This is a genomic window from Bradyrhizobium sp. Tv2a-2, assembly GCF_000472425.1.
Lineage (GTDB): Bacteria > Pseudomonadota > Alphaproteobacteria > Rhizobiales > Xanthobacteraceae > Bradyrhizobium.
Window position 1 is genome coordinate 171371 of sequence record NZ_AXAI01000006.1, and the last position, 228124, is coordinate 399494.

Consider the following 228124-nt stretch of genomic DNA (forward strand, 5'->3'; position numbering starts at 1 on the left):
CCGGCAAAGCGTGGTCCGCCTCAAACGATAGCCCGGCCGCTAGCCGTTGATAAGGCACTTCGGGAGCCGCCTTGTCCGCGCCGTCATCAGGCTTGCGCTCGGCCTCGATCTACGGTGCTCTTCGCGCGTCCGTCGACGCCGGGGATCAGCTTCAGATTGATTTGCGTCTTGGAGAGCGTGGCGCGCGTCAGCTCGCCGTTGCCGGCCATCGCCTCGTGCTTGTAGCCCATGGTGCCCGTCGCGACGAGCTGGTTGGCGTATTCCAGCGTGCCGGTGAGCGTATCCTTGACGATCTCGAGCTTGGGGTGCGCGTATTTCTTCGGAAAGCCCCAGATCTCGCGGCCGGCCGCGATCGGCGGATCGTCGTCGAGATACATCTGGGAGACGAAGTTGACTTCTTCGCCATTCAGCCGCGCCGGGATAGGCCGGACTCGGTATAGCTGCCGAAGCCCGAGCTGTCCGGCATCTTGATCCACTCATAGTGCACGACCGGCTGCTCGATCGGCTCTAGCGGTTCGGGCAGTCCGGCGCGGATCAGGTCCGGATCGGTTTCATAGCTGATGACGAGAAACTCGCGGTCAACGAAACGGTACGGGCCGGCGGGGTAGCTCGGACCCGCCATCGGTATCGAGGGAAGCTTGAGAATGTCTGCCTTGCGCATCGGAGACCTCAAAGGTTTGAAAAGGATGGGCTCGAGCAAAGCCAGTGCGGTGCCGCTGTTCCGCCTGCTGCCCTACTGAAACTGCCGGGCGATCGCAAAGATCAACAGGCCGACAAGCCCGCCGACCAGCGTTCCGTTGATGCGGATATATTGCAGGTCGCGTCCGACTTGCAGCTCGATCCGCTCGACCAGGGTTTCGGTGTCCCAGTTCTCGACGACTTTCCGGATGAAGCCGGCGATCTCGGCCCGGCGCGGCGCCACGGCCCGCAGCACCGCGACACGGAGCCAGCGGTTGACGCCGCTGTGGATCCTTTCGTCGTTGAGCAGCCGCTCGCCGGTCGCGACAAGGAGCTGCTCGAGCATCTCGGTGAGGCGCGCCTGCGTCGCGGGCTCGTCGAGCCGGCCTTCGATGCCGACCCAGAGTGCGTCGATCTGGCTGGCAATTTGAGGATTGCTCAGAAGCTTTGCCTTGATCTCTTCGCCCTTCACCGCCATCGCAGGATCACTGGCGAGCTCGTCGATCAGCCGCGTCACGGTCGCGGCGAGTTCGACCCGCCAGGGATGGCCGGGCTCGCGCATCTCGTCGAGAATGCGCGTGAGGCCAGAGATGATCTTGTCGGCGAGAATGCCGTCGATCCATTTTGGAATCAGGCGCGAGGTCTGTTTCGAGACCTTGGATTTGATGGCCTCGCGGTTCTTGGCGAGCGCCGCGCTGGCCTGGCTGAGCATATGCTCAATGACCGTCTGCATCTCGCCATGCGCCCATACCAGTGAGAGCAGACGAGAGGCGAGCGGGGCGGCGGGGATCGCTTCGATGCCACGACGGACCGCGTCGCTCATGAAGGCGTTGAAATCGTCCCGCGGCAGCGCGCGCAGGCCCCGCTGCAGCGAGAAGGTGGCGCGCTGGGCGACGTTTCGTGCATTGCCGCCGCGCAGGATCCAGCGCGCGACACAGCCGGAGAAATCGATGTCCCTGATGCGGTCCGCGAGCACCCGGGGCGAGAGGAAGTTGTTGGCCATGAAGCGGCCGATGGCAATCCCGATGCGCTCCTTGCTGTGTGGCACGATGGCCGTGTGCGGGATCGGCAGGCCGAGCGGGTGGCGAAACAGGGCGACCACCGCGAACCAGTCGGCGCAGGCTCCGATCATGCCGGCCTCCGCAAAGGCGCGCAGGTACGCGAGCCAGGGCCACTGGCGCTCGCCGGCCGAGGTCAGAATGAAGATCGCAAGCATCAGGACAAGCAAGGCGGTCGCAAAAAAGCGCATCCGCCGCAGGCCAGCCCGGCGGTCGTCGGCGTCAGAGCTCGGAGCGGGCGCAACGGCGCGACGCGTCCGGAGCGGGGCGAGATCAGCGGAGGAGGGCATCGGACTTTAGCGACGCCAGCTCATTGTAGCGCTGACGAATGTTGGCGCTGCCATAGGTGCGCTCGAGCCGTCGCAGCGCGAAGTGGCCCTGCGCGATCCGCTGGAAATGATCCATGAAGATCATGTTGACGGTGGCACCGCCGACGGCGCCCAGCACCGGCAGCGTGCCGGCCGCGACCTTGTCGGAGACGACAAGGCCGAAGCGCGAGACGATCTCGCTGATGAAGCTTGCGACGACGGGGGCGGAGGCGTCGATGGCGCCGCGCTCCAGCGCCAGCGCCGCGATGTCATGGGTGTATTTGCTGATCAAGGCGCGGGCGGCGTAATAGCCGACGTCGACGTTCTCCGCATTCGGCTTGGCGCCGTAGGCGAACACCTCGAGGCAGGCGAGCCGCGCCTCGAGAGTCGAGAGGTCCTCGCCCTGGTGTTGGGCGATCTCGGCGATTGCGCGCAGCATCAGGGTTGTCGTCATCGGCAGTTCGACGGCCAGCGCGCCGAAACCGAACAGGCCGCTGACGCCACCGGTGACGCCCGCGAGAAAGGAGGAGAAGCCGATGGCCGGCGTGCGCGGCGGTTTCTCGTCAAGCGTATCGACGGCGACCTCCAGTCCCTTCATGACCGCCTTGCGCACCATGCCGCTGATCTGCCGGTTCACGGCCTTCGGCAGGAAACCGAACACGCGGTTGACCGGAACACCCGCATAGTCGGCAAGTTTCGCGGCGAAATTCCGGCCCTCCAGATATCTGACCGCGTTCTTCAGTGCGGCGTCATCGGCCGGGGCAATTGCAAACAGGGTGATATCATCGCTCATTGGTAGCGCAGGATCGGGCGGATGCCGTTGCCGCTGGCGAGGATCGCCGAGCCGTTGCTGATCAGCGCCGTCATTTCCGGCGTGATCAGCCCGCCGGGAAGCGCAAGCGCGAGCGCCAGCGTGTTGAGTGCGGCGACGATGGCGTAGTTCTGCTTGATCAGGCTGACCGCGCCTCGCGAAATCTCGATCGCCTTGACGAGCTTCCACAGCGAATCCTCCATGAGGATCACGTCGGCGGATTCGTGCGTCACCTCCGCGCCGTGCTTCATGGCAATGCCGACATCGGCGAAGCTCAACGCCGGTGAATCGTTGATGCCGTCGCCGACCATGGCGACGCGCCGGCCCTGGCGCTGCAGCTCCTGGATCACGCCGGCCTTGTCGGCCGGCAGCATGTCGGCGAAATGCCGCGTCAACCCGATATCGCCGCAGACGGCGCGGGCGACCACCGCATTGTCGCCCGTCAGCATGATGGTATTCTTGATGCCCTTCTCATGCAACGATCTGATGACCGGACGGCTCTCGTCGCGGATCTGATCCGAATAGGGCACGAGTCCGGCCAACTGGCCGTCAACGGCGATATAGAGGCTCGAAAATCCCCGCTCATCGAGACCGGCTCGATCAAGCGCCGACTTGCCGGTTGCAATGTCGCTCTGGCGCATGAAGCGCTCATTGCCGACATGGAGGTAATAGCCGTTGACCTGGCCTTCGACACCGAGCCCGATCCGGTACTTGGTTTCATTGCAGGGCGGCACGTTGACGCCGAGCTGCGTGGCCTTGCTGCGGAGGGCCACGGCAACCGGGTGCTGCAGTTTGGTCTCCGCGGCGGCGGCGAGGCCGAGGAGGTGGTTCGGCGTGACGGAATCCTGGTAGGAGATGATGTCGATCACCGCCGGCTGGCCGTGGGTCAGCGTGCCGGTCTTGTCGAACACGACTGTGTCGATGTCCGCGAGCTTTTCCATATGGCCGCCGCTCTTGATGATGATGCCGGCGCGCGCGGCATGGGTCATCGATGACAACACCGAGGTCGGCGCTGCCACGCGAATGCCAGTGCCGTAATCGACGATCACGAGCGACAGGAAGCGGTTGAAGTCGCCGGTCATAGCCGCGGTGCTGGCGGCGAGCGCCAGCGTCGGGGTCACCAACCGGTCCGCGAACCGCTCCGCATGGTTCTGCATCCGCGTGTCGCCGATCGGCGCGGACTCGACCAGCCGCACGATCTGACCGGCAGTGGTCGCAGCGCCGACCCGAAGCGCGCGCGCGGTGATCTGGCCCTCGCGGATCACGGTCGCAGCGAACGCCGCTTCACCCTTGCCGCGGCTGACGGGAAGGCCTTCGCCGGTGATGGTCTTTTGGTCGATGGTGGCGTGGCCGTCGATGATCTCGCCATCGACCGGGATCATCTCGCCGGGATAGACGACCACGAGATCGCCGGCCCTAAGCTCGGTTGCGGGCACCGACACCACCTTGTCGCCGAGCAGCACCCAGGCCGTCCTGGACTGGAATTCCAGGAGCTCGCTGATGGCGCGCCGCGATCCGGCGGCGGTGAGATCGCGGATCCAGTCGCCGAGCTTGATCAGCCAGGTGACGATGCAGCCGGCGAGCGGATTGCCCTGCAGCACCGAGGAGGTGATGGCGAGCGTGTCGAGCACGTCGATATTAAGCCTGTGCTCGGTATCCCAGACCTTCCAGGCGCGCTTTGCAATCGGGATCGCGTTGTATAGCATCAGCGGCAGGTTGATCGCGGTGACCACGGGATTGGCGCTGAAGGCCATCAACAGCGACAAGGTGGGCAGCGCGAGCGGCGAATCCTTGGGCGTCTCGGGCGGCTTGGCCGGCGGGGTGTCCAGCAGCGCCTGTGCGCAGAACGCCTTGAGTTCGGACAGGCTGAAGCTCTTGAAGCGTTCGAGCAGCGCCAGCAGCGTCGCCTCATGGGCCGGATCATATTCGAGCACCAGGCTTGCGCAGTCGTAATTGATCCGCGCATTGCGCACGCCGGACTGCACGCGCAGCCAGTTGAGCACTTTCTCGGCCAGTCCCCGGTTGCGGCCGAGCGCAGGGACGTTGAGCCTGACGCGCCCCCGCATCGAATGTCGGAGCGAATATTCCATGAAATTGCGATTTCGGCCGGCCGGCCTGAGCAAGGATCAGCCCGGCGCGAAAGCCTCCTCCTGTTCCGGATCGTCGTCTTCGCCCATATTCGCCTGGATCATGTGATTGAGCGCAAAGATCGACAGCGTGACCCAGACCGGAGTGGCAGCGGTGGCGCCGACCTCGAAGATCGTGAAACCCGCGATCCCTGCGGCAAGCACGATCTTCAGATCGATAACGTTGCCGGTCGCGATTTTGATCTGGCGGTCGAAGTCCTTGAAATAATCGACGACGATCTTGGCGGTATGTGAGTGCTCGGCGAGATATTCGGCTTCCTGCTCAATCTTGTTGGCGAGCGAGTCGATCTCGTTGTTCGGCGGTTTATCATGGCCGCCCGTATGGTGCTGCAGGTGGCCGTGAAACTGGTCGTGACGGTCGGTGTCGTAATGCAGCACGACGCTGCCGGTGGTCGGATTCACCGTGACTTGCTCGATGCCCGGGATCACGTTGAACATCTGCCTGATCTGCTCGATCAGCTCCGGGTTCTCTTTCACCTTTGGTACTTTGAGGCGAATGCGGCCCGGGACCTGGTGGGCGATCTGCACCTTCATCGTCGTCATCGGTGTCTGGTCACTCCCTGAGGCCGCGCCATTGATCCCGCGCTCTGGCCCGTCGATGCGGGGCCAGCCGTTCAATGGTCGTTCGGACGGGCCGGTCTTCGTGGGCTCGCGTCAGGCCGCGTGCTTGGCCGCTGGCTCTTCCTTCGCTGCCGGCTCTTTGGCCGCCGCATCACCCTCGGCCTTCACCTCGGCGACGATGTCGTGCACCTGCTCTTGCGCCTCGGCGAACATTTCCTTCGATTTCTGGGCCAGCTTGTAGGTGCCCCGGACCGTCGATTTGAACAGCGGATTGAGCGCGCCGGCGAAGCGCGGAAGGTATTTCGGCGCTGCGACGGCCGCGACGCCAAGAGCGATACCGGGCAGCAAGGCTGCCTCGAAGACGGCCGCGCCGACGGCGACAACCGCAACGGTGGCAACTGCCGTTCTCAGCCCACTATCATCTTCGCCCTCATGGGCGTGACCTTCATGCGCTTCGGCTTCATGCGATGAAGGGGCGAGTTCGTCGGTTGGAAATGAAGCCTGACCATTACCTGTCGGCATCGCAGAACCCCTTTTCTGTCGAATACTTAAGTGCACGCAAAAACACGACTTCATTGCATAGAAGCCGAGTTAGATGGGGTTACGACAGTTTTGTGACAACCATACCATCGGAGCCGCTCATAAGGAGCGGTGCCGGTGCCGGGATAACGTTGAGTTTGGGCGACGTCGGGCCGCTCGGACTACCGCAGCGGCTTCTTCAACAGCGAGAAGCGGTCGGGATCGAAGCCCTGCGAGGGCTGCAGCATGGGCGCTTCGACCGAAGCGAGCGAGCGCGGAGTGGGTGCGCGCTCGAGCATGGGATCGTTGGGCGCAGCGTCCCGGTTGGAGGTGGCGCCGCGCCAGCGCTCCAGTACCGCGCCGACGAAATGCGCGTCATGGCCGGCGGAGACCGATGGGACGGTCGCGATGGTGGCTTCGCTGCGCGGCAATTGATGCGCCGGCACTTCCTTGAAGCGCAGCCGGGTCGGCAGCGCCACGCCTTCGCCGAAGGCCAGCACCTCGCGAGTGCCGAGCGAGGGCACGAAGGACAGGAGGTTCGCGGCTGCGTCCGAGACCGCCGAGCGCATCAATGCCTGGTCGCGCTCGTTGGCAAGGCGCATCGAGAACAGCGTGTTGCACTGGGAGATGATGGTGGCATCAAGCTCGGCCGGCCGCTGGGTGATCAGCCCGAGATAGACGCCGTATTTGCGCCCCTCCTTGGCGATCCGCGAGATGGCTTTTCGCGTCGGCCCGAAGCCGATGCTGCGGTCGGCAGAGGCGTAGCGGTGGGCTTCCTCGCAGACGAACAACATCGGCGAGACGCCGTCGCTCCACAGGCCGAAATCGAAGGCCATGCGGCACAGCACCGACACCACGGAATCCACGACCTCGGCCGGGAAGCCGGCGAGCTGCATCACCGTCATCGGCTTGCCATTGGCCGGCAGGCGGAACAGATAGCTGATGACCTCGGCCATGGTGTCGCCGCCGACATTGGCGTTGTCGAACATGAAGCCGTAGCGCGGATCGTTGCGCACGGCCTCGACGCGCGAAATCAGCTTGTGATAGATGATGCGCGAGGAGCGGTTTTCCAGTTTGCCCATGCGCTCGTCGATCAGCGAGATCAGGTCCACCAGGCGATACGGCACGGGGGTGTCGACGGTAAAGCCCACCGACTTGGGATCGGAGCGCTTCAGCCCCAACCGGTCGGAGTTCTGGTACTGGGTATAAAGCGCCTTCGCCTGCGGAATCACTTCGGCCAGCACGTCGAGCTCTTCGGCAACACCCGGGCGGCCGCCGAACAGCACGTCGACGATTTCCTCGAAATTGAACAGCCAGAACGGCAGTTTCAGATTGCGCGGGTTGAGCACCAATGCGCGGCTGCCGAAGCAGCGGCCATATTCGTTGTGCACGTCCAAGAGGAAGACGCGCAGGTTCGGCCGCGCCACCAGGATCTCGTTGAGCAACAGTGACACGCCGGTCGATTTGCCGACGCCGGTCGAGCCGAGCACTGCGAAATGCTTGGACAGCATTTCTTCGACGTCGACATAGGCCGTCACCGAGCGGTCCTGCTGCAAGGTGCCGACATTGATCTGATCTGTGCCGGTCGGCGCGTAGATGGTGCGCAGCTCCTGGGCGGTGATCAGATCGACCGCATCGCCGATGGTCGGATAATTGGTGACGCCGCGCTGGAACTTCGGGCGGTCGCCCGAGAGGATTTCGCCGAGCAGGTCGACGCCGGCCGTCGCGACATAGGTGTCGGAGATCGGCAGGTCCTCGCAGGACACGTCGGTGATCATGGCGACGATGGTTGAGGTGCCCGAGCGGATGGAGACAAAGCGGCCGACAGTCGCGCGCATCTCCGAAAGCGGCATGTGGCTTGTTGCCAGCATGCCGACCCGCGCAAACGAGCCGCGCACCGAAATCACACGTCCGAGGGATGTCACGGCAATTGAACCTGGGTCATGTCCGAGATGAAGTGGGCTATGACTATGGCTGTTGTCACTGGAGAAATTGTTAAGCCGCCGGACGCGCCAGTGCGTAAAATCTGCTGCATTGTTGCGAGTAATCCGGCGTTTGCGCTGCACTTCCGGCATGGGTTACCTGCAACCGTCGATATTCCTGTCTGCGCAGCGGCGCTGTCATGGGACCGCTTAACGGGTCATTTACCAAATCGTTAAGCAGCCTCATCGGCAAGACGCTTGTCCTTGCCGTCAGGCGCGATGTCATCGCCGGCGACGACGGTGGCAGATCGGTGCCTTGTAAAAGGTCACTCGCTCCTGATTTGTGCCCCGCGCGAAGTGGCGAGGTGGTCGATTTCGTGTCATATATTGTGGCCAAGGCTTTAGCCGGCCGGGTAAGGCCTGTCAGTGACCAACGGTGCCCTTCTGATTGCCCGGCAAGGCCAATGGCGCGGAGGGGATGCGTTGGGGATGATCGGGCAAGCATGACCAGGCGGACGACATCGGCCGTGTGGGTGAGAGGCATGGCGGAGATGCTGGCCTCCGAGGGGCTCGACGTCGCGGCGCTGTTTGCGACTGCGGGCATCGATCCGGTTTCGCTGGACGGGCCTTCCGCGCGGCTTGTGACCGAGAAACTCAGCCATCTCTGGGAGCTTGCCGTCGAGCGCACGCGCAACCCCGCGATCGCGCTAGCGCAGCACGAGGTGGCGCGTCCCGCGAGCTTCGACGTGGTCGGCTACACCATGATGTCCTGCCGCGATCTCCGCTCGGCCTTCGAGCGGCTGATCCGCTACCTCCTCATCCTCTCCGACGCGCTGACCATGAGCATGACGGAGGAGGCCGACGGCTATCGTCTCGATTTCGTGCTGTTCGGTGGCGACCGGCCGATCCCGCGCCAGCGCATTGAATATATCTTCGTCACCGTCGTCAGCTTCTGCCGCTGGATCGTGCGCAGCGAGGTTTCGCCGCGCGCAATCGAACTCGCCTATCCTGCTCCTCCCGATCTCGCGCCCTACCGTGCCGCGTTCCGCTGCCATGTGACCTTCGATGCCGAACGCAACAGCCTGACATTCTCCCGCGCCGATTTCGATCTCAAGCTTCCGACCTTCAACCCGCAGCTTGCCGAACTGCACGAGCGCTATGCCGGCGAATATCTGCGCCAATTCGACCACGCCCAGACCAGCTCGCGGGTGCGGGAGGCGATTGTCAGAAAACTTCCCGATGGCGAGCCGCGGCGCGACGATGTGGCGAGCGAGCTGCACATGAGCGAGCGGACCTTGCAGCGCCGGCTGGAGGAGGAGAGGACCTCCTTCGTGCAACTGCTCGACGACACCCGCCGCGAGCTTGCAGACCAGTATCTCGGCAGACTCCATCTGTCGCTGGCGCAGGCCGCCTATCTGCTCGGCTTCGCCGACCAGTCGAGTTTCTTCCGCGCCTGCAAGCGCTGGTTCAATCTCTCGCCAGGGCAGTACAGGAGCCAGCTGCTGCACGGGACGGTTGCGGCCTCGTCGTGAGGGGCGTCGCAACTATGAATGTTAGCTATTGACGGCCCACTCTGGCGTCAAAGTCGCCTTGAACTCCACGCCATGCAGGCGAATAGTGGGGGCGACGCCGAAATGATTTGCGCCGAACACGCGCAGCCGCAGCTGCAGATCCTCCTTGTCGATGTCGAGCGGAATTTCGCATATCGCGCGGTAGGCTCGGCGCGAATATTTCCTGCTGTTCCACGGGACATCGGAAACCGGCAGCGGGGTGCTTGCGCAGGCGAGCGGCTCGGCGAGATTCCAGAACAACCGCGCGAGATGGGCATAGGCCAGACCCTCAAGGCCGGCCGCGTCGATTTGCGACGGGATTGCAAACCGCACCACGCTCACGATCGGTCCGGCGTCGACCTTGTCGACCATGACATGCGCGGTGGCGCCGAATTCGGATGCCTGTTCGTACAGTGCGAAATGCGCCGGCGCCCAGCCGGGATAGCGCGGCGGGCCGGGATGGAAGTTGTACGCGCCGAAACCGAGCCCATCGATCACCTGCGCCGGCACGATCAGGGGCGTTGCAAAGGCGATGAGGCGGCTGCGGGCGAGCTCGTCCGCATCGAGTGCGGCAAACTGGCTGGGTGCCGTGATCGGGCGGATCACGAGTTGCGGATTGTGGCCAAGCAGCGCCGCGGATAGAGCAGCGTGCTCGCGGTCGCCCGTCACCAGAATGATCGTATCGAACATTGGCACTCCCAGGGTGCGATGTTCGCCCCTGGGGCAGAGTGTCGCGGCAGATGTTAAAATCGCGTTAACCATATGGTGTCGTGGCTTCGAGCCGCGGCGAGCGTTCCGGCAGCAACAGCCTGGCAAATCCTTTCAGTTCCATCCCTTGTCCGGGCGGTATCGCGTCCCATCTTCCGGGCGAGCCGTTCGGAAGCGATCCATGACGGAGCCTGTCGACTTCGCAAGCGAAGCATTTTTCCGCGATCCCGGCGCGGCGGTAGCGCGACTGCGCACGATCGCGCCTTTGGTTGCCGCCACTTTTCCGGTCACGGGACGGGTCTGGGTCACCACAACCTATGAGGCGACGGCGCGCGTCCTGAAGGATTCCGAGAACTTCACGTTGCGCAAGGAGGATAGCACCGTCGCCGGCTTGCGCTGGTGGATGCCGACCTCCGTCACTGTGCTCGCCAACAACATGCTCACGGTGGACGAGCCGGATCACACGCGCCTGCGCGGGATCGTCGACGAGGCCTTCCGCCGTCGTGCCGTGCTCGACATGGAGCCGCATATTCACGCGATCGCGGACCGTCTCGCCGACGAGTTGTTTGCGGATGGCGAGCCTGCTGATCTGGTCCTTCGCTATGCGCGCATCCTGCCGCTGTCGGTGATCTGCGAGCTGCTCGGCCTGCCGCAGGCGGACCGGCCGCAATTCATCGCCTGGGCAAACGCGATGGGCCGTCTCAAGGGGCCGATCAGCTTCTTCCTCATGATGCGCGTGATAAAGAAGATGCGCCGCTATTTCGAGGGCCGGCTTGCCGTGGCTCGCGCGCAAGGCGGCGAGGGCCTGATCGCCGAATTGGTGCGGGTCGAGAGCGAGGGGAAACGCATCAGCGGCGATGAGATGGTGTCGATGCTGTTCCTGCTCCTGGTCGCGGGATCGGAGACGACGACGCATCTGATCAGCGGTGCCACCTTCGAGCTCCTGAAGGATCCGGCGCAACGGGCCAGGCTCACATCGGACTGGAGCGGCCTCAGCCTTGCCATCGAGGAGTTCCTGCGCTTCGTCGCGCCGGTGCAGTTTTCAAAACCGCGCTATGTGCGCGAGGATCTCGTGCTCGATGGGGTCAAGCTGAAGAAAGGAGACCGGGTGATGGCGATGATCGTCGCGGCGAACCTCGATCCGGCCGCCAACGATCAGTCCGATCAGCTTGATCTCACGCGCCGGCCCAACCGGCATCTTGCTTTCGGCACGGGCATCCATTTCTGCCTCGGCCATCAGCTCGCCCGGATCGAGGCGGGCTGCGGCTTGCAGGCACTATTCACGCGCTGGCCGAGATTGCAACTTGCCGTCAAGCCCAGGGACGTGCGCTGGCGCCGCCGACCGGGCCTGCGTTCAATCGACAAGCTACCGGTCGCGACGGGATTTTGATCCGGTTGAGGCGTGCTGGCGGTCGCGGAGTTGTCCGCTCTACTTCTTCTTCATCGACGTCGGGTTCGGCGGATTTTTGGTCGATGTCGGGTTGGACGGCGTGGCGTTGGCCGTCGCGCCTTTTGCCGGCGGGATCACCGGGTTGGGGTGATTGGTCGCGCCGCCGACATGGTTGATCGGCTTGGTCGGCCCTCCAACTGAGCTTTGCGCAAGCGCCGGCGAGGCAACGAGGGCCAGAAGCGCGATTGCGAGGGGCAGGCGGGTCCTGCGGTTCATTCGGCGTTCGCTGTTCATGTCAGGCCGCGGATGTCGGAGTGTCAGGCCGAATTAGTGACGCACGCACTATGCGTCGCGAGCGCGCGGGAGGCAATGCGGCAGCTCATCTGATTTTGCCCGACGGGCGCGCCGAGCCAAAAATCCCGTCAATCCGTAATGTATAGAATATATTCTTCGTTTCAGAAGTATGGCCAGGAGCGCGGCAGCATCGCGCGTCTCGAACCAGGAGGCTGCCAATCGGCGGCTCTTTGACACTTGAATAGGACTTTCGCAGCAACCGCCCCGCCTTGAAATCGGCGCTCCTCATGGCTAATCGCGCGCCGCATGAACTCCAATATCGAGCCCCTGGCGCGCGAGATGGCGGCGCGGATCTGCAGGCGGGAGGGGATGCCCGAGCCTGAGGTCGCGCGGTGGGTCGACCTGCACTGGCCGTGCGCCGCCGCCATGCTGGAGGCGGGGCTCATGAACGAGGCGGGCCAATGGCTGGAGGGCAGGGAGCTCGTCAGGGGCTTCGAGGCCTATCGCGAGCGGCTCGAAAGCCTGCCAAAATAGGGGTTTGGCGCGTTCGGGCGAATCTGTCTAAAGACGGCTTGAGGCACGCTGCAGCGCGTGAAAGGCTCAAAAATGCCTGCGGGAGCGTGCTTTCTCGGCCCTGATGAACAAAAAAGGCCGAAAATCCCCGGAAAAATCCAACATTTTTGCGCAGAAGACTCTAGGATTTTGCCGGTTCGTTTAATATCGCCAGCGGACGAATCAGAGGAGACACAATGGCTACCCAACTGTCCAAATCGCAGCTGCTCGAGAAACTCTCGACGGCAACCGAACTTTCCAAGCGTGACGTGAAGAACGTCCTGGATACCATGGTCGATGTCGGCCACAAGGAACTCAAGAAGAACGGCGTGTTCCTGGTGCCGGGCTTCGCGAAGTTCGTGGTCGTCAAGAAGCCGGCGACCAAGGCGCGCAAGGGCACCAACCCCTTCACCGGCGAGGAGATGATGTTCAAGGCCAAGCCGGCGCGCAAGATCGTCCGCGCAAGGCCGGTCAAGGCCGCGAAGGACGCCGTCTAAGAATAAAGGCCCCCGCAACCGGGGGCCTTTTGCTTTGAGGGCAGCGCCCTTTTTCCACGGGCGCCGTCGCGCGGCGCCCTTCAATGGCAGGCGCTGAACCGGAGCGCATGCCGCAGGAGCGGCAGCCTCGTTCGGCGATCCAGAGCCGAGGCCAAGCGGGCATAAAAGCGCGCAGCCTCCGGTGCCTAAGCCCACGCTGACGACGACTTGGTTCGTCAGCCGATGCGAGCGGCCGCTTCGCCAGATTTTGACGGCCAGTGGCGGCTCCGCGCATTCCCCATTGATAGACACCATCTCGCGTTGGCTCGCAGCGTCCGATGCTGCGGCCGCGAAGCAAACACGTTGCCGTCGCGTTTAGCGCGCGACGTTTAATAAACATCTGACAAATCAATCACTCGGCCGTTTCCGCCAGCGCGCCGCACCACTTCGATCGCGATGCATGCAAGAGATCGCAGTGCAGCAGGCCTATCTTGAATCGCGAGACGAACGGTGAGACCGCAAATCCCACTTGACGGCTTTCGCAAACTGGTATCGGATGTTTAGTATTAAACTAAACTGAACATCGCGCCTGGAGGCGGCCCAAGGATGATCACGCTCGCGCTTGATGCGCGCGAGCGCGTGCTCCTGCTCGGCAACCCCCTTCGCTTGAAGCCCTCAAAGGCTTCGATGAACAAGCCGCCACTCGGACCGGGGCGCTTCCGATTGCGGCAAGGGAATGCGTCACGAGAGGAAAGCACATGCGAAAATCTGCGACTGGAAGGTGGTCGAAGTGGGCGGGCGGCGCGCTTGCTCTCTTCGCGGGCGTTGCGGCGTCGGCTCTCTTAAGCGGGCCGGCGCGCGCGGAAGGCAAGCAGCTCACGCTGTGTTGGGCGGCCTGGGATCCCGCCAATGCGCTGGTTGAGCTCGGCAAGGACTTCACCAAGCAGTCCGGCATCGAGATGAAGTACGAGTTCGTGCCCTGGACGAGCTATGCCGACCGCTTCCTCAACGAGCTCAATTCGCACGGCAAGCTGTGCGACCTGATCATCGGCGACAGCCAGTGGATCGGCGGCGCCGCGGAAAACCATTGGTACGTCAAGCTCAACGACTTCTTCGACAAGGAGAAGATCTCGATGGACGACTTCGTCCCGGCGACGGTGGTCGGCTACTCGGAGTGGCCGAAGAACACGCCGAACTACTGGGCGCTGCCGGCCATGGCCGACGCCGTCGGCTGGACCTACCGCAAGGACTGGTTCTCGCGTCCTGAAATCCAGTCCGCCTTCAAGGCCAAATACAACCGCGACCTCGCGCCGCCCAAGACCTATGAGGAGCTGAAGCAGATCGCCGAATTCTTCCAGGGCCGCGAGATCGACGGCAAGAAGGTCTATGGTGCCTACATCTTCACCGAGCGCGGCTCGGAAGGTATCACCATGGGCGTGACCAATGTTCTGTATAACTACGGCTTCCAGTATGAGAACCCGAAGAAGGCGTACCAGATGCAGGGTTACGTCAATTCGGCTGACGCTGCGAAGGGGCTCGAGTTCTACAAGGAGCTCTATAAGTGCTGCACCGCGCCCGGCATGACCAATGCCTACATGCAGGAGGGCCTTGACGCCTTCAAGTCGGGCCAGGTGGCGATGCAGATGAACTGGTTCGCCTTCTTCCCCGGCCTCTACAAGGATCCGAATGTCGGCGGCGACAAGATCGGCTTCTTTGTCAATCCGGCCGGTCCCAAGGCGCACTTCACCCAGCTCGGCGGGCAGGGCATCTCTGTTGTCGCGACCTCCGACCGCAAGGACGACGCGCTCGCTTATATCAAATGGTTCGCGCAGCCCGCCGTGCAGCAGAAGTGGTGGCAGCTCGGTGGTTACTCCGCGCTCAAGGCAGTGGTCGATGCGCCGGACTTCCCGAAGAGCGCGCCGTTTGCTCCGCAATTCCTGGAGTCGATGGCGATCGTGAAGGACTTCTGGGCTGAGCCCTCCTACGCGCAGTTGCTGCTCGACATGCAGAAGCGGGTGCATGACTATGTCGTGGCCGACAAGGGCACGTCGCAGCAGGCGCTCGATTTGCTGGTCAAGGACTGGACCAAGGTCTTTGGCGAGCAGGGCAAGACGGTGGCGTCGGAATGACGTCGGCCTGATCGCAAATGTAAATGGGTTTCCCCGGGGCCTTCGATCCGGGGAAGCTCGATCAGCCCTTCCAAGTGCAAGATGACCACGATCATTCATCCTGACCACGCCTCGGTGACCCACGCTCCGCCAGCGAAATCCGGCTCCGCCTGGCGGGGGCGGGGGTTGTCCGACCGCTCGATCGCCTGGCTGTTCGTAGGCCCCACGATCGCCCTTCTGCTCGCGATCAACATCTTTCCGCTGATCTGGATGATCCGGCTCTCGTTTACGAGCCTCAACCTCAGCATGTCCTACCTGCCGCTGCGGTTCGTCGGTCTCGACAATTTCCGGGACATCCTCACCGACGAGGACGTCTGGGCCCGCCTGCAGACCACCGCGCGCTTCGTCATTTGCTCGGTCGCGCTGCAGGTGATCGTCGGCTTTGGCCTTGCGCTGCTCATCAACCGGCGCTTCCGCGGTCACAGCTTCTGGACCACCATCATCCTTCTCCCGATGATGCTTTCGCCCGCGGTGGTTGGCAATTTCTGGACGCTTCTATTCCAGCCGCAGATCGGCCCGTTCAACTATCTCGTCAGCCTCTTCACCGGCGTGCCGCCAAGCTCGTTCTCCATGACCGGCGAGGTGGCGCTAGCGCCCTGGACCATCGTGCTGGTCGATACCTGGATGTGGGCGCCTTACGTGATGCTGATCTGTCTCGCGGGGCTACGCTCGATCCCGGACTACATCTATGAGGCGGCCGAGGTCGACCGCGCTTCGCCCTGGCGGCAGTTCTGGTCGATCACGCTGCCGATGACGGTGCCGTTCCTGATGCTCGCGGTGCTGTTCCGCGCCATCGAGAACTTCAAGATGTTCGACATGGTCAACCTCCTGACCTCGGGCGGTCCGGGCTCGACCACCGAGCTGGTCTCGATCACCTTGAAGCGCGCCGCGTTCGAGAAATGGCGCACCGGCTATTCATCCGCGCTCGCCATCATCCTGTTCGTGACGGTGTTCGGCGCGGCCAACATCTATGTCAAGGCGCTCAACCGGGTGAAGCAACGATGACTGCGCTTCGCACATCAACCGCACATTCCATTGTCGAGGCCACGCCGCGGGCCAAGGCCGTCGCCGGCACGCTGGTCATCCTTTATGCCGTGATCTCGATCCTGCCGCTGCTCTGGATCGGCGCGACCGCGTTCAAGTCGCAGAGCGATGCGATCGCCTATCCGCCGAAGGTGTTGTTCCAGCCGACGCTGGAAGGCTATGTGAATCTCTTCACTGTGCGCACGCGGCAGACGCCGGACTTCATTGCCAAGCTGCCGCCGGCGACCACCTGGTACGACAGACTGGTGCGCCAGCATGACATGGTGATTGCGGGACCCTCGAAAGTCGTGCCGCGGTTCGTCAACTCCCTGATCATCGGCTTTGGCTCGACCTTCCTCGCGGTCTTTCTCGGCACGCTCGCGGCCTACGCCTTCTCGCGCTTCAGGATTCCGCTCGCCGATGATCTGCTGTTCTTCATCCTGTCGACCCGGATGATGCCGCCGGTCGCGGTCGCGATTCCGATCTACCTGATGTACCGGCAGCTCAATCTGACCGACACCAAGCTCGGCATGATCCTGCTCTATACGGCGGTGAACGTCTCACTCGCGGTGTGGCTGTTGAAAGGCTTCATCGACGAGATCCCGCGCGAATACGAAGAGGCCGCGTTGGTCGACGGCTACACGCGGCTGCAGGCGCTGCGCAAGGTGGTGCTGCCGCAGGCGGTGACGGGCATTGCTGCGACCGCGATCTTCTGCCTGATCTTTTCCTGGAACGAATATGCCTTTGCCGTGCTGCTCACCAGCGGCGAGGCGCAGACCATGCCGCCGTTCATTCCCTTCATCATCGGCGAGGGTGGCCAGGACTGGCCGGCGGTCGCGGCTGCGACGACGCTGTTCGTCGTGCCGATCGTGCTGTTCACCATTCTCCTGCGCAAGCACCTGTTGCGCGGTATCACCTTTGGAGCGGTGCGGAAATGAGAACCGTTGCAATCGGCAAAAGCGGATTGGCGCGTTGGTTCCGGCGCGGTCCCTGGGAGACGGTCGCCATGGCCCTGATCGCTGGCGGCATGGTCATGCTGGTGCAGCCCTGGTCGCTGGATCTCTACAGCTATTCTTTCGTGACGATCCTGGCCGGCACGCTCGGCTTTGTCGTCGTCAGCCATTTTCCGGAGTAGGGCGATGGCCGAGATCCGCGTCGAGAATTTACGCAAATCCTTCGATCAGTTCACTGCCGTGCAGGGCTCGAACTTCACGATTCCCGATGGCTCGTTCTTCGCCATGCTCGGTCCCTCCGGCTGTGGCAAGACCACGACGCTGCGAATGATCGCTGGGCTTGAGCTGCCGACCGACGGGCGCGTGCTGCTCGATGGCGAGGACGTTACGTTCCGCCGCGCTGCCGCCCGCGACATCGCCTTCGTATTCCAGCTGTTCGCGCTCTATCCACATATGAACGTGGCTGAGAACATCAGCTTTCCCCTGAAATGCGCCGGCATGAGACGCTCCGAAATCCGGGCGCGGGTCGCAGAGACTGCGCGGCTGCTGCGCATCGAGCATCTGTTGTCCAGCAAGACCTCAAAACTGTCCGGCGGCGACCGGCAGCGGGTGGCGCTCGGCCGCGCCATGGTGCGGCGGCCCAAGGCGTTCCTGATGGACGAGCCGCTGGGCGCGCTCGATGCCGAGTTCCGCCACCTGATGTGCAGCGAACTGCGCGACCTGCACGACCGCATTCATGCCACCACGATTTATGTCACCCACGACCAGCTCGAGGCGATGTCGATGGCCGACACGATTGCGGTGATGAACGGCGGCCGTGTCGAGCAGATCGGCGCGCCGCAGGAAATCTACGATCGGCCGGCGAGCCTGTTCGTCGCCGACTTCATCGGCTCGCCACCGATGAATTTCCTGAAATTTGAAGGAGGTCTCAGGCCCGGCGATCAGACGGTCAATTTCCACGACACCAGCATTGCGGTTCCCGAGATACGCGAGGCGCGCGCTGCCGGTCCGTTGGTGCTCGGCGTGCGACCGGAGCACATCCGCTTCTCTGACAGCGCGCCGGTCAAGGGCCGCGTGTTCGGTGCGGAATATCTCGGGACCACCCAGATCGTCACGGTCGATACACCTTACGGCCGCGTGGCGGCGCGGCTGCCTTCGAGTCTGCATGTCGGGGTCGGCGAAGCGATCGGTCTCAACTTCCGTGCCGAGCGCCTGGCGCTGTTCGACGCCACAAGCGGCTCGGCGATCCGCACCGCGAATTCTGGAGGTGCCGGCCATGGCTGACGTCAGCCTGCGCAACATCGGCAAGCGCTTTGGCACGACCGAGGCCGTGTGCGACCTGTCGTTCACGGTGAACGACGGCGAGTTCGTCGTGCTGCTGGGGCCGAGCGGTGCCGGCAAGACCACGACCCTGCGCCTGATCACCGGGCTCGAGCAGCCGGATGCCGGCGCGATCCTGATCGATGGCCGCGACGTGACGCGCGATCCGCCCGGCGCGCGCGACATTGCCTTCGTGTTCCAGCAATACTCGCTCTATCCGCATCTGAGCGTGTACGACAATCTGGCCTTTCCGCTGCGCTCGCCCGCGCGCCGCGTGCCCGAGCCGCAGATCAAGAAGCGCGTCGAGCAGACGGCCGAACTCCTGCATATCGCGAGCAAGCTCAACAATCCGGCCACACGGCTCTCCGGCGGTGAGATGCAGCGCGTCGCGATCGGTCGTGCACTGGTGCGCGATCCCGCGATCTATCTGATGGATGAGCCCTTGTCGTCGCTCGATGCCAAGCTGCGCGCCGAGCTTCGGTTGGAGTTGAAGCGGATCCAGATCGAGCTGGGGGCAACCATCCTTTATGTCACCCATGATCAGGTCGAGGCCATGACCATGGCCTCGCGGATTGGCGTCATCCGGGACGGCAAGCTGCTTCAGCTCGGCTCGCCGCGCGAGATCTATGAAAGTCCGGCCGACCGTTATGTGGCGTCCAGGCTCGGCACACCGCCGATCAACTTCCTGCCCGCGCGTCTCGTTCCGGACGTGGCGTTGCCTGTCGGTACGGAGACGATCGGCATCCGTACCGAACATCTCGAAATCGGCAAGCGTAATGGCGGCAACTTGATCGGTCGGGTCCATCGCGTCGAGCATCTGGGCGAGCAGAATCACGTGCATCTCTCCTATAAGGGCGAGATGCTGGTCACATTGGCCGATCCGCACCAGACGCTCGATGCCGGCGAGGAGGTCGAGCTCCATCTCAACCACCCGCTTTGTTTCGATGCGGCAGGACGGCGGATCCCCGGGGCCGATGCAATGAGGTTTTGATCTGATGACGCTGCAACCCGACACCTTCAAGTCCCTGGTCAAGGTGGCCGCCGAGCAGGTGATCGCCAGCGCGCCGGAACTCACCGCGCTCGATCAGGCGATCGGCGACGGCGATCACGGCACCAACATGAAACGGGGCTTCGAGGCCGTGCTGAGCAAGCTCGACACGATCGGCGCACAGCCGCTGGACGAAGCCTTTAAAACCATCGGAAAGACGCTGGTGATGACGGTGGGCGGCGCGTCGGGGCCGCTCTACGGCTCGTTCTTCCTTGCCGCCGGCGAGGCGCTCGCGGGGAAGAAGCTGCCGGAGGATCTGGCTGATGTCTTCGGCAGCGGCGTCAATGCCGTGAGCGCACGGGGTCGCTCGCACGCGGGTGAGAAGACCATGCTCGATGTGCTTGTTCCCGTGCTTGAGACCTTGAAGGCGGATGCCGGCCGCGAGGATCTGATCGAGCGGGTGCGGACCGCCGCCAGCGAAGCGGTGGCGCGCACCGCGCCGATGCAGGCGACCAAGGGACGCGCCTCGTTCCTGGGCGCCCGCAGCGTCGGGCATGTCGATCCCGGCGCGAAATCGAGCTGCCTGCTGCTGCACGCTGTTTGCAGCACGCTGGAGGCGCGGCAATGAGCGACACGGTCGGCATTGTGATCGTCTCCCACTCCAGGGACATCGCCAAGGGCACTGCCGACATGGTGCGGCAGATGGTCGGCAGCGAAGTGAAGGTCGCATTCTGCGGCGGCGATCCCGACGGCGGGCTCGGCACCAATGTCCCGGGGATCATCGACGCCATCAACGACGCCTGGTCGACGAAGGGAGTTGCGATCCTGGTCGATCTCGGCGGCGCCGAGACCAACAGCGAGATGGCAGTGGAGATGCTGGAGCCGGAGCGGCGGAAGATGGTTGTCGTCTGCAACGCGCCCATCGTGGAGGGCGCGGTGATGGCTGCAACTGAGGCGGCCGGCGGCAGCTCGCTGGAGCAGGTGAGGGCGGTTGCCGAGGAACTGACTGCCGGCTGATAAGGCCGGAGAGGATAGCGAAGATTGGATATGGATATGCTCGAGACGTCCGCAGATGGCCCATTCGTCACTGGCAAGGTGAGGCTGGTGCATGCCGTCGGCATGCACGCCCGCCCGGCGGTGAAACTGACCAAGCTTGCCAAGCGTTTCCAGGCCCAGATATCTGTCCGCGCCTCCGAGGCGGCCGATTGGATCAATGCCAAGAGCGTCGCCAAGGTGATGGCGCTGCGCGCCCCGCGCGATTCCATCATCGAGATCAAGGCGCATGGCGACGACGCCGAGGCCGCGGTCGCCGCGCTGATCGACCTCGTCGCCACCGATTTTCCGGATGCGGGTTCGTGACCATGCGCGCGGATGTGGCAGGGCTCAGCTTTCGCGGCAGGACCGCCTCGATTGGTTTTGCGCGTGGGCCCTTCGTCCGCATCAGTGCTAGCCAGAACAGCGTGCGCGTTGCCGGCGAGCCGGAAGACGAGGTTCTGGCGCTTCGCGAGGCGATCGAATCTGCGAGCGAACAGATCGCCGAGCTTGCGGCTGCCGCAGGTGGCGAGGCGGCGCAGATTCTGGAATTCCAGGTCGCGCTGCTGGAGGACGAGGACTTTATCGATCCGATCTTCGCCACTATCGGCGAGGGGGCTGCTGCCGACAAAGCGTGGGCGTCGGCGCTCGACGAACAGATTGCGGACTACAATGCAGCCTCCGACGAGTATCTGCAGGCGCGCTCGGCCGATCTTGCCGATTTGCGCGACCGCGTGCTCCGCATCCTCCGTGGCGGCGAGAAGCACGCGCCGAAGATTGCTGGCGGAGCCGTGGTCTGCGCCGAGGATCTGCCGCCGTCGCGCTTTCTGGAGATCGACTGGTCTCCCGGCGGCGGACTTGCGCTGCTTCGTGGCAGCCCGACCAGCCATGTTGCGATGCTGGCCCGCGCCCGCGGAATTCCCATGGTGGTGCAGCTCGGCGCGCTGCCGGATGCGGCAACCGCGCTGCTTGACGGCGAGAGTGCCACGCTCGAGCTCGATCCGGGCGCAGAGCAGATCACGCTGTTCGAGCGGCGACGCGAGGCACATCGCAAGAGCAGGGCCTCCGCGCGTGCGATCCTGCGGCGGCCGGCAGCGACCTGGCGCGGCGAGCGGATAAGGCTCCTGATCAACATCCAGCGAGTCGAGGACCTCGATCACGCGGATGCCCAATATGCCGACGGCATCGGCCTGATGCGGACGGAGTTCTTGTTGTCGGCGCCCGGCGGCATGCCCGACGAGGAAACCCAGTATCGGGCCTATGACGAGGTGCTGCGCTGGGCCGACAAGAAGCCGGTGACGATTCGCACCTTCGACGCCGGCGGCGACAAGCCGGTCGCTGGATTTACACCCGAAGGCGAGGCCAACCCGTTCCTGGGTTTGCGGGGTTTGCGGCTGTGTCTCGCCCGGCCTGATCTGTTCAAAGTGCAGTTGCGCGCTCTGGCGCGGGCGGCAGTGCGTGGAAATCTCAAGGTGATGTTTCCGATGGTCACCGTGCCGGCGGAGTTGGAGGCGGCGCGCGCGCTGTTTGCGGAAGCGGTCGCGGACTTGCAGGCGCAGGGTATTGCCACGATGCTGCCGGAGCTTGGAATCATGGTCGAGGTGCCGGCGGCTGCCATGGCGATCGGCGATTTCAAGGCCTCGTTCTTTTCCATCGGCTCGAACGATCTGGCGCAATATGTCCTTGCCTGCGACCGCTCCAACGGAGCCCTCGGCACCTTGATGGATCCATTGCATCCGGCCGTCCTGGAACTGATTGTTCGTACAGCCGAGCACGGCAGGCGCTCGGGCGCTCCCGTCAGCCTGTGCGGCGACATGGCAAGCGAGCCGCGCTGCGTGCCGCAGCTATTATATTGCGGGTTGCGCGAGCTATCGGTGAATGCGCCTTCGCTGGCGCAGATCAAGCAGACCATCGACCGGTTGAGCCGTGGAGGAAGCGGTGGCTGACATGGCGGTCGATGCAGACGGCGATGCTGGCGCGGTTGCGGCCTACAAGCGCATCTTCAAGGACGTGCTGGACAGCCGGCCCTCCGGCATGCGCATCCGACTTGCGCATGCCATGGGCAAGAACCGCAGCTTTGTTAGCCAGATTTCCAATCCGGCCTATCCGGTGCCGATTCCGGTGCAGCACCTCGCCACCATTTTCGACGTCTGCCATTTTCCGCCGCAGGCCAGGGCGCAGTTCCTGCGCGCCTACGCGCGCGCCCATCCGCGGCGCATCGGGCGGCTGAGCCAGGGCTCGCATGAGCGAATGCTGACGCTGCATCTGCCTGATCTCGGCAGCGCCAAGAAGAATGCGCAGCTCGATACGCTGTTGCAGGAGTTTAGCAGACGATTGATCGCGATCATGCAAGACGAAAAATAGCTCCGAAAAGGAGCACCAGAAGATACAGAATTTGGGAGGGACGCGTGAAGAAGTTCATCAATTCCGTCGACGGCATGCTGGCGGAGAGCCTGGACGGCTTTGCTGCGGCGCATGCCGATATCGTCGCACTCGGCGCGGAGCGGAAATTCGTGCGGCGCAGCGCGCCGAACCTGCAGAAGGTCGCGCTGGTCTCCGGCGGTGGCAGCGGACACGAGCCGCTGCATGCGGGTTTCGTAGGCAGGGGCATGCTGGATGCCGCCTGTCCCGGACAGATTTTCACCTCGCCAACGCCGGACCAGATCGTGGAAGCCGCGACCGCCGTCGGCGGCAGGCCCGGCGTCCTGTTCATCGTCAAGAATTATGCAGGTGACTGCATGAATTTCGAGATGGCCGCGGAAATCTTCGAGGGCCAGGCGGCAAGCGTGATCACCAATGACGACGTCGCCGTCGACAAATCGACCTATAGCGCCGGTCGGCGCGGCGTGGCGGGTACGCTGGTGGTGGAGAAGATCGTCGGCGCCGCGGCGGAGCAGGGGATGGACCTGCAGGGTTGCGTGAAGCTCGCCGAGGAGGTCAATGCCAGGACCAAATCCATCGGCGTGGCGTTGACGAGCTGTACGGTGCCGGCGGCCGGCACACCCACCTTCTCGTTGCCCGAGGACGAGATGGAGATGGGAGTTGGCATTCACGGCGAGCCGGGCCGCAAGCGCGTGAAGCTGACGGAGGCCAACGATATCGCCGAGCAGATGGTCGGCGCGATCCTGAGCGATTACGACGGCGGCTTATCGGGTCCTGCGCTGCTGCTGGTCAACGGCTTCGGCGGCACGCCCTCGCTCGAGCTCTACCTGATGTACGACGCGGCGCGGCATATCCTGGCCAAGCGCGGTGTGGCGATCGCGCGCTCGCTGGTCGGCTCCTACGTGACCTCGCTGGATATGGCGGGGTGCTCGATCACGCTCACAACGCTGGATGACAGGCTGGCCACGCTGTGGGACGCGCCGGTGCACACGGCTGCACTGAGGTGGTGACGGGGCACCTCCAGCCTAAGAGAATTGAGAGCAAGGCACTCTTTGAAGGGCCCGCCAGATTGGGCGCTACCCGGCTGCCTACCTCGCACGGTGAGAAGATTGTTCCCTGGCCACGAGGAAGACACAGACCGGGAGCATAGAGGTCACTTTCAGGGCTGGTCCTACGACCAGCAGACGTCATTCCTCGTCCGCTTTACTTATCTCGATGAAGTTCGAAAGTAGCCTATGACGCGCTATATTGCCTATGCCGTTGATGTATCTGGGATCGCCAACGCGACCTATGAGCTCCAATGCGCGAACGACGAGGATGCAGAGGATAGGGTTCGGGAGCTGCTTGAGGCTCATCAGACGATCGAGCTTTGGGAGGGTGTCCGCCGGGTGGCGCGCCTGACTCGGGATATGAAAGCGCAGCCGAGTATCAATTGACCTCGCGACCGCCAAGGCAAAAGCGGGAGTTGCTTCAGCGGCCCGCCAAGCGCTATCGCACGTTGGCCGGAGAATCCGGCAGGTGACTCTCCAAACGGGATCCGGAGGAGCCCAACTTGGCTTTTGCGCTGACGCGCTTTTGTTTGTCGAAGTGCGCCGGGCGAGCTAAGGCTTAAGGGGATCGCGGCGCTACGGAACGAAACCAAACCAGACGAATTATCGTCGAACGGGCAGGCTGCAAGCAAGGTGTCGCATGTACAGCAGCCAACTTATCCTGTTCTTTCTATTTCTTTTTGCCGCCCTTGTTTCGGAAACTCGAGCAGAGAGTGGCCTGGCCTCATACTACAGCTATGGCAATCGTGGTCGCCCCGGTGAGCTGACGTGTGCACACCGAACCCGACCGTTCAACAGCGTCGTCAGAGTATCTTGGAACGGACGCTCGATCTCCTGCCGAGTGGCCGACAGAGGCCCATTCATTCGCGGACGGATCATCGACCTTTCGGCCAGCGCGGCCCGGGCGCTCGGAATGATGAAGGCGGGCGTCGTGCCTGTCTCGCTGGATTGACATAAGCCCTTCGAAGCAGCGGCTCCGTTAAGGCCTGGGAAGCGGCGTGCGGTCAGCCGATCGGTTTTGCCGCCCGGGCGCGCCGGAGCGCGTCGCTAAGCTGCAACAGTCAGCACAATTCGACCTACCACCTGTTTGCTGCGTCTTAGCGCACGCCGCGCGGTGCTTTAAAAGGTGGCAGCCGGGCCCTCGTGCCCTGGGGTTTGATGACAGGCGCAGCGCCCGGCTGCCCGGCCGCGCGGCGGTGCGGCCGGGCAAATTAAATCATCGGTAGCTTAAGGAAGCACCATTGAATTTAGCCCTCTCTTATTACCTCTTTTGGGCGCTCGTTCGCAGACGCCAAGAGGCTAGCCTTGCCGAGCCCGCTGGACCTCCCGACCCCACCCACTCCGGTCGACCGACGGTCCCGCCGTGCCTCCGCTCAGGCCGATAGGGCCGTCGGGGACGGTGACCTCAATGGCCTCTCACCGACAGGGTTCAGACAGCGCATCATCTCGAGCGAGCATGCGGCTGCAAGCGTCCTTGGATCAAATGCCTTTCCCGGGGGGGGCCGGCTGATCGCTCGATACGCTCGACGACCGGCCGACCGGGGCTTTGAGGTGCGCCCATGCCGCAACGCTGCGCTGGTGCAGGCAACTTACGACAAAGCCGCCAAGCGGTTTGCGCTCGACGGCTTCGCCTTGGGTGGGACCGGATATTTGGGGAATCATCCGGCATCACGACGGTAGACGATGGATCGGTTCACGCAACTCAAGCCTGTTGTTAGGCTAACCGATAAACCTTAACGCGGTGGCGATTTTGAAAGAAGACCACGACCATTGTCCCGCTCCGAAGGAGCGGTCTCGGCCGGCTGTGCAAAGTCGTGTGCGCTAACCCCGTGCCTGCACCGCCTTGCGGATGTCGGCTTCCGAAAGCGCGGACGCGCAAAGCTGGATGAAGCGGCAGGCATAGCCGCGCAGGAAGGTGCCGCGCCGGACAGCGACCCGCGTCGTGTTCGCTTCAAACAGATGCTCGCTCGGCAGCACGCGCAAGGCGCCTTCGCCGTCAGGTTTGACGGCCATGGCCGCGACAATGCCAACGCCGAGCCCGAGCTCGACATAGGTCTTGATCACGTCGGCGTCGATGGCGGAGATCGCGAGGTTCGGCGTGAGACCGGCTTTGGCGAAGGCCTGGTCCACACGGGCGCGACCGGTGAAACCCTCGCTGTACGTGACGATGGGAAATTCTGCAATGCTTTCGATGGTCAGAGGATCGCAGCTGAGCAGGGGGTGTCCCGTGGGTACGATCACCGCATGGTGCCAGCGATAGTAAGGGAAGGTGACGAGTTCGGGGATGCCATCAAGCGCTTCGGTCGCGACGGCGATATCGGCTTGCCCAGACATCATCAGGGCCACGATTTCGGCAGGCCCACCCTGATGCAGCACGAGCTCCACGCCGGGAAACTCCTGCTTGAATTTCGAGACGATGGAGGGCAGCGAATAGCGCGCCTGGGTGTGGGTCGTGGCCAACGTCAGCCGGCCGACGTCCTGCTGGCTGAAATGCGTCGCGATGCTTCTGATGTTCTTGAGATCGACGAGAATGCGCTCCACCAGCGGCGCAAGCTCCTTGCCCGGCTCCGTCAGCGCGACGATGCGCTTGCCGTGGCGGACAAAGATCGAGACGCCAAGCTCGAGCTCGAGGTCCATGATGTGCTTGCTGACGCCCGATTGCGACGTGTTGAGCGCTTTTGCGACCTCCGTCAGATTGAGGTCGCGCTGAAGCGCCTCACCCAGAATTCGGATCTGCTGCAGGTTCATTCGTCCCTCAATTCGACCCCTGTTATAACCAATTGATCCGCGCGGTGGATCGCCAACTGGATGCGACTCCCTTGCCGAGGCGGATTGACGTCAATGACGCGCGAGCCGGTATCGCCCATGCGCGCAGACTTCTTCAACCCTACATGACGCGCGTTCGTGATCTCGCCGAGACCGTGCGCGCGCGATCGGGCCGAAGCCGGGTCTATCGGAGGGGATGCGACCCTGATCTCTCCCTGGTCGAAATATGTTCAGTGACAAGACCACCCGCCGGCTCCTGCGAAAGGAACAAGAGCGGGGTTCTGCGCTCATATGACAGCAAGGGGAGCTGCCGCCAGGCCTATGATAGCTCGCTCTCTGGCAAACGGGCCACAGGGGCACCGGATTATCGCCGTTAATTGGGGTAAGGCCGGCCATGTCATTTAGTTTTTAAATCCATCGCTCATAGGGGTGTGTCCCCATCGTGAGTGGTTCTGCTAATGGCCAGCTCTAGCCAACTCCGCCTTGAAGCAGGCATTGTTCCCGTGAGGACGACCTGGTTGCTTGGTCGATGTCAACCGATCGCTGCGCGATCAGGTTGTGGTCGTTTCTGAGCGATTTTCGAAAAGGGTAGGTCATGGCTACATACGATTTAAGCGAGACCCAATTTAATGCTCTGATCGGCCCTCACGTTACTTCAGCCTCGCGTACGGCAATTGATAATTACCTGATTGGGAAGGGCTTCTTTACCGCTTCGCATCCCGATATCGCGGTCCAGGGGCTGTCGGGCTACCCGGTGCTCGATTCTAAGGCCAGTTTCTGGGTGGAGGAAGATGCGCCGGTCGCCCAAGATGATACCGGTACGAAGGCCGTCATGGCCTTTGTCGAGCCAGGCGCCAATTTCACCCTGCACGGCAACAGGAACATGCTCGTCGTTATCGGGGATCAGGGTGGCGCAAAGGTATCCCTGCAAGATACCGGAAATGATCTGGTTATTGCGGACCACGGCGACAATACGATTTGGGCCGGCTCCGGGCACGATACGCTCCAGGGCGGCACCGGCACGGATTACCTGATTTCAGACCAGGCAGGCGCCCGCACGACCATGATCGCGGGAAGTGGTGGTGACACCATGTACGCTGGAGAAGGCACTACCGTTTCGATGGTCGGCGGCGCCGGTCACGATACGATGTATGCCAATGGCAGCGGCAACGATACATTGATTGCGGGCTCTGGCCCGACTCTCATGTATGCGAATGGCAGCACGGGCCACGATCACATCGATCTCTTCGGTAGCGATACCCTCTACGGTGGCACCGGCGTCAACGATGTGTTGGTTACGGGAGATGGCAACCAAGTGCACCTGTTGGGCAGCAAGGATCATGCCACCATCGCAGGTGCTGGTTCAGATACGATCTGGACGAGCTCCGGAAACGACACCATCAATGCCAGCGCGAGCACGGGCAACAACGACTTCATTGTCGGTACGGGTAAAACCTCGATCACGGGTGGTTCGGGCGACAACTCGTTCGAGTTTGCCAAGGGGTTCGGCAACAGCACGATCGATGGCGGTAGTTCCTTGCACAATGTCGCCTATTTCGATGGGCTCAGCGAAAGCGACGTTACGATCCAAACGGCTCATGGCACGACGACGGTTACCTACGGCACCAGCACCGTTACGCTTACCAACGTTCAGGATCTCATCTTCACAAACGGCGACCACAAGCTCTAAGTCAAAGTTCACAGTTGCGAATATCAATGGCTCCATTTTCGGGGGGTGCATTGGAAGTCGTCCGTCCACGCCCAAGGACGTCGGCGACACAGCACAATATGTGCAACGTGTATTGGTCGACGCGCTGTTTGCAAAACGCGATCGCTGTTCCGATCAGCATTGTCGGTCGAAAGGCAAGCCGCGCCGGTCAACAGCTTCACGTCAGGAAGTCGAGGCCGCCGCTGCGCAGCTCGCTCAGGGCCCGATGTTTGTCGGCTTCTGGCATCAGGGCCAATGCGAATAAATCGTACGACCTGCCTTTGATTACCAGCACTTCCTCAAAACGCGCCTCCAAGAACAACCTCGCTATGCGGTCTTCGGTAAAGCCGGTCTTGTGAGCCATGAAATGGTTCCCGGCAGCTATCGAGGCGGCGTGACCATAGAGCATATCGAGCGCGGTGATAGGCCCTACAGGAGATTGATATGCAGCATCTTCCAAGCGGCCTTGCACAATCAGTGCGGCTATCGGCTCCAGATCAGGGGTCGTTACCAGCGCAAAACCATCGCGCCTCAGGATGCGGAAAATGCCGCGTATCGCTGCGACGACATCGTGCGGGTGAAGGTGCTCCAGGCTATGAGAGCAATAGACGGCATCGAAGCTTCTGTCCGCAATCTGTCCCAGATCTTCGAGCGAGCCGATCAGATCCGGCGATACGCGTGGATCGATGTCCATGCGTACTTCCTGCCAGGCGCCGCTGCGAAAAACAGGATGCAGCCGATCGGGCGCGGCGGGTCCACACCCCGCGTTGAGCACCTTCTTCATCACTATGTCTCGTTGTTCGTGAAAACCGGCGGATTCTTGGTCTGTTATCGATTCCATCGCGGCCGGAACTGGAAGTCCCGTTGTCGTCGAGGCTCTCAAGGGGGCGGCGAGCATTGACGCGGGCCTCAGAAGCCTGGTGGCAGATCGAGAGGGCGTGGTGGTTCGTTGAGGCGGGCCGTTCTGCGGCGCGGCGGCCAAGCTAGCGCAGAAAAAGGTATCGGATCGAGCGACAGCGCCGGATGGTAGTAGGGATCCTCGATCAGGTTCTCGTTCCATTTGTCCCGCAGATTACGCAGCTCGCGCTCGAAACGCTTTGCTTTCGGACCGAAACAGTCAAAGCCGCGACTTGCCGATTCATGATGGTAAAGGCGTGCCCGCGGCGTCCAGACGATGCGTTTACCCAGGCTTCTCAACTTCAGGCAATAATCGACATCATTGAAATTGACTGGAAATGCGATCTCGTCGAGGCCATCGACCGCAAGGTAGTCGCTGCGTCTCGTCAGGAGGCAGGCGGCGGTGACGGCCGAGCATTCGCGTGCCACCCGCAGCATGTCGCCGTAACCGAAATCATTGGCAAGCCGGTCGTTTCCAATATGAGCGGCTGCAAAGCTCGGCCCCAAGGCTACGCCGGCGTGCTGGATCATGCCGCTTGGCCACAACAGCAAGGCGCCAACAGCGCCGACGTCCGGCTCGGAGAGTCGGCTTCGCATCTCGTCGAGCCACCCGGCATCGAGGGCCTTGATGTCGTTGTTGAGCAGCAGCAGCTGATCGCTCGTGCAGGCGCGCACTGCGAGATTGTTGAGTCTTGCGAAATTGAATGGGCCGGGCACGGAAAGGACCTCGACGCCGTCGCGCTTGAGCGCTTCGAGATAGGCAATCATGTCGGCATCGCTGGAGTCGTTGTCGACAACGAGGATTCGGGCGTGTGCCGCTGTTACCGCTGGAGCGATACTGGAAAGACAGGTCTGCAGCAACGTCTTTCGGTTTCGGACGGGTATGATCACGGTCAAGGTGTCCGGGCTCGGACGTCGGACCACGTGAGCGACGGGCATTAAAGCGCCACGCTGGATCGTTGTATCCGCAGCCACTCCACGGGAGGCCAGATGGTCCTGCGTCGCCTGGCCGAGCAAGCGGCCATGGTCTGCCCGATCGATCGAACGAATCCGACCGAGCGGGAAGGGGATATGAGCGATCTTCGCGGCGGTGGCTGGTCTTCTTCCGTCAAATTGACTGTTGAAGAGGCGGTAGAGGTTATTCGGTTGCGTGGCGAGAGTCTCCTCGATGGCTGTGCGCGTCATGGCGAACACATGCGTACAATAACCCTGCTCCAGCATTCGCTCGTAGTCGAAGGCCGGTAACGCCAGCGGATAGTAGCGCCCATCGTTGCTGCGCAGCTCAACGTCGCCATAGACCGCGCGGGCCTGAGGGGCCGTTTTAAAGGCGTCCTCGATATAGGTTAGAGCGTGCTCGACGAGCTCAACTCCTGCATTCGCAAACACCACTATCTCGGCCTCACTCGCGTCGTTGGCCAGGAAGTCCCGTAGCTCACGCCAATCAAAGCTAGCGGGCTCATCGAGGGGCGGAAGCACCGCCGCGACCCAGTTTTTGTGTTGCTGGGCGTCGAGGCTTCTTAAGGCGGCCTCATCCTCGCTTCCCGAGACCAACAGTACCGCCATGGTTGTCGACGTGTCGGTCGGGGGCGGGGCGTCCCACCGTGTGCGCCAGTCCTCATAGCTTGTGAATGGCATGGAAGCCGGCAACAGCCGATCGAGCATCCGTCCGCGAAGACGCTCCGAGGTGATCTCGGCGAAGCTTGAGAAGAACTGCTCCGCGCCGTCGGGAAAAGCAACAAAGGCCAACGGCGTCACAGTCAACTGGATCTCGTCTTCGGTGACAAAGTGTGCCCGCCGAACGCGCCCATCGGCGTAATCGCGTGGAAGATGCAAATCGAAAGCCTTAACGAGCTTGGAGTTTTCGACCCCGCCGATATGGCTAAAGCCGCTTGCCCGCGCTTCCGAGATAGCCTCTCCGTCAATGACGGCGCGAACTAAGGGGGACTCCGTGGGGGCGCATTGGACCCAACCCTGGAAGCGCAAGCCTCCGATCCATTCAACGCCGCCACGGCCGCGACTGTCGCCGCTCCCTTCGATCGCTTCATCCAATCGGACCGGCTGACCGACAGGCTCATCGGTGTTGGCCACCCGCGCTTCGGCGATCATGCTGTCGCCCAGAATTGGCAGCGCAAGGGAAAAAGAGAAGCCATAACAGCCGTCGCCAAACGGTTCGGCTGCAAGGGCTGGAACATAGCTATCGGCCCGTGCCAGCCGAACCGGCAGACCATCGAGCCAAAGTTCGACGACGAATTTCCTCTGCGAATCCCGCGGGTCGCAGACGAAACCCGAAAACTCGCACCCGCCACTACGCGTAAATTGGCCGCGCAAAGCGCCCTTCGGACCGCGATTTCCGTCGGCCGCCGCTTCGCGGACCGGTCGGCTCAGCCGCACCATTGCGCGCTCCAGGCCAGCAACTCCGCGATAATGGTGCTCTCGCTACTCGCGGGCGCTAGCGCAAGATCGACCTCGGCCAGTTTGCTGTTGCCGAATGACCAGTCTACCAGCGCCAAAGGAACATCGGCATCACGAAATGCAGCCGCCATGATTGGTCGTCCGAACAATGGGGCCCGCCGCGCAATTGCGAGGCCACCAAGATCGTAATGTTTGGCAAGGGTTGCCAACTCATCGGTTGCGATTGCTCCGGTGACGGTGACGTTGCCAAGTGCCATGAGTGAAAGATCGTCGAGGGTCTCCCCGAATATCACGATCCGATTTTGGGGACGGGACTGGCGAACGTGGTGGATCACTCGACGCATCAGATAATAATCCGCGGGTGCATGGCTTACCGTAAGCAAGCCCAGCGTCGTGCCATGCGAAGCTATTTTCTTTGGTCGTCGCATTCGCCATGATCGATCTTGCCCGCCGATCAAATGGATTTGCTTGGTGCGACGCGGCGGTAGCCTTCGACGGAGGAATGCCGCGGCGGTCAAATCAGGCGCAATAATTCGGCTGTCCGACCTCAGCCCGGCCAACCAATCGTCAGGCCGCCCGCCAGACTCGCAGCTGCAGGCGCCGCCTCGCACCAACGCAGCGCAGGGGCTGCGATCGATGTCGAGGCCCCCGCATCGGCACCATAGCCCCCCGTCGGTGACAAGTAGATCGATGGGCGGGCCATTCGCCGCAAGGTCGGCGGCCAATTGTAGCGGAATGCGGGCGGGATCGGCGATAACGACGCGAGAGAAGGCGAAGTTTCGCACCGTTTCCAAAAGGGCCGATCGCTCGGCCGGAACAGTGAAATTTAGCGATTGCGGGAAGCTTCCTGCGGTATTACGCAAATTCAGAACGCTGCGCTCAAGCGTTGCGATCAGTGCCGGCTGACCGCAAGTCTCGGCAAATTGGGCTACCGCCTCTGTCGGCGCTCCCGGGCCCGTCAGCACGACCACTGCATCCCCATGGTCCGCCGCAAGGGCGCGTTCGATCGCCGCACGACCGGCCTTGAGCGGATCGAGGGCCTTGAAAACTGCGCTTTCAGTTCGATAGTCGGGAAAGCGAACTTCGAGGCGCTCGAGGTTCGACATCACCAGGGCTCGTTTCTCGGCTTTGAACGAGGCGGAGCCGGCGTGGCCAACGTAGACGGACGTTGCGCAGACGTTGCGAAAGCCGTTTTGCCGTGCGCGCAGGCAAAGATCGACATCTTCCAGATAACCGCGACGATAGTGCTCCGAAAGGCCGCCGATTGCGTCCAGCAAGACGCGCTTTATGTAGAGGCAGAAGCCAATGCCGTCTGGCATGTCGATGGCTCGACCGGCATTGCAACGGGCTGCAATCCCGTCGAGCAGATCTATTTCTTTTTCATCCAGCAGGGGGTTGGCTAAGAACGGGCGCGGGAGACTTGTGGCTTCGCCATTATTCGAGAGTGGCGTCACGGTTCCGATGTCGGGTGATGCATAGGCTGCAGCGCTAAGCCGCGCGACAAAGCCGTTCGGTACGATGGTGTCTGCATTGAGCAGGATGACGTCCTCCGCCTCCAGCGTCTGGAGTGCTCGGTTGACGGCGCCGATGAAACCCAGGTTGTGGTGGTTGCGCAACAGACGCACGTTTTGCTGCGTGGCCAATCCGTCCAACAACTCGGCTATTCGTGGATCCGGTGTGGCGTCGTCGATCAACAAGATGGTGGCGCTTTTATCGTTGCCGATGGCGCGTGCGAGGCTTTTTAGGCAGCGAGTGGTCAAATCGAAATCATCGTAAACCGGCACGATGATGGTGACTCGAGCCGTGCCATCAGGCTGCCTGCTGGCATTTGTCGCCGGCTTGGACCGGCCAAGTGGAGCGGGAAATGCCTGGCGGGCCAATTCGTGCGATCCCAGCAGTAAGCGTACAACGCTGCGCGTCGCACTGCGGACAAAGGGCAAATCGAAGCTCGCCGCATGTTGGACCGCTTGGGCGAGGGGATGTTGAGGGTCGCTCTCGATGGGATGGCTTTCGATGCCTTCGTCCCGCTCGATCAGCACACAAGGCTGGCTTGCTCCCTTCCAGGTGACCCAACCGGTGACGCTGTCTCCGACCCGGCGAATGGCGCCGAAGCCCGGTTCATTTGAGGCTTTCAGCGCCGTCACCGCGGCGTTGAGCGTGCCGAAATCGCGGTCGAGTCCGATCAGTCTGCGGGCGGCAGCCTCTCGATGCTTGCCCTCTCCCCATTGCATTAACCGTCGGTTGGCGGCCCGATCGTCAGGGGCCAGTTCGATTGCCCTCATGACATCGTGGAGTGCTCGCGTCGTAAAGCCGCGGCAGTGGGCGATCTCGGCCCTGAGGGTGTAATGTCGCGCCTGCGCCATCGGTAGAATCCGGCAGCGGCGGTCAGCGAACTCGTAAGCCCGCTTCAGATCCCCGGCCGAAAGTGCGGCGATTGCCGCCTGCTCAAGCGCGCTCGGGTGCTGCTCCGGATCGAACAGACCCGCCGACCCGCCTTGATCGGGCGCCGCCTTCATCTGATCTTAGCGTTTTTGGGCGGCGGCCGCGCGGGCTGGCCTGGTCGCGCGGGGCAAAGGGCTGATTTGGTAGAAGTCCAGGATCCTTGGCAAGCAGACTCTCTTGAGATCGTAGCGGCTGGTCACGGTTTCTCGTGCAGCCTTGCGCATCTTGGCGAAATGGCGAGGATGGTTCAACGCCTCCAATACCTGATCGGCCAGTTGTGGGATGTCAAAGAAAGGCACCAGCACGCCGTTTTGGCCATCGATAACCTCGCGAACCGGGGGCGTGTCCGAGCCTATCACGACGCAGCCCGCGCTCATTGCTTCCAAGAGCGACCATGAAAGCACAAATGGATAGGTGAAATACACATGGGCGCTGGAGATCTGGAGTGCAATCAAGAAATCGGCGCGTGAGAGATTATCGACGAAATGGATACGGGAGGTGTCTACTCGGCCGTCAATCTCACGGAAGAACCATGATCGCCAGCTGTGGCCTGGCGGCGGGGAAAAGCCGTATGGTGTGCCTGATCCGCCGATGATGAGGATTTGTGCGGTCGGGCGCGCTGCCATGATCCTTGGCAAGGCGCGAAGAAAGCAATGTATACCGCGCAACGGTTCATGACTGCGCGTGGCGTAGGTCACGACCTCGTCTGCTCGGGTCAACACCCGGCCCGAGCGAAGTGTTAAAGCGGCATCCTCTCGCGGCCGGATCGCGTCGGTATCTATGCCGTCATGGATCACTTCGATCTTGCTTTGAAAGGTCTTCGGGTAGGTCGAACGCTGCCAAAGCGTCGGGGAGAGCCCTATGTCGCAGGCATCGAGAGCCAACAGCGTCGCGGCATTTTTGAGCTGAATCTTAACATGTCCATCGATCCCCATATCCGGAAACTCCGGATCGAAGCCAACATCCTGGCCGCCGAGCTGATAGTAAAATTCGCAGTAAGTGACGATCCGCGCCTTGGGGAAAATCGGGCGCAACGGGAGCATCTCGCCCCAACCGGGATGGCCAATCACAAGATCAGGCTCGAAGCCGGCCTGTTTTAAGTTGGACGCGGCATACAACACCTGCTCGGCGCGACGGCTCTCAGCGTCGAAGCGGCGAGCAAAAGGGTGGGTCGCTACGACCTCGCCGTCGGGGATCACATATTTGATCAGTTGCACCCCCGGCAAGGCGCGCGCCGTAGGCGAACCGATTGCCGCCATCTTGATGTCGCTGCGTCCAGCCAGAGCCGTGGAGAGAGGGTGGAACTGAGCGGGATAGTTGTTATGAACGAACAGGATCTTGTGCATGCGTGGCTGGCGGCGACGGTGATGATTACGCGGCGTTCTTTCTTTACTAGCACCGGAATCGCGCGCCGGAAGTGCTGATATAAGCCAACGCCAATCGATGATGTCGTATTGGCGCGGCCTGCATATTGCGCGCATTGCAGTGCAATCGCTATGATGCAGAAAATCCTTGGGGTTGGCCATGAAATCGTCCGGACCGCAGAAGCCTTTGGATCTGCAGCGAGGCTTGTTCCTGATCCGGTACGATTCTGCAGAGGATCCAGCGCACCCGCCCAGGATTGGCGTCAACGTGGATTCCGCAAGTGCCCATGCGGTCGAGCTCCTGCTGCCGCCCAGCGTCGCGGCGCCTGTGTTGTGGTCTCCGGGTGCATCTCTCGTGGTGCGACTATCGGCGCCCGCGCGCTTGCTTGTCGACGTATCGCCCCGCACGCCTGGCGGGTCGGTCGCTGCGCGCATTCAAAGCGTCCAATTGTCGACCGACCCGCAAGGAATGGCCTGGTCGGACGAGGTCGCTGCGGTGGACTTCTCCGGGTTGCGGGTCGTGGGTCATCTCGCGGGGCGCGGGGATTGTTTTGTCGGTCTCGGCGAATGGCTCGGCGGCCCTCAAGCGCCGACGCGAATTGAAGGAGTTGCGCTTGATTGGGTCGGACGCCCCGCCAATTTCGGCATCCGGCAGGCGGTTCGCATTGGCGGAGCAGGCGAGCCGAAAAGCACCGAATTTGTCGAGGTGGGCGCGTTTTCGGGTACGCGAGGGCGTGCGCTCCCTTTGGTTTCGGTCAGCTTCGAGGTCTTCGGGCTCGCCGCGTTGGGTTACGAAATCACAGCGGAGGCGCTGTTCTTGGGGTCCCCGCAAATGCGCGTCACGGGTCAGCGCGTGGTCGTTTCAGGCCCGACCGGGCGGGAGCCTTTGGTCGGTCTGAAACTTCAGATTGCGGCCCCGCAAGCTGCGCCGCGGCCGATCGTTCCGGCAGCTCCAACCCCTGTCGCCGATCCGCCTAGCCTACGTCCCACCGCGGCGCCGGACGGGATGGAACGCTCAAGCAGGGGACGCGTGCGCGTCTTCCGCAGCCGGACCGCGGCCAAAGGTTGAGACGTTAAATATCACGAATGTTGCGCTCGTATGACATGGAGTGAACAATCGCGGAGATTCGCCTGAAGTCGAAAAGATCCGAAAATCCCAGCGCGTCAGCAATTTAAGAATATCTTTCATCCCGTCGACCACAGCCGCAAAATGCACTGCTTTCGTGCAGTGAATGGCTTGAATGTTATTTGTCTTTCGCAATTCCAAAATAATGCGGTGAGTAGGCAAATCTAACGCGATATTCTCGGTTCGCCGATTGCAAGCAGGGGTTTACATGGCCGTCGACGCATCATCCGTTGCTCCGTCCGTTACTACCCCGCATCTTGAAGATTATGAGCCGACCGGACTTGCCTCGCTGGTTATCGTCGCGCGCCAACACGGTCTGAATCTAACGGTATCGCAACTGATCCATGACAATGTGCTTAGTGGGGGCGAGGTCTCGGCCGCGCAAATCGTCAAATGCGCCAGCAACTCCGGAATGAAAGCGAAGGTGGTACGTCTCGACTGGGACGGCCTCGGCCATCTGAAAAAGGCATTGCCGGCAATCATTCGTCTGAAGGACGATACCTGCATGGTGTTGGTTCGTCTCGACGGAGATGAGAACAATCCACGCATTATCTTGCGGGATCCTCGCGTCGGAGAGGATGCACTACTACCAATAGATCGGATTCGCCTCGAAGAGGTATGGACCGGTGAAGTCGTCCTGGTCAAGCGCGACTATGACATCTCGGACGAGAACCAGCCTTTCAGTTTTGGGTTGATTACGGCGCTCATCTTCCGTGAACGCCGTATGGTTCGTGACGTAATGGTTTCGGCGCTCGTGCTCGGTTTTCTTGCACTTGGTCCGATCTTGTTCTGGCGCATGATGTCCGACAAGGTCATCTACTACAAGGCGTTCGGTACATTTTGGGTGTTGTGGGTCGCGATGCTTGGGATCGTGGCATTCGAGACCGCGTTCTTTTTCCTGCGGCAGTATCTGGTGCACAACCTGACCACGCGCCTGGACGTCAAACTCTCAACCTACGTGTTCGAGAAGGTCCTTAATCTTCCCATGGACTATTTCGAGCGCCATCAAATCGGTCTGATCGCACGCGACGTCCGTGAGATCTTCAAAATCCGTCAATTCCTGGTGGGACAGCTTTTCGGGGTGGTCCTCGATTCGACCATTCTCCTCTTCTTCTTGCCCGTGATGTTCTTCTTCAGCTGGATCATGACCTTGGTGGCCTTGGTGATCGCCGGCTTGATTGTCGCGTGGCTGGTCCTGATGTTGCCTCATTACCGGAAGAAGTCGCAAGCGGTGAACGCTGCGGAAGGTGCGCAGGGTGCGTTTCTCGTCCAGAATTTGAGCGGGATACGAACCGTCAAATCCCTGGCCCTGGATGCGCGTCAACGGCACATCTGGGACGTTCATGTCGCTCGAGTGGCGAAGGCCAGGTTTGCGGAAGGGTTGGTTGCGGTCGCGATTCAGTCCGTGACGCGTCCCTTGGAACGTCTTGCAGTCCTCGCGCCCTTTGCTGTCGGCGTCTACATGGCGATCAGCACGTCGGATCCATTCTATGTCGGGGCGCTATTCGCATTCCTGATGCTGTCCCAACGCATCACTGCGCCGCTCACGCAAATGGCGCAACTTGTCAGCCAATTCGACGAGGCTCGTTTGGCGGTTGCCCTCGTCAGCAACCTTGTGAATCAGCCGCCTGAGGAGGGGCGATCAGGTCATGGCGTTCGCGCGCCACTGGAGGGCCATGTTGAGTTCGCCAATGTGAATTTCAAGTACAAGGGAGCGGTGTCGCCGGCTCTCAACGGCGTGACGTTTGAAATTCCAGTTGGAAACACGCTCGGCGTCATGGGGAAGAGCGGTTCGGGGAAGACGACCATCACGCGTCTGCTGCAGCGGCTCCACTCTGACTATGGCGGTCTGATCAAGGTTGATGGCATTGATGTGCGCGAATATGATGTTGACCATCTCAGGCGAAACATCGGCGTGGTGCTGCAGGAGAACTTCCTCTTCAGCGGGTCCATTCGCGAGAACATATCGGCGGCGAAGCCTGATGCGACGTTTGATGAGATCGTCCGAGCGGCACGGCTTGCAGGTGCCGAGGAGTTCATCGACAAGCTGCCGCGCGGGTATGAGACTTATATTTACGAAGGTTCACCGAACCTATCGGGCGGACAGCGCCAACGTTTGGCCATTGCTCGCGCCCTCATCGTGAATCCGCCAATCCTGATTCTTGACGAGGCAACCAGCGCACTTGATGCCGAAAGCGAAGCGATCGTTAACGCCAACATCTCGAGGATCGCTCATGGACGTACGATGATCATCATCTCTCACCGACTTTCCTCGCTGGTCAAGTGCAATGCGATTCTTGTTCTCGATCGCGGTCAGGTCAACGACATCGGACGGCATGACGAGCTTTTGACGCGTAACGAGATCTATTCGAGCCTCTGGCATCAGCAGAACAGCCACGCGATGGCCAATCGTCGGCGCTTGAACTACTATGGAGGGCCGACCCTTGTCTCGTGACGCTGATGCGCTGACCACGGTCCGCCAATTTCAATCAGAGACGGATGCAATCCGTGAGGCGGCCGATCCGCTTTTTGCGCGTGCGACGGTGTGGGTCTTGACTGCATTTCTGGTGGCGACCGTCACTTACATGTGCCTCGCTCGCATAGACAGAATCGTCTCGAGCACGATGGGCAGCAAGATCGTCACGTTGGATCAGGTAAACGTGGTACAGGCGCTTGATCCATCCATCATCAAGAGCATCGACGTTCACGAAGGGGAGCAGGTTGGGGAAAGGCAACTGCTGGGTACGCTGGACCCGACTCTGACGGCTGCGGACCTCACGCAGTACAAGGCGCAGCTTGCGAGCTATGAGGCGCAAATTGCGCGCGATGAAGCGGAACTTGCGGAAAAACCTCTTGTCTATCCGAAGAGCGATGATCCGAATGCAATAAAGTATCAGGACATTAACAGGGCGCTGTTCGATCAACAGGTGGCACAATACAAGGCGCAATACAATAGCCTCGACGGCAAGATACACCTGAACGAAGCAACGCTTGTGAAGCTGCAAGGCGACGACGCCGGTTATCGGCAGAGGGCCGAGATCGCGCAGAAGATCGAGGACATGCGGACGACACTGGCCGAGCACGGAACAGGTTCGCAGCTCAATTTGTACATCTCGCAGGATGCAAGGATGGAGCTGCTTCGGCAGATTGAATATACGCACAATTCCTTGATCGAGACGCAAGCCGCACTTGCTTCAGCGAAGGCTGATCTTAACGCCTTCAAGGAGCAGTGGTTTGCTCAAGCGAGCCAGGATTTGGTGACGGCCAGGAACAATCTCGATACTGCGCGGGCGAACTACGATAAGGCAGCGAAGCACCAGGACCTCGTGCGCATCACGGCGGTGGAACCTTCGGTTGTGCTGCAGCTCGCCAAGGTGTCGGTTGGGTCTGTGCTGAAGCAGGGCGATCCGTTGGTTACTCTGATGCCGCTCCGTAGCCGTCTTGATGGCGAGCTCAAGATCTCGTCGCGGGATATTGGTTTTCTCAGGGTCGGGGATCCCTGCACGTTGAAAGTCGACGCTTTCAATTTTGTCGAGCACGGCACTGCTGAAGGTACGGTGCGTTGGATTGGCGATGGAGCGTTCACGACAGACGATAATGGGCAGCCGACGGACGCCTACTACAAAGTCCGTTGCTCCATCGATCAGACGAATTTCAGAGGAGTACCTGCCAATTTTCGTCTCATCCCGGGTATGACTTTGACCGGGGATATTAAAGTGGGTCACCGCTCGGTGATGATGTATGTTGTCGGCGACATGCTTAAGGGTTTCTATACGGCTATGAGAGAGCCGTCGTGACGTCTCTTGGAGCGGTAGTGCCCCAGTTGCTACGCAGGCTCGGTCCTCGGGGAAGATCGTCGCTCCTGGAGCAGGGCGCGGAAGCCTACGAGAAATGCGCCTACGTCGACGCCTTTCTCATATGGCGTCGCGCTGCCGCGGGCGGCTCGGCCGAGGCGGCATTTCGCCTGGGTCAGGTTTACGCCAGGGGGCATGGTGTTGCTTACTCGTTTCCCGATGCAGTTGCTTGGTACGAGCGGGCTGCAGAGGCTGGATATGCGGACGCACAGCTTGAGCTGGGAAAAATTCTGCTTCACGGCGGGCCGGCAGTGGCTGTCTCGGCGGCGAGTTGGAAGCGTGCCATTGAAGCAAAAGGTGTAACTTCGAATCTGATATTTCCCAAAGGGCTTGAGGTCGAAAAAGATCCAGAACGAGCCTATAGGTGGGTTCGCGCCGCAGCTTCGGCAGGTAACGCCGAGGCACGGGGTCTGCTGGCCGACCTATTGCGGCAAGGCCACGGCTGTAATCAGGATTTCGCGGAGGCGCGTGAGTGGTACGAAGAGGCGGCGAAACAGGGGCACGCAGCCGGTGAATTCGGACTCGGAGACGTATTTTATCAGGCGCTGGGTGTGCCCCAGGACGCCGCTCTCGCTGCGCATTGGTACGGCAAGGCTGCCAGCAGGGGCCACGTTCGTGCCCAGGTCGCACTCGCTTTTCTTTATCTCAACGGCATTGCGGTTGAAAAAGATCATACCGAAGCGGCCCGTCTGTTCGCTGAAGCGTCAAGGAGCGACGATGCAACCGCGTTGTACAACCTCGGACGGATGTATCTTAGGGGAGATGGAGTGGTACGCTCCGTTCACAAGGCGGAAACGGCTCTACGCAAGGCGGCGAGGCGAGGACACTTGGCCGCCATCCAGATGCTTGGCGATTTCTATTCCAAGGGCGCGGACACTGAACCGGACCTTCGGGAGGCCGCTCACTGGTATCTTGAGGCTGCTGAGCGCGGCGATGTTCAGGCTCAGTTCTTTACGGGTCGTTTCTTTGCTACTGGCCTAGGCGTGGCTCCCAACCCGAAGCAGGCTGCGCGCTGGTTCATTCAGGCTGCGGAGGGGGGACACGCGACTGCTGCCTACAATGCTGGTGTGTTCTACGAGAATGGTACAGGAATCGAGCAAAACAAGGCGACGGCGATCGAATGCTTTGAACAGGCGGCGGCAAAAGGCCTGAGTGCGGCTCAGACGCGGCTTGGCAAGCTCTACGCCGTTGGGGATGGCGTACCCAAAGACGTCGAGCGTGCAGCCGATCTCTTGGAGAAGGCGGCAAAAAGCGGCGATCCTGAAGCCAGCGCAACGCTGGCACTGCTTGCGCTGCACGGCGAACCAACGCCCGAACAAATCACGCGTGCGAAGGAATTGCTCCATAAGGCTGCGGCTGCCGGATATATGCCAGCGGCGATGCAACTTGGAGATCTCTTTGGCGGCAAATATGGTACCGCTCCCGACCCAGCGGAGGCGATGCGCTGGTACCGTCGTGCTGCGGATGGTGGCCACGCGGAGGCCCAGTTCGTGCTTGGCTCGATTTGCGCCGGCGAAGGGGAGGAGCAAGATCTAGCGAGCGCGGCTGCGTGGTTTGAGAAGGCCGCCTTGGCCGACCATCCCGGTGCGCAGTTTCGGCTTGCCGTGATGTATTGCATGAGCCACGGAGTTGCCCAAGATCTTCCGCAAGGAGCCTATTGGTATGAGCAGGCCGCACAGCACGGGCTTGCGGTGGCGCAGTACAATCTGGCCGTCATGCTGTCCAAAGGACAGGGCTGTGAGAAGAGCGCAAGCGAAGCGGTTGCCTGGTTTGAGCGGGCGGCTGAGCAAGGGATGGCCGAAGCGCAGGGCGCGCTTGGTGACATCCTCAGTGCCAGCCGCGAGATCGCCAACAATACCGAGTTGGCACGCAAGTGGTACGAGCGTGCGGCGCGACAGGGATTTCAGCCCGCGGTGCAACGCCTAAAGACGCTGGGTGAGACGAACGCCTAGCCTTGGCACCTGACCGGCTGAGTTCGTCGGCAATCAGGCCTTCGCTGTCCCAACCGTGGCTGTCGGCGAGCCGATGAAGCGAAGAGGCGAAGCTCTCGACGCGCTCTGACCCGTGAGCCCAGCCGCCCAGCCGCCATGACGGTGAGGCTATCGGGGGTCCAGGAGCCTCTGGCAAGCGCAAGCACATAATTAAACAACTCTGAAAGCCCTGGACCCCCTCCCGCGCCGCCGTGCCAAAACCGATTGAACGCTCATTTCAACCTTTTATTTGGGGTTCGGAAGCATGATGGCGAAGTATCGAGCATGGTCGCGCCGGGACATTGCAATGCACAAGCGATCCAAGAGGTCCCTTAGGCGCTATCGCGCGCGGTTGCGGTCAGCTCAGCGTCGGACCGCAGCGATTGTGCGTTGCCCTGACAGCCGGTTAGTGCGTCTGGTAAGGATTGCGCTAGACAAATCGCGCTCGGCACATGACAGCGAAAAATGAGAGAGGGCCGAGACAAAGCCCGCCCGGCAAGAGATTTCACGAGGCGCCCGGCGGCCTTCATCACCTGATGACTGCAACCAGGCGAGCGTGATGGGACCAATCTTTCGTCTCATCGCCCAATTTCAGGGCTGGGGAGGGGCTCACGAAACTGCTGTAACCCCCAATAGAAAAAATGCGCTGGGTTGATTTGTGAGAATTGTCGCCAACAGACCTCATGCGCGAGTCGAGCATAAACTAAGATCAAATAAAACGGACCTGGAGTGGTCGATCGCTCCAAGCCAGCGCCGGATTGCTCGGCACGCCAATGAACCTAAAGTTTTCCCTGAATTTCTCAATCAAGACCCAGTGACGATTTGGGCACGCGGAAGCAGCATCTGAGCTTTGTGGCCCACGGTCACGCGGGTGCTAAGGGCGGCTTTTCATGGCAGCGTGCATCACGGGAATTTTGCGCCAGGGCGCTGGGATTTGGTTCGGCTGCGTACTGCGTTGCGCCCTTTGAAGGCTGCTGAGACCGCCCGGAGGCGGCCTCTCCCTCCCATGCCATTGACGATGAACGTGCAGATGGCCACGAGCTCACAATCGTCGCGGATTTCGATCAATTAACCGGCGAAGCTGAGCTGAGATCCACGGCGATACGCCATGACGCCGAGTCCGGCGAAGCCGAGGATCATCATGACCCAAGTGGACGCTTCAGGGACCGCAGCCGTCAACGTGAATGTACCAACGCCAAAACCGTCAGCAGACGTAAATTCACCGTATGCATTGCCGGAAGGGGTCGATCCCTGCCCATAGAAGCTGAAAATATCGAATTGTTCGCCATTGCTGGCTTGGAAGGCAAATCCGCCGGTTGAGAGCGTAGTCGTGCCGGCCGGATAAATTATATTGTCGCTTAGAAAAAAGGAGATCGGGCCGGTTATGGCAAAGGTCCCAGCTTTCTCTGTCACCGTTCCGCTGACTGAGATCACCGTCCATGCGCCATCCGTTCCTTCGGTGGCTACGAGCGTTCCACTAGCGGGATCAGGGATGCCGCCACTGGAGGCGCTTGGGCCCGTCAGGCTCCAGTCAAAGGTTTCGACCACAGCAGCTTTTGCGGGCGTGATGATCAGGGGCAATGCTGCACCGAGCAACGGGACGATGCACTTCCAAGAGGTCATTGTTTTAACTCCATTTACCGTCCAAATGGACGCCCCAACGGTAACTGGCTATGCATGTCATCTGTATGATGGTTTGACGCAGTTAAATCACGTCTCGTTGCGCAAATTAACTGGTGGGCGCACAATTCGATCAAAGAGAAACCCGGCACCTAGGGTGCCGAGCGATTGCAACCCGAACGGCCTGACACGGAAGGCGTCAGGTTACGACCACTGGCATTCGCGACCTAGCGGATGGCTCGGTGTGAGTGGTGGCCGGCGCGGCCCGCCGGGAGAGCATGGATGGCGTGTTAATGCTCTGCGCGCTCGAAACTTCGATCAAGCAAATTTCTCTCGACGAGCATGAGAGCCGCGCGGTTCTCCCCGCGCGCAAACCGCGCACTGCGATATTGGCTTTTCGGCTCGAGATAAAGGCTAAGAACCAGTGGACAACGAAGATAGCTGCGGCGCCGCCCACCAACTTTTCCGCGGCGCCGATGATCCGCCCATCTCGCCCAAAAGGGCAAAGGCGCCTATGTGCTCAAGCACGACAATCGCGGCAGGTTCTGTGACCGCTCGTTCCGGCCTTAGGTGAGCGCGCGACAGCGCGGGGAAGGTGATGAATGCCAAACAACCCCAAGTTTGCGGCCATAAGCCATGAAACCAAGACCGACGAATCCTAAGATCATCATCGCCCAAGTGGAAGGCTCAGGGACAGCCGAGGCAAGGGTGGGCCCATCGATCGAAGTTATTGTCGTGTTGAATATGCCATGCCCATAGGGCGTCGTGTAGATCTCGCCGGACTGTGTATAGATAGACAGATAATCACCGCTCGTCGGAACGGCTTCGTTTATCGTGAGAGTCCAGAACTGACCTGATGGGCCGGTTTGGATAGCGCCGTTATTTTGCAGATTGGATGGGAGGATATTAAAATCCATTCCGTCGAGACCCGTGACGGTCAAGCTCACAAAGTAGGGTGTTATGCTCGTGTAATTGATGTTCTCCGCTGCCGCTACCGTAGCGAAGTTCAAAGTTAGAACACCCGATCCCCCTCCCTGAAACGAGAGATCGTATACCACATTCGCCTTAGCCGGCATCGCCAGGCCGGTGCAGATGGCCAACCCCGCAACCGTCGATCTCCAATTAAACATTAAATACCCCCTGTTTTAACAGCTAACTATGCCGCTTTGCGGCTTGGTTGTCGATAATTGCGCGCCTGGCCTATCCCCAGCAGCAAAATCGATTCGATCACGTGGTCTGCCGGCGCGCCTGCTCGATTTCGCGCCAGAAATGAAAATTTAAACACGGCAGGATAACGCCGCGACTGAATCGTGTCAAATCTATTAAATTCAGTCCTTTTATAAGAGTTAAATCGTCAGTGCATTCGGAACAGGAGGCCGGATGAAGCCCCACGCTGACTCTGACTACAATCAAGAGGACATTTGTCAGTGGGCGACGAACATACCTGCGGTGCCACCCACCAACTTTTCTGCAGCGTCGATAATCGAGGTCCGCAATTGGAAAATTCTTGAATGCACCATTTACCCGGCTTGATCCGGGAAACGACAAACAAAAGACCGCCCGAGGGCGGTCCCTTCAAGGGGAATAATGCGGCCGCCGTTTAGGCTAGTCGGACTGCAATGTTCTTGCGGCTATAAGCCATGAAACCCAGGCCGGCGAAGCCAAGGACCATCATTGCCCAAGTCGAGATCTCAGGCACAGCGGCCACCAGCGTTGAGGCGCCGATCGCGCCAGTCGTCCTCCCAAGGATGACGTCGGCGGCAAAAATGATGTGATCATTGTCAGAGTTCTGAACGAAGCTTGCCGTTGTAATGCCGCTACCTATCAGCGTGAATTCGAGTGGCGGCGGAGTTGGATTCGAACCACCATTACCACAAAGTGCGGTGCAGCTCAGACCCTCTGTGAACGAACCATACGGACTATCCGATGGCGAGGTCACAACTGAATAATTCGGCGATCCGGTGGGCTGGATCATCGTGATTGTGCCAAGAGGACTGCCCGCTGCGAGCTCAAATGCAAACGAGGTGTGGCTGCCGGTATCAACGAAGCTAAATCCGCTGGCAAGCTGAACCAGGATATCAACGCCGCCCGAAATGTCCTTCACGGTGACAGTTCCATACGGACCCGAGCCGAACCCGTTGACGTCCGTCTGATCAAGACTTGCCGTCAAAGTTGCGGCATTCGCCTGAGCGCTGAGGCTCAAAAGACCCAAGGCCGCAGTGCAGGCCAATAACCCTTTACGCACCATTCAACTCTCCCAAAACAAAAACGTTAATGAAGTATTAATCGGCGCAACGTAGCGCGACGGTTGAACTGTGTCAATTCATTAAATTAAGATTTCCGCCGACATTTAAATTGATATAATTTGGAGGGGGTGTGCGGTCCACGTCCCAATCTGTTAGCTGCAGTCAGAGGGCGTTCGTCCGGCTGACAGGAAGCTTCCCCTAGCTCTTCAAGGCACTTCCGACAAGTTCGCAGCGCTCGGCCATCCTGGATGTCGAAATTCAGGGTTCGTCGCCGGCCGGCCGATATTCCAGCGAAAATTCGTCAGTTCGTTTCTTTGCGGCGAGATATTTGTGAGCCGCGAGGGTTGCAAGCTCGAACATCCCAATAGCTTGACTTATCAAACGATAATTTTGACCAAGTCTCTGTTCCGTTAATCTAATATTAAAATCACCTGTTTTTTAAGAAAAACACCGGCTATAAACCAAAAATTAAACTCAAGTGTTTTCGAGCGCTCGGGTTCGCTAGCTGATTGAAACCATTTCGTTTGTGGGCAGCGCCGATGCAAATGATGCAGATGCATTCCGTAAGGGATCCCGGTCTCGCGACATTGGATGACCAACTCTCACGGGAAGTTTTCGGGATTCTTGGAATTCCCATTGATGGTCTTGGGCTTTCGGCTGTACTCCAACTCTTGCACGCTGCTATCGAGGCGCGCCGGCCATTCCTGCTATCGACACCAAACGTAAACTTTCTGATTGCCAGTCTGAGCGACCGGCTATTTCACGATACGCTTTTGGCCAGTGATCTTTGCCCGGTCGATGGCATGCCCATCGTCTGGATAGCGCGTTTATTGGGTGTGCGGCTGCGTGACCGGGTTTCAGGGGCCGATATTTTTAGTGCACTGAAATATGAAAAACCGGTGGGATCTCGCCGCACGATTTTCCTTTTCGGTGGACCCAATGAAACTGCGACACAGGTCGGGGAGATGCTGAACGCTGAATCGTTGGGTTTGAAGTGCGTCGACGCCTTCAATCCGGGATTCGGGTCGGTCGATGAGATAAGCCGGTCTGAAATTGTGGACCGTATTAATGCAAGTCGTGCCGATATCTTGGCGGTGTTCTTAAATGCGAAGAAAGCTCAAGATTGGCTCTTTAAAAACCATGATCGACTAGATCCGCCCGTCAGGGCACAGTTTGGTGCTACAATCAATTTCGAGGTGGGTGCGGTCAGGCGCGCGCCCGGGCGGCTGCAAAGGCTTGGGTTAGAATGGCTATGGCGTATCAGAGAGGAGCCCTATTTGTGGCGCCGATACTGGGCTGACGGACTGAGGCTTCTGCGTCTCGTTTTTACGCGTGTGCTTCCATTCGTGCTGAACACCTGGTGGCTAAAGCTCCGCGCCAGCACTGATGCCAGGCTGACGACGCTTATTGTGGACGAGGCGGAGGCAACCCGGGTTTGCCTGCTCGGAAGTGCGACTAAGGAGCATGTCGTAGAGGCTGTACTCAGCTTTCGGCAGGCGCTAGATCGCGGGAAGCCGTTGAAAGTTGATATGAGGGATACCGAAACTATCGATCCGCGGTTTTTGGGCCTGCTGCTCATGGTACGAAAAGAACTTCGTGACCGCGACCACGAGCTGTCCGTCGTGGGAACGCCGCCGGCAATTAGGAGGGCGTTTCGCCTTAACGGCTTCGATTTCTTGCTATTTCAAGAGGATCATTGCCCTTCGTCTATTCTAACTAGAATTGGTCCGTTCGTGGAGGAAAGGCAAACTCATGCTGCCTAAGGTTCAACGCACGATTACCCCTTTGCGCTCTTCAATCGCGGTACCCTTGCTGGCGCTTGCTCTTGTGGGTTGTAGCTCGCCACAGGAAAAGGCACAGAACTATTACCAGCGCGGCATGGAATTGATCGCCAAGGGGGACGATCTCGCTGCGCGAGTGGAGCTTTTGAAGGCTATCAAGTACACGGCTGACAAGGTCGACGTTTGGAGAGCGCTTGCTGGAATCGATGAACGGACCAAGGCGCAGTCCTTGTTCCTCGATTTGCGCCGCATCGTTGAACTCGATCCGAATGATCTTGCTGCTCGTCTCAAGCTCGTCCGAATCATGCTCGCTGGAGGTGCCACGGACGCTGCGGCCAAAGTGCTGGAGCTCGCCCGGGAGGGAGACACTCCGAATGCCGAGCTGCACGCACTCAAGGCAGCTGCGTCAGCGCGCAGCAATGATCCCGGCACAGCGTTGCGCGAAGCCACTCGGGCCCTCTCTATCGACCCCAACAATGTCGACGCGGTCAGCTTCATTGCGGCGCGTAAGCTCGTTGATGGCGATACGGATGGCGCGCTCAGGATGCTGGACGGCCTGAGGATCGACAGCAAGGATGAAATGCGCGTGGCGCAGCTCAAGGTTCAAGTTCTTGTGCGGATGGGTGACCTCAAGCGGGCGGAGGAAATCCAGCACGGCATTGTGGATGCACATCCAAAAGACACCGCCTCCCGCCTACAGCTCGTGCAACTGCTCGGCGCCGAACGCAAGTTTGACGAAGCGGAGAAAGAATTGCGCGCACGCGTCGACATGGATCCGAGCGACAAGAGGGCAGTCCTGGACCTTGTGCGATTCTTGAACACAAGCAAGGGGCTGCAGGCGGCGCGTGCTGAGCTAGAGAACCGCATCAAATCTGGCGGCGACGTATTCGACTATCAGCTTGCGCTGGCTGAGGTCGATATTTCCGAAGGCAAAGTAAGTGAGGCTACCGACCTTCTGCAGGGCCTCGCATCGTCTGCGAATGCGGCAGATCGAAAGGCGGCAGCCAACCTCAAGTTGGCGGAGATTTATGTCAGCCGCAACAACCTCGCGGCGGCCGAACCGATCATTGCCGAGATAATCGCCGGCGATCGACGGAATACCGGCGCGTTGCGACTTCGAGCTGCGATCAAGATTGATCGAGGGCAAATCGATGACGCCATTGCTGACTTGCGAGAGGCGCTCAACGATCAGCCGAAATCATCGGAGCTCTTGTTGGCGCTTGCGGCGGCTTATGAGCGCGGTGGCAAGAGGGAATTGGCTGACCGTCAATATGCCGACGCAATGAAATCGTCCGGGTTCAGTCCGCCCGTCGTGCAGCGCTACGTTGCTTTCTTGCAGCGCAACGGTGATCGAGAACGGGCCGAATCGGTTCTGATCGAGGCGGCTGGCCGCAATCCTGGTAACGCGCAGGTCTTATCTTCTCTTGCCCAGGTACGCTTGTCGCGCAGCAATTGGGCTGGCGCACGCGCCGTCGCTGACGCGATCGCAAAGAACGCGGATGGTCGCGTACTGGCTGATGAAATCCGTGCCGCGTCCTTTACCGGCGAAAACAAGGGTCAAGAGACCATTGCGGCTCTTGAAGATGCTCACAACTATGCGCCCGATGCGTTTCGGCCGATCGTTGATCTGGTATCGGCCTATCTCCGTGACAAGCAACCGGAGAAAGCCAACCTTCTGTTGCAGGGTCAGATGAGCAAGTCTCCGGCCAATGCGCAATTGTTGGCGCTTGCAGGACGCGTCAACCTGGCCGAGAACAAGGATGACTTGGCGCTCGGTAATTTCAAGGCTGCGGTCGCGGCTCAGCCGCAGGATCCGGTTGGCTATCTTTCGCTCGCGGACTTCTATGCGCGAAAGAAGGACTACGTCGCAGCCATCGACGCAGTCCAGGCCGGGATGCGCGACCAGCCGGATAATCTAAATCTTCGGCTCGCACTTGGTAATCTGCAAATCCAGAAGGGGGATTTCGACGCCGCAATCGCTCAATACGACGCGATTCTCAAAGATCAACCGGGCCAGATCGTCGCTATCAACAACTATGTCAGTCTGGTGCTTGATCATAGGACGGACAACGCCAGCATCGAACGAGCGATGGCGCTCGCCGAGCCGCTGCGGAATTCGCATGTTCCGCAATTTCAGGATACGTATGGCTGGGTGCTGTACAAGCGCGGTGAGTATCAGATGGCCGTCAAGCTGCTCGCGGAGGCGGCACCGAAGATGGCCGATCAGTCCGCTGTTCATTATCATCTCGGAATGAGCTACAGGAAAGCCGGTGACGAGAGCAGCGCGACCGAGCAGTTCAAGCTTGCGCTTCATCTCGAGCCGAATGGAACGGCACTGCATTCTGAGATTGCAGAGGCGCTAGGCGAGCCCGCAACAAAATAGGGAATCGGCTGACGCATCGATGGCAGTGCGCGAAGCCATCCGTTGGAAGGTTTAATTGCTATGCGGCAAGATGGTTATGCTCTTACTGACAACGACCAGGATGCTGTTCGAATCAGCGGGGCCGGTACCCGATAGGATAGGGGTCCCGGTGATCGGATCGAACGTCGCGGAGCCGCTGCTGGCAAAACGATGCAGGTGACGATACGAAATCTGCGCGTTCCACTCGCGCGTCAACTCGTGGCTGTAAGCTATCGATGCGGACGCAAAATCGGTCGTGTTGGTTGAGATCGTTCGGCTGACATCAGCAGCAAGCGAGAGTGATGAATGCGAGTTTATCGTATGAGTCATGCCGGCCCGAAGGATGCCGACTTGATACAGCGAACCCACAATCGTGGGTCCGACGGTCTGGGTCGCCGAGAGCGTAAAGGTCGTCGATTTTAGCGCTTTGTAGGTCAGAAGCATGTCCGTGATGAAGCCGACGCTCGATGAAGAGAGCGAACCGCTAGCTCCCGGCGCGCCGATCGAGGTGAGTGTGTTGACGCCGTTTTCAGTCTTGATGTAGGCCGCGCCGGCTGACCCGCGGAAGGACAGGAGCGGGGAAAAGGAGACGTCGACGCCCTCCTGATTGCGAAGGATCAACACGTCAGTGCCCAGGGTGTTCTCGTATGAAAGCCACTCGGCTTGCGTCGAAGATGACAAAGAGAGATTGGCATTTAGGCGGTGCTGCCATATCCCGCTGGCCAAGGTGTCGGTGAATGCCGTGCCGGCCCCGGATGGATCGTAAAATGTGTGGGTCGATTGCGCATTCACGCTGATCGTGTCTCGGGCAGTTAACGCGCGATCAATGCCTCCCCGGAGCGTGAACTGATCGACGGCACCGTTAACGCCTGAAAGAACGCCGAGCTGGTCGAGCAACGCGAAAGCCGAACTTTGCGAGCTGAAACTGGATTCGACGAAATTGCGATCGAAGGTGTTCTTTCCGTAGCTCTCGTAGTGGCCCGTAAAGCCATAGGAGAGACTTTCCGTTTGCGGGGCTGCCTCGGCTCCCGGTCCCCAATATTTTCGATAGTTGACATTGCTGTCGAGGTCGAACTTCGAGGTCGGCGTGCGAGCTTCGGCGTTACTCGTAATGCCAGTATAGGATCCGACCGTATAACCCGGGTTCGGATTCTGCAAAAACATATTATCGTTGAACTCTACGGTCTCACTCTGGGTCGATCGAAGCGACCAGTCCTCCGCGGACGCGGAGACGGGCAAGACGCACAGACTCGTCGAAACTGCTAGGACGGCTGCCCTCACTGCAATGGCCCCCGCGGATTCCCAGTTGCGGCTACTCAAATAGATGCCGCTCAGGAACCATGATCACGTCACCCGCTTGCAGTACGATATTACCTTCGATGTCCGCGCCCGCTTCATAGGCGCTATAATCGAAACTGAAAATCGCCTCGTCACCGCTGACTGAGCGTCGACGGACCTGGATGCGCCGCTTGGCGGCGTAGGGACCAATTCCACCTGCCAGTGAAATGGCTTGCATCAGGGTGGTTTTTTGTCGAAGAACGTACGGTCCAGGTCGCGACACTTCGCCGGTCACGAAGATTCTGGGCTTGAGGTCCTCCTCAGGAACGTCTTTCGGAGCGCTCAGCACCGCGACGGTGACGTCCAGCCGGTCGTCCTTGTAGTTGTCCTTTAGCCGAGCAGTCAGGGTCCGTTCGAGTTGCTCCGCTGTCAGACCGCGGGCGCGGAGGTGACCGGCCAAAGGAAACGCGATCTGACCGGAGGGGTCGACTGTCACGGTCCGGTCGAGCTTCGGATCCTGGAGCACGCTGATGCTCAGGGTATCGCCGGGCTTGAGCGTTTGTGCCTGGATGGCGCCGGCCGAGAGCGCCCAAAGCCCAAAGCCCATCAGAATGATCAGGATCCGCATTGATTGATTCCCCTGCTTGTGATCCCGCCGACGGAGGCCGGTGCAGGACAAGCAATACAACGCTGGCGCGTCGCCCCGGGCGAATCTTTAGCGTTCGGCCTCTGACAATTCAAATATTTACGGGGGCAGGGGGGCGGCTTCCACGGGGAAAATGCTGTGCTGTTGCTTATCTGCAATAACTTCCCGGATAATCTCGCTGCCGATTAATTTCTGGTCCCTTGCAAAACCGTAAACGAGCGCCGTATCAGAGAGAATATTGATCATGCGGGGGATCCCGCGGGCTGCGAAACCGATCAGGTCACTTGCCTCGCGGCTGAAGAGCGGTCGCCTCGCGCCTGCCGCCTGCAATCTAAACTGGATGTAGCGATCAATCTCCGTCGGCTCGAGTGGCCGGATATGGAAATCGGACGAGATACGCTGCGCAAACTGGTGAAGCTCCGGCTTGAGGAGCTGTTCGCGAAGCTGCGGTTGGCCGATCAAGATCAACTGCAGGACCTGAAATTTATCGGCGTTGATGTTGGACAACATTCTTAAATGTTCCAACGCGCCAGGCTCGAGGTTCTGCGCTTCATCGATGATGAGCACGGTGCGCCGACCGGCGGCATATTGTCCGTGGAGGAAGTCCTGAAGGCGTTTGAAAAGCTGCGGATAGGACCCTTCGAAGTTTTGATCGAGTGACATCAGGATCCATTCCAGCAGCTCCTGACGCCCTTGAGGGGAATTGGAAATCAAGCCTACCGTCAGGCTTGGACTAAGCTGGCGGAGAAGGTGGCGGACCAGGGTGGTCTTGCCCGATCCGATTTCACCAGTGATGACGGTGAACCCTGCATTGTTGAGGACGCCGAATTCCAGCATGGTAAACGCCATCGTATGTGTACGACCCCAATAAATCATGTCGGGATCCGGTAGGATCGAGAATGGTTTTTCCCGCAGCTGGTAGAAGGTTTCGTACATCCGAATTCCTTAGTCGCTCGGCGATCTTATAGTAGAAGCCATTACAGACCGCGCGGAGGTTTTCTGATCAATGTAAACAACGCGACCAAGCTGCGGCAAAGAACCGGCCGCCACATTAATAATAACGCCCGAAACTTATTTGGCTTACCAATTCATACAAAATTCGTGCTAGGATCATTTAATTCGCGGGGAACTCCTCGAAAACCCTGAGAAATTTGCCTTCTCGGAAATTGGCAATGCTTTCAGAGGGCTGCCGCTCGATTCAGCGACAGCGCCGGTCGGATTTGGACTGAGATATGCTGCAGAGAGTGGAATTCGAGGACGAAGGTGATTTCGAGGAGCACGACCGCGGTCACCTACTGCGGTTAGATTTTTACTTGGAGCTCGCCAAGCGCCGTTGGCTGTACTTTGCGGTTCCCTTTATCGCCGTAATCCTGATAGGCGTGCCAGTCGTGTTTTTGTGGCCGGCGATCTACCTTTCGCAAGGCACGATCCTGGTCCAATCTCAGCAAATTCCCACGGAGTTGGTGCGGCCCACGGTAACGAGCGCGGCACAAGAGCGCATTCAGGTTATCGAGCAGCGCACGATGACACGCGACAACCTGATGGCGATCGTCGACAAGTTGCACCTTTTCCCGCAAAAACGCGACTTTATGTCCGTCACCGAGCTGGTGGATGAGGTCAAGAAGAGCACAAAGATTGCCCCGGTAGACCCAACCCTCGACTTCAAGCAGCGTTCACGATTGGAGAACCCCACGATCGTGTTCTCCGTTGGATTCGAATATCCCGACCCGCAGATTGCTGCGCAGGTCGCAAATGAACTCGTGACGCGTATTCTAAGCGAAGACCTTCGCGACCGAACCAGTCGTGCAAATGACACGACCAAGTTTCTGGCCCGGGAGGCCGAGCGACTGCAAGGCGAGAGCACGGCGCTCGACGACAAGATTGCGCGGCTGAAAGCGTCCCAGGGGAAAGTCAGCACGACCGCTCCCGATCAATCGACCGCTGCATTGGCGCAGCTTAGGGCGGAGCTCCTTGAGAAGAGCGCGCTGTATTCGCCGCGTCATCCGACGATCCAAGCTCTGACAAAGCAGATCCAGGCTTTGGAGAAGGCGATCTCGCCTGCGCCAAAGGGCGAGGCGGCGTCTGTGGGCGATCTCGACTCGCTGACAGCCCAACGCGACGCCCTTCAGAAGGATCTCGAGGTGGCGACGGCTAAGCTCGGAGCAGCCCATCTCGGCGAAAATCTCGAGAAGGAGCAGCAATCAGAAAAGCTCGAGGTCATCGAGCAGCCGACGGTGCCACAACGTCCGATCCGTCCCAATCGGGGGAAATTGCTCGGCTTATCGGTAATGGCTGCGTTCGGCGCTGGCTTTGCTTTGGCGTTCTTGGTTGAATTTGCCGATAAAACGATCCGGCGGAGCAGTGACATCTTCAATCTTGTTGATAGTCGCTTGGTCGTCGCCATCCCCTATATTGTGACCGCGGCTGAAACGAGCAGTCGCAAGCGCCGACTGCTGGTGGTCGTGAGCTTGGTGATCGCGGTTCTGTCGATTGGGATGGTCGGCGCGAGCCTGTTGTTGCCGCTCGACTTAATAATCGCGCGAGCGAAGGTCGGTCTTTTTCATTGATTTAGTCCCGGGGGTTAACGTGGATTCTATCAAGCAGGCAATACAGCTTGCCAGAGCCTCTCGCGAAATCACAGCGCCGGATCACGGCGTGGAGCCGCATCGCGGCGTTCCCCCGAGCCGGCCCGCAGTGGCTCGGCTTAATGCCACTCATCTCGAGAAGATGCGTATTGTTGCCCATGGAAGCAATGATCCGAAGGGCCGCTATTACGACATGCTCCGTACTCAGATTCTTCAGGAGATGGACAAGAACGGTTGGCAGTTCCTTGCAGTGACGTCGCCTACGCCAAATTGCGGCAAGACGGTCACAGCCTGCAATCTGGCTCTCAGTATGGCGCGATTGCCGGAGCGGGCGGCTTTGCTCGTCGACATGGACATGCACAAGGCGAAAGTCGCTGAGTATCTCGGGTTGGAAGCTCGCAACAACATCTTGAGCGTATTGGAGGATCGCGCCACCGTTGGAGCGAGCATCGTGGAGGCGTGCGCCGGCCCGAACGAGATCGCCGTGTTGCCGGGCGCCGTATCGTCGGCAAGCGCTTCGGAATGGATAGCGTCCCAAACCATGGCAAACCTTTTGCAAGCCATCAAACGAGACTTTCGCTCCCGTGTCGTGATATTCGATCTTCCGCCGATGCTCGTCGGCAGCGATGTCATTTCGATCTTACCGCGCATGGATGCCGTGCTGCTGGTGGCCGGTGTCGGTACGACGACGCCGAATGACTTAAAAGCGTGCCAGAAGCACCTGCAGCGATCCAACCTCCTTCGAGTCGTCGTGAACAAGGTCACCGAGGCGACTGAAAGCTACTATTACGGCAATTACAGCACCTAACATGTGCCTTGCCGGAGCAATCCACTCGGGTCTGTTGCCATTGTGGCTACAGCATTTCCGGTTCTGATTGAATCAGAACCGAAGCTCTGGATTCTTGTTTTGACGCGTTTTCTTCACGCGAACCGGTGTCCACTTCGCTCGAAAACGTTCTAGAAGCGTAGTTCGGCGGGCAGAAAATCAGAGATGCTTGTTGCCGGTACGAAATATTTCGCGATGTCACGGATTTTGGGCTCGCCAGCGCCCATTCGGCGGCGCTCTGAAATTTTGCGACTCATGATGCCAAGTAAACAGCCGCTCTCAACATCGAATACGCCCGAGCCGGAATTTCCAGTATCAGCGACATCGCTAATGACGGTGCTAAAGCGACGCACATCGACGGGCAGTCGCTGTGGTGGCATTACATGAGAGTGCACTGCAGCCCCGGGAACAATGGTAACGACCTCCTCACCCGGGTATGACGATTTCGTGCACAAGCTCAGATGGCGTAGGCGGAGGCGCAGGGGAAGCAAGCGCTCGTCCACGCCGAGCAAGGTGATGTCTGTACCCTCGAAGCTGCCTTCCTTGATCGTGCGCGTTGAAAACTCCTGATCATTGATTGCGACCTTTGGGCGCGTCCACCACGTGTGGCCTGCGACATGCGCCGCGGTAATGAACACGCCCCGACCAAGATAGATTCCTGCGCCCGGACCCCAGCTTTGCATCGGCGTCTGGTGAATGTGAACAGCAAAGGCAAGTAAGCTTTCATCAAGCGGATCGGCGCCGGCCCGGCATTCCGATATCAAACTCGCGGCGCACAGGAACAGTGCGCATGCTGTGCAGCCCATATGGGCTAATATGTGCCGGCCAATCCGCAAAGGTTCACGTGCCAGTAAAGAACTTGAGCTCGTTTGGCGGAACTGCTGCCAACAGATCACGGATGAATTGATCCTGGATCTCAAACGATGCCTCCTCGGGAAGGCCAACCGTTGAAATGCGAATGAGGGCACCGTCCGGAATGATTCCATGCAGGCCATATTTCAGACGGATGATCTGGCGGTCGATCACGCCATTGGAAATGTCATTTCCAACTCGCATCCAGTAACTTATCGGCTCCAGGCGAGATTCTCGCTCGGCGATCAGCCGCGTCATTTTGATCGGTTTCGCGTCGCTGCGGTAATTCAGTGTCGCCTCGACCTTTCCGGAAACACGAAATCCTGCGGCGGTGTAGCACATTTCGGGCCGATGAGCCTTGAGGCGGTAGTTCTGGACCGGACCGTAGGCGACGAGGAGCATCACGATGTGCCCTTGGCCGTCAGTGTAGCCTCTGCCGACCTCTTGGCTATAGATGCGCGTCGAATTGGCGTCCGGCTCGACATAGGCTTCCGGGTCCGCAGGCGTGACCGGCGTTATTTCCGGGACGAAGCGCCAACGGCCAAATTGCTTCGGAATCACCTGTTCCAGGCTGGGTGAAGCCGAAGTGCGGGCCATCAGTTCCCGCGGTTCGAGCACTTTGGCCATTGCAGCGGCACCGAGAATGGCGAGCGACGCCAAAATGATGTTAACGCGTTGGCCCAGCATTGAAATGTCTCCAGCTCGAAGCAGCGGCTAATTGTTAGCAAAATCCATGTGAATGGCACAGAGCCAAGCTTGCAAATAAATACTATCAGGCACTAATTAGGGCGAATCTAGATTAATTTAAATAGCTAAATTAATATAACCGGGTGATTTCGGCGCGACGGACCTAATGGGCGCTCGACGTGGTCGTCGAAGTCAGTACATAAAGCGGCAACAGTGGGCACGCAGGGCCTGAGCGCGGGTCCATTCCGTACGGTAGCCCGGGGAGTGTTGGCAAATGGAATTTCTGCTCGGCGTATGTCCCCGAGTTGGTCGCGGACTGGCCGTCGCAGCTTGCTGCGTATTGGTGCTGGCTGCTTGCGCGCGTCGCAACAATGATCAAGCTGCAAGTAGTGGGCAGGTGGTTGCCCACGTCGGCGATGCGGTCATCACGACCCTGGAACTTGATAACGAGTTTCGTCGGGCGAATATTCCGCTCGCGCGGCAAAAGGACCCGGAGACGCTTCGCAAGATCTTGAGCGAGCTCGTGCTGCGGAAATATTTGGTGCGCCAAGCCGTCAACGCAAAGCTGGACCGTGAGCCCGGAGTTCTTCTGGACTTGCTGCGCGCCAGCGATCAAGTGCTGGCATCAGCGTATTTGGATCGGGCTGCCGCCGCCAAGCCCGCCGGTCAGGCGGATATCGATTCCTATATCGCCGACAATCCGCAAAAGTTTGCAAAGCGAGAGATGTTGAGCATCGATCAAATCGCGTTTCCCCTCAATGCGGAGAGCCAGTCGGTTGCGGACGCAAGCAAGGACGCTCGCTCGCTCGAAGAGATCGACCAAAAGCTCACCGAGGCCGGTGTTTCTCACATTCGCCAGGCAGCGTCGCTGCTAAGCCCGGATCTGACGGCGGATCTCGTAAGTCGAGTGCACGCGCGTCAGGCCGATGACGTTTTCTTCGTGCGGGCGGGCTCCAATGGCATTTATTTCAAGGTGGTCCGCGTCGAGCCGCGTCCGCTGACGGGGGAGGCCGCTGCGGAGCTTGCCCGTCAGGCCCTGAAGGCCGATACGTTGAAGGCGGAGGCTGGCGTGGCGGCATTTTCAGCCAATATCGAGGCCAAGTACGAGGGCGAATATGCTGGCATTATGGGGAAGTCCAGTGCCCCCGCCGACGCGAAGAACTGAACTATCATGATGATAATTTGACCTCCGGCTGATGCCTGGAATTTCGCACATGATCGAGATGGCTGCTGATGACGACCCTGTTTGACGTTGTCACCGTGACCTGTTTCATAGGCCTGGTCCTTGCCTGTTTCATCTTTACGGATCGAGATCCGAAGACCCTCGGCCAGATGCTGATTTCCGCGCTTGCATTTGCAGTCGCCAATCAGCTCGGTAATGCTGGCTGGACGATGCTCGCGGCGAGCCTTATCGTTGCGGGATCGGCCTATGCTGTGTTTGTGGTTCGAAGCTGAGCCTTTAGTTGTAGAGTTTCTCTGGCCAACCGCCCCAAAGGGGATCACATGACCATTTCGCAAGTCGCAGAGCCGATCCGTACTGACGTGTTAAAATCGCCGGTAGGAGTCGGGCTGCTCGGCTTGTCATGCGCGGTCGCCTATATCCCCACCCTCGTAAGCCTGATCAACGGGCCTTGGCAAACCGAGCAGGAAGGCCACGGCCCACTCATCATTGCGGCCTCCATCTGGCTTGCTTGGCAAGCCCGGCACCGCGTTCTGGGGGTTGCTACTCGTCCGGCATTGGGGGCCGGTTGGATCGTCTTGCTCGGCGGACTTGCGCTCATGTTTCTCGCGAGGACACAGGGCGTCCTAACGGTCGAAGCATTTTCGTTGTTGCCGGTCATTTGCGGCTGTGTGCTGCTGATCGGCGGCTGGCCAAAGCTGGGTGCGCTGGCATTTCCAATCGGCTTTTTGTTCTTTTTCGTTCCGATGCCAGATTGGCTGATCGATGCGGCGACAGTCCCGCTGAAGGTGATGATTTCCGACGCCGTCACACGCGTTCTTTACGAGGGTGGTTATCCGGTCGCCCAGAATGGCGTGGTGATCGTGATTGGGACGTATCAACTCCTGGTCAAGGACACCTGTTCCGGCATGAACTCGATCTTCGCCTTATCTGCGATAGGCGTGTTCTATGCCTACGCGTTTCGTTGGAACGACAAAGTGCGGAGCATCCTGCTTATCGCTGCGATCGTTCCGATCACCATTCTCGCCAACTTCGTGAGGGTGCTGACTTTGGTCTTGATCGCCTACTACGGCGGCGCCGATCTTTTGGAAGGGCCAATTCATGATTTCACGGGCATGGGCCTATTTGTCGTCGCCGTTATTCTACTGTTCCTGTTTGACGCGGTGCTTGGCGTCACGGCGCGGCTGATCCGATTTCGTTGAGCTCCCCACTACATGAGTCTCACATACGCGGTGCCTGATCTGCATGGTCGTCTCGATTTGTTCGAACGGGCGGTTGCTGCGATCCTCCGACATGCAAAAGCGACGTGTTGCAAGCTGATCACCTTGGGCGACTACGTCGACAGGGGACCGGAGAGCCGCCAGTTAGTCGAGCGCCTTTTGAATTGGCGGGAACCAACGCTGCGGCTGATCGCACTTAAGGGCAATCATGAGGCCATGATGTGGGAAGCCTGCAATGGCTTCTTGGAAATGGAGCGCTGGCTCGGCAATGGCGGGAAGGCAACGCTCGCATCTTACGGCGTCGACGCTCGACATGCACGAGATGCGATCCCCAAAGATCATCTGGCTTGGATCAATCTGCTGCCACTGATGCATGTCGATCGCGACCACATCTTCGTTCATGCGGCGGTCGATCCCAAGTTGGCGCTGGCTCAACAGAACGAGGCCACTCTGTTGTGGAAGCGATATCCGAGCGGATTTGAAAAGGGCCATGGCCGTCGTCATGTCGTGCATGGTCATGATGGTACCGCGGCTGCGCCGGTGGTGAGCGCCGGAAAATCCAATCTCGACGGGCTTGCATGGAAAACCGGCCGGTTGGTCGTCGGCATCTACGTCAATGGCCGACCCGGACCCGCGGCTGATTATCTTGACATAAGCGCATAGGCGACACCGCACCATCAGCTGAGGTCCCGCCGAACAGCGGAATGAGCTTGGCGACCTCGGTGTCGATGTTGTGGCGAGCAAGGACCCGTGTGCGAGCCGAGGTGCCGAGCTTGGCGAGCCGATCCGCATCCGCGTCGAGACAATCGCGCATGGCATCAGTCAATGCCTTTACGTCTCCGGCCGCGATCAGCCAGCCATGCTCGCCCGGCCGAATCAATTCCGGAATGCCCGCGACATAGGTACTGATCACAGGGCGGCGAAGCGCCATCGCTTCCATGATGACCACTGGCAATCCCTCAGCGAAGCTCGGCAAGACCAGGGCTCGCGCAGCCAGGATTTCGCTGCGAACCTGATCGCTGCTGATCCAACCTGTGATCCGAACTTTTTCTTGCAGACCATAACGGCCAATGAGTGCTTCCAGCTCATCCCGCATGTCCCCGTCGCCTGCAAGCACCAGTTCGAACCGGCGGCCTTCGTCCGAAAGACGGCGCGCCGCTTCTATCAGCAGCAATTGTCCCTTTTGCTCGCAGAGCCGCCCAACGCACACCAAGCGAAGCGCCGAGCAGGCGGGCGCCGCAGCGACGTCATGAAATGCGGGTTCCAAGCCGCAATGGACCACGTGAATCTTCGACCAGCTTTGTTGGCTGACCAGCCGCATCAGCTGGCTCCGCCCAAAAGAGCTCACCGCCACCACGCCGCTCGATCGCCGGATTTTCTCCGGCAGCGCAATAAAGCCTGGCTTGTCGAACTCTTCGGGTCCATGAACTGTGAAGCTAAACGGTGGGCCGCCGAGCTCGTGGACGAGCATGGCGACCTCTGCGGCATTTGTGCCAAAATGGGCGTGCAAATGCGTGACGTTTGCGGCTTCGAGCCGCCGCAGAACGTGGCAAGCCTCCAGCAAGTAAACCAGGTGGACCAGTAAAGGCCTTTCGGCGCGTCGTCCGATCACCCACACCAGGCGGAGCGCCTTGAGGAGAGCTCGGGGCCGGCTGGCTAGACACACCAGAAAGCTGCCCAGCAGCGGAATAGGCCCGCCACGCAGCACGTGGTGTGTGCGTTGGAGCTCTAACAGGTCGACTTCGCCGCGCTGCTCCTCGTCCCATCCGCGCAAGGCCAAACGCAGGATAGAAAGTCCGGCGCGCTCGAGCGCCAGAATTTCACGCCGGATGAAGCTGTGGCTGATGGCAGGATACCGGTTGATGAGATAGGCAACGCGCATGACCCCATTTTAATCCATTAATTCCGACCAGTTGGCACCATGTCAAATTAACGATAACACTGCCCGGGGGAGCATATGAACTGGGAAATATACTGAAACGGCTTGCATTTACCGCAGCGTTCCAATTCGCGATTGCACTTGACGGCATTTTTAGAGGCCATATCGTACGCTAGATTTAATTGCGTTGACCGCGAAACCGGGTTAATCCATCGACATAAATTCATTGATATACGTGCTGATGAATTATGTCGATAATCCTGCTGCTGATTGTGGCGCCGGCTGCTTTGCTGAGCATTCCTGCTGTTGTGCTCTTCGTCGAGGTCGTCGCAGCGTTTCTGCCAAAGCACGGTGAGGCACCAGCTGCGTCGTTGCGGTCGAAGCGGGTAGGCGTCGTCGTTCCCGCGCATGACGAAGGGCTTGGGCTGTTACCCACTCTCCACGACCTCCTTGGCCAAATCCGCTCAGGGGACCATGTTTTGGTGGTAGCCGACAATTGTTCGGATGATACAGCCGAGGTCGCCGCGACAGCGGGCGTTGAAGTCCTGGTTCGGCGGGACATGAGCCGAGTCGGAAAGGGATATGCCCTTGCGGCGGGTGTTGAGTATTTCGCGGCAGATCCGCCAGACTTTGTCGTCTTTTGCGATGCTGATTGTCGGCTGCAGGCAGATCTCATCGATCGACTGGTCGCGGAATGCGAGCGTTCGGGACGGCCTGTCCAGGCCTGCTATTTGATGAAGCAATCGGCCAAGTCTGCGGGCAATCAGTCATTGGCGAAATTTGCCTGGACGATGAAGAACCTGGTCCGGCCGCTCGGGTTGCGCAATTTGGGAGGACCCTGCCAGTTAATGGGCACTGGTATGATTTTTTCTTGGCAGACCATCCGGAACGCGCCGCTTTCGAGCGGAAACTTGGTCGAGGATCTGCAACTTGGCCTTGACCTCGCGGAGCGCGGCGCGCCGCCGCGCTTCCTCGCAGCAGGCGTGACAACGAGCGAGTTTCCGTCCTCGGAAAAGGGGGCCGATGACCAACGTCGTCGATGGGTTCAAGGCTATCTGACCACTGTGATCACTCATCTGCCGCGGCTCATGGTGCGTGCGGTGAGCCGCGCTGATTTGAATCTTCTTGTTCTTGCGCTCGACCTTGCTGTGCCACCCTTGGTTCTGTTTGCGATTCTGATCGTCGGGGCGTGGGTTCTGGCCTCGGCGGGAGTTGTTATGGGGCTACCCGCAACCACGCTAGTTCCGGCCACAGGGGATTTTCTACTGTTGACGCTAGCGCTTGCCCTCGCGTGGCTGCGGTTTGGGGCAACACGATCGCAATCCCGTGCCTTTTCGGCAATGGGCGCCGAGCTATGGGCGAGGTGTTTCATTTATCTGGAGTTCCTGCACGGACGGAGGGCTCTTCAGTGGGTTCGAACTGAGCGCAGCCCGGCAGCTCCCCAAACTGCTCAGCTCAAGATTTTGACGGGTCACTCTGACGTTGCCGAACCCAATTAGATTGTCCGTCAGCAAAGCATTGAGCTAGTCGCCAGCTAGGAATGGCATGCCATTTGCTGGTCCGCGCTCTGGCGCTTGGAAGCTAGAAATGAGGTGTCCGCAATGAAGGGCGCGAAGGGGATTGGCGGCAGGGCTTCGGCGACTAAGGATAAACCGTCCAAGACTGAAAAAACAAAAAACACGAAAATGATGGCTGCCGATCGGATTGCCGAACAGTACCTGGAAATCTTGCGGCTACGGGCCCAGGTCAGCGAAGTCGAGAGCCGACGAAATCCTGGGCAAAATTTATGACAAAGCGCTTTTTGACCTCCGCCTATCTTGCTCTGATTGTTGTGGCCATGGCTGGATGGGGGTGGGCGATTCTCTCTGGCCTTGAGTGGCTGTTGAACATTTAAATCCCGATCGGTCGGCAGTGAATTCCCGGCGACGGTCAACCCTCAGTTCTCGGGGCTTAAGGGTATCAGCGCTTTGGGGGCAATAGATGTCCGAGGAATTTTTGCGGATGGCCTTGGCGGCTCTTAATTCGTGGAAAGAGGACGCTGCGGACGAGCCAGAGGGCAGCGTGCTGACAGTGCGCGGTGGGACTGTGGCAAATGACCCTGAGCCCCAGGGGTCGCCCGAGCGGTTTGCAAGCAATGTGCTGGCTATTATGGCAAGGATCAAAGCTGCCTGATGGTTGCACTTCCCAAGCAGCGCCAAAATATCCTGTCATTCCCTTGACATCGGCCGCGGTGCGCCTTTTCATGGAAGGGCAGCGGCTCCGGGAAGCTACCGGGGGTTGCTGCGGCAATCTTGCTGCCCACGTCTAACCAATCCCGCAAAGGACAGGGAGCCGTGGAGATCGGGCGCTGCGTGTAAGGTCGTTGAACATGGGAGTAAGCCGAGACCGACGTCTCGATGAGATTGCGGATTTGCGACGCAAGCTTGCGATGGCTGCTCAACAGCTCGATGAGATTGAGGCACGTGCTCAACGCCGCATCCTCAGCGCAACTGACAGTAAGGATGGCCCCGAATCTTCCGGACCATTGGCGGATACTGAGACCAGATTTGCCGCACTGGTGGCCATCGGATTGTCTCGCCTCAGTTCGCGTCTGCCCTGAAAAACCGAAGTCGACGTGCCTCTCAAGGACGCTTGTCCGAGGCGGTAAGGTTGATTGCTTAGGTTAAACCGGGGAGCCGATTGATCCATCCGCGTGAGACGGTAGGTAAGCATGCTGTCGTACCAAGGGAGACGAGTCCTCGGCTTCCCAGGTTCGGACTAAGGCTTCAGGGGTGTCTCTTGAGCCTGTTGCCTGCTTGGAGTTGAACCATGCCGACTAAGGCTGCCGGAACCGGTAAAAGAACTCACTGCCACTCGGCCGAGACAGCCGGGGGCACGGGCGGCCTCGACAAGAGGTTGCCGCCGCACGCCCTCGCCCGAAGCTATGCGGAGGTGGTTAAATTGCGTGAGGAAGTGCGCCTCGCCGAGGCGCGGCGCGCCGCATCAACGACGCTACCTGCAGATCCGTCGGTTTGGGACGCCTGAGGTTCGCTGGAAGGACCCCAGAGTTGTCCGGCCATTGATCCCTTCCGCGACAGCTGGTGCGAGCGAACAAGTGCTGGGTTCTTCCAATGCGGCTCTCTAGCCTGAATCAGCTGATCGGCCCGCTGAGACCGACTGCTTCAGAGTTAAACGCGCCTCACCGACTTGGGGAAGAAGCGCGCGATCAAATCCGTATAGACATCGCGTCCGGTTAAACCTGCGAAATAACCGGCTTGCAGCGATACGATCAGAACGGAGAGATAGCCAAGCCTGGCGCCCTCGCCAAACAGGGCGTTAGCCGCGAGATAAATAGCAGCCTCAACAAGGGTGAGTAACGCTAGCACCACAACGTTGAAGTGAAGGCCGAATATAGCACCCGCAAGGCAGGCGAAGGCCAGTCCCATTGCCTGAGCTCCGTCGCTTAAAATAGTATATTGCGCCGCACGCCTTTTAATTTTAGTATGGGCGGTCTTAACAGTTAGTTAAATGCAAAATTGGTGATTCTCCAATTGCGCCTCTGTCGCTTGGCAGAGCAGATTCGTTGGTTGGCTTAAAATGGCCATGCAGTCCGATATCGATGACGCCGCCCGGCGTAGTGGTCGCGCTCATGCAGCGACTGTCTTTTCGGTTGATGCGGTCCCTTATTTTCTCGCCATGTCGGATGCCTTGATCATCCTGACAGCAAGCGCGGTGGGAGGGCTCGGCTACCACTTGGCGATCTCAAGTCCGATTCCGGACATCATGCCCTATTGCGCGCTCGGACTGTTCGCGAGTTTCATTTACATCCTCCGCATGAGCGGTGTCGGACATTACGAACTGTCCGAATCCGTAAGGCCCCGCGTCGAGATCGGTAGCATCCTGTTGTGCTGGATGAGCACGGGGCTGCTGCTGGCGTTTTTCGCCTTCCTGCTCAAGACCGGCGACGACTATTCGCGCGGCGCGTTTGTGCTTTTCTACCTTCTCGCGTCAATCGGGTTGCTGGGCGTGCGCAAGGGCGTCAAGGTGGTCCTCGGCGCGGCAGTGACACGACGTTCGCTCAGTCGGCAGGACTTGCTGCTGATCGGTGATGAGGCAGAGATCACGACCCTCGAGCCGCAGGACATGCTCACGTTCTTCGGCGCCGCCGATGTGAACCGCTTCGTCCTTAACGGGGGCTCCGGGGCATTCGCATGGAGTGATGCCGACGAGCGTGTGATCGAGCGCGTGATCAGCTACGTGCGCGCCCATGATTGTAGAGAGATAGCAATTGCAATGCCATGGGGGCAAACCGAGCGAATCGAATTGGTGCGCGACCGGATTAAGGCTTTGCCGATTGCAGCGCGGCTGTTACCGGACCGCCGGGTCCGCGCGCTGTCAAACTATACGTCATCGGCCCGGCAGCGGGTTCTAGCGATCGAGATTCAGCGTGCGCCGCTTAGCGCTGCGGAGCGATTTGCCAAGCGGACAACGGACTTGGTTGTCGGATCCGCGGCGCTCGTGGCGCTGCTTCCGGTCCTGGCGCTTACGGCGGTCGCCATAAAGCTCGATAGTCCGGGGCCGGTGATCTTCAGTCAGCGACGTAAGGGCTTCAATGGTCGGGAATTCGTGATGTGGAAATTCCGGACTATGACGGTCCAGGAGGATGGTGCCGTGGTGTCGCAGGCAACAAGGAACGACCCACGCGTCACGGCAATCGGCCGTCTGCTACGGTCCGCAAGCATTGACGAACTGCCCCAAATCATCAACGTTCTGTCGGGCGACATGTCGCTTATCGGTCCGCGGCCGCATGCAATCGCTCATGACGATTATTTCCAGAATTTGTTGGGCGACTACGCATTCCGCCATCATGTTAAGCCGGGTCTGACCGGCTGGGCGCAGTGTAATGGATCGCGCGGAGCCACCCCGTCCGTTGAAGACATTGCTGAGCGGGTTAAGCTCGATCTGTGGTACATTAACAATTGGAGCCTTTGGCTCGATATTCATATCCTGATCAAGACGGTTTTCGAAGTCGCGCGCCGGCGCAATGCCTACTAAGCGAAGAGTGGGAGCGGGAGCACTATTCAAGATTGCGTCGGGTGGTACTTCAACGCGACGGGATTGCGTTTGAAGAAACCGCCCGGGTGCAATGTCCCGCATCGGATCACGGATTGATTCGCTATCGATTTATGGATTCAGGCACGGATCGCCCATTTAATTCTTGGGTAAAGATCTGTACACAGCTGCAAATAGTGCTGTAAATTGAAACCCATAGGCTAGGCGCGCGCAGTGGTGGACTATGGCTGCCGGCTATGACATTTTTTTAAATCGATAAAAATTCGCGATTTTGCAGAAGCGGCTGCCATGATCAAGAAGAGCGACCTGGAAGCCATGACGGTGGATCAGCTGTGGCAGCTTCATGAAGAGCTCGGCGGGCTTTTGTCGGCGCGCCTGATCTCGGAGAAGCAAGAGCTCGAGAAGCGCCTTGCGCAGCTCCGTCGTGAGGAAAACGATGAGGAACTGGGAGAACCGGGTGAGGCGGAGAGCGCGGAGCGCCGGCCGCGTCGCGCCTATCCGCGCGTACTGCCTAAGTACCAGAATCCCGAAAATCCGACGGAAACTTGGTCTGGGCGCGGCAAGAAGCCCCGTTGGGTATCCGCCGCCTTGAACTCAGGCCACCAAATCGACGAATTTTTGATTGCGAGTGCGCCCATCGCGGCGAACGCAGGTAAGTAGAGATGCTCAAACGAATTGTGCTCCGCTGCGGCGGCATTACACTTGGATTTGCGCTCGCGCTTGTCGCTTGCACGGCTTTCGCTGCCGACAGCGGTCAAGCTTCTGCTGCCTCCCAGGCGGCGGTAGATGCGTGTTTCGCGGACTGCGCCAGTAGGGCCACTTCGTGCAAGCAGGTATGCCCGAATACTTTCGGCCTACCGTGCCAAACCGCTTGTGACAATCAATATAAGTCCTGCCGTGATGCTTGTCGCCCCCGTTAAATTGGCGCGCTTTTAAATATTAAATATAAAACTCGTGATTAAGCGCGCAGGGCTTCGCTCCTCGTCAATTAAGGCTGCATTAACCATATGCTTTTACCAAGTATTTACAGCCGGCAGTTCCGCCGGATGCTTATTTATTTATTGGGGGCCCGGCAGTGTTTCATTTGCGCCAATGCGCGAAGGGATTACCGAGCTACCTCCTTATTTTTCTTGCTTTGAGTGGCTGCAGCACCGGTCCTGCGAGCGTTGGTCTGACGGCCGGTTCTGCCGTATCGAGCCGTAACGATACGGCGCGATCGCTGGATGCGCTCGCCTATGGCCCGCTTGATCGCACGGCCGCCGTCGCATTGCCTTCGCCTTCGTCTCGGGCCGTTCCGATGGCCGAAACCGGCAGTGACCAGCTGATTGGGGTGCCCTTGCCGACGGGCAATCGCGTTACGAGCGATGGCAATATTGTTCTCAATCTCGCTGGCGTGCCGTTGCCGCAAGCCGCCAAGACGGTGCTTGGCGACCTTGTTGGTGTCAATTATGTCGTCGATCCGCGTGTTGATGGGGTGGTTACGGTTCAGACGACCAAGCCTGTTTCCAAGGCGGAGGCGCTGGAGATGTTTCAGGCTGCATTGGCGCCAGTCGGGGCCGCCTTGGTGGAAAATCGCGGTCTCTATCGGGTGCTGCCGGCGGATCAGGGGGCGACAGGCACGGTCACGACTGGCCGCATCTCACCTCCGGCGGTTGGCGGCAATGGAATGAGAGTCGTCCAATTGAAATACGTTGCCGCGACCGAAGTTGCCCGCGTGCTCGAGCCGATGGTGCCAAAGGGTGCGATTGTTCAGGCGGACGATGGGCGCAACATCTTGGCGTTGAAAGGGTCGCCCGCCGAAGTCGACAGCATGCTTGATACGATCTCGATATTCGACATCGACGTGATGCGGGGCATGTCGTTCGCCGTGGTGCCGGTCAAGACGCCGCAACCGGAGAAGTTGACGGACGAGCTCAAGGCAGTATTTGCGTCCGACAAGGAGGGGCCGCTCAAGGGGCGCGTACGCTTTATTGCCAACAGTCGGCTCGGCGCAATTCTGGTTGTGACGTCGCAGCAGGCCTACCTCGCGCGCGCGCAATCCTGGATTCGCCGGCTTGATACCAAGGCGGCCGGGGCCGAGCCCCAGTTGCATGTTTATCAGGTTCAGAATCGACCGGTGGGCGAAATCGCTTCGATCCTGCAGTCGATGTTCGCCGATGAGATTAAAGTGGTCAAACCGCGGAACGTGGCGCCGAAATCACAGCAGACCAGTATTGCCGCAAGTGATGCTGCGAGTGGTGTTCGGTCTGAAGGTGCCGCCTTCCAGGCGCAGCAGGCAGGATTTGCGCGATCGCCGGTTCAGGCCAACGCCCCGCAGAACACTGCGCGAATGCTTAACGCCGATCCCGATCCGCTTGCGGCAGAGTCCGTCAGCGCTGCTGCATCATCAGGAGGGCCGGAGCCTGGTCTCAAGATCGTTGCGGACGATGCCAAGAACTCGCTTGTCATTATGGCCAGCGATCGGGATTACCAGCGGGTTTTTCGAGTTATTCAAGATATCGACGTTGTCCCCAGTCAGGTTCTGATCGAGGCGGTGATTGCCGAGGTGAGTCTAAACGACGACCTGCAGTATGGTCTTGAATGGCAATTGCAGAAGAGTGGGACCCCGACCGCAAGTTTCTCCTCGCTTGCCAGCGGCGGCGTCGCGGCCGTATTTCCAGGATTCAACTACGCTTTCAACGCCGCAAGTATCGCGGCGACGCTACAGGCATTGAATTCTTTGACCAAGGTCAACGTTATCTCCACTCCATCACTGATGGTCCTCGATAATAAAACCGCAAGGCTTCAGATCGGTGATCAAGTTCCAATCACCACCCAAACTGCCACGAGTGTCGTGACGGCCCAGACCGCTATCGTTAATTCGATCACTATGCAGGATACCGGCGTGATCCTCTCAGTCACACCGCGCATCAACGAGAGCGGGCGCGTCCAGCTCGAGATCGAGCAAGAGGTCAGCAGCGTCGTCAAGACCACAACCTCCAACATCGACTCGCCAACTATCCAGCAGCGACGCGTTAAGACAACTGTTGTCGTGAATGACGGCGAGGTGTTGGCGCTCGGTGGAATGATTCAGGATCAATCCTCCAGGACGAGCACGCAGGTTCCTCTGCTGGGAGATATTCCCGGTTTGGGGGCGGCCTTCTCGAACAGGGATAATTCGGTCAACAAAACGGAATTGCTCATCTTGATTACACCGCGCGTGGTGCGGGATGGGACAGAAAGTCGCCTTGTTACAGAAGAATATCGTCGCAAGCTGAAGGTCTTCATGCCGCACCGCGGCGCACTGGACCATACGGCGGGGGCGACGCTGGTGCGGTTGTCGGGACAATGAATGCGCTGCTTAAATTTCGCCGGGCGCGAAGCGCTGTTGCGTTGATCGCGGCGCTTTTGCTCGACGGGTGCGTTACTTATCAGCCTCTGATTGTCGGCCCGGCACCACCGTACGCGTTATTGCCACCAGACGAGCTCATGAGTTGTGAGGCGATGACCGCATCATTCATGTTTGCCGCCAAGCGAGCCGCACGTATTGAGTTTTGGATGGAGGTTGGCCCGCTGCCGGGCTATGGCAATGATATGTTCGGCGTGGATGCTCCGAGCGAGCTCGTGGCCGAGCGGCAGCGCTTCGACGCCTTGACTGATCTCCAGCGTATGCGCGGATGTCCGGTGATGGATCCAGAACCGGCCGTTGTCTATGAGCGCCAGAAACTGGAGGAGGCCGCGCGCAGCAAAGGTCCACCCCTCAAGGTCAAGGGATGATGGCCGGATTTCAGCTCCGTGCCTCCATTGCAGCAAGACAGGGGCGGAGATCGCCGGGATCATAAATTGGCGCGGGGCTGTCTGCGTCACTCCGGCGCCATTCGCGAATGACGAAGGGACGTCCGTTTTCTGCGCGCGGCGAGATCAATGCCTCCCGTATGAAACGTGCAGGACCGACAACGGTATCTGCGCGGATGGTGATATCTCCATCGCCCCGGCTTTGCGCAGCGCTGGGCTTTTCGAGCTGAAGCATTTCGCGCAACTCCTTCGAAGCGGCGCCCGCGTCGGGCTCGGACCGGCGGGAACGTACGGTGACGAAGGGGAGGGCCGCACGGAATAGTTCGGGACCCACACCCGGAATGCGGTCGAGCTCCAGGATGCTTTGGAAGCCTCCTCTTCGCGCGGTGGCCTGCGGGGAGTCACCTTGCTTAGGACCACGAAAAGCCATGATGGACGCCGCGATGCGCTCACCGGCTGCGCGCTCGCCGGCGAGCGCGGCAAAGAAGTTGGCGAGCATCTGTGCTGAACTTGCGTTGAGGTCGACCTTACCATTCTCTTGGCTGACGGTGATCTCCACTTGCTCGCCGCCGGGCATGCGGCACTGGAGGGGATACGGGGACGTGCCGGCGGGCGGTGGCGTGAGGGTGATCAAGATGGCAAGATTGACCGCACTTTCGGCAGCCGCTGCGGCGCGCTCGCTCGCGGCGAAACTCGCCTCGCTTCGGCTGCGATAGCGGGCGCCGACCAGGACGGCTGCGCTGAGCAAAGCGATCAGCCCAAGCGTCCAGACCACCGTAACGAGGGCAAATCCTGCCGCGCCGTGCCGAGGTCGATACCCAATTGGTCCTGGGCGAGAAGCGCCGGCCACTTTCGGACCTCACGGCATGAAAAAATCGCAGTGTTTTCGTCAACGCGGGTGAACGTGCGCTAGACCTGTTTTTAACTTAGACAAAAATGCCGAACAAATCCTCAATCAGGTTGCATTAACCGAATTCGCATATAATCGCGGCGCTGGACTTAATATCTTTTCCGGTGATCGATGGTCATGCCTGCCCCGCTTGCGGTCTCGCCGAGCCTGGTGACGCCTCGTCCGTTTCAGCCGCGACCGGGACCGGCGGACAACGGGTTTGCGGACGCGTTTTCCGAGTGTCTCCTCGCTCAAGGTCTGATCGATGCGGGCGCGGTAGCTCGTGCGCGCCGGGCTGCCGAAGCAACAGCCGAGAGGCTCGATCACGTCCTGGTCAAGCTGGGGCTCATCGCTGAGGCTGACCTCGCCGCCGCTTATGCGGCCTATTGCGATCTGCCGCTTCTGACAGGTCGCGACATTCCCGACCAGCCGATAATGGCGGACCGACTCAAGCTCAGCTTTCTCAAAGCCAACCGTCTTCTCCCGATTAGCTGCGCCGCCGACCTCCTGGTGCTTGCTTCTGTCGATCCATTTGTCGACGAGCTGGCGCGCGCCGTAAGCTATATGCTCGATCTGCGGGTGGAACTCGCCATCCTCCCGCCAGCCGCCATGGAAGAGGCGATGCGTCGTCTCCATGGTGAGATCGGCCTCGAGGCTCGCAGGGACGTTGAACATGTCGCGGCGCTCGTTGCAGGCGACGGAGGAGATCTCGATCTCGATCGGTTGCGTGATATCGCCAACGAGGCGCCCGTTATTCGGCTGGTTAATCAGATCATTGCCCGCGCCGTCGAACGTCGGGCCTCCGACATCCACATCGAGCCCGGTCCCGAGGCAATCGCAATCCGTTATCGCATCGACGGATTTCTACAACATGAGAAAGCCGCGCCGGCGCCGTTGCGAGCAGCGTTGACGACCCGCATCAAGATCATGGCCAAGCTCGACATTGCCGAGCGGCGCATGCCGCAGGATGGTCGCATCAAGACAGCGGTGCGCGGTGTTGAGATCGACATCCGTGTCGCAACGCTGCCAACGGTTCTCGGCGAGAGCATCGTGATGCGCATTCTGGACCGCTCCCGCGTCGAGCTCGACTTCGACAAGCTTGGGCTCGACGCGATCACGAGAGGTCGTCTCGACCACCTGATGGCGCTGCCCAACGGCATCGTTCTTGTGACCGGACCGACAGGTAGCGGCAAGACGACGACTCTCTACACCGGCTTAAAGCAGCTCAATCGGCCGGAACTGAAGCTGTTTACGGTCGAGGATCCGGTCGAGTACCAGTTGTCTGGCATCAACCAGATCCAGGTGCATCCGGCGACCGGATTTGATTTTCCGGTCGCGCTGCGCTCGATTCTGCGCCAGGATCCGGACGTCATCATGATCGGAGAAATTCGTGATCTGGAGACCGCGCGGATTGCGATCCAGGCCTCCCTCACGGGCCATCTGGTCTTCTCGACCCTGCACACCAACAGCGCCGTTGCGGCGATTACCCGGCTTGTCGACCTTGGTCTCGAACGGTTCCTGCTCGCCTCCACGATCTCAGGAGTGATGGCGCAGCGGCTGGTGCGCAGGCTTTGTCCGCAATGCGCGAGGCCGCATTCCGATAGGCGCAGGTTGTCCGAGCAAATGCTGATGGCAATGCCGGGCACCTCGTTTGACCTCGCGCAGACGCGCGAGCCGGTTGGTTGCGAGGCTTGCAGCAACACTGGCTATCATGGCCGCACAATGATTTGCGAGTTGCTGGTGATTGACGATGGCATTCGGGAGGTGATCGGGCGCCGCAGCCAGGATCAGCACAGCATGGAGGCGTTGGCGCGCAAGTCTGGTTTCCGCTCCTTGTTTGAAGATGGCATCATCAAGGTGCTGGCCGGCGAGACGGCGCTCGACGAGGTGTTGCGAGTGACCAGGGTAACTTAGCGAGGCCGGCTTGGCACAATTTTTCTACCGCGCATTCTCGGGGCAGGGCGTTATCACAGCCGGCACAATTGTTGCCGATGGTCGTGATTCCGCGATCGAAGCGCTCTACGGAAGCGGCCTCACGCCATTCGAGACACGGGAGGCGGTGGCCACCGAGGTGGGCGCTTTCTCTGGCGCAAGCTCAATAACAGCGACAACCCAGATGAATCCCTCCCGTCGGTTCGACGGGAAGCGTCTCGGACGACAGGCGCTGACGCGCTTCACCATCGAGCTGTCGTCGCTCGTGGGCTCGGGCATGCCGCTCGACGAGGCCTTTCGCGTCATTGCCGCATCCGAGCCAGAAAGCCAGGTTGGACGTGTTGCTGCGGCGCTGCTAAAGGACGTGTTGTCTGGAGCTCAATTGTCTGAAGCGATGAGGACCTATCCTCAAACCTTCGGGGCCGATTACTGCGCTATCGTCGCCGCTGGCGAGGGGGCAAGCGCCGTTGGCGCCGCCTTGGCCCAGATTGCAGCACTGCTGGCACGACGCCTCGAATTGCGTAGCAAGATCTTGACCGCACTGGTCTATCCGGCGGTGTTGGTGACGATGTCGGTGGCCTCGGTTGGTATAATCATCGCAGTGTTGATACCAAACTTGTCACCGGTTTTTTCCGATGCTGGTCTACCGCTGCCGGGCATTCTCGCCACCTTCAGTGAATTGGAGGACTATGGAGCGATGCTGGCGGGAGGGCTCGGTCTCGCTGTGGTCGCCGCGATGGCCGCTTTGCGGGCCATTGCCCGTAATCCTGCCAGCCGTCGCGCCTGGGATCGGGCGCTCTGCTCGATCCCGTTGGTTGGGAGATTGATCGTCCTGCGCGAAGCCGCGGCCTTCACTCGCGGCCTCGGCACCCTGGTGTGCGCGCGGGCACCGCTCATGGCCGCATTGCAGACCGCTAGCAGCCTCATCGGTAACACCGAGCTGTCGGCTCGCTATGCCGCCGCAACGGCGCTCGTTCCGCAGGGCAACTCGCTCAAACTCGCATTCGCCGATACCGGGTTGATCCCGCCGGGAGGGCTCAGTCTCATTGCGGTCGGCGAGGAAACCGGCCAATTGGGTCCTCTGCTGGTGCAAGTAGCGACCAATCTCGAAGGCGAGTTCCAGCGACGCATCGAACGTATGGTCGGGCTACTCACGCCGTTACTAACCCTCGCGATCGGCGGCGCCGTCGGCGGTCTCATTCTGCAGGTCATGACCGCGGTTCTGTCGATCAACAATCTCGCATTTCAATGAAACGCTGCTTACGTTCGTCATCAGGCTTCACTTTGCTTGAGCTTTTGGTGGTCCTCGGCATTATCGCTGTCGTGCTCGCGACGATGATGATGGCGCGGCCGAACGTGTCTGGGACCCAGCTCAATACCACCGCGCGAAGTGTAGCCGGCATACTGCGGCTGGCGCGCGCCCACGCCATTGAGCGCAACGCGGAGACGCTGGTCGTCGTCGATCCCGTGGTGGCCGCCATAGGCCTACCGGGCGCCATGAGGTCGCTGCCACGAGGCATCAGCATCGACGTTACCGCAGCCGCATCTGAGACGGCCGGGGGGCGCGCTGGATTGCGCTTTTACCCAGATGGCCAGTCCAGCGGCGGCACGATCCTTTTACGCCGAGATGGCCGGGCCGCTCGAGTCGAGGTTAACTGGTTGACAGGCGAGGCACGGGTCGAACCATGAAGTACCAGCGATCGGACGCCGGATTCGCCCTCGTCGAAGCCATCGTGGCTTTCATGGTGCTTGCCATCGGTCTGGCATCCATTGGTGCGTCGCTGGCGCTTGCCATGCGCAGCGACGCGCGCCTCGAAGCGCGGCGTGTAGCGCTCCAGTTCGCGCGATCTCGATTGGAGACTGCCGGCATCACCGAGCCGCTTACGCCGGGCCAGCACGTCGGTCACGGCGCCGGCAATTTGCGATGGTCTCAGACAGTCACCGAAGTACGCACCGGCGCCGAGCCCCGGCGCACGGCGGCGCCTGCGCCACCGCGACGAGGGCCTCAGGCTTATTGGGTCGAAGTGGCAGTTGAGACGAAAGACGGCAGCGTAACCCGTCTGGCCGCCCTGAAGATAGCGCCGGTCGGTTCGCCATGATCGTGCGCAAACCGGCGCTACGTGCCCTGCAGCGCCGCCGGCGATCTGAGGCGGGACTTACGCTCATTGAGCTTCTGATCTCGCTGATGTTGCTGATCGTTATCACCGGCTTTCTGGCAGGTGGGGTGACAATGGTGCGTCGGGCCTTTGCGGCTGACCGCGATGTCAGCAGGGATGCGGAGATCGCGGCTGGGCTTGACGCCCTGGCGGGCCTGGTCAGCACGGCGTTGCCGATCCCAACCGGCAAGGACGGGAGCCAAGTCAATTTTGACGGTCGCGGCGACGCGTTGACCTTTATTGGACTAAGTGCTGGCCATGCGCTGCCTGGTGGACCGCTCGGATTTCGGGTCCGCCGCGACGGGAACGATCTCGAAGTCGAAGTGCTTGGGGATGACGGGATCAAAATGCCCCAACACTCGCTTCGTAGCATTGCTCTTCGCGATGTTGCGTCTGTCCATTTCAGCTATTTCGGCCGACCGACGCCAGGGGCCGCTGCATCCTGGCAGGGGGAATGGCGCGTCTCCGATCATTTGCCTGACCTTGTCGCCATCAGCGTAGGATTTCTTGATCCGCGGCGTGATCGGCCAGCGCTCGTCGTCGCGTTGCATCAGGGCTGAGGCCGTACGCGGCAGGTGTCCTTACGCTTCGTAAGGAATTGGTAAGTATGCTGGCTGGCCGTAGAAGACCTCATAGGAACCAGACATGGCTTCGGCGACGGACGCGGTCACCATCGCGGCCAAGAGCTTCGAGGCGCTGCGTGCGCAAACGCGCACCCTCGCGCGGTGGTGGCTCGCCGAATTGCGGGCAACGCTGCCTCAACGCGTGTGGTCCCGAATTGACTCCGCCGCTCGGCCGTGCCTGAGCTTGGCTGCGCTCGCGGGCGAACACGTCAGAGGGCGGCTACGCACGGCCAAAGGTGTTGCGGAGTTCACGTGGTCGACGACCGAATGCAGTCCGCATTCTGTTGCAGAATGGCTTGCGACGCAAGAGCTGCGACGGGATGACGTCACCGTGGCCATCGAGCTTGACGCCGACCGCTTCTTCCGACGAGATCTGGTCGTGCCCAAAGCCGCTCTTCGGGCATTACCTTCGATCCTCGCCCAGGATATCCAGCACCGCACGCCGTTCGAGCCAGAAGAGATTTGGCACGGCGCAACGCAGCAGTCCGACAAACCGGCAAATGATGTCGTAGCATTAAGCCATTGGATCATTCGCCGCGGCCATGCGACGGCGGAAGTCGCCCGCTGCGGGCTTCGCACAGTCGACGTTGATGCGCTTGGGATCACGAACAGTGGTAGCGACGTCACGCCGATGATCGCTCTTCGCGACCAGGCGCTCGACCAGCTAGCTTGGGCGAGCCGTGCAGTTCGCTTGATGGGCTTTTCAGCAATTTTCGCGACCTTGGTGGGGATCGTGACGATCCTGGTTGTCGAGGCCTCCACAACTGCTCGCGTCGAACGTGCCATTTCCGAGCTTCGCGAACAGGCGGGGGCGGGTCTCGGCGGCAGCCGGGCGGCTCGTTTGTCAGCCCTGAAGGCCGGGCCAGGTGTGCTCGACGTGTGGGAAGAGCTTTCTCGTGTGCTTCCCGAACACACTTTCCTCAGTGAGTTGCGCATTGCCGACGGCGAGATCTCCATCACCGGCTTTTCCGCGGACGCAGCGCACCTCGTTCGGCTGGTTGAACAGTCGCGGTTGTTTACGGCCGCACATCTGACGGGCGCGATCACGCCTGATCTCACCGAGCGCAAAGATCGCTTCAGCTTGGCGTTCCGAGTGAGGGGAACCCAGGTTCACGAACCGCGCGGAACAGCGGTCGCGCGAGGTGACCGATGACGCTTGATCGTGTGGCTCATGCTCTTCTGCTACGCCGTGTCCGCTTTGCCCTGCTCAACGTCGCTGCAGTTGGCTCGCTTATCGTGTTCATTATCGCGCCGTTCGTATCACACGTGGCCGACAAAGCCGACGAGATAGCCGTTCGCGCCGAACTGTTGGCGCGATTGAGGGTCGTCGCAGACGAAGCGACCCAAGCGCGTATGAATACGGGTCGGCTCGATGATCTCTATTTGCCCGGAAGCGAGGAACGTTTGGCGAGCGCTGACTTGCAGGCAACGTTGAAGACTGTGGCAGATGAGGCGGGCCTGCATTTCCTAAGCGTGCGGGGCGTCAGGCCGAACCGACCGTTAGCGCCGGGCATGGTCGCTGTCGGCTTCGAACTCGAGGGCCCTCCCGCGGCGCTTCGCACCGCCCTGCAGAACATTGAAACCGGTCGGCCAATGCTGTTTGTCACCGCACTAACGCTGCGCCCGGCGCGGGATGGCAACGAGGGCGCATTGCGCGCCGAATTGACCGTGCAGGGGGCCATGCGAGATTCTGCAACCACGGTTCCGGTGATGGAGCCGGATCGATGAATCTCTTGAACGGCCTTATGGCGCGCTTTCAGTTTCCTGCGCCGAAATGGCCTTCGCGCGACGAGCTTGAGCGGTTGCCTCCGGCGACACGGTTGTCGCTGTTGGCTCTGTTTGGCTCCTGTGTCCTCGCCGGCGCAGCCACACTTTCCGCCGTGATCGTGATTGAGGCCGCTGCATGGGAGAACGCAGCCCCCATGACGCGGTCGCTTGGGCTTGCCGCCGGGACAGGGAAGGGGGGTGCCGGTGAGGTGATGTTGCAAAGGCCGCTTTTCGTGCGCAGCCGGCGGCTCGCAATCGCGGTCGCTGCGCCGCCTCCACCTCCGCCACCCGCACCACCGGCGGTAATGCAAGACCCAAGCGTCGGACTGAAGGGCGTATTCATCAACGGCAAGACAGGCAAGGCTTTTCTGACCACCGCACAAAATCCGGGCGGCGTTTGGGTTGCGCCTGACGACATGGTCGGTGGTTGGCGTCTCGTCGCCGTGCGTCCCGACGAAGTTGAACTCGAAGGCAGCGGTCAGCGGATGGTGGTGCCGTTTATCACCTCCAGTGTGCGGCGATGATGAAGCACGTAGTCAAAACCATCGACCGGACAAAGCACTTCGCCGTCCAAAGCCTCGCCTGGCAAGGTGTGGAACGGCCGTACGCGCTATTGGCTTGGTCGATGCTGGCGGGTCTCATTTGGCTCCTCATGAAAGCCATAAGCGGCCCGGGGCTCGGCTGGGTGTTGATGCCTGGGCAAATTGTTCTGCTGACGATCCTGGTCTCCGTTTGCGCCATAGATGCACGCTTCGGCATCATTCCGGATGGCCTTGTTCTCGCGCTCGCCGCCAGCGGATTGATACAAACTGGACTTGCCTTCCTTGTCGGCGAGGCGGGCCCAACCGGGCTCGCATGGACAAATGCAACGTTCGCCTCATACCTTGATGCGTTCGCTTGGCGAGCGGGAGACGCGGCGGCCGTCTTTGCCGCGGCACTCGCGCTGAGGGGCTGCTACCGCGTGCTGCGAGGCCGCGAGGGACTCGGCTTGGGGGACGTCAAACTGGTCACGGCAGCGGCGCTATGGACGGGGCTGAGCGGGCTGCCGTTCGTACTTGGTGGTGCGGTCGTTTCAGCCATGCTGAGCCTTCTTGTCCTACGTAGTGAGGGCGCCGAGCTTCGCTCTGGCGACGCTATTGCATTTGGTCCGCACCTCGCCCTCGGTATCTGGCTGACGGTTTTGGCAACCTAATTTGTCGATGTCATAGGGCCCCTGCGCGAGCGCGCCGAGTAGCAAATGCTGGTAATTGAGTTTAAATAGAGCTCAATCGCGGGCGAGACCGGTCTTCCTCTGACCGACGGAAGCCACCCGCCTTATCGGCAGGCGTATTCGCGCTTGGAATTGGTTTTGGGGGGCAACGAACGACCGGGCCTGGCCTGCCGCGGCCTGCTGGCGTCAGGTTGGTTAGACACCAAGCCTGCCGAAGCGGCTTAGTTTCCCGCGCAGGTCGGTTGATGCCCGGCATCAATAATGGGACCGAAGGTGGTGGCGGTCCGACGAGTATCTCGCGAACAGGCGAAGCAGCCGAGCCCGGCCATGTGCTGAAAAACCAAAGAAGGATTTTTAAACAACGCCTTGCCAGGGGTTAAACCGACCCATCCAAAAGGGTAATTGATGTAATTATTTTGAGTTATTGACGGTGTTTCAAAACGTCCTAACCTAAGCTTGGGGTGCTGCAACGAGCCGGCTGAGTGGGCAAGATGAAGAGCAGCAATCTGAAGATCATGTCGGTGGACCAGTTATGGGACCTGCATGAGCAGGTAATTGCCGAATTGAGCAAAAGGATCGTGGCCGAGAAAAGCAGGCTGGAAGAGCGGCTTCGCAAACTTGGTTCGCCTGGCGGCGATCGGCTGAACCGTCAGCGGCGTCCTTACCCAAAGGTGCTTCCCAAATATCGAAATCCGAAAAATCCCGCCGAAACCTGGGCCGGCCGGGGTAAACAACCCCGCTGGCTTAAATCGCAGCTTCGATCCGGCAAGAAGTTGGACGACTTCCTAATAAGTCGATCGCCAGCGTAAATTTTGCGCTTGATCGCCGCGCCACGTTCGATTTCGCCGCGATACCTTGTTTCACGCGGCGTTGTCCGGATACCGCGCCATCGGGAGGTGAAGCGCCGGCTTGGGGTCAATAGCTGGCGGTCCGCGCCTGGCAATTGAGATCGCCGCCCCCGGGTCGGACAACGATGGGGCCTCCCGTTGGTCGCGGCGCAGGGTCCGACGGGACGCAAACGTCATTAACAAAGAGAGTTGGACCCCAGGGCAAATTTGCCGGGTCACTTAAGGAGCTGCTCATCCTGGCTGGCGGTTGCGGCCGTGTCGCAATCCTTTGGAGAGGAATGCGGGTCACTGTGGCTGAAAATATAAGGCCAGAGAGGCTTCGGCTGCGCTGCAAATCCTTGCGCCGCCGGCTCCAAACGGACGGGGACGACGAATGCTTGATCCGAGGACATACCGTCGCAGGCAGCGCCAAGCGACGCGGCGCGGTGGCAATGCCGGTTATACGCTGCTCGAGCTGCTCGTGGTGATGGGCATTCTCGCCGTGCTTAGCGCGATGGCGACGCCGCAGCTGATGGGCTACTTCGGCAAAGCCAAAGCACAATCGGCGGAGATCCAAATCCAAAATATCGGCACCGCCCTGGAGATGTATTATCTGGAAAACGGTACTTACCCAAGCGAGAGCGCCGGTCTCAAAGCTCTCGTTGAGCCCGACGCAGAAGCACCCAATTGGAACGGTCCATACCTCAAGAAGGCGCAGAACCTGCTCGATCCCTGGGGCCGGCCGTTTCGATATGTCTATCCGGCCACGAACGGTAGCTACGAGGTTTTTTCGCTGGGGCCCAACGGGAAAGCGAAGCTCGCGACAGCTCCAATGTCACGCCGTAGCTGACGCGTGACACATGAGGCCGATGGGTCGCGAGCCCAGCAAGCTCAGGCTGCGCTTGCGCGCAGCCGGGATTTACGCTGGAAGCCCAACGAGGCCAGTCCGATGAAGCCTAATACCATCATCGCCCAAGTGGAAGGCTCAGGAACGGCCGCGACCATCAATTTTCCCCGGACGGACTCGCTCAAGGGATCACAGGGGTCGTTAGCAGCTACGAAATAGGACCGTCGATCGATCGCCGCGCCAGTTCCCCCGAAAAGTGACGACGCGGTATCGAGCACCAGGAAAAAATCATACTTCCCCTTGGTATCTTGAAGCTCAACGTCGTAGTCGGCGCCACTGAACCCTTGAGAGACGATCTTTGTAAAGGTCCCGAAGTTCGGTGTAACGATATCCACGCTCGTTATCTTGTCGGTGGGTCCACCGACTACGGTCAGCGTTCCAGTGATCGGCGGATCCACACCGATCTGGTAGGAGCCGCTGACGGTGTAATTATACGTCGGGGCGGTAACGACAGACGCTGAAGCTTGGTTTGGAGACAGAAGTAGGCTGGTACCTAGCAACAGACCGGCAAGAATACCTTTATCGATATCAGAACTCATTACAAACCCCTTCCCAGATAATTGTCGTTTAATTATTTAATTTTAAAACGACAAAGATAAACCTCGATCCATTCCAATTATTATATTTTTTAAAAAGCCGCAATGTTTGTCGACCGGAAACGTTTGCCGCTTATGTCGTCCGCCGGCGATACCGGAGCTGTCAGCATAATTAGAAAAAATGACGCAATTGCAGATATTTACGCCAGGCATTTAAAGTCAGGAGTTCGCCTTGTGCCTTCCTTTGCAGCAAAACTCGGTGGTATTAGAGAGGATTTAGCTCAGTCTCTGAAGCGATCAGGCCTTATTGATTGCCCTGCCAGAGTTGAACGAGACTGGTCTGCTGCCCCCGCTACGTTTGGTGCACATAGGGGGCCTCGGCTTGTTGTGATCTATTGCTGTAAGCAGAGGGCGAAGAGGCGTCGTCGCGACGCGGTTCGTCCACTCGTTTTGCAGTCCAATTGAGCTCATGGATTTGTTGTCAGGGATCGTCGGCTGGCAGTTGCTGAATGTCCTGCCGTTGCCACTTCCTCAGACGCCGGAACTGTACGCTGCTCGACTGTCGGAACGCTTCAACCGTCATAGCGTCAAGATGCAAAGCTGCTTTTGCTTTCTGCAAGACAAATACCGTACTTCAGCTTGGCTCTCTCGGGAATTGCTCGGTCGCGAGAAACAGCAATGAAGTCATTGGCGCCTGAAAAGGGCTGCACGAGGCGGACTTCAGTCAGACGCTTTTCAATTGCGAAAACGCTATAACGAAGATCTTCCAATATAGTGGATAGATCTGCGCCGTCGCGGGTCTGCAGACCCCCGTGATCCTCATACAATATCGCTCGGGGTTTCAACCTGCGAAGTTGGTCCTCGGCGGCACGAATGATTTTTCCTTCGTGTCCCTCTGCGTCTATCTTAACGATGTCCACACGGATGGCTTCTGTCGAAAGGAACTCGTTGGCCTGCAGAACTTGCACCGTGGTGGTTGCTATCTCTCCCCCGGTCGCGAGCCTGCTACGGCCGTTGTTCTCAACATCAATGAAGAACGGCAATTCGCCAGCGCGATCCGACAGCGCCGCGCAGAAAATCGCGTGCCGATCGCCAAACTGCGCCAGATTACGACGAAGGTATTCACAGACAACCGGCTGGGGCTCCACAGCCACAGCTCGAGAACTCGGAACTTTCTTTAGAAAACACGCGCTGACATAGCCAACGTTTGCTCCAATGTCCAAGAGCACGTCCGAGGGTTCGGAAAAGTCCAGCAACACCTCAAATACTGTACGGTCGAATTCGCCCGTAAGGTAAATGTGTCGCCCAACGAATTCATTCGGCATTACCGTCATCATGAAGTCGTCAGTCGTCTTTACCAGAGCTTCTTTCGCATCAAATTTCAGATCCTTGAAAAAAGTGTCAACCAAGCGGCCTCCCCCGCGGGGAAACGGCCAAGCTCGGAGCAGGAATTGAGGCAGCAAATGTTCCGGGTTCATAGTAGTTTCCAGGAAATCATACGTGGGCTTGTGCAATATTAAATAACCCGATCGCGCGCTACGACCGAAATGCGCTTTTCCTATATTAGTTTTAATTGCATCCTTAATGTGTTAACTTTATCGGCCTCATTGCGGCTCGTTCGCTGCTTTGTCAATACTTTGGATAGTGGTCTCCGGCAGGATCTCGGAAAAGGAAGCTAATCGCGCAGGAGAGCGGTGATCCTATGACTATGACACGTCGAGATTTGATGGCGGCATTTGCCGCTTCGTCGAGCCTAGTCTTGGACCGCCAAGTCCTAGCTTCGCCGGCGAAGTCCAACGTAGTTACCGCGGTTACCACCAACTCGGTGGTGTTGGGCACGGCTATCGAAGGCGGCATGTTCAAAAACATCGCCCTTTCGCTCAACAGTCTGCAATCGGCCTCCGGATATGCCTATCCCGCGATTCTGGATGGGAACGGCTATCCAACCGCGACTCCCACTTACAACATCTTCGGGCTGGTGAATTTCCCTTCGACGCTTCTTCCGACGGACCAGATCGTTGTTAAGTTCAACGGGACAGGCACAATTCAGCTGGCTCGAGGAGCTCCCGGCTTTACAATCGTATCCGGTGGGACCTTTGTCAGCGGCTCTCCAAGCTTCAATCTGACGATCAGCGGTACGAATCCTCGCGTCGTGTTCCAATTCAATTCGAGCGTGTCGTCGTCCGTTACATTCAACTTTCTTGCAGGTAGCAAGTTTTCCGGCATGTCGAGCTTGGTGATATGCAAACTTGCCGATGAGGCGGCAATTGACGCTGCGACCACCCCCGAGCAGATGTTCAATGACCAGTATGTGGCGATTTATCAGTCGCTAAATCCGGGTGTTTTGCGGTCGATGGGATGGACCAATCCGAACTTCGGAAACGTGTCTCAATCCAGATATATCGCGCCATGGCAAACCAGCCTCAATATCAGCAGTCAGCGTTGGGCTCCGGGGGCTTGGGCTGGGACAACAACGGGTACCAACAGCTATCAATCTGCATCGCAACCTGACGCTGGGAAGACGTACGCCGATGGCGAAATGATCCAGTTGCAGTTTGCGGCAGCTAACACGTCGTCTGCTGTGACGCTAAATTCAGGCGGCCGAGGGGCGATACCACTGCTGGTTGGGAGCGGATATGGCACAGGCCAAGCCCTACCGGTGGGGGCTATCGCCGCCGGAAGTTTGGCAACTCTCACCTATGACGCGGTGCTAAAGGCATTCATGTGGCAACAGGACGGTCAAACGCCCTGTATTCCATTCGAGCTTCAAATTGGGTTCGCAAATCGCATCAACTCAAACTATTGGTGCAACATACCCGCCTATTTCGATGATGCATCGGTCAGCGCAATAGCCACCATGGTCCGAACCAGACTTTCGTCGACGCGGACCGCCTATTTCGAATATGCGAATGAGGTTTGGAATTGGTCATTCCCGGTTACGCCCTGGGCAGCGGCTAAGGGCGCCGCGCTTGGGTTTCCATCAGACAACAACCGGCAAGTGTATGGGTGGTTTGCCCTCAGGCATTCTCAGGTAATGCAGGGCGTTGTGACGGCTTGGAGCCCTCGGTCAACTTCGCAGCTGCGCCGAGTCCTGGCGTTCCAGGCGTTTGGTCCAACGGCTGCGACCGCGACTTACAGGTTGGGTGGGGCCGATCTAAATGGAGCGAATTATCCAAGCTATTCCAGTCGGGGATACCAGAGCTATAATGCAGCCCCGAATCGTCCAGTGGACTTTTGCGACGTCCTTTCCTACGCGACCTACTATTCCGGAGCGCAGTGCACGAACTTCGATGCAAACTATCTGCAAAACGGCGCCTCGAACATCGCGGGTCTACTGGCGGCCGCAGATAGTTACGCTTCTGGGGTTGCGTCACTAATGTCCTCTGGCCTGGCGTTCTTGGACAACGATATCCGCGCTGGAGTACTCGCAAATGGTGCGGCGGGCTCGCAGACACTTCTCAGCCTATCGAGTTCCGCAAATGGGATCGGTGTTTACCAAGCCTGGAATGCCATCGCTAAGCTTTTTAATAAATCGGTCGAATGCTATGAAGGTGGTCACGAGAGCTGGTTCCCGTCAACGCAGGCCTGCACCGCGATGGGCATTTCAACCTCATATGGAGGACCCACGGGCAAGATCGCTAAGTTGCTGAACGGCTACAAAATGTCGAGCGCGTTTCAGTCGCTTGTAAATGACCAGATTAGGCAGTTCATGTCGATGCCCACCTCTACGCGGGCGGCATGGCTGATCATTCCAGGACCAAACCAATGGGCGCTTAGCACAGGTGACTCTTACGCGATAAAGTATGCGTCCTGGAATGCCGTTTCCGTTCTGGACCATTCTTGACTGACGTCCCACCGACAAGGGTAAGGACGTTTCCGATCAAGCTTCGGCGTCGCTGCGACTGCGCGTGAAGCACGGCTATGCCCTCGAGCGTTTGTTTGCTGAGCGGGCAAACGCGGAGGATACGCGAAGAAATGAGCAGCACAGCGGCGCTGGCCTTTGCATTTTGGCCGTTCGTTGCCCTCGTACTCTATTCCACGTTGCCTGCGCGACGCGCGACCATGTGGAATTTTCTTGGCGCGCAGATGTTCCTGCCTACCGGTGCGATCAAGTTTCCCGTCATCGTACCTTTCGATAAAGCCTCCATCCCGACGCTCTGCGCCATCGTTTTGCTGCTGGTTTGGCGACCTGATGCGAGAAGCGTTCCAGGCTCGAAGTTCGCCAACTTCCTTCTGTTTTGCTATGTCATCGCGCCGATCGCGACGTCATTGCTTAATACCGATGCTATCGTTAATGGCGGCGTTCTTTTGCCCGGTGTCGGAATCTACGACGGCCTATCGGCAGCAGAAACCGCGCTTGTCGCCGTGCTGCCTTTTGTCATAGGGCGTGTCTTCTTTCGCGAGACCTCGGATGTTGCCAACATTTTGCGCGCGCTTGCGTTTGCAGGTCTCATCTACTCTGTGCTCATGTTGATTGAAATACGCCTCAGCCCGCAACTGCACTATTGGGTGTACGGCTACTACTCGAGCGATTTTGAGCAGTCGGCGCGTGGAGATAGCTACCGGCCAATTGTTTTCATGGGGAACGGCCTGCTCGCAACCTTCTTTCTTATGACGACAGCGGTATCGGCCGCCGCCTTCTGGCGAAATAAGGTAAAGTTGATTCCTTCGGTCCCGGCTTCGGTCTTACTGGGTTATTTGAGTTTTGTGCTCATACTGTGCCGTAGCTTGGGTTCGCTGGTCTATGCGGCTACAGCGATTCCGCTCTTGCGTTTCACATCGGCTCGCACGTGTGTCCGTGTATCGGCCATTTTCGCACTTCTCGCATTGGCCTATCCGCTGCTGCGGTCCCAGGATTTCGTTCCAACTGAGGGGATAGTCTCGCTAACCAAGCAAGTAAGCGAGGAAAGGTCGCGTTCGATCGAGTTTCGCTTTATTAACGAAGACAAGTTGTTGCACCGAGCGTCGCAGCGTCCGTTGTTCGGCTGGGGACGGTTCAGCCGAAGCCGCGTTTATGACGAGGAGAGTGGGCGGGACCTAAGTGTAACGGACGGTCGTTGGATCATTACGATGGGCCAATTCGGGCTATTTGGGTTCGTCGCCGAATTCGGTCTACTATCACTAGGGGTTTTTTCCCTGTTTAACATTTGGCGGAAGGCGAAGCCGGGCGCTGAAGCAGGCACCTACGTCGCTGCGTTGAGCCTGCTGGTAGCGCTCAACATCGTCGATTTGCTGCCAAACGCATCTGTTACCCCGTTAACTTTTCTGCTGTCGGGCAGCCTTCTGGGCCATGCGGAGGCTATTGCGTCCCGCTTGAAATCGTGCGGTACAAATAAGATACGTCATCGCATCACATAAATGAAACGGCCCCGCTCTTGACTCGGACCTTAACCAATCGCGTCTTTCGTGCCGGCTGGCTCACGGTTCTCGCGCATTCGGGATCTCTCATCTTACGTTTCGCCGGAAGCCTGATTCTCACGCGCATCTTAAAGCCGGAGCTGTTTGGCGTTCTTTCTATCGTTACGTCCGTACAGGTAATTGTCACGCTGCTGACCGACTTTGGAATAAGGCAGGCGGTCATCCAAAGCCCTCGCGCGTTCGAGCCGGCGTTTCGAAATACGGCCTGGACTCTACACATATTGCGGGGAGTGGCGATTCTCGCGATTGGATTGGCGCTCAGTATTGTTCTCTACGTGGTACAGAATTTTAATATTTTTGAACCCGACTCGATTTACGGAAACCCGCAGCTGCCTGCACTGTTTGCGGTGAGTTCAGTGTCGGCCGTGGTCTTAGGCTTTCAGTCGATGAACTATGTGCTGGCGAGCCGATCGCTGACATTAGATCGCGTGCTGATGGTGGATCTCACGTCGCAGGTCGTGGGCCTAGTAGTAGTGATCTTGCTCGCGATCTTGACCAGATCGATCTGGTCGTTTGTGCTCGGCAATCTGTTCACCTCTCTCCTGGTCGTCCTGCTTAGTAAACTCGCTTTGCCAGGAGTGCCTGATCGATTTGCGCTCGATCGCGGAGTGATCCAGGATCTTAACGGATATGGTCGCTGGGTATTCCTGTCTTCCGCGGTTGGGGCACTAGGCCTAAACGGCGATCGGATTATTTTGGCGGCCTTGCTAACGCCATTCGCGATGGGGCAATTTGCGGTCGCATCCAACTTGGCAGCGGTCCCTGAGGGCTTGCTGACAAGACTATTCGGCGCCATCGCGCTGCCCGCTCTAAGCGAGGTTCTCAGGGATCGTAAAAGCAGGTTCTCCGCTGTTTATTGGCGGATGCGACTACTTTCGGATGCTGCTACGGCCGCATTGGCAGGGTTCCTATTCTCGACAGGGCAACTCGCCGTCGATCTGCTCTATGACAGTCGATATTCTTCGGCAGGTCACATGTTGCAGCTGCTCTCTTTCAGCTTGCTTTTTCTTCGGTGCAGCTTGGGGCAGAACATATATCTTGCCTTTGGCGTCACTTACCACGTGACGGTGCTCTCCATTGTCAAACTCTGTTCGTTGATTACGACCGTTTCGCTGTTGTATTGGCTATTCGGCTTGAACGGGGCAATTATTGGAATTGCCGTGCACATGCTGCCATGCGCAATCTACATTGCGTGGACGAGTAAAGCTTTCGGCTTATATCGGTGGTTTTCAGAACTCTGGACGCTTGCGTTGTGGCCTTTGGGTTGGCTGATAGGCGAGGGTCTTGTGTTATCGTTCCACCTGATTTTTCATTGACCTAGAACCGCATTATATATCTCGATGATCCGAGATGCCTTTGCATCCCACGTGAAGTTGGATACCGCATGCTCGCGGGCCGCTTTGCTCAACTTGCTGATTTTATCGGGAAATTGAAGAAGATCGCTTATCGCATCTCTCAAGCCGGAAACCAGGCTACTTCGATCTGCGAAAGGAACGCGAATTCCCACTCCATCGGTGACCAACTCCGCAGGACCGCCGTAGTCGGCCACGATTGGCGGAACACCCAGCGCCATCGATTCGACAACGACCCCACCACCAAATTCGCGCACACTTGGAAGAACGGAGAAGTCACAGCGTTTGAGGATCGGCTGTATTTCGTCGTGGGCTTTCCATCCGTGCATCAAGACCGCATTGCCAATCCCTAGCTGGTGTATAAGCGATTCAATTTCCGCTTTCTGAGGTCCATCGCCGATCACGTGTAAGATCAACTGTCCGCCAGCGAGTTGCGGAGCGATCGCCTCCAGCAGCATGTCCAGGCCCTTGTACGGAACAAGCCTACCCACGAACGCTGCGTGCAGAGGAAGAGCGCGGGGACCGCGCGGTTCATATTCAAAGCGGGAAGGTTCGAAGCCGTTTTCCGGGATATAGGAGCACTTGGAGCGAGCCCACTCAGGCATCTCGCTCAGGGTGTATTTGGAACCACATATGATCGCCGACGCTTTCTCACGCGTCGCATAGTACGATGGCAGGAACTTGTAGGCCGATCTGAGATAGGATAGCCACTCCTTCTCGGCATGCTGTCTATCGCGAAACGACGAAGGCCAGGGAAGTCCTCCGTTGAGGGGCCCCAAAATGAATGGGACACCATACCGATTGAGCTTAGTCGAAATGGGACTGGGCGTTGTAGGGCTCACAGGCGTAATTCGATGTACAATATTGAACTCGCCGGACCTAATGCGCGCGTGAAACTGTTTCCAGACTGCCGATTCAAATGAGTAGTAGGTGATCGACGACAGTGCCATAGTGGTAGTCCAACCCTTGCCAGCGCCCCCCCTAAGAACCTCTGCGAGCCGGTAGATTGGTCTTGCAAACCTTTCGTTGTCGATGACGGTAAAATCTCGCCCTTCGGTCAAACCAGCTCGTACAAATGCGCCTCGGTTTCGTACCTGGGTGACTATATGTGCGTTCAATCGCTTCGAAATCGCAAACGCCAAACTCCATCCAATCAAGGGAACACTTGTCCATTCCGGATTAGCCATCTCTGCAAGCAGCAAGGCTCGGATTGGCTTCGTCATATTTCACCCATGGGCGTTCTTGTCTAAATTGAGCTTGAATTGATGAGGCAGTTATATGCGTTTAGGATATCTAGTCCCAGAGTTTCCAAGTCAAACCCATGTTTTCTTTTGGCGCGAAATACAGGCGCTTGCCGGGCGTGGCATCGATGTGAAGCTCGTTTCGACGAGGATGCCTTCCCAGCTTGGTCGGCACAAATTCGTTAACGAGGCCGTGCACCGAACCCACTATCTGCTTCCTCCGACGAGATCTCTCTTGCTTAAGAGCGTTATGCGGGCTCTTAAGAAACGCACCTGCGCGATCACATACATTAATTCGCTGGCGCAGCGGACCACGACTGTTCAAACTGCAGCCTTGATCTATGCGGCGGCTCAACTGACTGAGTGGGCGGCTTTGCAAAATGTTGCTCACGTCCATGGGCATTCTTGTGCGTACTCAGCTCACGTGCTGGCCCTAAGCAGACTACTCGGTGGTCCTAATTATAGTCTCACCCTGCATGGTGATCTCGACGTATACGGCGACGATCACGCGGCGAAGATGACGGGCGCGTCGTTCGTGAGCGCGGTGGGAACGCATCTCATTGACCAGATCGTCGCTCGTGTTGGCCTCCCAAGAGAAAAGCTGTTCACGACGTTCATGGGCATCGACGCCGGTGCCCTGGCCGCGATAGCGGATCAGCGGACGTATGATGAAGTGAATATGCGTATCCTGACTGTTGCGCGGCTGGAGCGAAATAAGGGCCATGAGTATGCGCTGGCCGCTGTGCGGCGTGCGAGAGATGAAGGAATGAACATTCGCTATACGATCGTTGGAGGTGGCCAATTCCGGAATGAAATAGTCGCCATGGTTGATAAGTTGGGATTGCAGAATGACGTGGAATTGCTGGGATCGTTAGCGGAGGAGGGGGTCTTTGACAGCCTGAGAACGTCAGATGTTTTCCTGCTCCCGAGTGTAGGAAAGGGAGAAGCATGGCCGGTTGCTGTCATGGAAGCGATGGGGGCTGGTATGCCCGTGGTGGCGACGGACATCGGTGCCACTTCCGAGATGATAGCTAATGGTAGAGATGGTTTTCTCGTGCGCCAGCGAGAGCCGAACGATATCGTGGAGGTTCTTCGCTCTCTTTACCAGAGTTCGGAGCTTAGGCGCTCGATCGGCCGGCAAGCTCGGGCTACAGCAGTGGCGCGCTTCGCCGTGGAGCGGAGCGCTGAGTCGTTGCTTGCCCAGGTGGAGAGATCGTTAAGGACAGCGGGGGGCTAACTCAAGCACTACTGATTGTCGCCTGAAGATTTGTGTATGCCAACAGCGGCCTTACTTCGCGCGACGTCCGTTAACACGACGGCATTTGCACCAATTCTAGCGTAAGCTTCCACTTTGACGGGGCCGAGGATTTTTGCTCCGGCGCCGATGTCGACATGCGCTGCAATCCTTGGAGCGCCGAGATCGTTGCGCGTCCCTATAGTGACCTGCTGAAAGATGAGGCAGTTTACCCCGATTTCCGCCTCAGGATGGACCACAATACCGTTGGGGTGAGGGATAAGAAGGCCGCCGCCAATCTTGCAGTTCAAAGGAATTTCGGCTCCGGTCACAATACTCCAGAAGCGATGACGAACAGCGGCCCAACGACAAACGATTCGTCCGAGCGCGGATCGGTTATGGTGCCAGCGCTGGTATTGCCGAATAGCTTTCAGAAGCTTTCGACCTGGATCCCAAAATCGTTCGGGTATCTCGCGAGACCAATCCGCCTGCTTTTCACCGCCATCAATGGCGCGCGATAGCAAATCGTCGACCATCTAGATATCCTAAGGTTTCCTGGAAGGAGGTGGTAAACGGTGACATGCTAACCACGATCTGGCAGTTGGTTCTGTCCGATACGGCAGTGGAATTTGGCAATCGTCTATTCGACGGCGCTGCGCCAAGAGGACAGCGCCTCATCAATTCCAAATTTGATCATAGCATCGCGCGCCCCTACGGGCCGCCAACCAAGGTCCGCACATGCTCGTGAGCAATCGAAGACTGCCAGGTGCCGACGAGCATCCCAATCTCGGTAATTTGGAACACGGATTCGATCAGGATGTTTGACGAGTACCTTGACGACCCATTTCGCCAGATCGGCCGCATAGAACTGCCACATCGGACGATAACGGACGTCAAGTCTGAGACTGGACAGCCTCTGCAGCTCCGAGAGGTAGTCCCGTGCACTCAGAAGCGGTACGTCACATAGATTATAAGCGTTCCCCTCAATGTCGGGTACCTCAATCATCCGCGCCAAAGCATCAGCGACATCCTGAACCAGGACAAAGGGAAGCCTGTGAGCGCCATCTCCCCAGACCTCGCATATATTCTCCGAGAAGCGCCCTACACCCCAATGGAATGGGTTTCCCCCCCTTCCGATGACGATGCCTGGCCGCGCAATTACGAGTGGTAACCGCGATTCGCGCTGCATCTGCAGCAGAATGGCTTCGGATGCGGCTTTTGCCCGCGAATAGTAATCGCGTTTGGCAATTGCTGGATCAAGTGGACAGGTGTCGGTAATCGTTCCAGAACCCGTTCCGGTGAAATACGACGCTATCGTGCCGGTATATACGAGGCGCTTGACGCCGGCAGCCAGACAGGCCTCACCTACATATCTAGCGGGCTCAACGTCCTTGTTGAGGTATTCGTCCCAGGTCTTCGCTTGAGCATGCGCTAAATGGTAAACAAAGCTAATTCCACTCAATGCGGAGAGCAAATCATCTCTTTGCCTTATGTCTCCTCGTACGATCTCCAGTCGATCGCAGGCGAGATCTTGCAGCACGCTTGATGTGCCGCGCACCATGGCACGAACGCAATAGCCACTCGCCAGCAGTTTGCGTACGAGCTCGCGGCCAATAAACCCCGCCGCTCCCACAACAAGCACACTAGGTGGCGCTGCCAACGTAACAGGAGAGGCCGGTTGGGGCGGCGCGGTGATGGGCAGCGCCGCGGCTTCGACGACATCGCTGCAAAAGGAGATGATCTCTCGGCCTCTCTGGGCGTCGATCCGAATGTCAAGCCTGTCTTCGGCGCAAATTGAGTTGTAGAAGCTCGAGACGCTATCGGTGATCGACTTTTGGAAAGGGTTGCCGCGTCCGCGAACCTTGAATTTTCCAAGCAAGCAATCCAGTAGCGTACGTAGGCTTTGAACGCGTAGCTGGCGCGCAAAATGGGCTGCCCGGCTGTAGCGATCAAGGTCCATGTCCAGCGGGGTGCGCCGGTCGATAATACATGTATTCGCGTCCAGGTCAGCGGTAGCCGTGCCGAACAGGCCCCGAACGAAAACCGTCCGGTGCGGAAAGCCCGGACCCATATTCAAGGTAAGGTTCATCGCGATGCGTTTGGTAGCCGCCCGCATGCGCCACCGACGGAAAACCGTTGATCCGTTCGGAAGCGAGATTTCGCGATCGACGATTACGTTAAGGCTGTCGGGTTTGCCGCCGAGGTCGAGCAAGATCGACAGTAGGTGAGGTCCCGTTTCGAGAATTACATTTCCGGGCGAGCGTAGCATCCATGAGTCGAACGGTCCGAGGCGGATTTGAGGAAGTTCGAACAGGTAGTTCAAGGTGATCTCATCAATAGGGCCGAGATCTCCACGCTCTATAACCGCTCTCAACCGTGCATAGGCTGACGTAAACATAAAATTGTGGCTGACGCCAAGATATAGATTTCTCTCGACAGAGAGAGCAAGTAGCTCATCGGCTTCTGAAACGCTGGTACACATCGGCTTTTCGATGAACACATGAACGCCGGCGTTCAGGGCAATTTTGGCGAGCGAATGGTGCAAGTCCGGTGGAACGAGCAGATGCACACAGTCAAGTCTGGCGTTCTGCAACATCATCTCGAGCGATTGGAAGACGTCAGGAATCGTCCAAGCCTTCGCAAAGGCTTGGGCCGCGAGAAGGTTTGAATCACAGACCGCAACCAGGTCAACGTTCGCTGCCGCGCGTATCGCGCGCGCATGGAACTCAGCGATGTATCCTGTTCCAACAAGTCCGACGCGGAGGTTTTTGGAGCGGAATTGGCTAGATTGGCTCATTTTGGGCAAAGTTGAAACCGGGCCCGTGCGTCTGTTTGCAAATCTGTTGAGTAAGAATAGAGAACCGGGGATTACGTCTCCAATACTCGTTACGAACCGAGTGAGGCTGATCATTTGAAGTTGACCTTGTGCTCGATAAGAGTCGGAGCGCGACCCAGTAACCGGTCACGCTGGAAGCGCAGCTGTCCAAATGCCTCGGGAAAGCGAGCCAGGACCTGAAAGTAAGCAAGGACCAGCCGGTCTCTCAGCGGGCCTCGTCCACGTAAGGTCAATCGCAAGAGCTGGATCGGATAAACCAGAAGCCCTGCTGCGGCGATCGGGCCTGCGTGCATAATTGCTAAGACGCAGAGCGCGGGCAGGTACACTCCCCAGAGCCACGCTCTTCGCGATTCCCAGGTAAAGTGCCGTTCTGGCGGGGCACCGTGGAGGAAGGCGCCTTGCGCGAAAGCGTATCCCGCGCGCACGCTCCTCTTCCACCATTGGCTGAAATGCAGCATTGCGGCGTCGTGAACGGCCATCTCGCGATCGATTCGCCAAATCCGCCAATTGACGCGGCGAAGTCGCACGCAGAGTTCATCCTCTTCGGCCGCAATGACATCTTCCCGATAAGAGCCTACGTCCTCGAGCGCTGTGCTGCGCAGCATCACGTTGCCCGCGCAAGATCGAACTTCTCCGACAGGACCATCCCATTCAATCTGGCATAACCAGTTGTAGATTGATCGTTCCGGGAAGCGCTCACGCAGGTGTCCGCAGACTGCAGCAACATCCGGGCGATCCTTGAGGAACTCGACGGCGTCGCGACACCAGAGTGGTGCGAGCACGCAGTCGGCGTCGACAAATTGAACAAAGGGGATATCTGATCTTTTCTCACGTAAACGTCTGAAGCCCGCATTTCGAGCTCGAGCCGCTGTAAACGGTATCGACATGTCGAGTTCGATGACATCGAACCCGCGCTCACGAGCCCTTTGCAGAGAATCATCGGTTGAGCCGGAGTCGACGTATACGACGGCGGATGCTCCAACTATCGACGCAAGACAAGCAGTTAGACGCTCGCCCTCGTTCCGCCCGATTACCACGACGCCAAAACCGGCAATCGCGGCGTCGTGGGGTGGCTGAGGCTTTAGGCTGGCATTAGGCATTTTTGCGCCCAGTCATACCAGGAGCATTCAACGGGTCGGCTGTTTGGCGCATTGAGTTGCTGTCAGGATTTTTATGGTTGTCAGTGCATGGCGCCAGGCAGCTCGTGCCCGAGCGGGGTCCCCAAATCGCAGGATCCGTTTAGCAGTGGTGACTATGTCGGCGAATACGGTCAAAAAAACCGAGGTTAGAACGCCTCCAATTCCGTAGTGCTTTCGAAAGTAGAGGAGCTCGCTTTCAATTTGCAGAGTGGAAATCTGACGAGAGGAATCCAGAACTCCGTCCGCCTTTGCGCTCTCGCCGCCGAGGTGAATGACTGTACTATGAGGATAGTAGATGACGTTCATGCCCGCTGCTTTGACGCGCCGGCAGTGGTCGACTTCCTCACAATACATGAAGAACCGAGGATCAAATAAGCCGACAAGGTCGATCGCGCGTCGACTTATCAGGTAGTAGCAGCCTGGAACCCAATCGCAAGCTCGGACTGACGCATGGTCCCAACTCATGTCGTCGACCATGCGCGTCGCTGGAAAGACTTGCTCAAGGCCGGTTCTGTTCAAGAACAAATTCCACGGGGTCGGAAAATATCGACAGGAAGGCTGGAGGTCGCCATTCTCGCACGTCAAGCGGACTCCCAGCACCCCGCAATCGGGATGCTCCTGCATGTATTGAACCGTCTTGGAAAGCGTGTCCGCGGAAACGAAAGCGTCGGTATTCAGAAGAAGGATGAAACGGCCCTGCGCCTTCGAGAGTGCAAGGTTGTTCGCTCGACCGAATCCGATGTTGGTCGGGCTGGTAATCAGCTCGACATCCGGAAAGTGCGATCTCAATAGCTCGACTGAATTATCGCGCGAGCAGTTGTCGACAACAATGACCTGGATTCTAAGTGACGAGCGGCTCGCGCTTAAGGCTCCCATCATACGGTCGAGTAGGTGAGCCGTATTATAATTAACGATGAGGACGCTCAAATCCGGGCTGTCACTTGCGATTGGAGGTTCAGTCATCGGTGAACTATCGATTGAGGATTGCTGCTTCCGCGGCCACCAATGACATTCTCTCGAAGAAAATTGCAACGAGAGCCGCGGTTCCGGTCAAGTAGATCGGTCATTAACAATAACATTGGTACAGTGGCTCCAACCTTTATGAGAATCCTCCGTGCCGATCGGGACCTCAAATACCGACGAATAATGCCACGATAAAGCTCGCCTCCGCAGGAGCGCGCCTTGCAATAATACCGCGAATCTATCAAGGCTATTTAATGTAAATATATAAACTGCATGAGGCTCAGCCATGACGGACTACGTGAAGCGAGTAGTTCTGGTTTTTGCGACATTACTTCTTTTTGCAACCGCCTCTGCTAAAGCTGCTGTTTTTGATATTAATTTCACTGGCGCGGCGTTTGATCTGTCGGTGGTTGTGACTAGCGATTCGTCCGATAACCTGATCGCAGCAACGGGATCGGTTATAAATCTCATTACGTCCACAACAACACAGATCACTGGTGTGGTGCCGCTCGGCATCAACTCTGATTTTAATTATGATAATCTGCTTTTCCCGGACGCGCCCTACGTTTCCTCAAATGGCCTGCTGTTTAGCAGTTCGATGCCCAACTTCTTTTACAACATTTATACAGACGGCACGAGCTATTGGATTTCAGCAACCGATCCGACGGGAGATATCACGAGCCCATTCTACAGCCCAGGGGATCTTGGTCAGCTGACTGTCACCGCGGTGTCCGGCGTGCCTGAAGCGTCCACTTGGATAATGATGCTCCTGGGTTTCGTAGCTATAGCCATTGGTTGGAAGCTGCGGCTCAAGCAGGGACCAGTGGGTTATACCGCCGGTTTCTCCCCTAGTACGTAAAGGCACACTTGGACGGGAGTTCGGAGAGGGCGGCGCGAAGCAGGCGCCGCCCTATCTTTTTGACATGATTCGGGACCTTTCGCCCGTTCGCGCTCGCAGCATTTGGTTTGTGCAACTGAATCGAAATTGAATCGCTCATTAAATGGTTGCGACGGTCTGCCGAAGAATTAAATATTTAGATGTAATATATTGGCGCCACTATGATTTTTGCCGCGCGGTTCTTTTTGGAAATGATTTAAATCTTGACGGTATTTTATTTAATTTTTTGATTGACTGCCTGTATTTAATGATTTACCTTCTTTTAAGACTTAGTTTGTTGGGAGGTTTGAATGACTAAATTCTCGTATTCGGCGGCGCTCGGTGCGATTTTGTCGCTATTTGCTTTTGGTCCCGCGGGCGCAGGTGTGGTGTTTACGGAGGGGGGGACCGCTGATCTCAGCGCCGGAGTGGTATCTTCAATTGCTCCCACCTTGGTGAGTTTTGACGGCGGCACTGGACCTCTGGTTGCAAGCTCAGGCTCAGTGAATTACACCTCCGGAACATCCAGCCTCGCGGCAGCGCCGTTTGGTGATTCGACTGGTTACGCATCGATCGGATCGACTACCACCCCTCAGACCGCCACGTTGAGCCTCGGCGCGGGTGTTGACTATTTCGGCTTCTATTGGGGATCCGTTGATACGTACAACACCGTCACCTTCTACGATAATGGCAAGGTGATCGGCTCGTTTACGGGCGCGGACGTGCTGAATCCCGCAAATGGTTTCCAGGGGCAGGGCGGGTCGACATTCGTGAACTTCTTCACGACCAATGGTGATGCAATCACGAGTGTTGGCTTTAGCTCCACTGCTATCGCATTCGAAGTCGACAGCATCGCCTCAAGCGTGCCCGAACCATCGACGTGGGTGCTGATGGTGCTGGGGTTTGCTGGTTTGGGATTTTTCGCTTATCGACGCCAAAACACGGGCGGTTTTCGGTTCGCCTGAGCGTTGCTTCTTAGCTGATGTGGTAATGAGGCCGTCTCGCGACGGCCTCATTTTCGCTTGCCCAAGTCGGATGGAAAACAGCCAGGCCGCTGCAGACTGGGAAAGTCCAGTGTCCTTACCCGTATTGGTAAAACATGGATTCTAAGATCAAAATTCTTAAGCCGCTTGCGGATCTCACAGGCTGGCTTGCGCCACATTGATGCGGGCTAGCTCCGGTTGGGCATTTCGCAGTCCGCTAGCATATCCGTTATACGATGCTTAAACGTATGATTTCCAAAAACGAACTCTTCTGCGGCCTTCGCCTTCGATTCACGAGCCTCTTCGTCGTCCAAATTTGCTAAAATCAAGTCTTTAAGGTGCCATCGGTCCTTGTACGTCTCGACGTACGAGCCAAAATTATCAAGCACGTACGCCAGATTGTCGCAGATTTGAAATGACCCAGATGCCATAATTTCAAAAACTCGCGGATTGCATCCGAACTGGTTTTGCGAGTGGTGCATGTTGATGCAGATTTTGGATCTGCGGTAAAATTGACTTATCTCATGGGCGTTCAGGCTGCGATTGACGAAAACGCTGCCCTGTCCCTTCAGTCGGTAAGCGAGATATTTGGTCCACGTCGTCGGTTCCCGGTATTTGACGTGCCTTCCGTAGAAGCGCAAGCTCCTGCGGGGTAGGCTGTCGGCAAGGAACTCGAGAGTTTCACGCCTGTCAGGGTAATAGGCTCCCACAAAGAATACATCGATATCTTTACGCGTTGACCGCGGAAAATAGACACGCGGATCAACGCCCAACGGCAGAAACTGTCCCGTCAGCCGGCGCTCAGCCAACCAATGCAGATCGCTCCTATCAAAGACGTACACGCGGTCGTAAGCCCTCAGCTGTTCGAGCGTCAGGTCGCATCGTCGTACGACGTCGTGGCACCAGAGAATCTTTAGGGCTGAAATCTTCTCTAAGGTCTCTGCCTTGATCTTGCTGCCACGGATTACCAGTACGATATCGGGGCGGAGGGTCTCACAGGCTGTGCTTACGGATGCGTTAAATGCGGCGACGTATTCATCGTAGAAGGTTTGAATCCCAGCCATTCTAGCCAGATCAATCTTCACTCGGCTGGCAAAGCCGGGCGGTGTGCTGACAAAAAACTCCAAGCAGGAAGCGCGGTAACCAACTTGCTTCAATGCATCGGTGATTGCCCGATTATAACCCGGATCAAAATCTGGATTCTTTGGTCCGATCACAAGAGCTTTCATCAATCTCAAACCTGCAAGGCTTAGCTGGGAAGGCAATACCTCTGATCCCCGCGGCATAATGGCAAGGGCCGGGTGATCACAGACGGGCGTCCGCAAAGTCAGCTGAGCATTCCCGGTGGAAGGGGCAGCATCGACGACTGCCGGTTGGTTGCGCAATCAGCCAGGTGGCCCGCCCGGAGCAGCTTGGGGGCGCTCCGCTCCTAGAGGCGGCTTTGCCGCGCTGAACCAGAACAGAGCGCAGAGCGCCGCGATCATCACGACCGCGCCTGCAATGGGCACGATGGCTCCAACGATGATCGCCCACCAGCCGGGGGTCGCCGCCTGCCAATCGATGGCTGTGTCGCCATAGCTCCGACGAAGGGGCGCGTTGTCCGATTCCCGTGCTCGGTTGCGAGTTGCTTTCGACGCCAATTCAATCATCGTCAGTCGCATGGTTTCGCATACCTCAATCGCAAGCATGCCTGCCGTTCGCTTTGAAATCAGGAACACAAGTTCCAGTTGGGCAAGAGCGCGTCAATATCGTGGCTGACAATACACGCGGCTCGCTTCAATTGAAGGCTAATATTCCGGGCGCGTTCAGAAATTTCTCTCCTTAACCAAATAAAATCATTTTATTGAATGCTTCGCAGCGTCTGCTAAAAGTTATCAAAGGATTGGAAAGAAAGGGCATGAAGGGCATTATTCTGGCCGGCGGTACCGGATCCCGACTGTATCCGGTCACGACCGTGGTGTCGAAGCAGCTGCTTCCGGTCTTCGACAAACCGATGATCTATTATCCGCTGGCCACTCTGATGCTCAGCGGCATTCGGGACATTCTCATCATCTCGACTCCGCACGATCAGATTCTGTTCGAGCGATTGCTTGGCGACGGCCGCGACTGGGGGCTCTCGTTCAAATATGCAACCCAGGCCTCTCCGCGCGGGCTCGCAGACGCCTTCATTGTCGGACGCAACTTTATCGGCGATGATGCCGTCGCTCTGGTTCTGGGCGATAATATTTTCTATGGCCATGGTCTGCCGGAGCTCTTGGTTGACGCCACCAGGCGGACGAGCGGGGCTACAATCTTCGGATATCCGGTCACGACGCCTCAGCAATATGGTGTCGTTGAACTGTCCGCGGATGGCCGCGCGCTTTCGATCGAGGAAAAGCCGCTGAAGCCGAAGTCGAATCTGGCTGTGACGGGCCTCTACTATTATGATAACGATGTTGTGAATATCGCAGCGACGATTAAGCCGTCCCAGCGTGGTGAGCTCGAAATCACTGATGTCAATCGCGCCTATCTCGAGCGCGGCGATCTTTACGTGCAAATCATGGGGCGAGGTTTTGCCTGGCTCGATACCGGGACCCACGCTTCTTTGGTGGAAGCAAGTCATTTCGTGCAGATCTTGGAGCAGCGCCAGGGCTTGAGGATCGCATGTCCCGAGGAAATTGCGCTGCGGCTTGGCTACATCAGCCTCGATCATTTTCGTGAGATTATGCAGAGGGTCGCGAAGAGTAGCTATGGCGAATACTTGCTGTCCGTTTACAACTCCTTTGCTCGTTCGACTTGAAGACAAACTTCGTTAGGTTGGAAAGACAAACCTTGTCGGCCAAGGCTTTCAAAGACTCAACAATTTTCGTGACGGGCGGAGCGGGTTTCATCGGATCTGCCGTTATCAGACATTTGCTCGATGAGACGGGCGCGTTTGTCGTCAATATCGACAAGCTTACTTACGCCTCAAATCAGCATTCAATTCCACAGGCCACGCCCGCGCGGTATTTGTTGGTCAAGCAGGATATCCGCGAAGCATTGCCTGTGCGGCGCCTGTTCGAGACGTATCAGCCGGCAGCAGTGATGCACCTTGCCGCCGAAAGCCATGTCGACCGGTCAATTGATGGACCCAGTGAGTTCATCCAGACCAACATTATCGGTACCTTTACGCTATTGCAGGAGACGCTCAGATACTGGCGTGAGGCGGCTTCGCCACTTCGCAAGGTGTTTCGGTTTTTGCATGTTTCGACCGACGAGGTGTTCGGCTCTCTCGGGCGCGACGGGTTGTTTAGCGAACTCAGCCCCTACAGGCCGAACTCTCCGTATTCCGCAAGTAAGGCTTCATCGGATCATCTCGTCAGGGCGTGGTACGAAACGTATGAGCTGCCGACCATCATCAGCAACTGCTCGAACAATTATGGGCCTTATCATTTCCCGGAAAAGCTAATTCCGCACATAATCATCAAGGGGCTCGCGGAACAGGCATTACCTGTCTACGGAGATGGGCAGAATATTCGCGACTGGCTCTATGTAGATGATCACGCTCGCGCGTTGCGGCTTGTTGTCGAGCACGGCCGGCCGGGTGAAACCTACAATGTAGGCGGGCGAAACGAGCGGACCAATTTGTACGTGGTAGAGCAGATCTGTGCTCTGCTTGATAGCAAGCTGCCGCTCGATTCCGGCCCTCGCAAGCGTCTGATCTCGTTTGTTCAGGATAGACCGGGGCACGATCGCCGTTACGCCATCGATGCGTCGAAGCTTGAGCGGGAGCTTGGGTGGGAGGCGAGAGAGACGTTTGAAACCGGGCTTGAGAAGACTGTGCAGTGGTATCTCGCCAATAGGACGTGGTGGCAGAGCATCCTGAAAAATGGCTATGACACCAGTCGGCTCGGCCTCGGCAAAATCGCAGCACAACCTTAGCTGCCGCGCGCTCGATTGGCACCAAGAACGCAAATTTGCTGTCTGACGCGGCCGGCGTGCCGGAGTGCATGCGACAAACCGATCATGGGCCGATAGGGCGCCTGCCTTGGAGTGCGTTTTTCAACCGGCGATTAGGCTAACACGTCCCATTCAAGCCGACAAATCCGCGCGGCAGAACTATTGCAACATTCAGGCCGACTCAGCAGGGCCTATGCGCTTGGCGAAAACCGGCTTCTGCGTTCTTGCAGCCACGGCATTTGGCGTGATTTATGCTGTGCTCAACGCGCGCCTTGTGCATTTGTAGTTGGCTTGTCACGAGCTTCGAGCAGAATTGGAATATCGAATTGGGAATGTGAAAGCAATGGTCGAACAAGAGGTCAAAGCGCTCAACGACAGAATTCGTCAGTTTGAGACAGTAATTGCCGACGTAAATGACAGGTCTTCACGAATAGAGGCGGGGCTCGCGCACTGCCGTCTGCTCCGCAACTTGATTGCGGCAAGGATGCTTGTTCGATCGAGGACTGGTTCTATCCGCAGCACTCGACAGCGAAGACTTCTTGTTCGCGCCGTGAATTAGGGAGAGACTTCCACATTCAGCTCATCGCGGTCGAGGAGATTGCCCCCCAAAGTGGAGACAGAGCGGGCCTGGTGTTGGTATCTGCATGCGGCTGGGCGCGGAAAGCCGATTGCACTATTTTGGGATGCGCTTGGCTTTGGGACGTCGAGAGCCGAACTGTCGAACACGGCGCGCTAGATATCCTTGGCACAAAAGCTCTTTTTGACATTTGCGCGGAAAGGGCAATTTGGGCTCGCTGGAACCGACTGGATTGAATAAGGCGACCGGCCTCTGGGATGCTTGAAACAGGCGTCCTGCGAACGAAATCTCCCGCTGCCGATCTTCCGACGTAGACACGCATTAAGATAGGACAATTTGATATACAATCTACAGTAATTGTTTTTGATCTTGCACTTTGCTCCAAAGGCTTTAGTTATTTCATGTGGGTGGGACGGCGAATCTCTCTGAGACGGTAAAATGTCCAAACGTGATTTAAGAGCGATGTCGGTGGACGAGCTATGGAACCTTCACGAACAGCTGATTGCCGAGCTCGAAACCAAAATAGGGATCGAAAAAGCCAACCTGGAGGACCGCCTCCGGAAAATCAGCTCAAATCGAGGCAAAGAGATCGGGGCTCAAGGACGCCGTCGGCCTTACCCGAAGGTGCTGCCTAAATATCGCAATCCAAAAAATCCAGACGAGACCTGGGCCGGTCGCGGCAAGCAACCGCGCTGGCTGACTACACAGCTTCGATCAGGTAAAAAGTTGGACGATTTTTTGATCTGACACTCCCTTAGCTGGATCACAAAATTAGCACTGCGCGATCGCTTCACTCCCAGGCGCGGTGGTCAAATTCGCTGTAATTAATTAGACCAAGTGATGCCCTCGTAATACCAGTGTGCTTGCAGAGTTTAATTTGGGGTCCAAATGTCAATTCCTTCGAAGTCCATTTCACAGAGGCTCGATAGTTTGTCGAAACTCGAGCAAGAGATGTTTGATCTCATGGTCTTGCGGCGAGCGCTTTGCCGGGTCGTATCATCGAGGCATTATCCGAGCGGGGCGAGGAGAAGCGTCCAACGCTTTCGGCTGGCCGCCTACGGTTCCTCGTGCCGCCGTCTGGTGAGAAAGACTTCAAAGAGGTGATCAAGACCGTTTCGAGCTTGTATCGTCATCGTCGGAAGACCGGTGCGCGGTCGCTCCGCGAGCAGCTTGATCAACGGCATCACGCAATTTCAAAAGCTCGGAATATTTCTCGAGGAGCCTTTTCGTCTTTTCTATTTGCATGCCACTTTGGGATTTTGGAGGAGAGCGCCTCTTGACCATTATTTCCAACACCAAATGAGTACTATAAAGAACCAACGAGAACCTGGCCCGGCACATGAATGGGCCGCGGCATTGCCGGATGAGCCGGGTAGAGAAAATCCGCGCGCCGAGACCGTATTCAATTAAAATTAGCGCGCAATTGAAACCAATTATTAAGCTTGATCTCCGCAACCGAGGTTAATTCGGGAACCTCTCAAATTCAATGGATGGCCAAGGGCTGATCCGATCAGCAGATGTGCGGTTACTCATCCCAAATTCGTTCCCCGCATGCGCACTCGAACATGTGGATGATAGTGCGGCTATTGGCATCGAATATTGTTCGAATCAGTTCCAGATCTGCGCCGCAGCGGCATTTTTTTTCCGGATCGCTGGGCGTTTCTCCGACCTTCTCGGCCTTGAATAAGTCCATGCTTAGCCCTCCCCTTTGGGCATGTTACAAAATTGACATGAATGGGAAATTGGCAAATGGGATACCTGTGATTTAAATAAGGTATGCCAAGGCTGAGAAGCAAAAGTTGCCGTTGTTTTGGGGGTAGGGGCATCTGCTCCGAGGGGCCACGCCCGATCGCGCGCTTATTCCACGAGCTTCACAATTTACCATTTGAGGTTCAATCAATGGCGTGCGGTGCACAAGTTTGTTATTTCAGCGGAAAACCAACGCAGCGCCATTCCGAAGCCATTGGCCGATGAACGTCATTGTAACCGAGCTACCGGAGGTCCTGGTCATCGAGCCTCAGCTCTTCGGTGATCAGCGGGGCTTCTTCCTCGAAACCTATCAACTCATGCGGTATGCCTCCTTCGGCGTTAACCGGCCGTTCGTCCAGGACAATATGTCCCGCTCGAGCGCCGGCGTGCTCAGAGGGTTGCATCTGCAAAACCCAATGACCCAGGGCAAGTTGGTCAGCGCCTTGCGGGGTCGGGTTTTGGACGTGGCCGTCGATGTCCGCGTGGGAAGCCCAAGCTTCGGTCGACACGTCGCGGTAGAGTTAAGCGAAAGCAACCGTCGGCAGTTGTGGATTCCCCGGGGGTTTGCCCATGGTTTTGTGGTGCTGTCGGAAACAGCGGATTTCTTCTACAAATGCGACGATTTCTACAGTCCGAAAGATGAGATTGTCGTGCGCTGGGATGATCCCGCGATCGGCATCAGGTGGGGCGTAGAAAACCCCTCGCTTTCGATCCGCGATGCAGCGGCCCCGCTGCTCTCGGACGTTAGGAATCTTCCCATCTACGGACAGATCTGATGCGGATTGTCCTGACAGGGGTAACGGGGCAGGTCGGTCTTGCGCTCACCGTCACGTTGCCTGAAATCGGTACGGTGGTCGCAGCCGACCGGTCGCTGCTTAATTTGGCGGTGCCTGCCACGTTGACCGCTGCGCTTGACCGCCTTGCGCCGGATCTCATCATCAATCCGGCCGCCTACACGGCGGTTGATAGGGCTGAGGATGACCGGGAGCTTGCCTTCGTCGTCAATGGAGAGGCGCCCGGCGTTATGGCAAAATGGGCCGCCGAGCGAAACGTGCCACTGATCCACTTCTCTACCGACTATGTATTCGACGGGCAGGGGGAAGAGCCGTGGCGCGAAGATAGCCGCACCGGTCCACTTTCGGTCTATGGCGCGAGCAAGCTTGCTGGCGAGCAGGTCATCCGGGATGCTGGCGGCCCACATTTGATCGTTCGAACATCGTGGGTCTATGCCGCGACTGGAAGCAACTTTTTGAGGACGATCGCTCGCCTTGCCCGCGAACGCACAGAGCTGAGGGTCGTCGCTGACCAGGTTGGATCGCCGACCTCTGCGAATTTGATCGCTGCTATCGTAACCTCGCTGCTTGGCAAGTCCCCAGGCAATCTGTCCGAGCGTTTTAGCCAAACGGGTGGTGTCCTCAACGTCGCAGCATCAGGCCAGACCAGCTGGCACGGCTTCGCGACCCGGATCATTGCTGGTTTAAAAGCCAGAGGCGTCGAGCTGGCTGTGCGGACCATCGTGCCGGTGCGGACGGAAGAATATCCGACAAAGGCCAGAAGGCCTCACAACTCCCGCTTGGACCTAACCCGTCTGCGCAGCTTGATCGGCATTGAGCCCACCCCCTGGAACGAAGCGCTCGATCACGAGCTCGATCTGCTAGCGGCAGAGCTGCGGTGAACATGATCGGGCGGCGGGCTGACTAACTGCGTCCATGCTCGAACCGATGGCATTGAACCGCGCTCGACCTCACCATGTGCGCAGTATGCCTCGCAGCTACCGCCATCAAATCGCCGGACGAATCAACGATGCGATGGCCGTGGGTAGGACATGCGCATAGGTGAAGCGACAATGCGGCAATAACCGTGATCGATACGTCTCGGCCATTATGTGCAGCCTATTTTGTGCATTGCACCTTGGCTCGGCATAGCGTTCATTCGGAGTGGATCCGCTGGATGTTCGCCGTGGCGCGTTTCACTCGCCAGGCCAGAAATACAGAAGTGACGATGAAACCACCCGAAACTTGCGCTTGAAACTGACTGATACCCCTCCTTCTTTGCAAATCCAGGTTCCCGCCGGTGCGCTCGGCCGCAGATTATACCGGCGACAAAATGCAAACCTAATTGAGGAATAAACAGTTTAACGTTGAACACTGTTGCACGTGTTCATACTTGCAGGGGGAGGTTTTGCGGGTGGGAAGCACACACATCAGTATGAGTTGGGGAGAGACATGAAGAGCGATGATTTCAAATCCCTCTCAATGGATGAACTCTGGCGCTTGCATGAGCAAGTCGAAGCTGAGCTAACCCGTAAAATAGCTACGGAAAAAGCAACACTCGAAGATCGCCTGCGGCGCCTTGCTGTCAGCCCGGGAGTGAGGGGTCATGCGCAAGCCAAGCGGCCCTATCCGAAGGTCTTTGCCAAATACCGAAATCCAAAAAATCGCAGCGAGACCTGGGCGGGCCGAGGAAAGCAGCCGCGCTGGCTGGTTGCTGAGCTTCGGTCCGGCAAGAAGCTCGAGGACTTCCAGATAAAGCGCGCATAAGGCATCGCAATCTGGACAATCGCGGAACTTTAGGCGTGTCGGACGCCTAAAGTCCGGGAGCGACGTGTTCAGAAGTATGCAGGCAGAGACGAAGATCCCGTTGGGCCAATAGCCGGCATTCTACGCGACATGGCTGCCCCGGTGGGTCCCGGCGACGTCCAACCTCGGTCAGATTGCGGCGATAACTCCGCGCTCGATCAGAGCTTTGACGACGTCATCGGCAAGTTGCGCAGGCTGCTGGGCAATTGTCTTCAGATGAATCTCGGGCCCTGTCGGCGCTTCATACGGCGCATCAATGCCCGTAAAGTTCTTGATCTTGCCGGATTTCGCCTTGGAATAGAGCCCTTTGGGATCCCGCCGCACGCATTCTTCGATCGGCGTATCGACAAACACCTCTATAAACTCACCCTCTTCAACGAGGCCCCGAACCATGTCTCGCTCGGCACGGTACGGCGAAATAAACGAGCAGATCGCGATCAGGCCCGCGTCCATGATCAATTTGGCGACTTCACCGACTCGGCGAATGTTCTCAACGCGGTCTGCTTCGGTAAATCCGAGGTCCCGGTTAAGTCCGTGCCGGACATTGTCGCCGTCCAGCAGCATGGTGTGACGCGACATTGCGAACAGCTTTTGATCGACGATGTTGGCAATAGTCGATTTGCCGGCGCCGGAGAGGCCGGTGAACCAGAGAATGCAGGGCTTCTGGTGCTTTAGCTCGGCGCGCTCCGCTTTCCCGACCGACAGCGGCTGCCAGGCGATATTGGTCGCGCGCCTCAAGGGGAACGTGATCAAGCCGGCGCCGACCGTGCGGTTGGTGTAGCGGTCGATCATAATGAAGGAACCGGTACGCCGGTTCACCTCATAGGCATCGAAGCTGACGGGAAGGGCCGTTGCGACGTTGCAGAAGCCGATCTCGTTCAAGCCCAGCGTTGTCGCCGCCAGATGCTCACGGGTGTTGACGTCGATCTTGTGCTTGATGTGGGTGACGCTGCCGGTGGCGATAGATTGCGTGCCGATCCTGAAGGCATAGGAGCGGCCGGGGACCATGGCTTCCTGGTCCATCCAGATCAGATGGGCAGCAAACTGATCGGCGACCTCGGGCCGCTCGGTCGGCCGCGCCAGGATATCGCCACGACCGATATCGATCTCGTCGGCAAGCGTGATGGTCACCGCATCGCCAGCCTCGGCCTGCGCCAGGTCGCCGTCATATGTCGCGATCCGCTTGACGCGCGAATTCCGCCCCGAAGCCGCCACCACGATCTCGTCGCCGACAGCGATATGGCCGGAGGCGACCGTGCCCGCATAGCCGCGGAAATCCAGATTCGGGCGGTTCACCCATTGCACCGGAAACCGGAACGGCAGGCCTTGCATCTCGGACTCGATGTCGATGCTCTCGAGATAGTCCATCAGGCAGGGGCCGTGATACCAATCGGTATTGCCGGAGCGGTTGATGATGTTGTCGCCGTAGCGTGCCGACATCGGGATCGGCACAATCGAGGTGAAGCCGAGGGTAGAGGCGAACGCCACATAGTCGCCGACGATGCGGTCGAACACCTCCTTGCGGTAGTCGACGAGGTCGATCTTGTTGACGGCGACCACGACATGGCGGATGCCGAGCAGCGAGCAGATGAAGGAGTGACGCTTGGTCTGCACCAGCACGCCCTTGCGCGCGTCGATCAGGATAACGGCGAGCTGCGCATTGGAGGCGCCGGTCGCCATGTTGCGCGTATATTGTTCGTGCCCGGGCGTGTCGGCGACCATGAAGGAGCGGCGGGGCGTGTTGAAGAAGCGATAGGCAACATCGATGGTGATGCCCTGTTCACGCTCGGCCTCGAGACCGTCGACCAGGAGCGCAAAATCGATGTCGTTACCGGTCGTGCCGTGTTTGACGCTGTCACGCGCCAGCGCCTGCATCTGATCTTCATAGATCATCTTGCTGTCGTGCAGGAGCCGGCCGATCAGCGTCGACTTGCCGTCGTCGACCGAGCCGCAGGTGATGAACCGAAGCTGATCCTTCTCGGCTGTACCGAGGCCCTTAATCGCATCCGTATCCATCAGAAGTAGCCTTCCCGCTTCTTTTTCTCCATCGACGCCGCTTCGTCGGTATCGATGAGGCGCCCCTGGCGCTCCGATACGGTCGCAACCTGCATTTCCGCGACGATCTCCTCGATCGTTGTCGCATTGGATTCGATGGCACCGCTTAGGGGATAGCAACCCAGCGTACGGAAGCGGATCTTCTTCATCTGCGGCTTTTCGTTTGGCTGTAGGGGAAGCCGGTCGTCATCGACCATGATCAGCGTGCCGCCGCGCTCGACCACGGGACGCGGCCTGGCGAAATAGAGTGGAACGACCGGAATTTTCTCCAGCATGATGTATTCCCAGACGTCGAGCTCGGTCCAGTTCGACATGGCGAAGACGCGCATGGTTTCGCCTTGCCGGATGCGCGTGTTGAAGAGGTTCCACAGCTCGGGGCGCTGGTTGCGCGGGTCCCAAACATGTCCGGCCTGGCGGAAGGAGAAGATACGCTCTTTCGCCCGGCTCTTCTCCTCATCGCGCCGCGCGCCGCCGAAGGCCGCATCGAACCCGTGGAGATCGAGCGCCTGCTTCAGCGCATCGGTTTTCATGACCTGTGTGTGCAGCGACGAGCCCGAGGCGATCGGGTTGACGCCGCGCGCAACGCCATCCTGATTAATATGGACGATGAGATCGACGCCGAGGCGCTTCGCAGTCTCATCGCGGAAGGCGATCATCTCGCGAAATTTCCAGGTGGTATCGACATGCATCAAGGGGAAGGGCAGCTTGGCCGGATAGAACGCCTTGACGGCCAGATGCAGCATGACGCTCGAGTCCTTGCCGATCGAATACAGCATGACCGGCTTTTTGAACTCGGCGACGACGTCGCGCATGATTTCGATGGATTCGGCCTCCAGCCGCCGCAGGTGCCGCGGCAGGGTGTGGGTGTCAGGCTTGTTGATATTTTGTGCGTTCATTTTGAAGATGCGTTTATTTCTGTAGTTTCGGGGGCGTGCCCCATGCGACGAAATCGCCGTTTCGATAATCAGGTTTGCCGTAGCGCATCGGACGGCCGTCCAGGTCGGTGACGGTACCGCCAGCGGCGAGCAGCACGGCATGTCCGGCCGCCGTGTCCCATTCCATGGTCGGCGCCAGCCGCGGATAGACGTCGGCGCAACCTTCCGCGATCAGGCAGAACTTTAGCGAGGAGCCTGAGGGCTCGAGATCGGATATCCCATGCCGCTCCACCCATTGCCGGGTGGCGGGGTCGAGATGGGAGCGGCTCACGACGGCACGGCAGCCCTCAGGCGGCACGCGGCGCACTGAAATCGGATGCATCTTGCTGAAGCACAATTCGCCACCGTCGGTGGTGCGCGTATCGAGCTTATAGGCGTTCGTGCCGCCGACATAGAGCTGGTGCAGCGCCGGTGCGTAGACCGCGCCCGCAACCGGCCTCCCATGGTCGATCAGGGCAATGTTGACAGTAAACTCAGACCGCCCCTGGATGAACTCCTTGGTCCCATCAAGCGGATCGACAAGGACGAAACGATCGGCTTGCACAGGAGCAGCTCCCGCGCAGCTCTCTTCAGTCACGACCGGAAGCTCGGGCAGGTTGCGCGTAAGGCAATCGCGAATGGTCTCGTCGGCGGCGAGGTCAGCAGCCGTCACCGGCGAGCCGTCCGCTTTGTAATCGGGGCGGCAGGCATCGGCGCGAACGCTCATGATGACCTCGCCGGCCCGAACGGCAATCAAGCCGAACAACCGCGCGAGCCTGTCAAGCTCGTCCAGATCACATTCCTCGCTCAAGGCGCAACTTTCTGACTGTATCATGCTGTCGAGAACTTGGGCGCTGCAAAACTAGCAAGCACATGTGATTATATTGCTCGCGCTGAATGGGGCGATTTGCATGCATTTGGCAATGTTTGCAAGGCTCAGTCATTCTCTATGCGCCAGACGCCGGGCATTATCATTCTGTTTTTAGACGATAAATCGGAGTTTTTCGCCCTCTTCCGACTGGTTCCGCAATCTTCCTGGGCACGGCTCCGGCCAAGCGTCCTTAGGATAGGTCCTCAAGCTCTGGCACCGGGCCGCGAGGGGGCATCACCGCGCGGTAGGGCCTTGCGCCCCGCCGCTTGGAGAACCCCGCCATTTCGCAATGTTCGAGAAAGATATGCGGCCAGCGAAGGGGCGCTTTGAACTGACGTGCTAAAAGGGCGCCTTCCGTTGGGATCCCGCCATTGAGCGCGAGCTTGTGGCAGTGAGGCCTCAAGTCCCAGCTAGGATTGAGACCCTAAGCGGCGAGACCCGCACGCACACCTGCATGAACTGACATGCGGACTGGGAGATCACGGCGCGAGAGAAAATGGCGACCTGCAGAGTAATGCTGAAACGCGCCCCGGGATTTAGATCCTGCTACTCCAAGACGGCCCAAGCACTTACGACGGCCCATGCAGTTACCCACGGTAATTTATCCGAGTGTTTTGACGGCCCGATGACAACGTGCGGATAAAACATTCTTGACCCGCGCATAATGCGCTTTCGCCTTCATCTTAGTTTCGAAAAGATCGGGTTAACGTGTCCGATAGCGGTGGTTCTGGATGGGTATCCCGGACAGGGCTGCTCTCTCGGTTGGAGTGGAGTTCATAGACGATGTATCTCAAGAAGAGCGCGCTTCCCGTCGCGCCTGCAACATCAAGCGGCTTGCCGGTTGATCCGACCCTCGACACTTGCGGAGGAGTGTTGAGCGCTTCGATTTTGTCGCCCACCGACACTGGGCCCACGCGGAATCGGGATTTGCAGCCCTCGCAGGCCAAAGAGGATTTCCGGAACGAAACTCGTGTGTCGAATGCGCTGCTGATGAAGGCCGCGGCGGAGCGCAAGCAGCATGCGTACCTGGTTCCTTACGCGCGGCTGCGCGAGGTATTCGGCTTTGAGCGCGATGATGGACAGCTGGTTGCGCTAAGCTCAGATCGGATTGAGCAGGCCGTCAGAATGATGCTGCGTGCCGTCCACGTCGATGAAGACTGGTATCTCAGACATTATCCGGACGTGAAAGCGGCCTTGGCCCAAGGGGTCTTTCGCTCGGCAAAGCACCATTTTATCGAAAGCGGCTATTTCGAAGGCAGAAAGCCCGCTCGCGTGATCGTCGATGAAGCGTGGTACGCGCGTGCCTATCCTGATGTCAGTGAGAGTGTCGAGTTTGGAGAGCTGGGTTCGTGCCAGGAGCACTTTGATCGCTACGGAGAACGCGAGGGGCGGTTACCTTCCGAGGACTGAACTGTCCTCCGGGATCATGACTTCCTCCAGCTCTCGAAACGACAGAACTCCTATGAGTTTGGCCGAGCAAAGCGTCAAAAACGACTACGACATCATCGCCGAGAGCGGCCTTTTCGATCGGGGTTTCTATCTGCGCTCGAACCCGGACGTTGCGGAGGCGTTGCTCGACCCTCTTGCCCACTTCTGTGACTATGGTTGGCGTGAGCGGCGCGATCCCGCTCCATTTTTTTCGTTGCGTTTCTATATGATCGCGGCCGGGGCAACCGAAAAGATCTCAGGCAATCCGTTCGTTCACTACATTTTGGAAGGTCGCTCGAAGGGTTTTCGAACGCGACCGGAGGCGATGGGTCCCGTAGAGCCTATTCCTCCGATCCGGGCAGCGCAGTGGAAGTCTTTGACGCCGCGGACCGAGGCCTGCGGCCTCGATGTCATCGTCCCCGTTTATCGAGGACTCGCCGACACGGCGGCTTGCATCTACTCTGTGCTGACGGCCAAAGTACAGATCTCATTCCGTCTGATTGTGGTGAACGATAAGAGTCCCGAGCCGGGAGTGACCAAGCTGCTCAACGCCTTGGCACGTCGTAAGCTGCTTCTTTACATCGAAAACATTGAAAATAAGGGGTTTGTCATCTCGGCCAACAAAGGGATGGCCGTCGACCGGGAGGCGCACAAGCTTTTGCTCAATTCAGATACGATTGTCTACGACGGGTGGCTCGATCGCATCTGTGCGCATGCCCAAAATGGCCGGGTGGGCACGATCACGCCACTGTCAAACAATGCGACGATCTTCAGCTATCCGGATCCGAACGCAAGCAACAACTATTCAATAGAACTCTCCCTGCGTGATCTGGACTTGGCCGCCTCCGTCGTGGGCCAAGGCTGCAGCGTGGAAGTCCCGACCGGCGTCGGATTTTGCATGTTCATCCACAGAGATTGCTATGGCGAGGTTGGAGAACTGGATGCCGAGACATTCGCCAAGGGATACGGCGAGGAGAATGATTTCTGCATTCGGGCAACGCAGATGGGATGGAAGAATGTTGCTGCGACCGATGTGCTGGTGCGGCATACCGGTGAAGTTTCGTTTGCCCTCGACGCCGCCGCGCAGCAGAAGTCGGGCTACATTTCGCTCTTAAAAAAACATCCGCGGTACGAGGCGTCGATCAAGCGCTTCGTGAGCCGGGATCCACTGAAAGCAGTCCGGCAAAGGCTCGATCTGGCCAGGCTCTCGTTTGCCCTGGATCGGGATAACGTGCTCTTGCTGATCTCTCATAATCAGGGTGGCGGCATCGACACCCATATCAAACAGCATTGCGAGATGCTTGACGGTGATTTCGGCGTGCTGGCTCTCACCCCCAATCGGATCAAGTCAGGTGAGTACGCGCTTAATCTGCAAAGGAATCCGCTCTACCTTCCTAATCTTGGAGCCCTCAACGAAAGCGAGCTTCTCAAGTCACTCGAGGTGCTGTTCAAGGACAAGCGCAATTGCGTGGTTCATTTGCATAGCGCGGTCGGATTCAACATCAAGAAGCTTGCGTCTGTTCTTCGGGCTCTCAGGAGCTGGGGGGTGAGGATTGTGAGTACCATCCACGATTATTCTCCGATCTGTCCCCGGAACCAGTTGATTGACGACTCTGAGGATTATTGTGGTCTCCCGGGGCCCGTGGAGTGCAACGCTTGCGCCAGGATCGGCCTTTCGACGAGCCGCGTACAGGAGTTTTCGAGTATTGCGACTTATAGAGCCGGTTATCTTGAGTTGCTTGGCTGCGCGGAGCGGACCTTCGTGCCGTCCGAAGACGCCCGCACGCGGCTTCAGCCTTTTCTTCGGACCATCTCGATAGAAACCAAGCCCCATCTGGAGCCCACACCGAAGCGGGGCAAGCAGCGGCGCTGGCGAGTGAGAAGTGCATCGCGGTCGAAAGAGATACTTCGCGTGGGTGTGATCGGCGCGATCGGCCCTCACAAGGGCTCATCGGTCCTGTTTGGTTGTGCGTCGGATGCCATGCGCCGCGAGCTGGAGCTGGACTTTCGGGTGATAGGCTATACCGACATTGACGATCGTCTGCGAAAGCTCAACGTCTCCATTACGGGCCCCTATTACTCCCAGGAGGCGCTTCAAACCGAAATCGAAGATTATGCGCCCGACATTGCATTCTTCCCTTCGGTCTGGCCCGAAACCTATCTTTACACGCTGTCGGATGCATTCAATCACCGGCTTTTTCCAGTCGCATTTGATATCGGCGCTCCTGCGGAGCGCATCAGCGAGGCCGGGTGGGGCGCGCTGATCGACTTCAATGAGCGCTTCAATTTCAGTTTCATCAATGACAGTCTGCTGGAGCTGCGGACTGAAAAGGAGAATGGCGCTCCAAGCATGCGGCGCATAACGGAGAACCCGGCGCACTATTATGGCTATCCGACGGGGGTAGGGGACGGCGGCAAGCCGGCATTGCCCACCATCGTCGACAGGGCGTCATAGGCTCTGGTCCGTCAAGGATCGCAGAGCGATCTTGGACGGCGCGTAGGGTTTGATGCCCGCGTTCATTCGACTTTCGACAAAGTCGAGAAATGCGTTCGGGTCGGCAACCGGCGCCTGGGGCAGATCCCAGAATGCATAATTCCACCACTTGACGCGCAGCATTCGCTCGATGGTCGTATCATCAAAACGCATGCTTTTCACGCGCGCTGGATTGCCGGCAACGATGGAAAACGCCGGCACATCCTTCGTGATCACAGCGCCGGCGCCGATTACGGCGCCATCTCCGATGGTCACGCCCTGCACGAGAAAGGCACCATGGCCGATGTAAACGTCATTGCCGATGGTCGTCATCCTTGGCGCAATGTAGGGGGCATTTGTCTTGTAGCTTGCGGCCTCCGGTAGCGAGAAATTCAACACCGCCTCGTAGCGCTGGTAGAATACCGGCGACGTGCTGGCCCATCGCACTGGATGGCTGCCGCGCCCCACCTGAACCTGTTCGCCGATCGAAACATAGCGCCCGATTGCTGCTCCGAAATAATAGCCGCTGACCGCATAGGAGAAGGCACCGAGGCGCAGGCTATGCTCGGCTCGCATCCATTTTATGCTGCAAGGCGGCTCGAAGACGGTATCAGCCGGAAGATCGAAAACACCGGCATGCAGGGTCGAAATCCGGGCCTCCTGCAGTTTCGACCTCAGGGCGCTGTCTATTCTGACCATTGCCTTCCTTGTTCAATTCCCGCGAAATAATCTACAAGCCAAGATGCATGATTGGTTCAGCAAAGTAAAAACCGTAATAATTTCTGTGCAAACTATGACAGCGTGGGGCAGGCCGGCGGCGGCGTCTCGGCCCGTCTGGCTCGCTCAAGAGAGGTCTTGTCGGTGAGCAGCCGGATCGCGCCAGGTTGGATGGGGTGAGTGGGAGTTCTATGCGCATTCCGAAAGAGGTCTACGATTTAAAGAACGTTCACATTGAACAATTGCGCCCTTACCTCATTCCGTCAAAGAAGCGTCTGCGCCCCCGACGTTGCAAAAAGATCATATTCTTGTGCTTCACGAACAGATCCGGGTCGAACTTTCTGGCAGAACTGCTTGGCTCGACAAAGCAGGTCAATATTGCGGGTGAGTTCCTGAACTTCGATACGGCTTTAACTCATATTCGAAAAGGCGATCTCAGCAGTTTCTATGATTACTTTGTCGGCTTGGCTGATACGCTGAGCGTCAACGGTAATTTTGCCTGCAAGATTGCGATTACGCAGATAGCGCTCATTCAGCAGGCCGGTCTGCTCGATGACCTGATGCCCAATTCCAGATTTGTTGTTTCCGAACGCGCCGACCTGCTGGGCCAGGCCATCTCGCTGGAAATCGCGTCGCGAACCGGCCAGTGGACGTCTTACATGCAGCCAACCGGCGCGGTGGCGGAGGCCGACTTCAACCACAACAGGTTGGAGATGATCATTCGCAACCTTGCCCGCGAACAAGAGTTATTTCGGCTATTTTTCGCAATCAACGGGCTTGATCATTTTCCGGTCGGTTACGAGCAGCTGACGTCCCACACGGAAACCGTCATGCGGATGCTATGCGAGTGGCTTGAAATGCAGGCGCCGCCTGACTGTTTTGAGCGAACCAGCACGCAAAGACAATCTGATTCCGTGAACAACGCCTGGAGGAGCCGATTCCTCGGCGTCAGCGCGCAATTATGACAGTTAAATCCGCAGTTTTCCTCTTACTCACGGTGCTCGGCCTATCGATCGCGGCGAAAGCCGCCAGGTGCGAGCCGGTTTTTGACCCGCCGACCGAGAAGCTCTCAATCCATCCGGTTGAGCAACACGGCGAATTGTATGGAGCAGCACGAGAGTCAGCAGCTTGGCACGTGGCGCAGTGGAATAATCCGAGCGGTGATATCGCGGATTTCAAAGACGGTCGGGCCTCAAACGATGGCCTGGTTGTCGAGATCGATTACGGCGCGCCTCCGCATTTCAAGATCACGCAAAACGGCGAGCAGCTTCGCTGTGAGGGAAGCGGAACGCCGCTCGAATTCGATGGATTCATCGGATCCAACACCAAGGGAAACAACCCGGGTTTGCCGGCGGCGGAGCATGACAATATCATGTCCGTACCGCTTTCGAAGATTGGCTCGCTTACTCAAGAGATCGGCCTGAAGTTGAATCAGGCCAGTCTGGTCGGCAGCTCGAGATGCGCGGTTTCGAAATCGTTGTCGATCGTCTGTGTGGTTTTTACCAACAGAGTGTCCAAGCAGGTGTTTTTCTACCAGATCTCGCTTTTTGGATTTAACCTCAGTCCAAAGTCGTTCTGGTGGGCGAGAGGCCGTCCCAACGGCCGTTTCGGATACAATCAGGTGACCGATACTGCTCCGAAGCCTTGGGCTGTCGGTGACAGCCGCAAGCTCAAGCTCGACATCCTCCCCGCCGTCCAGAGCCTGATTGCCACAAGCGGCGTTGGCATCGATCCGAACTTGGACAACTGGTTCCTGTCGGCTGCCTATTTCGGCAACACGCTTTATGGACAGGTCCGTCTCGAAACGGAATGGAGTTCCTACAGCCTGCAAGCCGTGCTCAAGTGATCGGGATGCCTGGGCGGTCGGGACCGCGACTCGCGGCGGCATGGGCTTCACAGCGGCGCAGCAAGTTGCGTGGGAGCACCGGCAGATCTCAAGGTTTTGCCGACGTATGCAGCTGGTCTATTCAGCGATAGGAAACTGCCGACGCCGACACCGTTACGTGGCCGCGTCCAGCGCCTGCTCGACGTAGTCGCAAATACCGTGGGCGACCGTCAGATGAACTTGCTGGATGACAGCCGTCTCGTCCACGGGCGCAATCAGGAGGTGATCGCAATCCTGCCCCATGGCCTGGCCCCTGCTGCCGGTGAAGCCGACGGTGACAAGTCCGCGCTTGCGTGCGGTGCGCAAGGCCGCAAGGATGCTCGGCGAGCGGCCGGAGGTCGACAGCGCCAGCAGCACATCGCCAGGCCGTCCCAAGCCCTCGACCTGGCGCTCGAACACCCGATCGTAGCCATAGTCATTGGCGATCGCCGTCAGCGCCGAGGTGTCCGTGGTGAGTGCCAGCGCCGGATACGCCGACCGCTCGCGCTTGTAGCGGCCGACGATTTCGGCGGCGATGTGCTGAGCGTCACCGGCGCTGCCGCCATTGCCGATGATCAGAAGCTTGTTGCCGGCGACAAGTGCTCCGACGATGGTCTCTGCCACCTTGCGTGCACAGTCGAGCATCGCAGTATCCTGCGTCGCGCGCTCAAGCGCCACCAGGGATCGTTTCAGATGCGCGTCGATCAGGTCTGTGATTGGTTCGCTCAAGACTCACCGCAGGGGCTGTAGCGTGTCTTGCTACTTGTGACGCCTCCATTAGGCAAGATAGGCAACCCGTTGCCGTCGGATACCTTCCCAGGGCGCTCTGCGCTCATCAAACAAATGAAATAAGATTCATTCATTGGGAGCTCCGCAGGCGCGACCGGGCGTTGCGAAGTGTCTGACAATCAGGCCTACGTCATGACGTGTCGAGCACACAGGAAAGGCGACGGGCAGGGCTGGCGACGCACGACCAGCCGTTTCAGCGTCAATTGCTCATTCAGTATCGAACTGCTTCCGCAGTTCTTCAATCAGTTGCGGCAACATCTCTCGGTATGCAGCGGCGGTCTTCGACGAGACCGAACCTGGGGCGAACGTGATCATGGCGTTCCAAGGCCTGAAGCCGTAAACGGTGATGGATACCCCGTTCTGAGGGAAACCCGCGATCTTCTGAAGTCCGGCAAGGATGACGTCTTGGAGGTGCTCAGGCGTGACAGTCCGCTTAGCGGTAGGCTCCTGTACTGGAGCATTGCTAGAGATTTCGGCATCTCTGGGTGACTTGCTCGGCGTCTCGTTTTGAACTGTGGAAATGCGCGTAGCCTCGTGAGAAGTGTTCCTCGGGCTAAGCGCTCGAGCGAGCTTCCCCATAAGGCCTTCGACTTCTCCTTCAGCCGTCATAGCTAAGGTTCCCCGCCGTGCTGCGACGAAGCCTGCCATGTTTCTGTAAGCGTCGCTACTGCGGTGAATTCGCCTGGAGGCGCATGAGCTGCGGAACCCCAAGGGTTCCAAGCGAGCCGCAAACGGGGCGCGCCGCGGATGGCGCCGCGATCTCGCATAAGAGGTGCCCTGATGCTTCTATCAACGGCCTGCGGTCTGGCTGTTCGATGTGGTGACGGTACTACTGACCCAGTCATTTCGCGCTGATCGTGCCCATGGCAAGCCCGATTGCGAGCAGGATGAGCGCTGCAGCGCAGGCGTCGTGGATAGCGGTTCCGCGCCTTTTCGCGCCGGAACCCGCGGAATGCTTAGAGGCAATCTGCGGGTTAACATCACCGATCAAGATTACCGCCGACGCCGGCGTGGTGAGCGTTCTGGCTCGGCCGCCGTGGGGGCTCACACCTCAGCTTTGCAAGCGGCGCCTACTTTGGCTCTTCGCCATTTTGGGCGGCGTTCGTGTGACCGGCACGCAACTTGTCGCAGTCCAACAAATAATTTGCAATTGAAAATTGGCAGCGCTTATCGGATGCTTGGCGTGCAGACTGTATTTATTGAGATGACAATGCCGCTTCCGCACATTGAGTCCGGCCATTGTAACGTCAATCTCACGCCGTCACCGATTGAACCATCCTGGATCATCGAAGGTAATCCAGAGGCCCGCTCGTACCTGTTGTCGGCAAGCGCCGACGGAGCCGCGACGACCCTGATCTGGTCCTGCACCGCGGGCAAGTTCAATTGGTACTACGATGTCGACGAGACCACCGTGATCCTGGAAGGATCGATTGTACTGGAAAGCGACGGCATGCCGCCGAAGCGCTATGGCGTCGGTGACGTGATCCTTTTCCGTAGCGGCGCGCGCGCGAAATGGTACGTTGAGGATTATGTGAAGAAGGTCGCTTTTTTGCGCCAGACCAATCCGCTCGGGTTCACCTTCGTGGTCCGCGCCGTCAACAGGCTCAATCAAATGCTCTTCAGGCTGTCCAGGGGACAGCTGCTGAGATTTTAGTCGACGGCGAGATCATTTGATCTATCACCAACAGTTTGCGCGCGGGAAGCCAAGATGGATTTTATCAAGCCAACTTTCTGGCGAATAGAAGCTCACGATCTCCCGGCTCTCCGGCCTGACGTCGGGCAGGTTGTTTTCCGGCGCTTTGGCTTGGCGGAGTAGGTTCCGAGCGTGTTTAGGCTCTTGCTGAGGCTTGGTCCTTTCGCGCACTGCACTTTCCTCCCTGATATTTGTTTCGCAGACCGCTCGGCCTTACCGGTGCTGCCATCATTCTTGGGCAACTGATTACGCCAGCCATAAAGGCAATGGCGGGCCGGAGCGTCAATCACTGGCACCGCGCTAGTCCGGCAATAAAAGACTTGACAAGCAGGGCGTCCAGCCGCGTGCGACCTCGATTGCGGCCGGCGGGGACCGCCCCATCGCGGTCTGCGGATCAGGAGGCGTGAGCGTGATGTCTCAGGCTGGCAAGAGCCCGTACTGGATCCCAGAGAACGCCCGTGGAAGGGGCGCGAGCAACGCCTGGCGCAGATCTGGCTGTCAACGCAGCCAAGACGCGCCGATGGAAGACAGCCATCTAAACCCGAACCAGTCGAAGCGAGCCGACCGGGTGATGTCGTCCAGAGATCGGAAGCCCGCGTTCTGGAAGTCTACGTAGCTGCGCCTTCCTGCCTTCGCACAAGCTACCATGGCGTCAGCGATGCGCTTGCGCGTGTCGTGGTTGTCCTTATCAACCGGGATTTTTTTGCAGACATGTTCTAATGCAGCCGTCATGTTGGCCATGGTGTTTTGGTCAAACTCGATCAGCATGGTCGCGCAGCCGCTCTACTGGCCGCTCGTACCAACAAGCTTCCAATCCACCAGATCAAAGCTTCCGCTCCGTTCGTATGCGGTCTGGCCGCGGCTTTCGCATGTGACGCTTCCCGATTGCTCTGCCTCATGCCGAACCGCTGCCCACGCGCGCACCCATCCAGGCGCCTTTCGAGTTTTGGTGCCACCGCCGGTTTGGTGTCGCTTTCTCCGTCAGACTGTTCCCGATTCGCGACCATTCTTCGCAAGAAAGCAGTATCGATATTTTGCAATTCAGCAGGAACGTGAATGAAGCGAGCAAAATGCTTCTCGCAGGCCCGTAGGTAGCTTGGTAGCGAAGCGAAAAAATCCAAGTTAATTGACATGTTCGCGCGGGTAGAAGCCGCCGAGGCCTGTCGACCATCGTTTGGCCGTTCACCGCCGGAGGCGGGACAGAGACCATCTGATTTCGTCAGCGATCAAAAGGGTAAAGCACAGTGCGTCAAACGCCAGCACCATATCAAGGATCGTATCCAGCATGGACGTCTCCCGGTGGCATTGTTTGTCGAAAAGATAGCAACCCCGTCGCGATTGTTCGTCCAGTGGTTTTCAACTGCCAATAATAACGGGGATAGCGAGTCTCCCACTCGACCAGCCGCCCCCGAGAAAAGGCGGGGGGCGTTACGCAGTCGCTTCTCGCGACTGCCGGATTGGCCACCGGTTCAGCCGCATTCCGATGCGGACCCTGGACCTCAGGTGGTTAACGATTGGTTAATGACTGCAGACTTAGGATTCAGGGGGCATCGGAACGAGCTTCGCGCCGTTCGATCGTGTAGGTGCTCGCGACATGGCTCTTGATCCAATCCGTCGTGGTACGGGCGGATAGTCCAGCGCTTACGTGCAGGCCTTCTGATCAGAGTTCGACGGCGTTTCGAAACAGATCGGGACCAATCTGCCCGTGCTCAAAGGGCACGAAGAAGGTTCGGTCCGGCCGGTGGGCGCGTCCGCGTCGATCGCGTTGCCCTTGATTGGGTCGGCCAAGCCGGCTTAGTCTGTGTCGTTTGGATTGAAAATACTTATCAGCGGCGCGTTCATTGTTCTGCCGCGTGGGCGAGCTGTTCAGCCCATGGAGCCGATTTTGAGAGACAGATCGCCAGAGGATCAAGAACTAACTACCATGCTGCTCGCCCGAGCGTTCGATCTGGCGTGGGAACGCTACTACACGGCCGGTCAGGAACAGACCTTATCGAAGGAGGTCGCAAGACGTCAGCTCGCCGCTTTCCTTGTTGAAATGTTGAAAAGCGGGGTCAGAGAGGAAGAACCTTTGGCCGCGTGCGGCGTACTTCACCTGATCTCCCTGACACCCGGACAATGATAATGTGGCGCCGAACTCACAGCAATCGGGATTTCGGGGACTTCTGGGGTATCAGGAAGATCGGCACCCTGACGCAAATTGCGAATCAGCCCAATCTCAAGGAAGCTTGATGCGGGGTAGCCAGCTAGCGCATTGTCAAAGGAGATTGCGCGATGGCGGGGATTTTACAGTCATATAGTTTGCAGCCATGCATTGTTTGTTGTTTAGGCCGACGGCTCATTGGTGTCGAACCGCTGACCAGAGATTACGAACTACAGATATTGGAATGTCCCGAGTGTGAGAGCGTGGTTCGTCTGGTTCAGAGGCAGACCGGCCGCACGAAGCTCAGCGGTCGCAATGCGCCGGGAAGAAGGTCGGCTACACCTTATTGGAATGGGGTCCGGATACCGGCCTCGGCGTGCTAAGCAGGTAACGAAACTGATCCGCGGCAGTCTCTGCCGCCGAACGAACGAAAGCTCGAGGCTTGTTGCGCCGCCGACGTGAGAGCGCCGGCGGCCTTTTTGTCCCGCGTCTGCGGAGTGCCCAAAAGTCTTGTCTCCGGAGCCGGATCAGCAACACAAAATCCGGAAGAGTCCGCCTGCTGCCTTTTGATGCTTCGATTCGAGTGAGCCTGACGGAACGTGCGGGCTTCGGTCGCCACCAGCTTACGTTGACTGATCCGGCTCCGCCTTGTCATGCCACACGACCATGGCGCATTTGCCGCAACCGAAGACCCAAGCCGGCTTGCCGCTCTGTGTTCTAAGGAGCACGGCGCCCAGCTTTGTCTTGGTTCCACAGCGGGGACATGGCGGTGGATCCTGTCGCCTCTGCTTGTCGCTCATCCTTCCTGCCGCCTCCGGGGCATGAGACTGGCGGCACACGCGGTTGCCGTGCCCATGACCAACAAGGACCAGCTTGACAGTCAAAATATTCCCGGCGCCTGCAGCAATGCGGCAGATTGGCACGCGACGCTCTGCGTTCACTTCTGAACAGAACGGCCGAGCATTCGAAGCCGGAGGGTGTGGTCGGTTTTTTTTAGCGACCGGCCACGACTTGTGAGCCAGTTTACATCTGATAGGCGCGGGATCTGCTACACCGCAAGGGCTGGGGATTTCAGGGGCCCAGCAACAGGCGCCGGCGGGACACCACATTTCGAGCCCGACGGCGCACGTTTTTTGACGCTCATTTGCCCGGCCCTTTTGGGCGCCCCCCAATCATCTCCTCGATTTGACTGATCGTGAAGTCGGCAGACCTTGCGCCAACCTCACCCGAACGCAGATAAGACGAAGCGGCGTTTCGCCGCTGGCATGCCGCATAAGCGGTGCCAGCTCGTGCATCCTTCCTCCCGTGTTGTTTACGCGGAGGCGTTCCGGATGTTGCGAGCGGGCCGCTGTGGCTCGAACTCATCAGCTGCACAGAACCAACGTTCGTGCGTTTGAATCGTTTTGACTGTGCGAGCGCTCATCCCTTTAACAAGGCTGAGAAGGAGATGGTACATGGCCTCGGCTCTTGCAGGTACTTTCGTCATTCTGAGCATCGGTATTCTTATGGCCCACGCGATGGACGCGTTTCGCTCGGGTTCGTGATCGGGCGTAGCTGCCGAGATCGCTGTATGGAAGCCGATCAGAAAGACAATTCGAAGATTCTGTGCTTTCGTCCGCGGACATTTGGCAGCCGTGATCGCAAGGACAAGACTCGCTTTGAAGAGGACATTTGTCGGCTGCTCGACCTCTCGCGATTTGAAATGCGCCGCGAGTGTCCAGACGACTTTCGCAAGAGAATGGTCGCCAATCTTGCGGCTCTGGTTCTGCTGACGACTTTTGCGGCTCTAGCCGCCGTCGATGTTTACGACATTGCCCGAATAGAGCGATGCGCTCAGCCCTTGGAGTGCGTGATCTCGGGTTATCATTAGGTCGGCTTAGCGTTGTTTTGGGCTAGCCGTCTCCGGCACGTCGGGGCGGGACATGCCCAGACGACCCAGCTGATCAGGCATTCTGGAAATCCCTGCATCGCGCCAAATTCCCTGTTCTTACGCAGTTTCGTTCCCTGCTCGCGTCGGGAGTTAGGGCTATAGAGCATTAATTAATTGAAATATTTGATCTTTTTCTGGGGCGCAGCTCCATTTGAGCGGCTGGTTAACCTGCATGCTGCTCCAAATTCCCCGTTCCGTTGACGACGATGGCGGACCGCGCCGGCCGCGAGTTGCACGGGCGACCGGAGTGGGGCAAAGCTGCCGTGCGAGAGAAGCAAGGCAGGGAATGGAATGTTACTGGTGACCGGCGGCGCCGGTTTTATCGGCTCCAATGTCGTGGCGGCGCTCAATGATGCCGGCCGGACCGACGTGGCGGTGTGCGATGTGCTCGGCAGCGAAGGCAAGTGGCGAAACCTCGCCAAGCGCCAGCTCGCCGCCTTCGTAGCCCCGTCCGAACTGGATGGCTGGCTGAAGGGGAGGCGGCTTGACGCCGTCATTCATCTCGGCGCGATCTCCTCGACGACGGCAACCGATGGTGACGAGGTCATCGAGACCAATTTCAATGTCTCCATGCGTCTGCTCGACTGGTGCACCGAGACCGCGACACCCCTGATCTATGCATCGTCCGCCGCGACCTATGGCGATGGCGCGGCCGGCTTTGGCGACGAGCAGTCGCTGACGGCGCTCAAGCGCCTCCGCCCAATGAACCTCTACGGCTGGAGCAAGCATCTGTTCGACATGGCCGTGGTGGCGCGCGACGAGCGGGGCGCGAAACTGCCGCCGCAATGGGCAGGGCTCAAATTCTTCAACGTGTTCGGCCCCAACGAATACCACAAGGGGACGATGGCGAGCGTGCTGGCGCGCCGCTTCGACGACATCAGGGACGGCCGCACCGTGCAGCTGTTCAAGTCGCATCGCGACGGCATCGCCGACGGCGATCAGCGGCGCGATTTCATCTATGTCGACGACGTCGTGCGGGTGATGATGTGGCTGCTCGCCACGCCCTCCGTGTCGGGCCTTTTCAATGTCGGCACCGGCAAGGCGCGCAGCTTCAAGGACATGATGCTGGCGGCCTTTGCGGCGCTCGGGAAAAAGCCGGACATCGACTATATCGACATGCCCGCGGAGATCCGCGACAGCTACCAATACTTCACGGAGAGCAGGGTCGATCGGCTGTGTGCGGCTGGCTACAATGGCGGCTTCACGGCGCTCGAGGATGCCGTCAGCCACTATGTCAAAGGCTATTTGGCAGCCGCCGACCGCTTCCGCTAAGAGCATTTTCGAGCGAAGTGGACACCGGTTCGCGTGAAGAAAACGTGTAAAAACAGGAATCGAGAGCTTCGGTTCTGATTCAATCAGAACCCAAAAAGCTCCAGGCGCAGTTCGCGGGAGGAGCCTAGTTAAGATGCGTCGCGCCGGCCGTATCGAACAAGTCGCGCCGGCCTGAGATCGCGAGGTTCCGCAACTCGCCGAGGGTGCCTCGGGCCGCTTCGCAATGGCTACACCTGACAACGGTGGAGGCGGGCGCCAGCTCTCCGTGATCGATGATCACACCGACGCTATCGCATTTGGCACAAACAAGCTGAAAAGTCATGGTCAATCCAAAAAGGCGCTACTCAATCAATCAAATTAAGCAATTTGCGTGCCGGGTCGCGGCGGTCTCAGTCCTTACATCATCGCCTGTGCGTTACAAAGAAATGACGATCTTAACCTAACCGTTTAAGATTACCGGTGGGTTGCCCGGAAAGATTAGCGGCCGCCGGCCGGTGGCTTGGGAATGTCATTCGGCTGGAGCCGGCGGTTCGCCCGCAAAGGCGCGCGCGATCAGGTCGCGGATCGTCTCGCGCTCGAGCGGACGGGGATTCCAATAGGCATTGGTGACGGCAAGGTCGGCCGCCTGGTCGATACCGTCATCGGGCATGCCGATGTCGCGCAGCGCAAGTTTTGCATTGAGCCTGCGGGCGAGATCATGGATCCCCCACGCGGCGTCACCGGCACCAAGCGCTCGCGCAATCCGCTGCATCGCCTCGGGCGCGGCCGGCGCGTTATAGGCCAGCGCATGCGGCAGGACGATGGTGTGGGTTTCCGCATGCGGCAGGTCGAACGTGCCCCCGAGGGTATGGCAGAGCTTGTGATGCAGGGACATGCCGACGGCGCCGAGGCAAACCGCGCACAGCCAGGCGCCATAGAGCGCCTCGGTGCGGGCCTCGCGGTCGTCGGGCTTTGCCGCGATCGCGGGCAGCGCGTGAGCAAGCGCGCGGATGCCTTCTTCCGCCATCAGCGCGATCACGGGATTGCCGTCGCGGGCATAGAGCGCCTCCGCCGCATGCGCGATTGCATTGATGCCGGACGTCGCGGCGAGGTGAGGCGCCAACGAGAGCGTGAGATCGACGTCGTAGATCACGCTCTCCGGCAGCACGGCGATGTTGCGCACCGTGGTCTTCAGCCCGTCCTTGGTCTCGCCGAGAACGGGCGTCATCTCCGAGCCGGCATAGGTCGTGGGGATGCAGAGCTGGTTGACCCCGGTGCGCAGCGCGAGCGCCTTGCCGAGCCCGGTGGTCGAGCCGCCGCCGAGCGCAACCACGCAATCCGCGTTGCATTCCTTCAACGCCGTGAGCGCCCGCTCGGTCACCGCGACCGGCGTGTGCATCACGGCGCCCGGGAAAATGCCTGCGAACAAGGGACCGAGCGCGGCGCCGAGCCTGCGCCCCTTGTCGTCCTGCCGCGGTGTGGTCAGCACCAGCGCGCGCTTGCCGCCAAACCGCTCGATCTCGCTTGCCGCCGCACTGAGCGTGCCGCTGCCGAACACGACGCGGCAGGGTAGGTTCTCGAAGCAGAAGTTTCCAATCACGGGTGCGCGCCTTATGGCTGGGATTCGACCATGCCGATGTCACGGCGTGTCGGCGGAGCGCTATTTTGCCCTACGAGCGGCAGAAATAAAGGCCAGGCACGAAATTAACCCGCCATTATCATCCGTGTTCAAGCCCCCGGTGCACGCGCGGCCGAACGCTCTGACGTGTTGCGATGGAGTTTGGGCCGCAGCGCGGCAAGGTCGATGAACGCGTCAGACTGACGCCTCAGCTCGTCGGCAATCATCGGCGGTTGGCTCGAAATCGTCGAGACCACGGTAACCCGAACGCCGCGCCGCTGCACGGCTTCGACCAGCGAGCGGAGGTCGCCGTCACCGGAGAACAACACCATCTGATCGAATTGTCTTGCGAGCCCCATCGCATCCACCGCGAGTTCGATATTCATGTTGCTCCTTATCTTGCGCCGACCACTCGTGTCGTGGAACTCCCTGGCAGTCTTGGTGACGACCGTGTAGCCATTGTAGTCGAGCCAATCGACCAGCGGACGAAACGAACAGTTCGTCTGATCCTCGGAGATGGTGGTGTAGTAGAACGCGCGCAACACTGATCCGAGGCGTTGGAATTCCCCGAGCAGGCGCTTGAAGTCTATCTCGAAACCGAGTGCCTTGGACGTTGCATGGAGATTGGGACCATCAATAAAGAGCCCGATCCTGGACGATGGCTGGGATGCTGCCATTTACTTCCTTTTCAAATTTCTTAAACTGAAGAAGTGTTGATCAAATCGAATGCGTCGATGGCAACTTTGGGGATGTGCTGTTTCGCGCATTGTTATCTTGAGCCAATTGTTTGACTTTTAGTGCCTACCTCGCGACCCTACGACAGGGCGGTAATTGGCATGAGCTTTCCCAGAAAGTCACCGCTACACGCAGTTCCAAGTGCAACCGGGGCTCTTGCGCGAATGGCATGCACAAGACTGCACGCCGCTGGCTTGCCGGTGGCCCCCTTGTTGGAAAAGGCAGGTCTGACTGCAGGCGAAGTTGAAGACCCCGGTCGCCGGATCGAGGTTTCGGCCCAGGTTAAGTTCTTGAAGCTTGCAGCCGATGCGCTGCAAGACGATCTTCTTGGATTTCGCCTATCCCAGAGTTTTGATCTGCGCGAGACCGGGCTGCTCTACTATATTCTGTCGTCGTCCGACAGCTTCGCGGATGCGATGAGCAACACCGAACGTTACACACGCATCGTCAACGAGGGCATTGAGCTCAAATTTGAGGCCAGCGGCGCGGTCATCACAGTTGACTATGTGGGCGTGGAGCGCCTTTCTGACCGGCATCAATTTGAATTTTGGCTGTTTTCGATCGTACGTATGTGCCGACAGATCACCGGAACGCGGCTTGCGCCGCGACGATTTAGTTTCAGGCATCGCCGCGAGTCGACGCCACCAGAGTGCCGCGCGTTTTTGGGGTGCGAGGTGACATACGGCGCGAATGTTGACGAAATCGTTCTTCCTGCGCAGGTGAACGTGCTGCCGATTGTCGGCACCGATCGATACCTGCACGAGATGCTTTTGCGATACGCGGAGGAAGCCTTGGCAGGTCGGACGCCGGAACGAACCGGCCTTCGCTCGAGGGTGGAACATACGATCGGTCCCCTGCTTCCGCATGGAAAAGCCAAGGCGTCAACCGTCGCAAAGGAGCTTGGCGTAAGCCATCGCACCCTTGCACGCTCATTGGCAGCGGAAGGACTGACTTTCTCCGGGATACTGGATCAGAGCAAAGCCGATCTTGCTAAGTCGTATTTGACTCACGGCGATCTGTCGATTTCCCAAATTGCTTGGCTGCTGGGTTATCGGGAAGTGAGTACCTTCACGCACGCGTTCAAGCGTTGGTATGGAATCACTCCCACCGAACTGCGTGCCGGTGCGGGGACCGCAACGACCGCTTGATTTGTTCCAGAGACCGCTGCGCGGCGGTCCCTTGGTTCACTAGCGGTATGACTTCTGCCTCTGGCCACAAGCTGTCATGGCCCACTGCATGCAAATTACTCAGCGCGATGCAGGCCAACTTTGTAGCGCCATCTCTGCGACCTGAAGCAGATCCTTGCGGCTTGATCCAGCGGCCGCCAGCACGGCCATCCCGTAAAGGACAGCCGAAAGGTAACGGGCAAGGGCCGCCGGATTGCTGTCGGCGGGCAAGTCGCCTTCGGCCTTTGCCCGCTTGAGGCGCTCCCGGATGGCGTGCTCACCAGCCGTCCGGTTTGCGTTCAACGTCCGGCGGATCGGGTCTGCTTCGTCCCCGCAAACCAGGGCGCTCTGCACGCCAAGGCAACCGGCCGGATTTCTCCTGTCGCCGAAGATGTTTGCAGCACCAATCAGCAGCTCTCGGGCGAGTTCCCCCGCCGTCGGTGCGTTCAGTGCCTTTGGCCTGTAGGTCACTACCTTGGTTTCGTAACGTTTCAGTACTGTTCGAAACAACGCCTCCTTGTTGCCGAAAGCAGCATAAAGGCTTGGACGCGTGATACCCATGGTCTCCGTCAAGTCGGAGAGCGATGTTCCCTCGTAACCCTTCTGCCAGAACAATTCCATTGCACGATCGAGAGCTTGTTCAGTGTCGAACTCGCGCGGCCGGCCAGTTGCCATCAGCGGGATTCCTCTTCTAGACCGATCAGTAAATAATTGACTTGACAGCCGCTGTCCACTCGGAAGTATATGTACCGATCGATATGGAAGCCGCTTTTGGAGGCCAAGCCGTGCTTACTTCTTTCCACCGCGTCATCTTTGATGCTGTCCTTTCGGCGGCAGTGCTGGTCCTCCCGCTGATCGCAACCAGCCCGGCCGCTGCCGAGGTCAAGCCTTGGCCCGCAAGCTTTCGTGCGCAGCAGATGCCAGTTACTGGCGGCACGCAATACGTCCGTGTCGGCGGTGAAGGTCCGGCCGTGCTGCTGCTGCACGGTTTCGGAGACACCGGAGACATGTGGGAGCCGCTCGCCGAGATCCTGGTCAAAGACCACACGGTGATTATCCCCGATTTGCGCGGCATGGGCCTGTCATCGCATCCGGAAGGCGGTTACGAAAAGCTCGCCCAAGGGCGTGACATAGCCGCGATCCTCGGCCAGTTGAAGATTCAAAAGGTCGCGCTTGTCACCCATGATATCGGCAACATGGTCGGCTATGCCCTGGCGGCCCAATATCCTGAGCGGATCACCAAATGGGTCGTTATCGACGCGCCGCTTCCCGGGCTCGGCACCTGGTACTCTCTATTGAGCAATCCCAAGGTCTGGCACTTCAATTTCCGCGGTCCCGACGTGGAACGCCTGGTCGCTGGCCGCGAGCGCATTCTGCTTGATCGCTTCTACAATGATCTGTCGGCCAATCCTGCGGCGATCGACGAGCAGACCCGCGACTATTATGCGGCGCTCTATGCCCGTCCGAACGCGATCCACGACGCTTTCAGCGGGCAGTTCGCGGCCTTCGCGCAAGATGCCGAGGACAACAGGGCTCTGTTCGCGAAGACCGGCAAATTGCCGATGCCTGTGCTCGCGATCGGCGGCGATCACTCGTTCGGTGCATCGATGCAGTCAGAGCTCGCCTCCGTCGCGAGCAATGTCCAGGGCGCCGTCATCACCAATTCCGGCCACTGGATCATGGAGGAACAACCCCAGCAGGCAATCAGCATCATCGTTCCCTTTATCGAAAAGTGATGCTCGCCGTGCTCGACATCCTCCCTTCTTAGCTCGGTGCTGCGGCGGCTTGTCGCAGCAGCGGCGGCTTGTCGCAGCAGCAGAGTTTGCAAACATCGGCTGGCGACGAACCCGATTTCCATTGGTGAAGGACACCCAACGAGGAGTATCGGTGATGCAAAGTTCAGGAAATCATCCAAATAGATTATCCTGGCGTGGCGCCATGGCACTTGCCGGAGCCGCGACAATTCCGGGGACAGGAGCCGCACAGGCCCAGGCCGCGCAAGAGCGCGTGACGCCGGCCGGGCAAAATTCGATCGACCTAGTCAATAAGCGCGCTCAAACCAACGGCATCAATCTCCATTACGTCGCCGCCGGTCATGGTCCCGTGGTGTTGTGCATGCACGGTTGGCCACAAAACCACCGCGAATTCCTTCCGGTCATCGAGCGGCTCGCAGGTACCTACAGATTTATTGCGCCAGACCTTAGGGGATACGCGGATAGCGACAAACCCTACGACGGATACCAACCGAAAAATATCGCTCAAGATATGCTCGGCTTGCTTCAAGCCGAGAACGTCGAACGCTTTCATATCCTCAGCCATGATTTGGGCGGGCCGCCGTCTGTCGCGTTGGCATACCTGGCGTCCAACCGCGCGATGTCGCTGGCCACGATAGAAACGCCGTTCTTCGGACTGAGCTCTCCAGGATATGTAGACCCCCGTGTAACGTATTGGCATCTGGGGATGCACGCGAACATGGATATCACCAGGTTCTTGGTGGAAGGCCGTGAAGATCACTATCTGCGGCACTTCTTCAGGGATTTTGCTTACAACCCGGATGCAATTCCGGAAGAAGATGTTCAGTTTTATGTCATGCAGATGCGTCAGCCGGGCAACCTGCGAGCAAGCCTTAATCACTATGGCTACATCCCGCAGATGGCCGAACAGACGAAAGAACTGACCCGCAGCAAACTTACTGTACCGATGTTGGCTTGGGGCGGCCGCAGATCTTTCGGCAATCACTGCATCGATAGTGCGCGAGCGATCGCCAACACGGCGGAAGGTGGCGTTATCGACGAATGCGGGCACTGGGTCTTCGAAGAGAGGCCGGACTTTATCGTCGCTCAGTTGAGCCAATTCTGGCCACGACATAATTGAGCGTCATGAGCGCTGATCGCGTGGCGCGGAGACATTTGACTTTCGATCGCCCAAGGCCGACGGGCTCGCGACTAGGGTCATGCACCGGGGGTCCATCGGTTCGAGACCTGAGGAGGAGGGGTGAACGATGGCTTTCTCCAGATTGTTGGTCGGGATGACCGTAGCATTTGCAGCAACGGTCGCTTCCGCGCAGCCCGCCACACGCGACGAGCCGTTCCGGATCAAACGTGTCGACCACACCGGGATCACGGTCTCCTCGTTGGAGGACTCGCTCAAATTCTGGGTCGATGCGATGGGCTTCAAGCACCTGTACACCTGGACCTTCGAAACCAGCCCTTTCATCGAGCAGGTGGTCGGTGTGCCTGGTGCAGCCATGCGGCTCGCAATGATCGAGGCGCCTGGCCACATGATCGAGCTGCTCGAATACACCGCGCCTGATGACCGAAAGATCTACAAGCCGCGATCATCCGACGTAGGCTCTGTCCATATCGCCTTCAATGTGGAGAACATAGATGCGCTGCTTGCACATATCGCAAGCCTCGGCTGGCTGCCGGTCGGCGATGTTCAAACCGTTGAATCCGGCGAGCGCAAAGGTCTGCGCCTGATCTACGTGAGAGGACCTGACGGGGTCACGCTTGAGTTCCTCCAGCTTCCTGAAGACGCGCCGAAATAGGCAAGGCAGCACCGTGTCGTCGCGGAAGCTGGAGGCGACAGCGGGGCCTAACGATTGAACCAGAGTAGAAAGGACACATGATGACTATCTGCCGAATGATAGCCGGCGTAGCTGTTGCATTCCTCACCACTGCCGCTTCCGCGCAGGATGCGGGCGTTAAACTTCCTGATTATGCGAAGACGCCCGATGAGCTCTCCGCTGTCCAGCCGACCGGTGGGGCGGGCGGATCCGGCAACGCCAAGGTTCAGGTGGTCACGATCCTCGGCGATGCCTCCAAACCGGGAGTCTATGCCCAACTGCTGAAGGTCGGGCCCGGGGCGCAAATCCCGGCGCACCATCATGGTGGTGACCGGGTGGGAACCGTGCTCAAGGGCACTTGGCACTTCGGCTTTGGCGGAAAGTTCGACAAGGCCAAGCTCAAGACTCTGCCCGTCGGTTCAGTCTATACCGAACCCACGAACGAGCCGCACTTCGCGATGACCGGCAACGAGCCCGTAGTCGTGCTGATCACCGGTACCGGACCGACCGACACGATTTACGAAAATCCGGCCGATGATCCGACGAAGAAACCTTGAGAGCACCGCCTTGTAATGCAAGCAGCAACGGAAGCTGCCCTCTTTCGAGTTCGCAATGCCCGGCCTGTGCCGGGCATCCAATGCGTGGTCTGAGTTCTATTGAGAAAGAGGATCGACAGTCGAGACGAAGCACGGCCGGGACGAAAGTGAAGCGCCGCAAGCGCTTTGCTCAAACGTCGCCCTGGCCAAATCGGCCGCTCTTGGCCCCAAAGCGGACGTCCGGCCAGGCTCTCACGTCGAAGAAGGGCCGCGTCAGCGAAGTGGTGACATCTCTCGTTGAGGTTCGCTTGATGAGGCATAGCGGACTGGATTGCTCACGCCGAGGTCTTCGCATTTGACCCTGACGCGACATGGCCGCTCACGGCTTGACGAACTTGAGCACGAATTCGTCCTTCGGTTGCGGCGGATCCGGCGTGTTCTTGTCTCTGGGGTCGTTCGGGTTATGCAGGAAATTGCCTTCGTCGATCAGCTTGAAGCCTGCCGCTTCGACTTCCTTGCGAAGAAACGCCTCCTCGACGCGATGCAAGGAACCGGATTCCGAAATGCCGGTACCGGGCCGACCCGAATGATCGGCAATGACGTAGAGACCTCCCGACTTGAGCGCGGCAAAGACCGCTTTGTTCATCTCCGCGCGATCCACACCGAGGTGTCCGAGGTCGTGATAGTTGAACATCAAGGTCACGAGATCGACGCCGTTCGCGAGCTCGGGGGGAATGGGATCTTCGAACGGCCGGGAGAGCGCGACGATCGGGGCAGCCTGGACGCCATCGCTTCGGAGTTTGCTTTCGCGTTCGGCGAGGGCGACCGTGGATGGTCGCGGCGCGCTCGTGGGCGCCGCTGAGGCCGCGCTCGGCGTTGTGGCTGGTGTGCCGTTGCCCTCGGGCGTGACCGGGGATTGGGGGGCTCGGCTGGGATCGCGGGGTCGGCTCTGACCATAGACCTTGCCCGAGGAGCCGATCGCACGGGCCAACAATTCCGTGGTGTAGCCACCGCCCGCGCTGAGATCGACCGCGACGATACCGGGACGAATGCCGATGAAGCCCAGCATCTGTTCCGGCTTGCGGCGCTCATCATTGGTACGATCTGCCGCAGTGCGATCGGAGCTCTTCACGATCAGTGCGATCTGCTCAGATGAAAGCGGCGGCAAACCTTGCTGCGCTGTTGCTGCTTGGGCATTGAAGAACAGGACGATAGTGAAGCCGGCCGCGACCAGGAGGTCTCTTGTTACGCTTTTCATTGTTTTGCTCATTGTTATCTGACCAATCCAATCCGGGGGAGGCGACGCGATGACCATGGATGCTCTCCCTTATCCGGCAAAGGAGGGCAGAATCTCGCCCAATCCAGGAGTCGGATTTGGCGAGGATATCCAAGGTATATGGCTAAACACATGCATTTTGTGACAGCGAAAGCATTTGCATTTCAGGTTGGCGTGAGGCTCTCGACGCGGGAAATCCTCTCCCTCGCTGCTACCGGGCTAAACCAGACATGACCCGGGGATGCCATCGGGTCGAGAATGAGCCAAAATAGACTCCAAGGCGTGTCCGCATGGGGTATCGCGGACTAGATTTGCTCGCGCTGAGTTCTTCGCATTTTGACCTCGAGCGGGACATCGGTTTACTTATGATTCGGAAGGGGAGTGCTGCTCCGAGCGTCCGCTGGCTTTGGCCAAGTCTATGCAATGCGCGCCTACAAGCGCCGGCTCGCCATTAACCTCCAGACGCAGCGAGCCGCAGCAGCAATGCGCGATCCTCGTCAAAGTTTGATCTCCGAGTTTGTGATTGAGACGCGCCCCTCGATCCGCAGGCACCCACTCAACCTCAGCTCATGCTCCCCGGCATGAAGCATCGCGCCTTGGGATGACCATCCAGATAGTAGGGCCATACCATGGTTCGACCGGCACGGTTCGGTCCATCCACCACCGCCTCGGCGGGAACGTCAACCCACTCTCCATCGATGCGAACGCGGTAATGTCCGTCCTTGCTCTCCCAATCGGCATCATCGACGCGCTTTGCTTCACTGCCGTCGCAGCAAGGACCTTTGCCGCTGTGCAGGCTTTGATACCAGCCGTTCAACTCAGGATGATCGTGATCGTGAGCGCGGGCGCCAGAGCCCGCGATGGCAGCAAGCGCAATTGCAACGACAATGGATGTTGAATGCCAGAAGTCACTGTTCATCGCAGATCAGATCCTTGCTCTCTTGAGTGGATTACCTCGGCTTGGCGTGTCGTCAGATCGATTGATCGAATAACCGCGCTTGAGTGCGATCACCGTCGACCCAATTGAAGATAGGTGCGAGGGAATGGCTGACAATTATATGATTATAAACATATAATCACGTTGTCGCGAGACTCCGGAGCCGTGCCATGAGCCCTATGTTCGCTGGAGGTGCAGGATTACGTTCGTAACGCAATTTCCCGGGCCAGTGATGGTTCGGTAGCTGGACGAGGCCAAAGTCCTCCTGTCAATTAATGGAGCGCGATTTTGTCCAAGTCAGTATTATCTGTTTCCACTCTGCTTGCCGTGTGGGTCTCACGTGCTGCGAGCTCGAGGAGAGCCGCTAACCGGCGCGTCCCGGAGGATCGTGCATTCCGGCTCAGGACAGCGGTGCCAGCCGTGTTGTTTCGGTTGACCACGGAAACAATGACACGGTGCATGTATGGCGGAGGCGCTTTTCCTCATTTGCTGGCCATCATCCTGGCCTGGCTCATCAGGGAGTGTCTTGCCGCATGCGCGCTCTATGCGGGGCTGATGTATCCGAGCGGCGCGGCCTGGACATTTCGATGGTTGCGCCGGGGCGCTTTGCCGATCGATAGGTCGGAGAGCTGCCTAGGCGCGCGCAACTTGCGAACGGCAGCGAATACTTAACGACAGCCGTAACCTATCCGACACGCACCCGTAACGTCGTGCTGCGCTAGCTCGTTGGTACTAGAAGCGTCAGGAGGTGCGGCATGCTACACGCGCATTTGGGCCGGCAGGCTGTGGTGATCGGGGCCGGAATTGGCGGCCTGGCAGCAGCCGGGGCTCTCAGCGAACTCTTCGATCGGGTGGTGGTCCTCGAGCGCGACAACTTGCCTTCCGAGGCAACGCCCCGACCAGGGGCACCGCAGGGACGTCACCTGCACGGGCTGTTGGCCGGCGGCCACCAGGCATTATGCGCACTATTTCCCGATTTGGAAAAAGATCTGGCCCGCGCGGGCGCAATACCAGTCCGCGTCAGTCGCGATTTCTGCGAGAACGGTCCTGAGTCCGACCGGCCCCGACGCGATTTAGGCTGGTCCGCCTATATGCTATCGCGTCCGCTCATCGAACTCGTCATCCGCGGCGCGCTGGCGCGGCTGCCAAACGTCACGGTGCAGCCGCAGTGCCGGGTCACAGCCCTCTTGGCGACGCCTGACGGCCGGCGCGTTGTCGGAGCCCGCTACGCGGCCCCGGGGAGCAGCGAGGAGACGATCGCAGCAGACTTCGTCGTCGACGTCTCCGGGCGCGGCTTTCCGACGCTGGCCTTGCTGCAGGCTATCAATCGGCCAAGGCCAAGAGAGATGGAGATCGGCGTCGACCTCAGCTACGCGACCGCGATCTTCTCGGTTCCAAGGAGCCAGCGGTTCGACTGGTCGGTGGTGCTGACCCACGCAGATGCGCCACACCACGGTCGGCGCGGCGTCCTCTGCCCGATCGAGCATAACCGGTGGATGGTGACTCTCGTTGGAAGGGGCGCCGAGCAACCGCCTGCGGAGCTCGACGGGTTCATGGCATACGCGGAACGACTCGCCAAGCCTACCATTCACGACGCCATCAGGAATGCCAAGCCTATCGGCGACATTGCGCGGTTTGGCTTTCCCGCCAGCGTGCGCCGATATTTTGATGCCGACACAATACCCGACCGGTTGATCGTCATGGGCGACGCCCTTTGCCGCCTCAATCCGGCCTACGGTCAGGGGATGAGTGTTGCGGCCTGCGAGGCGTTGCTACTCAAACGCGTGCTGCTCACCCGCCGCGACGAGCGCGAGCCGTTAGACGGCGTCAGTGTCTTGTTCCACGCGCAGGCGCAAAGCGTGATTGACGGGCCGTGGCAACTCGCAGCGCTTCCGGATTTCGCCTATCCGTGTACCCGCGGGCAACGTCCGGACGATTTCGAGCAGACGTTGCGCTTCTCGGCCGCCATGCGACGGCTTGCGTTCCACGATCCCGCGGTCGACAGGCTGATGACGGAGGTCGCGCACCTTCTGAAGCCGCTCAGCGCCTACCAGGACCCGGAACTGCTGCGGCGCGTCGGGGCCGAATTGACGGCGTAGCCAATCATCCGCGCTGAGCCGAGCATGTGATTTGCGAAGCTGCGCTCGAAATAGCCCATACGTTGCGCGGTCAAGTCCCGGACAAGAATGCGATGAGCGCTTCCGCAACCGGGCCGGCCGCGTCGCGCTGAGGAAAATGGCCCGCGCCGTCGAGAACGATGCGCCGGTAACTCGAGGTGAAGAATTGCTCTTTGCCTTCCGAAGTGGATAGGTGGTTGCACGGATCCGCGCCGCCATGAATTACAAGAGTGGGCACACGGATCTCCGAACCCTGCGCGAGCTGATGTTCAATGTCGTCGTAGGCGGAATCCGAGGCAGCAAGACCCCAGCGCACGCGATACGAATGGAGGACGATCTCGGCCCAGTCGGCATTCATGAATGATGCCGCTGTCGCCGCGAACTCTTCGTCGGAGATGGACCAGGAGGGGTTCCAAATCTGCCAGATATAGCGCGTAAAGTTCAGTCGGTCATTGCGCACGAGATCTGCGCCGCGATCAAGCGCGATGTACCAGTGATACCAATAATTGTGGACCTGACGGAGCGAAAGGATCTGGTCGGGATTGTTCGTGCCCCAGCCGACCGAAAGAGCAGCGCAATGGGTAATCCGCTCTGGGGCAAGGAAGCTAGCAATATAGGCAGCGCGCGCGCCCCAATCGTGCCCGACCACCGAATAGTGTTCGAGACCGATCGCATCCGCGAGATCGAGGACGTCGCGTCCGAGCGCGGAGAGTTGCCCGGAGCGAAACGTTTCCTTGTTTCGGAATCGGGTAGAACCAAAACCACGGAGATATGGAACGATCGTACGCAGGCCCGTGGCGTGGAGGGGGGCTAGGACTCTGTCCCAGGTTCGCACATCATCGGGCCAGCCGTGGAGCAGGATGACCGGTCGGCCTGTGGCGGGGCCCGAGATTTCGTAGCCGATATCGAGGAGCCCGGTCGATACCGTCCTCAATTCGGGTCGCGTACCATCGTTTGCCGTGCGAGATGACAAATCGCTGGCGAGCGTGATCTGCGTAGAAGCTGCACTCATCGCTGTTTCCTGTTTCAACCGGCCACACGACGTTCCGAGTTGAGATAGGTAGCCTCGGCGATTTCGCCAATGTCATAGATCCAACGATTCGGGCCACGACTCGACTCGCCGATTGTCGCGAGAAGGACAGGATGCCCTGGGATATGACATCCGCTCCCGCGCTGCCTTAACGGCAGGAGAAAGATGCGTGCGTGTCGAGCGAATGCAGTGGCCGCACGATAGTGCTGTGATTTTTTCAATTCCGCGAAAGGCGCCGTGAGTCCATATTGATCTTCGCGCTCAACCATAGGGTGCTGCATTCAGAGTGCTTGGCGGCCGTTGCCGCCGAATGAAGCTCTGGCGATCGCGGGCGCTCGCATCGGTGGCAGCGTAGCAGTCTCGAATAACCGGAGTACAAATCATGGACTTCCTTTCTCGTCGCCGGATGCTGGCAGCGACCGCGGCCGGCGGCCTCCTGACGACGTCTGCCACGGCGCGCACGCAGTTGGCAGACGCCGTCCCTCAGCCGCAGCGACCGGGTCGCGGCGGGACCGATCCAGGCCCGCGTAACGCGGTGCGGGACCGGCAGAACGCGGATATTCTCGTGCCTCCGGCGACCGATCATGGCAGTTTACCGAATCTGCGCTTCTCGTTTTCCGATTCCCACATGCGGCTTGAGACAGGTGGCTGGACCCGCCAGGTGACGCAGCGCGAGCTTGCCGTCGCCACGTCGATTGCCGGTGTGAACATGCGCCTGAACGCCGGTGGTGTGCGTGAGATGCATTGGCACAAGGCGTCTGAATGGTCCTACATGCTTTACGGCACGGCCCGCATCACGGCCATGGATGCCAGTGGACGCTATTTCGTGGACGATGTTGCTGCCGGCGATGTCTGGTTCTTCCCTTCCGGGGTTCCGCATTCCATCCAGGGCCTAGGTCCGGACGGTTGCGAGTTTCTTCTCGTCTTCGACGACGGTAATTTCGACGAAGACAATACCTTCATGATCGCCGACTGGTTCAAGCACACACCGAACGAGGTGCTCGGCAAGAATTTCGGGGTGCCGGGTTCACTGTTTGACCATACCCCAGAGGAAAGCCAACGCTACATTTTCCCGGCTCCGTTGCCGGGGCCGCTGAGCTCGGACAAGATTGCTGGAGGGACACCGGTATCAAAGAGCTTCAGCTCGCGGCTGATGGCGCAGGATCCGATCAGAACGGCAAGCGGAACGATGCGGATCAGCGATTCCACCGTTTTCCCGGTCAACACCACGACCGCCGCGGCCCTGGTCGAAGTCAATCCGGGTGGCTTGCGCGAACTGCACTGGCATCCCAATGGGGACGAATGGCTCTATGTCATCGAGGGTCAAGCACGCATGGGCGTGTTTGCGGGGCAGGGCCAGGCGCGCACATTCGATCTGCAAGCCGGTGATGTCGGCTACATTCCCGTCGCGATGGGGCACTATCTCGAGAATACCGGCACGGGACCGCTGCGATTCCTCGAAACGTTCAAGAGCCCGTACTTTGTCGACTTCTCTCTCGACACGTGGATGGCGTTGACTCCGCCGAAGCTGGTGGATGCGCATCTGGACCTGGATCCGCAAGTAATGAATGCGCTTCGCAAGACCAAGGCTCCAGTCGTGCCGACCTGAGCAGCGTCGCGGAACGTCTCTCGCGGCTTGAGCATTCGGTGCTGGAGCCGTGGGCTGACACGCCGCGATTTCATGGGGTGTTTCGCGCCTGAGAGTAAATTGCCCTCGGGCCGTCCGCCGAGCAGCTCGTCGCCGGAGAACGTGATGAGGCCCGCGCCGGCGGCCTCGCGAACCGTCGGCTCTTTTGCAGCATCAGCACATGAGAATTCGCGAACCGGCATCGCTTGTGGCCACGGCGAGGCTCCAAGCTCCGGTCATTCAGTGTCGCCATGGTGACACTGCAATCGTAACACGCGTCGTCTGCGCTGAAATCAGGCTGTAACCTGTTCGCCCTCTGATCGGCTGCAATAAGCCGAATGGATGAGGAGAGCGCGATGGCAGTTGGAAAGATCGGCAAGCAGGCCGTAGTGATCGGGGCCGGGATGGCCGGTTTAGCCGCGGCGGGCGCGATTGCGGACCATTTCGAAAACGTGCTCGTGCTGGAGCGCGACCGCCTCACAAACCAGGCGATGCCGCGATCGGGTGCGCCACAATCGCGGCAACTGCACGTCTTGGTGCAGGGCGGCCAGCGGGCGTTGACCGATCTGTTTCCGCATTTCGAGCAAGATTTGCTGAATGCCGGCGCGGTGCCGCTTCGAATGCCGGGCGAGCTTCGATTCGAGATCCCAAGGCTCGGTTCGTTCCCGTCGCGCGATTTCGGCTGGCTCCTCTATGGCGCATCCCGTCCGCTGGTCGAGTTGATCACACGCCGACAGGCCGCGAGACTTGCCAATCTGTCGATACGCTCGCAGTGCCGGGTACTCGAGATCACCGCTTCGCTCGACGGCACCATGGTCACTGGCGTGAGGTTTGAATCCGCTGCCGGACGGCAGGAGATTCTCGCGGCCGATCTCGTTGTCGACGCATCCGGACGTGGTGCACCAACCTTGGGACTGCTGCGTTCGTCCGGCCAGCCGGTACCGGATGAAATCGTCATCGGCGTCGATCTCCATTATACGACCACGACCTTCGTGATGCCCGAGGACGCACCTACGGATTGGAAAGCCATAGCCACTCATCCCCAGGCGCCGGAGCGCAGCCGCGGCGGCTATATGGTGCCAAACGAAGGCAACCGCTGGGTTCTGACGCTCACGGGACGGCTCGGCGAACGACCGCCAAGCGAGCCGGACGGATTTATGGACTATGCCCGGGGGCTCGAGACGCAGACGATCTACAATGCCATCAAGCATGCCGAGCGGCAGGGCGGGTTCGAGCGTTATGCCAATCCGGTGAGCGTATGGCGCCGCTTCGATCGACTCAATTCGTTTCCTGAAGGCCTGTTACCCATCGGGGATTCCATCTGCCGCTTCAATCCGATCTACGGCCAGGGCATGAGCGTGGCCGCGCAGGAGGCCCGCCTTCTGAAGCAGCTTCTGGACGGCCGGGCGACCAAGTCCGATCCGCTTGCAGGACTTGCGGCGGCGTTCTTCTCTGAAAGCCTGGCGTTGGTCGAGGCACCATGGAATATGGCTGCGGTCCCGGATATGATCTATCCAGAGACGCGCGGCGAACGCCCGGCAGATTTCGAGGACAGGCTCAAATACGACGGCGCCCTGATGAGGGTTGCGATGAACGATGCCTCGGTTCACCGATTACTCGCAGAGGTGCAGCAACTGCTCAAGCCGCCAAGCGTTCTCCAGGATCCGGATGTCGATCGCCTCGTTCAGCGCGAGCTGTTCCAGATGGCCGCCGAATAAGATTGCGCACTAGGACTGCGTGGCTTTGCACAACGGTCACACCAAACCGGCGAGCGCGCCCGCACTTTCGGTGCGCTCCTCTTCTTGGAATCGGTGGCGCGCTAGCTCCGGGAACGGCGTTCAGCATATTGCGTTACGGCCAGTCAACGACGTCGGCGAGAATCTTCGCGGCCGAGCGAATTTAGGAGGCTCTCTTTCCTTTGTTCGAGACCGATTCATCACGATGATCCCGGGGACTTGATGCCGTCGACGATTCCTTGCTCTTTCCGCTGGAAATTTCTTCAGCTCCCGAAGAGGGCTGGCCGGACGATGACCGCGAAACACTGAACGTCCCCATTCCCAGGGGCAGCTCAATTTTTATATCGCCGTATTCGTGAGAGCACGCGGCGACACTGGCTACTGAACCTTTAACTGCTTCTTCTATTGCCGTTTTCAATTGTGGATCAACCTTGCCCTCAAGCCGAACCTGACTCATGAGAGTCTTCAGCTGTTCTTGGTACATAGAGGCAACTTGGGCTCTGCAATCGTGTGCATGACTTTCTTGGTAGAAGTAAACGCCCTCGTGCAGGGCCGCGTAGAATCCGAGCGATAGCAGGCATCCTCCGACAACAAAACGCCCTCGAGTAGGGTTTTCGTGAAAGATTTCGACCAGCTCAATTCGTAATCTGAACTCTATTCTGGACCGCTTTGGTGCGGACACAGTCCCGGCTATTGCATTTAGCTCGTCGAGAATTGCGTTGACGTCGAAATACGCATCAAATTCGGATGCTGATCCGTCCTCGGGTACTAGAGCCACTTTGACATCTGGCAAGCTCTTGAGCCACACCTTGAAGTGGGCGTCGGGACTGATTTCGCCGTCTCGCTCCTTGACACAATATTCGGCCATCGCCTCAGCAACAGCCGCGGTCCACTGCAGCTTCTGAAAAACGGCAAGTAGTTCTCCGACCTCTGCCGGTCTGCCCCTCCGATCAAGCGTTACTTCGAGAAACAGTTCGCTGCCACCTGGCCACTGGAATGCGTTGCTTACATCCATTGAGTACCCCCCTTTGAAGGGTGAACGTAAGACAGTACAATCTCGGGTAATTGTTTGTCGATAACTATGTGCGTCCACAGTATTCGTCAGTGTTCTCCTTCACGTGACGCCGAGACCTCTCGGCGTGGTGCTCAGAGACCGTTGATCGATCACTGAACCGACGCCATTTTTCTGTTAGTATTTGCGCGCAGCTTGTTGAAAGCCCAAGCGAGTCTCGCCGGCCTGTCCAAACGGTCCAGTCTCGTGACTGCCCTCAAGCAGACGGTGATGAGGCAGGAGGCCGCGCAATTGCTGCCGCCGGTTAAGGTTGATAACGACCGAGTCACCGCCGCAGGGCCTTGCGTTGTGTTCTCGGTCCAATCAAGATAACTCCGAAAGGTACTGCTAAGGCCGGGGAAAAACCATGCGGGTATTGTTGCTGCTGAGTGCCGCGCTCGCATCCTTTGCGGCCACGATGACCTTGAGCTCTTCGAATGCAAACGCGGTCTTTTGGCGCGGCTTATACGCGCCCACCAACATCGATATTCACGGGTGGCCCATCATCAAGGAGCCGCCTCCCAGCCCATGTCAGTGGATACGGGTGAACGGCTATTACGTGCGCCAATGCATCTGCCCATGCATCAACTAAGCATTTGTCGAACGGCTCGACCGATCCTTCGTTCCCGAAATCGAGGCCATTTCCGACCCTTCTCCGGAATGGTTTCGACCCGATTCGCCTTAGGTCGCCGCCAAGCTTCCCCCGCTCGAACGGCCTCGAGCTTGCAAAATGCCAAGTGAAAGATTTCGAGTACCAGACCTCCGCTCCGGCAGCGCGCCGTTCCTCGTGCAGGCAGCGGTCGCGCTTTGCGCGGGTACATGGGATGCCCGAGCGGCAACATAATAGCACGCCGACGGACGAACATCGTGTCTGGAAGGCGCTGTTAGCTGGCGGCCCGATCGTCAAGACGGCACGCCTGTGCTGGCGTGGTTGACCATACCTTAACCGAATGCCTACCGCGCCCCTTTGAAGCGCGTTGCTCATCGAGTATCGTGCCGGTCGCACCGCAATTGACACGGCAAAGGCCCGCTTCCTAGCGCGGGGCAGAGGCAAATGTGTTCATGGAAAATCGTGCCGCAGTAACAAAGCCGGTCTGGCGCAACAATATCGTTTGGGCTGTCATCGCCGGAATCGCGGGAATGGATGCGTTGTGGGCATGGTCGGTCGGCATAAGGATCGCGCCGGGTCTAACAACGCCGCTGGTTTTTGCCGGGCTGGTTCTGATGAATCGTGTTTATGTCACGATAAGACCCAACCCAAGGATCGCGGCGCTCGCCGGCGCTACGGCGCAGCTCCTGGCGTTTACATCGGTTGCTAGCGTTCTAATCTATCTCACCGTCGGATCCGACTTCCCACTAATCGACCGATATCTTTCAGCGGCAGATGCAGCAGTCGGATTCGATTGGCTTGGGCTGTTCAACTGGGTCCAAGATCATCCTGGCGTCAATAGTGTGCTAGTTTTTTCGTATGACAGCAGTATAGCCCAAATCGGGGTTCTCCTGATCGTGCTGAACGTGCTTGGAATGCTTGAGCGCACGGCCGAATTTGTTTGGCTGTTCATCCTGACATTGCTGATCGTTATTCCAATATCGTGGTTATTCCCGGCCGAAAGCGCATGGGTCCATTATGGAGTCACCCACCGCGTATACGCCTACCATCTTGCGGATTTCTCGGCGCTTAGGAGCGGCCAGATGTCGGAGATTGCGTTGGCCCGCATGAATGGACTTATTACATTCCCGTCTTTCCACACCGCACTTGGGCTCATTCTGATCTATGCCACCAGGGGAATTCGTTTCCTGTTTCCCATATCGCTCGCATTCAACGTGCTGATGATCGCTTCAACTCTGCCGGCCGGCGGACATTACCTAGTGGATCTCATTGGGGGCACAGCTGTCGTGCCGCTCGCCGTCGTAATCTTCGGATGGGGCCAACGACCGTCGGCCAGGGGCCGGCTTGCCAGCGGCGTTGTGCTGAGTGCGGCGAGGGATTGAAAGCCGTTTGGGAAGCTCCGCAGAAAGACAGCAAAGTCCTGGCACCGTTTGTTTCGTTGCTTGGTAATCGGCTACGCCGGGGCTTCTCGGCAGTTAATTGGAAGGGTCACGGCTGCACCGTTTTTCTACGGGACTGCGTGCTCGAAAGCTGAGTAACAACCAGCAATTCGGGGGTACCTCCGGAGGTCGGAGCGTCCTACCTGGCGGCTAGCTGTTTCAGCTTGGCACCTGTCCAACTCGCGAGAAGCTAAAAGTCTCGCCCTGCGTTTGCAGTAGCACATTGTTACCTTTTTAGACGGCGCGAACGGCTCCTGCCGAGTCCAATTGTCGCGTCGAGCCTTGCGCCTTCGCAACACGGCTTCCAGTTCAGCTGACCCGCTTTCTATGGTCCTTTCAGCAGCATTTGCGCGCTTCGGGGCTGCGATGAAGAGTTCTCCTCGCCGAGCTCGATCTCGTTCGAATCTGAAGGACGACGCGGTCAGCGTTGCCGACGCACGCCGTCATCTCATTCCAGTTCTGGTTTCCCGTATTTATACGGGGCGGCGTGGAAATTTGGAGTTACTTCCGTAAATCAGAACTTCCTAAGATCATGGTCAAGGAGCAATCCTGGGCGCGCCACCCCTTAGGGTTAAGAAACGATCAACAGGTGACAATTTTTTGACGGAACAATAACAATGGCCGCGTTGGCACCGGCTTCGTCTGCCGACGATGTGCAAATCGATCTTTCCAAAGAAGGGATTTCTCCTATGTTGAAGTACTATATTAAGACCACTGAAGCCCTGAAGCGTCTGCGCGCGGACACGGAAGGTGTGGTGTCGTTTGAGTACGTGATTGTCGCCGCTTGCGTCGTCGGCGCTGTGATTTTCGCATTCGGTCCTACGGGCAGTGGGGCTCTCGGGCAGGCGCTTCAAGGCGCGATCAACACGATCATCGGCAAGGTCAATGCTGCCCTCGCATAATATGGCCGTCTGACTCCGGAGAGGGGGGGCATGGACTGTGCCCTCCACCTTTCCAATCTTCGCGTTTGATGAAATCGGCGTAGTGGCTGGCGATAGCGATACCGGTGCTAATCATTCGACTAAGAACATGCCGACAAGTGCGGTGAGCACGATCGGCACCGCTGTCACTACTGCCATCGGAGGTTATTGAGCTGCCTGACTCAATCCGGCATTGCGATCTGTCAGTACCTTTCCTGAAAAGCGTGCATTTTGATGAATTGGTTTGTTTCCATAGCGTTGATTCTGGAAATCCTTTTGTTGCTCTATGTTGCAACAATCGATGTCGCGACACGATTGATTAGCAATGAGATCTGTCTGGCCTTGGCGCTCCTCGGGATCGCCAGTCAACTGGCCAGCCCGATGCAAGTTGCCGAGTCGCTGATATCAGCTGCAATCTTGTTCGTGCTGCTCTTGGTCATCTACACGCGGGGTTGGATTGGCGGCGGCGACGTCAAGCTGCTGGTTGCATTGGCGATTGGTCTTCCTCTGGCGGGCGTAGTTCAGTTGATGACCATCACCGCGCTGGCTGGCGGCGTACTCGCCCTGGTGCATCTGATGATGCGCCATCTGCCTTATCCCAAGCTCGCGCCTGCCGGATCGTCGCTCGTACGCCGCGTCTACGCGGTAGAGCGTTGGCGCCATTTGCGACACGCACCGCTACCTTACGGTGTTGCGATAGCGTCGGGTGGTATCTTGACCATTTTGAATCAAGGACTTTGACATGTCATTCACGTTGCGTATCTCGATCATTGCGGTGCTGCTATTGGCAGCCAGTGCGTTCGGGCTCATCGCCTACAACATGAACCTGCCGAAGGAGGTCTCGGTGGCGATCGCGGACAAGGGGCCGGCGCCTGCGCCAGCCGCTGCGCCTGCGACCGTGGGGTACTTTGTTGCGGCGAGGCCGCTAACGAAGGGTACATTGGCCCGCGAGGAAGATTTCACGGTACGTTCGGCCGTGCCGGAACGTGTTCCTGCGGGAGCAATCCTTGAAACGCCGGACTCCAAGCTAGGGCTTCCCGGTTCTCTGGTTCGCAAGTTCGTCGATGCTGGCAGTCCTATCACGTTACAAGACATCTTGCGCCCGCGCGATCGAGGTTTCCTCGCCAGCGTCTTGGCACCGGACAGCCGTGCCATCAGCATCAAGGTTGACGAGGAGTCTGGGGTCTCGGGCCTCATCAGGCCGGGTGATCATGTGGATGTCGTGTTGACCCAGGTGTTCGAGAAAGCAGATCCGGCACGTCGCGCTCTTAGCGAAACCGTTCTACGCAACGTTCGAGTCATTGCGATCGACCAGGAGATTGCGCAAGGCGGAAAGGCAATCAGCACGATGGCAGGCAAGCTAGCGCAAACCGTCTCTTTGGAGCTGACGCCAGAGCAAGTCAAGAAGATCACCGTCGCAAAGCAACTCGGAACGCTGGCCTTGGCCGTACGTGCGGCAGTTGACCAGTGGAATACGGCTGATGCTGGCGCTGTGTCGAGCTGCGACGTTTCGCCGGAACTTGCCCGCCAGAGTGCGATCGCCGGTCAGCGCGCCGCAGTGGTCGTTCACACTGGAGGTGAGGTCAGGGAATACTCAGTCAGGAAGCAAGACTCAGACGACAGCGACGCGGCCGTGAGCTGCAACGGATCGTCGTCGGAAGTTGTCCGCCCGACTGCCACGGCGATGGATTACACTGATAAAGTGTCGGAGAAACGTTGATGAGCATGGCCGTAGTCAGTGCGACTGAAGAGACGACGTCCGTTGTAACGCGCAACCGCATCGTCTGTTTCGTGAATGATGAGCTCAGTGCCGCGGCTCTGCGCAAGGGCCTCGAAGGCAGCAACATATCGATCAGGCGCGGCACGATCCGCAATGCCATACGGATGCTCGAAACCGACACCGAACTGTTCGCGTTGGTGACAGACATCAGTGGAATCGATGATCCCTTTACCGAACTGGAAAGGTTGGCTGGCGTCTGCCCGCCCGATGTTCGGGTGGCTCTGATCGGTGAGAGCAGGGAGATCTCCTTCTATCGTGAGCTGATGGATCTCGGCTTGACCGAGTACCTTCCGAAGCCGCTCACGCGGGACATGGTGCTGGACCAGCTTCGCCCGAAGCTGGTTGGTGACGTGGCCGCGGATCCGACTGATCGGGGCGGGCATGTAATCTCGATCTGCGGCGCCCAGGGCGGCGCCGGGGCAACGAGTATCGCGATCAATCTCGCACTGCAACTCGCCGACACCACGAAGGCCAAGGTCGCGCTGCTCGACCTTCATCTGCAAGGCGGCGAAACCGCCGTGATGTTAGGTGTTCGGCCTGGACCGGGGCTGCGGATCGCTTTGGAAAACCCGATGCGGGCGGACACGTTGTTCCTCGAGCGCGCGGCAATCGAGGTCAATGAGCGGGTTTGCTTGATTTCTGCTGATGAGGATTTGGATGCGCAGCTCGACATCACTGAAGGGGGTGTGAGACACGTGCTGGGTCTGCTCCGCCAACGATTCAATTACATCGTTGTCGATATGCCAGTCCCGTTTCCTCCGTCGATGCATCCGGTGCTCACGCTTTCACGTCACGTGCTGGTGCTGCTGGAAGCCGAGGTCACCGGACTTCGCAATGCGCATGCTCTCCGCGCCGCCGTCACCAACATCGCCGGTAAAGATCGAGTCTTCACTTTGCTCAACCGCGCCGATCGTGCGGGGGGACTTCCCAAAGCCACGATTGTTAAGGCGTTGGGCGCCGACCCAGACATGGTGATTCCCGATCTCGGGAAAGGGATGACTCAAGCAGTCAATCTTGGAATTCCAGCTCTAAAGCACGTTAGGGGATTGCGACGTCACCTTGCCCCGATCGTACGGGAGATTACGGGTGTCCGCGCCGAGCGGAAGGGACACTTGAGGAGGCTGCTCGGGTTATGAAAAAATTCGGTAGACGCGACGACGACACGCGAGTTCTTTTGTCGGCATTGCCGCCAAGCTTGCCTGCTTCTCCGCCAAGCCTGCCCGCATCGACGCCCATGCCTGCGTCGCCTCCAAGCGTGACAGCACCGACAAGACGCGAGGAGCCTTCGAGTCAGCGGGCCGTCGTGTCAGCTTCGTTGCGAGAACGGGTCATCGAGCAGATTGAGCCGTCGGCAGCCGCAACTGTTTCCCGCGAAGTTCTGCGGCGGCAGATCGAGGAAATCATCCATCAGATTGCCAACCAGGAACGGCTCGAACTGTCAGGTCGCGAGCAGCTTCTGCTGGCGGAGGAGATCGCGGATGACATGACGGGCTACGGCCCGCTTCGTCCGCTTCTGTTGGATCAGTCGATCAATGATATCATGATCAACGGGCCGAGTAACGTTTATGTCGAGCGAAACGGCAAGCTGGAGCGGATCGCGGTCCGATTTCGCGACAATGATCACATCGCCTCCGTTGCTCAGAAGATTGCCGCCCAGGTTGGGCGGCGTGTTGACGAGTCTAGTCCGATGGTGGATTGCCGGTTACCGGACGGCAGCCGCGTCAACATCATCTTGCCGCCGCTCGCAATCCATAGCCCCTGCATTTCAATTCGGAAATTCCCGAGCCGCCGTTTGAACATCGCAGGGCTGATCGAAAATGGCTCAATGACCCCGGCCATTGGCCAATTGTTAGAGATTGCCGGTCGCGCTCGGCTCAACGTTCTGGTCTCTGGCGGTACCGGATCCGGCAAGACGACGCTCTTGAACGCGATGAGTCAGTTCATCGATCAAAGCGAACGCATTGTCACGATCGAGGATGCGGCAGAGTTACAGCTGCAGCAGCCACACGTAATCAGCCTGGAGACCCGGCCTCCAAGTCTCGAAGGCACGGGGCAGGTGACGCAGCGCGATCTGCTGGTGAATGCCCTGCGCATGCGCCCTGACCGGATTGTCGTTGGTGAGGTACGCAGCGCAGAAGCGTTCGATATGCTGCAGGCGATGAACACCGGCCATGATGGTTCGATCTCCACGGTACACGCGAATAGTACCCGGGATGCCCTGACCCGCATCGAAAACATGGTGCAGATGGGCCAGGTCAATCTACCGTCGCGCGCCATTCGCGCTCAGATCGTCGCTGCGCTGGATCTCATTGTGCAGGTCGAACGCATGCGAGACGGACAGCGCCGCGTCGTTCAGATCAGTGAGGTAATCGGCCTGGAAGGCGATGTGATCACCACCAATGATATCGCGGCGTTCGAGTACAAAGAAGAGGATGTTCACGGGCGGATTTCGGGACTTTATCGGTCCACCCAGGCAATCCCGAAATTCAAGAGCCGTCTTGTCTACTACGGGCTTGATCGCGCTTGGGCTGAGGCCATGAGGCAAATATGATACCGACGTCTTGGATCATCGTTAACTTGGTGCTCCTGATCTGCGCAGCCGCCAATTCGTTGTGGCTCGACGGTCGAGAAAGACGCATGCATCGTCAGATGACGATAGCTCTACCAACCGCACAGTCGGCTGGCTTAATCTCCATTCGTCGCGCAGAGACCGGGGCGCGCGGGCTGTTTTTCTACCGCTTCGCCAACTACAGGGCTGAGGTCACATACGTCTGGCACCCGATCTTTGTGTTACTTGCCGGGGTCAACGCAGCATCAGCAATCGTCTATGCCAATCAATTCCTGAAATTTTCCACCTTCACCGTGTCTATCGCGGCTGTCGTTGCGGCCATCATGGTGGTGCGAGGGCTGTTTGCATGGCAGGAACGTCGGTTCGCCAATCAGCTCTTTCGACAGCTACCTGACACGATCCAGTTGGTGACAAGCACTGTTCGGTCAGGTCTGCCCGTGCAGGAAGCCTTTCGCACCATAGCGCGCGAGATGCCGCAACCGACAGCGGGGCAGTTTGCGATCGCATGCACTGAACTCAGTCTGGGGAGAACTCCCGAGGAAGCTGTCGAAGCAATCTATCGGCGAACGCGGGTGGTCGAGTATGGGATCTTTGCGGTGACTCTTGCAGTCCAGCTGAAGTCAGGTGGCAGTTTGGCCGAAACCTTGCAGACGTTGGGAGAAACGGTAGCTCAGCGGGTAGCGCTGGCTGCTCGCGCCAAGGCGCTGGCCGCAGAGGTGATCTTTTCCTCACGTGCACTTTCATGCGCGCCCCTCATTGTCGGTGGGTTGCTGTACCTGATGAGTCCGCAGTCAGTCGATATGCTGTTTTATGATCCGACCGGAAACGCGCTGCTGGCTTACGCAGTCACATCAGTGGTTACTGGGCACTTCGTGATACGCTGGATGATCAGAAAGGGGACCGCACTATGACCGCTGGTCTCAGTTTGGCAACTCTCGCCATCGTTGCTGCGGCGGCAAGCTGCCTGCTGATCATCCACGAGATCCACCTTCGTGCATTGAACGCGCGGGTATCAAAGGCTGTCATGGACGTTCCGGGCGGGGCGACGTCCTTTCAAGACATTACCAGTTGGTTTTCCTCGCTCGGCACGCGCTATCAGCGCTTCTACGCTGCCGACAATATCGACCAACTGCGAGCCACCCTTCAATCAGCAGGCTTCAATCATCATCGGACCTTGCCGATCTGGATCGGTGTCAAGGTTTTCTGCATGTTCGTGTTCCCGCTCGCGGGCTTTCTGCTTGCGGAACTCTCGGCGAGGCCGCCGACCGATGTGCTCGTGTTCGCGCTTTTTGGAATGATTTTCGGAATTATGGGGCCGCGACTAATTCTGTCGGTACTTCGACGGCGTTTCGATGCGGCCATTCGACTTGGCACGCCCGATACCATCGATTTGCTGGTCGTGTGCAGCGAGGCCGGAATGGGTCTGGAGAGCGCACTGGAACGTGTCGCGAAGGAAACGAACCAGACCAATCCTGCCATGGCGGCGGTCCTACAGGGTCTTCTTGATGATCTCCGAATGCTGCCAAATCGCTCCGACGCGTTCGAGAAATTGGGAGCGATGTCAGATGGACTTCGCCGCTTTGGCACCATGGTCAGTCAGAGCCTGCAATACGGAACGCCGTTGAGCCAGGCTCTGCGCAGCATCGCCGCCGACCTCCGGCAAGAACGTCTGACGAAGCTGGAAGAACGAGCCCACAAGCTAGGCGCCAAGCTGACGGTGCCGATGGTGTTGTTCTTGCTGCCAGCCATGTTCATTATTTTGGGTGCGAGTCCGTTTCTGCATCTCATTCGTACGTTCAAGCACATCGGATGATAGGTATGAGCACGGTTCGCGCCCATGGCGGTAAGTTTCTGAGCCGTAAAGCGTCGTTCATCAGGGATCAACGCGGCGCCGTCGCGCTTGAGATGCTCATCGTCTACAGCATGCTGATGTTCAGCCTGTTTCTGCCGCTTGCCGACGTCGCTATCGCTGGCTTCCGGTACATATCTGCGTGGGAGGCATTGCGCGGCTTCGGGCAATACATTCAGTACGACCCGCCGCCTGACGTCACGAATGCGTCGAGTTGGGCGTCAACCGCAAGCGCCAAGGCCGATCCCCGTTTTCCCATCAGCAATCTTCAAGTGCTTTGCGGCGACGCGAAGGCTGTCTGCTCCGCGGCCAACGTGTCGGCGCCGGTGAAGTACTATTCATACACGACCACCGTCACATTCGCGCCCATGGTGGTGAGATCGGCGTTGTGCACCAGCAGTAACGCCAATCCTTGTACCTTTACCCTGCGCTACACAGAACGGTTTCAATAGGATGTGCCATGCGTAACCTGCTTCGTTCCCGCCGAGGTTCAGTCGCATTCGCAACCGTGATCGCCCTGGTGCCGCTGATCGGAGTGGTCGCACTGGGGGGCGAGGCCGGATCTTGGTACGTCACCAAGCAACGCGCGCAGAATGCAGCCGATGCAGCTGCCTATGCGGGTGGATTGTGGGTGGCTTGCTCTCTGGCTCCGTCTACCTGCACCGAAACGCAATCATTGGCTTATCGCGGGAAGGAGTTCGCTGCACAGAATACTTTCTGCAACGCAGGCGACACCTCCTATCCGGACTCGAAGTGTTCTACCGCACTTGGCAAGGGAACATCCCAAACCGTGCAGATCGCTTCGCTCGCTTCCTGGAATGGGACCGCCGGAAATTTCGTTCAGGCCACGGTTAGCCAGCAACAGCCAACATACCTGGCAGCGGTACTGGGATTGTCTACTGTCAATATAAGCGCGACGGCGGTTGCCCAAGCTGTTAGTACGAACGTCCCGGGCTGCGTCTTGGCATTGAGTGGCTCTCTCCAGTTCCAGGGCAGCCCGAATATCAATGCACCTGGTTGCAGCGTGGCCTCAAACGACAGGAACCCCGATGCAATAAATTTCATCGGCGGCGGAATGACCATGAATGTCGGCTCGCTAGCGGCGGCCGGCGGCTGCACGGGTAGCACATCATTCTGCAATACCGCGTTGACTTATATGCCGCCGGTCACCAATCCATTCTCTGGCCTTGATGGCGCACTCACCACCTTGTGCGGATCGAACCCGACTCTTCCTGCAAAATGCGGTCTTGCAAAATGCACGGGATCGGGGCTCACCGCTTACACGGCCGCCACCCCATGCGTGAATGACAGCGTCAAGACAAAGGGCAATACCGCTGTGACGTTGACTGGAGGTGGGGTGTACTTCATATCTGGTACTCTGACACTCGTCGGCGGCTCCTCGATCACTAGTGGTGCAGGAGGAGCGCTCATCATTCTGTTGCCAGGCGCGTCAATCGACACGAAGGGAGGAGGGGTGCTCACCATCTCTGGGCTGACAAGTGCCCCCGGTGCCTCGTCGCTTCCTACCGCTCTTCAGTCTAGCGCTGCCTTATTCCAATACATGTCCATTTACGATGCCTCAGCGACGGCCGTCACTTTCGGTGGAAACAGCAACATCAACCTGACAGGAAGTATCTACGCGCCGACTGCGGCAGTGACGTTCCAGGGCAATCCGACCCTCAACTTAGGCGGCGCAAACGGTTGTGGCGAGTTGATAGCCGCCTCAGTCGCGTTCAATGGCAATGCCACCTTCAACGACAATTCGTGCCCGGCAAAGCCGTCTCCGACCTACTACGTGAAGTTGGTGCAGTGATGAGAAAGCTTGATCAGCGCGGCGTCGCGGCGCTGGAGTTTTGCCTTATCTCCGTGGGGCTCTTCACGTTCATTTTTGCGATCTTCGATCTCGGACGCTATGCAATCACGATGCAGTCATTGCGCACGCTTGCGCATGCTGGCGCTCGGGCAATGATGATCAATTGCTACACGCCTAACGTAATAAGTAAGACGTCGCCTTCGGGTTGTACCGGTGACTACCTGACGGCCGCGCAGAAGCAGGCTGCTGCCCCTTTCCTATATAGCAATGGTAGTTCTGCGCCGACAGTTAGCACCACTGCGGGAGCCGCTGCACTGACCGTGACGGCCTCTCAATCGGGCTTCAGCATGATGATGCCGATCTGGGGCGCGGCACTCAATGCGCCGAGTGCGTCCACCCAAGTTCCGTTCTAGCGCGTTTTCAGACAACCATCCCGGATAGGTCTGGAGACTTCGCTAAGCGATAGGAGCGATGTCCCCTCTTGAACGGACTTTCGGAGTTTCCGCCTCGAGGCGGAGCTTCTGTCATGGGTGAGTCTCTCAAGCGGCGCGGCGCCGGGAGGTAAAATAAGCTGTCACGCTCCAGGTTTCCCGCGGGCAGCCTCGGAAAGTGGTGCTCGCTGGCAACATGGGCACATTTTCTCCGGTGTTCAGGCAATCGAGTAAGTGCCGATCCTTGCAAATGAGGCACACGACGGATGATGATCTTGGCGGCCACATCCGAGGCTGGCAACGGACGCGACGTGTCCAATTGCGAGGCCGGAGTTGGTTTCGTGCTCAAAACCGAGTGTGCGCGAGGGCGGCAAGTACAAGTAACGATTTATAGTGAGACAGATTGTAAACTCTACGACCTAGTGCCGCGCGAGGAGAGTTAGCACAAGAGGGTGTATATTTACGGGGAGAGCCGCGGTTGGCGGCGGGGGGACTGGGATGTTTGGCGGTCGCGTGCCGATTAAGGCAAGGGCGCGGCTTTTCGCCTTGAGCGTGATGGCTCTTGGCGCGGGGTTCGTCGCATTGAATTTCACTGACTGCGCGAGGGCCGCAGATCCAAGGGGCTCCGGCAGCGGCGTCATCGTAAGCGAGATGAATAACCGCCAGCCGGTCAAAGTGACCGTCAACAAGTCATCCACATTCAGGGTCGATAAGGCTTTCTCCACTATTGTGGCGGGCTCGCCTGATATGGTCGACGTGAAGTCGCTGAGCGATCACATTATCTACATCCAGGGCAGGCGGCCCGGTGCCACCAATGTCATCCTGTTCGACTCATCGATGAACCAGATCGCGGTCCTCGATGTCGAGGTCGTGCTCGATACCCCTAGTCTGCAGTATATTATCCGAGCCAGCACCGGCGCGCAGGGCATTCATGTCTCGTTTTCCGGCGGCCGAGTGGTGCTAAGCGGAACGGCGCCCGATGCCGTCACCGCCGAGCGAGCGGTCGCGATTGCCAAAGGTACGGTTGGCGAAGACCACATCGTCAATGCGATAAGCGTTGCTTCACCCCAACAGGTCATGCTCGAGGTGCGCTTCCTGGAAGCGAGCCGCGAGGCCGGTCGCGCGCTCGGCATGAACTTGTTTGCCGCTAATGCCAACGGTACTAACATCGGTAATACCGGGGTGGGCAATGGGCTGAACGGTGTGACCGCCGCCGGTCGAGCGCCGATCGGTGGTATTAATACGAACAATGGGCCGCTTGGTGCTGGCGGCAGTGCTGTTGGTGCTCCTCCGACGGGGAGCCTTCCGGTACTCGGAACAGTGGGGACGCTCCTTGGTACCGCGGGCGGCGCAGCTCCGGCCCCGTTCGGAAGTTTGTTGACCAGCATCCTTCGAACCAGCAACGGCGGCTCAGTGGATTTGCTGATCACTGCCTTGGAAACGAAAGGATTGGTTCGCGCGCTGGCGGAACCGAACCTGGTTGCGCTTTCCGGTGATGCAGCTCGATTTCAGGCCGGCGGTGAATTTCCAGTGCCGATACCAAACACGACGACCAACGGTTTTCCCACCGTTACCATCGAATACAAGCCGTTTGGTGTTCAGCTTGCCTTCGTTCCCACCGTCCTCTCGCGCGGCGTGATCAACCTTCGGGTTGAGCCCTCGGTCAGCGAGCTTGATTTCGCGAATGCAGTAACGATTCAGGGGACGACGGTCCCGGCGTTGACCACCCGCAACGCACGCACCACGGTCGAGTTGCGCGACGGGCAGAGCTTTGCGATCGCCGGCTTGCTGCAGTCCCAAAACCGGCAGAACGTCTCTCAGTTGCCCTGGATCGGCTCGGTGCCGGTACTCGGGGCTCTGTTCAGCAGCAAGTCATACCAGCAGCAGGAAACTGATCTCGTCATTATCGTGACGCCGCACCTGGTCGCGCCGGCGGCGCCCGGTCAGCAACTGGCGTCGCCGCTCGATTCCCGCTTGCCGCCCAACGATGTCGATTTCTTCCTCAACGGCCAGATGGAAGTACGCAAGCGCTATGACGACTACGTCAACTCGGGCGGTGATGTGAAAGGACCCTATGGCCACATCATCGCGCCCGAGCTGACCGCACCGCCACCGCCCCCGGCGGCGGCGGCGGTTTCCGACCAGCCAGTGGTCAAAACCCTGAATTGAGGTGGATGATGATCCTCAGGTGCCTGACCATTGCAGCGGTGTTCTCGCTGGGCGGCTGTTACGGCCTCTACGGCAATGACGAGATGGACCGCTACTTCCAACGCTCTGAGACCATCACCGTGACCGCCGGCGATGCCAAGCAGGTGAACGCCGTTACCCATATTATCCATCCCTGGCCGCGAAACGTCGGTGATCGTAGGATCGCGTACGACGGCCGGCGCATGAGCGCCGCCGTGCAACGCTATGGGGCCACTAAGCGGCCCGTGGATCAGCTTCCCGACATAGGCGAGGCGACGAGAGCAATGGGCCAGGCGCCTCCCGTCACCACGCAGCAGAATATTACTACGGACCAGACTATCAACCAGAGTATCCAGACTAACAGTCCCTCGGGACGCTGACGCCAGCGTTGGCTTAGGGCACGACAAAGCGTGTCTTGACCCATGGCCGGCTGGCAACAGGTCTCGCTGCCTGTTTTTGGTAAGTGATCTAACAATGATATTTACGGACCGTGCAGCGAGTCGCTGGAGCCGGTGCGGGGGACAAGGGTGATGCGGCGTCTCATTCTAATGCTGACCTGTTGCTGGTTGGGCATAAGCCTTGCGGGGTGCGACTACACACTGAGGGAGGCCGCAATGGTGGCCCCCGTGGATCCGCCGGGCGGCGATCCCGTGCAGGAGCCCACGGACGTCAAATATTATCCTTCAGATGAGCCGGTCCGGATGGGACTGGAGCAATACAATCGTGGCGCCTATGGGAACGCCCAGCGCTATTTCAAGGATGCCGTCGAAAAGGCCCCAAAAGACGTGACTGCTTGGGTGGGGCTTGCTGCCAGTTACGACAAGCTGCGCCGATTCGACCTCGCCGACCAGGCCTACGCGCAAGCGATTCGGCTCGGGGGCGAAACCGTCCAGATCCTCAATGACCAGGGATATTCGTACATGCTGCGCGGCAATCTGAGTGCGGCGCGGCGAAAGTTTCAGCAGGCTTATTCGCTCGATCCGGGCAACCCGGTTATCGCCAATAATCTTGAGCTTCTCAATGGTAGCCGGCGGTTCATTGAAAGGCCGCCGAATAATCAGCCATCAGCAAACTAGCGGTCTTATTCTAGATTTTTAATTGATATCTAGTGTGCGGTGCCGGGCAACCCTTAAGACAAGCTAAACGGGTTTGACGTATGGCTTGTCGTCTCATGAACCGTCTTTTTAAACTACAATTTCTCGGACCATTCGCGCTTTTTGCCGCCACGCTTTGCGCCGAATTGGCTGCGCGTGCCCTTGAATATGACCCGGGCTCTGAACTTCTCTGGTTCATCAATCTCAGGATCTTCGGCATTTTTCAGCGAAGCCACGCAATGTTGAGCGGGTTCGTCGCGATTGATGGGTTTCAGTTCTTCGGGCTTGCGCTTCCGATGTTTCTGCTTGCCTGCTTGGGGCTCGTAGCCAAGTCCAGGCTCCCGTTCACGGTCGCAACCCACCTGAGCGCAGCCTATGCGGGTTTTTTGGTCCTCTCCTGGCAGGCTGGCGTACCCACCACTACGCAGGCATCGCTTGTATCAATTGCGGTCCCATCGGGGGCGGGGCTCTACCTGATGACAACTATTTTGGGGAGTTGCCTGCTGTCCTTTGCGGTCACGCACCTGCTCTATTTTCGGGCGGTGCGAAACGAAATAAGAGCTGTGGCAACTTGGCTGCAAGCTTTCTTGTCTCGTTGCTACAGTCGCATGGCTACGGCGAAAGGCTCCTGATCAGCGCCTGAGCTTCCGGTTGCGCCGCAGACCTCGTTTGATGGTTGAATTTGTCCCCGACCGCAAGTAGCATCCTGAGATTGCTAGCTTTACCGTAAACTTACGTCAGTCACTTGGATAGAACACAATGCGCATTTTGTTCGTCAGTGCGGTCGCCGCCGCCGTTCTCGCCAGTGCAGGCCACGCCGCGTCGCCGCGGGAAATCATTGCAACCGACATAATCGAGATTCGGACCGGACAAGCGCGAACCTTCATGTTTGATGAGGCGGTGACCAAATTTTCGGTCTCGGCTGAAGGCATTGCACAAATCACGCCGGAGACCGATCGCACGTTCACGGTCCAAGGGCTGAGCCCAGGCCAAGTGTTGATGACGGCGTATGCCCAGGACGGCAAGGTCGTGCATCGCTCGAATATTTTGGTCGACCAGGCGCAAGGTCTTGTGCGGATCTATGGCACTTCGGACAGCAAAGACTTTATCGGCTATTTATGTACGGACGAGGGTTGTGGCCGCGCCGACCCGGATCGAGTCCCGTTACCTGACTCGACCTCAACAGGTGAGAGCCGGCAAAAGGGTAACGCGGAGAGCATCACCACTCCAAGGTAGTCTCGGTGTCGGCACGTTGCCGGGCCGATCGAGGAGAGCCTCGGGCGACCGCATGGCCGGTGTCGCAGCGCTTTGCCCATAGTCCGATCGTAAGCCTCCGGTGAGGGCCGCGGTGATGGTCAATTGAGCCCACAGCGTTTCTTGTATTTCTTGCGGGAACCGCAAGGGCATCGCTCGTTGCGGCCGACCTTTTTTCGCGGGACGGTGACAATCCGGGGATCGTCCTGCGCCGGTTCGGTGTTAGCGAGTCGCCATTCATTGAGTGTGACGACCCAATCGGAAATCTTGTTCGGGCGCTGCCGCCACGAGCGTGTCGCGATCCTTCATCTCTTTTTCTCCCCGCGCGATGTCGGCGAGCATCAGCATTCCGCTCATCGCCGCTGCGGTATCGACATCAGCGTCGAGCAGTTTTCTCCAAGCCGCCGGGCCCAGTGGGATGGCCCAGAGAACATCGCCATTGCGGGTATCGACGGAGAACAGTGGACTGTAGCGATCGGGACGCTCCAGGAGCGTGGGCGCGACGTCTTCGTTCTGAAAATCGCTCAGGCCGATACTCCTGGGTTTATCAAAATCCGCAATAATAGACGTTGAATGCGGCAATCGAAGCGACAACGCGCTATTGGAAAGCGCAGAGAAACTCCGCACTTTGCGGCGCTAGAGCCATTCCTCGTAGGGGTTGCTTCTGACGCGCTCCAGATCGACAGGCCCGCGGTTGTCTATCCAGCCATGCGGGCAAGAGCGCCTCGATGAGACAATTCCATAACCGTCGCGGTGGCTGACTTCAGAAGTGCTTGCGCGGCTTCTCCAAGAGAAATCACCAACGGGCATCGCATCGTAATCGTCGGCCATGATATTCCCCCGTTGGGAAGGAGGCGCCATATTAGCCAAACGATGGAAGGCCGGCCGGGTTCGAACTCCGGATCCACACTTTTTTCTGGGCGTCTGTGACAGCGGCGCCATAGTTCCTGGCAGCGAGGACACGTCAGACGCCGGGACTGTCGTCAGACGTGGTCGGCGGCTGATGGCGAGTGAGCGGCAGATCGCGGCTAACCGACAGAACGCGCGCAGAAGCTCGGGACCTAAGTCCGAGGCCGGCAGGCGACGCATCTCGAGCAATGCGCTACGTCATGGATTGAGCCGCAGCATCGATTTTAGCGGCGGGGCGGAGATGGAGGCACTCGCCCGTTGCATCGTGGGCGATGCTGCGGACGCGGAGATTGCTCGAACTCGCACGCGGTCCAGCAAAATCTGCAAAACGAACCCAATTGTCTGCAATAGCATCAACGGTCGACAGCGGTGTGCGATCAATGGGCGGCTATTACCGCGTCTACCTGGCGACTGTCCTTCCTGATGATGATGATCGCTCCGTTTCGGATCGCAAACCGAGCGCCGAGCAGTTTCGGTACCTTTTCCGTGATCGGTGATGGTAGTGGAAGAATCGCACCGTCCACGGAGTCTCCGACCTTAACCGCGCTTGCAGGACCGACTGCCGAAGGCGCCGGCTTGATATACTCCCTGACCAATTGCACTTCCTCAGCTAAGAGCGCCCATGCGGCCTGCGTCTCCCCGGAAGGGGCGGTCTTCCCGGCGGCGGGTTCATCCTTTGCTATCTGCTGCTCCTCAGTCTGGCGCCTTGCCTTCTCGGCTTGCTCCAGTCGAGTGATCCGCTCCTTGAGCGGTGCCAATTCAAGATGAAGCTCGGCTACTTCCGATTTCAATGACCTGATCTGGGCAAGGGCGGCTGCGGCGCCGGCGCATGCGACGATCGCGATCAGGCTGATCAAAGCAAGGACGGTCCGAGCCGCTTGCCCGGTCGTGGGTTCGGTGTGGGCGCTATGGATGTCTTGTGAAAAATCAGAACGCATCAGGCCAACAAAGGATCGTGCTTCAGAAAGTCGAACATGAGCGAGAACAGAAACGCGTGGCGCCCGTCGCTCCGGCACACAGCCCCAGTCCCGCTGGTCGATTACGACCAGCTGGCGTCCAGCATGGCAAACCTGCACCTTTAAGCGTATAGCACCGCTGCAACAGTGTCGAACTATCTCATTTGCGACGAAAGTACCGGCTTCGCAGACCCGATGAAGAGTATGTCTCATCCGTGACCTTGATGAATTGAGCGCGGGCAGGCTACCAGCCATGCTGCAGCAGGCGCGGATGAACGAGGACAATGCGGCGCACCTGCGGTATGCGCGCGGCGGCATTTCGCTGAAGGAGGCGGTGCGCAAGGCGCATGAGGCGGGCCTGCTTTATCCGAAGAGCGGCGCGAAGGTGCCGGTGAGCACGGTTCACACCATTCTACGCAACCGGCTCTATACGGGCTGGTTCGAGTGGAACGGGAAGCTCATCCAGGGCAAGCACGAAGCGTTGGTGCCCGTTGAGCTATGGGAGCGCGTGCAGGGCGTGCTGGACGGACGCTTCGTCAAGAAGGCCAAGCGCGGCCGGCACGACTTCGCCTTTTCCGGGATGATTGCATGCCATGCCTGCGGCTGCGCCGTTGTCGGCGAGATCAAGAAGGAGCGCTACGTCTATTATCACTGCACCGGCTACGCCGATGAGTGCCAGGGCAACCCGGCTTGTTGCCGACGCAAATATGTCCGTGAGGAAGCCAGCGCGAAATCGAACGGCATCAGAACGCCGACAAATCCTACAAGGATGAAGGCGTCGCGCTTCTCGACCTCGCTCGCAACGCTCAAAGGCTGTTCGCGAAGCAGGAACCGCGCGAAAAACGCCGCCTGCTGAACTTCGTGCTATCGAACTGCTCTTGGGAGGACGGCAAAGTGGTCGCGGAATTTCCGCCAACCATTTGAAATGCTTGCGGAAATCACGACTGCCATTGCCAATGTCGGAGCGAGCGAGAGCGCAAAATCGGCGAAAAGTGAGATTTGGCTGGGGAACCTGGATTCGAACCAAGACAAACAGAGTCAGAGTCTGTTGTGCTACCGTTACACCATTCCCCACCGAAGCTACTGATTTTACAGCGCTTTTTGGAAGTTTTGCAAAGCGGCCCAAAAGTTTTGCAAACCAGGCGCCAAAGCACCGCCCGTATAGCTGGGTCGGCGTTCGCGGTCTAGTCCTCTTTGCTCGCGAGCCGCGGCCGCTTCTGGCCATCAGCCGCGACCTTCATCTGATCCTTGAATCGCATGTCGTTGCTCGACGTTCCGGCGGGTCATGCCGATGTCGTTCTGGTCTACGCGATAACCCTGCTCGGCGCGCGCCAGGATACCGGCCGTGCAAAGCCTTGCTGCTCGCGCGAGCATTCGATCTATTGATCTGCGGGGCGGAGAGGCCGGCGCAACTCGCCACGTTGCATGCGACGCCGACCTCCCACGATGTGAGATATTGGCCGAGCCAACTCGCGCGGCATGTTGTCATCGACTAATGGTCTAACCGTTGCGACGCGTGTTGCACGGTGGGCCAACTTGCCGAGGCCGATCCACCATGTAATGCTGCGTCAGATAGGAACGGCCTCCGCGTTGCGCGCGACATGCATCGCGCCAGAAGAAGCCGACAACCAGGCCGAGAAGAAGCCAAAAAATTATACTCAGGGAATACGTTTTCGGAGGCTATCTGAATGAAATTCGAACACCTCCTCGGGCTCGCTTGCGCGGCCATGATCGCCACTGGGCTTCCGGGCATGGCCTCGGCGGAGGACAAGGTCGTCAAGATCGGTGCGGTCTTTCCTATGACGGGCAACGCCGCGAGCGCCGGCATTCATGCCAAATACGCGATCGAAGTAGCGCTCGACATCATCAACAACGCCCATCCCGAGCTTGCCGATCTGCCGCTGGCCAAAAATGCGGGGCTGGCGGGCCTCGGCGGCGCCAAGGTCGAGGTCGTCTTCGCCGACAACCAGGGCAGTCCCGCAACAGGCCAGAACCAGGCGCTGCGGCTGATCACCGAGGAGAAGGTGGCGGCATTGACCGGCGCCTACCAATCCGGAATCACGCTGACCGCAAGCGCGATTGCCGAGAAATATGGCATTCCCTTCGTCAACGGCGAGTCGGTCGCCTCCAATCTTACAGAGCGCGGTTTCAAATGGTTCTTTCGCACCACTCCGATCGCGACCGACTTTGTCAGGGTCTACTATGATTTCCTGACGGACATGAAGGCGCAAGGCGCCAAGATCAATAACGTCGCGCTGGTCCACGACAACACCGAATATGGCGCCTCGGTCGCAGGCACCATCGCGTCCGGATTCAAGGATAAGGGTCTCAATATCATCGATATCGGTTATGTCTCCAACGCCACCGACGTTCAGAGCCAGGTACTACAGCTGAAAGAGAAGAATCCCGACGTCGTCTTGATGATCAGCTACACGTCGGATGCAATCCTGTTCGCCAAGACCATGCAGGCACAGGACTACAAGCCGCCGCTTCTGCTGGCCGACGACGCCGGCTATTCCGATCCAGCGTTCCTCAAGGCCGTTGGCAAGGTCTCGCAGGGTGTCTTCAACCGCTCGGCCTGGAGCATCGGGCCGCCGGGCTCGCCGAGCGCCATCATCGCCGACATGTACAAGAAGAAGAGCGGCGATGAGATGGATGATACCGCGGGCCGGCAGATGGAAGGCTTCTTCGTGCTGGTGGACGCGATCGATCGCGCCGGCTCGACCGATCCCGCCAAGATCCAGGCGGCGCTGAAGGCGACCGAGCTCAAGCCCAACCAGCTTATGATGGGCTACAAGGGCGTGAAGTTTGACGACAAGGGCCAGAACAGTCTTGCGTCCGCCGTCATCATCCAGCTGCAGGACGATGGCGAGACCTATCTGACGATTTGGCCGAAAACGAACGCAGTGAAGCAGCCGGTTCTGCCTTACAAGGGCTGGTGACGAGGTTCGCGGGCTGGATGGAAGCATCCGGTCTGCTTTCTGAACAGCTTGGTTGATCGCTTCCACGCAACGGCGCGCGGCTTCATGTCATTCGTCCTCGTCCAGGTGATTGTCGGTGGGTTGCTCTTGGGCGCGGTCTATGCGTTGTTCTCGTCCGGGCTGACGCTGGTCTGGGGCATGATGAACATCGTCAATTTTGCCCATGGCGATTTCGTCATGCTCGGCATGTACGCTGCCTTCGTCGTGTTCACGCTATTCGGCGTCGGACCGCTGGCCGGCGTGCCGTTCGCGACGCTGCTGCTCGCGGCTCTCGGCGTCGTGGTCTATTTCGCGCTGATCCGCGGCATCATGAAGGGGCCGATGCTGGCGCAGATCCTCGGCACTTTCGGGCTCGCACTCCTGCTGCGCTATTCCGTGTTCTGGTGGTTCGGCGCCGATTTCCTGTCGCTGCCCCAGAACATCGTCGGCGGCACGTTTGCCTTCTGGGGCCTGCGCATCGAAGCCGCGCGGCTGCTCGCCGGCGTCGTCGCGCTGGTCGTGACGCTCGGGCTGCATCTGCTTTTGACGCGCACGGCGCTGGGCTCGAAGATGCTGGCGGTCGCGGAGGATGCCACGGCCGCACAGCTGATGGGCATCCGCCCCGATACCATGCAGGCAATTGCCTGGGCCATTGCGGCCGGCGCCACCGGCCTGGCCGGCGCGCTGATCGCGACCTTTTTCTATATCGTGCCGACGGTCGGCGAGACGCTTGGCATCGTCGCCTTTGTCACGGTCTCGCTCGGCGGCTTCGGCAGCGTGCCCGGTGCGCTGCTCGCGGGACTTCTGATCGGGGTGATCGAGTCGCTGTCCGGCTATCTGATCGGCGCGGTCTACAAGGACATCGTGGTCTACGCGCTGTTCCTGTCCTTCCTGTGGTTCAGGCCGCAGGGGTTGATGGGCAAAACATGAGTGGCGAGCCATGATGCGCCGCTCGATCTGGCCCGCATTGCTGCTTGTGATCCTGCTCGGCTATCCGTTTGTGTTCTCGACGCCGTTCCAGCAGCGGCTGGGCGCGCTGGTGCTGCTCTATGCCATCGCGGCCTCGAGCTGGAACATCGTCGGCGGCTATGCCGGGCAGGTCTCGGTCGGCCATGTCGTCTATTTCGGCTGCGGCGCCTATGCCGCGATGGGCGCCTACGCGCATTTCGGGCTGTCGCCGCTGGTCGGTCTTCCCGCCGGAATCGTGCTGGCGGTCGCCATCTCAGCCATCGTCGGCGTGCCGACGCTGCGGCTGTCTGGGCACTATTTCAGCATGGCAACGATCGCGGTCGCCGAGCTGATCCGGCTGGTCGTCACCAACACCGATTATCTCGGCGCCGCCGTGGGCCTGAGCGGCCCGACCGTCCCGCGCAACATCTTCGATCTCTCCTTCATCTCGGCGCTGCCTTATTACTACTTGTTCCTTGCTGTGCTTGCGATCACGCTCGCCATCACGTGGTGGATGACCAACAGCCGGATGGGATTTTACCTGCGGGCGATCAGGGATTCCGAGCGCGCGGCGCGCTCGCTGGGCGCACCTGCCAGCCGCGTCAAGCTCTATGCTTTCATGTTGAGCGCCGGGCTGACCAGCGTTGCGGGTGCGCTGTACGCCATGATGTTCGGCTTCGTCGATCCCGAGTCCGGCCTTGGCATCCTGATCTCGGTGAAGATATTGATCATGGCGGCGCTCGGTGGGGCAGGGCTGCTGTTCGGCCCCCTGGTGGGTGCTGCGATCCTGGTGCCGCTGGAGGAGATCTCCAACAGCCTGCTCGGCGGCAAGGGGGCCGGGCTGACCTTCGTGGTCTATGGCGCGATCATTGTCCTGATTGCGCGCTTTCAGCCCGGCGGCATCCTTACGCTGATCAAGCGGCAGCTGGAGCGGCGCGCCGGGCCGCAAGCGAAGGACGCGCAGGCGGTTGCGACGGGAGCAGGCCATGCTCCTTGAGGCTCGCAACGTCACCAAAGCCTTCGGCAACTTCAGGGCAGTCGATGCCGCAAGCCTGACGCTGGAGCAGGGCGATATTCTCGGGCTGATCGGCCCGAACGGTGCCGGCAAATCCACCTTCTTCAACTGCCTGACCGGCGATTTGAGAGCGACGTCGGGCAAGGTGCTGTTCGAGGGCCACGACATCACAGATCTTGCGCCCGAGGCGCGCGCGCAACTCGGGCTCGCCCGCACCTTCCAGGTGCCGCAGACCTTCGAAGGCATGACCGTGCTGGAAAACGTGATGATCGGCGCTTTCCTCCGCACCGCCCATCGCCATGAGGCCGAGACGAAGGCGCGTGCTGTGCTGGAGCGGGTCGGAATGAGCCGGCTCGCCGATGCGCCCGCGCGATCGCTCGGCACGCCCGGTCGCAAGCGGCTGGAGATTGCGCGGGCGCTGGCGACCGAGCCAAAAATACTGCTGCTCGACGAAGCCATGGCCGGGCTGACGCAGCGCGAGGTACATCTTGCCATCGCGCTGGTGCGCGACATCCACGCCTCCGGGGTCACGCTCGTGATCGTCGAGCACATCATGGAGGTCATCATGTCGCTGGCGAGCCGCGTCATGGTGTTCCACCAGGGTCGCGAGATTGCGCGCGGCTCGCCGCGGGAAGTCACCGGCAATCCGGACGTGATCGCAGCCTATCTCGGCACCCGCGCGGCCAAAGCGGCCGCCGGCCATACGCCGATCGAGTTGCTGGGCGGGCCGGTCGAATGAGCGGACCGTTGCTCAAGCTCGAGCACCTCGAGGTTCGCTATGGCGATCTGATCGGGGTCTCCGACGTCTCGCTCGAAGTACCCGAGGGCTCTGTCGTCGCGCTGCTCGGCTCCAATGGTGGCGGCAAGACCACGACCTTGAATGCGATCGCCGGCCTGATCCCGCTGCATGCGGGCTCGATCGCATTCCGCGGCGAGGAGATCGGCGGCCAGCGCGCGTTTGCGATCGTGCGCAAGGGGCTGGCGCTGTCGCCGGAAGGCTGGCGGCTGTTCGTGCAGCAAAGCGTCGAGAACAACCTTCTGCTCGGCGCGACGCCGCTCGCCGACAAGGCGCGGAAGGCTGTGCTGCTCGATCGCGTCTACGAGATTTTCCCGCGGCTGAAGGAGCGGCGCAACCAGCGCGCTGGAACCATGTCCGGTGGCGAGCGGCAGATGCTCGCGGTCGGCCGCGCCTTGATGAGCGACCCGAAGCTTCTGATGCTGGATGAGCCGTCGCTCGGGCTCGCGCCTGCCGTGGTGGAATCGATGTATGAGACCTTCGGCCGGTTGCACCGGGAAGGGCTGACCATCCTGCTCGCCGAGCAATCGATCGAGCTTGCGCTCGAAGTCTCGGATTTTGCGACCGTGCTGCAGGTCGGCAAAAGCGTGCTGTCGGGCACGGCCGCCGCGCTGGCGCAGGACCCGCAGGTGCAGCGCGCCTATCTCGGCACGGCGTGACAGGTTAAGAGGACAAATGGCGGATCAAGCGCCATGCGAGGGCGGAGGAGCACGCACATGAGCGCAAATGGCAAGCAACCGTTCGCCGGCACGATCGGCAAGACCATCGCGACCTCCAAACCCTGGTGGCCCGACGCGGCCAAGCCGCCGGCCGGCGCGCCCAACATCCTGGTGGTGCTGTTCGACGATGTTGGTTTCTCCGATTTCGGTTGCTACGGCTCGCCGATCAAGACGCCCACGATCGATCGCCTTGCCGCCGAGGGCTTGCGCTATACCGGCTTCCACACCACCGCGATGTGCTCGACCACCCGCGCAGCGCTTCTGACCGGCCGCAACCATCATTCGGTCGGCGTCGGCTGCCTCGCCAATTTCGATTCCGGCTATCCGGGCTACCGCGGCAAGATTGCGCGCGAGGCGGGGACGCTGGCGGAGATGCTGCGGGAGCATGGCTATCGCAATTACATGATCGGCAAGTGGCACGTGACGCCCTTGACCGAGAGCGGCGCCACCGGGCCGTTCGACGGCTGGCCCCTCGGGCGCGGTTTCGACCGTTTCTATGGTTTCCTCGACGCCGAGACCGACCAGTACGCGCCCGAGCTCGTCGCCGACAACACGCATATCGATCCTCCGGGCAGGTACGAAGGAGGCTACCATCTCACCGCCGATCTCATCGGCCAGGCGATCCGCTTCATCGGCGACCACATCGCTGATCGGCCGGATCTGCCATGGCTAACCTGGGTGGCGCTCGGCGCCTGCCACGCGCCGCACCAGGCACCCGAGGACATCATCAAGTGTTATGACGCGCTGTTCGCCCATGGCTGGGACGTCGAGCGCGATCAGCGCCTCGCACGGCAGAAGGCGGCAGGCCTCGTGCCAGCGGCGACCAAACTGCCGCCACGCAATGACGGCGTCAAAGCCTGGGAAGCGCATTCTGCGGACGAGCGGCGCGTCTTCACCCGCCTGCAGTCGGCCTTTGCCGGCATGCTCGACCATGCCGACCGGCATCTCGCGCGCCTGATCGCCTTCCTCGAGACATCGGGCGTGCGCGACAACACGCTGGTCATCGTCATGTCCGACAATGGCGCGAGCCAGGAGGGCGGGCCGCTCGGCTTCATCAATGCGATGGGGCCGTATAATTTTCGTCCCGAGCCGATCGCCGAAAAGCTCCGCCGGCTCGACGATATCGGCGGGCCCGATACCCATTCCAATTTCCCGCATGGCTGGGCGATGGCATCCAACACGCCGCTGCGACGCTACAAGCAGAACACCCATGGCGGCGGCATCCGCGATCCCTTCGTGCTGAGCTGGCCCAACGGCATTGCCGCGCGGGGCGAACTGCGCCATCAGTTCGTTCATGCCTGCGACCTCGTGCCGACGCTGCTCGATGTCATCGGGATCAGCGCGCCTGCGACAATCGCAGGGTCTCCGCAGATGCCCATGGAAGGCGAGAGCTTTGCGCGATCGATCACTGACGTCGCCGCGCGCTCAAAATCCTCGCCACAATATTTCGAGATGTTCGGCCATCGCGGCCTCTGGCATCAGGGCTGGAAGGCGGTTGCCTATCATCCGCCGGGCACGCCGTTCGAGGATGACAGATGGGAGCTGTTTCACCTCGATCACGATTTTTCCGAAACCGACGATCTCGCTGCAAAGGAGCCCGGGCGGCTGGCTGAGCTGATCGAGCTGTGGTGGAGCGAGGCGGAAAAGCACCAGGTGTTGCCGCTCGACGACCGGTTCGGACCGCGCTTTGCCGAGAATGCGGCGCGCTTCCACGGCGCGCGCCACCAGTTCACCTTTCATGCCGGCATGGGCCATGTGCCGACCGACGTCGCGCCCGATGTGCGCAGTCGCAGCTATAGCATCGAGGCGCTTGTCGAAATCGATTCCGCCGGCGCGCAGGGCGTGTTGATCGCGCACGGTGATGCCACCTCAGGCTACAGCCTCTACATCAAGGATGGCCATCTGGTGCATGATCTCAACATCGGCGGCGGCCACGAGATCATCACCTCCGACCGCAAGGTGGCGCCGGGCGCGCGGCGGCTTGGGCTCCGCGTCGATCGGCTGGTCCGGCCGGCCGAGCCTGCCAAGGGCGCGCGCACCGGTGAGAGCGAGTACACGCTTCTGATCGACGGCGAGCCGGCGGGTTCCCTGAAGACCCAGCTCGCCTTTCACAATCTGATCTCGTGGTCGGGGCTCGACATCGGCCGCGACCGCGGCAGCCCGGTCTCGCACTACGCCGCGCCATTCGAGTTCACCGGACAACTGCTGAAGGTGACGGTCGTCATGCATGACGACCAGAAGCTCGACGGCACTGGCGTTGCGAATGCGCAGATGGCGCGGCAGTGAAGCTGGTCGATCCCGTTGTCGGCGGCGGATCGCGAGGGCGCCAGCGGAACTGCGAGTGTCGTGTCGACCGGCTCCTCGATCGTCTTTTGGCCGAGCTTATTCGGCCGCTTCCTTGACCGCGCCGTGCTCGTCGCCTTCACCCTCGCCGTCGTCGTCGGACCGGCCCCAATTGGAGAAGGCGTTGGTGAGCTTGTCGAGATAGAGATAGATCACCGGTGTGGTGAACAGCGTCAGCGCCTGACTGACGATCAGGCCGCCCACCATCGCATAGCCGAGCGGCTGGCGGATCTCCGAGCCGGTTCCAGTGCCGAGCATCAGCGGCACGCCGCCGAGCAGCGCCGCCATGGTGGTCATCATGATCGGGCGGAAGCGAAGCAGCGCGGCCTGGCGGATCGACTGTTCCGGGCTCAGGTGCTGGTCGCGCTCGGCGGCGATCGCGAAGTCGACCATCATGATGCCGTTCTTCTTCACGATTCCGATCAGGAGGATCACGCCGATCAGCGCGATCAGGCTGAAGTCGTAGCCGAATGCCATCAGGATCGCGAGCGCGCCGACGCCGGCCGAGGGCAGGGTGGAGAGAATCGTGATCGGATGGATGTAGCTTTCGTAGAGAATGCCGAGGATCAGATAGACCACGACCAGCGCGGCCAGGATCAGCAACGGCACGGTGCCGAGCGATTGCTGGAACGCCTGCGCCGTACCCTGGAAGCTCGAATTGAGCGTCGGCGGTGCGCCCAGGTCGGTCATCGCCTTCTGCACGGCCTCAGTCGCCTGGCCGAGCGCCACGCCCTGGGCGAGGTTGAAGCTGATGGTGATCGCCGGGAACTGGCCCTGGTGGCTGATCGAGAGCGGCCGTACCGGAGAGCTCGTCCAGGTCGCGAACGTCGATAGCGGCACTTCCTCGCCGGTCGTCGGCGAACGGACGTAGATCTTGTCCAGCGTGTCGATCTTGCCCTGCAGCTCGGGAAGGATCTCCAGGATCACGTGGTAGCTGTTGAGCTGGGTGAAGTACTGGGTGACCTGGCGCTGGCCGAACGCATCATAGAGCGTGTCGTCGATCAGCTGCGGATAGATGCCGTAGCGTGAGGCGGTATCGCGGTTGATCTTGAGCTGCAGCGTGGTGCCGTTGGTCTGCTGGTCGGTGGCGACGTCGCGCAGTTGCGGCAAGGTCTGCATCTTGGTGAGGATCTTCGGCGCCCACTCGTTCAGCTCGTCGAGATTGGCGTCCTGCAGCGTGAATTCGAACTGGGTGCGGGTCGGGCGGCCGCCGAGACGTACGTCCTGGGCCGCCTGCATGTAGAGGCGGGCGCCTTCCACCTTGGCAAGCTTGGGCCGCAGCCGTGCGATCACCTGCTGGGCAGACGCATCGCGCTCGGATAGCGGCTTCAGGGTGATGAACAGGTTGCCGTTGTTGCCGGCGCGGCCGCTGCCACCGATCGCCATGGCGACGCTCGCGACCGCCGGGTCCTGCTGCACGATCTTGCCGAGGACCTCCTGCTGCTTCACCATGTCGGCGAAGGAAATGTCCTGCGAGGCTTCGGACGTCGCGGTGATAAGGCCGTTATCCTGCTGCGGGAAGAAGCCCTTCGGGATGATCACGAACAGGTAGACCGACAACCCGAGCGTGGCAAAGAAGATCAGCAGCGTGGTCCGTCGCCAGCTCAGCGCAAGGTCGAGGCCGCGCTCATAGGCGTGCAGCATGGCGTCGAATGCGGCCTCGCTCCATTGATAGAAGCGACCATGCTGAACCTCGCCATGGGCGCGCAGGAAGCGCGAGGCCATCATCGGCGTCAGCGTCAGCGACACCACCATGGACACGAAGATCGTCATCGCCAGCGTCACCGCGAATTCACGGAACAGACGGCCGATGATACCGCCCATCAGGAGCAGCGGGATCAGCACCGCCACCAGCGAGATACTGATCGAGACGATGGTGAAGCCGATTTCGCCCGAGCCCTTGAAGGCGGCGGCCAGCGGATTTTCACCTTCCTCGATGTAGCGGGAGATATTTTCCAGCATCACGATGGCGTCGTCGACCACGAAACCGACCGCAATCGTCAGCGCCATCAGGGACAGGTTGTCCAGCGTGTAGCCGAACACCCACATCAGCGAGCAGGCACCCAATAGCGCGAGCGGCACGGTGACCGCCGGAATGACGGTCGCCCAGAAGCTGCGCAGGAAGACGAAGATCACCATCACGACCAGCGCGACGGTGAGCAACAGGGTATATTGGACGTCCTCGACCGCGGCGCGGATGGTCTGGGTACGGTCACTGATGATCTCGATCTTGATCGCAGGCGGAATCGCGGCAACCAGCCGCGGCAACGTCGCCTTGATCTTGTCGACCGTCTCGATGACGTTGGCGCCCGGCTGCTTGTAGACGACCAGGAACACACCGCGCTTGCCGTTGGCCCAGGCCGCCTGTTTGGCGTCCTCCGGCCCGGTGATCGCCTGGCCGATGTCGCGAATTCGCAATGGACCGCCATTGCGGTAGGCAATGATCACGTCGTTCCAGTCCTTGGAATCCAGGAGCTGGTCGTTGGCGTAGATGGTGTAGGCGCGCTTGTCGCCATCGATATTGCCCTTGGGGCTATCGACGGTGGTGAGCGCGATCTGGTTGCGGACGTCCTCGAGCGACAGACCCTTGGCGACGAGCTTCGCCGGGTCGACCTGAACCCGGATGGAGGGCTTCTGCTGGCCGCCAATGATGACTTGGGCCACGCCCGAGATCTGGCTGATCTGTTGCCCCAGCTGTGCATCCACCGCGTCGCTGACCGTTGTCAGCGGCAGCGTGTCGGAGGTGGCGGAAAGCAGCAGGATCGGCGAATCCGCCGGGTTGACCTTGCGATAGGTCGGCGGCGAGGGAAGGTTCTTCGGCAGCTGTCCGCTTGCCGCGTTGATAGCGCCCTGGACGTCGTTGGCCGCGCCGTCGATGTTGCGGTTGAGGTCGAACTGGATGGTGACTGCTGCGGTACCCAGATAGCTGGTCGAGGTCATCTGGGCGATGCCGGGAATCTGCGCGAACTGCCGCTCCAGCGGCTGCGCAACCGAGGTCGCCATGGTCTCGGGGCTTGCGCCCGGCAAGGTCGCCGTGATCTGGATGGTTGGAAAGTCGACCTGCGGCAGCGGCGCAACCGGCAATAGCGGATAGGCGACGAGGCCGACGAACAGGATACCCGCCATCAGCAGCGAGGTACCGATGGGGTAGCGAATGAAAGGTGCCGAAATTCCGGTGCCGCCGCCGCTCATTCCTGCCGGACCTTGGCTTGTGCCGCGTCGCTGCTCGCAACTGCGGTGCTGACGATTGTCCCCGGCTCAACTTTGAACTGGCCGCCCGTGATGGCCAGCTGGCCCGGCGTCAGTCCCTCTTCGACGACGGAGCGCCCGTCGATGGAGTAGCTGACCTTGACCTTGTGCATCTCGGCCTTGTTGTCCGCACCCACGGTATAAGCATAGAGGCCGTTGGTCGAGTGCTGGATCGCTTGGTCCGGGGCCACGGTGGCGTCCTTCAACGTCTTGACCAGAAGCCGCGTCGAGACTGACTGGCCGGGCCACAGCGCATGATTTTTGTTGTCGAACACCGCCTTCAGCCGAATGGTTCCGCTGGTGACGTCAACCTGATTGTTGATAACCGCGAGCTTGCCTTCCGCCAGCACTTTCTTGCCGTCGGTGGTGATGGCGATCACCTTCAGCGGGCTGAGTGCCTGGGCTTCACTGATATAGGGAAGTTGGTCTTCCGGCGCGGTGAAGATAACGGAAATCGGCTCGACCTGCGCGATGCTGACAATGCCGGTCTGGGTCGCGGCATTGACGATATTGCCGATGTCGACCTGGCGCAGGCCCACGACGCCTGAGATCGGCGCCTTGACTTGGGTGTAGTCGAGCTGGGTCTTGGCGTTGAAAATGGCGGCATCGTCAGCCGAAATCTGGGCGGTCAGCTGCGCAACGGTCGAGCGCTGGGTGTCGAGCTGCTGGCGCGTCGCGAACTCGCCGAGCTTGGTGTAGCGCTGCAGGTCCAGATTGGCATTGGCGATATTGGCTTCGTCCTGCGCCTTCTTCGCAACGGCCTGATCGTATGCGGCCTGGTAGGGCCGCGGATCGATCTCGGCGAGGAGGTCACCCTCCTTGACCATCTGACCTTCCGTGAAGGCGATCTTGTCGATCTGGCCGTCGACACGGGTGCGAACCTGGACGGTGTTGAAGCCCTGAACGGTGCCGAGCCCGGTCAAATAGACCGGGAAATCCGCCTTCTCGACCTTTGCCGTGCTTACGGGAATTGCGGGCCGTCGAGCCGCCGCCGCCTGCTGGGTCGCCTTGGCGGCTTCAGCTGCTTTATACTTATGCCAGCCGTAATAGCCCCCGCCGCCGAGCGCCACCAGCACCACAACCCACCAGATCGTCCGGGATCTCTTCATATCGGCTCATACGCTGAAAGAATAACAATAATGGGGTCTTTAAATCCGTTCCAGCTATGCCAGATATAGTACGCGTGCACTTTATGCGCAAACACACTATGGCTTGATAATCCTTAACTATCGGCAATCTTGGGAACGTCCGAGCTTATGTCGCTGGACCTGAAACGTCAGCTGGTCGCTCAACTTGTAGAAAGCTCGCGGCTGCTGCGCAACTATATCGACCATCGCGCGAAGCAGAATGGGACCACGCGCGCGCAATGGATCGTGCTGTTTCGGCTGCGGCAGCAGGAGGGTCTATCCCAGGTGGATCTCGCCGATGTGCTCGAGCTGCAGCCGATCTCGCTGGTGCGTCTGCTGGATCGTCTCGTCGAGCACGGCCTGCTCGAGCGGCGGCATGATCCCAAGGACCGACGCGCCAACCGGCTGTTTCTCACGCCAAGCGGCAGGGAGCTCGTCGATAGTCTCGACAGCCTGCGCGACGGCATTGCGACCGATGTGCTCGCGGATCTGCCCGATGAAACGATCGAGACCAGCCTGACCGCGCTTCGCGACATCAAGGAGCGCATCAAGGCGCTGTCCGATCCGTCAGGCCACGTCGCGGTGAAGTAGGGCGCGACAGATCGGCGGACGCCACATTGTCGATCTCCTGCGATTGTCAGCCGTGCTGGCGCAGTCGATTTTCTCCTCAACGCCTCCGACCGGCTTGTGCCGTGCGCCGAGCGCGGGCCGGGCAGCCAGTTTAGAACGACTTCAAATACGCGGCGGTGCCATTGTAACAGGACGGCCGTCCGGCCTATCACGCGACCAGATGTGCGCGGAGTTTTGCATGGACGAGCTGAATGGAAAGATGATCGCGTGTCAGATCCTCATCACAGGACTGATTGCGCGCGTCGCCAACGAATCACGCGATCCCCTGCGATTTCTGACCGACTTCCGCGATGAGATCCGGGCCGTGGTGAATGGCGTCAACATTGCAGGCACGCCCAACGCCGATCGCGTGCGCCTGATCGCGGTGCAGACCGTCGACGAATTGTTCTCGCTGATGAAGCCGCCGAGCAGCGATTAACAAGCAACAGACAACTTGTTTTTTTGTGTTTGTTGCCCCGCTTTTTAGAAGGCCTACAAACTTACTTTAGAACGATTTCAAGTCAGAAATTAGAATCGTTTTGAACTGGAGCTATTCAAGCTTGTCGACGCTGCGATTGCGTTGACCGTGCAATATGCGCCCGATACGAAAGCCTAATCGCGCGGTGTTTCCGAACGTTTCCGGTGCGCGCAAGTTAAGAAGCTTAGAACTTATGGGGCGTGGGGAATATGGGTCAGGTGGTCACACCGCGATCGTTGCGTTCATTCGCGGCAGTCAAGACAAGTGCTGAAGGTTTCGACAGCATTTCGGGCAGGAAGGTCACCGCTGTCGCGGGCCTGATCGCTGTTGCGTCGGTCTCGGGTGCCAAAGCGCAACAGTCCGATCTCCCGCCGGTGACGGTCGATGCCCCGGTCGCTCGCCCGAAACCTGCTGCCTCCAAGCCGTCGCCCGAGCAGATTCGCGCGCGCAATGCGCTGCGCCGCGCTGCGCGCGAGAAGCAGCAACAGGTGGCGCCGGTGCCTTTCCCGAACGCCGGTGGTTTGTCGGCCGACCGCGACCCCTATGCTGACCCGGCGGCGCCCTACAAGGTCGATCATCTGCAGGCATCCAGTAAATTTCCCGAGCCGATTCTGAACACGCCGAAGTCGATCACGGTGCTCAGCAGGGAAGTGCTGGACGACAAGAACGCCACGAATCTCAAGCAGGCGGTCTTGAGCACGGCCGGCGTGAGCCTCGGAACCGGCGAGGGCGGCAATGCCTTTGGCGACCGCTTCTTCATCCGCGGCTTCGATGCGCGCAACGACATCTTCATCAACGGCATCCGCGATCCCGGCGTCAGCGTCCGCGAGAACTTCTTCACCGAGCAGGTCGAGATCCTGCGCGGTCCCGCTTCTTCATTTGCCGGCCGCGGGACCGCGGGCGGCGCGATCAATATCGTGACCAAGCAGGCCACGACGCAGGGCAGCTTCTACAATATGGACACGACGTTTGGCACCGACCAGACCAAGCGTGTCGTGCTCGACGTCAACCAGGTGATCAACCCGACCTTGGCCATTCGTGCAGGCGGCCTGTTCCAGGATGCCGATGTGGCCGGGCGAAACTACGTGACCGACAACCGCAACGGCGGCTTCGTGGCGGCCACGTGGAAGCCAGTCGATACGGTGAAGGTCACCGCCGATTACGTCCACACCAATCTGTTCGGCATACCCGACTTCGGCGTCCCGTATTACCGACCGGGGGCAATCGGGTCGGGCTCGCAGCAATTCACAAATACCTATGGTGGTCCCTTCCCCCAATTCGGGGTCAATCGCAACAATTTCTATGGCCTTGTCTACCGCGACTTTTTCGACGTCCGTCAGGATATCGGAGGGCTCAATGCCGAGGTCCAGATCACGCCTGATCTCACCCTGAGCGACAAGGTGGGGGTTTCACGCTCGATCAACAATTATCTCGGCACGCTTCCGGAGGCGCCGATTACCACCAACCCAAATCCCGCGCTCTGGACTCTCAGCGCCAATCCGCAGAGCCGCTACCAGGTTACGGATGTGCTCGCGAACCAGAGCGAGGCGACCTACAAATTCAACGACAGCGCCGGTTTCAAGCATACCGCCGTGCTTGGCGTGGAAGTCTCGCGCGAGACAGCCTCGATTGACACGTACACTGGCCTTAGCTCGGAAGCTCTGCCGGGCGGCACAACGTCCGGATCGATAACGGGCGTCAATATTTTCAATCCGCAGGATACGTTCCTGGCTACCGGCCTCAATCCCACTTTGACCGGCAAGCCGACCAATATCGCGATCGACACGGCGAGCCCGTATCTCCTCGACACCGCCAACTACCACGACCTGGTGCTTTTGAACGGTGGCATTCGCTACGACGACTATAATATTCACACATCGGGTTACGGCTCGGGCGCGTTGGCGAATGTATTCGGCCAACAGCAGGCGGAGTTTGGCCTGCCGAGCTTCAATCTTGGTCTGACCTTGAAGCCTCAGCCGAATGGCAGCGTCTACGTCGCTTATGCAACATCGTCCAATCCGGTCGGCGCAGAGTTCGACGGCACCAGCACGGCTTATGGGGGTCTTGCCAATGTCATCCCCGGCAATGCCAACCAGATCTTCGGGCCGGAGAAGAACAAGGCGATTGAAATCGGCACCAAGTGGGAATTGTTCGATCGCCACCTGCTGCTGACGGCAGCCCTGTTCCAGACCACCAAGGACAACGCGCGCGAAGCGTTCAACGTCACAAACGCTTCGAACCAGACCACCAGCTGTCCCTACATCGGTTCGACCGTGTCGTGCATCATCGCCGGTGCATCCTATTATGTCCGCGGCATCGATCTCGGCGTCGGCGGCAAGATTACGGACAAATGGAGCGTGTTCGGCGGGCTTGTGCTGATGCAATCGCAGGTGACCCAGTCGAATGTGCCTCATGCGAACATACCGCAGCCCCTGCTGTTTACGAGCAACGTCGGCCTGCCGCTCGCCAATGTGGCGCCCCAATCCTTTAGCTTGCTCACCAAGTATCAACTGAACGACACCTGGGAGCTCGGCGGTCAGGCCGTCTATCGCTCGAAAATTTATGGCGGCACGCTGCTGGCGGCCAATCAGGGCACGCAGATCCCGAGCTACTGGCGCTTCGACGCCTTCGCGGAGGCCAAGGTGGACAAGCACTGGACCGTGAAGCTGTTCGTCAACAACATCTTCAACAAGACCTACTATGATGCATTGTATCAGAGTGCGGCGCCGTTTGTGCTCGAAGCGCCCGGTCGCGCGGCCTATCTCGTGCTTTCGGCGAGGTACTGACGGCTGATGCTGATCTGCATCCCAAACATACTGAGCAAGCAGGATGTGGCGGAGTTTCGCCGCATCATCGATGCCTCGGAGTGGGAGGACGGCCGGTCCACTGCCGGAGCGCAATCGGCGCTGGTGAAACGCAACGAGCAGCTGCCGCCGGACAGCGAGGTCGCGCGCAAGCTCGGCCACCGCATCATCTCGGCGCTGACGGCCAACCCGCGTTTCCTGGCCGCGGCGATCCCGCAGCAGATCTTTCCGCCGCTGTTCAACCGCTACACCGCAGCGGACGGGCATCATTTCGGCATTCATGTCGACAATGCCGTGCGCGGCGACCGCCTGACGGGCCTGCGCATCCGCACCGACCTCTCGGTGACGCTGTTCCTGTCCGAGCCGGAGGATTATGACGGCGGCGAACTCGTGGTCGAGGATCTCTACGGCTCGCACGAGGTCAAATTGCCGGCCGGCGACCTCGTTCTGTATCCCGCATCCAGCCTGCACATGGTGACGCCGGTGACACGCGGGGCGCGGGTCGCGTCATTCTTCTGGCTGCAGAGCATGATCCGCGACGCCCATGCTCGTAGCATGATCTTCGATCTCGACACCGCGATCCAGGCGCTGGCCGAGCGGCTCGGGCGTGACGACCCCGAAACGGTCAGGCTGACGGGCATCTATCACAACCTGATCCGCTACTGGGCCGAAGTTTAGAGTGGTTCTAAGTGCTCGCGTCACATGAAAGGCGCGAATTTTGATGCAGAACCGGCGATAAACCTCGCTTGAACTTAGATTTGCTCTCAAAGGCGCTGCGTGGCCTTGAACCATGTGGCATTGGCGGCATAAGCACAGGCCTCGTTCAGGCCGGAGACTGCGCGAACAATGTTTAGAACACTTCTGAATTGCGCAGCTTTGCTCGCGATCCTGTCCACCACGCCGCTCGTCTATGCCCAGCAGGCCCAGACGCCGCAGGCGGCCCCAACCGCAGCCCAGGCGCTGCCACAGACGCCGCTCTCCAGCGTTGCGGCCCCGACTACGGAGGCACCGGCGCCGAATGCGGCTGCCTCCACCGAGGCGGCGCAGGCTGTTTCGGCACCGGCGGCGGCCGATGCGGACATTGCCAAACCGTCCAAGCAGTTGACCGTGCCGCACGAGCTGTCGCCATGGTCGATGTTCCTGTCGGCCGATATCCTGGTGAAGATCGTGATGAGCGGGCTCGCCTTCGCCTCGCTCGTGACCTGGACCATCCTGATTGCCAAGACTTTCGAATTGTCCGTGATCCAGCGGAAGCTGAAGAGCTCGCTCAAGATCATCGGCAATGCCAGGTCATTGGCGGAGGCGCAGCTCGCACTCGGCGAGCGCCGGGGGGTACTGTCTTCGCTGCTTGGTGCCGCGATGCATGAAGCGCGGCTCTCGGCTGGGATCTCCGGCGACAACGGCATCAAGGAGCGCGCCGCCACGCGCTTTGCCGAGATCTCGCGGGCGGAGGGCCGCCGCATCCGGTTCGGCATGGGTATGCTCGCGACGATCGGCTCGACCTCGCCCTTCGTCGGCCTGTTCGGCACGGTCTGGGGCATCATGAACAGCTTTATCGGCATCTCGAAGGCGCAGACGACCAATCTTGCCGTGGTGGCGCCGGGCATTGCGGAAGCGCTGCTCGCGACTGCCATCGGCTTGGCTGCCGCAATTCCCGCCGTCATCATCTACAATCACTTCGCGCGCGTGACGAAGACCTATCTCGAACTGGTCGCGCGTGCCTCGGGCGCTGCCGCGCGGCTGTTGTCGCGCGATCTCGACCGCGGCAGTTCCGGCGTGCTTTCGCGGGCGGCGGAGTAGAAGCCGATGGGCGCTTCGATTGCCGAAGGCGGCTTGGACGACGACGAGGAATTTTCCGAGGCGCATGAGATCAACGTCACGCCGTTCATCGACGTGATGCTTGTGCTGCTCATTATCTTCATGGTAGCGGCGCCGCTCTCGACCGTCGACCTGCCGATCGATCTGCCGTCCTCGACGGCGATGCCGGAGAAGAAGCCGGACAAGCCGGTCTATGTCAGCATCAAGCCCGATCTGTCGCTCGCTATCGGCGAGGCGTCGGTCAAGCGCTCGGAGCTCGTGCGCACGCTGGACGGCACGTCAGGCGCGGGCAAGGACCGTTTCGTCTTCATCCGCGCCGACCGTGCCGTGCCCTATGGCGAGATGATGGATGTGCTGGAGATCCTGCGAGCCGGCGGCTACACCAAGATCAAGCTGGTGGCGCTCGAGGGCGTTCCAGATGCGGCAAGGCAGCAGTGAGATGGAGCTGGTCCCGTCATGAGCGATCCCGACTCCCTGCAGAAGACGTCACGGAAGCTTTGGGTTACTGCCGCCGCTGTTGCCGTCGCACTTCATCTCGGCGGTGGCGCGCTGGCGCTCGCGCATCTTCAGACTAACGAGCCCGAGGAAGATCTCGGCGCGCCTGCCATCGAAGTGGGCCTGGAGTTGGGCTCACCCAAGCAGGACCCTTCCGATCTGCCGCCCGGCCCAGATTCCGATGCGTCGGTAGCGACGCCTGCGATGCCCGAGCAGAAGGCTGAGGTGAAGGAAACCGACCTGCCCAAGGCCATCCCGACCGAGACCGAGGACCCCGATCGGGTAGTCACCCCGAACGATGTGAAGAAGCCGATCGAGGACGACGCCAAGGTTGCGACCGTGCAGACCCAGGCCTCGCAGGAATCGGCGGCTGCGGAGGCAACGGCGACGCCAACCGTTGAAGACGCTCCGCAGGCGGAAAAGTCGGTCGCCCCGGCGCAAGGCATCGGCGCAAGTCTACAACGCGTGAAAGTGAAGTGGGAGAAGGAGCTGGTGGCCCATTTCGACCGCCACAAGCGCTACCCGGCTGATCGGGCGCTGAAAGGTGCCGAAGTCGTCGTCAGCATTGTGCTGGACCGGGTGGGCCACGTGCTGTCGGCGAGTATTGCCAAGGGCTCCGGCGATCGGGCCTTTGACGATGCGGCGCTTGCCATGGTCCACCGCTCCGATCCGGTGCCGCAGCCGCCGCCGGCAGTGGCGGACGAGGGACTGAGCTTCACCCTGCCGGTGAACTTCCGGACCAAGGGCAAAGGCTGAGCGCCAACGTCCGCATTGCCGATCCTCGATCCCGTCTTGCTGCAGCCGCTGCATGGAGATAACCGGCATCAGGCCGGCGCCGATCGAGGCGATCCAGCAGATAGTCTCAGCGCCAGAGAAGCCTGATGCCGACATAGACAATGACAAGGCAGGCGAAGATCAGCGCCACCGGCAGTTGCGGCTTCTGGCCTTGACCACCAAAATTGAAATTCGCCCGCATGGCCGTTTTCGGTCGGGGGGCCGGCCTTCGGAAGGCGGTGACGTTATCTGCCACGGGTTCAGTGGGCGCGGGGCGGACCTCGGGTGCCGTGCCGACGCCGCCCATCTCCTTGTAATAGGAGGCATACATCAGACGGATGGTCGCCTCCGTGGCGTCCGCCTCGCTCATCTCCTTGAGCAGGTCCTTGTAGCTTGCGAGGAACTTCTGGGCGTTGGCGGGCAGCGACGAGGCACCATTGAGCTTCGCGATCATCTTCCAGGTCGCAAAATCGGCGCGGGCCCTGGTGTCGGCACGTCGCGCGATCATCATATCAGCAGCTTTGACCAAGGCGTCCTCGGTTTTCTTTCACCAGTCCTTATGATGGGCCAGTATTTGACTGATGGCTACGCGTTACTGACCGGCTATGCTGTTCCAAATACGCATGACGGCCGCGTTACGCATTACCGGTCAACGTAAGTATGAGACGGATCATAAATCCTGTGACGGTCCTCAGCACGGCCGAAATAACATCAAGATTGAGACCGAACTGCGAACCCGCCAGAGGCAGCAGGATCAAAATTCCGATCAGAATCAGCATGCCGAACGGCTCCAGCCGCGAGAGTGGCACCGCCAGCGCCCGCGGCAACAGTCCCACCGCCACGCGCCCGCCATCGAGCGGCGGGATCGGCATCATGTTGAAGACCGCGAGCACGACATTGATCAAAATCATGTTCTTGAGGTTGTCGACAACCCATTGCGAGGCGTTCGCAGGTATAAGGTCGACCAGGTGGAACGATAGGGCCGCGGCAACCGCGAGCAGTATGTTGGTGCCGGGTCCGGCCAGCGCCACCAGCACCATGCCGAACCTTGGGTCACGCAGCTTGCGGAAATTCACCGGAACCGGCTTCGCATAGCCGAACAGGAACGGCGAATGCGACAGCAGCAGAATCCCCGGCAGCAACAAGGTGCCGAAGGGGTCGATATGGCGCAGCGGGTTGATGCTGACGCGCCCGAGTTCCGAGGCGGTGTTGTCGCCGAGCGCATGCGCCACAAAGCCATGCGCCGCCTCGTGAAAGGTGATGGCGATGACGAGCGGCAGGATCCAGACAGAGAGGTCGTAGAGGGTCATGTTCAAGGGGCGGGTTCCATGGACGCGCCACCATCAGTTAGGGTGGATCGCCCCGGACGGCTAGGGTGCGGTTTCCGGATAGCACCGCAACCCGTCGTCGAGCCTGACCCAGTCCATCTTTTCCGTAACCCACATATGATCGGCCGGCGCGAAGGCGTTGCGGTCGTCGAAGGCGGCGAGGGCGACGCCTGCGCGCGTGGCTCCCGCCTTGCGCCAGGAGAACAGCCGCGTGCCGCATTTGGGACAGAACACACGGTCGAGCTGGTCCGAGGTGGGATAGCGCGCGGTCTCGCCTTCGATGGTCAGCGCACTCTGCTCGAACAAGGCGCGGGCAAAGAACGGGGAGCCCATCGCCTTCTGGCAATTGCGGCAATGGCAGATGCGGACATTAACCGGCTCGCCCTCCGCCTTGAAACGAACTGCGCCGCACAGGCATCCGCCTTCCCGGATCATGGCATCCCTCAATAGGTCGCTCGTCCCCCGGAAATGTCGAACACCGCGCCGGTGGAGAAGGCGCAATCCTCCGACGCGAGCCATGCCACCATCGCGGCCAGCTCCTCGACCAGCACGAAGCGGCCTTTCGGAATCTTCGACAGCATGAAGTCGATATGCGTTTGCGTCATCTGGTCGAAGATCGCGGTCTTGGCAGCCGCCGGCGTCACCGCATTGACCAGGATATTGGCTTGCGCGAGCTCCTTGCCAAGCGATTTCGTGAGCGCGATCAGGCCGGCCTTGGAGGCCGAATAATGCGCGGCGTTCGGATTGCCTTCCTTGCCGGCAATGGAGGCGATGTTGACGATGCGGCCGTAACCCTGGCTCAGCATCGCCGGCACGATCGCCTTGCAGCAGATGAAGGGGCCGTCGAGATTGATGCGCAGCACCTTGCGCCATTCCTCGAGATCGGTTTCCCACAGCGTCTTGTTGATGCCGGCGATGCCGGCATTGTTGACGAGGATGTCGATCTTGCCGAAAGCCTTCAGTGTCTCGTCGCGGGTGCGCTCCACAGCGGCCGTGTCGGTGACGTCCACCTTGAGGGCGATGGCGGCATCGCCGATGGCCTTCGCTGTCTTCTCCGCAAGCGGCAGGTCGTAATCCCAGATCGCGACCCTGGCGCCCGAGCTGACAAAACGCTCGGCGATGGCGCGCCCAAAACCTTGTGCGCCGCCGGTGACGACGGCACTGCGGCCGTTGAGATCGATCTTGTTCATGGGCCTGTCCCTCCTTTACAGCGTCCAGCCGCCGTCGATGACGTGGGCAACGCCTGTCGTAAAGGCGCTCTCGTCGCTGGCGAGATAGAGAGCAAGGGCAGCGATCTCTTCCGCCGTGCCGAGCCGGCCCATCGGCTGGCGCGACACGAACATTTCGCGCCCATTGGGGCCGGCGGCGGCCGCACGCTGCAGCATCGAGGGTGTCTCGATGGTGCCCGGGCAAATGCAATTGCAGCGGATGCCCTTGGCGATGAAGTCGGCTGCGACCGAGCGGGTCAGCGCCGCCACCGCAGCCTTGGTCGCGCCGTAGACGTAACGGTTGGGCGCGGCCTTGAACACGCCTGCGGCGGAGGAGATGTTGACGATCGTCCCGCCGCCGCCCTCGATCATGTCAGGCAGGAACGACCTGATCGTGCGATGCATCGATTTCACGTTGAGATCGAAGGAGAAGTCGAAATCCTCGTCGGAACAGTCGAGCACCGTGCCATGATGCACGAAGCCCGCGGCGTTGAGGAGAATATCCATCTTGCCGACGCGCTTCGCAGCCGCCGCCACCGCGGCACTGTCGCGCACGTCGAGCCGCGCCACGTCGGCGATGCCCTCATTTTTCAGCGTGGCGAGGCCTTTCTCGTCGATATCGGTTGCGAACACGGTCGCGCCCTCGCGCGCAAAAGCGGCTGCGCAGGCGCGGCCGATGCCGACGGACGCCGCGGTGACGAATGCGCGCTTGCCCTTGAGGCGGTCAGACATGGGAGTCTCCTCAGATTCGATTGCTTATTTGTTGCTCCGTCACTGCGAGGAGCGAAGCGACGAAGCAATCCAGAGTCGTATGCGTGGCTCGGGATTGCTTCGCTCCGCTCGCAATGACGGGGAGGGTCAGTGATTATCCCGCGCGACGCCAACCGTATGGGCGATGTCGTGATACCGGGTGGCGAGCTCCATGCAGGCGCCGGTGGCGTGCTGGCCGACCGTCTGGCGGTACAACTCCTGCCAGGGTGTCTGGTTCGCCGGGTGGGCGAAGCCGCCCTTGGCCTTCAGCTCGGCATGACGCTTCGTCACCTCGTCATCCGGGATCAGGATATTGGCGCTGCCCTTGTTGAGGTCGATGCGCACCCTGTCGCCGGTCTTGAGGATCGCAAGCCCACCGTCCGCCGCCGCTTCCGGCGAGGCGTTGAGGATCGAGGGCGAGCCCGAGGTGCCGGACTGCCGGCCGTCGCCGATGCAGGGCAAGGACAGGATGCCGCGTTTGATCAGTGCCGCCGGCGGCTGCATGTTCACGACCTCGGCGCCACCGGGATAGCCGATCGGGCCGGTGCCGCGGATGAACAGCACGCAATGCTCGTCGATATCGAGCGCCGGATCGTCGATCCGCGCGTGGTAATCCTCCGGCCCCTCGAACACGATGGCGCGGCCCTCGAAGGCGTTGAGGTCTTTCGGGTTGCTCAGATAGCGCTCGCGGAATTCCTTCGAAATCACGCTCGTCTTCATGATCGCGGAATCGAAAAGATTGCCGCGCAGCACCAGGAAGCCGGCATCCTTCACCAGCGGCTTGTCGTAGCTCCAGATCACGTCGCTATCGGGCTTGGGCGCTTCGCGGCAATTGTCGCCCATGGTGCGGCCGTTGGCGGTGATGGCATCCTCATGAATGCGATTGTGCGCCATCAATTCGCGCACCACCGCAGGCACGCCGCCGGCGCGATGATATTCCTCGCCAAGATAGAAGCCGGCCGGCTGCATGTTGACAAGCAGCGGCACGTCATGGCCCAACTTCTGCCAGTCGTCGATGGTGAGCTCAACCCCGACATGGCGCGCGAGCGCGTTGATGTGAATCGGCGCGTTGGTCGAACCGCCGATGGCGGAATTGACCACGATGCAGTTCTCGAACGCCTTGCGTGTCAGGATGTCGGAGGGCTTCAGGTCGTCCCAGACCATCTCGACGATGCGTTTTCCCGTCTCATACGCAATCTGGCCGCGCTCGCGATAGGGCGCGGGTATCGCGGCGCAGCCGGGCAACGACATGCCGAGCGCTTCGGCCAGCGAGTTCATGGTCGAGGCCGTGCCCATGGTGTTGCAATGGCCGACCGAGGGCGCCGAGGAGGCCACTATCTCCATGAACTCCTCATAGTCGATCTCGCCGGCGGCGAGCCGCTCGCGCGATTTCCAGACGATGGTGCCCGAGCCGGTGCGCTCGCCGCCATGCCAGCCATTGAGCATCGGCCCGCCCGAAAGCACGATCGCGGGCAGATTGACGGTCGCTGCCGCCATCATGCAGGCCGGCGTGGTCTTGTCGCAGCCGGTGGTCAGCACCACGCCGTCGAGCGGATAGCCGAACAGGACTTCGACCAGACCGAGATAGGCGAGGTTGCGGTCGAGCGCCGCAGTGGGACGCTTTCCGGTCTCTTGAATCGGGTGAGTCGGAAACTCCATGGCGATACCGCCGGCCTCGCGGATGCCTTCCCGGACACGGTGCGCCAATTCGAGATGATGTCGGTTGCACGGCGACAGGTCGTTGCCGGTCTGGGCGATGCCGATGATCGGCTTGCCCGACTGCAATTCCTTTCGGGTCAGCCCGAAATTGAGATAGCGTTCCAGATAGAGCGCGGTCATACCGGGATTATGGGGGTTGTTGAACCATTCGAGGGAACGGAGCTTGCGCCTCGCGACGCCGGTTAGCGGCTTGTTCATGATTTCTCCCGCAGCGCACACGCCTCAATTTTAGGCGGCATTGACGCTTCATCCGATGTTTACATCATGGCGGTCGGATCGCAAATCTCTCCTTCCAAACAGTTGGCAAGGGGGATGATTTAAGACTTTGATCCAACGACATCGCCGAAAAAGTCTGGTAAGACCCGGACCAATCAAAACAGGCCCGCGGCTCGCTTCCGCGGGGGGATTTAAGGAAATCGGGGAGGGACTGTATGTCCTCAGTGCATATTCGCGACGTCAGGAAGTCGTTCGGCGGCTTTGAGGTCCTGCACGGCGTGACGGTCCCGATCGAGGATGGCGAGTTCGTCGTCCTGGTCGGCCCCTCCGGATGCGGCAAATCGACCCTGTTGCGCATGCTCGCTGGGCTGGAAAACATCACCTCGGGCACGATCTCGATCGGCGAGCGCGTCGTCAACAATGTCCAGCCCAAGGAGCGGGACATTGCGATGGTGTTCCAGAACTATGCGCTCTATCCGCACATGACGGTTGGCGAGAATATGGGCTTCTCGCTCAAGTTGCGTGGGGCCTCCACGTCCGAGATCAACAAGCGGGTGCAGCGCGCCGCCGAGATCCTGGCGCTGACGCCCTTGCTCGAGCGCTATCCGCGGCAGCTTTCCGGCGGCCAGCGCCAGCGCGTGGCAATGGGACGGGCCATCGTGCGCGATCCCCAAGTGTTCCTGTTCGACGAGCCCTTGTCCAACCTTGACGCCAAGTTGCGCGTGGCCATGCGCACCGAGATCAAGGAACTGCACCAGCGGCTGAAGACGACCACCGTTTACGTTACCCACGACCAGATCGAGGCAATGACGATGGCCGACAAGATCGTCGTCATGCATGACGGCATCGTCGAGCAGATCGGCTCGCCGCTCGATCTCTATGACAAGCCGGACAACCAGTTCGTGGCGGGCTTCATCGGCTCGCCGGCGATGAACTTCCTCAAGGGCAAGGTCGCGGTGAACGGCACTGCCTCGTTCGAGGGGCCGAACGGCGTCAAGCTGCCGCTGAAATCGGCGCCCGCCAATTCCAACGGGCAGGCGGTGGTCTATGGCGTGCGGCCGGAGCATTTCACCATCGCCGATGACGGCGCGGACGCCGAAATCATCGTGGTCGAACCGACCGGCTCGGAGACACAGGTTTATGCCAAGCTCGGCGGCGAGCAGGTCGTGGCGGTGTTCCGCGAGCGGCACCAGTTCAATCCCGGCGACAAGGTCAAGCTGAAGCCGGATCCGTCGCTGGTGCATCTGTTCGACGAGACGACAGGAAAACGGCTGTAGGAAAGCTCGCGCGCGCTCAGCCGGACAATCATAAACGCGCGGCAAAAGCACAACAAAGCAGAAGAAAACGGGAGTGGAGACTATGGGAGACTTTAACAGGCGCGACATCCTCAAGGTCGGCGTCGGTGCGACCACGGCACTCGCCGGCGCTGGGATCGTGCCCGTACGCGCGGCCGAATGGACCAATACTCCGGAGGCCAATGCGTCGATCCGGGTGTTGCGCTGGAAGCAGTTTATCCAGGCCGAGTTCGACAAGTTCGCCGAACTGACCAAAGCATTTTCCGAGAAGACCGGCGTCAAGGTGAAGCTCGAGGCCGAAAGCTGGGAAGATATCCGCCCGAAGGCCGCGGTGGCTGCCAATGTCGGCGCCGGCCCCGACCTGATCATCGGCACGCTGGATGATCCTTTCAAATTCCCGGACAAGCTGATCGACGTCACCGACGTCGCCGAATATCTCGGCGCCCAGTATGGCGGCTGGTATCCGGTGGCCGAGAAATACGGCAAGAAGGGCAACAGCTGGATCGCCATTCCGCAAGGCGCGACAGGCGGATGCATGAACTATCGCATCAGCCACATGAAGGCAGCGGGGTTCGAGGAGTTTCCGAAGGATCTGCCGGGCTTCCTGAAGCTCTGCCAGGGCCTGAAGAAGAACAACACGCCGGCCGGCTTTGCACTCGGCCACGCCACTGGCGACGCCAACGGCTGGTGCCACTGGCTGCTGTGGGCGCATGGCGGCAAGTTGGTCGATCAAAAGAATCAGGTCGCGATCGATTCGCCGGAAACAATTGCGGCGCTCGAATACGCCAAGCAGTTGTACGCCACCTTCATCCCCGGTGTGCTCTCCTGGAATGACTCCAACAACAACAAGGCGTACCTGGCCGGCGAAATCAGCCTCACGCTGAACGGCATCTCGATCTGGACGGTCGGAAAGACCTCGCCCGATCCGAAGCAGCAGGAGATCGCCAAGGATACGAATCACGCCGCCTGCCCGATTGGTCCCGGCGGCAAGTCCACCGAGCAGCAGAACGTGCTGGTCGCCTACGGTTACAAATATTCCAAGTACCCGAAGGCCGTGAAGGAATACATCCGCTTCATGTGGGACAAGGCGAATTACGACGCCTGGGAGGTTGCCTCCAACGGCTATGTGTCGCCGCCGCTCCCGGCCTATAATGACAATCCCGTCTGGACCTCGGATCCCAAGATCACGCCGTTCCGTGATTGCCTGAAGCGTTGCCTCGACAATGGCTATGCCGGCGATCTCGGCAACGCCTCGGCGGGTGCGATGGGCGACTTCATCGTCGTCGACATGTTCGCGGAAGCGGCTTCGGGCTCGGCGTCTCCGAAGGATGCGGCAGCGCGCGCTGCCGAGCGCGCCAAGCGTTACTACCAGGCCTGATCTATCAGCCGATCGTGCGGCGTCCGGGCGCTCCGGACGCCGCATTGATCATCGGGAGTTCTTCTATGGCTGTCATCGCCGAACCCGTCGTACAGGCGCCACGTGCAAGCCTGTTGTCGCGGGCACTCGAGAACAGGAGTTTCCTGGGCTCGCTGTTCATGCTGCCGGCCATACTCATTCTTGTGCTGTTTCTGGCCTATCCGCTGGCGCTGGGCTTCTGGCTTGGCCTCACCGATACCAGCATCGGCGGCACCGGGCACTATGTCGGCATCGCGAATTTCGTGTCACTGGCAAAGGATTCCGTGTTCTGGCTTTCGGTGTTCAACACGATCTTCTACACGGTGACCGCCAGTGTCGTGAAATTCGCGATCGGGCTTTATCTTGCCGTGCTGCTCAACGAACGGTTGCCGTTCAAATCCATCCTACGCGCCATCGTGCTGCTACCCTTCGTGGTGCCGACGGTGCTATCGGCGATCGCGTTCTGGTGGATCTATGACAGCCAGTTCTCGATCATCTCGTGGGTGCTGATCAAGGCCGGTTTGATCCACAACTACATCGAGTTCCTGGGCGATCCCTGGAATGCGCGCTGGTCGGTGGTCGTCGCCAATATCTGGCGCGGCGTGCCGTTTGTTGCGATCACGCTGCTTGCGGGTCTGCAGACCATCTCGCCCTCGCTCTACGAGGCGGCCAATCTCGACGGCGCCACGAACTGGCAGCGCTTCCGCTACATCACGCTGCCGATGCTGTCGCCGATCATCGCGGTCGTCATGACCTTTTCGGTCCTGATGACCTTCACCGACTTCCAGCTGATCTACACCATCACCCGCGGCGGGCCGATCAACGCGACGCATCTGATGGCGACGCTGTCGTTCCAGCGCGCCATCACCGGCGGGCATCTGGGCGAGGGCGCCGCGATTTCCAACGCCATGATTCCGTTCCTGGTCGCGGCGATCCTGTTGAGCTTCTTCGGGCTGCAGCGCACGCGCTGGCAGCAGGGCGGGAGGGACTGACCGTGACGACAACCGAAGACCAAAGCGTCGGCATGTCCTATCTGGACAGCTGGCCGCGCCGTACGCTCAGGATCTATCTGCCGCTCGGGCTGATCGTCTTCTTCCTGCTGTTCCCGTTCTACTGGATGGCGGTGACGACCTTCAAGCCGGACGCGGAGATGTACGATTATGAGAAGTACAATCCGTTCCTGATCGCACATCCAACGATGGAGCACGTCTACAAGCTGTTCTTCGAGACCGACTATCCGCAATGGATGACGAACACGATCATCGTCTCGATCTCCTCGACTTTCATCTCGCTGTTTGCCAGCGTCTGTGCGGCCTATGCAATCGAGCGTTTGCGCTACAAGGGCTCGCGCTATGTCGCGCTCGGCATTTTCCTGGCCTATCTGGTGCCGCCCTCGATCCTGTTCATTCCGCTCGCGGCCATCGTGTTCCAGCTCGGGCTATTCGACGGCAATCTCGCGCTGATCCTGACCTATCCGACCTTCCTGATCCCGTTCTGCACCTGGCTGCTGATGGGCTATTTCCGCACCATCCCTTATGAGCTCGAGGAATGTGCCCTGATCGATGGTGCGACGCGCCTGCAGATCCTGACCAAGATCACGCTGCCATTGGCGCTGCCTGGGCTGATCTCAGCCGGCATCTTCGCCTTCACGCTGTCCTGGAACGAGTTCATCTACGCGCTGACCTTCATTTCCTCGTCGGAGAACAAGACCATTCCCGTCGGCGCCATCACCGAACTCGTCAATGGCGACGTCTACCATTGGGGCGCGCTGATGGCGGCAGCCCTTGTCGGATCCGTCCCCGTCGTGATCCTTTATTCTTTCTTCGTCGAGCATTATGTGTCGGCCATGACCGGCGCCGTGAAGGAGTAAGCGCGCGAGGCCGGCGACAAGAACAAACAAGGAGTTGGCTCTTGCATATTCTGGTTCTGGGCGCTGCCGGCATGGTCGGCCGCAAATTCGTGGAACGCCTGCTGCGCGACGGGCGGCTCGGCAGGAGCGACATCACCCGGCTGACCCTTCACGACGTGGTGGCGCCGGCGAAACCCGAAAAGGCCGGATTTCCGGTCGAGGTCATGGCCGGCGACTTCGCGGTACCAGGCGCTGCCGAAAAATTGATCGCAGGCCGCCCCGACGCGATCTTCCATCTGGCCGCTATCGTTTCGGGCGAGGCCGAGCTTGATTTCGACAAAGGCTATCGCATCAATCTCGACGGCACCCGGATGCTGCTCGATGCCATCCGCCTGGCCGGCGGCGGCTACAAGCCGCGGGTCGTCTTTACCTCCTCGATTGCCGTGTTCGGCGCGCCGTTCCCGGACGCCATTGGTGACCAGTTCTTCCATACGCCGCTCCTGAGTTACGGCACCCAGAAGGCGATCGGCGAACTCCTGCTGGCCGATTATTCGCGACGCGGCTTCCTCGACGGCATCGGCATCCGCCTGCCGACCGTCTGCATCCGTCCCGGCGCGCCGAACAAGGCGGCCTCCGGCTTCTTCTCCAATATCCTGCGCGAGCCGCTGGCGGGGCAGGAGGCGGTGCTGCCGGTCTCGGAAGATGTGCGCCACTGGCATGCCACCCCGCGCTCGGCCGTGGGCTTCCTGCTGCATGCGGGCACCATGGACCTCGCGACCGTAGGTCCGCGCCGCAACCTCACCATGCCGGGCCTGTCCGCAACCGTGGGCGAGCAGATCGCGGCTCTCAAGCGTGTGGCCGGCGAGAAGGTTGCCGCCCGGATCAAGCGCGTACCGGATCCCTTTATCATCGGCATTGTCGACGGCTGGCCACGCAATTTCGAAGCCAAGCGTGCGCGCGAGCTCGGCTTCACCACCGCCGAGAAGAACTTTGACGACATCATCCGGATTCACATCGAGGACGAACTTGGTGGTAAGTTCGTCGACTGACGGAGCATGATCCGGAACCGAAGGGCCGCCCAAGCGCAAAGCGTGAAGCGGTTTTCCGAAGAGATCATGCTTAAAACAAGGACATTTGCGGGAGCATTGCCATGACAGCCAGCATCGTTGGATGGGCTCATACACCGTTCGGCAAATTCGATACCGAAACGGTCGAGAGCCTTGTGGTTCGCGTCGCCAATGAGGCACTCGCGGACGCCGGCGTCTCTGCCGCCGATGTCGACGAGATCGTGCTCGGGCATTTCAATGCCGGCTTCTCGCCGCAGGATTTCACCGCCGCGCTGGTGCTGCAGGCCGATCCGAACCTGCGCTTCAAGCCGGCGACGCGGGTCGAGAATGCCTGCGCGACCGGCTCGGCCGCCGTGCATCAGGGCATTCGTGCGATTGCGGCGGGCCAGGCGAAGATCGTGCTGGTGGTCGGCGTCGAGCAGATGACGCGCACGCCCTCGGCCGAGATCGGCAAGAACCTCTTGAAGGCCTCGTACCTGCCGGAGGACGGCGACACCGTCGGCGGGTTTGCCGGCGTGTTCGGCAAGATCGCGCAAGGCTATTTCCAGAAATATGGCGACCAGTCGGACGCGCTCGCGATGATCGCCGCCAAGAACCACAAGAACGGCGTCGCCAATCCCTTCGCGCAAATGCGCAAGGATTTCGGCTTCGAGTTCTGCCGCTCCGAAAGCGAGAAGAATCCCTATGTCGCCGGTCCGTTGAAGCGCACCGACTGCTCGCTTGTCTCCGACGGCGCCGCGGCGCTGGTGCTGACCGATTCAGAAACCGCAAAGACCATGGGCAAGGCGATCAACTTCCGCGCTACCGCGCATGCGCAGGATTTCCTGCCGATGTCCAAGCGTGACATCCTGCAGTTCGAAGGCTGCACGGTGGCCTGGCAGCGCGCGCTGGAGAAGGGCGGCTTGCAGCTCTCCGATCTCTCCTTTGTCGAGACCCATGACTGCTTCACCGTCGCCGAGCTGATCGAATATGAGGCGATGGGCCTGACGCCGCGCGGGCAGGGCGCGCGTGCGATCAAGGAAGGCTGGACCCAGAAGGGCGGCAAGCTGCCGATCAACCCCTCCGGCGGTCTGAAGGCCAAGGGACATCCGATCGGCGCAACCGGCGTCTCCATGCATGTGATGACGGCGATGCAGCTCGCCGGCCAGGCGCCGGAAGGGATGCAGCTCAATGGCCCCAAGCTCGGTGGTATCTTCAACATGGGCGGCGCCGCGGTCGCGAACTACGTCTCGATCCTCGAGCCGGTGAAGTAGGACTGGTGACACTGTCATGCCCCGCGAGAGCGGGCATCCACTAACCACAAGCGCGCGCGATCACTGACGGTTGTAGCTACCGGATCGTTGGCTTTCGCGGGCGATGACGGGGGGTGTGCGGTTTGCCACGCGGGCAGTACCCAACAAGGAACCGATCGTGAAGCGTGTCGACATCAGCTCCTACGGCATTCCGGAAGAGGTGGCCCGTTGTGTCGACGTTCCGGACGTCGGGCGGCCCGCGGCTGGCGAAGTCATCTTTGACGTCCTGGCCTTCCCGATCAATCCCGCCGACGTGATGTTCTGCCGCGGCGCGTACCGGATCAAGCCGCCGCTGCCTGCGACGCCCGGCGCGGAATGTGTTGGCCGCGTTGTCGTCGTCGGCGAGGGCGTCTCCTATGTCTCGCCGGGCGATCTCGTGATCAACCTGCAGCGCGAGAACTGGGCGCAGCGCCGCCGCGTCAAGGAGAGCGATATCGTTCGCCTGCCTGCAGGCATCGACCTGCGGCAGGCTGCGATGGTGCGTATTAATCCACCGACCGCGCTTTTGATGCTGACGGATTTCGTCGATCTCAAGCCGCGTGATTGGGTGTTGCAGAACGCCGCTAATTCCGCAGTCGGCAAACTTGTAATCCGGTTGGCGAAGATGCGTGGCCTGCGGACCATTAACGTCGTCCGCCGCGAGGAGTCGTTTGCGGAGCTGAAGGCGCTCGGCGCCGATGTCTGCCTCGTCGATGGACCTGATCTCGCCGCGAGCGTCGCCTCGGCCGCCGGTGGCGCGCCGGTCACACTCGCGCTGGACGCAGTTGCGGGCGAGGCTACGGGGCGGCTGGCGGCTGCACTCGCCGACGGCGGCACTGTCTGCAACTATGGCGCGATGGCGGCGACGGGAAATGGCGTCAACATCCCGTATTCCGAGCTGATCTATCGCGGTATCAAGGTCACGGGCTTCATGCTCGGGCGCGGACTTGCGGGCCGTTCGCTGAGCGACATCCGCAAACTTTATGACGAGATTGCCGTACAGGTGCAGGCCGGCGCGCTGCAGGCGCCGGTCGAAGCCGTTTATCCCATCGATGACATCGCCGCGGCACTGATGCATGCCCAACGTGGTGCGCGAAGCGGGAAGATCCTGGTTACGCCGAACGGCATGGTCTGAGGTACGCGGGGCAGGGCGCCGTCGCGCGCCTCCACTTTATCGTGCGCCCGTCACGCGCCAGATGACATTGCCGACGTCGTCGGCGACCAGCAGCGAGCCGTCGGGTCCAAGCGCGACGCCGACCGGCCGTCCGTAGGAGAAATCCTCGTCAGGCGCGAGGAAGCCCGACAGGATATCCCTGGGCGGGCCGGATGGGCGACCGTTCTCGAAGGGCACGAACACGACCTTGTAGCCGCTGAGCGTCGAGCGATTCCAGGAGCCGTGCTGACCGATCACCATGCCATCGGGAAAGCCCGGCAGCGTGCCGGCCGGCATCCAGCACAGGCCGAGTGAAGCGGTATGCCCGCCGAGCGCGTAATCGGGCTGGATGGCCTTGGCGACCAGGCTCGGATCCTGCGGCACGCGATCGTCGACGATCTGCCCCCAGTAGCAATAGGGCCAGCCGTAGAAGCCGCCGTCGCGCACCGAGGTCAGATAATCCGGCGGCGTTTCGTCACCGATTCCATCGCGCTCGTTGACGACGGTCCAAAGTACGCCGGTGTTCGGCTCCCACGCGAGACCCACGGGATTACGCAGGCCACTGGCGAAGATGCGGCTGCTGCCGCTGGCAAGATCGAGCTCATAGATCGCGGCACGACCCTCCTCAACCTCCATGCCGTTCTCGGCGATGTTGGAGAGCGAACCGACCCCGGCATAGAGCTTCTTGCCGTCCGGGCTCGGCAACAGGCTGCGGGTCCAATGTCCGGCCGGCTTGAAGGTAACGAGCTTTCGCCCAGATGCCGTGATGCGGTCGGCGCCCGCCGCATACGGAAAGGCCACCACGCCGTCGGTATTGCCGACATAGAAGGTGTCGCCGATCAGCGCCATGCCGAAGGGCTGGCTCAGCCCTTCCATGAAGGGCTGATGCACTTCAGCGACACCGTCGCCGTCGCGATCGCGCAAGAGGGTGATGCGATTCGCGCTGACGCCGAGCGCATGCGCGCGCCGCATCGTCGCCTGCATCGCATAGGTGAACATGCTTTTGATGGGGCCTGCGATCTGGTTCGCTTCCGAAATCAGCACGTCGCCATTGGGCAGCACATTGATCCAGCGCGGGTGATCCAGCCCTTTTGCGAACGCATTGACCTGAAGTCCGCCTGCGGCGGTCGGCTTCTCGCCGTCGCTCCAGCCCCTGGCCGACGGCATTTTGAGCGTGGGCAGCGCTCCTTGCGGTTTGGCTTCCGGAATGTCCGGCGTGTTGCCCCAGGCGGCCTTTTGCGGCACGCCCTGCATCCGGCGCCACCTCAAGGCGGCGCCGCCAATCAGCGCCACGAACTGCGCGAACATGCTGGAAAACGTCATGATGTCCCTCTTGATTGCGCGCACACTATCCAATGCCGGATCGAAGGGCCATCCGGTCCGCAGCCCCGCATAGCGGCATCCCCGATCGTGCGTGGCTCGGTCTTTGCTGATGCCGCCGTGCTGATGCCGCCGTTTTCCCGCGCCAGCACAACGCGTTAGATCTTGATTTTAGATATGTCGGGTTTGCCTTCGTGGCGCGAAACAATCGCCGAGGTTCCGAGTTGGCTAGTTCGGCCCAAAGGCGTTAATCTCTTGCCTGTAGGTTGGCCGCAAGTCCTCGTAAGTGGGGGTGCGCATGAGGTCCGGCATTTCGAACATGACGCGCAGGCGGATGCGGATTTGGCCCGCGACCCTCGTCATTGCGGTTCTCGCCGTGCTGATTGGGCCCGTCGAGCAGGCGGTCGCGAGAGGAAGCGGCAGCGCGATCCAGCAGGTCGAGACGCGCAGCGCTGGCGAGCCGATCCTGGCCATCGTTTCCCTGCAGCGGCAGCGCATCACCATCTACGACGCCCAAGGCTGGATCTTGCGCGCACCGGTGTCGAGCGGCCAGAAGGGGCGTGAGACGCCTTCTGGAATATTTGCCGTCATCGAGAAGGACGCCGATCACCATTCAAATCTGTATGACGACGCCTCCATGCCGCACATGCAGCGCCTGACGTGGTCCGGCATTGCGCTTCATGGGGGGCCCTTGCCGGGATATCCGGCGTCCCACGGCTGCGTTCGGATGCCTTATGGCTTCGCTGAGCAGCTGTTCGATCTGACACAAATGGGTTTGCGGGTAATCATAGCTCCAGGTGATGCGGCGCCCGTCGAGATCGCGCACCCCGCCTTGTTGCGACCGAAGCCCGGCGCCGGTGCGCTGGTCCTTGCGCGGAATGCGGATGTGGCCGAGGCCACCTCGAAATTCAACCAGGCGAGGCTCGCGGCCGGGACGGCCTATCGGGAGGCGACGGCCGCCATGGTGCCGGTGCGCGTCGCCCAAAACCAGAAGCTCAGGGCGGAGACGCAATTGGCTGCCGCCGAAACCGCGCTGACCAACGCTACGACCGATGAGGCGAAGCAGGCAGCCGACGACGCCAAGGCGCAGGTGACCGCCAGGATCGCCGACCTGCAGACACAACTCGACGCTGCGCAGGCCCAGTTGCGCCTGAAGGCCGATGCCCGTACTGCCGCGCGCGATGCGGTCGGCGCCGCGGAGGCCGCCCAGACCGCGGCGGCGGAAGCGGCGCGCCAAGCGGCACACGAACTCGATCCTGTCTCCGTCCTGATCAGCCGCAAGACCCAGAAGCTTTACGTGCGGCAGGGCTTTGAACCGATCTTCGACGCTCCCATAGCAATTGCCGATCCCGATCGTCCGATCGGCACCTATGTCTTTACCGCCCTGGAGCGGACCGGCGGGAACGATGACATCAAATGGAGCGTGGTTTCGCTGGAGGGAGCACGTCCGCAGACCGACGCCGTCGACTCCCGTGGCCGGCCCGCCGCGCGCAGTGGTCGCGATGTCGAGCCGATACTGGCGGTAGCGGACGGTGCCAAGGCTGCGCTCGATCGCATCACAATCCCGCAGGAGGTGCTCGAGCGCATTCCCGGAACATCGCCGCGATCGTCCATGATCGTGACCGACGAGGCGCCGAGCTCCGAGACTTCGAAGGGCACCGATTTCGTGGTCGTGCTGAGCGACGAGCCGCAGGGTGGGATCAAGTTCCGCAAACGAGCGCCGGCGCAGGATTACCGCTACATCGGAACACGTTATCGCGCGCCGGCTTCGGGTGCGCCGGCTTCGGGTGCGCCGACCTGGGGTGCGCCGGCCTGGGGCGCACCGGCTGGAGGACGTTTCTTCACCTGGTGAGCGCCAAGGTCGGGAAGAGCGACGACGGCAGGCGATCCGATGATGGTTGGGGCTGCGATGGTATTCGTCGTCAGCGACATCGCTGACAGCATCGCGCACTACCGCGACGTGCTGGGCTTCGCTGTCACGTTCCAATATGGCGGTCCGACCTTTTATGTGGGGCCGCCCGTGCAACAAAGCGCATAGCCCCATACGTCGGCCGCGCTTGCCCTTGGGCGCCGGCTGCCGTTAGTTGGCCCGAGCAAACAAGATTTCGGCAAGTATTTCGGGGAGGACCAATGGGCCCACTGCAAGGCATCAAGGTCGTCGACATGACCACTGTGCTGATGGGGCCCTATGCCACCCAGATGCTCGGCGATTACGGTGCCGACGTCATCAAGGTGGAATCGCTCGAGGGCGACGTCACGCGGCTGATCGGTCCGACGCGGCATCCGGGCATGGGGCCGGTGTTTCTCAACACCAACCGCAGCAAGCGCTCGATCTGTCTGGACCTGAAGAAGCCGGCGGGGCGCGAGGCCGTGCTGCGACTGATCAAGTCGGCTGATGTGCTCGTCTATAATGTGCGGCCGCAGGCGATGGCGCGCCTCAATCTCGGCTATGACATCGTGTCCGAGATCAATCCGCGGCTGATCTATGCCGGCGTGTTCGGCTTCGGCCAGGACGGACCCTATGCCACAAAACCCGCCTATGACGATCTGATCCAGGGCGCGACGGGACTGCCGGCACTGATGGCCCAGACGGGCGACGGCACGCCGCGCTATGTGCCGAACGCACTGGTCGATCGTATTGTCGGCCTCACTGCAGTGGGCGCGATCTGCGCGAGCCTGGTCGAGCGCGAACGCACCGGACGCGGCCAGCGCGTCGACATTCCCATGTTCGAGACCATGGCCGGCTTTGTGATGGGCGACCATATGGGCGGTCTGACCTATGATCCGCCGCTCGACAAGGGCGGCTATGCGCGGCACCTGTCGCGCGACCGCCGGCCCTACAAGACCTCCGACGGCTATCTCAGCGTCATTGTCTATAACGACAAGCAGTGGGAAAGCTTCTTCAAGGCGACCGGCCGCGACGATCTGCGCCGCGATCCGCGCTTTGCGACCTTCGCGGGCAGGGCGGTCAACATCGACTTCGTCTATGGCGAGCTCGCTCGCATTTTCGAGACGCGACCGACCGCGGAGTGGATCGAGCTTCTGAACAAGGCTGACGTCCCTGTGATGCCCATGCACGACCTGCAAGGCATTCTCGACGACGAGCATTTGGTCGCAACCGGCTTCTTTCCGGTTGTCCAGCATCCGACCGAGGGACCGATCCGCAGCACGAAGGTGTCGGCCAATTGGTCTGAGACCAAGGCGGAACCGACGAGGCTGGCGCCGCGCCTCAACGAGCATGGCGCAGAAATTTTGCGTGAAGCGGGCTTTTCGCGCGAGGAAATCGAGAACATGATCCGCGATGGCGTGACCAAGCCGTCGCCTGCGGCCTGAGGGATAGACATGGACTTCGCGCTCTCTGCCAACCAGGAATCGATCCGCGATGCGGTCGCAAAGATCTGCGCGCGTTTCGACGACGCCTATTGGCTGAAGAAGGACAAAGAGGGCGGCTTTCCCGCCGACCTGCACAAGGCGCTGGCCGACGCCGGCTGGCTCGGCATCTGCATCCCCGAGGAATATGGTGGCTCGGGTCTCGGCATCCTCGATGCCGCGATCATGATGCGCACGATCTCGGAATCCGGGGCCGGCATGTCGGGCGCGTCGGCGGTGCATATGAACGTGTTCGGCCTCAATCCGGTCGTGGTCTTCGGCACCAAGGAGCAATGTGCTCGCATGCTGCCGGGCATTGTCGACGGCCGCGAGAAGGCGTGCTTTGCCGTCACCGAGCCCAACACCGGCCTCAACACCACGCAGCTCAAGACGCGTGCGGTGTTGAAGGGTGACCGATATGTCGTCAATGGGCAGAAGGTCTGGATCTCGACCGCGCAGGTCGCAAACAAGATCCTCCTGCTCGCGCGCACCACGCCGCTGGAGGAGGTGAAGAACCCGACCTTCGGCCTTAGCCTGTTCTATACCGATTTCGACCGCAGCCGCATCACGGTGCACGAGATCGAAAAGATGGGCCGCAAGCCGGTCGACTCCAACGAACTGTTCTTCGAGAATTTTGAAATCCCGGTCGAGGACCGGCTCGGCGAAGAGGGGCGCGGCTTCGAATACATCCTGCACGGCATGAATCCGGAGCGCATCCTGATCGCGGCGGAAGCAGTCGGGCTCGGCCATCTCGCGCTGTCGCGGGCTAGCGGCTATGCCAAGACGCGCAATGTCTTCAACCGCCCGATCGGCAAGAACCAGGCGATCCAGCATCCGCTCGCCAAGAACTGGATGGAGCTGGAAGCGGCCTGGCTGATGACGCTGCACGCCGGCTGGCTCTACGACAAGGGCATGCCATGCGGGCCGGCCGCGAATTCGGCCAAATATCTCGCGGGCGAAGCGGGCTTCCGCGCCTGCGAGCAGGCGGTGATGACGCATGGCGGCTTCGGCTATGCCAAGGAGTTCCATGTCGAGCGTTACCTGCGGGAGTCGCTGATCCCGCGCATCGCGCCGATCAGCCCGCAGCTGATCCTGAGCTTCATCGCGGAGAAAGTGCTCGGCCTGCCGAAGTCGTATTGAGATGGGGATATTTCTCGCCCTTCGTTCGTCATTCCGGGGCGCGCGAGCGACGCGCGAACCCGGAATGACGGAAGGTGAGGCCCGATGAGCTATATCACCGGCGTTGGATTAACCTCCTACGGCAAGCACGAAGGCTCGTCCTCGCTCGACCTGATGAGCCAGGCCGCCGCGCTGGCACTTGACGACGCCGGGCTTACGCGTGGCGAGATCGACGGCATTCTCTGCGGCTACTCTACGGTGTCGCCGCACATCATGCTGGCGACCGTGTTTGCCGAGCATTTCGGCATCCAGCCGTCCTACGCGCACGCCGTACAGGTCGGCGGCGCCACCGGGCTCGCCATGACCATGCTCGCGCACACGCTCGTCGAAGCTGGCGTGGTGCGGCATGTGCTGGTCGTCGCCGGCGAGAACCGGCTGACCGGACAGAGCCGCGACGCCTCGATCCAGGCGCTGGCGCAAGTCGGTCATCCCGACTACGAGGTGCCGCTCGGCCCGACGATTCCCGCCTATTACGGCCTCGTGGCTTCGCGCTACATGCACGAATACGGCGTGACGCAAGAGGACCTAGCCGAGTTCGCGGTGCTGATGCGGCGTCACGCGCTTGGCCATCCCGGCGCGCAGTTCCATGACCCAATCACAGTTGCGGACGTGATGGCTTCAAAGCCCGTGGCGTTGCCGTTAAAGTTGCTCGACTGCTGCCCCGTCTCCGACGGCGGCGCCGCTTTCATTATAAGCCGCGAGCCGACCAATGCGGCGCGCGTGCGCATCCGCGGCTGCGCCCAGGCGCACACCCATCAGCACGTCACGGCGGCGCCTTCGCTCGACAGGCTCGGCGCCGAGATCGCGATTGCCAGGGCGAAAGCAGCCACAGGCATTGCGATCTCCGACGTGCGCTATGCCGCGGTCTACGATAGTTTCACGATTACGCTCGCCATGCTGCTTGAGGACCTGGGACTCGCCAAGCGCGGCGAGGCGGCAGCGCAGGTTCGCGCCGGTCATTTCTCGCGCGACGGAGAGATGCCGCTCAACACCCATGGCGGTCTCCTCAGCTACGGCCATTGCGGCGTCGGCGGCGCCATGGCGCATCTGGTCGAGGCGCATCTGCAGATGACGGGACGCGCCGACGACCGCCAGGTGCGCGACGCCTCGCTTGCGTTGCTTCATGGCGATGGCGGGGTGCTGTCCTCGCATGTCAGCATGTTCCTGGAGCGGGTGTGATGAGCGAGAAGCTTGCGGACTGGACGACAGGCGAAGCCGCGATCGTCTATCAAAGCTGCGCGGCTTGCGGCGCCAGGCAGTATTTCCGGCGCGGCTTCTGCGCCTCATGCGGTGCGACGGAACTGAGGGAACTCCGCGCCAGCGGCGAGGGGACAGTCTACGCGGCATCGCTGGTCTGCCGCGCTGCGACGCCGGAGACCAAGGCGCATGTGCCCTACAATATCGTGCTGGTCGATACCGATGAGGGCTTTCGCATGATGGCCCATGGCGACACGGATGTCGCCATGGGCGATCGCGTCACTGTACGCTTTGTTCAATTTGCCGGACGGGTTGTGCCTTGCTTTGCGAAGGCTTCTCAACCCGATAGAACAGAACGCTGGCGATGACGAGCATTGCCGTCACCGCCAGCAAGTGCGCGAATGCCTCCGAGGTCGCCCTCCTGGTGGCATGCTTCATGCCTCTCCTCCCTAGACCTGGGCATGACTCATCGTTGCGCGCGAACGCGCATAGACAGTCAGATTTTACTCGGAACACCCCACGATTCGTATTCGCGTTATGTTGTCCCCACGCGGCGAATATCGACTGTACCAAGGTCGAACAGTAATACGGCGGCAATTTGACTCGGGCGTGTTGCTGTTGCGTCGCGCAGGCGATACTCGTTTACGGGATCAAAGCTTTGGAACTCAAAAGAGCCGGCCCGGAAACCCAAGGTGGAACATAGATGGCCCGTATTGCCTATAGCGATCCAGCTAAACACAGCGACCGCACTCGCGAACTGCTCGGCAAGAACCGCAACGCCAACATCTTCCGCATGATGGCGCATTCACCGAGTTATCTTGAGCAATATTGCCGGCTCGGCGGCGCCATCAGGCACAAGGGTGAGCTTGACCCGGTGGTGCGGGAGCTTGCGATCACGCGCACCGGGATTTTGTGCGAGGCGCCGTACGAGATCACAGCCCACAAACGCATCGGCAAGAATGTCGGCGTCACCGACGAGCAGAACGCGGCGCTGGAGAACTGGCAGTCAGCCACCTGCTTCAACGAGGTGCAGCGCGCCGCGCTCGCCTTCGCCGACGAGACCGTCAGGCTGCCGCGTGCCACCGACGCAACCTTCAAGGCGATCGCCGCCAAATTGACTCCCGGAGCATTGGTCGAGTTGCAACTCGCCGTCGGCTTCTATGTCATGACCTCGAAGTTCCTGGAGACCTTCAAGATCGACATGCAGCCGGCTTCGGAGGTGATCCCGTAAGACGTTACGTCGCCGTCAGCAAGTTCAGCTTGGTGTTGGCCAGGATCAGCCGGTCGGCCAGGAGCTGAGCGAGGTTGCGCATGATCCGTTCGCCAGCGCGCGGATTGTCTTCGCGGAAGCGCTCGAAATCTGCGAGCTGCACCTCGAGCGCGGTCACCTGCGCGTCGGCATAGACATCGGCCGAACGGTGCGGCTCCAGGAGTGCCATCTCCCCGAATGCCATGCCTGCCGTGATGGTTGCAACGCGGATGCCGTTCGGCAGCTTGACGTGGACGACGCCTGATTTGAGGAAGAATAGCGAAGAGGCCGGCTCGCCCTCAGCCAGGATCTTCTCGCCGGGCCGATAGGTCTTGACGGTGCCAAGCGCAGTGAGCTGGTCCAGCTCCTCCTTGTCGAGGCCCGCGAGCAGCATCTGCTCGGCAAGCTCGGTGACCTCCACCGCATAGATGTTGCCGCCATGGCGGTAGACGATCTGATCCTCCGCCCATTCGATGGCGTCGTCGAGCAGGGGATAGTTGCGGATGTTGGAAAGTCCCGCGGCCCATTCGCCAATGCTTTTCCATTGCCCCGAGGCGCGATCGATCCCTGACAGGATCACCGTGACGTTGAAATTCGCAAGCTCCTGGAACTCTTCCGCCAGCAACCGTCCGCCGGCCGGCGTCACCGCGGCGATCCGGCGGAGGTCGAAGATCACGAATTGCGGGCGCGGCTTGCTGGCAAGCTGGCGCGAGACATAATCGACGGTGGAGAACGATAGTGTCCCCACCAGCTCGATGATCCGGACCTGGTTGTGATGGGCGGCGAGAATCCGGCGCTCCTGCGGCCTGCGGCTGCGGCGCGAGCAGCTCTTGCCGATGTTGTAGTCGGCGATGACGGCATTGCGCGCATCGTCGGCCCGGCTCAGCATGTGCAGCCCGTAATGCGACGACAGCGCCTCGCAGACCTTGATGCCGCGCACGCTGTTGCCGTGGGCGTCGAGCCGAGGCGAATAGCTGCCCAAGCCCAGCCGTGCCGGCAGCGCCGCAAGAATGCCGCCGCCGACGCCGCTCTTGGCCGGGATGCCGACGCGATAGATCCATTCGCCGGCATAGTCGTACATGCCCGACGATGTCATCACACTCAGCGTGCGCGAGACGGCGTAGGGCGTCACCACCTGCTCGCCGGTGACGGGATTGATGCCGCGATTGGCGAGCGTCGCCGCCATGACCGCGGCGTCGCGCGCGGTCACCAGGACCGAGCACTGCCGGAAATAGACGTCGAGCACCTTGCGGACGTCTTCCTTGACGACACCGGAGGTGCGCAGCAGATAGCCGATGGCGCGGTTGCGGTCGCCGGTCGCGTTTTCCGAGGCAAACACGGCTTCATCGACGTCAAGCTCGCGCCCGGCGAAGCGGCTCAAAGCCTGGCGCACGATGTCGAAGGCCGCATCGCCCTTTGCTTCCAGGATCAGGCCGGAGCAGGCGATCGCGCCGGCATTGACCATCGGATTGAATGGATGGTTCTCCGCATTGAGCCGGATCGAGTTGAAGGGATCGCCGGATGGTTCTACGCCGATCACTGCTTCCACCCGCGTCGCGCCCAGCGTGTCCAGCGCCAGCGCGAACACGAACGGCTTCGACATCGACTGGATGGTGAAGGGCACGCGGGAATCGCCGATCTCGTAGACATGACCGTCCAGTGTCGCAAGCGAGATGCCGAAATGCTCGGGGTGCGCCTTGCCAAGCTCGGGGATGTAATGGGCGACCTCGCCGGAATCGTCAGCGGCGAAATCCTTGTGGCACGCGGTCAGAAACCGCAGCAGCGGCGGCGAGGAGGCCGCCCAATTGCGCGCGCCCGCGACTGGCGCCGTTCGCATCATGTCCATGACATCTTCCGAAGTGAGACAGGCGTTCGCGCGATGTTACGACGCCGCGCGGCACATCGAAACCACTCTGCCGGCCGGTTGGCGCGGCAGTCTGCCGAGTGCGCAGGCAGCGCGCGTCAGGTCTCGAGGATCGCCACCACCTGGCCTTCGGCGACGACGTCGTCGACCGCGACCAGTATGGATTTCACTTTGCCGGCTGCAGGCGAGGCGACCGGAATTTCCATCTTCATCGCCTCGACGAAGGCGATGTCCTCGCCATCGCCAACGTCAGCGCCAAGCGGAATGGGGAGGGCGCAGATGCGCCCGGCGACTTCTGTAACGATCTTGATATCTGGCATGCCAACCGGCTTTTTGTTGTCGCCGCACAATGCCTGAGGTAGCTTGTTCTTCAAGTGGAATTTTATTCCGCACAACGGAATCGGGTGGAAGCTATGGGACGACGCTCCGAGCGGCTGAGCAGGCCAAGACTGCTTACCAGTGACGCGACAGGTGAAGGTGACGTCATTCAGGTGGTCTCCCGCGCCTTTGACGTGCTCCGATGTTTTGAGGGGCACGAGGCGCGGCTGGGAAATCTGGAAATTTCCAATCGCTGCGGCCTGCCGCGCTCGACGGTGTCGCGGCTCACGCACACGCTGACGCGGATGGGCCAGCTCGTCTATCTGCCGCGCGATCAGAAATATCGCATCGGCCCGAGCGCGGTGGCGATGAGCACCTCGATGATGAAGGGGCTGCAGCTGCGCAACCTGATCCGGCAGCGCTTGCAGGATGTCGCAGACCAGTTGCCCGGCACTGTCGGCTTTGTGATCCCCGATCGCTTCCACCTCGTCTATCTCGAATACGCCCGCTCGGCGAACGCACTCGGACTGCACGAGGTCACCGGCAGCCGCATCTCGATGGCGAGCACGGCGGCAGGCCATGCCTACACCGCAGCGCTGGAGCCCGACGCTGGCGATGCGCTGCTCGCCGAGATGGAGCGCGAGGCGCCTGAGGCCGCCAAGGTGCTGAAGCCCCGGATCGAGACCAGCCGTCAGTTTTTGCGCGAGAACGGCTATGTCGTCGCCTGTGGCCTCTGGTCGCCGCACATCAATGGCGTCGCGGTGCCGCTGTGGTCGCCGCAGTATCAGACCTTTGTCTGCGTGACGATCGGGCTGCTGGCTGCGATGTACGACGACGCGCGGCTGCACACGGAGGCAGCGCCCGTGATGCGCGAGCTCGCGGCCGCGGTGGGCGGCCTGCTCGAGACTGCGGAAGGCGACATCTTCAACAACCGGCTGGAGCGGAAAACGCTTGGCGTTGCTCCCAACAACAAAATGACCATGACGGAGGAGACGAATGATCTGGAAGCCCGAACTCGACGAGCTCGCTCGGCGCGAGGCCTTCGCGCGCGAGATGGGAGGCGTTGAGAAGGTCAAGCGACAGCGCGACCAGGGCCGGCTCACCGTCCGCGAACGCATCGACAAGATGGTCGATGCCGACAGCTTCCACGAAATCGGTGCGATCTCAGGCATCGGCGAGTATGACGACAAGGGCGAACTCACCAATCTGACGCCGGCGAACTGCGTGTTCGGCCGCGGCAAGGTGGGCGGCCGTACCGTCGTCGTGGTCGGCGACGATTTTACGGTCCGCGGCGGCTCCGCCGATGCGTCAATCTCCGCAAAGCCTTTGATGGCGGAGGAGATGGCGCACGATTTCCGCCTGCCGATCATCCGCATCATCGAGGGCTCCGGCGGAGGCGGCTCGGTGAAGACGATCGAGACCAAGGGCGCGGCCAATCTTCCGGGCGGCATCGGCGGCAACCGCTGGTACCGCTATACGACGGAAAATCTCGCGCATGTGCCGGTGGTCGGCCTCGGGCTCGGCTCGGTTGCCGGCCTCGGCGCGGCGCGCCTAGCCGCAAGCCATTACTCGGTCATGACGCGCAGCTCCGCGATGTTCGTCGCGGGACCCCCGGTGGTGAAGCGGCTGGGGCAGGACCTCTCCAAGCAGGAGCTTGGCGGTGCCGACATCCAGACCCGCGCCGGCGGCGTCGATGACGCCGTGGATACGGAGGAGGAAGCATTTGCGCGCGCGCGGCGTTTCCTGTCCTACCTGCCGTCCTCGGTGTTCGAGCTTCCGCCCACAATTGCTTGCAACGACGATCCCGAACGGAGCGAGGAGACGCTGCTGAAAGCGGTGCCGCGCAGCCGCAAGCAGGTCTACAAGATGCGCCCGATCATCGAGTCGGTGGTCGACAAGGGCTCGTTCTTCGAGCTCAACAGCAATTTCGGCCGGCCGATCATCGTGGGCCTTGCGCGACTCGAGGGCCGCGCGGTCCTTCTGCTCGCGAGCGACCCCTTCCATTATGGCGGCTCCTGGACAGCGGAGGCCTGCCAGAAGGTGGTGCGCTGGGTCGACTTCGCCGAGACCTTCCATCTGCCGATTGTCTATCTGATGGACTGCCCGGGCTTCATGATCGGGCTGGAAGCGGAGAAGGCGGCAACCATTCGGCACGGCGTGCGCGCCATGGCCGCGGTCAACCAGACCACGGTGCCCTGGTGCACGGTGATCATCCGCAACTCCTTTGGCGTCGCGGGCGTCGTGCATCAGCCGGCCGACCGCTTCTCCATCCGCTACGCCTGGCCATCGGCCTATTGGGGTTCGCTGCCGCTCGAAGGCGGCATCGAGGCGGCCTATCGTGCGGAGATCGATGCAGCGGAGGATCCATCGGCCAAGCTCAAGGAGATCGAGGCCCGCCTCAACAAGCTGCGCTCGCCGTTCCGCTCCGCCGAAAAATTCTGGGTGGAAGAGATCATCGATCCCAGGAAGACGCGCGCGCTGCTCTGCGAGTTCACGCGCCTGGCCGAGCCGTTGCGGACACCGGGGCTTGCGAAGGGCATGACGATCCGGCCGTAACGAAGAACGTAGGGTGGGCAGGGGCGCGTCTACGCGCTGTGTCCACCAGGTTGCGAGAGCGGGCCTGATCGATGGGGCACGCTTCGCCTTGCTCGACCTGCAAGGACGCTTCACTCGGCAGGTTGAGCCGCCACCAACGGTTTTGGCACCCGTGACATCGTGAGCACCATTAATGACGCGACGATGCACAGCGCTCCTGCGGCGAAGAAGGCAGGCAAATAGCTGGCCAGCAGCGTGCGCGACAGGCCAGCGCCGAACGCGGCTGTGGCAGCGCCGATCTGGTGGCCCGCGAAGATCCAGCCGAACACCAGATTCGCGCGCTCGGGCCCAAAGCGTTGCGCGGTGAGGCGCACGGTCGGTGGTACCGTCGCGATCCAGTCGAGCCCATAGAACATCGCAAACAGCGACAGGCCGTAGAAGGAGAAATCCGTGAACGGCAGCGCCACCAGCGACAGGCCGCGCAGCCCGTAATACCAGAACAGCAGGAAGCGGTTGTCGAAGCGGTCGGACAGCCAGCCGGAGCAGATGGTGCCGAAGAAATCGAAAATGCCCATTGCCGCGAGCAGGCTCGCGGCCTGCACTTGCGGAATGCCGAAGTCGAGGCACATTGGAATCAGATGCACCTGGACCAGCCCGTTGGTCGAGGCGCCGCAGACGAAGAAGGTCGCAAACAGGATCCAGAAGGTTCCGGTCTTCGACACGTCACGCAAGGTGCCGAGTGCTGCCGCCATGATCGGCGCGTTGTTCGGCGGGGGCGCGGGCAGAGGCTCGCTGCCAGTGTCGCCAAAGGGACGTAAACCGACGTCGCTCGGACGGTCGCGCATCACCAGGAACACCACAAAGGCCGCAACCGCGAGCAATCCGCAAATGAAGGAAAGCCCGACCCGCCAGCCGAAATGATCGGTCAGGCTTGCGAGCAGCGGCAGGAACAGGAGCTGTCCCGTCGCGACGCTCGCGGATAGCATGCCGACCACGAGCCCGCGTCGCGCCACGAACCAGCGCGTGGCGATGGTCGCGCCCAGCACCAGCGCTGTCATGCCGGTGCCGATTCCGACCACAACGCCCCATAACAGCATCAGCTGCCAGACCTGCGTCATTCCCAAGGAAAGCACCAGCGCCGAAACCACGATGAGCTGCGCGGCGAGCGTCACATTGCGCAGGCCATAGCGGTTGAGAAGCGCCGCCGCGAACGGCGCCATCAAGCCAAACAGGATGAAGCGGATCGAGAGCGCGGATGAAATCTCCGCCGTGCTCCAGCCGAACTCCTGCTGCAGCGGTGCGATGAAGACGCCGGGCGCGCCGACCGTGCCGGCCGAGACCAGCGCGGCAAAGAAGGTCGCGCCGACCATGACCCAGCCGTAGTGAATGTTGCGGCGGGCAAGCGCCGCAGCGAGCCAGTTCGAAATCAATATCGCCCCCGGGAGGATTTATCTGGATTGGTCACATATGCATCATGCCGCAATGGCGGCATGACTAAAATGCCAAAGTTCCCTCATTTTCGGACGGGGCCTCAGGCCGCGATCCGCTCCACCGCGATCGCCGTCGCTTCGCCGCCGCCGATGCAGAGCGAGGCGACGCCGCGCTTCGCATTCTGCGCCTCCATGGCATGCAGCAAGGTGACGATCAATCGCGCGCCGGTGGCGCCGATCGGGTGGCCGAGTGCGCAGGCGCCGCCATTGATGTTGAGCCGGTCGCGGGAAATGCCGAGGTCGCGCTGCGCCGCCATCGCGACCACTGCAAAGGCCTCGTTGATCTCGAACAGGTCGACGTCAGACGCGCTCCAGCCGACCTTGTCGAGCAGCTTCCTGATCGCCGGGATCGGCGCGGTCGTGAACCATTGCGGTTCCTGGCTATGGGTCGAGTGGCCCTTGATCTCGGCGAGAATGGGCAGGCCCTCGCGCTCGGCAAGCGAACGTCTGGTCAGAACCAGCGCTGCCGCGCCATCGGCGTTGGCGGAGGAGGCGGCCGGCGTGATGGTGCCGTTGGGGCGGAACGCGGGCTTGAGGGAGGGAATTTTTGCGGGATCAACCTTCAGCGGATGCTCGTCATTGGCGATGATTTTCGGTCCCGCCTTTTCGGTGATGGTGATCGGCGCGATCTCGGCCTTGAAGGCGCCGCTCTCGACCGCCTTGCGCGCGCGACTCAAGGTCTCCATCGCGTAGGCGTCCTGGTCCTTGCGGGTGAATTGATAGGCTTCCGCGGTCGCCTCGCCGAAATCGCCCATGGAGCGGCCGGTCTCGTAGGCGTCCTCGAGACCATCCATCATCATGTGGTCGATGATGCGGTCATGGCCGGCGCGATAGCCGCCGCGCGCCTTGGCGAGCAGGTAGGGGGCATTGGTCATGCTCTCCATGCCACCGGAAAGCACGATCTCGGCGGAGCCGGCCTTGATAATGTCATGGGCAAGCATGGTGGCCTTCATGCCGGAGCCGCAGACCTTGTTGACAGTGGTGGCGCCGGTGGCGTCCGGCAGACCTGCACCGCGCGCGGCCTGCCGCGCCGGCGCCTGGCCCTGCCCTGCGGGGAGCACATTGCCCATGAACACCTCGTCGATCCGCTCCGGCTTGAGCTTTGCGCGTTCCAGCGCCGCGCCAATCACATGGGAACCAAGCTTGTGGGCTGCGAGCGGCGACAATTCCCCCATGAAGCGGCCGAGCGGGGTGCGGGCGGCGGAAACGATGACGACGGGATCGGAGGCGGCCATGGCAAATCTCCCGGGAGATGACATAATATGAGATGACAATCATCATATGATGCGCCGCAAGATTTGCAATGGCGGGAGCGGATTAAACTTTACGGGGCGAGGTCGTCGGCTGCCAGCTGTCGCCAATACGGCGGCCACGCCGATGCCGTCATTATCCGCAATAGACGAATGGTCCAGTATTCAAGGGCCTGCGTTATGTGCAGACCGGTTATCCGTAGGCCGCATGACCGCAGCGGTATGCGGGAGAAAGCGAAGTCCCGGGTGTCGCTTCGCTTGCCCGGGCTACGTCCATGGCTCGGCGCCCCGTTCTATCGCTTCCGGTCGATAAACGCCTGCATCAGCCGTTTCGGCTCGTCAGTGAGGAACGATCTGCCGAACACGCCGATGCTCAAGTCCACCGACTCCTTCAGTGGCAATTCCTCCCATTGCCGCAGCAGCGCCTTTTGCGCGCGCAGTGCTTCCGCGCCGCAGGCGAGCAGCGACTGCACGGTGTGCTCGACCGCCTCATCCAGTCCGCCTTCACGCGCCACCAGGTCGACCAGCCCCCAGGCGAGCGCGGTCGGCGCGTCGATCGTCTCCGCTGTCATCACCAGCCAGCGCGCGCGGCCCCAGCCGATCAGCCGCGGCAGCAGCGCCGCGTGGATTACCGAGGGGATACCGACCCGGACCTCCGGCATGCCGAATCTGGCGTCGTGCGCGGCTATCCTGAAATCGCAAGCAGCAGCAGCTTCCAGGCCGCCGCCGAGGCACCAGCCGGGCATCCGCGCAATCACCGGCGCCGGAAAGGCGCGGATCGCCTCGCAGAGGTCTCGCAGCCGCGTGATGAAGGCTTCCGCTGACTGCTGGTCGAGGGTTGCCATCTCCTTGATATCGGCGCCGCCTATCAGGCTCTTGTCGCTGCCGCCTTTCAGAACCAGCACGCGGATTTGATTGTCAGCGGCGACCTGCTCCAACCCGGTCCGCACGCCGTCGATGACCGGCGAGCTCAAGATGTTGAGCGAGCCGGCATTTCGTATGGTGAAAGTTGCAACGCCGCGAGGATCGCGGTCGACGCTGCAATAATTGTTGAGTGTTGGCATGGCAGAGCTCGCAAATGAACGTTTGGCTTGACCACTTCCGCGGTGTCAGGCCAGCTTGTCAAGCCGACGATGCTTTCATCAATATGAACGCAAATTAAAGAAATTGATGCAGCTTTTTTCGTCGGCGATGTTATTATATGACCATAAACATTCCATAGGACGCCCATGCGCTATTCCAGGGAACACAAACAAGAAACCCACGCGCGCATCGTGCGCAAGGCTTCGATCAGGCTCCGCGAGAGGGGCGCCCATGGGGTCGGCGTCGCCGACCTGATGAAAGAGGCCGGGCTGACCCATGGCGGGTTCTATGCGCATTTCGATTCGCGCGACTCGCTGGTAATCGAGGCCTTTGGCTACGCGATGGACCGCTCGCTGGCGCACTGGCGTAAGCTTGTAGCCGAAACGCCGCCGGAGAGGCGGCTTGCCATGATCGTCGATGCCTATTTGACGCCCACCCATCGCGACGATCCCGGCCACGGTTGTGCCATCACCTCGTTGGGCGCGGAAATCGCGCGTGAGAGCCCGAAGACCCGTCGGGCCTTTGCCACCAAGACGGAGCAACTGATCGACCTGATCGCGGACCAGATCCAGGACGTCCCGCGCAAGGCTGCCCGCAAGCAGGCCACGAGCCTGCTCGCAACCATGATGGGCACGCTGGTACTCTCCCGCATCGCGGGAAGCGGCGAACTTTCGGATGAGGTGTTGCAAGCCGGCAAGGAAGCCGCGCTGGCGCGTGTGGCCGCGTCGAAGCCGGCCGCGAAGAAGGTGCGGGCGAAGGTGAACGGAGCGGCGAAGGAAACCAGGGCGCATTAATTGATGCACGCCAGCGCAGTCTAAAGCGCGATGAGATTTGGTTGAATCGTCATCGCGCTTTAGGTCTTTGATTGAGCATGATCTTTTCGGAAAACCGCTACACACTTTTCCGGATCATGCTTTAGCTCCCGCTGAACAGCGCCCGCTCTCGCTCCACCGTTTCATAGATATAGTCCGCCACCGCCCGGATGCGTGCCAAGTCCTTGCTGTCCGCGTGCATCAGAAGCCAGAAGGTGCGCGAGATCGAGACTTCGGCCGACAGCACCGGGTGCAGCTCGGGATGGGCGCTTGCCATGAAATGCGGCAGCACGGCGATGCCGAAGCCGGCAAGCGTGGCGTTGAGCTGGGCGATCAGGTTGGCGCTGCGGAAGCTGGCCGAGATCTTTGGCGAGACCTGCGGCAGATAGTCGAGCTCCGGCGTGAACAGCAGCTCATCGATATAGCCGACGAAGCGGTGCGCGGGCAGGTCGTCACGCGCAGTGATCTTCGGCGCGCGGTCGAGATAGGCTGGGGTCGCGTACAATCCCAGCCTGTAATCGAGCAGCTTGCGCCCGACGATCCGGCCTTCTTTCGGCATGGTCAGGCTGATCGCGATATCGGCCTCGCGCTTGGAGAGGCTGAAGAGGCGGGCGGTGGCGACCAGCTGCAGGTCGAGATCGGGATACCTATCCGCCAACCGAACCAGCCGCGGCGCCAGGAAGTGGCTGCCAAAGCCGTCGGGCGCGCCGATCCGTACCGTGCCGGTCAGATGCGCGCGCGAGCCGCCGACTGCCTCCTGGTTGGCGACGATCGTGGATTCCATGGCTTCGGCACTGTCGGCGACGCGCTGGCCCGCCTCGGTCAGGAGGTAGCCGGTCTTGCGCCGATCAAATAGTTTTGCGGACAGATGATGCTCCAGCCGGTCCACGCGCCGGATCACGGTGGCATGATCTACCCCGAGCTGCTTCGCCGCAGCGGAAACCGAGCCGCCGCGCACGATTGCGAGTACGAAGCGGAAGTCATCCCAATCGATCGTGCCGCCTTGATCCAGCATTTCCGCACATCTAAGGTGCAATATCTCGGACTTGAATCCTATAAAATGCAGGTCAAAAGGCTTCTGTCAAAGCCATCAGGCTGACCTTTCGGAGGTAAACATGCGCTCAATCGGACATTTCATCGGCGGCAAGGAGGTCAAGGGCACCTCGGGGCGGTCAGCGGACGTGTTCGAGCCGATGACCGGCGACGTCCAGGGCAAGGTGGCGCTGGCCTCAAAGGCGGAAGTGCGCGCGGCGGTGGAAAACGCCCGCGCCGCGCAACCGGAATGGGCCAACACCAATCCGCAGCGCCGCGCGCGGGTGATGATGAAATTTCTGGAACTGGTGCAGCGCGACTATGACAAGCTGGCCGAGCTGCTCGCGCGCGAGCACGGCAAGACCGTTCCCGACGCCAAGGGCGACATCCAGCGCGGGCTCGAGGTGGTCGAGTTCGCCTGCGGCATTCCGCATCTGATGAAGGGCGAATACACGGAAGGCGCCGGCCCCGGCATCGACATCTATTCGCTCCGCCAGCCGCTCGGCGTGGTCGCCGGCATCACGCCTTTCAACTTCCCCGCGATGATCCCGATGTGGAAGTTCGCGCCCGCGATCGCCTGCGGCAACGCGTTCATCTTGAAGCCGTCCGAGCGCGATCCCGGCGTGCCGATGCGGCTCGCCGAGCTCATGATCGAGGCGGGCCTGCCCGCAGGCATCCTCAACGTCGTCAACGGCGACAAGGAAGCGGTCGATGCGATCCTCGACGATCCCGACATCAAGGCCGTCGGCTTTGTCGGCTCCTCGCCGATCGCGCAATATATCTACGAGCGCGCGGCCGCGAGCGGCAAGCGCTGCCAGTGCTTTGGCGGCGCCAAGAACCACGCCATCGTGATGCCGGATGCCGACATGGACCAGGCCGTCGACGCCCTGATCGGCGCGGGCTACGGCTCGGCCGGCGAGCGCTGCATGGCGGTCTCCGTCGCCGTGCCGGTCGGCAAAACCACGGCCGACCGTCTGATGGAAAAGCTGATCCCGCGCGTGGAGTCGCTGAAGATCGGCACCTCGATCGATCCCTCGGCCGATTACGGCCCGCTGGTGACGCGCGAGGCGGTCGAGAAGGTGAAGAACTATGTCGATATCGGCATCAAGGAAGGCGCGACGCTTGCCGTCGACGGCCGCGGCTTCAAGATGCAGGGCTACGAGAAGGGCTTCTATCTCGGTGGTTGCCTGTTCGACAACGTCACCAAGGACATGCGTATCTACAAGGAAGAGATCTTCGGCCCCGTGCTGTCAGTGGTGCGCGCGCATGACTACAAGGAAGCGCTCGCGCTGCCGTCGGACCACGACTACGGCAATGGCGTTGCCATCTTCACTCGCGACGGCGACGCTGCGCGCGATTTCGCGGCCAAGGTCAATGTCGGCATGGTCGGCATCAACGTGCCGATCCCGGTTCCGATCGCCTACTACACCTTCGGCGGCTGGAAGAAATCGGGCTTCGGCGATCTCAACCAGCATGGTCCGGATTCGATCCGCTTCTACACCAAGACCAAGACGGTGACCTCCCGCTGGCCCTCGGGCGTCAAGGAGGGCGCCGAGTTCTCGATCCCGACGATGAAGTAAGGCGCGTCGTTCAGCGGGAGCAGCGCCGATGCAGTTCGCTCTGAACGAAGACCAGCTTGCGGTGCGCGATATGGCGCGGGACTTCGCCGCGGAAAAGATCGCGCCGCATGCGTTGCGCTGGGACGAGGAGAAACATTTCCCCGTCGAGGTGATGCGCGAGGCCGCGGGCCTCGGCATCGGCGGCATCTATATCCGCGACGATGTCGGCGGCTCCGCGATGACGCGCTTTGACGCGGCCTTGATCTTCGAGGCCTTGGCGACCGGTTGTCCAACCGTGTCGGCCTTCATCTCCATCCACAACATGGCCTCGTGGATGATCGATGCTTTCGGTAGCGATCCGCAGCGCCAGAAATGGCTGCCGAAGCTTTGCACCATGGAGCTTTTGGCGAGCTATTGCCTTACCGAGCCGGGCTCCGGCTCGGATGCGGCGGCGCTGCGCACCCGCGCGGTGCGCGAGGGCGATCACTACGTGCTCAACGGCCAAAAGCAGTTCATCTCGGGCGCCGGCTCCAGCGACCTGTATGTCGTGATGGTGCGCACCGGCTCCGACGGGCCGGGCGGCATCTCGACGCTGGTCGTCGAGGGCAACACCTCTGGTGTGTCGCTCGGCGCCAATGAGCGCAAGATGGGCTGGAATGCACAACCGACGCGGGCGGTGATCTTCGAGAATGCCCGTGTGCCTGTCGCCAACCGCCTGGGTGACGAGGGCATCGGCTTCAAGATCGCGATGGCCGGGCTTGACGGTGGACGTCTCAACATCGCCGCCTGCTCGCTCGGCGGCGCGCAGACCGCTCTCGACAAGGCGCTCGCTTACATGAAGGAGCGCAAGGCGTTCGGCAAGCGGCTGGACGAATTCCAGGCGCTGCAGTTTCGCATCGCCGACATGGCAACCGAGCTCGAAGCCGCGCGCACCTTCCTCTGGCGCGCTGCCGCCGCGCTCGACCGCAAGGATCCGGACGCGTCGATGCTCTGCGCCATGGCGAAACGCTTCGGCACCGATGTCGGCTTCGAAGTCGCCAACCAGGCGCTGCAGCTGCACGGCGGCTACGGCTATTTGAGCGAATACGGCATCGAGAAGATCGTGCGCGATTTGCGCGTGCACCAGATTCTCGAAGGCACCAATGAAATCATGCGTCTGATCGTGGCGCGCAAGATGATCGAGGGCGCGCGATGAATGTGGCTCCCGCTACGGCGGATGTTGAAGGCGATCTGATCGTGCGCAAGGAGGGGACGGCGGGCATCATCCGGCTCAACCGTCCCAAGGCGATCAACGCCATGACGCTGGAGATGTCGCTCGGCATCGACGCCGCGCTCGACCGCTTCGAGGCCGATTCCACTGTGGCCGTGGTGGTGCTCGAAGGCGCCGGCGACCGCGGACTGTGCGCGGGCGGCGACATCCGCGGGCTCTACGAAAGTTCAAAGGCCGGCGGCGATCTCGGCAAGGTGTTCTGGCGCCAGGAATACATCATGAACGCCCGGATCGCGAAATACCCGAAGCCCTATGTGGCGTTCATGGATGGGCTCGTCATGGGCGGCGGCGTCGGGCTTTCCGCCCATAGCCGCCATCGCGTGGTTACCGAACGCACCAAGCTCGCGATGCCGGAAGTCGGCCTCGGCTTCTTCCCCGATGTCGGCGGCACCTGGCTGTTGTCGCACGCGCCCGGCGAGCTCGGCACCTATTTCGGGCTGACCGGCCAGACCATAAACGGCCCTGACGCGATCCACGCGCGCTTTGCCGACGCGGTCGTGCCGTCGGGCAAGCTCGCGGCGTTGCGCGAGGCGCTGATCAAGGTCGCGCCGGGGACGCCGTCGCGCGAGATCGAGAGGCTGATCAAGGGCTTTGCGACGGGCGAGACGTCCGGCCCTGTCGCGGCGCAACAGTCGCAGATCGACCAATGGTTCGCCTTCGACCGCATGGAGGACATCGTCGCTGCGCTGAAGCACGATGGCTCGGAGCTGGCGCTGTCGACGTTGAGAACGCTCGGCGAAAAATCGCCGCGCGGCATGGTGGTGACGTTGAAGCTGCTGCGGCTCGCGCGTGTCGCATCTTCGCTGGAGCAATGCCTGGTGCGCGAATATCGCGCTGCGCTGGAAGTGTTTCGCAGCGACGATTTTCGCGAGGGCGTGCGTGCCGCGGTGATCGACAAGGATCGCAATCCCAAATGGTCACCGCCGCGCATCGAGGACGTCACGGCTGCGATGCTCGCACCGTATTTCGCGGAGATCGGCAAGGACGAACTCGTCTTCAGCCAAGCCAGTTAAGAAACAAATTCGACGGGAGGATTAGGACATGGCGACCATCGCATTCATCGGGCTCGGCAACATGGGCGGGCCGATGGCGGCCAATCTGGTCAAGGCCGGCCACAAGGTCGTCGCTTTCGATCTCGTTGAAGCCTCACGCAGCCAGGCCAAAAGCGACGGTGCTGCGATTGCCGAGAGCTCAGTCTCTGCCGTGAAGGGCGCCGATGTCGTCGTCACCATGCTGCCGGCCGGCAAGCATGTGCTGTCAGTCTGGACCGATGTGCTGCCCGCAATATCCAAGGGCGCGCTGATCATCGAATGCTCCACCATCGATGTCGAAAGCGCCAAGCAGGCCCATGCGCTTGCGGCAAAGCAGGGCGTGGCCTCGATCGATGCGCCGGTGTCCGGCGGCACCGGCGGCGCCAAGGCCGCGACCCTGACCTTCATGTGCGGCGGCGAGGACAAGGCGTTTGCGGCGGCAAAGCCGGTGCTGGAGAAGATGGGCAAGAAGATCGTGCATTGCGGCGGTGCGGGCGCAGGGCAGGCGGCCAAGATCTGCAACAACATGATCCTCGGCATTTCCATGATCGCGGTCAGCGAGGCCTTCAGCCTGGCCGAGAAGCTCGGCCTGTCGCACCAGGCGCTGTTTGACGTCGCCTCGACCTCCTCGGGCCAGTGCTGGTCGCTGACCTCGTATTGCCCGGTGCCGGGCCCGGTTCCGGCCTCGCCCGCCAACAACGATTACAAGCCCGGTTTTGCTGCGGCGTTGATGCTCAAGGACCTGACGCTGGCGCAGGACGCCGCCAACGCCGCTGGAGCTGCGACGCCGCTCGGCAAGCATGCGCAGGAGATCTATAAGACCTTTGACGCAGCCGGGAATGGCGGGGTGGATTTTTCGGGTATTATCCGGCACGTTAGGAGTCTCGCCGGGAAAAGCTGATGACGACCTTCCAGGAAGCGCGTGCCTTTCTGCTGAAACATCGCACCGACTACGCCGCCGCGGTCGAGGGTTTCCGCTGGCCGGAGCCGATACCGTTCAACTGGGCGCTCGACTGGTTCGACGCGGAGCTTGCACAGAGCCCTGAGAGCAGGGACAGCACCGCGCTCTGGATCGTTGATGCGGGCAGCGACCGCCAGACAAAACTGTCCTTCGCTGCGCTGTCGCGCCGCTCAAATCAGGTCGCAAACTTCCTGCGTGCGCAGGGCTTGAAGCGCGGCGATCACCTGTTGCTGCTGCTCGGCAATGTCGTGCCGCTCTGGGAGACCATGCTCGCCGCGATAAAGCTCGGCGTCGTCGTGATCCCCGCGACCACGCTGCTAACGGCGGACGAGTTGCGCGACCGGCTCGACCGCGGCCGTGCGCGGGTGGTGGTGGCGACGCAGGACCAGGTCGCAAAATTCGACAAACTCGGCGGCGCCGATCTCGTGCGCATTGCGGTCGGCGCGTCAGCTGCGCAAGACGGCTGGCTGTCGTTCGAAAAGGCCGCGGATTTCCCGCAAGCCTTCGCGCCCGACGGGCCGACGCAGGCCGACGATCCGATGCTGCTCTATTTCACCTCGGGCACGACGGCAAAGCCGAAGCTGGTGCGGCACAGCCAACGCTCCTATCCCGTCGGCCATCTCTCGACCATGTACTGGCTGGGCCTGCAGCCCGGCGACATTCACCTCAACATCTCTTCGCCGGGCTGGGCCAAGCACGCCTGGAGCTGCTTCTTCGCGCCCTGGAATGCAGGCGCTACCGTGTTTGTGGTCAACCAGCCGCGCTTCGACGCCAAGGGCTTGCTCGCAACCATCGGCCGCTGCGCCGTCACCACGCTGTGCGCGCCGCCGACGGTGTGGCGGCTGTTCATCCAGGAGCGTCTCGCGGATTTCAAAGTGTCGTTGCGCGAGGTCTGCGGCGCCGGCGAGCCGCTCAATCCTGAAGTGATCGACCAGGTGCGCGCGGCCTGGGGCCTCACCATCCGCGACGGCTACGGCCAGACCGAGACCGCGGCGATTGTCGGCAACTCGCCGGGCCAGGCCGTCAAGATCGGCTCGATGGGCCGGCCGCTGCCCGGCTATCGCGTCGAGATCACCGATGCGGACGGCCACGCCACCAAGGAGGGCGAGGTAACGCTCAAGCTTGGCGCCGATCGGCCCGCAGGCCTGATGCAGGGCTATCAAGGCGAGGACGGCAAGCTCGCAGGCGCCGATGGCGCGATCTATCGCAGCGGCGATGTCGTGTTCGTCGACGATGAAGGCTATCTCACCTTTGTCGGCCGGTCCGACGACGTCTTCAAATCCTCCGACTACCGCATCAGCCCGTTCGAGCTGGAAAGCGTCCTGCTGGAGCACGAGGCGGTGGCGGAAGCGGCCGTCGTGCCGTCGCCCGATCCGATCAGGCTCGCGGTGCCGAAAGCCTATGTGCTGCTGACGGCGGGTGCCGAGAGCTCGCCCGCGACCGCGCTCTCGATCTTCCAACATCTGCACACCCATCTCGCGCCGTTCAAGCGCATCAGGCGCATCGAGCTGGTGACGGAGCTGCCCAAGACCATTTCGGGCAAGATCCGCCGCGTGCAGCTCCGGCGGCTTGAGCATGACAATAATCGCGAGGATGCCTTGCGCGGCGTCGAATTCCGTGAAGAAGATTTTCCGGACTTGCAGAAGGTCCGCCCCGCCGGATCGGCGGATCATTGAAAAGAGAAAGCAGAGAATGAATGAAGTCTGGAAGAAGCCGCCGATCTCGCTGGCGGCGTATCAGGACATGGTCGGCCGCGAAATCGGCGTGTCCTCGTGGCATCTGATCGATCAGAACCGTATCAATGTCTATGCCGACGTGATCGAGGATCACCAGTTCATCCATGTCGATCCCGAGCGCGCGAAGCAGGAAACGCCGTTCGGCACCACCGTGGCCCACGGCTTTCTCACGATGTCGTTGCTTAGCATCATGTCCTATGAGGTGATGCCGGTGATCGAAGGCACCACCATGGGTGTCAATTACGGTTTCGACAAGCTGCGCTTCATCTCGCCGGTGCGCTCAGGCCGGCGCGTGCGCGGCCGCTTCACGCTGGCGGAGGCCAAGCTCCGCAAGGAGAAGGAGCTGCAGTCGCGCACCAGCGTCACCATCGAGATCGAAGGCGAGGACAAGCCAGCGCTGGTCGCCGACTGGATCGGGCTGATCTATTTCGAGTAGGGATAGGCTCGTCATTGCCGGGCGACAGCGTGTCTTCAGCCACTTGACCCGACAATCCATCATTGCTCAAAGAGCGTCAGTTTTTGCTCGATGCCCGGGCCTTCGCCTCGCCGAAACGGCTCCGGCCGCGCAGGCGGGTCAAGCCCCGGCATGACGCCAAGAAAATACGATAGGAACGGAAATCATGACAATCAGGTTTGACGGACGCGTCGCCATCGTGACCGGCGCGGGCAATGGTCTGGGGCGTGCGCATGCGCTGGGGCTCGCCAGCCGCGGCGCCAGGGTCGTGGTCAACGATTTCGGCGGCGCGCGCGACGGCTCCGGCGGCTCGCTGACGCCGGCGCAAGCCGTGGTCGAGGAGATCAAGAAGGCCGGCGGCGAGGCGATCGCCGACGGCGCCGACGTCTCCAATTACGAGCAGGTCAAGGCCATGGTCGAGCGGGCGACCAAGCAGTGGGGCGCCGTCGATCTGCTCTGCGCCAATGCCGGCATCCTGCGCGACAAATCGTTCGGCAAGATGGAGCCCGCCGATTTCGAGAAGGTTCTGGCCGTGCATCTCGTCGGCACCTTCTATTGCTGCAAGGCGGTGTGGGACGGTATGCGCGAGCGCAATTACGGCCGTATCGTGCTGACCACCTCGTCCTCCGGCCTCTACGGCAATTTCGGCCAGGCCAATTACGGCGCAGCGAAGTCGGGCATGATTGGCCTGATGAACGTGCTGGCGGAAGAGGGCCGCAAATACAACGTTCGCGCCAATATCATCTCGCCGACGGCTGCGACCCGCATGACCGAGGAGCTGTTGCCGCCCCAGGCGCTGGGCTTGATGAAGCCGGAATCGATCACGCCGGCAGTGGAATTCCTGCTCAGCGAGGACGCCCCAACCCGCACCATCATGGGCGCCGGGGCTGGGTCTTTCGCGCTAATCAAGATCATCGAAAGCGAAGGCATCAACCTGCCGGAAGCCGAGTGGACCCCGGACGCCGTCGCCGCGCACTTCGCCGAGATTGCCGACATGTCCAAGGCCAAGGCGCTGGAAGGCGCCTTCCAGCAGACCCAGAAATATGTCGGCCAGGCCGCCGCGCGCGCGGGCGTGAAGCTGTAGGTGATGGACGCCGCCATCATCGGCGCCGGCCCCGCCGGGCTGATGGCGGCCGAGGTGCTCGCGCAGGGCGGCGCCAGTGTCACCGTGTTCGACGCCATGCCGTCGGCCGGCCGCAAATTCCTGATGGCCGGCCGGGGTGGCCTCAATCTCACCCATAGCGAGCCGCTCCCGCAATTTCTCGCGCGCTACCGCGAGGCGACGTCTAGGCTCGACCCGGCGATCACGGCCTTTCCGCCCCAGTGCTTGCGCGAATGGAGCGAGGCGCTGGGGCAGCCAACCTTTGTCGGCACCAGCGGCCGCGTCTTTCCGCAGGCCTTCAAGGCATCGCCCTTGTTGCGTGCGTGGTTGCGTCGACTCAACGCCAGCGGCGTGCGGTTCGAATTCCGACACCGCTGGCAAGGCTGGGACGATGACGGGCGACTGATGTTTCGGGCACCGCAGGGAGAGCGCGTCGTCGAGGCACGCACGGTGGTGCTTGCGCTTGGCGGCGCAAGCTGGCCGCGGCTTGGCTCGGATGGCTTGTGGACCGAAACGCTCGCGGCCAGGGGCGTCTTCGTGTCGCCGCTGCGATCAGCCAATTGCGGCTTCACGGTCGCCTGGTCCGATGTCTTTCGCAGCCGTTTCGAAGGCCAGCCGTTGAAAGGCGCGGCCTGGTCGTTCGGCCCACAGACCATCCGCGGCGAAGCCATGGTGACCCGCAGCGGCCTTGAAGGCGGCGCGATCTATGCGCTGTCCGCGGACCTGCGCGAAGCCGTCGTAACATCGGGTGAGGCAATCCTGCACGTCGCCCTACGGCCCGGTCTCGACGTGAAGCAGCTCGCCGCGCGGCTCTCGGCGCCACGCGGCAAGCAGTCGTTGTCGAATGTCCTGCGTAAAGCCGCGCAATTGTCGCCGGTCGGGGCTGGCCTGTTGCAGGAAGCCGCGATCGCGGCGGGCGCGTCGCTATCTTCGCTCTCGCCGGAAAGGCTGGCCACGCTGATCAACGCTGTACCGATCAAACTGACAGGCACGGCGCCGATCGCGCGCGCCATCTCAAGCGCAGGCGGAATCGTGTTCGACGAGCTTGATGCCGATTTCATGATCCGCCGCCTGCCGGGTGTTTTCGCGGCCGGCGAGATGCTGGACTGGGAGGCGCCGACCGGCGGCTATCTCTTGCAGGCGTGCTTTGCGACGGGTGTCGCGGCAGGAAGAGGCGCATTGCACTGGCTCGCGCAACACGCCGCATCCTGAAAGGCGTTCACGAAGTGCCGGTTCTGGTCGCGACATCCGTGATGAGACCGAGCAGGCCAAAGAAGGCGGCGACGGCGCAGACCGGGGTCCAGCCGCCATGCGTCCATGCGAAGGACGCCGCAGCCGCACCCACCGCGCCGCCAAGAAAGAACAGCGCGACGAACAGGGCATTCAGGCGCCCGCGGGCTTCCGGTCGCAAGAGGTTGATTGCACGCCGGCCCAGCGTCTGGTCGGCGGTGATGCCGACATCGAGCAGGATCGCACCGATGCCCATGGCCGTTAGTGCCGCAATGCGCGAGTCCGTAAACGGTGCCCACGCACACAGGCCGGCCGAGGCGACAATCAGCAGGTGCGCACCAACCAGCAGCAGCCGCGTCCAGCCGCGATCGCCCAACCGGCCCGCGAGCGAGGTGGCGGCCGCACCGGCAACGCCGATCAGCGCGAACAGCGCAATTCCCTTGGCGTCGAGCCCGAATGGTGCATCAGGCAGGCGTAGCGCCACAGCCGCCCAGAAGGCCGTGAACGACGCCATGACCAGGGCTGCAGTCCAGGCGCGAACGCGCAGCACCGGCTCTTCCCGCAGCAATTGCGGGAACGAGCGGAGCAGGGCGCCGTAGCTAGTCGTCATCGTCGGCTTGAGCGATGGCAGATGTCGGGCGAGCGCGCATGCAAGTGCGGCCATGAGCGCGGCGGAGACGAAATAATAGCCGCGCCAGCTCCAGGCATCGGCGATCAGGCTCGCGAGCGGCCGCGACAGCAGAATGCCGACCATCAGTCCGCTCATGACCTCGCCGATCGCCTGTCCGCGCCGGGCCGGCGGCACCATGGACGCAACGAGCGGCACCATCATCTGGATGGCCGCGCAGGAAGCTCCGAGAATGAAGCTTGCGGCGAGGAGCAGGGACGGCGTTGGCGCGAGCGCGGTGCCGAGTGCGGCAACAATGGCGCAGGCCAGCGTGCGCAGGATCAGGCGTTTGTTCTCGAGGAGATCGACAAGCGGGACCAGAAGGAGCAGTCCGAACGCATAGCCGAGCAGAGTGAGCGTACTGATCAAGCCCGCCTGCCACGCGGTCATGGTCAGCGAGCGGCCCATCAGCCCGACCAGAATCTGCGGCGCGAACAGATTGGTGACGACGACGCCGGTCGTGATGGCGCCGAGCCAGATCAGCGAGCGCTCGGCAATCGGCTTGGCGGCTAAAAGATGGGTGGCTTCGGAGACGGTGGTTTCAGAGGTGGTGGTGGTTTCAGAGATGGTCATCGGACCTCGCATTGCATGTGCGAGGTCCCTTTAAGCCGGCGGGATAATATGCTACAATTCAAATAAGATGATAAACAATATGCGGCATTGTTATGAATACGCATGACCTCGTGGCGTTCGTCGCCATGGTCGAGACCGGATCGATCGTCGCCGCTTCCGCGCGGCTGAACCTGACGCAGCCGGGCGTAACGCGGCGGATCCAGAATCTCGAGGAGATGCTGGGCGCGCAGCTGCTGGACCGGCTGTCGAAGCCGCTCAAGCCGACAGCGGCGGGATATGAGGCCTACGAGCACGGCCGGCGCGTGCTGCGCATGCTCGACGATCTCAAGTCAGGTGTCGCCAACGATGGCGTGGTGCGCGGCGAGTTCCGGCTCGGCCTCACGCCGTTTTTGTCCGAGATGGGCTTGTCCGGACCGCTCGACCGCGTACGCGCCGAATTTCCCGCGCTCGCCGTGCGGGTCGTATCGGGTTGGTCGCCGCATCAGGTCGAACGGGTCTGTCGCAATGAGCTGGACGCGGCCGCGGTTTGCCTGCCAGATGGGGCGACCCCGCCGGTCGATCTCGTCACCGACGATCTTGGTGCACAACCGGTCGTCTTTGTCGTCGCGCGCAACATGAAGATCGCGAAGTCCGTCGACCTGGAATGTCTGTCGCGGATGTCGTGGGTGATCAACCAGGATGGTTGCGGGTTTCGAGATGTGCTGAAGCGACGCTTCGATGCGGCGCATCTTCCATTCAGTATCGCGGTGGAGGCGCTGGACAGCGAGCTTCGCCTGTCGCTGGTGGCGCGTGGCGTCGGCATCGGCTTGGTGACGCCGGTCGGGTTGAAGCGCAGCGCGTGGCGCAGCAAGCTCAAGCTTGTCAAGGTCGAGAATTTCGATCCAGCAGTTCGTGCCTGGATGGTGCACCGTCCACCCGCCGGGCGTTTGGCGCGCCCGATCAAGACATTCCGCGATGCGCTGGACGATGAATTGCAGGCGCTGACGCGCCTCTAAAGGTGGGGCGACGGTAGGGCCGGGTCGAGCGATTTTTCCGCCGTAGCTCAAGGGCCTTTGCTTCGGAGAATGGCCCATTAGCGGACAATGCCGATAGTTCAGAAATACTGTCACACGCCGCGGCATCGGATGCCATTTCGCGACGAGTAAATTCATGCTGTAATCATGTCGTTCGTCAGCAAAGGTCGGCGCGAGTCCTGTGCTTTGGAGAGGACAATGCGACGAAGCAATTTCCAGCAAAAGGGTTATCGATCGTCATCCGTCGCTAAGCCGATGAGGGAGATGCGACTATGAAAAAAAGTACGCTGATCAGTCTCAGCATTTCGGCGTCGACCGCCGTTTGGGCGGCTGGTATCGCGATTTCCGCGCAGGACAAGTACGCCGTGCAGGTGCCGAACGGGCTCGCGTTCTCCGAGTTCAGGGGATACGAGGACTGGGCGGTGATCGCGATCAGCGAGAACGGTGGGAAGATTGCCGTGATCGTGGGGAATCCGGCAATGATCGATGCTTACAGGGAAGGTGTGCCGGCCAATGGCCAGCCTTTCCCGAACGGCGCCAAGATGGCGAAAATTCACTGGAACCCGAAAAAGCAAGAGGCGTATCCAGGTGAGCCAACAGTGCCAGGCACCCAGCACGACGTCGATTTCATGGTGAAGGACAGCAAGCGGTTCGCGGACAGCGGCGGATGGGGATGGGGTGCGTTCGAATATGATGCGGCGTCCGATGCGTTCAAGCCCGCCACGACGGCGGACGAACCGCCGCAGGAAAACGACGCGAAGTGCGGGTTCGCGTGCCACACGGTGGTGCAGAACCGCGACTACGTATTCACGGAGTACGGAAAGAGGTGAGTGTCGGATTCGGGCGGCTGACTGATTGGTGCGAACCGGTGCTCGTTCCGGATTTGAGATCGAAGTTGCACCGCAGGCGGCGGCCATCTGAGCCGCCGCTGTGTTGCACCGAGAGATCAAAACTGTGACATGCCGCCGTCGGCGACCAGCTCCGATCCCGTCATGAAGGACGAATCGTCGCTCGCGAGGAACAGGGCGGCCCTGGCGATTTCCCCGGCCTCGCCGAAACGATGCAGTGGGACCTGATCTTCGATCGCCGAGGCTGCTTGGTTTAGCTGCGTCTCGGAGAGCCCGAGCTTGCCGTGAAACGGAGTACTGATCGGGCCGGGACTCACGGCATTCACGCGAATGCCACGGGGCGCAAGCTCTGCACCCAATGACCGCACCAGCGAACGCACTGCTGCTTTTGTGGCCGACAAAATGGAAAGGCCGGGTGCACCGACTTCGTTCAGGAACGAAGTCGTCACGACAATGCTTCCGCCTTTGGCCAACAGGGGAGCGGTCTTCTGGACCGTGAAGAAGACGCCCTTGAAGTTCACACCGAATTGCGCGTCGATCTGATCTTCCGTGACAGCTTCCAGCGGGGCCGCAAGGCCCATGCCGGCGTTTGCGAACAGCACATCGATATGGCGGAACTTTTGGCGAATTTGTTCGACGATGCTCTCGATATCAGCAGGCTTGCTCACGTCGCCGCGGAGCAAGGTGACGCTGTCCCCGAGTTCGCTTGCTGCCGCTTGCAGCCGGGCAGGATTTTGCCCGATGATGATGACCGTAGCGCCTTCGTCTCGGAACAACTTCGCAGCTTCTAGCCCGATACCAGAGGTTCCGCCGGTAACGACGACGATTTTGCTCGACAGTTTCATGATCTTCTCCAGGTCCAGGGGTTCGGGTTGGTAACCGGAGCGCGCGATCCGTAGGCAGCACCATGATCGTTGACCTTGAGCGCCACAACAGAGATGATCTGTGCCGGCGGCATAGAAAAATTTGTGCGGAAATCTATGAGAGCGCCCAATCACTTAAACGCGCTTCGGGCATTCGAGGCGGCGGCCCGCCACCTCAGTTATGTCGCGGCCGCGGACGAGCTCAAGGTCACACCCGCCGCGGTGGGAAGCCTGGTTCGCACCCTGGAGGCCGTCGTTGGAGTCGAGCTTTTCCATCGCTCGCAGGCGGGCCCCGCACGACTGGAGTTGACTGAGGCAGCACAGGCGGTGCTGCCGGAGCTTCAGGCTGGTTTCGATCATCTGACTGTTGCCTTCGAGCGCTTGAAAGCGTCGCGCGGGCAAATCACCATCAGCCTCACAGTGCCCCCGGCCTTTGCCGACAAATGGTTGTTGCCCCGCGTCGAGCGCTTTGCGACCCATCATCCGTTATACGATCTGCGCATCGATACCAGCGGTCGGCTTGTTGACTTTGCTGCCGAGAGAATGGACGTCGGCATTCGCTACGGTGATGGTCGCTGGCCGGGGCTGAAGTCCGTCTTCCTGTTGCGCGATGCGTTTTTTCCGGTGTGCAGTCCGGCGTTGTTCGAGGGGACGCACCCGCTGCGACGTCCGGAGGACCTAAAGCACCACACTCTCATTCATGACCGTTCGATGGCGTTTGAAAGCGCATTCCCGACCTGGCGAACCTGGCTGCAGGCAGCGGGCTTTCCGGACATCAACTGCGAGCGTGGACTACAAATCAACGACTCGGCGGCGGCCTACCAAGCGGCGATCAACGGAAGTGGTGTCGCCTTGGGTCGAACCACGTTAGTGGCCAGAGATTTAGCGGCGGGACGTCTCGTTCGGCCTTTCGGCGAGGCGTTGCGCTGCGAGCTTGCCTACTATCTTATCCACCGGCCGAAAGCCGATGACGATCCCGGCATTGCGGCGTTCAAGAATTGGGTCTACACGGAAGCAAAGGCAGATGCGGCGAACGTCGGCTAAATCGCGATGAGATTTGGTTGAATCGACATCGCGCTTTAGGTCTTTGATTGAGCATGATCTTTTCGGAAAACCGCTACACACTTTTCCGGATCATGCCTTAATGGCCCCCGGTGCGAAGCCAGCGCGTGCGCCGGCATGGATGCCTATGTCAACGCGCCAGCGCGGCCGCGTCCAGATCTTTTCAACGCGCATTCGCCGGCGCGTGCACCGGCCAGAGATCGGCGCGCCAATGCAGCGCGATCGCCATCATCGCGATGAGCCCTGCGGCCGCATAGAGTGTGCCGGTCGCGGAATAGCCGATCAGATCGATCAGGCTGCCCGCCGCGAGCAAGCCGAGCGGCAGGCCGTAGATCACCATCATGCGCACCCCCATCACCCGGCCACGCAAATGCGCACTCGCCGTGCGCATCAGGATCACGGCAGCCGAAATCATCGACATGCTCTGCGCGATGCCGGCAAGCACGAGGCAGGCCATCGCCACCGGCATTGTCCTGAGTTCCACGAACACCAGCAGCATCGCGTACCAGGCGAGCGTCGCGCCGATCAGAAGCCGCGCGATGCGCACGCCGGCGGAGAGACTGAGCGTGATCGAACCGATCAGCGAGCCCACCGCGAAGCTCGCCGATAGATAGCCGAGACCGGTCTGGTCGGTATGAAAGATGTCGCGCGCGACGTAAGGCAGCAATCCGTTCGTAAAGGGAAATGCGGTGAGATTGGCCAGAAATGCAACGCACAGCGCCGCTCGCATTCCCGGACCATTCCAAGCGTGGACAATGCCCTCCCTGAGGTCCCGAAGCAGGGTCGGGCCGAGCCGGTCTTTCCGGTGTTCAGCAGCGCCGTGAGATTTGACGGGACGGGTCATGCAGAGCATCAGGACGGCAGCCGTGAGATAGAGACAGGCGATCGCCACATACACAAACCCGATGCCAAGCACGGCGAACAGTCCGGCGCCCGTCAACGCGCCGGCGATGCGCGCGCTGTCCTGCGTCGTGCGCGCCAGGCTGATGGCTCCGACCAGTTGCTCTGATGGCATGATGTCCGCGAGCAGCGCGCCGCGCACACCGAGATCGGAGGGGCGGATCAGGCCCATGATCGCGACGATGATCATGATATTGAGCGGCGCCAGATGGCCGCTCAGGGCCAGCGCCATGATGGTTGCAGAGAGCGCCGTATAGGCAAAGCGCATCGCGGCCAGCAGGTCCCGGTGGCCTATGCGATCGCCGACCATGCCGAAGACAGGCGCGATCAGCGTTCCCACATATTGCAACGATGCGAGCACGGTCAGCAGCAGCACTGAGCCGGTTTCGACCATGATGAACCAGCCGAGCACGAGTGTCTCGACCTCAAATGCCCATGAGGTGAGGAGATCGGATGGCCATTGAAAGCGATAGTTGCGGATGCGAAATGGCGCCAGCGCAGAGCTCCGCGCAGCTTCGCTCAAGACGCGATGACGCGTGTCACTTGCGTTCCCTGCCTTTTTTCTCGGTTCTTTGGCGAACCTTCTTTATTCGTGTAGCGTAGCGCTGGCGCAGCCCGTGTCAACCTGCACAGCCGCATGCGCTGCATGATACGGACACACCGATATCTGAGTCCCGGTTCGTCACCGCAGCTTTCCCCGCGCTGCAACCGGGAGCACGCCAATGATTTCATCGCCGCGCACCATCACGACCTCGTCCATCATGTTGACGACGACGCAGACATGGTTGGGTACGATGCGGACGACATCGCCGACATTGGGGCGAGTGTTGGTCCGCGACAGATCGAGAAAGCCGTGCTCTTCGGCAAAGCGGGCGATCTTGGCTTCCGGGTGCTCGAGGATCAGGCCAAAGCCGTCGAGACCACCGCCAGGATCGGAGGTCAGCGTCTTGGAACCGGCGTCGAGAATGCCGCGCTCGGGCGCGGCGCGGCTCACCACCGTTGAATAGATATTGAGTGCGCAATCGTCCCAGCCGGCGACGCCGGCGGCGACCTGCATTCGGTCGTTGTAGATATAGGTGCCGGGCCGATGTTCGGTGGCGCCCTTGAGCTTTCCGAGATTGATCAGGTTCGGCGAGCCGCCGGTCGACACCATCGTGGCGTCGAGCCCGTGTTCGCGCACGCCCTTGAGCGCCTCGTCGAAGAATGTCTGCGCCTCGGCCCAGCCGGTCTCGGTCGGGTAAAGCATGAAGCCTGCGAAATTGAGGCCCT

At 60.1% G+C, this 228124-nt stretch carries 205 protein-coding genes, 1 tRNA gene and 3 pseudogenes (1 of these 209 only partly in view); 137 read left to right on the forward strand and 72 right to left on the reverse strand.

Annotation, left to right across the window (positions count from 1 at the left end; translation table 11 throughout):
* Positions 1-125: 125 nt before the first annotated feature.
* The 7 genes and pseudogenes from A3AI_RS42690 to A3AI_RS0114030 all read right to left on the reverse strand — a co-directional run.
* Positions 126-661, reverse strand: a pseudogene (locus tag A3AI_RS42690) (acetoacetate decarboxylase); the annotation flags it as partial.
* Between the two features lie 72 nt (positions 662-733).
* Positions 734-1927: a DUF445 domain-containing protein gene (locus A3AI_RS0114005; RefSeq protein ID WP_198030110.1), complete on the reverse strand. Its 1194-nt coding sequence runs from the start codon at positions 1925-1927 to the stop codon at positions 734-736.
* 82 nt (positions 1928-2009) lie between these two features.
* Positions 2010-2837 carry an EcsC family protein gene (locus A3AI_RS0114010; RefSeq protein WP_024516187.1) on the reverse strand — a complete coding sequence of 276 codons (828 nt, stop codon included), beginning with the start codon at positions 2835-2837 and terminating at the stop codon, positions 2010-2012.
* A complete protein-coding gene (locus tag A3AI_RS0114015) occupies positions 2834-4945 on the reverse strand; it encodes a heavy metal translocating P-type ATPase (protein ID WP_024516188.1) in 2112 nt (703 codons plus the stop codon). The genes A3AI_RS0114010 and A3AI_RS0114015 overlap by 4 nt, the downstream gene beginning before the upstream one ends.
* Before the next feature lie 36 nt (positions 4946-4981).
* Positions 4982-5545 carry an HMA2 domain-containing protein gene (locus A3AI_RS45250; RefSeq protein WP_024516189.1) on the reverse strand — a complete coding sequence of 188 codons (564 nt, stop codon included), beginning with the start codon at positions 5543-5545 and terminating at the stop codon, positions 4982-4984.
* Between the two features lie 111 nt (positions 5546-5656).
* Positions 5657-6085, reverse strand: coding sequence for a DUF5132 domain-containing protein (locus tag A3AI_RS0114025; protein ID WP_024516190.1), 429 nt, complete (start codon positions 6083-6085; stop codon positions 5657-5659).
* 179 nt (positions 6086-6264) lie between these two features.
* On the reverse strand, positions 6265-8007 hold the full coding sequence (locus A3AI_RS0114030; protein ID WP_036048254.1) for an ATP-binding protein: 1743 nt from the start codon (positions 8005-8007) through the stop codon (positions 6265-6267).
* An 18-nt stretch (positions 8008-8025) separates the two neighbouring features.
* Here A3AI_RS0114030 and A3AI_RS49315 point away from each other — a divergent pair, with 18 nt between their 5' ends.
* Together A3AI_RS49315 and A3AI_RS0114035 are read left to right on the forward strand one after the other, a co-directional pair.
* Complete coding sequence (locus A3AI_RS49315; protein WP_245286882.1) at positions 8026-8241, forward strand: hypothetical protein; 216 nt, start codon at positions 8026-8028, stop codon at positions 8239-8241.
* 305 nt (positions 8242-8546) lie between these two features.
* Entirely contained in the window at positions 8547-9536 is a 990-nt protein-coding gene (locus A3AI_RS0114035) for an AraC family transcriptional regulator (protein WP_051382392.1), read from the forward strand.
* A gap of 21 nt (positions 9537-9557) precedes the next feature.
* Here A3AI_RS0114035 and A3AI_RS0114040 read toward each other — a convergent pair whose 3' ends face one another.
* Positions 9558-10244: a formyltransferase family protein gene (locus tag A3AI_RS0114040; protein ID WP_024516193.1), complete on the reverse strand. Its 687-nt coding sequence runs from the start codon at positions 10242-10244 to the stop codon at positions 9558-9560.
* A gap of 199 nt (positions 10245-10443) precedes the next feature.
* Between A3AI_RS0114040 and A3AI_RS0114045 the strand changes: the two genes are divergently transcribed.
* On the forward strand, positions 10444-11652 hold the full coding sequence (locus A3AI_RS0114045; RefSeq protein ID WP_024516194.1) for a cytochrome P450: 1209 nt from the start codon (positions 10444-10446) through the stop codon (positions 11650-11652).
* Between the two features lie 39 nt (positions 11653-11691).
* On the opposite strand, the gene A3AI_RS0114050 is transcribed toward A3AI_RS0114045, so the two are convergent.
* Positions 11692-11928: a hypothetical protein gene (locus tag A3AI_RS0114050; RefSeq protein WP_036048256.1), complete on the reverse strand. Its 237-nt coding sequence runs from the start codon at positions 11926-11928 to the stop codon at positions 11692-11694.
* 324 nt (positions 11929-12252) lie between these two features.
* Here A3AI_RS0114050 and A3AI_RS0114055 point away from each other — a divergent pair, with 324 nt between their 5' ends.
* The 16 genes from A3AI_RS0114055 to A3AI_RS46225 all read left to right on the forward strand — a co-directional run bounded on the left by A3AI_RS0114055 (position 12253) and on the right by A3AI_RS46225 (position 24841).
* Positions 12253-12480, forward strand: coding sequence for a hypothetical protein (locus A3AI_RS0114055; protein WP_024516196.1), 228 nt, complete (start codon positions 12253-12255; stop codon positions 12478-12480).
* Between the two features lie 215 nt (positions 12481-12695).
* Positions 12696-12995 carry an HU family DNA-binding protein gene (locus A3AI_RS0114060; RefSeq protein ID WP_024516197.1) on the forward strand — a complete coding sequence of 100 codons (300 nt, stop codon included), beginning with the start codon at positions 12696-12698 and terminating at the stop codon, positions 12993-12995.
* A 737-nt stretch (positions 12996-13732) separates the two neighbouring features.
* Positions 13733-15103: an ABC transporter substrate-binding protein gene (locus A3AI_RS0114065; RefSeq protein ID WP_024516198.1), complete on the forward strand. Its 1371-nt coding sequence runs from the start codon at positions 13733-13735 to the stop codon at positions 15101-15103.
* Between the two features lie 81 nt (positions 15104-15184).
* Entirely contained in the window at positions 15185-16147 is a 963-nt protein-coding gene (locus A3AI_RS0114070) for a carbohydrate ABC transporter permease (protein WP_024516199.1), read from the forward strand.
* Positions 16144-17103 (forward strand): carbohydrate ABC transporter permease, encoded by a 960-nt coding sequence (locus tag A3AI_RS0114075; protein WP_024516200.1) that lies wholly within the window; start codon positions 16144-16146, stop codon positions 17101-17103. Before A3AI_RS0114070 ends, A3AI_RS0114075 begins: the two co-directional genes overlap by 4 nt.
* Positions 17100-17300, forward strand: coding sequence for a hypothetical protein (locus A3AI_RS0114080; RefSeq protein ID WP_036048259.1), 201 nt, complete (start codon positions 17100-17102; stop codon positions 17298-17300). The genes A3AI_RS0114075 and A3AI_RS0114080 overlap by 4 nt, the downstream gene beginning before the upstream one ends.
* 4 nt (positions 17301-17304) lie before the next feature.
* Positions 17305-18402, forward strand: a complete 1098-nt coding sequence (locus A3AI_RS0114085) for an ABC transporter ATP-binding protein (RefSeq protein ID WP_024516202.1) — start codon at positions 17305-17307, stop codon at positions 18400-18402.
* Positions 18395-19429, forward strand: coding sequence for an ABC transporter ATP-binding protein (locus A3AI_RS0114090; protein ID WP_024516203.1), 1035 nt, complete (start codon positions 18395-18397; stop codon positions 19427-19429). The genes A3AI_RS0114085 and A3AI_RS0114090 overlap by 8 nt, the downstream gene beginning before the upstream one ends.
* Before the next feature lie 4 nt (positions 19430-19433).
* Positions 19434-20054, forward strand: a complete 621-nt coding sequence (gene dhaL / locus A3AI_RS0114095; RefSeq protein WP_024516204.1) for a dihydroxyacetone kinase subunit DhaL — start codon at positions 19434-19436, stop codon at positions 20052-20054.
* Positions 20051-20443, forward strand: coding sequence for a dihydroxyacetone kinase phosphoryl donor subunit DhaM (gene dhaM, locus A3AI_RS0114100; RefSeq protein ID WP_024516205.1), 393 nt, complete (start codon positions 20051-20053; stop codon positions 20441-20443). The genes dhaL and dhaM overlap by 4 nt, the downstream gene beginning before the upstream one ends.
* Before the next feature lie 36 nt (positions 20444-20479).
* On the forward strand, positions 20480-20785 hold the full coding sequence (locus tag A3AI_RS0114105; protein WP_063615468.1) for an HPr family phosphocarrier protein: 306 nt from the start codon (positions 20480-20482) through the stop codon (positions 20783-20785).
* A gap of 2 nt (positions 20786-20787) precedes the next feature.
* Complete coding sequence (gene ptsP, locus A3AI_RS0114110) at positions 20788-22404, forward strand: phosphoenolpyruvate--protein phosphotransferase (RefSeq protein WP_036048262.1); 1617 nt, start codon at positions 20788-20790, stop codon at positions 22402-22404.
* 1 nt (position 22405) lies between these two features.
* Positions 22406-22822, forward strand: a complete 417-nt coding sequence (locus tag A3AI_RS0114115; RefSeq protein WP_036048265.1) for a hypothetical protein — start codon at positions 22406-22408, stop codon at positions 22820-22822.
* Positions 22823-22866: 44 nt separating this feature from the next.
* Positions 22867-23850 carry a dihydroxyacetone kinase subunit DhaK gene (gene dhaK / locus A3AI_RS0114120; protein WP_024516209.1) on the forward strand — a complete coding sequence of 328 codons (984 nt, stop codon included), beginning with the start codon at positions 22867-22869 and terminating at the stop codon, positions 23848-23850.
* Between the two features lie 225 nt (positions 23851-24075).
* Positions 24076-24276, forward strand: coding sequence for a hypothetical protein (locus A3AI_RS0114125; protein ID WP_024516210.1), 201 nt, complete (start codon positions 24076-24078; stop codon positions 24274-24276).
* Positions 24277-24529: 253 nt separating this feature from the next.
* Positions 24530-24841: a septal ring lytic transglycosylase RlpA family protein gene (locus A3AI_RS46225; RefSeq protein WP_024516211.1), complete on the forward strand. Its 312-nt coding sequence runs from the start codon at positions 24530-24532 to the stop codon at positions 24839-24841.
* Between the two features lie 869 nt (positions 24842-25710).
* Here A3AI_RS46225 and A3AI_RS0114135 read toward each other — a convergent pair.
* The gene (locus tag A3AI_RS0114135; RefSeq protein ID WP_024516212.1) at positions 25711-26637 is read right to left on the reverse strand and encodes a CysB family HTH-type transcriptional regulator; all 927 of its coding nucleotides are present in this window, start codon (positions 26635-26637) and stop codon (positions 25711-25713) included.
* Between the two features lie 613 nt (positions 26638-27250).
* On the opposite strand from A3AI_RS0114135, the gene A3AI_RS0114140 reads away from it, so the two are divergent.
* Positions 27251-28345, forward strand: coding sequence for a calcium-binding protein (locus A3AI_RS0114140; protein ID WP_024516213.1), 1095 nt, complete (start codon positions 27251-27253; stop codon positions 28343-28345).
* 196 nt (positions 28346-28541) lie between these two features.
* On the opposite strand, the gene A3AI_RS0114145 is transcribed toward A3AI_RS0114140, so the two are convergent.
* From A3AI_RS0114145 to A3AI_RS0114160, 4 genes are all read right to left on the reverse strand, one after another.
* Positions 28542-29147: a class I SAM-dependent methyltransferase gene (locus A3AI_RS0114145; protein WP_024516214.1), complete on the reverse strand. Its 606-nt coding sequence runs from the start codon at positions 29145-29147 to the stop codon at positions 28542-28544.
* Positions 29148-29272: 125 nt separating this feature from the next.
* The gene (locus tag A3AI_RS0114150; RefSeq protein WP_024516215.1) at positions 29273-31654 is read right to left on the reverse strand and encodes a glycosyltransferase family 2 protein; all 2382 of its coding nucleotides are present in this window, start codon (positions 31652-31654) and stop codon (positions 29273-29275) included.
* Complete coding sequence (locus A3AI_RS0114155; protein WP_024516216.1) at positions 31642-34188, reverse strand: glycosyltransferase family 2 protein; 2547 nt, start codon at positions 34186-34188, stop codon at positions 31642-31644. Before A3AI_RS0114155 ends, A3AI_RS0114150 begins: the two co-directional genes overlap by 13 nt.
* A 6-nt stretch (positions 34189-34194) precedes the next feature.
* Positions 34195-35640: a glycosyltransferase gene (locus A3AI_RS0114160; protein WP_245286883.1), complete on the reverse strand. Its 1446-nt coding sequence runs from the start codon at positions 35638-35640 to the stop codon at positions 34195-34197.
* A 106-nt stretch (positions 35641-35746) separates the two neighbouring features.
* On the opposite strand from A3AI_RS0114160, the gene A3AI_RS0114165 reads away from it, so the two are divergent.
* From A3AI_RS0114165 to A3AI_RS0114180, 4 genes are all read left to right on the forward strand, one after another.
* Positions 35747-36547 (forward strand): hypothetical protein, encoded by an 801-nt coding sequence (locus tag A3AI_RS0114165; protein WP_156927775.1) that lies wholly within the window; start codon positions 35747-35749, stop codon positions 36545-36547.
* 265 nt (positions 36548-36812) lie between these two features.
* On the forward strand, positions 36813-39059 hold the full coding sequence (locus tag A3AI_RS0114170; protein WP_024516219.1) for a peptidase domain-containing ABC transporter: 2247 nt from the start codon (positions 36813-36815) through the stop codon (positions 39057-39059).
* Complete coding sequence (locus A3AI_RS0114175) at positions 39049-40401, forward strand: HlyD family type I secretion periplasmic adaptor subunit (protein WP_024516220.1); 1353 nt, start codon at positions 39049-39051, stop codon at positions 40399-40401. The genes A3AI_RS0114170 and A3AI_RS0114175 overlap by 11 nt, the downstream gene beginning before the upstream one ends.
* 17 nt (positions 40402-40418) lie before the next feature.
* Positions 40419-42410 carry a tetratricopeptide repeat protein gene (locus A3AI_RS0114180; protein WP_245286884.1) on the forward strand — a complete coding sequence of 664 codons (1992 nt, stop codon included), beginning with the start codon at positions 40419-40421 and terminating at the stop codon, positions 42408-42410.
* A 1086-nt stretch (positions 42411-43496) separates the two neighbouring features.
* On the opposite strand, the gene A3AI_RS0114185 is transcribed toward A3AI_RS0114180, so the two are convergent.
* From A3AI_RS0114185 to A3AI_RS0114200, 3 genes and pseudogenes are all read right to left on the reverse strand, one after another.
* Positions 43497-44051, reverse strand: coding sequence for a PEP-CTERM domain protein (locus A3AI_RS0114185; protein ID WP_024516222.1), 555 nt, complete (start codon positions 44049-44051; stop codon positions 43497-43499).
* Positions 44052-44614: 563 nt separating this feature from the next.
* Positions 44615-44752, reverse strand: a pseudogene (locus tag A3AI_RS50235) (PEP-CTERM sorting domain-containing protein); the annotation flags it as partial.
* Between the two features lie 896 nt (positions 44753-45648).
* Positions 45649-46296: a PEP-CTERM domain protein gene (locus A3AI_RS0114200; RefSeq protein WP_024516225.1), complete on the reverse strand. Its 648-nt coding sequence runs from the start codon at positions 46294-46296 to the stop codon at positions 45649-45651.
* 537 nt (positions 46297-46833) lie between these two features.
* Between A3AI_RS0114200 and A3AI_RS45255 the strand changes: the two genes are divergently transcribed.
* Positions 46834-48057, forward strand: a complete 1224-nt coding sequence (locus tag A3AI_RS45255) for a WecB/TagA/CpsF family glycosyltransferase (RefSeq protein ID WP_024516226.1) — start codon at positions 46834-46836, stop codon at positions 48055-48057.
* Positions 48047-50458 carry a tetratricopeptide repeat protein gene (locus A3AI_RS0114215; protein WP_063615464.1) on the forward strand — a complete coding sequence of 804 codons (2412 nt, stop codon included), beginning with the start codon at positions 48047-48049 and terminating at the stop codon, positions 50456-50458. The genes A3AI_RS45255 and A3AI_RS0114215 overlap by 11 nt, the downstream gene beginning before the upstream one ends.
* 51 nt (positions 50459-50509) lie before the next feature.
* On the opposite strand, the gene A3AI_RS0114220 is transcribed toward A3AI_RS0114215, so the two are convergent.
* The 3 genes from A3AI_RS0114220 to A3AI_RS0114230 all read right to left on the reverse strand — a co-directional run bounded on the left by A3AI_RS0114220 (position 50510) and on the right by A3AI_RS0114230 (position 53336).
* Positions 50510-51640 (reverse strand): hypothetical protein, encoded by a 1131-nt coding sequence (locus A3AI_RS0114220; protein WP_051382394.1) that lies wholly within the window; start codon positions 51638-51640, stop codon positions 50510-50512.
* A gap of 148 nt (positions 51641-51788) precedes the next feature.
* Positions 51789-52382: a polysaccharide biosynthesis/export family protein gene (locus A3AI_RS0114225; protein WP_024516229.1), complete on the reverse strand. Its 594-nt coding sequence runs from the start codon at positions 52380-52382 to the stop codon at positions 51789-51791.
* Between the two features lie 117 nt (positions 52383-52499).
* Complete coding sequence (locus A3AI_RS0114230; protein ID WP_024516230.1) at positions 52500-53336, reverse strand: ExeA family protein; 837 nt, start codon at positions 53334-53336, stop codon at positions 52500-52502.
* Positions 53337-53632: 296 nt separating this feature from the next.
* On the opposite strand from A3AI_RS0114230, the gene A3AI_RS0114235 reads away from it, so the two are divergent.
* Both A3AI_RS0114235 and A3AI_RS0114240 read left to right on the forward strand, forming a co-directional pair.
* Entirely contained in the window at positions 53633-54967 is a 1335-nt protein-coding gene (locus A3AI_RS0114235; RefSeq protein WP_024516231.1) for a GumC family protein, read from the forward strand.
* A 19-nt stretch (positions 54968-54986) separates the two neighbouring features.
* Positions 54987-55793 (forward strand): CpsD/CapB family tyrosine-protein kinase, encoded by an 807-nt coding sequence (locus A3AI_RS0114240; RefSeq protein WP_024516232.1) that lies wholly within the window; start codon positions 54987-54989, stop codon positions 55791-55793.
* 149 nt (positions 55794-55942) lie between these two features.
* On the opposite strand, the gene A3AI_RS0114245 is transcribed toward A3AI_RS0114240, so the two are convergent.
* Both A3AI_RS0114245 and epsI read right to left on the reverse strand, forming a co-directional pair.
* Positions 55943-56731: a hypothetical protein gene (locus A3AI_RS0114245; RefSeq protein ID WP_198030112.1), complete on the reverse strand. Its 789-nt coding sequence runs from the start codon at positions 56729-56731 to the stop codon at positions 55943-55945.
* Positions 56652-57350 carry an exosortase-associated protein EpsI, V-type gene (gene epsI, locus A3AI_RS0114250; RefSeq protein WP_024516234.1) on the reverse strand — a complete coding sequence of 233 codons (699 nt, stop codon included), beginning with the start codon at positions 57348-57350 and terminating at the stop codon, positions 56652-56654. Before epsI ends, A3AI_RS0114245 begins: the two co-directional genes overlap by 80 nt.
* A gap of 274 nt (positions 57351-57624) precedes the next feature.
* Here epsI and A3AI_RS0114255 point away from each other — a divergent pair, with 274 nt between their 5' ends.
* The 4 genes from A3AI_RS0114255 to A3AI_RS0114270 all read left to right on the forward strand — a co-directional run bounded on the left by A3AI_RS0114255 (position 57625) and on the right by A3AI_RS0114270 (position 60413).
* A complete protein-coding gene (locus A3AI_RS0114255) occupies positions 57625-58515 on the forward strand; it encodes a hypothetical protein (protein ID WP_036048276.1) in 891 nt (296 codons plus the stop codon).
* A gap of 68 nt (positions 58516-58583) precedes the next feature.
* Positions 58584-58805 carry an XrtV sorting system accessory protein gene (locus A3AI_RS0114260; protein WP_024516236.1) on the forward strand — a complete coding sequence of 74 codons (222 nt, stop codon included), beginning with the start codon at positions 58584-58586 and terminating at the stop codon, positions 58803-58805.
* A 48-nt stretch (positions 58806-58853) separates the two neighbouring features.
* Positions 58854-59732 (forward strand): exosortase, encoded by an 879-nt coding sequence (gene xrt, locus A3AI_RS42705; RefSeq protein WP_024516237.1) that lies wholly within the window; start codon positions 58854-58856, stop codon positions 59730-59732.
* Positions 59733-59762: 30 nt separating this feature from the next.
* The gene (locus tag A3AI_RS0114270; RefSeq protein ID WP_198030113.1) at positions 59763-60413 is read left to right on the forward strand and encodes a metallophosphoesterase; all 651 of its coding nucleotides are present in this window, start codon (positions 59763-59765) and stop codon (positions 60411-60413) included.
* Here A3AI_RS0114270 and A3AI_RS0114275 read toward each other — a convergent pair.
* On the reverse strand, positions 60364-61632 hold the full coding sequence (locus A3AI_RS0114275) for a glycosyltransferase family 4 protein (RefSeq protein WP_024516239.1): 1269 nt from the start codon (positions 61630-61632) through the stop codon (positions 60364-60366). The genes A3AI_RS0114270 and A3AI_RS0114275 overlap by 50 nt on opposite strands.
* A 245-nt stretch (positions 61633-61877) precedes the next feature.
* Between A3AI_RS0114275 and A3AI_RS0114280 the strand changes: the two genes are divergently transcribed.
* The 3 genes from A3AI_RS0114280 to A3AI_RS0114290 all read left to right on the forward strand — a co-directional run bounded on the left by A3AI_RS0114280 (position 61878) and on the right by A3AI_RS0114290 (position 63801).
* Positions 61878-63128: a glycosyltransferase family 2 protein gene (locus A3AI_RS0114280; protein WP_051382395.1), complete on the forward strand. Its 1251-nt coding sequence runs from the start codon at positions 61878-61880 to the stop codon at positions 63126-63128.
* Between the two features lie 102 nt (positions 63129-63230).
* Positions 63231-63419 carry a hypothetical protein gene (locus A3AI_RS0114285; protein WP_024516241.1) on the forward strand — a complete coding sequence of 63 codons (189 nt, stop codon included), beginning with the start codon at positions 63231-63233 and terminating at the stop codon, positions 63417-63419.
* Positions 63420-63609: 190 nt separating this feature from the next.
* The gene (locus A3AI_RS0114290; RefSeq protein ID WP_024516242.1) at positions 63610-63801 is read left to right on the forward strand and encodes a hypothetical protein; all 192 of its coding nucleotides are present in this window, start codon (positions 63610-63612) and stop codon (positions 63799-63801) included.
* A gap of 995 nt (positions 63802-64796) precedes the next feature.
* Here the strand turns inward: A3AI_RS0114290 and A3AI_RS0114295 are convergent.
* Positions 64797-65054: a hypothetical protein gene (locus A3AI_RS0114295; protein ID WP_024516243.1), complete on the reverse strand. Its 258-nt coding sequence runs from the start codon at positions 65052-65054 to the stop codon at positions 64797-64799.
* Between the two features lie 151 nt (positions 65055-65205).
* Here A3AI_RS0114295 and A3AI_RS0114300 point away from each other — a divergent pair, with 151 nt between their 5' ends.
* The 4 genes from A3AI_RS0114300 to A3AI_RS47515 all read left to right on the forward strand — a co-directional run bounded on the left by A3AI_RS0114300 (position 65206) and on the right by A3AI_RS47515 (position 70437).
* A complete protein-coding gene (locus A3AI_RS0114300) occupies positions 65206-66663 on the forward strand; it encodes an undecaprenyl-phosphate glucose phosphotransferase (RefSeq protein WP_024516244.1) in 1458 nt (485 codons plus the stop codon).
* 306 nt (positions 66664-66969) lie between these two features.
* Positions 66970-67341, forward strand: a complete 372-nt coding sequence (locus A3AI_RS0114305; protein ID WP_024516245.1) for an H-NS histone family protein — start codon at positions 66970-66972, stop codon at positions 67339-67341.
* A gap of 637 nt (positions 67342-67978) precedes the next feature.
* Positions 67979-70012 (forward strand): type II secretion system secretin GspD, encoded by a 2034-nt coding sequence (gspD, locus tag A3AI_RS0114310; RefSeq protein ID WP_024516246.1) that lies wholly within the window; start codon positions 67979-67981, stop codon positions 70010-70012.
* Positions 70009-70437, forward strand: coding sequence for a hypothetical protein (locus A3AI_RS47515; RefSeq protein ID WP_156927776.1), 429 nt, complete (start codon positions 70009-70011; stop codon positions 70435-70437). The genes gspD and A3AI_RS47515 overlap by 4 nt, the downstream gene beginning before the upstream one ends.
* A gap of 10 nt (positions 70438-70447) precedes the next feature.
* Here A3AI_RS47515 and A3AI_RS0114320 read toward each other — a convergent pair whose 3' ends face one another.
* Positions 70448-71230: a ComEA family DNA-binding protein gene (locus tag A3AI_RS0114320; protein WP_024516248.1), complete on the reverse strand. Its 783-nt coding sequence runs from the start codon at positions 71228-71230 to the stop codon at positions 70448-70450.
* Positions 71231-71482: 252 nt separating this feature from the next.
* Here A3AI_RS0114320 and A3AI_RS0114325 point away from each other — a divergent pair, with 252 nt between their 5' ends.
* The 11 genes from A3AI_RS0114325 to gspG all read left to right on the forward strand — a co-directional run bounded on the left by A3AI_RS0114325 (position 71483) and on the right by gspG (position 80709).
* On the forward strand, positions 71483-73258 hold the full coding sequence (locus A3AI_RS0114325; RefSeq protein ID WP_198030114.1) for a GspE/PulE family protein: 1776 nt from the start codon (positions 71483-71485) through the stop codon (positions 73256-73258).
* A 10-nt stretch (positions 73259-73268) separates the two neighbouring features.
* Positions 73269-74528 (forward strand): type II secretion system F family protein, encoded by a 1260-nt coding sequence (locus tag A3AI_RS0114330; RefSeq protein WP_024516250.1) that lies wholly within the window; start codon positions 73269-73271, stop codon positions 74526-74528.
* Complete coding sequence (locus tag A3AI_RS0114335) at positions 74525-74965, forward strand: GspH/FimT family pseudopilin (RefSeq protein ID WP_024516251.1); 441 nt, start codon at positions 74525-74527, stop codon at positions 74963-74965. The genes A3AI_RS0114330 and A3AI_RS0114335 overlap by 4 nt, the downstream gene beginning before the upstream one ends.
* On the forward strand, positions 74962-75375 hold the full coding sequence (locus A3AI_RS0114340; RefSeq protein ID WP_024516252.1) for a type IV pilus modification PilV family protein: 414 nt from the start codon (positions 74962-74964) through the stop codon (positions 75373-75375). Before A3AI_RS0114335 ends, A3AI_RS0114340 begins: the two co-directional genes overlap by 4 nt.
* Entirely contained in the window at positions 75372-75992 is a 621-nt protein-coding gene (locus A3AI_RS0114345) for a hypothetical protein (protein WP_024516253.1), read from the forward strand. Before A3AI_RS0114340 ends, A3AI_RS0114345 begins: the two co-directional genes overlap by 4 nt.
* Before the next feature lie 85 nt (positions 75993-76077).
* Positions 76078-77208 (forward strand): PilN domain-containing protein, encoded by a 1131-nt coding sequence (locus A3AI_RS0114350; protein ID WP_024516254.1) that lies wholly within the window; start codon positions 76078-76080, stop codon positions 77206-77208.
* Positions 77205-77783, forward strand: a complete 579-nt coding sequence (gspM, locus tag A3AI_RS0114355) for a type II secretion system protein GspM (RefSeq protein WP_024516255.1) — start codon at positions 77205-77207, stop codon at positions 77781-77783. Before A3AI_RS0114350 ends, gspM begins: the two co-directional genes overlap by 4 nt.
* Positions 77780-78346, forward strand: a complete 567-nt coding sequence (locus A3AI_RS0114360; RefSeq protein ID WP_024516256.1) for a hypothetical protein — start codon at positions 77780-77782, stop codon at positions 78344-78346. The genes gspM and A3AI_RS0114360 overlap by 4 nt, the downstream gene beginning before the upstream one ends.
* The gene (locus tag A3AI_RS45260) at positions 78343-79014 is read left to right on the forward strand and encodes a prepilin peptidase (RefSeq protein ID WP_024516257.1); all 672 of its coding nucleotides are present in this window, start codon (positions 78343-78345) and stop codon (positions 79012-79014) included. Before A3AI_RS0114360 ends, A3AI_RS45260 begins: the two co-directional genes overlap by 4 nt.
* A 509-nt stretch (positions 79015-79523) precedes the next feature.
* The gene (locus A3AI_RS42715; RefSeq protein ID WP_036048417.1) at positions 79524-79841 is read left to right on the forward strand and encodes an H-NS histone family protein; all 318 of its coding nucleotides are present in this window, start codon (positions 79524-79526) and stop codon (positions 79839-79841) included.
* A 412-nt stretch (positions 79842-80253) separates the two neighbouring features.
* Positions 80254-80709 carry a type II secretion system major pseudopilin GspG gene (gene gspG, locus A3AI_RS0114375; RefSeq protein WP_024516259.1) on the forward strand — a complete coding sequence of 152 codons (456 nt, stop codon included), beginning with the start codon at positions 80254-80256 and terminating at the stop codon, positions 80707-80709.
* Positions 80710-80750: 41 nt separating this feature from the next.
* On the opposite strand, the gene A3AI_RS0114380 is transcribed toward gspG, so the two are convergent.
* Positions 80751-81305, reverse strand: a complete 555-nt coding sequence (locus A3AI_RS0114380; RefSeq protein WP_024516260.1) for a PEP-CTERM sorting domain-containing protein — start codon at positions 81303-81305, stop codon at positions 80751-80753.
* Between the two features lie 584 nt (positions 81306-81889).
* A complete protein-coding gene (locus tag A3AI_RS0114385) occupies positions 81890-82780 on the reverse strand; it encodes an FkbM family methyltransferase (RefSeq protein ID WP_024516261.1) in 891 nt (296 codons plus the stop codon).
* Between the two features lie 248 nt (positions 82781-83028).
* Here A3AI_RS0114385 and A3AI_RS0114390 point away from each other — a divergent pair, with 248 nt between their 5' ends.
* The 3 genes from A3AI_RS0114390 to A3AI_RS0114400 all read left to right on the forward strand — a co-directional run bounded on the left by A3AI_RS0114390 (position 83029) and on the right by A3AI_RS0114400 (position 88036).
* Positions 83029-85146, forward strand: coding sequence for a hypothetical protein (locus A3AI_RS0114390; RefSeq protein WP_156927777.1), 2118 nt, complete (start codon positions 83029-83031; stop codon positions 85144-85146).
* Between the two features lie 131 nt (positions 85147-85277).
* Positions 85278-86660, forward strand: coding sequence for a hypothetical protein (locus A3AI_RS0114395; protein ID WP_024516263.1), 1383 nt, complete (start codon positions 85278-85280; stop codon positions 86658-86660).
* A 17-nt stretch (positions 86661-86677) separates the two neighbouring features.
* Positions 86678-88036: an oligosaccharide flippase family protein gene (locus A3AI_RS0114400; protein WP_024516264.1), complete on the forward strand. Its 1359-nt coding sequence runs from the start codon at positions 86678-86680 to the stop codon at positions 88034-88036.
* On the opposite strand, the gene A3AI_RS42720 is transcribed toward A3AI_RS0114400, so the two are convergent.
* Positions 88030-89295, reverse strand: coding sequence for a glycosyltransferase family 4 protein (locus A3AI_RS42720; protein ID WP_036048282.1), 1266 nt, complete (start codon positions 89293-89295; stop codon positions 88030-88032). The genes A3AI_RS0114400 and A3AI_RS42720 overlap by 7 nt on opposite strands.
* A 253-nt stretch (positions 89296-89548) precedes the next feature.
* Between A3AI_RS42720 and A3AI_RS0114410 the strand changes: the two genes are divergently transcribed.
* Entirely contained in the window at positions 89549-90550 is a 1002-nt protein-coding gene (locus A3AI_RS0114410) for a glycosyltransferase family 4 protein (protein ID WP_198030115.1), read from the forward strand.
* Between the two features lie 8 nt (positions 90551-90558).
* On the opposite strand, the gene A3AI_RS46230 is transcribed toward A3AI_RS0114410, so the two are convergent.
* The 4 genes from A3AI_RS46230 to A3AI_RS0114430 form a co-directional block, all read right to left on the reverse strand.
* Positions 90559-91083, reverse strand: a complete 525-nt coding sequence (locus A3AI_RS46230; RefSeq protein WP_084800917.1) for a serine acetyltransferase — start codon at positions 91081-91083, stop codon at positions 90559-90561.
* Between the two features lie 104 nt (positions 91084-91187).
* Complete coding sequence (locus A3AI_RS0114420) at positions 91188-93458, reverse strand: NAD-dependent epimerase/dehydratase family protein (protein ID WP_084800918.1); 2271 nt, start codon at positions 93456-93458, stop codon at positions 91188-91190.
* The gene (locus tag A3AI_RS0114425) at positions 93455-94483 is read right to left on the reverse strand and encodes a glycosyltransferase family 2 protein (protein ID WP_051382399.1); all 1029 of its coding nucleotides are present in this window, start codon (positions 94481-94483) and stop codon (positions 93455-93457) included. Before A3AI_RS0114425 ends, A3AI_RS0114420 begins: the two co-directional genes overlap by 4 nt.
* A gap of 27 nt (positions 94484-94510) precedes the next feature.
* Positions 94511-95485 (reverse strand): glycosyltransferase family 2 protein, encoded by a 975-nt coding sequence (locus tag A3AI_RS0114430; protein ID WP_024516269.1) that lies wholly within the window; start codon positions 95483-95485, stop codon positions 94511-94513.
* 286 nt (positions 95486-95771) lie between these two features.
* Between A3AI_RS0114430 and A3AI_RS0114435 the strand changes: the two genes are divergently transcribed.
* The gene (locus A3AI_RS0114435; protein WP_024516270.1) at positions 95772-96344 is read left to right on the forward strand and encodes a PEP-CTERM domain protein; all 573 of its coding nucleotides are present in this window, start codon (positions 95772-95774) and stop codon (positions 96342-96344) included.
* 467 nt (positions 96345-96811) lie between these two features.
* A pseudogene (locus A3AI_RS46235) lies at positions 96812-97327 on the forward strand (PEP-CTERM sorting domain-containing protein); the annotation flags it as partial.
* Between the two features lie 206 nt (positions 97328-97533).
* On the opposite strand, the gene A3AI_RS0114445 reads toward A3AI_RS46235, so the two are convergent.
* Positions 97534-98574, reverse strand: coding sequence for a CgeB family protein (locus A3AI_RS0114445; RefSeq protein ID WP_036048284.1), 1041 nt, complete (start codon positions 98572-98574; stop codon positions 97534-97536).
* Positions 98575-98730: 156 nt separating this feature from the next.
* Positions 98731-99033, reverse strand: a complete 303-nt coding sequence (locus A3AI_RS0114450) for a hypothetical protein (protein WP_024516273.1) — start codon at positions 99031-99033, stop codon at positions 98731-98733.
* A gap of 209 nt (positions 99034-99242) precedes the next feature.
* On the opposite strand from A3AI_RS0114450, the gene rfbA reads away from it, so the two are divergent.
* From rfbA to A3AI_RS42725, 3 genes are all read left to right on the forward strand, one after another.
* Positions 99243-100124 carry a glucose-1-phosphate thymidylyltransferase RfbA gene (gene rfbA / locus A3AI_RS0114455; RefSeq protein WP_024516274.1) on the forward strand — a complete coding sequence of 294 codons (882 nt, stop codon included), beginning with the start codon at positions 99243-99245 and terminating at the stop codon, positions 100122-100124.
* Between the two features lie 32 nt (positions 100125-100156).
* Positions 100157-101245, forward strand: a complete 1089-nt coding sequence (gene rfbB / locus A3AI_RS0114460; RefSeq protein ID WP_036048286.1) for a dTDP-glucose 4,6-dehydratase — start codon at positions 100157-100159, stop codon at positions 101243-101245.
* Positions 101246-102278: 1033 nt separating this feature from the next.
* Positions 102279-102587 (forward strand): H-NS histone family protein, encoded by a 309-nt coding sequence (locus A3AI_RS42725; protein WP_036048288.1) that lies wholly within the window; start codon positions 102279-102281, stop codon positions 102585-102587.
* A gap of 778 nt (positions 102588-103365) precedes the next feature.
* On the opposite strand, the gene A3AI_RS47520 is transcribed toward A3AI_RS42725, so the two are convergent.
* Entirely contained in the window at positions 103366-103533 is a 168-nt protein-coding gene (locus tag A3AI_RS47520) for a hypothetical protein (RefSeq protein ID WP_156927779.1), read from the reverse strand.
* Positions 103534-103810: 277 nt separating this feature from the next.
* On the opposite strand from A3AI_RS47520, the gene rfbC reads away from it, so the two are divergent.
* The 3 genes from rfbC (at position 103811) to A3AI_RS0114495 (ending at position 106129) form a co-directional block, all read left to right on the forward strand.
* Positions 103811-104365: a dTDP-4-dehydrorhamnose 3,5-epimerase gene (gene rfbC / locus A3AI_RS0114485; RefSeq protein WP_024516276.1), complete on the forward strand. Its 555-nt coding sequence runs from the start codon at positions 103811-103813 to the stop codon at positions 104363-104365.
* Positions 104365-105264, forward strand: coding sequence for a dTDP-4-dehydrorhamnose reductase (rfbD, locus tag A3AI_RS0114490; protein WP_024516277.1), 900 nt, complete (start codon positions 104365-104367; stop codon positions 105262-105264). Before rfbC ends, rfbD begins: the two co-directional genes overlap by 1 nt.
* A 550-nt stretch (positions 105265-105814) precedes the next feature.
* Positions 105815-106129, forward strand: a complete 315-nt coding sequence (locus tag A3AI_RS0114495) for an H-NS histone family protein (RefSeq protein ID WP_024516278.1) — start codon at positions 105815-105817, stop codon at positions 106127-106129.
* A 168-nt stretch (positions 106130-106297) separates the two neighbouring features.
* Here the strand turns inward: A3AI_RS0114495 and cysN are convergent, their stop codons facing one another.
* Genes cysN through cysQ form a run of 3 tightly spaced genes read right to left on the reverse strand, consistent with a single transcriptional unit; the run spans position 106298 to position 109948 of the window.
* Positions 106298-108184, reverse strand: a complete 1887-nt coding sequence (cysN, locus tag A3AI_RS0114500; protein WP_024516279.1) for a sulfate adenylyltransferase subunit CysN — start codon at positions 108182-108184, stop codon at positions 106298-106300.
* The gene (gene cysD, locus A3AI_RS0114505; protein ID WP_024516280.1) at positions 108184-109119 is read right to left on the reverse strand and encodes a sulfate adenylyltransferase subunit CysD; all 936 of its coding nucleotides are present in this window, start codon (positions 109117-109119) and stop codon (positions 108184-108186) included. Before cysD ends, cysN begins: the two co-directional genes overlap by 1 nt.
* Positions 109120-109132: 13 nt before the next feature.
* Positions 109133-109948 (reverse strand): 3'(2'),5'-bisphosphate nucleotidase CysQ, encoded by an 816-nt coding sequence (gene cysQ / locus A3AI_RS0114510; RefSeq protein ID WP_036048290.1) that lies wholly within the window; start codon positions 109946-109948, stop codon positions 109133-109135.
* A gap of 843 nt (positions 109949-110791) precedes the next feature.
* Here cysQ and A3AI_RS48760 point away from each other — a divergent pair.
* Positions 110792-111418: a hypothetical protein gene (locus A3AI_RS48760; protein ID WP_024516282.1), complete on the forward strand. Its 627-nt coding sequence runs from the start codon at positions 110792-110794 to the stop codon at positions 111416-111418.
* Positions 111419-111470: 52 nt separating this feature from the next.
* Complete coding sequence (locus tag A3AI_RS0114520) at positions 111471-113891, forward strand: glycosyltransferase (RefSeq protein ID WP_024516283.1); 2421 nt, start codon at positions 111471-111473, stop codon at positions 113889-113891.
* Here the strand turns inward: A3AI_RS0114520 and A3AI_RS49920 are convergent.
* Positions 113886-114485, reverse strand: coding sequence for a CatB-related O-acetyltransferase (locus A3AI_RS49920; protein WP_283807231.1), 600 nt, complete (start codon positions 114483-114485; stop codon positions 113886-113888). The two genes, A3AI_RS0114520 and A3AI_RS49920, sit on opposite strands and share 6 nt — an antisense overlap.
* Positions 114486-114817: 332 nt before the next feature.
* On the opposite strand from A3AI_RS49920, the gene A3AI_RS0114530 reads away from it, so the two are divergent.
* Together A3AI_RS0114530 and A3AI_RS0114535 are read left to right on the forward strand one after the other, a co-directional pair.
* On the forward strand, positions 114818-115591 hold the full coding sequence (locus tag A3AI_RS0114530; protein ID WP_024516285.1) for a Stf0 family sulfotransferase: 774 nt from the start codon (positions 114818-114820) through the stop codon (positions 115589-115591).
* Positions 115588-116472 carry a hypothetical protein gene (locus A3AI_RS0114535; RefSeq protein ID WP_156927780.1) on the forward strand — a complete coding sequence of 295 codons (885 nt, stop codon included), beginning with the start codon at positions 115588-115590 and terminating at the stop codon, positions 116470-116472. The genes A3AI_RS0114530 and A3AI_RS0114535 overlap by 4 nt, the downstream gene beginning before the upstream one ends.
* A 153-nt stretch (positions 116473-116625) precedes the next feature.
* Here the strand turns inward: A3AI_RS0114535 and A3AI_RS0114540 are convergent, their stop codons facing one another.
* Complete coding sequence (locus A3AI_RS0114540; RefSeq protein WP_024516287.1) at positions 116626-117219, reverse strand: D-sedoheptulose 7-phosphate isomerase; 594 nt, start codon at positions 117217-117219, stop codon at positions 116626-116628.
* A 267-nt stretch (positions 117220-117486) separates the two neighbouring features.
* Positions 117487-117888: a hypothetical protein gene (locus A3AI_RS45270; RefSeq protein ID WP_051382401.1), complete on the reverse strand. Its 402-nt coding sequence runs from the start codon at positions 117886-117888 to the stop codon at positions 117487-117489.
* Between the two features lie 601 nt (positions 117889-118489).
* Here A3AI_RS45270 and A3AI_RS0114555 point away from each other — a divergent pair.
* A complete protein-coding gene (locus tag A3AI_RS0114555; protein ID WP_024516290.1) occupies positions 118490-118933 on the forward strand; it encodes a cupin domain-containing protein in 444 nt (147 codons plus the stop codon).
* A 537-nt stretch (positions 118934-119470) separates the two neighbouring features.
* Here the strand turns inward: A3AI_RS0114555 and A3AI_RS0114560 are convergent.
* A complete protein-coding gene (locus A3AI_RS0114560; RefSeq protein ID WP_024516291.1) occupies positions 119471-119740 on the reverse strand; it encodes a hypothetical protein in 270 nt (89 codons plus the stop codon).
* Positions 119741-120896: 1156 nt separating this feature from the next.
* Between A3AI_RS0114560 and A3AI_RS0114570 the strand changes: the two genes are divergently transcribed.
* From A3AI_RS0114570 to rfaD, 3 genes are all read left to right on the forward strand, one after another.
* A complete protein-coding gene (locus tag A3AI_RS0114570) occupies positions 120897-121094 on the forward strand; it encodes a hypothetical protein (RefSeq protein WP_156927781.1) in 198 nt (65 codons plus the stop codon).
* A 1591-nt stretch (positions 121095-122685) separates the two neighbouring features.
* Positions 122686-122985, forward strand: coding sequence for a hypothetical protein (locus tag A3AI_RS0114580; RefSeq protein ID WP_024516293.1), 300 nt, complete (start codon positions 122686-122688; stop codon positions 122983-122985).
* 351 nt (positions 122986-123336) lie between these two features.
* The gene (rfaD, locus tag A3AI_RS0114585) at positions 123337-124317 is read left to right on the forward strand and encodes an ADP-glyceromanno-heptose 6-epimerase (protein WP_024516294.1); all 981 of its coding nucleotides are present in this window, start codon (positions 123337-123339) and stop codon (positions 124315-124317) included.
* Between the two features lie 508 nt (positions 124318-124825).
* Here rfaD and A3AI_RS0114595 read toward each other — a convergent pair.
* Entirely contained in the window at positions 124826-125896 is a 1071-nt protein-coding gene (locus A3AI_RS0114595) for a maleylacetate reductase (protein ID WP_024516296.1), read from the reverse strand.
* Between the two features lie 128 nt (positions 125897-126024).
* Positions 126025-126591: a LabA-like NYN domain-containing protein gene (locus tag A3AI_RS0114600; protein WP_024516297.1), complete on the reverse strand. Its 567-nt coding sequence runs from the start codon at positions 126589-126591 to the stop codon at positions 126025-126027.
* 159 nt (positions 126592-126750) lie between these two features.
* Between A3AI_RS0114600 and A3AI_RS0114605 the strand changes: the two genes are divergently transcribed.
* A complete protein-coding gene (locus A3AI_RS0114605; protein WP_051382402.1) occupies positions 126751-127797 on the forward strand; it encodes an AraC family transcriptional regulator in 1047 nt (348 codons plus the stop codon).
* A 99-nt stretch (positions 127798-127896) separates the two neighbouring features.
* Here A3AI_RS0114605 and A3AI_RS0114610 read toward each other — a convergent pair whose 3' ends face one another.
* Positions 127897-128490 (reverse strand): TetR/AcrR family transcriptional regulator, encoded by a 594-nt coding sequence (locus A3AI_RS0114610; RefSeq protein WP_024516299.1) that lies wholly within the window; start codon positions 128488-128490, stop codon positions 127897-127899.
* Between the two features lie 110 nt (positions 128491-128600).
* On the opposite strand from A3AI_RS0114610, the gene A3AI_RS0114615 reads away from it, so the two are divergent.
* The 4 genes from A3AI_RS0114615 (at position 128601) to A3AI_RS0114630 (ending at position 131937) form a co-directional block, all read left to right on the forward strand.
* On the forward strand, positions 128601-129551 hold the full coding sequence (locus tag A3AI_RS0114615; RefSeq protein ID WP_245286885.1) for an alpha/beta fold hydrolase: 951 nt from the start codon (positions 128601-128603) through the stop codon (positions 129549-129551).
* A 202-nt stretch (positions 129552-129753) separates the two neighbouring features.
* A complete protein-coding gene (locus A3AI_RS0114620) occupies positions 129754-130689 on the forward strand; it encodes an alpha/beta fold hydrolase (RefSeq protein ID WP_024516301.1) in 936 nt (311 codons plus the stop codon).
* A 127-nt stretch (positions 130690-130816) separates the two neighbouring features.
* Entirely contained in the window at positions 130817-131362 is a 546-nt protein-coding gene (locus A3AI_RS0114625) for a VOC family protein (protein ID WP_051382403.1), read from the forward strand.
* Between the two features lie 77 nt (positions 131363-131439).
* Positions 131440-131937 carry a cupin domain-containing protein gene (locus tag A3AI_RS0114630; protein ID WP_156927782.1) on the forward strand — a complete coding sequence of 166 codons (498 nt, stop codon included), beginning with the start codon at positions 131440-131442 and terminating at the stop codon, positions 131935-131937.
* 358 nt (positions 131938-132295) lie between these two features.
* On the opposite strand, the gene A3AI_RS0114635 is transcribed toward A3AI_RS0114630, so the two are convergent.
* On the reverse strand, positions 132296-133231 hold the full coding sequence (locus A3AI_RS0114635; RefSeq protein WP_198030116.1) for a class I SAM-dependent methyltransferase: 936 nt from the start codon (positions 133229-133231) through the stop codon (positions 132296-132298).
* Between the two features lie 523 nt (positions 133232-133754).
* A complete protein-coding gene (locus A3AI_RS46240) occupies positions 133755-134111 on the reverse strand; it encodes a hypothetical protein (protein WP_198030117.1) in 357 nt (118 codons plus the stop codon).
* Between the two features lie 773 nt (positions 134112-134884).
* On the opposite strand from A3AI_RS46240, the gene A3AI_RS42750 reads away from it, so the two are divergent.
* On the forward strand, positions 134885-136228 hold the full coding sequence (locus A3AI_RS42750; RefSeq protein ID WP_036048298.1) for an FAD-dependent oxidoreductase: 1344 nt from the start codon (positions 134885-134887) through the stop codon (positions 136226-136228).
* A 70-nt stretch (positions 136229-136298) separates the two neighbouring features.
* On the opposite strand, the gene A3AI_RS0114650 is transcribed toward A3AI_RS42750, so the two are convergent.
* Positions 136299-137258 (reverse strand): alpha/beta fold hydrolase, encoded by a 960-nt coding sequence (locus A3AI_RS0114650; protein ID WP_084800923.1) that lies wholly within the window; start codon positions 137256-137258, stop codon positions 136299-136301.
* Positions 137259-137658: 400 nt separating this feature from the next.
* Here A3AI_RS0114650 and A3AI_RS0114655 point away from each other — a divergent pair, with 400 nt between their 5' ends.
* Positions 137659-138885, forward strand: coding sequence for a cupin domain-containing protein (locus tag A3AI_RS0114655; protein ID WP_024516308.1), 1227 nt, complete (start codon positions 137659-137661; stop codon positions 138883-138885).
* Between the two features lie 374 nt (positions 138886-139259).
* The gene (locus tag A3AI_RS0114660; RefSeq protein WP_198030118.1) at positions 139260-140621 is read left to right on the forward strand and encodes an FAD-dependent monooxygenase; all 1362 of its coding nucleotides are present in this window, start codon (positions 139260-139262) and stop codon (positions 140619-140621) included.
* A gap of 181 nt (positions 140622-140802) precedes the next feature.
* Here A3AI_RS0114660 and A3AI_RS0114665 read toward each other — a convergent pair whose 3' ends face one another.
* Complete coding sequence (locus A3AI_RS0114665) at positions 140803-141654, reverse strand: hypothetical protein (protein WP_024516310.1); 852 nt, start codon at positions 141652-141654, stop codon at positions 140803-140805.
* A 1098-nt stretch (positions 141655-142752) separates the two neighbouring features.
* On the opposite strand from A3AI_RS0114665, the gene A3AI_RS0114680 reads away from it, so the two are divergent.
* The 16 genes from A3AI_RS0114680 (at position 142753) to A3AI_RS0114760 (ending at position 157618) form a co-directional block, all read left to right on the forward strand.
* Positions 142753-143682: a phosphatase PAP2 family protein gene (locus tag A3AI_RS0114680; RefSeq protein ID WP_036048302.1), complete on the forward strand. Its 930-nt coding sequence runs from the start codon at positions 142753-142755 to the stop codon at positions 143680-143682.
* A gap of 674 nt (positions 143683-144356) precedes the next feature.
* A complete protein-coding gene (locus A3AI_RS0114685) occupies positions 144357-144641 on the forward strand; it encodes a Flp family type IVb pilin (RefSeq protein ID WP_349509689.1) in 285 nt (94 codons plus the stop codon).
* Between the two features lie 252 nt (positions 144642-144893).
* Positions 144894-145400: an A24 family peptidase gene (locus A3AI_RS0114690; protein ID WP_024516313.1), complete on the forward strand. Its 507-nt coding sequence runs from the start codon at positions 144894-144896 to the stop codon at positions 145398-145400.
* Between the two features lies 1 nt (position 145401).
* The gene (gene cpaB / locus A3AI_RS0114695; protein WP_024516314.1) at positions 145402-146379 is read left to right on the forward strand and encodes a Flp pilus assembly protein CpaB; all 978 of its coding nucleotides are present in this window, start codon (positions 145402-145404) and stop codon (positions 146377-146379) included.
* Positions 146379-147575 carry a CpaE/TadZ family protein gene (locus tag A3AI_RS0114700; RefSeq protein ID WP_024516315.1) on the forward strand — a complete coding sequence of 399 codons (1197 nt, stop codon included), beginning with the start codon at positions 146379-146381 and terminating at the stop codon, positions 147573-147575. The genes cpaB and A3AI_RS0114700 overlap by 1 nt, the downstream gene beginning before the upstream one ends.
* Positions 147572-148990, forward strand: coding sequence for a TadA family conjugal transfer-associated ATPase (locus A3AI_RS0114705; RefSeq protein WP_024516316.1), 1419 nt, complete (start codon positions 147572-147574; stop codon positions 148988-148990). Before A3AI_RS0114700 ends, A3AI_RS0114705 begins: the two co-directional genes overlap by 4 nt.
* A gap of 29 nt (positions 148991-149019) precedes the next feature.
* Positions 149020-149919 (forward strand): type II secretion system F family protein, encoded by a 900-nt coding sequence (locus A3AI_RS0114710; protein ID WP_245286894.1) that lies wholly within the window; start codon positions 149020-149022, stop codon positions 149917-149919.
* Positions 149916-150821 carry a type II secretion system F family protein gene (locus A3AI_RS0114715; RefSeq protein WP_024516318.1) on the forward strand — a complete coding sequence of 302 codons (906 nt, stop codon included), beginning with the start codon at positions 149916-149918 and terminating at the stop codon, positions 150819-150821. The genes A3AI_RS0114710 and A3AI_RS0114715 overlap by 4 nt, the downstream gene beginning before the upstream one ends.
* A 5-nt stretch (positions 150822-150826) precedes the next feature.
* On the forward strand, positions 150827-151309 hold the full coding sequence (locus A3AI_RS0114720; protein ID WP_245286886.1) for a hypothetical protein: 483 nt from the start codon (positions 150827-150829) through the stop codon (positions 151307-151309).
* 8 nt (positions 151310-151317) lie between these two features.
* Positions 151318-152670 carry a pilus assembly protein TadG-related protein gene (locus A3AI_RS46250; RefSeq protein WP_084800925.1) on the forward strand — a complete coding sequence of 451 codons (1353 nt, stop codon included), beginning with the start codon at positions 151318-151320 and terminating at the stop codon, positions 152668-152670.
* Positions 152670-153083 carry a TadE/TadG family type IV pilus assembly protein gene (locus A3AI_RS0114735; RefSeq protein ID WP_245286887.1) on the forward strand — a complete coding sequence of 138 codons (414 nt, stop codon included), beginning with the start codon at positions 152670-152672 and terminating at the stop codon, positions 153081-153083. The genes A3AI_RS46250 and A3AI_RS0114735 overlap by 1 nt, the downstream gene beginning before the upstream one ends.
* Before the next feature lie 516 nt (positions 153084-153599).
* On the forward strand, positions 153600-155270 hold the full coding sequence (locus tag A3AI_RS0114740) for a type II and III secretion system protein family protein (RefSeq protein WP_024516323.1): 1671 nt from the start codon (positions 153600-153602) through the stop codon (positions 155268-155270).
* A 5-nt stretch (positions 155271-155275) separates the two neighbouring features.
* Complete coding sequence (locus tag A3AI_RS0114745) at positions 155276-155668, forward strand: hypothetical protein (protein ID WP_502685744.1); 393 nt, start codon at positions 155276-155278, stop codon at positions 155666-155668.
* A 234-nt stretch (positions 155669-155902) separates the two neighbouring features.
* Positions 155903-156364 carry a tetratricopeptide repeat protein gene (locus tag A3AI_RS42755; protein ID WP_245286888.1) on the forward strand — a complete coding sequence of 154 codons (462 nt, stop codon included), beginning with the start codon at positions 155903-155905 and terminating at the stop codon, positions 156362-156364.
* Positions 156365-156459: 95 nt separating this feature from the next.
* A complete protein-coding gene (locus tag A3AI_RS0114755) occupies positions 156460-157014 on the forward strand; it encodes a hypothetical protein (RefSeq protein WP_024516326.1) in 555 nt (184 codons plus the stop codon).
* Between the two features lie 127 nt (positions 157015-157141).
* Complete coding sequence (locus A3AI_RS0114760; protein ID WP_024516327.1) at positions 157142-157618, forward strand: pilus assembly protein N-terminal domain-containing protein; 477 nt, start codon at positions 157142-157144, stop codon at positions 157616-157618.
* 119 nt (positions 157619-157737) lie between these two features.
* On the opposite strand, the gene A3AI_RS50240 is transcribed toward A3AI_RS0114760, so the two are convergent.
* From A3AI_RS50240 to A3AI_RS0114770, 3 genes are all read right to left on the reverse strand, one after another.
* Positions 157738-157938, reverse strand: a complete 201-nt coding sequence (locus tag A3AI_RS50240; RefSeq protein ID WP_084800935.1) for an SEC-C metal-binding domain-containing protein — start codon at positions 157936-157938, stop codon at positions 157738-157740.
* Positions 157874-158263, reverse strand: coding sequence for a hypothetical protein (locus A3AI_RS0114765; RefSeq protein WP_156927783.1), 390 nt, complete (start codon positions 158261-158263; stop codon positions 157874-157876). The genes A3AI_RS50240 and A3AI_RS0114765 overlap by 65 nt, the downstream gene beginning before the upstream one ends.
* A 659-nt stretch (positions 158264-158922) precedes the next feature.
* The gene (locus A3AI_RS0114770) at positions 158923-159483 is read right to left on the reverse strand and encodes a hypothetical protein (RefSeq protein ID WP_024516329.1); all 561 of its coding nucleotides are present in this window, start codon (positions 159481-159483) and stop codon (positions 158923-158925) included.
* Between the two features lie 271 nt (positions 159484-159754).
* Here A3AI_RS0114770 and A3AI_RS0114775 point away from each other — a divergent pair, with 271 nt between their 5' ends.
* Entirely contained in the window at positions 159755-160357 is a 603-nt protein-coding gene (locus tag A3AI_RS0114775) for a recombinase family protein (protein ID WP_024516330.1), read from the forward strand.
* Positions 160358-160501: 144 nt separating this feature from the next.
* Here the strand turns inward: A3AI_RS0114775 and A3AI_RS0114780 are convergent.
* A tRNA-Gln gene (locus tag A3AI_RS0114780) sits at positions 160502-160575 on the reverse strand.
* Positions 160576-160758: 183 nt separating this feature from the next.
* On the opposite strand from A3AI_RS0114780, the gene A3AI_RS49925 reads away from it, so the two are divergent.
* From A3AI_RS49925 to A3AI_RS0114815, 7 genes are all read left to right on the forward strand, one after another.
* Positions 160759-160887, forward strand: a complete 129-nt coding sequence (locus A3AI_RS49925; protein ID WP_283807232.1) for a hypothetical protein — start codon at positions 160759-160761, stop codon at positions 160885-160887.
* A gap of 302 nt (positions 160888-161189) precedes the next feature.
* Complete coding sequence (locus tag A3AI_RS0114790; RefSeq protein ID WP_024516331.1) at positions 161190-162443, forward strand: ABC transporter substrate-binding protein; 1254 nt, start codon at positions 161190-161192, stop codon at positions 162441-162443.
* An 84-nt stretch (positions 162444-162527) separates the two neighbouring features.
* Positions 162528-163391, forward strand: coding sequence for a branched-chain amino acid ABC transporter permease (locus tag A3AI_RS0114795; protein WP_024516332.1), 864 nt, complete (start codon positions 162528-162530; stop codon positions 163389-163391).
* A gap of 10 nt (positions 163392-163401) precedes the next feature.
* Entirely contained in the window at positions 163402-164406 is a 1005-nt protein-coding gene (locus tag A3AI_RS0114800) for a branched-chain amino acid ABC transporter permease (protein ID WP_245286889.1), read from the forward strand.
* Positions 164396-165163 (forward strand): ABC transporter ATP-binding protein, encoded by a 768-nt coding sequence (locus A3AI_RS0114805; RefSeq protein WP_024516334.1) that lies wholly within the window; start codon positions 164396-164398, stop codon positions 165161-165163. The genes A3AI_RS0114800 and A3AI_RS0114805 overlap by 11 nt, the downstream gene beginning before the upstream one ends.
* Positions 165160-165879, forward strand: coding sequence for an ABC transporter ATP-binding protein (locus tag A3AI_RS0114810; protein WP_024516335.1), 720 nt, complete (start codon positions 165160-165162; stop codon positions 165877-165879). The genes A3AI_RS0114805 and A3AI_RS0114810 overlap by 4 nt, the downstream gene beginning before the upstream one ends.
* Positions 165880-165936: 57 nt before the next feature.
* Positions 165937-168225, forward strand: coding sequence for an arylsulfatase (locus A3AI_RS0114815; protein ID WP_024516336.1), 2289 nt, complete (start codon positions 165937-165939; stop codon positions 168223-168225).
* A gap of 96 nt (positions 168226-168321) precedes the next feature.
* Here A3AI_RS0114815 and A3AI_RS0114820 read toward each other — a convergent pair whose 3' ends face one another.
* Positions 168322-171474, reverse strand: coding sequence for a multidrug efflux RND transporter permease subunit (locus A3AI_RS0114820; RefSeq protein WP_024516337.1), 3153 nt, complete (start codon positions 171472-171474; stop codon positions 168322-168324).
* Positions 171471-172640 (reverse strand): efflux RND transporter periplasmic adaptor subunit, encoded by a 1170-nt coding sequence (locus A3AI_RS0114825; RefSeq protein WP_024516338.1) that lies wholly within the window; start codon positions 172638-172640, stop codon positions 171471-171473. The genes A3AI_RS0114820 and A3AI_RS0114825 overlap by 4 nt, the downstream gene beginning before the upstream one ends.
* Before the next feature lie 147 nt (positions 172641-172787).
* Between A3AI_RS0114825 and A3AI_RS0114830 the strand changes: the two genes are divergently transcribed.
* From A3AI_RS0114830 to A3AI_RS0114860, 7 genes are all read left to right on the forward strand, one after another.
* On the forward strand, positions 172788-173249 hold the full coding sequence (locus tag A3AI_RS0114830) for a MarR family winged helix-turn-helix transcriptional regulator (protein ID WP_024516339.1): 462 nt from the start codon (positions 172788-172790) through the stop codon (positions 173247-173249).
* A gap of 217 nt (positions 173250-173466) precedes the next feature.
* Entirely contained in the window at positions 173467-173706 is a 240-nt protein-coding gene (locus A3AI_RS0114835) for a hypothetical protein (protein ID WP_024516340.1), read from the forward strand.
* 248 nt (positions 173707-173954) lie between these two features.
* Positions 173955-176531 carry a TonB-dependent receptor gene (locus A3AI_RS0114840; RefSeq protein WP_024516341.1) on the forward strand — a complete coding sequence of 859 codons (2577 nt, stop codon included), beginning with the start codon at positions 173955-173957 and terminating at the stop codon, positions 176529-176531.
* 6 nt (positions 176532-176537) lie between these two features.
* Positions 176538-177227: a Fe2+-dependent dioxygenase gene (locus tag A3AI_RS0114845; RefSeq protein WP_024516342.1), complete on the forward strand. Its 690-nt coding sequence runs from the start codon at positions 176538-176540 to the stop codon at positions 177225-177227.
* 168 nt (positions 177228-177395) lie between these two features.
* On the forward strand, positions 177396-178349 hold the full coding sequence (gene exbB, locus A3AI_RS0114850) for a tonB-system energizer ExbB (protein ID WP_024516343.1): 954 nt from the start codon (positions 177396-177398) through the stop codon (positions 178347-178349).
* A gap of 6 nt (positions 178350-178355) precedes the next feature.
* Positions 178356-178805 carry a TonB system transport protein ExbD gene (exbD, locus tag A3AI_RS42760; RefSeq protein WP_036048308.1) on the forward strand — a complete coding sequence of 150 codons (450 nt, stop codon included), beginning with the start codon at positions 178356-178358 and terminating at the stop codon, positions 178803-178805.
* A gap of 18 nt (positions 178806-178823) precedes the next feature.
* Positions 178824-179618 (forward strand): TonB family protein, encoded by a 795-nt coding sequence (locus A3AI_RS0114860; RefSeq protein WP_024516397.1) that lies wholly within the window; start codon positions 178824-178826, stop codon positions 179616-179618.
* Between the two features lie 106 nt (positions 179619-179724).
* On the opposite strand, the gene A3AI_RS0114865 is transcribed toward A3AI_RS0114860, so the two are convergent.
* From A3AI_RS0114865 to A3AI_RS0114890, 6 genes are all read right to left on the reverse strand, one after another.
* Positions 179725-180147: a hypothetical protein gene (locus tag A3AI_RS0114865; RefSeq protein WP_024516344.1), complete on the reverse strand. Its 423-nt coding sequence runs from the start codon at positions 180145-180147 to the stop codon at positions 179725-179727.
* A 124-nt stretch (positions 180148-180271) separates the two neighbouring features.
* Entirely contained in the window at positions 180272-180952 is a 681-nt protein-coding gene (locus A3AI_RS0114870) for a site-2 protease family protein (protein WP_024516345.1), read from the reverse strand.
* A 54-nt stretch (positions 180953-181006) separates the two neighbouring features.
* The gene (locus A3AI_RS0114875) at positions 181007-181399 is read right to left on the reverse strand and encodes a GFA family protein (protein WP_024516346.1); all 393 of its coding nucleotides are present in this window, start codon (positions 181397-181399) and stop codon (positions 181007-181009) included.
* Positions 181400-181407: 8 nt separating this feature from the next.
* Positions 181408-182154: an SDR family NAD(P)-dependent oxidoreductase gene (locus A3AI_RS0114880; RefSeq protein WP_024516347.1), complete on the reverse strand. Its 747-nt coding sequence runs from the start codon at positions 182152-182154 to the stop codon at positions 181408-181410.
* Positions 182155-182169: 15 nt separating this feature from the next.
* On the reverse strand, positions 182170-182904 hold the full coding sequence (locus A3AI_RS0114885) for an SDR family oxidoreductase (protein WP_024516348.1): 735 nt from the start codon (positions 182902-182904) through the stop codon (positions 182170-182172).
* Between the two features lie 126 nt (positions 182905-183030).
* Positions 183031-184839 (reverse strand): IlvD/Edd family dehydratase, encoded by a 1809-nt coding sequence (locus tag A3AI_RS0114890; RefSeq protein ID WP_024516349.1) that lies wholly within the window; start codon positions 184837-184839, stop codon positions 183031-183033.
* A gap of 233 nt (positions 184840-185072) precedes the next feature.
* On the opposite strand from A3AI_RS0114890, the gene A3AI_RS0114895 reads away from it, so the two are divergent.
* From A3AI_RS0114895 to A3AI_RS0114925, 7 genes are all read left to right on the forward strand, one after another.
* The gene (locus tag A3AI_RS0114895; protein ID WP_024516350.1) at positions 185073-186134 is read left to right on the forward strand and encodes an ABC transporter ATP-binding protein; all 1062 of its coding nucleotides are present in this window, start codon (positions 185073-185075) and stop codon (positions 186132-186134) included.
* A gap of 82 nt (positions 186135-186216) precedes the next feature.
* Entirely contained in the window at positions 186217-187530 is a 1314-nt protein-coding gene (locus A3AI_RS0114900; RefSeq protein ID WP_024516351.1) for an ABC transporter substrate-binding protein, read from the forward strand.
* Positions 187531-187595: 65 nt separating this feature from the next.
* The gene (locus A3AI_RS0114905) at positions 187596-188540 is read left to right on the forward strand and encodes a carbohydrate ABC transporter permease (protein ID WP_024516352.1); all 945 of its coding nucleotides are present in this window, start codon (positions 187596-187598) and stop codon (positions 188538-188540) included.
* A gap of 2 nt (positions 188541-188542) precedes the next feature.
* On the forward strand, positions 188543-189418 hold the full coding sequence (locus A3AI_RS0114910) for a carbohydrate ABC transporter permease (RefSeq protein WP_024516353.1): 876 nt from the start codon (positions 188543-188545) through the stop codon (positions 189416-189418).
* Between the two features lie 41 nt (positions 189419-189459).
* On the forward strand, positions 189460-190446 hold the full coding sequence (gene denD / locus A3AI_RS0114915) for a D-erythronate dehydrogenase (RefSeq protein WP_024516354.1): 987 nt from the start codon (positions 189460-189462) through the stop codon (positions 190444-190446).
* Positions 190447-190547: 101 nt separating this feature from the next.
* Positions 190548-191717 carry an acetyl-CoA acetyltransferase gene (locus A3AI_RS0114920; RefSeq protein ID WP_024516355.1) on the forward strand — a complete coding sequence of 390 codons (1170 nt, stop codon included), beginning with the start codon at positions 190548-190550 and terminating at the stop codon, positions 191715-191717.
* Positions 191718-191874: 157 nt separating this feature from the next.
* Entirely contained in the window at positions 191875-192870 is a 996-nt protein-coding gene (locus A3AI_RS0114925) for a zinc-dependent alcohol dehydrogenase family protein (RefSeq protein WP_024516356.1), read from the forward strand.
* A 36-nt stretch (positions 192871-192906) separates the two neighbouring features.
* Here A3AI_RS0114925 and A3AI_RS0114930 read toward each other — a convergent pair whose 3' ends face one another.
* Complete coding sequence (locus tag A3AI_RS0114930; protein WP_024516357.1) at positions 192907-194211, reverse strand: PQQ-dependent sugar dehydrogenase; 1305 nt, start codon at positions 194209-194211, stop codon at positions 192907-192909.
* Between the two features lie 295 nt (positions 194212-194506).
* Here A3AI_RS0114930 and A3AI_RS0114935 point away from each other — a divergent pair, with 295 nt between their 5' ends.
* From A3AI_RS0114935 to A3AI_RS0114965, 7 genes are all read left to right on the forward strand, one after another.
* On the forward strand, positions 194507-196060 hold the full coding sequence (locus tag A3AI_RS0114935) for a L,D-transpeptidase family protein (protein WP_036048311.1): 1554 nt from the start codon (positions 194507-194509) through the stop codon (positions 196058-196060).
* Between the two features lie 39 nt (positions 196061-196099).
* A complete protein-coding gene (locus A3AI_RS46260) occupies positions 196100-196246 on the forward strand; it encodes a VOC family protein (RefSeq protein WP_245286890.1) in 147 nt (48 codons plus the stop codon).
* 92 nt (positions 196247-196338) lie between these two features.
* A complete protein-coding gene (locus A3AI_RS0114945) occupies positions 196339-197541 on the forward strand; it encodes a CaiB/BaiF CoA transferase family protein (protein ID WP_024516359.1) in 1203 nt (400 codons plus the stop codon).
* A gap of 9 nt (positions 197542-197550) precedes the next feature.
* A complete protein-coding gene (locus A3AI_RS0114950; RefSeq protein ID WP_024516360.1) occupies positions 197551-198717 on the forward strand; it encodes an acyl-CoA dehydrogenase family protein in 1167 nt (388 codons plus the stop codon).
* A gap of 84 nt (positions 198718-198801) precedes the next feature.
* Positions 198802-199935, forward strand: a complete 1134-nt coding sequence (locus tag A3AI_RS0114955) for a thiolase family protein (RefSeq protein WP_024516361.1) — start codon at positions 198802-198804, stop codon at positions 199933-199935.
* Complete coding sequence (locus tag A3AI_RS0114960) at positions 199935-200321, forward strand: Zn-ribbon domain-containing OB-fold protein (RefSeq protein ID WP_024516362.1); 387 nt, start codon at positions 199935-199937, stop codon at positions 200319-200321. Before A3AI_RS0114955 ends, A3AI_RS0114960 begins: the two co-directional genes overlap by 1 nt.
* A gap of 335 nt (positions 200322-200656) precedes the next feature.
* Positions 200657-201184, forward strand: coding sequence for a carboxymuconolactone decarboxylase family protein (locus tag A3AI_RS0114965; RefSeq protein WP_024516363.1), 528 nt, complete (start codon positions 200657-200659; stop codon positions 201182-201184).
* Between the two features lie 4 nt (positions 201185-201188).
* Here A3AI_RS0114965 and glsA read toward each other — a convergent pair whose 3' ends face one another.
* Together glsA and A3AI_RS0114975 are read right to left on the reverse strand one after the other, a co-directional pair.
* Entirely contained in the window at positions 201189-203042 is a 1854-nt protein-coding gene (gene glsA / locus A3AI_RS0114970) for a glutaminase A (protein WP_024516364.1), read from the reverse strand.
* Positions 203043-203164: 122 nt separating this feature from the next.
* Entirely contained in the window at positions 203165-203386 is a 222-nt protein-coding gene (locus A3AI_RS0114975) for an acyl-CoA carboxylase biotin carboxyl carrier protein subunit (protein WP_024516365.1), read from the reverse strand.
* Positions 203387-203479: 93 nt separating this feature from the next.
* Between A3AI_RS0114975 and A3AI_RS0114980 the strand changes: the two genes are divergently transcribed.
* Positions 203480-204451 carry an IclR family transcriptional regulator gene (locus tag A3AI_RS0114980; protein ID WP_024516366.1) on the forward strand — a complete coding sequence of 324 codons (972 nt, stop codon included), beginning with the start codon at positions 203480-203482 and terminating at the stop codon, positions 204449-204451.
* A complete protein-coding gene (locus A3AI_RS0114985) occupies positions 204381-205940 on the forward strand; it encodes an acyl-CoA carboxylase subunit beta (protein WP_024516367.1) in 1560 nt (519 codons plus the stop codon). The genes A3AI_RS0114980 and A3AI_RS0114985 overlap by 71 nt, the downstream gene beginning before the upstream one ends.
* A 110-nt stretch (positions 205941-206050) precedes the next feature.
* On the opposite strand, the gene A3AI_RS0114990 is transcribed toward A3AI_RS0114985, so the two are convergent.
* The 3 genes from A3AI_RS0114990 to A3AI_RS0115000 form a co-directional block, all read right to left on the reverse strand.
* Positions 206051-207349, reverse strand: a complete 1299-nt coding sequence (locus A3AI_RS0114990; RefSeq protein ID WP_024516368.1) for an MFS transporter — start codon at positions 207347-207349, stop codon at positions 206051-206053.
* A gap of 101 nt (positions 207350-207450) precedes the next feature.
* On the reverse strand, positions 207451-208644 hold the full coding sequence (locus A3AI_RS0114995; RefSeq protein WP_024516369.1) for an acetyl-CoA C-acyltransferase: 1194 nt from the start codon (positions 208642-208644) through the stop codon (positions 207451-207453).
* A 308-nt stretch (positions 208645-208952) separates the two neighbouring features.
* On the reverse strand, positions 208953-209723 hold the full coding sequence (locus tag A3AI_RS0115000; RefSeq protein ID WP_024516370.1) for an enoyl-CoA hydratase: 771 nt from the start codon (positions 209721-209723) through the stop codon (positions 208953-208955).
* 165 nt (positions 209724-209888) lie between these two features.
* Here A3AI_RS0115000 and A3AI_RS0115005 point away from each other — a divergent pair, with 165 nt between their 5' ends.
* A complete protein-coding gene (locus tag A3AI_RS0115005; protein ID WP_024516371.1) occupies positions 209889-210536 on the forward strand; it encodes a TetR/AcrR family transcriptional regulator in 648 nt (215 codons plus the stop codon).
* Between the two features lie 121 nt (positions 210537-210657).
* On the opposite strand, the gene A3AI_RS0115010 is transcribed toward A3AI_RS0115005, so the two are convergent.
* Complete coding sequence (locus A3AI_RS0115010; protein ID WP_024516372.1) at positions 210658-211569, reverse strand: LysR family transcriptional regulator; 912 nt, start codon at positions 211567-211569, stop codon at positions 210658-210660.
* 100 nt (positions 211570-211669) lie between these two features.
* On the opposite strand from A3AI_RS0115010, the gene A3AI_RS0115015 reads away from it, so the two are divergent.
* The 8 genes from A3AI_RS0115015 to A3AI_RS0115050 all read left to right on the forward strand — a co-directional run bounded on the left by A3AI_RS0115015 (position 211670) and on the right by A3AI_RS0115050 (position 220911).
* The gene (locus A3AI_RS0115015) at positions 211670-213166 is read left to right on the forward strand and encodes a CoA-acylating methylmalonate-semialdehyde dehydrogenase (RefSeq protein WP_024516373.1); all 1497 of its coding nucleotides are present in this window, start codon (positions 211670-211672) and stop codon (positions 213164-213166) included.
* A 28-nt stretch (positions 213167-213194) separates the two neighbouring features.
* Complete coding sequence (locus A3AI_RS0115020; RefSeq protein ID WP_024516374.1) at positions 213195-214340, forward strand: isobutyryl-CoA dehydrogenase; 1146 nt, start codon at positions 213195-213197, stop codon at positions 214338-214340.
* Complete coding sequence (locus A3AI_RS0115025; protein WP_036048314.1) at positions 214337-215428, forward strand: enoyl-CoA hydratase/isomerase family protein; 1092 nt, start codon at positions 214337-214339, stop codon at positions 215426-215428. Before A3AI_RS0115020 ends, A3AI_RS0115025 begins: the two co-directional genes overlap by 4 nt.
* 28 nt (positions 215429-215456) lie before the next feature.
* On the forward strand, positions 215457-216347 hold the full coding sequence (gene mmsB / locus A3AI_RS0115030) for a 3-hydroxyisobutyrate dehydrogenase (protein WP_024516376.1): 891 nt from the start codon (positions 215457-215459) through the stop codon (positions 216345-216347).
* Entirely contained in the window at positions 216347-218083 is a 1737-nt protein-coding gene (locus tag A3AI_RS0115035; RefSeq protein WP_024516377.1) for an AMP-binding protein, read from the forward strand. Before mmsB ends, A3AI_RS0115035 begins: the two co-directional genes overlap by 1 nt.
* 16 nt (positions 218084-218099) lie before the next feature.
* Positions 218100-218579, forward strand: a complete 480-nt coding sequence (locus A3AI_RS0115040; RefSeq protein WP_024516378.1) for a MaoC family dehydratase — start codon at positions 218100-218102, stop codon at positions 218577-218579.
* A gap of 184 nt (positions 218580-218763) precedes the next feature.
* Entirely contained in the window at positions 218764-219681 is a 918-nt protein-coding gene (locus A3AI_RS0115045; RefSeq protein WP_024516379.1) for an SDR family NAD(P)-dependent oxidoreductase, read from the forward strand.
* Between the two features lie 3 nt (positions 219682-219684).
* On the forward strand, positions 219685-220911 hold the full coding sequence (locus A3AI_RS0115050) for a BaiN/RdsA family NAD(P)/FAD-dependent oxidoreductase (protein WP_024516380.1): 1227 nt from the start codon (positions 219685-219687) through the stop codon (positions 220909-220911).
* Between the two features lie 7 nt (positions 220912-220918).
* Here the strand turns inward: A3AI_RS0115050 and A3AI_RS0115055 are convergent, their stop codons facing one another.
* Positions 220919-222169 (reverse strand): MFS transporter, encoded by a 1251-nt coding sequence (locus A3AI_RS0115055; RefSeq protein WP_024516381.1) that lies wholly within the window; start codon positions 222167-222169, stop codon positions 220919-220921.
* Positions 222170-222261: 92 nt separating this feature from the next.
* On the opposite strand from A3AI_RS0115055, the gene A3AI_RS0115060 reads away from it, so the two are divergent.
* Positions 222262-223164: a LysR family transcriptional regulator gene (locus tag A3AI_RS0115060; protein ID WP_024516382.1), complete on the forward strand. Its 903-nt coding sequence runs from the start codon at positions 222262-222264 to the stop codon at positions 223162-223164.
* A 290-nt stretch (positions 223165-223454) separates the two neighbouring features.
* A complete protein-coding gene (locus tag A3AI_RS0115065; RefSeq protein WP_024516383.1) occupies positions 223455-224012 on the forward strand; it encodes a cytochrome P460 family protein in 558 nt (185 codons plus the stop codon).
* Positions 224013-224128: 116 nt separating this feature from the next.
* Here A3AI_RS0115065 and A3AI_RS0115070 read toward each other — a convergent pair whose 3' ends face one another.
* On the reverse strand, positions 224129-224875 hold the full coding sequence (locus A3AI_RS0115070; protein WP_024516384.1) for an SDR family oxidoreductase: 747 nt from the start codon (positions 224873-224875) through the stop codon (positions 224129-224131).
* A 75-nt stretch (positions 224876-224950) separates the two neighbouring features.
* On the opposite strand from A3AI_RS0115070, the gene gcvA reads away from it, so the two are divergent.
* Positions 224951-225937, forward strand: a complete 987-nt coding sequence (gene gcvA, locus A3AI_RS0115075) for a transcriptional regulator GcvA (RefSeq protein WP_245286891.1) — start codon at positions 224951-224953, stop codon at positions 225935-225937.
* Between the two features lie 181 nt (positions 225938-226118).
* Here the strand turns inward: gcvA and A3AI_RS0115085 are convergent, their stop codons facing one another.
* Complete coding sequence (locus A3AI_RS0115085; RefSeq protein ID WP_024516386.1) at positions 226119-227378, reverse strand: MFS transporter; 1260 nt, start codon at positions 227376-227378, stop codon at positions 226119-226121.
* A gap of 159 nt (positions 227379-227537) precedes the next feature.
* Positions 227538-228124: the 3' portion of a D-TA family PLP-dependent enzyme gene (locus A3AI_RS0115090; protein WP_024516387.1), read on the reverse strand. The gene runs 496 nt beyond the window's last position; only the last 587 of its 1083 coding nucleotides appear in the window; the start codon falls outside the window, past its right edge — the gene reads right to left on this strand; its stop codon occupies positions 227538-227540.

Excerpts from the sequence above, each read along its gene's own strand:
- A3AI_RS0114935 (WP_036048311.1), top strand. The coding sequence starts at position 194,507 with ATGAGGTCCGGCATTTCGAACATGACGCGCAGGCGGATGCGGATTTGG.
- A3AI_RS45260 (WP_024516257.1), top strand. The coding sequence starts at position 78,343 with ATGATGAAGCACGTAGTCAAAACCATCGACCGGACAAAGCACTTCGCC.
- A3AI_RS0114955 (WP_024516361.1), top strand. The coding sequence starts at position 198,802 with ATGAGCTATATCACCGGCGTTGGATTAACCTCCTACGGCAAGCACGAA.
- A3AI_RS0114260 (WP_024516236.1), top strand. The coding sequence starts at position 58,584 with ATGACGACCCTGTTTGACGTTGTCACCGTGACCTGTTTCATAGGCCTG.
- A3AI_RS0114430 (WP_024516269.1), bottom strand. The coding sequence starts at position 95,485 with ATGACTGAACCTCCAATCGCAAGTGACAGCCCGGATTTGAGCGTCCTC.
- A3AI_RS0114350 (WP_024516254.1), top strand. The coding sequence starts at position 76,078 with ATGGCTTCGGCGACGGACGCGGTCACCATCGCGGCCAAGAGCTTCGAG.
- cysD (WP_024516280.1), bottom strand. The coding sequence starts at position 109,119 with ATGAACGCACAAAATATCAACAAGCCTGACACCCACACCCTGCCGCGG.
- A3AI_RS0114290 (WP_024516242.1), top strand. The coding sequence starts at position 63,610 with ATGTCCGAGGAATTTTTGCGGATGGCCTTGGCGGCTCTTAATTCGTGG.
- A3AI_RS0114985 (WP_024516367.1), top strand. The coding sequence starts at position 204,381 with ATGATCTGGAAGCCCGAACTCGACGAGCTCGCTCGGCGCGAGGCCTTC.
- A3AI_RS0115040 (WP_024516378.1), top strand. The coding sequence starts at position 218,100 with ATGAATGAAGTCTGGAAGAAGCCGCCGATCTCGCTGGCGGCGTATCAG.
- A3AI_RS45270 (WP_051382401.1), bottom strand. The coding sequence starts at position 117,888 with ATGACGGCTGAAGGAGAAGTCGAAGGCCTTATGGGGAAGCTCGCTCGA.
- A3AI_RS0114435 (WP_024516270.1), top strand. The coding sequence starts at position 95,772 with ATGACGGACTACGTGAAGCGAGTAGTTCTGGTTTTTGCGACATTACTT.
- A3AI_RS0114325 (WP_198030114.1), top strand. The coding sequence starts at position 71,483 with ATGCCTGCCCCGCTTGCGGTCTCGCCGAGCCTGGTGACGCCTCGTCCG.
- A3AI_RS0115050 (WP_024516380.1), top strand. The coding sequence starts at position 219,685 with ATGGACGCCGCCATCATCGGCGCCGGCCCCGCCGGGCTGATGGCGGCC.
- A3AI_RS0114860 (WP_024516397.1), top strand. The coding sequence starts at position 178,824 with ATGAGCGATCCCGACTCCCTGCAGAAGACGTCACGGAAGCTTTGGGTT.
- A3AI_RS0114145 (WP_024516214.1), bottom strand. The coding sequence starts at position 29,147 with ATGAAGAAGGTGCTCAACGCGGGGTGTGGACCCGCCGCGCCCGATCGG.
- A3AI_RS0114865 (WP_024516344.1), bottom strand. The coding sequence starts at position 180,147 with ATGATGATCGCGCGACGTGCCGACACCAGGGCCCGCGCCGATTTTGCG.
- A3AI_RS0114905 (WP_024516352.1), top strand. The coding sequence starts at position 187,596 with ATGGCTGTCATCGCCGAACCCGTCGTACAGGCGCCACGTGCAAGCCTG.
- A3AI_RS0115060 (WP_024516382.1), top strand. The coding sequence starts at position 222,262 with ATGAATACGCATGACCTCGTGGCGTTCGTCGCCATGGTCGAGACCGGA.
- A3AI_RS0114580 (WP_024516293.1), top strand. The coding sequence starts at position 122,686 with ATGGAAGCCGATCAGAAAGACAATTCGAAGATTCTGTGCTTTCGTCCG.
- A3AI_RS42750 (WP_036048298.1), top strand. The coding sequence starts at position 134,885 with ATGCTACACGCGCATTTGGGCCGGCAGGCTGTGGTGATCGGGGCCGGA.
- A3AI_RS0114960 (WP_024516362.1), top strand. The coding sequence starts at position 199,935 with ATGAGCGAGAAGCTTGCGGACTGGACGACAGGCGAAGCCGCGATCGTC.
- A3AI_RS45250 (WP_024516189.1), bottom strand. The coding sequence starts at position 5,545 with ATGACGACGATGAAGGTGCAGATCGCCCACCAGGTCCCGGGCCGCATT.
- A3AI_RS0114830 (WP_024516339.1), top strand. The coding sequence starts at position 172,788 with ATGTCGCTGGACCTGAAACGTCAGCTGGTCGCTCAACTTGTAGAAAGC.
- A3AI_RS0114295 (WP_024516243.1), bottom strand. The coding sequence starts at position 65,054 with ATGGGACTGGCCTTCGCCTGCCTTGCGGGTGCTATATTCGGCCTTCAC.
- A3AI_RS0114835 (WP_024516340.1), top strand. The coding sequence starts at position 173,467 with ATGGACGAGCTGAATGGAAAGATGATCGCGTGTCAGATCCTCATCACA.
- A3AI_RS0114185 (WP_024516222.1), bottom strand. The coding sequence starts at position 44,051 with ATGACCTCTTGGAAGTGCATCGTCCCGTTGCTCGGTGCAGCATTGCCC.
- A3AI_RS0114015 (WP_024516188.1), bottom strand. The coding sequence starts at position 4,945 with ATGGAATATTCGCTCCGACATTCGATGCGGGGGCGCGTCAGGCTCAAC.
- A3AI_RS0114140 (WP_024516213.1), top strand. The coding sequence starts at position 27,251 with ATGGCTACATACGATTTAAGCGAGACCCAATTTAATGCTCTGATCGGC.
- glsA (WP_024516364.1), bottom strand. The coding sequence starts at position 203,042 with ATGATGCGAACGGCGCCAGTCGCGGGCGCGCGCAATTGGGCGGCCTCC.
- A3AI_RS0114300 (WP_024516244.1), top strand. The coding sequence starts at position 65,206 with ATGGCCATGCAGTCCGATATCGATGACGCCGCCCGGCGTAGTGGTCGC.
- A3AI_RS0114965 (WP_024516363.1), top strand. The coding sequence starts at position 200,657 with ATGGCCCGTATTGCCTATAGCGATCCAGCTAAACACAGCGACCGCACT.
- A3AI_RS0114810 (WP_024516335.1), top strand. The coding sequence starts at position 165,160 with ATGAGCGGACCGTTGCTCAAGCTCGAGCACCTCGAGGTTCGCTATGGC.
- A3AI_RS0114885 (WP_024516348.1), bottom strand. The coding sequence starts at position 182,904 with ATGTCTGACCGCCTCAAGGGCAAGCGCGCATTCGTCACCGCGGCGTCC.
- A3AI_RS0114085 (WP_024516202.1), top strand. The coding sequence starts at position 17,305 with ATGGCCGAGATCCGCGTCGAGAATTTACGCAAATCCTTCGATCAGTTC.
- A3AI_RS0114305 (WP_024516245.1), top strand. The coding sequence starts at position 66,970 with ATGATCAAGAAGAGCGACCTGGAAGCCATGACGGTGGATCAGCTGTGG.
- A3AI_RS0114805 (WP_024516334.1), top strand. The coding sequence starts at position 164,396 with ATGCTCCTTGAGGCTCGCAACGTCACCAAAGCCTTCGGCAACTTCAGG.
- A3AI_RS0114050 (WP_036048256.1), bottom strand. The coding sequence starts at position 11,928 with ATGAACCGCAGGACCCGCCTGCCCCTCGCAATCGCGCTTCTGGCCCTC.
- A3AI_RS0114795 (WP_024516332.1), top strand. The coding sequence starts at position 162,528 with ATGTCATTCGTCCTCGTCCAGGTGATTGTCGGTGGGTTGCTCTTGGGC.
- exbD (WP_036048308.1), top strand. The coding sequence starts at position 178,356 with ATGGGCGCTTCGATTGCCGAAGGCGGCTTGGACGACGACGAGGAATTT.
- A3AI_RS0114995 (WP_024516369.1), bottom strand. The coding sequence starts at position 208,644 with ATGGCCGCCTCCGATCCCGTCGTCATCGTTTCCGCCGCCCGCACCCCG.
- A3AI_RS0114060 (WP_024516197.1), top strand. The coding sequence starts at position 12,696 with ATGGCTACCCAACTGTCCAAATCGCAGCTGCTCGAGAAACTCTCGACG.
- A3AI_RS49315 (WP_245286882.1), top strand. The coding sequence starts at position 8,026 with ATGTCCGAGATGAAGTGGGCTATGACTATGGCTGTTGTCACTGGAGAA.
- A3AI_RS0114425 (WP_051382399.1), bottom strand. The coding sequence starts at position 94,483 with ATGCCTAATGCCAGCCTAAAGCCTCAGCCACCCCACGACGCCGCGATT.
- mmsB (WP_024516376.1), top strand. The coding sequence starts at position 215,457 with ATGGCGACCATCGCATTCATCGGGCTCGGCAACATGGGCGGGCCGATG.
- A3AI_RS0114745 (WP_502685744.1), top strand. The coding sequence starts at position 155,276 with ATGATGATCCTCAGGTGCCTGACCATTGCAGCGGTGTTCTCGCTGGGC.
- xrt (WP_024516237.1), top strand. The coding sequence starts at position 58,854 with ATGACCATTTCGCAAGTCGCAGAGCCGATCCGTACTGACGTGTTAAAA.
- A3AI_RS0114715 (WP_024516318.1), top strand. The coding sequence starts at position 149,916 with ATGACCGCTGGTCTCAGTTTGGCAACTCTCGCCATCGTTGCTGCGGCG.
- A3AI_RS0114975 (WP_024516365.1), bottom strand. The coding sequence starts at position 203,386 with ATGCCAGATATCAAGATCGTTACAGAAGTCGCCGGGCGCATCTGCGCC.
- A3AI_RS0114445 (WP_036048284.1), bottom strand. The coding sequence starts at position 98,574 with ATGAAAGCTCTTGTGATCGGACCAAAGAATCCAGATTTTGATCCGGGT.
- A3AI_RS0115005 (WP_024516371.1), top strand. The coding sequence starts at position 209,889 with ATGCGCTATTCCAGGGAACACAAACAAGAAACCCACGCGCGCATCGTG.
- A3AI_RS0114080 (WP_036048259.1), top strand. The coding sequence starts at position 17,100 with ATGAGAACCGTTGCAATCGGCAAAAGCGGATTGGCGCGTTGGTTCCGG.
- A3AI_RS0115025 (WP_036048314.1), top strand. The coding sequence starts at position 214,337 with ATGAATGTGGCTCCCGCTACGGCGGATGTTGAAGGCGATCTGATCGTG.
- A3AI_RS0114070 (WP_024516199.1), top strand. The coding sequence starts at position 15,185 with ATGACCACGATCATTCATCCTGACCACGCCTCGGTGACCCACGCTCCG.
- A3AI_RS0114255 (WP_036048276.1), top strand. The coding sequence starts at position 57,625 with ATGGAATTTCTGCTCGGCGTATGTCCCCGAGTTGGTCGCGGACTGGCC.
- A3AI_RS49925 (WP_283807232.1), top strand. The coding sequence starts at position 160,759 with ATGTCGTTGCTCGACGTTCCGGCGGGTCATGCCGATGTCGTTCTGGTC.
- A3AI_RS0114045 (WP_024516194.1), top strand. The coding sequence starts at position 10,444 with ATGACGGAGCCTGTCGACTTCGCAAGCGAAGCATTTTTCCGCGATCCC.
- A3AI_RS0114980 (WP_024516366.1), top strand. The coding sequence starts at position 203,480 with ATGGGACGACGCTCCGAGCGGCTGAGCAGGCCAAGACTGCTTACCAGT.
- A3AI_RS0115010 (WP_024516372.1), bottom strand. The coding sequence starts at position 211,569 with ATGCTGGATCAAGGCGGCACGATCGATTGGGATGACTTCCGCTTCGTA.
- epsI (WP_024516234.1), bottom strand. The coding sequence starts at position 57,350 with ATGCTGGGCCAACGCGTTAACATCATTTTGGCGTCGCTCGCCATTCTC.
- A3AI_RS0114605 (WP_051382402.1), top strand. The coding sequence starts at position 126,751 with ATGAGCTTTCCCAGAAAGTCACCGCTACACGCAGTTCCAAGTGCAACC.
- A3AI_RS0114665 (WP_024516310.1), bottom strand. The coding sequence starts at position 141,654 with ATGGATGTAAGCAACGCATTCCAGTGGCCAGGTGGCAGCGAACTGTTT.
- A3AI_RS0114150 (WP_024516215.1), bottom strand. The coding sequence starts at position 31,654 with ATGGTGCGGCTGAGCCGACCGGTCCGCGAAGCGGCGGCCGACGGAAAT.
- A3AI_RS0114700 (WP_024516315.1), top strand. The coding sequence starts at position 146,379 with ATGAGCATGGCCGTAGTCAGTGCGACTGAAGAGACGACGTCCGTTGTA.
- dhaM (WP_024516205.1), top strand. The coding sequence starts at position 20,051 with ATGAGCGACACGGTCGGCATTGTGATCGTCTCCCACTCCAGGGACATC.
- A3AI_RS0114345 (WP_024516253.1), top strand. The coding sequence starts at position 75,372 with ATGATCGTGCGCAAACCGGCGCTACGTGCCCTGCAGCGCCGCCGGCGA.
- A3AI_RS0114275 (WP_024516239.1), bottom strand. The coding sequence starts at position 61,632 with ATGCGCGTTGCCTATCTCATCAACCGGTATCCTGCCATCAGCCACAGC.
- A3AI_RS0114035 (WP_051382392.1), top strand. The coding sequence starts at position 8,547 with ATGGCGGAGATGCTGGCCTCCGAGGGGCTCGACGTCGCGGCGCTGTTT.
- A3AI_RS42715 (WP_036048417.1), top strand. The coding sequence starts at position 79,524 with ATGAAGAGCAGCAATCTGAAGATCATGTCGGTGGACCAGTTATGGGAC.
- A3AI_RS0114155 (WP_024516216.1), bottom strand. The coding sequence starts at position 34,188 with ATGAAGGCGGCGCCCGATCAAGGCGGGTCGGCGGGTCTGTTCGATCCG.
- A3AI_RS42725 (WP_036048288.1), top strand. The coding sequence starts at position 102,279 with ATGTCCAAACGTGATTTAAGAGCGATGTCGGTGGACGAGCTATGGAAC.
- A3AI_RS0115015 (WP_024516373.1), top strand. The coding sequence starts at position 211,670 with ATGCGCTCAATCGGACATTTCATCGGCGGCAAGGAGGTCAAGGGCACC.
- A3AI_RS0114335 (WP_024516251.1), top strand. The coding sequence starts at position 74,525 with ATGAAACGCTGCTTACGTTCGTCATCAGGCTTCACTTTGCTTGAGCTT.
- A3AI_RS0114340 (WP_024516252.1), top strand. The coding sequence starts at position 74,962 with ATGAAGTACCAGCGATCGGACGCCGGATTCGCCCTCGTCGAAGCCATC.
- A3AI_RS0114815 (WP_024516336.1), top strand. The coding sequence starts at position 165,937 with ATGAGCGCAAATGGCAAGCAACCGTTCGCCGGCACGATCGGCAAGACC.
- A3AI_RS0114655 (WP_024516308.1), top strand. The coding sequence starts at position 137,659 with ATGGACTTCCTTTCTCGTCGCCGGATGCTGGCAGCGACCGCGGCCGGC.
- A3AI_RS0114520 (WP_024516283.1), top strand. The coding sequence starts at position 111,471 with ATGAGTTTGGCCGAGCAAAGCGTCAAAAACGACTACGACATCATCGCC.
- A3AI_RS0114535 (WP_156927780.1), top strand. The coding sequence starts at position 115,588 with ATGACAGTTAAATCCGCAGTTTTCCTCTTACTCACGGTGCTCGGCCTA.
- A3AI_RS0115035 (WP_024516377.1), top strand. The coding sequence starts at position 216,347 with ATGACGACCTTCCAGGAAGCGCGTGCCTTTCTGCTGAAACATCGCACC.
- A3AI_RS0114230 (WP_024516230.1), bottom strand. The coding sequence starts at position 53,336 with ATGTACGAAACCTTCTACCAGCTGCGGGAAAAACCATTCTCGATCCTA.
- A3AI_RS0114115 (WP_036048265.1), top strand. The coding sequence starts at position 22,406 with ATGGCGGTCGATGCAGACGGCGATGCTGGCGCGGTTGCGGCCTACAAG.
- A3AI_RS0114625 (WP_051382403.1), top strand. The coding sequence starts at position 130,817 with ATGGCTTTCTCCAGATTGTTGGTCGGGATGACCGTAGCATTTGCAGCA.
- A3AI_RS0114875 (WP_024516346.1), bottom strand. The coding sequence starts at position 181,399 with ATGATCCGGGAAGGCGGATGCCTGTGCGGCGCAGTTCGTTTCAAGGCG.
- A3AI_RS42755 (WP_245286888.1), top strand. The coding sequence starts at position 155,903 with ATGGTGGCCCCCGTGGATCCGCCGGGCGGCGATCCCGTGCAGGAGCCC.
- A3AI_RS0114530 (WP_024516285.1), top strand. The coding sequence starts at position 114,818 with ATGCGCATTCCGAAAGAGGTCTACGATTTAAAGAACGTTCACATTGAA.
- A3AI_RS0114840 (WP_024516341.1), top strand. The coding sequence starts at position 173,955 with ATGGGTCAGGTGGTCACACCGCGATCGTTGCGTTCATTCGCGGCAGTC.
- A3AI_RS0114740 (WP_024516323.1), top strand. The coding sequence starts at position 153,600 with ATGTTTGGCGGTCGCGTGCCGATTAAGGCAAGGGCGCGGCTTTTCGCC.
- A3AI_RS49920 (WP_283807231.1), bottom strand. The coding sequence starts at position 114,485 with ATGCGAGCCGAGCATAGCCTGCGCCTCGGTGCCTTCTCCTATGCGGTC.
- A3AI_RS0114825 (WP_024516338.1), bottom strand. The coding sequence starts at position 172,640 with ATGAAGAGATCCCGGACGATCTGGTGGGTTGTGGTGCTGGTGGCGCTC.
- A3AI_RS0114620 (WP_024516301.1), top strand. The coding sequence starts at position 129,754 with ATGGCACTTGCCGGAGCCGCGACAATTCCGGGGACAGGAGCCGCACAG.
- A3AI_RS0115055 (WP_024516381.1), bottom strand. The coding sequence starts at position 222,169 with ATGACCATCTCTGAAACCACCACCACCTCTGAAACCACCGTCTCCGAA.
- A3AI_RS0114200 (WP_024516225.1), bottom strand. The coding sequence starts at position 46,296 with ATGGTGCGTAAAGGGTTATTGGCCTGCACTGCGGCCTTGGGTCTTTTG.
- A3AI_RS0114685 (WP_349509689.1), top strand. The coding sequence starts at position 144,357 with ATGGCCGCGTTGGCACCGGCTTCGTCTGCCGACGATGTGCAAATCGAT.
- A3AI_RS0114135 (WP_024516212.1), bottom strand. The coding sequence starts at position 26,637 with ATGAACCTGCAGCAGATCCGAATTCTGGGTGAGGCGCTTCAGCGCGAC.
- rfbC (WP_024516276.1), top strand. The coding sequence starts at position 103,811 with ATGAACGTCATTGTAACCGAGCTACCGGAGGTCCTGGTCATCGAGCCT.
- A3AI_RS0114450 (WP_024516273.1), bottom strand. The coding sequence starts at position 99,033 with ATGCTTGCGATTGAGGTATGCGAAACCATGCGACTGACGATGATTGAA.
- A3AI_RS0115045 (WP_024516379.1), top strand. The coding sequence starts at position 218,764 with ATGACAATCAGGTTTGACGGACGCGTCGCCATCGTGACCGGCGCGGGC.
- A3AI_RS0114560 (WP_024516291.1), bottom strand. The coding sequence starts at position 119,740 with ATGCTGATCGAGTTTGACCAAAACACCATGGCCAACATGACGGCTGCA.
- A3AI_RS0114105 (WP_063615468.1), top strand. The coding sequence starts at position 20,480 with ATGCTCGAGACGTCCGCAGATGGCCCATTCGTCACTGGCAAGGTGAGG.
- A3AI_RS48760 (WP_024516282.1), top strand. The coding sequence starts at position 110,792 with ATGTATCTCAAGAAGAGCGCGCTTCCCGTCGCGCCTGCAACATCAAGC.
- A3AI_RS0114170 (WP_024516219.1), top strand. The coding sequence starts at position 36,813 with ATGGCCGTCGACGCATCATCCGTTGCTCCGTCCGTTACTACCCCGCAT.
- cysN (WP_024516279.1), bottom strand. The coding sequence starts at position 108,184 with ATGGATACGGATGCGATTAAGGGCCTCGGTACAGCCGAGAAGGATCAG.
- A3AI_RS0114770 (WP_024516329.1), bottom strand. The coding sequence starts at position 159,483 with ATGCGTTCTGATTTTTCACAAGACATCCATAGCGCCCACACCGAACCC.
- A3AI_RS45255 (WP_024516226.1), top strand. The coding sequence starts at position 46,834 with ATGCAAATGATGCAGATGCATTCCGTAAGGGATCCCGGTCTCGCGACA.
- A3AI_RS0114125 (WP_024516210.1), top strand. The coding sequence starts at position 24,076 with ATGACGCGCTATATTGCCTATGCCGTTGATGTATCTGGGATCGCCAAC.
- rfbD (WP_024516277.1), top strand. The coding sequence starts at position 104,365 with ATGCGGATTGTCCTGACAGGGGTAACGGGGCAGGTCGGTCTTGCGCTC.
- A3AI_RS0114420 (WP_084800918.1), bottom strand. The coding sequence starts at position 93,458 with ATGATCAGCCTCACTCGGTTCGTAACGAGTATTGGAGACGTAATCCCC.
- A3AI_RS0114010 (WP_024516187.1), bottom strand. The coding sequence starts at position 2,837 with ATGAGCGATGATATCACCCTGTTTGCAATTGCCCCGGCCGATGACGCC.
- A3AI_RS0114920 (WP_024516355.1), top strand. The coding sequence starts at position 190,548 with ATGACAGCCAGCATCGTTGGATGGGCTCATACACCGTTCGGCAAATTC.
- A3AI_RS0114075 (WP_024516200.1), top strand. The coding sequence starts at position 16,144 with ATGACTGCGCTTCGCACATCAACCGCACATTCCATTGTCGAGGCCACG.
- A3AI_RS0114690 (WP_024516313.1), top strand. The coding sequence starts at position 144,894 with ATGAATTGGTTTGTTTCCATAGCGTTGATTCTGGAAATCCTTTTGTTG.
- A3AI_RS0114650 (WP_084800923.1), bottom strand. The coding sequence starts at position 137,258 with ATGAGTGCAGCTTCTACGCAGATCACGCTCGCCAGCGATTTGTCATCT.
- A3AI_RS0114225 (WP_024516229.1), bottom strand. The coding sequence starts at position 52,382 with ATGCGGATCCTGATCATTCTGATGGGCTTTGGGCTTTGGGCGCTCTCG.
- A3AI_RS46250 (WP_084800925.1), top strand. The coding sequence starts at position 151,318 with ATGCGTAACCTGCTTCGTTCCCGCCGAGGTTCAGTCGCATTCGCAACC.
- A3AI_RS0114280 (WP_051382395.1), top strand. The coding sequence starts at position 61,878 with ATGTCGATAATCCTGCTGCTGATTGTGGCGCCGGCTGCTTTGCTGAGC.
- A3AI_RS0114215 (WP_063615464.1), top strand. The coding sequence starts at position 48,047 with ATGCTGCCTAAGGTTCAACGCACGATTACCCCTTTGCGCTCTTCAATC.
- A3AI_RS0114555 (WP_024516290.1), top strand. The coding sequence starts at position 118,490 with ATGCCGCTTCCGCACATTGAGTCCGGCCATTGTAACGTCAATCTCACG.
- A3AI_RS0114635 (WP_198030116.1), bottom strand. The coding sequence starts at position 133,231 with ATGGTCATCGCGTCGCCTCCCCCGGATTGGATTGGTCAGATAACAATG.
- A3AI_RS0114945 (WP_024516359.1), top strand. The coding sequence starts at position 196,339 with ATGGGCCCACTGCAAGGCATCAAGGTCGTCGACATGACCACTGTGCTG.
- A3AI_RS0114630 (WP_156927782.1), top strand. The coding sequence starts at position 131,440 with ATGATGACTATCTGCCGAATGATAGCCGGCGTAGCTGTTGCATTCCTC.
- A3AI_RS0114090 (WP_024516203.1), top strand. The coding sequence starts at position 18,395 with ATGGCTGACGTCAGCCTGCGCAACATCGGCAAGCGCTTTGGCACGACC.
- A3AI_RS0114055 (WP_024516196.1), top strand. The coding sequence starts at position 12,253 with ATGAACTCCAATATCGAGCCCCTGGCGCGCGAGATGGCGGCGCGGATC.
- A3AI_RS0115000 (WP_024516370.1), bottom strand. The coding sequence starts at position 209,723 with ATGCCAACACTCAACAATTATTGCAGCGTCGACCGCGATCCTCGCGGC.
- rfbA (WP_024516274.1), top strand. The coding sequence starts at position 99,243 with ATGAAGGGCATTATTCTGGCCGGCGGTACCGGATCCCGACTGTATCCG.
- A3AI_RS0114065 (WP_024516198.1), top strand. The coding sequence starts at position 13,733 with ATGCGAAAATCTGCGACTGGAAGGTGGTCGAAGTGGGCGGGCGGCGCG.
- dhaL (WP_024516204.1), top strand. The coding sequence starts at position 19,434 with ATGACGCTGCAACCCGACACCTTCAAGTCCCTGGTCAAGGTGGCCGCC.
- A3AI_RS46230 (WP_084800917.1), bottom strand. The coding sequence starts at position 91,083 with ATGGTCGACGATTTGCTATCGCGCGCCATTGATGGCGGTGAAAAGCAG.
- A3AI_RS0114820 (WP_024516337.1), bottom strand. The coding sequence starts at position 171,474 with ATGAGCGGCGGCGGCACCGGAATTTCGGCACCTTTCATTCGCTACCCC.
- A3AI_RS0114900 (WP_024516351.1), top strand. The coding sequence starts at position 186,217 with ATGGGAGACTTTAACAGGCGCGACATCCTCAAGGTCGGCGTCGGTGCG.
- A3AI_RS0114760 (WP_024516327.1), top strand. The coding sequence starts at position 157,142 with ATGCGCATTTTGTTCGTCAGTGCGGTCGCCGCCGCCGTTCTCGCCAGT.
- A3AI_RS46240 (WP_198030117.1), bottom strand. The coding sequence starts at position 134,111 with ATGAACAGTGACTTCTGGCATTCAACATCCATTGTCGTTGCAATTGCG.
- A3AI_RS47515 (WP_156927776.1), top strand. The coding sequence starts at position 70,009 with ATGAATGCGCTGCTTAAATTTCGCCGGGCGCGAAGCGCTGTTGCGTTG.
- A3AI_RS0114735 (WP_245286887.1), top strand. The coding sequence starts at position 152,670 with ATGAGAAAGCTTGATCAGCGCGGCGTCGCGGCGCTGGAGTTTTGCCTT.
- A3AI_RS0115070 (WP_024516384.1), bottom strand. The coding sequence starts at position 224,875 with ATGAAACTGTCGAGCAAAATCGTCGTCGTTACCGGCGGAACCTCTGGT.
- A3AI_RS0114395 (WP_024516263.1), top strand. The coding sequence starts at position 85,278 with ATGAGCAGCACAGCGGCGCTGGCCTTTGCATTTTGGCCGTTCGTTGCC.
- A3AI_RS0114235 (WP_024516231.1), top strand. The coding sequence starts at position 53,633 with ATGCTGCAGAGAGTGGAATTCGAGGACGAAGGTGATTTCGAGGAGCAC.
- A3AI_RS0115065 (WP_024516383.1), top strand. The coding sequence starts at position 223,455 with ATGAAAAAAAGTACGCTGATCAGTCTCAGCATTTCGGCGTCGACCGCC.
- A3AI_RS0114380 (WP_024516260.1), bottom strand. The coding sequence starts at position 81,305 with ATGAGTTCTGATATCGATAAAGGTATTCTTGCCGGTCTGTTGCTAGGT.
- exbB (WP_024516343.1), top strand. The coding sequence starts at position 177,396 with ATGTTTAGAACACTTCTGAATTGCGCAGCTTTGCTCGCGATCCTGTCC.
- A3AI_RS0114495 (WP_024516278.1), top strand. The coding sequence starts at position 105,815 with ATGAAGAGCGATGATTTCAAATCCCTCTCAATGGATGAACTCTGGCGC.
- A3AI_RS42720 (WP_036048282.1), bottom strand. The coding sequence starts at position 89,295 with ATGACGAAGCCAATCCGAGCCTTGCTGCTTGCAGAGATGGCTAATCCG.
- gspD (WP_024516246.1), top strand. The coding sequence starts at position 67,979 with ATGGCCGAAACCGGCAGTGACCAGCTGATTGGGGTGCCCTTGCCGACG.
- A3AI_RS0114285 (WP_024516241.1), top strand. The coding sequence starts at position 63,231 with ATGAAGGGCGCGAAGGGGATTGGCGGCAGGGCTTCGGCGACTAAGGAT.
- rfaD (WP_024516294.1), top strand. The coding sequence starts at position 123,337 with ATGTTACTGGTGACCGGCGGCGCCGGTTTTATCGGCTCCAATGTCGTG.
- A3AI_RS0114845 (WP_024516342.1), top strand. The coding sequence starts at position 176,538 with ATGCTGATCTGCATCCCAAACATACTGAGCAAGCAGGATGTGGCGGAG.
- A3AI_RS0114755 (WP_024516326.1), top strand. The coding sequence starts at position 156,460 with ATGAACCGTCTTTTTAAACTACAATTTCTCGGACCATTCGCGCTTTTT.
- gspG (WP_024516259.1), top strand. The coding sequence starts at position 80,254 with ATGCTTGATCCGAGGACATACCGTCGCAGGCAGCGCCAAGCGACGCGG.
- cpaB (WP_024516314.1), top strand. The coding sequence starts at position 145,402 with ATGTCATTCACGTTGCGTATCTCGATCATTGCGGTGCTGCTATTGGCA.
- A3AI_RS0114660 (WP_198030118.1), top strand. The coding sequence starts at position 139,260 with ATGGCAGTTGGAAAGATCGGCAAGCAGGCCGTAGTGATCGGGGCCGGG.
- A3AI_RS0114705 (WP_024516316.1), top strand. The coding sequence starts at position 147,572 with ATGAAAAAATTCGGTAGACGCGACGACGACACGCGAGTTCTTTTGTCG.
- A3AI_RS0114390 (WP_156927777.1), top strand. The coding sequence starts at position 83,029 with ATGGCGGCATTTGCCGCTTCGTCGAGCCTAGTCTTGGACCGCCAAGTC.
- A3AI_RS46260 (WP_245286890.1), top strand. The coding sequence starts at position 196,100 with ATGATGGTTGGGGCTGCGATGGTATTCGTCGTCAGCGACATCGCTGAC.
- A3AI_RS0114040 (WP_024516193.1), bottom strand. The coding sequence starts at position 10,244 with ATGTTCGATACGATCATTCTGGTGACGGGCGACCGCGAGCACGCTGCT.
- A3AI_RS0114360 (WP_024516256.1), top strand. The coding sequence starts at position 77,780 with ATGAATCTCTTGAACGGCCTTATGGCGCGCTTTCAGTTTCCTGCGCCG.
- A3AI_RS0114005 (WP_198030110.1), bottom strand. The coding sequence starts at position 1,927 with ATGCGCTTTTTTGCGACCGCCTTGCTTGTCCTGATGCTTGCGATCTTC.
- A3AI_RS46225 (WP_024516211.1), top strand. The coding sequence starts at position 24,530 with ATGTACAGCAGCCAACTTATCCTGTTCTTTCTATTTCTTTTTGCCGCC.
- A3AI_RS0114570 (WP_156927781.1), top strand. The coding sequence starts at position 120,897 with ATGCTGCTCGCCCGAGCGTTCGATCTGGCGTGGGAACGCTACTACACG.
- A3AI_RS0114680 (WP_036048302.1), top strand. The coding sequence starts at position 142,753 with ATGGAAAATCGTGCCGCAGTAACAAAGCCGGTCTGGCGCAACAATATC.
- A3AI_RS0114880 (WP_024516347.1), bottom strand. The coding sequence starts at position 182,154 with ATGAACAAGATCGATCTCAACGGCCGCAGTGCCGTCGTCACCGGCGGC.
- A3AI_RS0114720 (WP_245286886.1), top strand. The coding sequence starts at position 150,827 with ATGAGCACGGTTCGCGCCCATGGCGGTAAGTTTCTGAGCCGTAAAGCG.
- A3AI_RS47520 (WP_156927779.1), bottom strand. The coding sequence starts at position 103,533 with ATGGACTTATTCAAGGCCGAGAAGGTCGGAGAAACGCCCAGCGATCCG.
- A3AI_RS0114775 (WP_024516330.1), top strand. The coding sequence starts at position 159,755 with ATGCTGCAGCAGGCGCGGATGAACGAGGACAATGCGGCGCACCTGCGG.
- A3AI_RS0114790 (WP_024516331.1), top strand. The coding sequence starts at position 161,190 with ATGAAATTCGAACACCTCCTCGGGCTCGCTTGCGCGGCCATGATCGCC.
- A3AI_RS0114890 (WP_024516349.1), bottom strand. The coding sequence starts at position 184,839 with ATGAACAAGCCGCTAACCGGCGTCGCGAGGCGCAAGCTCCGTTCCCTC.
- A3AI_RS0114600 (WP_024516297.1), bottom strand. The coding sequence starts at position 126,591 with ATGGCAGCATCCCAGCCATCGTCCAGGATCGGGCTCTTTATTGATGGT.
- A3AI_RS0114025 (WP_024516190.1), bottom strand. The coding sequence starts at position 6,085 with ATGCCGACAGGTAATGGTCAGGCTTCATTTCCAACCGACGAACTCGCC.
- A3AI_RS0114930 (WP_024516357.1), bottom strand. The coding sequence starts at position 194,211 with ATGACGTTTTCCAGCATGTTCGCGCAGTTCGTGGCGCTGATTGGCGGC.
- ptsP (WP_036048262.1), top strand. The coding sequence starts at position 20,788 with ATGCGCGCGGATGTGGCAGGGCTCAGCTTTCGCGGCAGGACCGCCTCG.
- A3AI_RS0114895 (WP_024516350.1), top strand. The coding sequence starts at position 185,073 with ATGTCCTCAGTGCATATTCGCGACGTCAGGAAGTCGTTCGGCGGCTTT.
- A3AI_RS0114160 (WP_245286883.1), bottom strand. The coding sequence starts at position 35,640 with ATGGCCAACCCCAAGGATTTTCTGCATCATAGCGATTGCACTGCAATG.
- A3AI_RS0114610 (WP_024516299.1), bottom strand. The coding sequence starts at position 128,490 with ATGGCAACTGGCCGGCCGCGCGAGTTCGACACTGAACAAGCTCTCGAT.
- A3AI_RS0115020 (WP_024516374.1), top strand. The coding sequence starts at position 213,195 with ATGCAGTTCGCTCTGAACGAAGACCAGCTTGCGGTGCGCGATATGGCG.
- A3AI_RS0114385 (WP_024516261.1), bottom strand. The coding sequence starts at position 82,780 with ATGAACCCGGAACATTTGCTGCCTCAATTCCTGCTCCGAGCTTGGCCG.
- A3AI_RS0114950 (WP_024516360.1), top strand. The coding sequence starts at position 197,551 with ATGGACTTCGCGCTCTCTGCCAACCAGGAATCGATCCGCGATGCGGTC.
- gspM (WP_024516255.1), top strand. The coding sequence starts at position 77,205 with ATGACGCTTGATCGTGTGGCTCATGCTCTTCTGCTACGCCGTGTCCGC.
- A3AI_RS0114800 (WP_245286889.1), top strand. The coding sequence starts at position 163,402 with ATGATGCGCCGCTCGATCTGGCCCGCATTGCTGCTTGTGATCCTGCTC.
- A3AI_RS0114220 (WP_051382394.1), bottom strand. The coding sequence starts at position 51,640 with ATGTTTTTGCAGAATCCGAACCCGGGTTATACGGTCGGATCCTATACT.